172 protein-coding genes, 2 tRNA genes, 3 pseudogenes and 1 riboswitch (2 of these 178 running past the window's edge) are annotated in these 230,686 nt (G+C 45.9%); of the genes and pseudogenes, 95 read left to right on the top strand and 82 right to left on the bottom strand.

Annotation, left to right across the window (positions count from 1 at the left end):
• Both ING2E5A_RS09930 and ING2E5A_RS09925 read right to left on the bottom strand, forming a co-directional pair.
• Nucleotides 1-1,664, bottom strand: the 5' portion of a protein-coding gene (locus tag ING2E5A_RS09930; RefSeq protein ID WP_071137271.1) for a RagB/SusD family nutrient uptake outer membrane protein. It extends 127 nt beyond the left edge of the window; only the first 1,664 of its 1,791 coding nucleotides appear in the window; the start codon lies at nt 1,662-1,664; its stop codon lies beyond the left edge, outside the window.
• 12 nt (nt 1,665-1,676) lie between these two features.
• A complete protein-coding gene (locus ING2E5A_RS09925) occupies nt 1,677-4,745 on the bottom strand; it encodes a SusC/RagA family TonB-linked outer membrane protein (RefSeq protein ID WP_071137270.1) in 3,069 nt (1,022 codons plus the stop codon).
• 234 nt (nt 4,746-4,979) lie between these two features.
• Here ING2E5A_RS09925 and ING2E5A_RS09915 point away from each other — a divergent pair, with 234 nt between their 5' ends.
• On the top strand, nt 4,980-6,194 hold the full coding sequence (locus tag ING2E5A_RS09915) for an IS4 family transposase (protein WP_071135810.1): 1,215 nt from the start codon (nt 4,980-4,982) through the stop codon (nt 6,192-6,194).
• 325 nt (nt 6,195-6,519) lie between these two features.
• Here ING2E5A_RS09915 and ING2E5A_RS09910 read toward each other — a convergent pair whose 3' ends face one another.
• Entirely contained in the window at nt 6,520-8,028 is a 1,509-nt protein-coding gene (locus ING2E5A_RS09910) for an IS5 family transposase (protein ID WP_071135755.1), read from the bottom strand.
• 227 nt (nt 8,029-8,255) lie between these two features.
• On the opposite strand from ING2E5A_RS09910, the gene ING2E5A_RS09905 reads away from it, so the two are divergent.
• Nucleotides 8,256-8,915, top strand: coding sequence for a DUF2490 domain-containing protein (locus ING2E5A_RS09905; RefSeq protein ID WP_083373288.1), 660 nt, complete (start codon nt 8,256-8,258; stop codon nt 8,913-8,915).
• Here the strand turns inward: ING2E5A_RS09905 and ING2E5A_RS09900 are convergent.
• From ING2E5A_RS09900 to ING2E5A_RS09870, 7 genes are all read right to left on the bottom strand, one after another.
• Nucleotides 8,897-10,021, bottom strand: coding sequence for an ABC transporter permease (locus tag ING2E5A_RS09900; RefSeq protein WP_071137267.1), 1,125 nt, complete (start codon nt 10,019-10,021; stop codon nt 8,897-8,899). The two genes, ING2E5A_RS09905 and ING2E5A_RS09900, sit on opposite strands and share 19 nt — an antisense overlap.
• The gene (locus ING2E5A_RS09895; protein WP_071138311.1) at nt 10,018-11,124 is read right to left on the bottom strand and encodes an ABC transporter permease; all 1,107 of its coding nucleotides are present in this window, start codon (nt 11,122-11,124) and stop codon (nt 10,018-10,020) included. The genes ING2E5A_RS09900 and ING2E5A_RS09895 overlap by 4 nt, the downstream gene beginning before the upstream one ends.
• A 1-nt stretch (nt 11,125) precedes the next feature.
• Nucleotides 11,126-11,866, bottom strand: a complete 741-nt coding sequence (locus tag ING2E5A_RS09890; RefSeq protein WP_083373426.1) for an ABC transporter ATP-binding protein — start codon at nt 11,864-11,866, stop codon at nt 11,126-11,128.
• Nucleotides 11,859-12,794 carry an ABC transporter ATP-binding protein gene (locus tag ING2E5A_RS09885; protein ID WP_071137266.1) on the bottom strand — a complete coding sequence of 312 codons (936 nt, stop codon included), beginning with the start codon at nt 12,792-12,794 and terminating at the stop codon, nt 11,859-11,861. Before ING2E5A_RS09885 ends, ING2E5A_RS09890 begins: the two co-directional genes overlap by 8 nt.
• Entirely contained in the window at nt 12,791-13,729 is a 939-nt protein-coding gene (locus ING2E5A_RS09880) for an HlyD family secretion protein (protein WP_071137265.1), read from the bottom strand. The genes ING2E5A_RS09885 and ING2E5A_RS09880 overlap by 4 nt, the downstream gene beginning before the upstream one ends.
• A 149-nt stretch (nt 13,730-13,878) precedes the next feature.
• Nucleotides 13,879-15,018 (bottom strand): TolC family protein, encoded by a 1,140-nt coding sequence (locus ING2E5A_RS09875; RefSeq protein ID WP_083373287.1) that lies wholly within the window; start codon nt 15,016-15,018, stop codon nt 13,879-13,881.
• Nucleotides 15,008-15,679: a TetR/AcrR family transcriptional regulator gene (locus tag ING2E5A_RS09870; protein ID WP_231960369.1), complete on the bottom strand. Its 672-nt coding sequence runs from the start codon at nt 15,677-15,679 to the stop codon at nt 15,008-15,010. Before ING2E5A_RS09870 ends, ING2E5A_RS09875 begins: the two co-directional genes overlap by 11 nt.
• A 230-nt stretch (nt 15,680-15,909) precedes the next feature.
• Here ING2E5A_RS09870 and glmS point away from each other — a divergent pair, with 230 nt between their 5' ends.
• Nucleotides 15,910-17,751, top strand: coding sequence for a glutamine--fructose-6-phosphate transaminase (isomerizing) (gene glmS, locus ING2E5A_RS09865; RefSeq protein ID WP_071137263.1), 1,842 nt, complete (start codon nt 15,910-15,912; stop codon nt 17,749-17,751).
• Between the two features lies 1 nt (nt 17,752).
• Here the strand turns inward: glmS and ING2E5A_RS09860 are convergent, their stop codons facing one another.
• From ING2E5A_RS09860 to ING2E5A_RS09770, 19 genes are all read right to left on the bottom strand, one after another.
• Nucleotides 17,753-18,223, bottom strand: coding sequence for a GNAT family N-acetyltransferase (locus ING2E5A_RS09860; protein WP_071137262.1), 471 nt, complete (start codon nt 18,221-18,223; stop codon nt 17,753-17,755).
• 5 nt (nt 18,224-18,228) lie between these two features.
• A complete protein-coding gene (locus tag ING2E5A_RS09855; RefSeq protein WP_071137261.1) occupies nt 18,229-19,314 on the bottom strand; it encodes a GDP-L-fucose synthase family protein in 1,086 nt (361 codons plus the stop codon).
• On the bottom strand, nt 19,307-20,392 hold the full coding sequence (gene gmd, locus ING2E5A_RS09850; RefSeq protein WP_071137260.1) for a GDP-mannose 4,6-dehydratase: 1,086 nt from the start codon (nt 20,390-20,392) through the stop codon (nt 19,307-19,309). The genes ING2E5A_RS09855 and gmd overlap by 8 nt, the downstream gene beginning before the upstream one ends.
• 43 nt (nt 20,393-20,435) lie before the next feature.
• Complete coding sequence (locus ING2E5A_RS09845; RefSeq protein ID WP_083373286.1) at nt 20,436-21,818, bottom strand: exopolysaccharide biosynthesis polyprenyl glycosylphosphotransferase; 1,383 nt, start codon at nt 21,816-21,818, stop codon at nt 20,436-20,438.
• A gap of 77 nt (nt 21,819-21,895) precedes the next feature.
• The gene (locus ING2E5A_RS09840) at nt 21,896-22,642 is read right to left on the bottom strand and encodes a WecB/TagA/CpsF family glycosyltransferase (protein WP_071137259.1); all 747 of its coding nucleotides are present in this window, start codon (nt 22,640-22,642) and stop codon (nt 21,896-21,898) included.
• A gap of 5 nt (nt 22,643-22,647) precedes the next feature.
• On the bottom strand, nt 22,648-23,640 hold the full coding sequence (locus ING2E5A_RS09835; RefSeq protein WP_071137258.1) for a hypothetical protein: 993 nt from the start codon (nt 23,638-23,640) through the stop codon (nt 22,648-22,650).
• On the bottom strand, nt 23,627-24,739 hold the full coding sequence (locus ING2E5A_RS09830; protein WP_071137257.1) for a glycosyltransferase: 1,113 nt from the start codon (nt 24,737-24,739) through the stop codon (nt 23,627-23,629). Before ING2E5A_RS09830 ends, ING2E5A_RS09835 begins: the two co-directional genes overlap by 14 nt.
• A 29-nt stretch (nt 24,740-24,768) precedes the next feature.
• Nucleotides 24,769-25,908, bottom strand: coding sequence for a glycosyltransferase family 4 protein (locus ING2E5A_RS09825; protein ID WP_071137256.1), 1,140 nt, complete (start codon nt 25,906-25,908; stop codon nt 24,769-24,771).
• 15 nt (nt 25,909-25,923) lie between these two features.
• Nucleotides 25,924-26,787: a glycosyltransferase family 2 protein gene (locus tag ING2E5A_RS09820; protein ID WP_071137255.1), complete on the bottom strand. Its 864-nt coding sequence runs from the start codon at nt 26,785-26,787 to the stop codon at nt 25,924-25,926.
• Nucleotides 26,772-28,100, bottom strand: coding sequence for a hypothetical protein (locus ING2E5A_RS09815; RefSeq protein ID WP_071137254.1), 1,329 nt, complete (start codon nt 28,098-28,100; stop codon nt 26,772-26,774). The genes ING2E5A_RS09820 and ING2E5A_RS09815 overlap by 16 nt, the downstream gene beginning before the upstream one ends.
• Nucleotides 28,101-28,109: 9 nt before the next feature.
• A complete protein-coding gene (locus ING2E5A_RS09810) occupies nt 28,110-29,216 on the bottom strand; it encodes a glycosyltransferase (RefSeq protein ID WP_071137253.1) in 1,107 nt (368 codons plus the stop codon).
• Nucleotides 29,185-30,486, bottom strand: a complete 1,302-nt coding sequence (locus ING2E5A_RS09805) for a glycosyltransferase family 4 protein (RefSeq protein ID WP_071137252.1) — start codon at nt 30,484-30,486, stop codon at nt 29,185-29,187. Before ING2E5A_RS09805 ends, ING2E5A_RS09810 begins: the two co-directional genes overlap by 32 nt.
• Before the next feature lie 22 nt (nt 30,487-30,508).
• Nucleotides 30,509-31,426, bottom strand: a complete 918-nt coding sequence (locus ING2E5A_RS09800) for a glycosyltransferase (protein ID WP_071137251.1) — start codon at nt 31,424-31,426, stop codon at nt 30,509-30,511.
• Entirely contained in the window at nt 31,423-32,922 is a 1,500-nt protein-coding gene (locus tag ING2E5A_RS09795) for an O-antigen translocase (protein ID WP_071137250.1), read from the bottom strand. The genes ING2E5A_RS09800 and ING2E5A_RS09795 overlap by 4 nt, the downstream gene beginning before the upstream one ends.
• Before the next feature lie 8 nt (nt 32,923-32,930).
• Nucleotides 32,931-34,043: a DegT/DnrJ/EryC1/StrS family aminotransferase gene (locus tag ING2E5A_RS09790; protein ID WP_071137249.1), complete on the bottom strand. Its 1,113-nt coding sequence runs from the start codon at nt 34,041-34,043 to the stop codon at nt 32,931-32,933.
• Entirely contained in the window at nt 34,036-34,578 is a 543-nt protein-coding gene (locus tag ING2E5A_RS09785; protein ID WP_071137248.1) for an acyltransferase, read from the bottom strand. Before ING2E5A_RS09785 ends, ING2E5A_RS09790 begins: the two co-directional genes overlap by 8 nt.
• Nucleotides 34,575-34,997, bottom strand: coding sequence for a sugar 3,4-ketoisomerase (locus tag ING2E5A_RS09780; RefSeq protein WP_071137247.1), 423 nt, complete (start codon nt 34,995-34,997; stop codon nt 34,575-34,577). The genes ING2E5A_RS09785 and ING2E5A_RS09780 overlap by 4 nt, the downstream gene beginning before the upstream one ends.
• Nucleotides 34,975-35,397, bottom strand: a complete 423-nt coding sequence (locus ING2E5A_RS09775) for a sugar 3,4-ketoisomerase (protein ID WP_071138309.1) — start codon at nt 35,395-35,397, stop codon at nt 34,975-34,977. Before ING2E5A_RS09775 ends, ING2E5A_RS09780 begins: the two co-directional genes overlap by 23 nt.
• A gap of 45 nt (nt 35,398-35,442) precedes the next feature.
• Entirely contained in the window at nt 35,443-37,827 is a 2,385-nt protein-coding gene (locus ING2E5A_RS09770) for a polysaccharide biosynthesis tyrosine autokinase (protein WP_071137246.1), read from the bottom strand.
• Nucleotides 37,828-38,034: 207 nt separating this feature from the next.
• Between ING2E5A_RS09770 and ING2E5A_RS15730 the strand changes: the two genes are divergently transcribed.
• Nucleotides 38,035-39,918, top strand: coding sequence for an IS1634 family transposase (locus tag ING2E5A_RS15730; protein ID WP_071135763.1), 1,884 nt, complete (start codon nt 38,035-38,037; stop codon nt 39,916-39,918).
• Nucleotides 39,919-39,973: 55 nt separating this feature from the next.
• Here the strand turns inward: ING2E5A_RS15730 and ING2E5A_RS09760 are convergent, their stop codons facing one another.
• The gene (locus ING2E5A_RS09760; protein WP_071137245.1) at nt 39,974-40,774 is read right to left on the bottom strand and encodes a polysaccharide biosynthesis/export family protein; all 801 of its coding nucleotides are present in this window, start codon (nt 40,772-40,774) and stop codon (nt 39,974-39,976) included.
• 730 nt (nt 40,775-41,504) lie between these two features.
• On the opposite strand from ING2E5A_RS09760, the gene ING2E5A_RS09755 reads away from it, so the two are divergent.
• From ING2E5A_RS09755 to ING2E5A_RS09725, 7 genes are all read left to right on the top strand, one after another.
• Nucleotides 41,505-42,590, top strand: coding sequence for an IS110 family RNA-guided transposase (locus ING2E5A_RS09755; protein ID WP_071137244.1), 1,086 nt, complete (start codon nt 41,505-41,507; stop codon nt 42,588-42,590).
• Nucleotides 42,591-43,250: 660 nt separating this feature from the next.
• Nucleotides 43,251-44,624 (top strand): right-handed parallel beta-helix repeat-containing protein, encoded by a 1,374-nt coding sequence (locus ING2E5A_RS09750; RefSeq protein WP_071137243.1) that lies wholly within the window; start codon nt 43,251-43,253, stop codon nt 44,622-44,624.
• Nucleotides 44,625-44,657: 33 nt separating this feature from the next.
• Complete coding sequence (locus tag ING2E5A_RS09745) at nt 44,658-45,122, top strand: lipid-binding protein (RefSeq protein ID WP_143102454.1); 465 nt, start codon at nt 44,658-44,660, stop codon at nt 45,120-45,122.
• Between the two features lie 33 nt (nt 45,123-45,155).
• On the top strand, nt 45,156-46,406 hold the full coding sequence (locus ING2E5A_RS09740; RefSeq protein ID WP_071137241.1) for a glycosyltransferase family 4 protein: 1,251 nt from the start codon (nt 45,156-45,158) through the stop codon (nt 46,404-46,406).
• 69 nt (nt 46,407-46,475) lie between these two features.
• On the top strand, nt 46,476-47,702 hold the full coding sequence (locus ING2E5A_RS09735) for a PLP-dependent transferase (RefSeq protein WP_071137240.1): 1,227 nt from the start codon (nt 46,476-46,478) through the stop codon (nt 47,700-47,702).
• Nucleotides 47,703-47,804: 102 nt separating this feature from the next.
• Entirely contained in the window at nt 47,805-48,413 is a 609-nt protein-coding gene (locus ING2E5A_RS09730) for a DUF4230 domain-containing protein (RefSeq protein WP_071137239.1), read from the top strand.
• A 67-nt stretch (nt 48,414-48,480) separates the two neighbouring features.
• A complete protein-coding gene (locus tag ING2E5A_RS09725) occupies nt 48,481-48,984 on the top strand; it encodes a hypothetical protein (protein WP_154670073.1) in 504 nt (167 codons plus the stop codon).
• Between the two features lie 2 nt (nt 48,985-48,986).
• Here ING2E5A_RS09725 and ING2E5A_RS09720 read toward each other — a convergent pair whose 3' ends face one another.
• The 8 genes from ING2E5A_RS09720 to ING2E5A_RS09685 form a co-directional block, all read right to left on the bottom strand.
• On the bottom strand, nt 48,987-49,538 hold the full coding sequence (locus tag ING2E5A_RS09720) for a GNAT family N-acetyltransferase (RefSeq protein ID WP_071137237.1): 552 nt from the start codon (nt 49,536-49,538) through the stop codon (nt 48,987-48,989).
• Between the two features lie 14 nt (nt 49,539-49,552).
• Nucleotides 49,553-50,269 carry a DsbA family oxidoreductase gene (locus ING2E5A_RS09715; RefSeq protein ID WP_071138308.1) on the bottom strand — a complete coding sequence of 239 codons (717 nt, stop codon included), beginning with the start codon at nt 50,267-50,269 and terminating at the stop codon, nt 49,553-49,555.
• Between the two features lie 155 nt (nt 50,270-50,424).
• Complete coding sequence (locus ING2E5A_RS09710; RefSeq protein WP_071137236.1) at nt 50,425-52,959, bottom strand: ATP-dependent Clp protease ATP-binding subunit; 2,535 nt, start codon at nt 52,957-52,959, stop codon at nt 50,425-50,427.
• 207 nt (nt 52,960-53,166) lie between these two features.
• On the bottom strand, nt 53,167-54,621 hold the full coding sequence (locus ING2E5A_RS09705) for a catalase (protein WP_231960473.1): 1,455 nt from the start codon (nt 54,619-54,621) through the stop codon (nt 53,167-53,169).
• Between the two features lie 139 nt (nt 54,622-54,760).
• A complete protein-coding gene (locus tag ING2E5A_RS09700; RefSeq protein ID WP_071137234.1) occupies nt 54,761-55,228 on the bottom strand; it encodes a Dps family protein in 468 nt (155 codons plus the stop codon).
• Nucleotides 55,229-55,259: 31 nt separating this feature from the next.
• Nucleotides 55,260-55,685 (bottom strand): Fur family transcriptional regulator, encoded by a 426-nt coding sequence (locus ING2E5A_RS09695; RefSeq protein WP_071137233.1) that lies wholly within the window; start codon nt 55,683-55,685, stop codon nt 55,260-55,262.
• 99 nt (nt 55,686-55,784) lie between these two features.
• Entirely contained in the window at nt 55,785-56,909 is a 1,125-nt protein-coding gene (locus tag ING2E5A_RS09690; RefSeq protein ID WP_071137232.1) for an AI-2E family transporter, read from the bottom strand.
• Between the two features lie 27 nt (nt 56,910-56,936).
• Nucleotides 56,937-57,170 carry a putative signal transducing protein gene (locus tag ING2E5A_RS09685; protein ID WP_071137231.1) on the bottom strand — a complete coding sequence of 78 codons (234 nt, stop codon included), beginning with the start codon at nt 57,168-57,170 and terminating at the stop codon, nt 56,937-56,939.
• A 107-nt stretch (nt 57,171-57,277) separates the two neighbouring features.
• On the opposite strand from ING2E5A_RS09685, the gene ING2E5A_RS09680 reads away from it, so the two are divergent.
• Nucleotides 57,278-58,036, top strand: coding sequence for an SDR family NAD(P)-dependent oxidoreductase (locus ING2E5A_RS09680; RefSeq protein WP_071137230.1), 759 nt, complete (start codon nt 57,278-57,280; stop codon nt 58,034-58,036).
• 4 nt (nt 58,037-58,040) lie between these two features.
• On the opposite strand, the gene ING2E5A_RS09675 is transcribed toward ING2E5A_RS09680, so the two are convergent.
• Genes ING2E5A_RS09675 through ING2E5A_RS09660 form a run of 4 tightly spaced genes read right to left on the bottom strand, consistent with a single transcriptional unit; the run spans nt 58,041 to nt 61,259 of the window.
• Nucleotides 58,041-58,559: a DUF192 domain-containing protein gene (locus tag ING2E5A_RS09675; protein ID WP_071137229.1), complete on the bottom strand. Its 519-nt coding sequence runs from the start codon at nt 58,557-58,559 to the stop codon at nt 58,041-58,043.
• Nucleotides 58,556-59,404: an ABC transporter ATP-binding protein gene (locus tag ING2E5A_RS09670; RefSeq protein WP_071137228.1), complete on the bottom strand. Its 849-nt coding sequence runs from the start codon at nt 59,402-59,404 to the stop codon at nt 58,556-58,558. Before ING2E5A_RS09670 ends, ING2E5A_RS09675 begins: the two co-directional genes overlap by 4 nt.
• Entirely contained in the window at nt 59,401-60,417 is a 1,017-nt protein-coding gene (locus tag ING2E5A_RS09665; protein ID WP_071137227.1) for a FecCD family ABC transporter permease, read from the bottom strand. The genes ING2E5A_RS09670 and ING2E5A_RS09665 overlap by 4 nt, the downstream gene beginning before the upstream one ends.
• Before the next feature lie 11 nt (nt 60,418-60,428).
• Complete coding sequence (locus tag ING2E5A_RS09660) at nt 60,429-61,259, bottom strand: ABC transporter substrate-binding protein (RefSeq protein WP_161941987.1); 831 nt, start codon at nt 61,257-61,259, stop codon at nt 60,429-60,431.
• A gap of 218 nt (nt 61,260-61,477) precedes the next feature.
• Between ING2E5A_RS09660 and ING2E5A_RS09655 the strand changes: the two genes are divergently transcribed.
• The 11 genes from ING2E5A_RS09655 to ING2E5A_RS09610 all read left to right on the top strand — a co-directional run bounded on the left by ING2E5A_RS09655 (nt 61,478) and on the right by ING2E5A_RS09610 (nt 79,058).
• Nucleotides 61,478-61,750, top strand: coding sequence for a co-chaperone GroES (locus ING2E5A_RS09655; RefSeq protein WP_071137225.1), 273 nt, complete (start codon nt 61,478-61,480; stop codon nt 61,748-61,750).
• A gap of 81 nt (nt 61,751-61,831) precedes the next feature.
• The gene (gene groL / locus ING2E5A_RS09650; RefSeq protein WP_071137224.1) at nt 61,832-63,457 is read left to right on the top strand and encodes a chaperonin GroEL; all 1,626 of its coding nucleotides are present in this window, start codon (nt 61,832-61,834) and stop codon (nt 63,455-63,457) included.
• A gap of 1,131 nt (nt 63,458-64,588) precedes the next feature.
• Nucleotides 64,589-65,026, top strand: coding sequence for a hypothetical protein (locus tag ING2E5A_RS09645; RefSeq protein ID WP_071137223.1), 438 nt, complete (start codon nt 64,589-64,591; stop codon nt 65,024-65,026).
• A gap of 301 nt (nt 65,027-65,327) precedes the next feature.
• Nucleotides 65,328-66,302, top strand: a complete 975-nt coding sequence (locus ING2E5A_RS09640; protein ID WP_317039803.1) for a transposase — start codon at nt 65,328-65,330, stop codon at nt 66,300-66,302.
• 158 nt (nt 66,303-66,460) lie between these two features.
• A complete protein-coding gene (locus tag ING2E5A_RS15350; protein WP_154670072.1) occupies nt 66,461-66,610 on the top strand; it encodes a hypothetical protein in 150 nt (49 codons plus the stop codon).
• 14 nt (nt 66,611-66,624) lie between these two features.
• Entirely contained in the window at nt 66,625-69,606 is a 2,982-nt protein-coding gene (locus ING2E5A_RS09635; RefSeq protein ID WP_231960368.1) for a SusC/RagA family TonB-linked outer membrane protein, read from the top strand.
• Nucleotides 69,607-69,618: 12 nt separating this feature from the next.
• Entirely contained in the window at nt 69,619-71,412 is a 1,794-nt protein-coding gene (locus ING2E5A_RS09630) for a RagB/SusD family nutrient uptake outer membrane protein (protein WP_071137222.1), read from the top strand.
• Between the two features lie 138 nt (nt 71,413-71,550).
• Nucleotides 71,551-74,031, top strand: a complete 2,481-nt coding sequence (locus ING2E5A_RS09625) for a hypothetical protein (protein WP_071137221.1) — start codon at nt 71,551-71,553, stop codon at nt 74,029-74,031.
• A gap of 41 nt (nt 74,032-74,072) precedes the next feature.
• Entirely contained in the window at nt 74,073-75,977 is a 1,905-nt protein-coding gene (locus tag ING2E5A_RS09620; protein WP_071137220.1) for an FAD-dependent oxidoreductase, read from the top strand.
• 38 nt (nt 75,978-76,015) lie between these two features.
• Nucleotides 76,016-77,914, top strand: a complete 1,899-nt coding sequence (locus ING2E5A_RS09615) for an FAD-dependent oxidoreductase (RefSeq protein WP_071137219.1) — start codon at nt 76,016-76,018, stop codon at nt 77,912-77,914.
• Nucleotides 77,901-79,058: a hypothetical protein gene (locus ING2E5A_RS09610; RefSeq protein WP_154670071.1), complete on the top strand. Its 1,158-nt coding sequence runs from the start codon at nt 77,901-77,903 to the stop codon at nt 79,056-79,058. Before ING2E5A_RS09615 ends, ING2E5A_RS09610 begins: the two co-directional genes overlap by 14 nt.
• A 135-nt stretch (nt 79,059-79,193) precedes the next feature.
• On the opposite strand, the gene ING2E5A_RS09605 is transcribed toward ING2E5A_RS09610, so the two are convergent.
• Nucleotides 79,194-80,186, bottom strand: a complete 993-nt coding sequence (locus ING2E5A_RS09605) for a class II fructose-bisphosphate aldolase (protein ID WP_071137217.1) — start codon at nt 80,184-80,186, stop codon at nt 79,194-79,196.
• Between the two features lie 268 nt (nt 80,187-80,454).
• Between ING2E5A_RS09605 and ING2E5A_RS09595 the strand changes: the two genes are divergently transcribed.
• The 11 genes and pseudogenes from ING2E5A_RS09595 (at nt 80,455) to ING2E5A_RS09545 (ending at nt 90,194) form a co-directional block, all read left to right on the top strand.
• The gene (locus tag ING2E5A_RS09595) at nt 80,455-81,612 is read left to right on the top strand and encodes an NAD(P) transhydrogenase subunit alpha (RefSeq protein WP_071137215.1); all 1,158 of its coding nucleotides are present in this window, start codon (nt 80,455-80,457) and stop codon (nt 81,610-81,612) included.
• Nucleotides 81,613-81,621: 9 nt separating this feature from the next.
• Nucleotides 81,622-81,939: an NAD(P) transhydrogenase subunit alpha gene (locus ING2E5A_RS09590; protein WP_071137214.1), complete on the top strand. Its 318-nt coding sequence runs from the start codon at nt 81,622-81,624 to the stop codon at nt 81,937-81,939.
• Nucleotides 81,936-83,906, top strand: coding sequence for an NAD(P)(+) transhydrogenase (Re/Si-specific) subunit beta (locus ING2E5A_RS09585; protein WP_071137213.1), 1,971 nt, complete (start codon nt 81,936-81,938; stop codon nt 83,904-83,906). The genes ING2E5A_RS09590 and ING2E5A_RS09585 overlap by 4 nt, the downstream gene beginning before the upstream one ends.
• A gap of 163 nt (nt 83,907-84,069) precedes the next feature.
• A complete protein-coding gene (locus ING2E5A_RS09580; protein ID WP_071137212.1) occupies nt 84,070-84,381 on the top strand; it encodes a DUF3467 domain-containing protein in 312 nt (103 codons plus the stop codon).
• Nucleotides 84,382-84,430: 49 nt separating this feature from the next.
• On the top strand, nt 84,431-84,679 hold the full coding sequence (locus ING2E5A_RS09575) for a DUF4492 domain-containing protein (protein ID WP_071137211.1): 249 nt from the start codon (nt 84,431-84,433) through the stop codon (nt 84,677-84,679).
• Nucleotides 84,680-84,719: 40 nt separating this feature from the next.
• Entirely contained in the window at nt 84,720-86,267 is a 1,548-nt protein-coding gene (locus tag ING2E5A_RS09570; RefSeq protein ID WP_071137210.1) for a cytochrome ubiquinol oxidase subunit I, read from the top strand.
• 39 nt (nt 86,268-86,306) lie between these two features.
• On the top strand, nt 86,307-87,461 hold the full coding sequence (gene cydB / locus ING2E5A_RS09565; protein WP_071137209.1) for a cytochrome d ubiquinol oxidase subunit II: 1,155 nt from the start codon (nt 86,307-86,309) through the stop codon (nt 87,459-87,461).
• Between the two features lie 124 nt (nt 87,462-87,585).
• The gene (locus tag ING2E5A_RS09560; protein WP_071137208.1) at nt 87,586-88,500 is read left to right on the top strand and encodes an RsiV family protein; all 915 of its coding nucleotides are present in this window, start codon (nt 87,586-87,588) and stop codon (nt 88,498-88,500) included.
• Nucleotides 88,497-89,117 carry a 16S rRNA (guanine(527)-N(7))-methyltransferase RsmG gene (gene rsmG, locus ING2E5A_RS09555; protein ID WP_071137207.1) on the top strand — a complete coding sequence of 207 codons (621 nt, stop codon included), beginning with the start codon at nt 88,497-88,499 and terminating at the stop codon, nt 89,115-89,117. The genes ING2E5A_RS09560 and rsmG overlap by 4 nt, the downstream gene beginning before the upstream one ends.
• A gap of 193 nt (nt 89,118-89,310) precedes the next feature.
• Nucleotides 89,311-90,041: pseudogene (locus ING2E5A_RS09550) on the top strand (IS30 family transposase).
• A gap of 78 nt (nt 90,042-90,119) precedes the next feature.
• Nucleotides 90,120-90,194 (top strand) — tRNA-Val (locus tag ING2E5A_RS09545).
• A 73-nt stretch (nt 90,195-90,267) separates the two neighbouring features.
• Here the strand turns inward: ING2E5A_RS09545 and ING2E5A_RS09540 are convergent.
• The 3 genes from ING2E5A_RS09540 to ING2E5A_RS09530 form a co-directional block, all read right to left on the bottom strand.
• Nucleotides 90,268-91,947 carry a ribulokinase gene (locus tag ING2E5A_RS09540; RefSeq protein WP_071137206.1) on the bottom strand — a complete coding sequence of 560 codons (1,680 nt, stop codon included), beginning with the start codon at nt 91,945-91,947 and terminating at the stop codon, nt 90,268-90,270.
• 8 nt (nt 91,948-91,955) lie between these two features.
• Nucleotides 91,956-93,440 carry an alpha-N-arabinofuranosidase gene (locus tag ING2E5A_RS09535; protein ID WP_071138306.1) on the bottom strand — a complete coding sequence of 495 codons (1,485 nt, stop codon included), beginning with the start codon at nt 93,438-93,440 and terminating at the stop codon, nt 91,956-91,958.
• A 198-nt stretch (nt 93,441-93,638) separates the two neighbouring features.
• Nucleotides 93,639-94,382: a GntR family transcriptional regulator gene (locus ING2E5A_RS09530; protein WP_071137205.1), complete on the bottom strand. Its 744-nt coding sequence runs from the start codon at nt 94,380-94,382 to the stop codon at nt 93,639-93,641.
• Between the two features lie 437 nt (nt 94,383-94,819).
• Between ING2E5A_RS09530 and ING2E5A_RS09525 the strand changes: the two genes are divergently transcribed.
• From ING2E5A_RS09525 to ING2E5A_RS09485, 9 genes are all read left to right on the top strand, one after another.
• The gene (locus ING2E5A_RS09525) at nt 94,820-96,541 is read left to right on the top strand and encodes a class I mannose-6-phosphate isomerase (protein WP_071137204.1); all 1,722 of its coding nucleotides are present in this window, start codon (nt 94,820-94,822) and stop codon (nt 96,539-96,541) included.
• Nucleotides 96,542-96,551: 10 nt separating this feature from the next.
• The gene (locus ING2E5A_RS09520) at nt 96,552-97,727 is read left to right on the top strand and encodes an MFS transporter (RefSeq protein ID WP_071137203.1); all 1,176 of its coding nucleotides are present in this window, start codon (nt 96,552-96,554) and stop codon (nt 97,725-97,727) included.
• Nucleotides 97,711-98,802, top strand: a complete 1,092-nt coding sequence (locus ING2E5A_RS09515; RefSeq protein WP_092033979.1) for an ROK family protein — start codon at nt 97,711-97,713, stop codon at nt 98,800-98,802. The genes ING2E5A_RS09520 and ING2E5A_RS09515 overlap by 17 nt, the downstream gene beginning before the upstream one ends.
• A gap of 146 nt (nt 98,803-98,948) precedes the next feature.
• Nucleotides 98,949-101,891, top strand: a complete 2,943-nt coding sequence (locus ING2E5A_RS09510) for a SusC/RagA family TonB-linked outer membrane protein (RefSeq protein ID WP_317039822.1) — start codon at nt 98,949-98,951, stop codon at nt 101,889-101,891.
• A 12-nt stretch (nt 101,892-101,903) separates the two neighbouring features.
• Entirely contained in the window at nt 101,904-103,505 is a 1,602-nt protein-coding gene (locus tag ING2E5A_RS09505) for a RagB/SusD family nutrient uptake outer membrane protein (protein WP_071137201.1), read from the top strand.
• A gap of 26 nt (nt 103,506-103,531) precedes the next feature.
• The gene (locus ING2E5A_RS09500; protein WP_071137200.1) at nt 103,532-104,671 is read left to right on the top strand and encodes a SusE domain-containing protein; all 1,140 of its coding nucleotides are present in this window, start codon (nt 103,532-103,534) and stop codon (nt 104,669-104,671) included.
• A 6-nt stretch (nt 104,672-104,677) separates the two neighbouring features.
• Nucleotides 104,678-105,907 (top strand): glycoside hydrolase family 76 protein, encoded by a 1,230-nt coding sequence (locus tag ING2E5A_RS09495; RefSeq protein ID WP_071137199.1) that lies wholly within the window; start codon nt 104,678-104,680, stop codon nt 105,905-105,907.
• 5 nt (nt 105,908-105,912) lie between these two features.
• The gene (locus ING2E5A_RS09490; RefSeq protein ID WP_071138304.1) at nt 105,913-107,091 is read left to right on the top strand and encodes a glycoside hydrolase family 76 protein; all 1,179 of its coding nucleotides are present in this window, start codon (nt 105,913-105,915) and stop codon (nt 107,089-107,091) included.
• Between the two features lie 21 nt (nt 107,092-107,112).
• The gene (locus ING2E5A_RS09485) at nt 107,113-109,446 is read left to right on the top strand and encodes a GH92 family glycosyl hydrolase (RefSeq protein ID WP_083373282.1); all 2,334 of its coding nucleotides are present in this window, start codon (nt 107,113-107,115) and stop codon (nt 109,444-109,446) included.
• Between the two features lie 87 nt (nt 109,447-109,533).
• On the opposite strand, the gene ING2E5A_RS09480 is transcribed toward ING2E5A_RS09485, so the two are convergent.
• The 3 genes from ING2E5A_RS09480 to ING2E5A_RS09470 form a co-directional block, all read right to left on the bottom strand.
• A complete protein-coding gene (locus ING2E5A_RS09480; RefSeq protein ID WP_071137198.1) occupies nt 109,534-109,986 on the bottom strand; it encodes a GNAT family N-acetyltransferase in 453 nt (150 codons plus the stop codon).
• 200 nt (nt 109,987-110,186) lie between these two features.
• Nucleotides 110,187-111,401, bottom strand: coding sequence for an IS4 family transposase (locus ING2E5A_RS09475; protein ID WP_071136342.1), 1,215 nt, complete (start codon nt 111,399-111,401; stop codon nt 110,187-110,189).
• Between the two features lie 190 nt (nt 111,402-111,591).
• Nucleotides 111,592-112,542 (bottom strand): IS30 family transposase, encoded by a 951-nt coding sequence (locus ING2E5A_RS09470; protein WP_071137197.1) that lies wholly within the window; start codon nt 112,540-112,542, stop codon nt 111,592-111,594.
• Between the two features lie 321 nt (nt 112,543-112,863).
• Between ING2E5A_RS09470 and ING2E5A_RS09465 the strand changes: the two genes are divergently transcribed.
• The 10 genes from ING2E5A_RS09465 (at nt 112,864) to ING2E5A_RS09420 (ending at nt 134,556) form a co-directional block, all read left to right on the top strand.
• Nucleotides 112,864-114,441, top strand: coding sequence for a phosphodiester glycosidase family protein (locus tag ING2E5A_RS09465; RefSeq protein ID WP_071137196.1), 1,578 nt, complete (start codon nt 112,864-112,866; stop codon nt 114,439-114,441).
• The gene (locus ING2E5A_RS09460) at nt 114,438-117,641 is read left to right on the top strand and encodes a SusC/RagA family TonB-linked outer membrane protein (protein ID WP_231960367.1); all 3,204 of its coding nucleotides are present in this window, start codon (nt 114,438-114,440) and stop codon (nt 117,639-117,641) included. The genes ING2E5A_RS09465 and ING2E5A_RS09460 overlap by 4 nt, the downstream gene beginning before the upstream one ends.
• A gap of 10 nt (nt 117,642-117,651) precedes the next feature.
• Entirely contained in the window at nt 117,652-119,628 is a 1,977-nt protein-coding gene (locus ING2E5A_RS09455; RefSeq protein WP_071137195.1) for a RagB/SusD family nutrient uptake outer membrane protein, read from the top strand.
• Between the two features lie 27 nt (nt 119,629-119,655).
• A complete protein-coding gene (locus tag ING2E5A_RS09450; protein WP_071137194.1) occupies nt 119,656-122,640 on the top strand; it encodes a SusC/RagA family TonB-linked outer membrane protein in 2,985 nt (994 codons plus the stop codon).
• A gap of 11 nt (nt 122,641-122,651) precedes the next feature.
• On the top strand, nt 122,652-124,310 hold the full coding sequence (locus tag ING2E5A_RS09445; RefSeq protein WP_071137193.1) for a RagB/SusD family nutrient uptake outer membrane protein: 1,659 nt from the start codon (nt 122,652-122,654) through the stop codon (nt 124,308-124,310).
• A 28-nt stretch (nt 124,311-124,338) separates the two neighbouring features.
• On the top strand, nt 124,339-126,105 hold the full coding sequence (locus ING2E5A_RS09440; RefSeq protein WP_071137192.1) for a DUF4091 domain-containing protein: 1,767 nt from the start codon (nt 124,339-124,341) through the stop codon (nt 126,103-126,105).
• 157 nt (nt 126,106-126,262) lie between these two features.
• Nucleotides 126,263-126,964, top strand: coding sequence for a CocE/NonD family hydrolase (locus ING2E5A_RS09435; RefSeq protein ID WP_071137191.1), 702 nt, complete (start codon nt 126,263-126,265; stop codon nt 126,962-126,964).
• A 70-nt stretch (nt 126,965-127,034) separates the two neighbouring features.
• Entirely contained in the window at nt 127,035-128,552 is a 1,518-nt protein-coding gene (locus tag ING2E5A_RS09430) for a glycosyl hydrolase family 28 protein (RefSeq protein WP_161941985.1), read from the top strand.
• Between the two features lie 31 nt (nt 128,553-128,583).
• Nucleotides 128,584-130,353, top strand: coding sequence for a DUF4091 domain-containing protein (locus ING2E5A_RS09425; protein WP_161941983.1), 1,770 nt, complete (start codon nt 128,584-128,586; stop codon nt 130,351-130,353).
• A gap of 111 nt (nt 130,354-130,464) precedes the next feature.
• On the top strand, nt 130,465-134,556 hold the full coding sequence (locus ING2E5A_RS09420; RefSeq protein WP_071137189.1) for a hybrid sensor histidine kinase/response regulator transcription factor: 4,092 nt from the start codon (nt 130,465-130,467) through the stop codon (nt 134,554-134,556).
• 75 nt (nt 134,557-134,631) lie between these two features.
• Here the strand turns inward: ING2E5A_RS09420 and ING2E5A_RS09415 are convergent, their stop codons facing one another.
• Nucleotides 134,632-135,843, bottom strand: coding sequence for a transposase (locus tag ING2E5A_RS09415; RefSeq protein ID WP_071138300.1), 1,212 nt, complete (start codon nt 135,841-135,843; stop codon nt 134,632-134,634).
• A gap of 182 nt (nt 135,844-136,025) precedes the next feature.
• Here ING2E5A_RS09415 and ING2E5A_RS09410 point away from each other — a divergent pair, with 182 nt between their 5' ends.
• Entirely contained in the window at nt 136,026-137,108 is a 1,083-nt protein-coding gene (locus ING2E5A_RS09410) for an MBL fold metallo-hydrolase (protein WP_071137188.1), read from the top strand.
• A gap of 71 nt (nt 137,109-137,179) precedes the next feature.
• Nucleotides 137,180-138,079: a DUF6528 family protein gene (locus ING2E5A_RS09405; RefSeq protein WP_071137187.1), complete on the top strand. Its 900-nt coding sequence runs from the start codon at nt 137,180-137,182 to the stop codon at nt 138,077-138,079.
• Between the two features lie 106 nt (nt 138,080-138,185).
• Here ING2E5A_RS09405 and ING2E5A_RS09400 read toward each other — a convergent pair whose 3' ends face one another.
• The 8 genes from ING2E5A_RS09400 to ING2E5A_RS09365 form a co-directional block, all read right to left on the bottom strand.
• On the bottom strand, nt 138,186-139,415 hold the full coding sequence (locus ING2E5A_RS09400) for a Gfo/Idh/MocA family protein (RefSeq protein WP_071137186.1): 1,230 nt from the start codon (nt 139,413-139,415) through the stop codon (nt 138,186-138,188).
• Entirely contained in the window at nt 139,412-139,696 is a 285-nt protein-coding gene (locus tag ING2E5A_RS09395) for an ester cyclase (protein WP_276744682.1), read from the bottom strand. The genes ING2E5A_RS09400 and ING2E5A_RS09395 overlap by 4 nt, the downstream gene beginning before the upstream one ends.
• A 159-nt stretch (nt 139,697-139,855) precedes the next feature.
• Complete coding sequence (locus tag ING2E5A_RS09390) at nt 139,856-141,187, bottom strand: hypothetical protein (protein WP_143102584.1); 1,332 nt, start codon at nt 141,185-141,187, stop codon at nt 139,856-139,858.
• Between the two features lie 32 nt (nt 141,188-141,219).
• Nucleotides 141,220-141,654 carry a hypothetical protein gene (locus ING2E5A_RS09385; RefSeq protein ID WP_071137184.1) on the bottom strand — a complete coding sequence of 145 codons (435 nt, stop codon included), beginning with the start codon at nt 141,652-141,654 and terminating at the stop codon, nt 141,220-141,222.
• A gap of 102 nt (nt 141,655-141,756) precedes the next feature.
• On the bottom strand, nt 141,757-142,626 hold the full coding sequence (locus ING2E5A_RS09380; protein ID WP_161941981.1) for an integrase core domain-containing protein: 870 nt from the start codon (nt 142,624-142,626) through the stop codon (nt 141,757-141,759).
• A gap of 185 nt (nt 142,627-142,811) precedes the next feature.
• The gene (locus ING2E5A_RS09375; protein WP_071137182.1) at nt 142,812-143,093 is read right to left on the bottom strand and encodes a hypothetical protein; all 282 of its coding nucleotides are present in this window, start codon (nt 143,091-143,093) and stop codon (nt 142,812-142,814) included.
• Between the two features lie 265 nt (nt 143,094-143,358).
• A complete protein-coding gene (locus ING2E5A_RS09370; protein WP_071137181.1) occupies nt 143,359-144,111 on the bottom strand; it encodes a DUF3825 domain-containing protein in 753 nt (250 codons plus the stop codon).
• A gap of 22 nt (nt 144,112-144,133) precedes the next feature.
• Nucleotides 144,134-145,087: an IS1595 family transposase gene (locus ING2E5A_RS09365; protein WP_071137180.1), complete on the bottom strand. Its 954-nt coding sequence runs from the start codon at nt 145,085-145,087 to the stop codon at nt 144,134-144,136.
• Between the two features lie 260 nt (nt 145,088-145,347).
• Here ING2E5A_RS09365 and ING2E5A_RS09360 point away from each other — a divergent pair, with 260 nt between their 5' ends.
• Genes ING2E5A_RS09360 through tnpC form a run of 4 tightly spaced genes read left to right on the top strand, consistent with a single transcriptional unit; the run spans nt 145,348 to nt 149,090 of the window.
• The gene (locus ING2E5A_RS09360) at nt 145,348-146,736 is read left to right on the top strand and encodes an IS4 family transposase (RefSeq protein WP_083373279.1); all 1,389 of its coding nucleotides are present in this window, start codon (nt 145,348-145,350) and stop codon (nt 146,734-146,736) included.
• A 60-nt stretch (nt 146,737-146,796) separates the two neighbouring features.
• Nucleotides 146,797-147,147: an IS66 family insertion sequence element accessory protein TnpA gene (gene tnpA / locus ING2E5A_RS09355; protein WP_083373258.1), complete on the top strand. Its 351-nt coding sequence runs from the start codon at nt 146,797-146,799 to the stop codon at nt 147,145-147,147.
• A gap of 11 nt (nt 147,148-147,158) precedes the next feature.
• Nucleotides 147,159-147,521 (top strand): IS66 family insertion sequence element accessory protein TnpB, encoded by a 363-nt coding sequence (gene tnpB, locus ING2E5A_RS09350; RefSeq protein WP_071136645.1) that lies wholly within the window; start codon nt 147,159-147,161, stop codon nt 147,519-147,521.
• Between the two features lie 51 nt (nt 147,522-147,572).
• Nucleotides 147,573-149,090, top strand: coding sequence for an IS66 family transposase (gene tnpC / locus ING2E5A_RS09345; RefSeq protein WP_071137178.1), 1,518 nt, complete (start codon nt 147,573-147,575; stop codon nt 149,088-149,090).
• Nucleotides 149,091-149,526: 436 nt separating this feature from the next.
• Here tnpC and ING2E5A_RS09340 read toward each other — a convergent pair whose 3' ends face one another.
• Nucleotides 149,527-149,934: a helix-turn-helix domain-containing protein gene (locus ING2E5A_RS09340; protein WP_071137177.1), complete on the bottom strand. Its 408-nt coding sequence runs from the start codon at nt 149,932-149,934 to the stop codon at nt 149,527-149,529.
• Nucleotides 149,935-150,703: 769 nt separating this feature from the next.
• On the opposite strand from ING2E5A_RS09340, the gene ING2E5A_RS09335 reads away from it, so the two are divergent.
• The 5 genes from ING2E5A_RS09335 to ltrA (ING2E5A_RS09315) all read left to right on the top strand — a co-directional run bounded on the left by ING2E5A_RS09335 (nt 150,704) and on the right by ltrA (ING2E5A_RS09315) (nt 161,232).
• Nucleotides 150,704-153,847 carry a SusC/RagA family TonB-linked outer membrane protein gene (locus ING2E5A_RS09335; protein WP_083373278.1) on the top strand — a complete coding sequence of 1,048 codons (3,144 nt, stop codon included), beginning with the start codon at nt 150,704-150,706 and terminating at the stop codon, nt 153,845-153,847.
• A 20-nt stretch (nt 153,848-153,867) separates the two neighbouring features.
• Nucleotides 153,868-155,643, top strand: coding sequence for a RagB/SusD family nutrient uptake outer membrane protein (locus ING2E5A_RS09330; protein WP_071137176.1), 1,776 nt, complete (start codon nt 153,868-153,870; stop codon nt 155,641-155,643).
• 94 nt (nt 155,644-155,737) lie between these two features.
• The gene (locus tag ING2E5A_RS09325; RefSeq protein ID WP_161941979.1) at nt 155,738-157,417 is read left to right on the top strand and encodes a DUF4091 domain-containing protein; all 1,680 of its coding nucleotides are present in this window, start codon (nt 155,738-155,740) and stop codon (nt 157,415-157,417) included.
• A 505-nt stretch (nt 157,418-157,922) separates the two neighbouring features.
• Nucleotides 157,923-159,335: a group II intron reverse transcriptase/maturase gene (gene ltrA / locus ING2E5A_RS09320; RefSeq protein WP_197678497.1), complete on the top strand. Its 1,413-nt coding sequence runs from the start codon at nt 157,923-157,925 to the stop codon at nt 159,333-159,335.
• A 487-nt stretch (nt 159,336-159,822) separates the two neighbouring features.
• Nucleotides 159,823-161,232 carry a group II intron reverse transcriptase/maturase gene (gene ltrA, locus ING2E5A_RS09315; RefSeq protein WP_071137175.1) on the top strand — a complete coding sequence of 470 codons (1,410 nt, stop codon included), beginning with the start codon at nt 159,823-159,825 and terminating at the stop codon, nt 161,230-161,232.
• Between the two features lie 12 nt (nt 161,233-161,244).
• Here ltrA (ING2E5A_RS09315) and ING2E5A_RS15725 read toward each other — a convergent pair whose 3' ends face one another.
• From ING2E5A_RS15725 to ING2E5A_RS09285, 6 genes and pseudogenes are all read right to left on the bottom strand, one after another.
• The gene (locus tag ING2E5A_RS15725; RefSeq protein WP_071136417.1) at nt 161,245-163,128 is read right to left on the bottom strand and encodes an IS1634 family transposase; all 1,884 of its coding nucleotides are present in this window, start codon (nt 163,126-163,128) and stop codon (nt 161,245-161,247) included.
• A gap of 560 nt (nt 163,129-163,688) precedes the next feature.
• A pseudogene (locus ING2E5A_RS09305) lies at nt 163,689-164,717 on the bottom strand (IS481 family transposase); the annotation flags it as partial.
• A gap of 103 nt (nt 164,718-164,820) precedes the next feature.
• Nucleotides 164,821-165,390 carry a hypothetical protein gene (locus ING2E5A_RS09300; RefSeq protein ID WP_071137174.1) on the bottom strand — a complete coding sequence of 190 codons (570 nt, stop codon included), beginning with the start codon at nt 165,388-165,390 and terminating at the stop codon, nt 164,821-164,823.
• Between the two features lie 2 nt (nt 165,391-165,392).
• Nucleotides 165,393-165,929 carry a 2'-5' RNA ligase family protein gene (locus ING2E5A_RS09295; RefSeq protein ID WP_071137173.1) on the bottom strand — a complete coding sequence of 179 codons (537 nt, stop codon included), beginning with the start codon at nt 165,927-165,929 and terminating at the stop codon, nt 165,393-165,395.
• Complete coding sequence (locus tag ING2E5A_RS09290; RefSeq protein ID WP_317039798.1) at nt 165,926-166,396, bottom strand: A1S_2505 family phage non-structural protein; 471 nt, start codon at nt 166,394-166,396, stop codon at nt 165,926-165,928. The genes ING2E5A_RS09295 and ING2E5A_RS09290 overlap by 4 nt, the downstream gene beginning before the upstream one ends.
• Entirely contained in the window at nt 166,389-167,102 is a 714-nt protein-coding gene (locus ING2E5A_RS09285) for an exodeoxyribonuclease X C-terminal domain-containing protein (protein ID WP_071137172.1), read from the bottom strand. The genes ING2E5A_RS09290 and ING2E5A_RS09285 overlap by 8 nt, the downstream gene beginning before the upstream one ends.
• Before the next feature lie 310 nt (nt 167,103-167,412).
• On the opposite strand from ING2E5A_RS09285, the gene ING2E5A_RS09280 reads away from it, so the two are divergent.
• Nucleotides 167,413-168,741, top strand: coding sequence for an IS1380 family transposase (locus ING2E5A_RS09280; protein ID WP_071135811.1), 1,329 nt, complete (start codon nt 167,413-167,415; stop codon nt 168,739-168,741).
• Between the two features lie 248 nt (nt 168,742-168,989).
• On the opposite strand, the gene ING2E5A_RS09275 is transcribed toward ING2E5A_RS09280, so the two are convergent.
• From ING2E5A_RS09275 to ING2E5A_RS09265, 3 genes are read right to left on the bottom strand one after another with little or no spacing between them, the layout of a single operon-like run.
• The gene (locus ING2E5A_RS09275; protein ID WP_071137171.1) at nt 168,990-169,802 is read right to left on the bottom strand and encodes a radical SAM protein; all 813 of its coding nucleotides are present in this window, start codon (nt 169,800-169,802) and stop codon (nt 168,990-168,992) included.
• On the bottom strand, nt 169,802-170,314 hold the full coding sequence (locus tag ING2E5A_RS09270; protein WP_071137170.1) for a hypothetical protein: 513 nt from the start codon (nt 170,312-170,314) through the stop codon (nt 169,802-169,804). The genes ING2E5A_RS09275 and ING2E5A_RS09270 overlap by 1 nt, the downstream gene beginning before the upstream one ends.
• A gap of 17 nt (nt 170,315-170,331) precedes the next feature.
• Complete coding sequence (locus tag ING2E5A_RS09265) at nt 170,332-171,741, bottom strand: DUF2130 domain-containing protein (RefSeq protein WP_071137169.1); 1,410 nt, start codon at nt 171,739-171,741, stop codon at nt 170,332-170,334.
• Nucleotides 171,742-172,034: 293 nt separating this feature from the next.
• Here ING2E5A_RS09265 and ING2E5A_RS09260 point away from each other — a divergent pair, with 293 nt between their 5' ends.
• From ING2E5A_RS09260 to ING2E5A_RS09225, 8 genes are all read left to right on the top strand, one after another.
• Nucleotides 172,035-172,268, top strand: a complete 234-nt coding sequence (locus ING2E5A_RS09260; protein ID WP_071137168.1) for a helix-turn-helix transcriptional regulator — start codon at nt 172,035-172,037, stop codon at nt 172,266-172,268.
• Nucleotides 172,269-172,292: 24 nt separating this feature from the next.
• The gene (locus ING2E5A_RS09255) at nt 172,293-173,327 is read left to right on the top strand and encodes a helix-turn-helix transcriptional regulator (RefSeq protein WP_071137167.1); all 1,035 of its coding nucleotides are present in this window, start codon (nt 172,293-172,295) and stop codon (nt 173,325-173,327) included.
• Between the two features lie 126 nt (nt 173,328-173,453).
• Complete coding sequence (locus tag ING2E5A_RS09250; protein WP_005842164.1) at nt 173,454-174,365, top strand: IS982 family transposase; 912 nt, start codon at nt 173,454-173,456, stop codon at nt 174,363-174,365.
• Between the two features lie 34 nt (nt 174,366-174,399).
• On the top strand, nt 174,400-177,825 hold the full coding sequence (locus ING2E5A_RS09245) for a helicase-related protein (protein WP_071137166.1): 3,426 nt from the start codon (nt 174,400-174,402) through the stop codon (nt 177,823-177,825).
• A 17-nt stretch (nt 177,826-177,842) separates the two neighbouring features.
• Nucleotides 177,843-180,896 carry a DUF1156 domain-containing protein gene (locus ING2E5A_RS09240; protein ID WP_071137165.1) on the top strand — a complete coding sequence of 1,018 codons (3,054 nt, stop codon included), beginning with the start codon at nt 177,843-177,845 and terminating at the stop codon, nt 180,894-180,896.
• A 21-nt stretch (nt 180,897-180,917) separates the two neighbouring features.
• A complete protein-coding gene (locus ING2E5A_RS09235) occupies nt 180,918-184,244 on the top strand; it encodes a DUF499 domain-containing protein (protein WP_071137164.1) in 3,327 nt (1,108 codons plus the stop codon).
• A gap of 14 nt (nt 184,245-184,258) precedes the next feature.
• A complete protein-coding gene (locus ING2E5A_RS09230) occupies nt 184,259-187,534 on the top strand; it encodes a hypothetical protein (protein ID WP_071137163.1) in 3,276 nt (1,091 codons plus the stop codon).
• Between the two features lie 4 nt (nt 187,535-187,538).
• Nucleotides 187,539-193,664 (top strand): DEAD/DEAH box helicase, encoded by a 6,126-nt coding sequence (locus ING2E5A_RS09225; RefSeq protein ID WP_071137162.1) that lies wholly within the window; start codon nt 187,539-187,541, stop codon nt 193,662-193,664.
• A 105-nt stretch (nt 193,665-193,769) separates the two neighbouring features.
• On the opposite strand, the gene ING2E5A_RS09220 is transcribed toward ING2E5A_RS09225, so the two are convergent.
• Both ING2E5A_RS09220 and ING2E5A_RS09215 read right to left on the bottom strand, forming a co-directional pair.
• The gene (locus ING2E5A_RS09220) at nt 193,770-194,501 is read right to left on the bottom strand and encodes an IS30 family transposase (RefSeq protein ID WP_071137161.1); all 732 of its coding nucleotides are present in this window, start codon (nt 194,499-194,501) and stop codon (nt 193,770-193,772) included.
• A 172-nt stretch (nt 194,502-194,673) separates the two neighbouring features.
• The gene (locus tag ING2E5A_RS09215) at nt 194,674-195,000 is read right to left on the bottom strand and encodes a hypothetical protein (RefSeq protein WP_154670069.1); all 327 of its coding nucleotides are present in this window, start codon (nt 194,998-195,000) and stop codon (nt 194,674-194,676) included.
• Nucleotides 195,001-195,165: 165 nt separating this feature from the next.
• On the opposite strand from ING2E5A_RS09215, the gene ING2E5A_RS09210 reads away from it, so the two are divergent.
• The 6 genes from ING2E5A_RS09210 (at nt 195,166) to ING2E5A_RS09190 (ending at nt 201,335) form a co-directional block, all read left to right on the top strand.
• Nucleotides 195,166-196,515 (top strand): IS5 family transposase, encoded by a 1,350-nt coding sequence (locus tag ING2E5A_RS09210; protein ID WP_071137159.1) that lies wholly within the window; start codon nt 195,166-195,168, stop codon nt 196,513-196,515.
• 18 nt (nt 196,516-196,533) lie between these two features.
• Nucleotides 196,534-196,872, top strand: a complete 339-nt coding sequence (locus ING2E5A_RS15930; protein WP_083373274.1) for a 5-methylcytosine restriction system specificity protein McrC — start codon at nt 196,534-196,536, stop codon at nt 196,870-196,872.
• 149 nt (nt 196,873-197,021) lie between these two features.
• Entirely contained in the window at nt 197,022-198,329 is a 1,308-nt protein-coding gene (locus ING2E5A_RS09200; protein WP_071137157.1) for a Gfo/Idh/MocA family oxidoreductase, read from the top strand.
• Nucleotides 198,330-198,581: 252 nt separating this feature from the next.
• On the top strand, nt 198,582-198,728 hold the full coding sequence (locus ING2E5A_RS15050; protein ID WP_083373273.1) for a DUF4372 domain-containing protein: 147 nt from the start codon (nt 198,582-198,584) through the stop codon (nt 198,726-198,728).
• Nucleotides 198,729-198,733: 5 nt separating this feature from the next.
• A complete protein-coding gene (locus tag ING2E5A_RS09195; protein ID WP_083373272.1) occupies nt 198,734-199,810 on the top strand; it encodes an IS4 family transposase in 1,077 nt (358 codons plus the stop codon).
• 196 nt (nt 199,811-200,006) lie between these two features.
• Nucleotides 200,007-201,335, top strand: a complete 1,329-nt coding sequence (locus ING2E5A_RS09190; protein WP_071136792.1) for an IS1380 family transposase — start codon at nt 200,007-200,009, stop codon at nt 201,333-201,335.
• A 282-nt stretch (nt 201,336-201,617) separates the two neighbouring features.
• Here the strand turns inward: ING2E5A_RS09190 and ING2E5A_RS09185 are convergent, their stop codons facing one another.
• The 9 genes and pseudogenes from ING2E5A_RS09185 to ING2E5A_RS09140 form a co-directional block, all read right to left on the bottom strand.
• On the bottom strand, nt 201,618-202,490 hold the full coding sequence (locus ING2E5A_RS09185; protein WP_071137155.1) for a hypothetical protein: 873 nt from the start codon (nt 202,488-202,490) through the stop codon (nt 201,618-201,620).
• Nucleotides 202,491-202,520: 30 nt separating this feature from the next.
• Complete coding sequence (locus tag ING2E5A_RS09180; RefSeq protein ID WP_071137154.1) at nt 202,521-203,279, bottom strand: LytR/AlgR family response regulator transcription factor; 759 nt, start codon at nt 203,277-203,279, stop codon at nt 202,521-202,523.
• A gap of 70 nt (nt 203,280-203,349) precedes the next feature.
• Nucleotides 203,350-204,414, bottom strand: coding sequence for a sensor histidine kinase (locus tag ING2E5A_RS09175; protein WP_071137153.1), 1,065 nt, complete (start codon nt 204,412-204,414; stop codon nt 203,350-203,352).
• Nucleotides 204,415-204,445: 31 nt separating this feature from the next.
• Nucleotides 204,446-205,033, bottom strand: coding sequence for an outer membrane beta-barrel protein (locus tag ING2E5A_RS09170; RefSeq protein ID WP_083373271.1), 588 nt, complete (start codon nt 205,031-205,033; stop codon nt 204,446-204,448).
• 177 nt (nt 205,034-205,210) lie between these two features.
• Nucleotides 205,211-205,852 (bottom strand): SagB/ThcOx family dehydrogenase, encoded by a 642-nt coding sequence (locus ING2E5A_RS09165; protein WP_071137152.1) that lies wholly within the window; start codon nt 205,850-205,852, stop codon nt 205,211-205,213.
• Nucleotides 205,853-206,006: 154 nt separating this feature from the next.
• Nucleotides 206,007-206,609 carry a YdeI/OmpD-associated family protein gene (locus ING2E5A_RS09160; protein WP_071137151.1) on the bottom strand — a complete coding sequence of 201 codons (603 nt, stop codon included), beginning with the start codon at nt 206,607-206,609 and terminating at the stop codon, nt 206,007-206,009.
• Nucleotides 206,606-206,968: a DUF4180 domain-containing protein gene (locus tag ING2E5A_RS09155; RefSeq protein ID WP_071137150.1), complete on the bottom strand. Its 363-nt coding sequence runs from the start codon at nt 206,966-206,968 to the stop codon at nt 206,606-206,608. The genes ING2E5A_RS09160 and ING2E5A_RS09155 overlap by 4 nt, the downstream gene beginning before the upstream one ends.
• Nucleotides 206,969-207,865: 897 nt before the next feature.
• Nucleotides 207,866-208,539 (bottom strand): annotated as a pseudogene (locus ING2E5A_RS09145) (class I SAM-dependent methyltransferase).
• A 360-nt stretch (nt 208,540-208,899) separates the two neighbouring features.
• Nucleotides 208,900-208,977, bottom strand: a tRNA-Val gene (locus tag ING2E5A_RS09140).
• A gap of 273 nt (nt 208,978-209,250) precedes the next feature.
• Between ING2E5A_RS09140 and purB the strand changes: the two genes are divergently transcribed.
• The 4 genes from purB (at nt 209,251) to lepA (ending at nt 215,095) form a co-directional block, all read left to right on the top strand.
• Nucleotides 209,251-210,594: an adenylosuccinate lyase gene (gene purB, locus ING2E5A_RS09135; protein WP_071137149.1), complete on the top strand. Its 1,344-nt coding sequence runs from the start codon at nt 209,251-209,253 to the stop codon at nt 210,592-210,594.
• A gap of 102 nt (nt 210,595-210,696) precedes the next feature.
• Nucleotides 210,697-211,803: a pseudouridine synthase gene (locus ING2E5A_RS09130; protein ID WP_071137148.1), complete on the top strand. Its 1,107-nt coding sequence runs from the start codon at nt 210,697-210,699 to the stop codon at nt 211,801-211,803.
• A 92-nt stretch (nt 211,804-211,895) separates the two neighbouring features.
• A complete protein-coding gene (gene asnS / locus ING2E5A_RS09125) occupies nt 211,896-213,293 on the top strand; it encodes an asparagine--tRNA ligase (RefSeq protein WP_071137147.1) in 1,398 nt (465 codons plus the stop codon).
• Between the two features lie 14 nt (nt 213,294-213,307).
• Nucleotides 213,308-215,095: a translation elongation factor 4 gene (lepA, locus tag ING2E5A_RS09120; RefSeq protein WP_071137146.1), complete on the top strand. Its 1,788-nt coding sequence runs from the start codon at nt 213,308-213,310 to the stop codon at nt 215,093-215,095.
• A gap of 55 nt (nt 215,096-215,150) precedes the next feature.
• Here the strand turns inward: lepA and ING2E5A_RS09115 are convergent, their stop codons facing one another.
• Nucleotides 215,151-216,227, bottom strand: a complete 1,077-nt coding sequence (locus ING2E5A_RS09115; protein WP_071137145.1) for a YncE family protein — start codon at nt 216,225-216,227, stop codon at nt 215,151-215,153.
• A 13-nt stretch (nt 216,228-216,240) separates the two neighbouring features.
• Nucleotides 216,241-218,262 carry a TonB-dependent receptor plug domain-containing protein gene (locus tag ING2E5A_RS09110; protein ID WP_071137144.1) on the bottom strand — a complete coding sequence of 674 codons (2,022 nt, stop codon included), beginning with the start codon at nt 218,260-218,262 and terminating at the stop codon, nt 216,241-216,243.
• Nucleotides 218,263-218,370: 108 nt separating this feature from the next.
• A riboswitch (cobalamin riboswitch) is annotated at nt 218,371-218,633 on the bottom strand.
• A gap of 53 nt (nt 218,634-218,686) precedes the next feature.
• On the opposite strand from ING2E5A_RS09110, the gene ING2E5A_RS09105 reads away from it, so the two are divergent.
• From ING2E5A_RS09105 to ING2E5A_RS09080, 6 genes are read left to right on the top strand one after another with little or no spacing between them, the layout of a single operon-like run.
• Complete coding sequence (locus ING2E5A_RS09105) at nt 218,687-219,559, top strand: hypothetical protein (RefSeq protein WP_071137143.1); 873 nt, start codon at nt 218,687-218,689, stop codon at nt 219,557-219,559.
• Nucleotide 219,560: 1 nt separating this feature from the next.
• Nucleotides 219,561-220,007: a S24/S26 family peptidase gene (locus ING2E5A_RS09100; protein ID WP_071137142.1), complete on the top strand. Its 447-nt coding sequence runs from the start codon at nt 219,561-219,563 to the stop codon at nt 220,005-220,007.
• Between the two features lie 13 nt (nt 220,008-220,020).
• On the top strand, nt 220,021-220,422 hold the full coding sequence (locus tag ING2E5A_RS09095; protein WP_071137141.1) for a DUF6146 family protein: 402 nt from the start codon (nt 220,021-220,023) through the stop codon (nt 220,420-220,422).
• Nucleotides 220,423-220,467: 45 nt separating this feature from the next.
• Nucleotides 220,468-220,737: a PqqD family protein gene (locus tag ING2E5A_RS09090; protein WP_071137140.1), complete on the top strand. Its 270-nt coding sequence runs from the start codon at nt 220,468-220,470 to the stop codon at nt 220,735-220,737.
• Nucleotides 220,730-221,842: a nucleotidyltransferase domain-containing protein gene (locus ING2E5A_RS09085; protein WP_071137139.1), complete on the top strand. Its 1,113-nt coding sequence runs from the start codon at nt 220,730-220,732 to the stop codon at nt 221,840-221,842. Before ING2E5A_RS09090 ends, ING2E5A_RS09085 begins: the two co-directional genes overlap by 8 nt.
• A complete protein-coding gene (locus tag ING2E5A_RS09080) occupies nt 221,843-223,462 on the top strand; it encodes an ABC transporter ATP-binding protein (RefSeq protein ID WP_071137138.1) in 1,620 nt (539 codons plus the stop codon).
• Here ING2E5A_RS09080 and ING2E5A_RS09075 read toward each other — a convergent pair.
• A complete protein-coding gene (locus ING2E5A_RS09075) occupies nt 223,459-224,322 on the bottom strand; it encodes a hypothetical protein (RefSeq protein WP_071137137.1) in 864 nt (287 codons plus the stop codon). The genes ING2E5A_RS09080 and ING2E5A_RS09075 overlap by 4 nt on opposite strands.
• Nucleotides 224,323-224,419: 97 nt before the next feature.
• On the opposite strand from ING2E5A_RS09075, the gene ING2E5A_RS09070 reads away from it, so the two are divergent.
• The 6 genes from ING2E5A_RS09070 to ING2E5A_RS09045 form a co-directional block, all read left to right on the top strand.
• Nucleotides 224,420-225,853, top strand: coding sequence for a CCA tRNA nucleotidyltransferase (locus ING2E5A_RS09070; RefSeq protein ID WP_071137136.1), 1,434 nt, complete (start codon nt 224,420-224,422; stop codon nt 225,851-225,853).
• Between the two features lie 5 nt (nt 225,854-225,858).
• Entirely contained in the window at nt 225,859-227,583 is a 1,725-nt protein-coding gene (locus ING2E5A_RS09065) for an SGNH/GDSL hydrolase family protein (protein WP_071137135.1), read from the top strand.
• A gap of 87 nt (nt 227,584-227,670) precedes the next feature.
• Entirely contained in the window at nt 227,671-228,678 is a 1,008-nt protein-coding gene (locus ING2E5A_RS09060; protein ID WP_071137134.1) for a TerC family protein, read from the top strand.
• A gap of 134 nt (nt 228,679-228,812) precedes the next feature.
• Nucleotides 228,813-229,691 carry a cell division protein FtsX gene (locus ING2E5A_RS09055; RefSeq protein ID WP_071137133.1) on the top strand — a complete coding sequence of 293 codons (879 nt, stop codon included), beginning with the start codon at nt 228,813-228,815 and terminating at the stop codon, nt 229,689-229,691.
• A 40-nt stretch (nt 229,692-229,731) separates the two neighbouring features.
• Nucleotides 229,732-229,977, top strand: a complete 246-nt coding sequence (locus tag ING2E5A_RS09050) for a DUF3098 domain-containing protein (protein ID WP_071137132.1) — start codon at nt 229,732-229,734, stop codon at nt 229,975-229,977.
• Between the two features lie 15 nt (nt 229,978-229,992).
• Nucleotides 229,993-230,686, top strand: partial view of an undecaprenyl-diphosphate phosphatase gene (locus tag ING2E5A_RS09045; RefSeq protein ID WP_071137131.1) — the 5' portion only. 191 nt of this gene lie beyond the right edge of the window; only the first 694 of its 885 coding nucleotides appear in the window; its start codon is at nt 229,993-229,995; the stop codon falls past the right edge of the window.

Raw genomic sequence — 230,686 nt, 5'->3', positions numbered from 1 at the left:
TTGATGCGCTCTACGGCGACTGTTCCTCCCATCCTGAGCAATGTATTCCAGCGTTTTTCTTCATAGACAAGTTCTCTTGCCCTCTCATCCAGAACCAGATCGAGATTCACATCGGAAGCCTGTACCATATAGCCGCATTTTGCACGACTCCTCAACATGTTGATATCGGATGCGGCTCCGGCGTTATCTCCATTTCTCATTTTAGCTTCAGCGCGCAAGAGAATGGTTTCGGACAGGCGGATCAGATACTCGTCCCTGAAGAGATTGCTCCTGTTTTCACCGTCAGCAATTCCCGTATATTTATCGGTATAGATTTTGCAAGAGACAGGGAAGCATTGGGTAACTGCGGCATCGACAGCATCTTGGCTTTGCCCCTCTTTGTAGATCACATTCCAAGGTACCGGTTTGCCGAAGTATGGCGAGCTTTCCACATTCCCCAGGAACAGTCTGCGAAATACTGCCTCCGAATTCCGCATGTCATCTCCCCATTTTCCTTCATAGATAATGTCGCGTGTATACATCGTCGGCATCATCTGAACGATACCGCGACCACCTACATCCTCAAGTGTTCCGGTAAGATGGGTAGAAAGCGGATCCCGAAATACAGGTCCATAGATACGGGAGTAGGGGAGTTTCGACATGTTATCCTCCTTTTTGTATGCCTGGTAATCAATCTGTGCTACCCAGATGGCCTCTTTATTGCCCGACTGGTAGTCCTGATTTCCTTCCTGGAAGAGATCCCAGTAGACGTTGCCCTCAATGGGATATCCGGCTGCAGAGTATAAGCGTTCAGGTTTCTGGTTGCCTTCAGTATTTGCATAATAGAAGTCTGGATTTTCGTCCATGCGGGTGCCAAAGCGTTCCGTCATCAGGGAGTAGACTGAACCGTTTATGACATCATTACCGTAACTGATCGCCTTCTCGTATGCAGCCTTTGCCTCAGCAGCCTTCCCCTCCTCTTCAAGGGCAATACCTTTGTCCAGATAAAGCTGACACAAGTTGTGCTGGGCAGCACCTCTTACCAGGCGACCGGCGATGGGTGTGGTGACCGGCAGATCATTCAGGATGGCTTCCATCTCGTCTATGGCAAATTGATAGGTCTCCACACGACTGGTTCTTTCAAAATCGTAGCGAGGCGTGGTTGTGATTTCCGTAACAATGGGTACACCACCATATAGTTCTCCCAGATTCCGGTAACAGAATGCACGGAAAAAGCGGGCCTGAGCCACTGTGTAGGCTTTGTTTTCCTGCGATCCCCAAACTATGTTGGGTAACTCCGCGGCATAGAGTGCCAAGTTTGCCTTGCCTATCAACTGGTACCAGTGCGAATAGTTATTATTGAATTCAGTACTACTTGGAGTTATGATTCCATAATCATTAAAGCGGTTTCCCCGCCGGATTGTTGCCACGTCATACATATCGGTGCCATTGCCCGAGAATACGAAAAAGGTATTGTTTTCTTCTCCCATTGCAAACATGCTTCTTACGTGTGCATAACAGCTGATGACCACCTGATCAACCTGTTCCGACGTAGAGAAGGCATTGTCTACTGTATAGAATGTCTCCGGTTTTTCCGTCAAGAAATCGGCATCATTACATCCGGTAAACACAAGTAACGGGATCAACAAGGCGAATAGTATATTATTTATTTCTCTGGATTTCATACTGATAAATTTTTAAAAACTGATATTTGCACCTAATGAGAATGAAGTCAATACAGGGTAAGTGTTCTCTCTGACGGCAGAACCGACCTCCGGATCATCACCTTCCCAATTTGTGATAGTAAAAAGATTCTTTGCAGTCAAGAATAGCTTGAGGTTGCTGATGTTCAGGTCTTTTAGCCACTTATCTTTGAATGTGTGCGAAAGTGTCACATCCTGTAACCGTACAAATCCCCTGCTTTGCAGACCCATGAAACGCCCTCCGTCTCCTGAAAATACAGCCGAGGGGTATTTGTTGCTCTTGTTTTCAGGCGTCCACCAGGGAATATAGATACTGTTCGAGTTGAATAATCCTGAACCGTTTGTCATATAAGCCTCCCTGTTGGCCTTGAGAAAGTAGCCACCCCCGCCAAAGGTTCCGGTGAACATGAAATAGAGGTCAAAATTCTTATAGGTGAGCGTGTTGCTCATGTTCAACTTGAAATTTGGTGTGGTATATCCCAGAATGTCACGATCTGCTGCGGTAATGACCTTGTCGCCATCCAGATCTTTGTATTTGGGAACACCGGCACTCACCCCATTCTTCTCCATATATTCAGTGTCAGTTTCCTGAACGATTCCATCTTGTACATATCCGTAAATTGCACCAAGCGGTTTCCCAATGAATCGGCTGTTGGATATGTCATCATCCTCCTTGCCGTCGCCGTCAAGGTCTTCGCCGTACAAGTGAGCCAGTTTATTGCGGTTCAGCCAGAAGGTAACCCCAGTCATCCATGTAAAATCCTGTTTGGTGATGTTCATGGTTCGCAGGGTAATCTCAACACCTCTGTTGTTAATTTGGCCCAATGAAGATTTGATGGTTTTGAATCCGGTCATTACTGGAATATTTCTTTCGAATATCTGGTCGGTTGTTTTCGAGAAATAGAGATCCACATCTAGGAAAATGCGGTTGTTCAACCATGCCGATTCAAATCCTGTATTCCACGACTCTGTAGTTTCCCAACCCAAATCGGCATTACCCAATGTTCCGGGAATCATGCCGTAAAGGATATTGCTGCTATTACCAAATTGATATCTTGCAGCGGCTTCAGCTCCATTCCTGATGGTAGACAATGTGCCGTACGGGCTAAGTCCTTGATTACCGTTTTTACCCCATGAGAGTTTCAGCTTCAGATCATCGAGTATGTTTTCATCATTCATGAACGGCTCGTTGGTAATTCTCCATGCAGAACCAAATGCCATGAAGTCACCCCATTTTTGATTTACTCCGAATACCGAAGCCCCATCACGCCGATATGAAGCAGTGAGAAAATATTTGTTGTCGAATGAGTAGGATGCACGGCCGAGGTATCCGATATTGGATCGCCTGTCCCCTTCAAGTGTGATCTTTTGGACTGTCGCCTTGTGGAGGCCGTTAATTCCAAGGGTTGTGTTTCCGTTTGCGGCAAAATCATTTCCGGTCATAACTTCCCGCTTGTAATCCCTTCGGTCGCGTGTTGCGACAAGCGTCAGGTCGATGGAGTGCTTATCGAAGTTGGCAACATAGTTTAAAATATTATCAATTACCCAGCTTGTTATATTCCGGTTATCGATGCTGCCGTTGGCATTTGAAAGCAAGTTTTGGTAAGCTTCTGGAGAATAGCGGCTTTCATCATCGTAAGCTCCTTCTTTTACGTAATGAGATTCGTAGTAAAAGTCCGATCTACGCTCCTTTCCGATATTGCCGGCATAATTGAAACGATAGCTCAAGCCGGGCAACCAGGGGAGTTTTATGACGGTGTAGGCATTCATGCGGAAATTGTCACGTAGGTCGGTATTGTCACGAGAACCGTTGGTTACTCCCCATAAAGGATTCTGACCCGATTGCGTATAGGGGTATTTCTCAAGTAACTTCTTCTCTTCATCCCGATACATGACACCGTAGGGTGACATGACATATGCCTGGTTTATTGCGGCTCCTACGCCCGAATAGTCGGATTTGGTGAACGCTGCGTCAACCCCTATCTCCAACCAGCTTGTAATATCAGTCTTGATCTTTCCCAAGAACGAGGCGCGATTGAAATCGTCTCCAATAATTACACCCTGGTTATCTGCATACGAAGCAGAGAGATAATAATTCATTTTCTCGCCTGAACCTGATACCGAGAGTTGATAATCCTGTATCCAGCCGGTGCGCGTCGAAGCATCCAGCCAGTTTGTCTCCTTGCCTGCCTCCCTGTTTGCAGCTTCCTGAGGTTTCAGCCATGTCAAGTCGGTGCTGTTGTTTCTGGCCATAACCGACTCGATCCATTGTTCGCCGTTCATCAACTTTGGGCGATTTATCCAGCTTTGAAGGCTTCCGGATGCGTTGAAATTTATTATCGGCTTATCGGACTTTCCTTTTTTTGTTGTGATGATGATTACCCCGTTGGCAGAACGGGAACCGTAAGCCGCCGCAGATGTGGCATCTTTCAAGATGTCGAAAGAAGCAATGTCGTTTGGATTGATATCATTGATGCTTCCCATGAAAATGACGCCATCAAGTACGATCAAGGGATCGTTCGATCCGGAAATGGATTTTTGTCCGCGCATTTGCATGGATGGTTGACCGCCTGCGGAATTGGTAGCCCCGATGTCAAGACCGGAAACATTTCCTTTTATAGCTTCCAGCGCATTAAGGTTTGATGCAAGAGCAACGGGAGAGTCTTCCAGTTTTACGGACGAGACAGAGCCCGTAAAATCTTTTCTCTTGGCGGTACCATAGCCGATAACGATAATTTCGTCCAGCAACTCCAGATCTTCTTGCAAAACAATATTGATCGTGCTTCTTCCTTCCAGTGCAACGGTCTGAGTAAGCATTCCAAGATAAGACACCTCGAGGGCACTGTTGGAAGGTACGTTTTGCAACACAAACCTTCCATCCATGTCGGTGATGGTTCCTATTGTACTTCCCTTGATTTGAATGGTTGCACCAATTAGCGGGTCCCCATTTGCATCGGAAACATTTCCTCTTACGGTAATTTCCTGGGCCGATCCGTACAAGCAAACTAACCATGCCAAGACAAAGATGGTTGCTTTCATTAGATTTAATACTTTTCTTTTCATCTCATTGGTATTTATTTTCACTGTTGTCCGATAAAAACTTTTTAGAAAAAGTACGCGGGCAAATTTGAGTTTTGCCCGTCGTACTAATAATTGTAGCTTTGTATTCATCACAAAACAAGTCTACAATCACTGTTGTCCGATAAAAACTTTTTAGAAAAAGTACGCGGGCAAATTTGAGTTTTGCCCGTCGTACTAATAATTGTAGCTTTGTATTCATCACAAAACAAGTCTACAATGAACAAAAGTACTTATTTTTTTGGACAATCGGTATTCGGACAGCTCATATCTATGGTAGATACAAGGATTATCGCCCGAAACAGCAAACGGTACAAGGCCGATCATTACGTGAAACGTTTCACGGCTAAGGATCACCTTATAAGCATGTTGTTTTGCGTCTTCGCCAAATGCTCCTCCCTGCGCGAGGTGGCGGGTGCAATGCTCGGTCTTTCAGGCAAGACCAGGCATTTCCAGCTCGGCCACATACCCTACCGGAGCACCTTGTCGGACGCCAACAAGCGCAGGAGCGTTGATTTCTTCTCGGGCGTGTACCACGACCTGCTTCGCGAGTACCAACACGTGATCTCGGACACCCGCTTTAAAGATGTGTTGAACAAGCAGGTCGAGATCTTCGACAGCACGGTTATCAGTTTGTTCCAGGACATCTTGAAGTGCGTCGGCAGAACACCCTCGAACGGTAAACGCAAAGGGGGGATCAAGGTGCACACCGTTATCAATGTCGACGAGCCCGTTCCCAAGATGATATGGTTCTCATCCGCTGCCACGAACGATCACCTGCTGTTGAGGAAACTGGAACCGGATGACAACACTATTTACGTCTTCGACAAGGGATACAACGATTATAAAGCCTTCAAGCTGTTTTGTGAAAAGGGAGCCGGATTCGTTACCCGCATCAAGGAGAACGCCGTTTACAAGGTGGAGCAAGAACTTTACATCGATGAATGCATCCACAGCGGCGTGCTGGAAGACACTATCATCGAGGTGACCGTGAAGGAAGATGATGGCGGGAGCAAGCTGAAGTTGCGCAAGGTGGTGTTCTACGACAGGGTGTTGAAAAGGAAGTTCGAGTTCCTCACCAACCTGTTCGAGATGCGGCCCGACATGATAGCGGCCTTGTATAAAATAAGATGGCAAATAGAGCTGTTATTCAAGCAGTTAAAATCAAACTTCCCCCTGAAGTACTTCCTCGGGGATAACGAGAACGCGATAAAAATACAGGTATATTGCGCTTTGATCGTGAACCTCTTGCTCACGGTTATACAGAAGCGGTTGAAACGGCCTTGGGCATTCTCCAACCTGGTGTCATTTTGCAGGATACACCTGTTTAATTACCTGCACTTGATAAAATTTTTAGAAAACCCGGAACGAGATTGGCAACGAGATGACCAGGATTTAGAGATGCTTACCCTTTTCAGGGGGGCTTACTTTTGAAAATAGAAAAATTATAAAAAGAAACGACTGATAATAAGCCGGTTAAAAGTAACGAAGAATCAAAATCGGTTTTTATCGGACGGCAATGATTTATTTTAGTAAATAAAGGTTTTTACATTTGGGTAACTCTCAGTACCCTAATTAAGTGAAGAGTGTTTAAAGTTGATTCTCCTATAACGGTTACTCTGAATCGAGAGCTCACTAATTACTGTTATGTGTACGTACACATATTCATTTACAGACCACATTTTACAAATATAGGGGTGGTTCTATTTTATTCGATTAATAAATATGATATAAATAGGGTCTGCTTATTAATTCCCAATCAGGCACACAATTTCATTTGTGGCCCGAGTGGATAAATGTTTATATTTCTCACTATCATTAACTTCTGTAGTAACGAGACAAAATAAGGTAAGGGAATATCCCTCATATGCCGGATCAGATTCATCACAAAAATGATAGCCCCTATCCAACTCCTTGACGTCGAGGAGAGTCTGGCCCGGATATCATTTAAACCATATCCACGCTTGCCCTGTCCAAACTTCCCTTCAACCTGGTTGCGTTCCGCCGTCTCTCGTCGCTCTTTACGTTTTTGGTATCTGCTCTTGATCTCTTTTGCCGGCTTTCGTCCCAGTGGTTCCCCGGTGTAGCGGATTCTTTTCTCTTTCAAGAACCGTCTGTTCTCCCGGGTAAGATATATCTTGTCCACCTGAACCAGCTCCGGATACTTCCCTGTCAGCTTCCTGAAGCGTTCAACCTGTGACTGAAGATCCTGCCCCTCATTGAACGCATCCCAGTGGAAATGATCTACCCTGGCATAGCCATCCAGCAGGCTGATGTTGATCTTGGCGCCAAACTCCGTCTTGGCCTTGGCTTTACCACGGACGATGGGGCGAACATGTGGCTGATGAATGTTCACTATGCGATCTTCTACTTGATGGCTCTTCTTCTTATACATCGTCTCCTGTTGTTCCAGCAGATGCTGGATGACAAAAAAATACTTTAGTTGCCGCCGGTCGAAGGGAATCGGTTTATCCTTTATGGTGTCCAGTATCCCGTTGATAGTCCGCACATCCCGTTTCAGGTAGTTGATCTGCTTGCGTATCGCTTTTCGTAACACGTTGGCTGGTTTTCTCTTCATTTTCGACACATTCAAAAAATCCTTGCGTGCAACCCTTCTGTATGTACGGGGTTTATCTTTAATACCCAGTTTCAAACACAACTCATCGATCAGCTCTTCTGCCTTCTGGCGGCTCTCGTTCAGCAGATCCAGATCGGTGGGATACTTGATATCCGCATCACAGACCGTTGCATCCATTTGGAGCTTCCCCTTGTTCCCGGGATGCGGATCGGGATCGTCATCATTATCATCTTCTTCATCCTTCGCATCCTTGTCAACCACTTCTTGATTTGCCCCGGCTTTTAGCTTCAACCCTTTTCTTATCAAGTCGTCCGTCAATGATTCAAAGACATCAAGGTCGATTCGCTTTCTGATGGAGACCAGCAGTGACGGTGTCATCACCTGTTCATAGGTGAAAGCTTCGAGACCAAGAAAATACTGCATGTAGGGGTTCTCCTGTATCATCTCTATTACTCCACGGTCGTCACTCTTCATGATGTGCTTGATGATGATTACTCCCAGCACAAGCCTGGCATCTTTGGTGGGGGCACCCCGGTTGCTTTTGAAGTTCTTGTAATAAAGCCGGGCGAACTCTTCCCAGGGAACTATTTTTGAAAGAATAACCCACCGGTTATTCTCATCCAGTTTTGCCTCAAAGGGCATCTTGAACTCTGAAATTGAAAGCTGCCTGGAGCTCTTGTATCGTATCATAAAATGCAAGGTTTATGAAGTAAAAATACTCAATTTCTTGCAGTTATGCAAATTTTTTACCAACTAATTTACTGATATACAACACAAATGCCAATTATTCAGCAAACCCTAAATACTGTATAAAATGATATATAGAGGAGCGTCGTTGGTAATGGCTTCCATGTGTGGGATGTGATTGGACTTTCTTCCGGAGTTTTTATTAATTTTGTTGCTCATAAAATGGTATAATGAATAGAGCGTTATTGACGATACTCCTGACCTTCGCCGGCATATACTTTGCCAAAGCCCAGTCTGCAGTGGAGGAGAGATACCTCGGGAGCTGGATGTTTATGGAGGTCCATCACGATATCGCTAACCGGGCCTATCTTACCGTCTACATGGAAAACGACGTCTACCAATTCAGGAGTCTGAATTGCAGGTACGCCCGTTTCTCCGCCGGTTACAACTTCTTGCCCTGGCTCAAGACGGGAGTGAACTATGTTCCGGTGAGCGAGCCGGATCGTTGGAGACACTATCTCGAAGGTGACCTGATGGGTATACTCAAGTCGGGCGATTTCAAGGTGTCACTCCGTGAACGATACCGCTATCGGCTCACCGGAGAGGGGACCCATGAGCTACGAAGCCGTCTGAAGCTTGCATACGACATTCCCGAAAGCAAGTTGAGTCCCTATATCGCAATCGAGCTCTTTACCTGGGCGACAGGTGGAAAAAGACCCGTCACTATCTGGCATGTACCCGCGATATCACCAACTATATGCAGTTGGAGTGGTACTATCTCTATTATACCTTCAACGGTTTGCCGCCTGAACATATCCTTGGCCTGGGACTCAATTTCGAGTTGTGACCGGCAAGAACTATTGTCGGCAATTCAGGTTGTCTTGCGGTAGTTCCAGATGGCAAGGCTGTTGAGTACAACCGCGAACAGGGCAAGGTAGCCCAGTTCCGTGCTAACCTCCGCCAGACCGCTGCCTTTCAACACGATCAGCCGTACCACCCTAATGAAATGGGTTACCGGAGTAGATTCGGAGAGTCTCTGCGCCCAATGGGGCATGCTGTCGGTACTGGTAAAGAAGCCACTCATCAGGATGAAAAGCATCATGAAAAAAAAGGCGATAAACATGGCCTGCAATTGTGTGTCGGCCAAGGTGGAGATCAGTAATCCCAATCCCAGCAGGGCTACAAGGTAAACCGCTGCAAAGAGGTACAACACCAGCAGATTCCCTTCAGGCAAAATGCCGTAGAACAGATACATCACCAGAAGTCCTATCGTAAAAACGATTATCCCCACAATCCAGAATGGAATCAGCTTGCCGAGGATGAACTGCCACTTTTTTACCGGTGAGACGTTGATCTGCTCGATACTCCCCATCTCTTTCTCCCGCACGATGTTCAATGCACTGATGAACCCGCCGATCATGGTTAGCAGAATTACCAGTATGGCAGGCACCATGTAGTACTTGTATCTGGTATGTGGATTGTACCAGAAGGAGCTGATAATCTCCACCTTTACTTGGGGTGAGAATTGGATCCCCTCGGGGGATTTCACCTTCAGATCGAGTTCCTTGACAAAATCGGAAATGACGCTGGAGAGATAGGCTGCGCCAATTGAAGCCTTTGTCCCGTTGATGGCATCCACGGAGAGGTTAAGCTGCTGACGTCTATCCCGTACCAGATTCCTTTCGAATCCTGCCGGAATCTCCAGAAGCAGGTCGGCACTTCCCCGTTCCACCAGCTCCAATCCTTCCCGGAAAGAACCGGGGTTGCCGCTCATCTTGAAATAACCTGAAGCGGCGATTCTATTCCTCAACTGGTGGGAATAGCTGCTGTGGTCATGGTCGATATAAGCCACCCTCACATTTTTCACCTCGAAGTTGGCAGCCAGGGGAAAGATCATCAACTGAACTGTAGGCATGACGAACATGATAGCCAGAATGGTCCTGTCCCTGAAGATCTGCCTGAACTCCTTTTGTAATATGTAACGCAGGGTTTTCATGATAACCGGATGTTGAATCTTTTCAGTGCCAGGGAGAGGAGGATGGCAGACATCCCTACCAATACCAGGGTCTCCTTCCAGACGTAGGCGATGCCGAGTCCTTTCAGCATGACCGTCTTGATGATGCTGTAATAGTATTTGGAGGGCACTGCATAGGAGAGCACCTGAAAAAAACCGGGCATGTTTTCCAGCGGGAACATGAAACCGGTGAGCAGAATGGTGGGCAACATCATTCCCGCCATGGAGAGCATCATGGCAGCCTGTTGCGAATTGGTGACGTTGGAGATCAGCAGTCCAAGCGATAGACAGGTAATAATGAAAAGGAGACTTTCTACAAAGATGAGCAGCAGGCTCCCCTTGATTGCCACATCCAACAAAAAGAGAGCCAGCAGCAGTATGACGATAAAGTCGATCAGCGATAGCACCAGATAGGGGATCGCCTTTGCGATCAATACCATAAACGGTTTGAACGGGGAGACCAGCAACACCTCCATCGTACCGCTCTCCTTCTCCCTCACTACAGCTACGGAGGTCAACGCTGTGCTCACGATCATGAAGATAAGCGCTATCACACCCGGAATGAAGTTGAGTGAGCCGTTCTGCTCCTCATTATAGAGGTGGCGTGTTTCGATAATGATGTTGAAAGCTGCCGGCAGCACTGCATTCATCTCCTGCACATGCTGCTGGAGGATGGTGTTCAGGTAGTGGTTTACAGTGGTGGCCGTGTTGGGGTCTGAGGCATCTGCGATGATCTGTATGGGGGCCCCTTCATCCTGATACAACAGGTTGCCGAACCGGCTCGGAAGGATGATTACACAGCTGATCTTCCCCGATCGGAAGCGGTTTTCAACCTCATCATAGCTCAGCAACGGTTCCATGAGGTGAAAATAGCGGCTGCTGCTAATCCGGGAGATCAACTGTTGACTTGCGGCATCCCGGGCATTGTCCAGCACAGCGACTCCGATGTTCTTCACTTCGCTGTTGAGTGCAAATCCAAACAGCAGGATCTGCACGACAGGCATGCCGAAGAGGATGAGCAGCGTACGCTTATCCCTGAATACGTGATAAAACTCTTTTTGAATGAAGGCGAACAGCTGTTTCATCTTAATCACTTTTTCGTTTGGCTCCTCTGGCCAGTTGATAAAAGACCTCTTCCATCGAACTGGCATTGAAGATCGATTTCAGTTTGGAGGGCGTGTCGAGCGCCTCCACCCTCCCGTCCACCAACACGCAGATCCGGTTGCAGTACTCCGCCTCGTCCATGTAGTGGGTGGTGACGAAAACTGTAATACCGCCGGCGGCGGCTTCATAAATCAGTTCCCAGAACTGGCGTCGGGTGAGCGGATCTACCCCTCCTGTCGGTTCATCCAGAAAGACGATCCTGGGCTGGTGAAAGATGGCGACCGAGAAAGCCAGTTTTTGCTTCCAGCCCAGTGGCAACTCTCCTACCAGTTTCTTCATCTCTTTTTCCAGACCGAGTGAGACGATCAGTTCCCTGCCGCGTTTCCTTATCTCAGCATGAGGCACACCGTAGATTCCGCCGTAAAACTGGATGTTTTCCCACACGGTGAGATTTTCGTAGAGCGAGAACTTCTGACTCATGTACCCGATATGCTTCTTGATCTGCTCCTGTTGATGGTAGACGTTGAACCCTGCTACCCAGGCTTCTCCGGAAGTGGGATAGGAGAGACCGCACAAGACCCGCATCGCCGTAGTCTTTCCTGCGCCGTTGGCTCCCAGGAATCCGAAAATTTCTCCGGCGTTCACCTCAAAATTGATGGAGTCTACCGCTTTGAAATTGCCGTACTGTTTCGTCAGATTCCTGCATACGATAACTTTATCCATTTCGGTTCCCATTTAGTTCAGGTTCGCTCATCAACCGGATAAAACAGTCTTCAATGGTCGGGTTGATCCTCCTTATCTCCAATCCCGGAAATCTACACTCTTCAAGGAGAACGTGCAACTGTTCCAATCCGGCTCTCTTGTCCTTTAGCGTGATGTGGAGATATTCTCCAAATGCATGGCTCAGCTCAACCGGTTCCAACTCGCGAGCAAATTTCAATAGACCATAGATGTCGTCCGCCTTCACGGCAAAGAGAGGGCCTGGATAGTGCTGCAGAATCTCCGCTGGTGAGTCGATGGAGAGGATGATGCCGTTCTGGATCAGAACAATCCGGTCGCAACGCATCGCCTCATCCATATAAGGCGTCGAAACCAGAATGGTGATCCCCTGCCGTTTCAACCTATGAAGTATCCCCCAGAACTCTTTTCTGGAGACAGCATCTACACCGCTGGTCGGTTCGTCAAGAAACAGGATCTCTGGCTTGTGGATCAAGGCACAACAGAGGGCCAGTTTCTGCTTCATCCCGCCCGACAGCTTCCCGGCCCTTCGTCTCTTGAAGGGGGACAGCTGATCATAGATATCCTTAATCTGTCCGTAATTCTCCTCGACGGTAGTGCCAAACAGTGTTGCAAAGAAGCGGAGGTTCTCTTCCACCGTCAGGTCCTGATAGAGTGAAAATCTCCCAGGCATATAGCCCACCAAGTTGCGGATAGTCCTGTACTCCCTCACCGTATCATATCCGTGAATGGTTGCCCTGCCCTTGTCGGCCAGCAACAAGGTAGCCAATATCCGGAGGAGGGTAGTTTTTCCAGCTCCGTCTGGTCCGATCAGACCGAACAGCTCTCCCCGGTTTACCTCGAACGAAATCTTCTTCAGGGCAACCGAATCTCCATAACGCTTTTCCAGCTCATCTACCTCAACTGCAATCATTTCTGTTTACTTTTCCAGCGTACCTCCCCGTACATGCCGATTTTCAGATAGCCATCATTCTTTACATTCACCTTGATGGCATATACCAGATTGGCCCGCTCTTTCCTGGTATATATATTCTTGGGTGAGAATTCCGATTTCTCCGAAATCCAGGTGATGGTGCCCGGGTACTCCTTGTAGCCTCTCTTCCCGTCATCCACCCGGATCGTCACTTCCTGGCCAAGTTTCACCTGCACCATCTGGTTGGCGGTGATGTAGGCCCGCAGATCGAGCCACTCGAGGTTGGCAATCTTGTAGAGAGGTTTGCCTACGGTTTGCATCTCACCCTGCAGGGCATAATTGGCAATCACCGTGCCCTGAACCGGATTGATTACCTTCCCGCGGTTGATCTGCTCCTGGTATTGTGCAACCACCTTTTCAAGCGGATTTTGCTCGCTGAGGATGCTCCTGTTTCGGGTCTCGGTGTTGTAGCGTGCAAGTTTCAGCTCCTGCTCGGTGACGGCTCTCTGTTTCTGTAGCTGATCGATCGAGGCGACGATGTCGTCAAGCTGTTTCTGCGTTGCGGCATCTGCCTTGACAAGGTTTTCGAACCGGATCTTCTCACGTTGTAATTGAGAAAGTTGTGCCTGTTGTACCTCGAGCTGACGTCGGATCAGCTCAACTTGATCATTGGCCGATACGGTTTGATCCTGCAATGCCCGGATACTGGCCTCCACCTGCTCCTTCTGCAGCTCAAACAGGGAAACATCGATCTGCCCAACAGTGTCGCCAGCCACCAGGCTTTGACCCTCTTTTACGTAATAGGAGAGCAGGGTACCGCTCTGTCGTGCGGAGACGATCACTTCGTCCGATTCGAAATTTCCCGATGCATCAGAAGGTTCGCCCGAGGTGCAGGCTGTGAGCAGGATAATCAGAGGAATAATGTTTCTTTTCATCTTCTAACGATTTAGTTGCCGGAGAGGAATTGCTGATTGTAGATGGCTTGGCGCAACTGGATTTCGTGCAGCAGTTTGTTAAGTCGGGCGCCATGTTCTGCATTCATTTTCTGGATATACTCGTGCACTGTGATAACACCGTTCTCAAGCTAGGCTTCGGCCGACCGGGTCACGGCGGCCCGCAAGGCGATGATATCCTCATCCTGTTTGATTAGCTGCTCATATTTATTCACTTGCTCATCCTGCTGGACAAGTTCCATTTTCGTGTTTAACAGGAAGGTCTCCCTCTCCGTATCGACTGCCTGCTGAAAAAGAGTGATGGAACGTTTCCGGTTGTCGAGTGAGTATAATTGGCTCAGCGACCAGTTGAAACGCAGGCCGGTTACAAGCCAGGGACCTGACTCGTTCTTGAGCATGTTGAGTGTGGGCCTGCCGTATGCCCCCTGCAAAAAAGCGGTAATTTTAGGCAGGTAGGCCGGACGCAGCTGATGCCGCTGTGCGTCGTAAAGGGCGACACGGGAGTCGAACCATTTAAGTTCAGGCCGGTTGATGCTGGCTGACCTGGCTTCGATCCGAGGCATTATCAGTTCGATATCCTCCGCCAGCATTCTGCCTGTGAAGAGCGACAATATTTTCAGTAAGGCGGTGCGGTGGGACTTGCACTCGGTGAGCTGCATTTCATACTGCAGTAGTTCTGCTTTGAGCTCCGACACGTTGCTTCTGAATGCCATGCCATTGGCCAGTGCTGCCTCGCTCTTCTCCAGTTGGTGTCTGAGATTCGACCGGCTCAGTTCAATTTGCTGTTGCTGGGCATCCATCAGCAGGATGGAGAAGTAGATGGTGTTGATCCTGCTGTTGATGGCATAGAGTGTGATTTCCAGATTACTCTCTTCTACCTGGCGATTGGCCCTGAGCCGATCTTTCAGCTGCCGGATCTGCCCGCCGTCGTAAATCAATTGGGAGATCTCGCCAAGAACTCTATACTGATCCCTGCTCAGTACCGGGAGCGTGATGCCCGACGGGAGTGGACTGCCGCCGAAAATTTCAGTGTAATCCACTACCTCTGACTGGTAGGTGGCCTGACCCGATAGGGTGACCTGGGGCAGATAATGCAAATTGGCTTCCTGGATATCCAGACGGCTCGTTTTGGCAATCAGGTCAAACTGCCGGATAGCCGGATAGTTCTCCCTGGCCAATGCATAACATTCGTCAATAGTGATCGGTTGCGCCTGAACTGCATGCCAAAGCCATGGAGATATCAGGCAGAGGAGAAGGATTTTACTTTTCATTGTCACTTTGGTTTGAATTGAGATGGATGGTATATAACCATCGGGGAATAAGTTGTTTGCGATTTTCCATCAACTCTTTATACGCATCCCCGTTCATATGGAACGCGCTTTGCAAAATTGGCTTTGCCAATGCCGGCATGATAATCAGACCGATCATGTTCATCAGGTAGTGTATCGGGTGTATGGCATCTATGCGACGTTCGGCTACTGCCTGTTGGAATTGCTTGTAAAATATTGTCCGGAAGATGAGGTCGCGGATCGGTAGTTTCTCCAGCAGTAGCTCGGGATTGGTCCGCACTTCACTGATAATGAACAGTGGTATTTCCGGCTCATCGATCAACAAGTCGATATACTGGCTCGTAATCATGCCAATCTTCTCTTCCAGTGTGGAGCCGGGATCATTGAAGATAAGCCTGATTTTCTCCATGAATCTGCCAAGTGTTTCAGACATGATGATATTGAACAGCTTCTCCTTGCTTCTGAAATAGTAGTTCAACAGGGCCAGGTTGACCCCGGCTGCCTCGGCAATGTCGCGGGTGCGGGTGGCTGCATACCCTTTCTGGTGAAAGATGGTCCTGGCTGCCTCCTTGATCTTCTCTTCCGTATCCAGACCCCCTGTTTTGTTGAGTGATTCTTCCGACATATATTTGATTTTCTGCAAAGATGAGAATTTTTTTCGATATTCAAACAGATGTTTTAATCAAATGATTAATCTCTCCATTTTCTTAATGGTTTCTTCCCTGTTTTGAGGAGATGGTCAAAAACAATTTGATTGTTAAATACCGAAAACAGTTAATATATGTTGTGATATATCGGGTAATTATATTACTTTTGCTATTTTAATAGCTATATTTATTGACAGATTACAATTATTTCGATAAAAATTGAAAGATGTGTGGAATTGTAGGTTATATAGGTAACAGAGAGGCTTATCCAATCCTCATCAAGGGACTCCACCGGCTGGAGTACCGTGGATATGACAGTGCAGGAATCGCCCTGATTCACGAAGGCAACCTGAAAGTGTACAAGGCCAAGGGAAAAGTATCGGAGCTGGAGCACTATGCCGAACAGAAAGATGTGGCCGGTACCGTGGGTATTGCCCATACCCGTTGGGCCACCCATGGAGAGCCAACACAGCACAATGCCCATCCCCACTACTCGCAGTCGGAGGAGCTGGCCATCATCCACAACGGGATTATCGAGAATTACGGCTTGCTTAAGGAGGGGCTGGTCAGAGAGGGGTATACCTTTCAAAGCGAGACCGATACCGAGGTGCTGATACAGTTGATCGAGTTTATGAAGAGAAGTAATGGCACAGATCTCTCTACAGCTGTACAACTGGCCCTCACGCAAGTGGTAGGCGCCTACGCCATTGCAGTGCTGGACCGGAACAATCCCGACCAGATCGTAGCTGCAAGAAAAGGAAGTCCTCTCGTGGTCGGTATCGGAGAGGATGAATACTTCCTCGGGTCTGATGCTACACCTATTATCGAATTTACAAACCGGGTGACCTATATAGGCGATGAGGAGATAGTTACTATCCGGAGAGGGGAAGCTCTGAAGATCCGAACCATCACCAATATCGAAAAGACCCCCAGAATACAGAAACTTGAGATGACACTCAGCCAACTTGAAAAAGGAGGCTATCCCCATTTCATGCTCAAGGAGATATTCGAACAGCCCCATACATTGAGCGACTGCATGCGGGGAAGGGTGAACGTTGAGGGCAATAACATTACCTTGGCCGGTTTTATTGACAATCGCGAGAAATTTCTCAACGCCCGCCGTATCATCATCACTGCATGCGGCACCTCCTGGCATGCGGCTCAGATCGGCATGTATGCCATCGAAGAGTACGCCCGTATCCCGGTGGAGGTGGAGTATTCCTCCGAGTTCCGTTACCGTAAGCCGGTGATTCACAAGGATGACATTGTAATTGCCATCTCCCAGTCGGGTGAGACTGCCGACACGCTAGCTGCCGTCGAATTGGCCAAAAATGCCGGAGCATTTATCTTTGGCATCTGCAACGTAGTGGGTTCCTCTATTCCGAGGAACACCCATTCGGGTTGCTATACGCACGTTGGACCCGAAATCGGGGTTGCATCCACCAAGGCGTTTACCGCACAGGTGGCCGTGCTCACCATGCTGGCTATCCTGATCGGCAAAGAGAAGAGAACTGTCAGCAGGGAAGAGTATCTCAACCTGATCCGTGAACTGAACCTGATTCCGGAGAAGGTGGCAGAGATACTGAAGAAAAGCGGCCAGATCGAGCAGTATGCCAAGACTTTCACCTACGCAGGCAACTGCATCTATCTGGGAAGAGGGTATAACTTTCCCGTGGCGTTGGAGGGTGCGCTGAAGTTGAAGGAGATCTCCTACATTCACGCCGAAGGCTACCCTGCAGCCGAGATGAAGCACGGTCCTATTGCACTGGTCAGTCACGAGATGCCGGTGATCGTCATCGCCACCCAGTCTGACACCTACGAAAAAGTAACCAGCAACATTCAAGAGATCAAGGCCCGAAAAGGGAGAATCATCTCGGTAGTGACCGAAGGTGATCAGGTAGTCAGGGGATTGTCCGACTTTTCGGTTGAGGTGCCGGAGACCCTCCCCTGCCTTACGCCGTTACTCTCGGTAATCCCGTTACAGTTGTTGGCTTACCATATTGCTGTGGTAAAGGGATGTGACGTGGATCAGCCACGTAACCTGGCCAAGTCTGTTACAGTGGAGTAATTCAAAAGCGAAGCCTCATCATGATGGCATCCTCGCCTACCTCTTTCTCCGTTACGAAGCCGAATCGGCTACACAACCTGTAGGTCCGTTTGTTCTCTTTCAGGGTAATGCAGTAGATCGATTCCAGGTTACGCGACCGGGCATAGTCGATTACATCCAGCATCATCTGTATGGCGACTGTCTTGCCCCAAAGCTCCTTTTCGCCGATATATCCGAAAACCTCCCCATCCTTGTCGGTAATATGCTTCAGGCCGTAAACAGAGACGGGTACACCCTGGTACCATCCGGCACGCAGGTAATAGTCGGTCCGTGTTTTCAGGCTTTCAAACCATCTCTCCTGCGACTCCTGATCAAAGTCGGGAGTCATTGTCAAACTCTTCAGCTGCGGATCGTTCAGCCATTCCCATGATTTTTGCAGTGCTTCACGATCGAACTCCCTGAATTCGACCTCTACTAGTTTTCTATATTCCATAACGGTTATTTTTTATTTTTTTGATCGGCTATATACCAGTTGTACATCCGGTTGATGCCTTCTTCGATCTCGACGCGGTATTTCCAGCCAAGCGATGCCAGTTTCGACACATCGGTCAGTTTTCGCATTGTGCCGTCGGGTTTTGACGAATCGAACCGGATTTCTCCCTTATAGCCAATAATGGTTTGTATTGTTTTGGCAAGTTCCTTTATGCTGATCTCCTTGCCGGTGCCGATATTGATGTGGCAGTTGCGGATCTCGCTCTTTCCTTGCTTAAGGTCATCAAAATTTACCTTCTCCATGATATAGACGGAGGCGTCGGCCATATCCTCGCTCCAGAGGAACTCCCTTAGGGGTTGCCCTGTTCCCCAAAGCTCAACACGCCCGGCGAAGATACCCTGCCGGTTCAATGCCTCCATGATCTCTCCGGTGGGGCTGGTATCGCTGACACTGTTCAGCGGTCTCCGTTTCAGGTCGTTTCTAACAGCTTCCCAGTCTCCCTCCAGCAGACATTTGCCCAGATGCATCTTTCGCATCATGGCCGGGAGCACGTGGCTGTTCTCCAGGTGGAAGTTGTCGTTCAACCCGTAGAGGTTGGTAGGCATTACCGCAATATAGTTTGTTCCGTACTGGATATTGAAACTCTCGCACATCTTCAGGCCGGCTATCTTGGCAATGGCGTATGGCTCATTGGTGTATTCGAGGGGGGATGAAAGAAGGTACTCCTCCTTCATCGGTTGCGGAGACTCCTTGGGATAGATACAGGTACTGCCTAGAAACAACAGCTTCTTCACGTTGTGGCGGTAGCTCTCGTAGATGACGTTGTTCTGGATCTGAAGGTTCTTGTAGATGAAATCTGCCCGGTAGGTGTTGTTGGCAACGATACCGCCGACGTGGGCCGCGGCAAGGAACACATACTCGGGCTTTTCCTTGTCGAAAAATGCCCTTACGGCTGTCCCCTCCAACAGGTCCAGCTCTCCATGGGAGCGACCGACGAGGTTTGTGTAGCCCTTCTCCTGCAGGTTCTTCCAGATGGCGGAGCCAACCAGCCCCTTATGTCCCGCAACATATATTTTACTCCCTTTATTCATTGTCGATTTGCTCTTTCGCTTTCAACTTTCTCACAAATTTCATGTCGTGCTTCACCATCAGTTTGACCAGCTCTTCGAACGAGGTCTTTCTGGGGTTCCAGCCAAGGAGGGTTTTCGCTTTGGTGGGGTCACCCATAAGCTGTTCCACTTCGGCGGGCCGGAAGTATTTGGGATCTACCTCCACCAGAATCCTGTCGGTTGCGGTGTCGATCCCCTTTTCGTTAACTCCTTCGCCTTCCCAGCGTAGATGAATGCCCGCTTCAGCGAAGGCAAGCGTGCAGAACTCACGCACACTGTGCATCTCACCGGTGGCAATCACAAAATCTTCTGGCGTTTCATGCTGGAGCATCATCCACATGCACTCCACATAATCTTTTGCATATCCCCAATCGCGCAATGCGTCAAGATTTCCGAGGTATAGCTTGTCCTGCATCTGTTGTGAGATCCGGGCAACCGCGATAGTGATCTTTCGGGTGACGAAGGTTTCACCGCGCCGTTCACTCTCGTGATTGAAGAGGATACCGTTTACAGCAAACATGCCGTACGATTCGCGGTAGTTCTTGGTAATCCAGTAGCCGTACAGTTTGGCCACACCATATGGGCTACGTGGATAAAAGGGAGTGGTCTCCTTCTGCGGCACCTCCTGTACCAGGCCGTACAGTTCTGAAGTTGAGGCCTGATAGATCCGGGTCTTCTTCTCCAGACCGAGAATGCGGACTGCCTCCAGCAGCCGGAGCGTACCCACTGCATCGGTTTCGGCCGTGTATTCCGGTACATCGAAGCTCACCTTGACGTGGCTTTGGGCAGCCAGGTTGTAGATCTCGTCGGGTTGTATGGCCTGGATAACCCGGATCAGCGAACTGGAGTCGGTCATGTCGGCATAGTGAAGATTCACCAGCCTCTTCTGATGCATGTCCCTTACCCACTCATCGAGATAGAGATGCTCGATGCGCCCGGTGTTGAACGACGATGAACGGCGCAACAACCCGTGAACTTCATACCCCTTGTCTATCAATAACTCTGCCAGATAGGATCCGTCCTGTCCTGTAATACCTGTAATTAATGCTACTTTTGTCATGATTTAGTCTGTTGTATTTAAAATGCAAATATATGTAAAATATTTACATGGCGTTTTTATATGCATCTTTACCGATCAGGGTCATCACGATGATTTTGATGTCCCACAGGAAGTTCCACTTTTCCAAGTACTCCATATCGTATTCCACCCTCTTTTGCATTTTCCAGAGTTCGTCGGTCAGTCCCCTGTAACCGTTCACCTGAGCCCAGCCGGTGATGCCCGGTTTCACGAAGTGGCGAACCTTGTAAGACTCAATCAGTGCGGAGTATTGCTCGGTGTGTTTGAGCATATGCGGACGCGGCCCGACTACCGACATGTTTCCCATAAGGACATTGAAAAACTGGGGCAGTTCGTCGATATTGTATTTGCGAAGGAAATTGCCGATGGAGGTTATCCGGTTATCGTTCTTTACCGCCTGTTTCGTGTTGGCCTCGTTGTTCACCTTCATGGTTCTGAATTTGATGCAGTTGAAGGTCTTGTTGTTGATACCTGTCCGTTGTTGGACAAAAAATACCGGACCTTTCGAGTTAAGTTTGATGATGATACTCAGTATAGGTACCAGCCAGGTGAAGATAAAGAGGATGACTGCCGAGGAGAAGATCACGTCGAATGCCCGTTTTTGTAGGCGCAACGTCAGGTTGTCCAGCGGAATCTGTTGCGGGTTGAACATCTCAAAAAAGCGGGCAGACTCTATCTTCCGGTACATGCATTTGCTCCAATATCCATTCATGAGGATGTATCTTACCCTGAGTCCCGTTTTGTTGCATAACGCCAGGAGCTCTTTGGTATTTTTCCGGGTGAAGTACTTGGGATTGGTCACAAAAATCATGTTAATGGCATGCTCCCTGGCCAATTCCGGCAGCTCCTTCAACTCTCCCAGATGATTCTCGTTCGACCCGTTCTTCTTGTCGGAGATATATCCTACCAGTTTGAATCCCAACGTAGGATTGTTGTTAAGTATCTTCCCCAGCACCCTGCTTGGCGTACCTGTGCCCAGAATCACTACGCGGCTGACAGAATATCCTTTTGCGTAACGATAACGGTGGAATTGATAGATAAAATAGAATATCGTTACCTTGAACATGAAGAAGAAGGCCACATATTCCAGTATGAATATCCGGTAATAATCCTCCGGAAGAAATATCTCTCCCAGCAAGAAGAGGGTGATGATCAATATCAGAAATCGAATGATGATTATCCTCAACCTATACCTGTATTTATCGGTAAAGAAGAAATTTCGCTTCCCGTACAAGGTATATGCAATGATTTCCGAGATGTTAGCATGTAAAAAATACAGGTTTCTTCGGGGTACGTCCATATAATCGTTAACCGGACTAAACTGGAAAACAATTAAGACCGCAATGTTCAGAAGTAACAAGTCTAAAAGAAGATAAAAAAAACGTATTCCCGGGTGATCTGTTTCCATAACTACGAAATAAAAAAGTGTACAATGAACAATTAGTGGTTTTGTTGTTTTGAAAAACAAAACGTTTGTTTTTCAGTTTAATAGAGTACGTCGCGTAAAACTACACGGAATTGATGATTGAATGCTGCCAGTTTTTCCAACAGAATGCTTTTGACAAACAGCGTGTTTCCGATAAGGTACCTGCGCCACATGCGGCGTGGCTCCTTGATTAACCGGTAAAACCATTCCATACCCAGCGATATCATCCATTCCGGAGCCCGTTTTACCGTTCCTGCATAGAAATCAAATACGGCACCGATACAGCAGATATGCCCCGCATTCAGCATCTGGTAATATTTGAACGCCCATTTTTCCTGTTTGGGAGCGGTCATTCCGATAAAGAGAACATCGGGTTCAACCCTGTTAACCGCATCGATCATCTGCTGGCTCTCCTCTTCGCTGAATTCCGGCTTGTATGGGGGTGAATAACTGTGAACCTCCACATCGGGATACTCCTGCTTTGCCTTTTCACGAATCAGGTTCAATGTCTTTTCGGAACTACCCAGAAAGAAACATTTGCCCCGTTTCGACTGAAGCCGTTCCATCTCGTACCGGAACAGATCGTCACCGGCAATTTTTTTTAGTTTTTTGCCGACCAGCAGGCGGTGGGCCCAGACGATACTTATCCCATCCGGTAGTAACGTATCGCTTGATTTCAATGCTTCACGAAAAAATTTGTCTCTATGCAATGTATTGAATGAATGTGCATTAAGCGTAGTGATCAGTTTTTTCGACGGATTTAGCTCCTGTAGGGATCCGTTGAACAATTTGAATTCGTGTAACATAACTCTTAAATTTTATGGTTTAAGTAAAACGGTTGACTATTATCAGGGCTCCACCAGAAGGTGAACCGGAGTGAAGTTTCACAGTTGTGAATCTCTTTAAACCGGATTAATCCGACATTGGGATCGCCGCACATGCTCGATATTCCCAGGTCGATGTAATCGTAGTCCAGACTTTTGTAGTGCTCAAAGATGTTCATCACCAGAAAGTCGATGATTCCCAGCGATCTCTTTTCCATATCATCCCCAAGGAAAATTCCCTGTACGATCTTGTCGTGCCCCCTATAAAATATACCGGCTCCGATGTTGCTCCCATCCTTGTCTTTTACCAGGAAGAAGTCGACTGGAATAATCTCGTTTACCTCAAGCAGATCTTCCAGTGTCATGTGGATTTTCCGTTCCTGTTCAACACGGTTCCGGAAAATCACATCGTACGCATCACGTCTGGAAGCCTCGTCAGTGACAATACTGCAAGTGAGCTGACGTTTGATTGCTCTTCTGCAGTTTTGCCCCACTGTGTTTTTTGTCCAATTGCCGTCGAACTTTTTCAGGTTAATGCAGTTCTGGATATCCGGAGTTGACATGTTATATCCAAGCCGGATGAAGGCATTCACAAATTTTGCATTCATGTTTTTCTGGTAAGGATTGGGAGGCAGGGTGATAACTACCCGGTCGAAACCTTGCCCTTTTATAAATGTTTTCAGATCGGCGAGGTAATCATACACGACGCTGTACAATACATGCTCGTGTGAATAGTGGAATCCTCCAAAGGGGGCCGAGAAGGGTGAATAGAGGGTACCATCCTTCAATCCGAGAATGAGTCCGATAGATCTTTCTTCTTCGTCCATAAGCCTGTATAGCCGCTCAACCTTATTCTCCACCAGTCCAAGAAATGGTTCTGAAATGTATGGACTTGGATCGGAGTAGAAGAATCTTCTGTACTGTGTTTTTGTGGTGTCTGTAAGCATGTTTATTACAATATGTGGGTTATTTGATTGCATCTTGTAAAATGGCAAGTAGCCGGTGTTCAAAAATACCGAGGGTGAAGTTGTTCTCGTAACTCCTTCGTCCGTCAAGTCCCATCTGCTTTCTCAGTTGAGGGTAGCGAATAAGCAGTTCCAGCCGTTCTGCCAGTGCTGCGGCATTGCGTTGCGGAATCAGGAATCCGTTGATTCCATCCTTGACCATGTCGGGGATTCCCCCCTCGAAGGTGGAGATGACAGGCAAGCTGTGTTGCATGGCTTCCAGAATGACCAACGGAAAACATTCGTTCGGATAGTAGGTAGGCAACACAAACACATCTGCCTGTTCATATGCCATCTCTTTCAGTTTTCCAAACCTCTTTCCCAGGTATTTCACCTGTTCCGTCAACATCTTCTGCCTGACGCAGTCGTTGAACTGCTCCTCGTCGATATCCCCTTCGCCTCCGATGAAGTTGCAGACAAAGCTGTATCCTTTCTCTTTCAGAATGGCGCAAGCCTCAATCAGGTCGTAAACTCCCTTCGACTCGAAAAGATTCGAGAGAAACAGGATTCTGAACGGTTTATCGCCCGGCAGTGACAGCAGCTCCGTTTCTACCTGGTAGTCTTTTATCCCGTTAGGACAATAATAGACTTTCCAGGGAAGGACATATTTTTCAACATCGAGGTAGAGCCGCTCTGAAAGGAGGATCACGCTGGAGTTTTTAAAGACGAACCGGTAGAGCAGGTCGTTGATCTTTCTCTTCTGACTTTGCCGTATTCCCTTGTTGTGAAGGTGATAGATAATTTTCACATTAAAGATCCTTAACAACCCCACCAGAATGCAATCCTTGTAAAAGGCGGCGCTGGTAGTAGAGAGGGCAAAGTAGCAGAGATCGGGTTTGCGGTGAAGCAGCTTCCCTAAAAGATCAAACCAGATTATCACGAGCCGGAACATCTTGGCGAGACTGGTTTTACCAGTTTCGTTCACATAGCGTGACATGAGTAGATTGATGTATCTGCAGTGGAACGCGTTGTTTATCAACAGGCTCTCTTTAATAAATTCACCAACAATGGAGGATCCGTGCACCGGTGGTGGCAGATGTAAAAGGTAGATTATGTCTTTCCGTTTGCTGTGCATAGTTTTTATGTGTCTCAAATTCGAATTCATCAGGCCAATTTTCCCCACTCTTTGTTGAACTTCAATTGATAATCACCCATCAATGAGGGCTTGGCAGCCAAGCTCACTTCCTCAATGGGGCGAATTGATTTCAGGAACAGTTTTGTTTTCGCAAGTGTATCTTTCGCATCCTTAGGGTCGAACACTATGCCCTGATCAGGCGATATCATCAGGCTGGAGGCGCCTGCATATTCCGAACATATTACGGGCATCCCGAAAATCAACGCTTCGTTCACGACAGCGCCAAACGGTTCGAACAGACTTGGCAAAACCAGTCCCGATCCGCAGGTATACCAGGCGTGAAGCTCTTCTCCTTCGAGCCTTCCTGCAAATATCACTTTTCGGTGCAACTGCTGCTCCTCCACTATGGTTTGAAGTAGGGAAAACTCTTTCCCTTCCCCGATAATTACAAACTTCAGGTCGGCTGTTTCGCGTAGCAGGGGAGAGAGGGTGTTCAAGAAACCCGAAAGCCCCTTCTCGGGAATAAGTCGACCTACAAACAGCAACACCTTCTTGCCGTAGAGGCTGTGTTCTTCAACATAATATTGGCGGGCAGCCGTTTCAAGTATCTGTGCGTTTTCCCGCAACCTTTCCGGTTTCTGCAGGATTGGGGAGACGATAAGCTGCTGCTCCTTCACCTTGAACTGGTCCTGATAAAACTGAGAAACCTCGTCCGACATGACGACCCAGAAATCGAGGTACCTTGCCGAATATTTTCTAGCCAGGCATCTTATCTCCGATTTCATGTGGTAGCACATGTCGATACTGTCATCCAGGGTAGTGCCAACCTTTTGTGTAATGAGCCCCAGCCGTCTCCATAAGAGCAGCAACTGGGTGGTGGGTGAATATTCAAATCCCATCACAATATCTGGCTGAAGCTTCTTGATCATCCTGTACATCCCGAACCTGAAGAGTATTTTCCCTTTCCGGCTCGGCCCCTTCAACAGGTAGGAAATCTTGAAACTGCATTGACTAAGAAGTCTCTCCTGGTCCATATTGTTGTTCCAGATATTGTCGAAAAGAAATACCACTGTCAGGTCGAACAGTTCATTCAGCGAATTGAACTGATCAATCCGGTAGGGTGCCAGCGACGGGTGAAACATCAGTATCTTCTTTTTCTGTCTCTCCATTTCTTCACTTCGTGTTTAGTTTTTTAATCTGTCCCAAAAGAACGGGAAAAATGTTTTCATCCAGAGCATTACGAAAGAGTAGGGGAAAAACATCGGAAAATGTCTTCGGATATAATAGAGATACTCGTTGTAAGCCAACCCTTTTGGACTTTTCAGATAGGCAATCCGCTCCCTTAACGGAAGATCTCCCTTTTTCCAGCTCTTTCCATGATCGTCAGTACAGATGCCGCATACGTTTGGTGCCACATACACCGGTATATTCTCTTTATGGGCCCGGAGTGAGTAGTCGTAATCTGCAATCCCGTGGGTAAACCGGTCATCGAGAATGCCAATCTGATCCACAACCTCCTTGCTTACCCATAATATGTTGGCGTTTGCAATCTGGCACTCCTGAGGCTTGTTTTTGGGGATGAGCAGCTTGCTTCGCATGACAATATGGTTGGTAGTTATCCTGGAGCCGCCGTAGCTCACATCGCCACTTTTCCCGTCTACCGTTGTACCGCAATAGATCCCTGTTTTTCCCCTTTTTCGGAGTGAATACTCCTCGGTTTTCATCAGGTTGATCATGAAGTCACGTTGTAGCCTGACATCGTCGTTTATCAACAGGAACGCATCGTACGGTTTTGTCTGCAAGGCGGTTGTCCATGCCAACCGCATACCGCCTGCCCAAAACAGGTTTCCGGACCCTTTCAGGAGAGTTATCCGGGGATAGAGTTCCTTTACGGCATCTCCCGTTCCATCCGTAGAACCATCGTCCGTCAGGTAGATATCCAGATGGAGATCCTCAGGAATCGTTGCCTCGAACAGTGACCCCAAACAGGCTATTGTCTGGGCCTTCCTGTTGTAACAGGTGAGTAAAACAGCTACCTCTTTTCCCATTCCTTTTCCCTCTCTTTTTTTATCAAATAGTTGTGCAGACGGATATAGCGGACATCAAAGATGCCACGTACCCATACAGCGATCTCCTTGTCGGTCATATTCCTGAAAGTGGAGGAGTAGCACAATCCCATCATCACCCAGAGCATAAAGTAGTTGAGTGTGAAGTTGTTTACATCTTCAACCCAGGAGTAGAGCCACCGGAAGGCAACATAAATTCCCACCAGCTTGATATAGATATTGGCCGACCGGTTTACTGCCAGATAGGAGGCCCTGTAAAAGATCAGCGAATAGAGGATGACTCCTACAATTCCAGTCCAGGTGAAGACATTGGCCAACCCGATCTCATTGGCCAACCGTTCACTTCTGCGTGTCAGCTCATAAGCCCGTTCTCCAAATATCTCGGAATCATTTCCCCGAGCCGGTGTGCGACCAAACAACCAGTAATTGTTTTTTATCGCCGATTGCAATACCTCGGTATAGATGAATGTTCGTGTGTCTGTAGTGACATTTATTTCCACCCGGTTGCCGAACTCGTCAGTACCTACCGTGGTGTAGTCGCCTTTCACATATTCGTCCATCTTGAAAACGTTGAAAATATCGCTTACCCCCAGCAGAAACAGCATTATCGGTATGATGAAGAGCAGGAGGCGTGCCGTTTCGAGGATCTTCATCGTGAGCATGCTCCGCAGGTAATAGAATCCCAGTATAAGTACTGGAATACCAAATTTGATGACGTTGCTGCGGGCACCCAGATCTGCGGTTATTACCACAAACGTAACCGCCAACATCAGGATTTTCTGTCGCATGGTCATTACCGGGAAAAACAGCAGCAGAAAACTCATCGGTATCAGGTAGAACCCATATGCGTCTGCCCTTAGGATAAGTGCAAAGATTACAAAAAGCGGAAGCACATACCTTATATAGTACGAGAGCATGTACTGGATAACTTTCCGGTTGGTTGCCGAGTAGGCCACAATGGGAAGCAGCAGTGCCATAGCATTTGTTATCAATCCTTTCCAGTCCCAGTAAATCTCGGCAATAAGCATTCCCCTGATGATGCAGATGATGTTCCAAATCAGGTAAATCCACACAATACGCAGGTTCTGCTGGTTCTTCTTGTCAAAAAATGAGTACTTTGCCAGGAAGAAAACAACCAGTATAAGTATTGACAATGCCCATATCAGGGTTGTATTGTTCAGTACAGAGGTGATTGAACGCCACCGTTTAGCAAAGGACCACACGGAGTTGACGGTCAATACCAGAATGGTAACCGGTATAGCGTGACTGATTATCTGTTTGTTAACCGTATTCATCTCTTTCTGTTACGAGTATAGTTGATAGATCTCTTCCGCATTCTTTTTCAAATGGTAGGTGCTGTTCACCATCGATTTTGCACGGGCAGCAAGCTGGGCCGAAACTTCGGAATGCTGGTGCAGGTAGATGATCTTTTCTGCCAGAACACCGTATTCTTCTGGAATGAGCAGGCTGTTCTCGCCTGTCATGTTGAAATCCCGAAGTCCCGCGACGTTATATAATATGGATGGAATGCCACACGCCATCGCTTCGATGGTGGTAATGGAGATTCCTTCGTGCCTGCTTGTCATCACGTAGATATCGGAAGCCACCAGGTACTTGCGGATATCTGTCTGATTGCCGCAGAAACGGATATTTTTATCTACGCCCAACTCAGCAGCCAGCCTCTTCTCCGCCTCCTCGGTTTCTCCTTTACCCAGATGGAGATATTGTACGCTGGGGTACTGTTTCGCGATGAGTGGCAATGCCTTTATAATATCTTCGTGCCGTTTGATGAAGCTGCATCCACCGATGGAGATGATGACCAGTGCATCTGTCGGGATTCCGAGCTCCTCCCTGTTTCTCTTTTTCTCGCCGTTCATGGCCGGGAAGAACCGGGTATATCCGTACCAGTTGTATATTTTCCAGGTTTTGTTGTGGTAATGTTCCAGTTCGTGTTCGTAAACCGTATGGCTGATGCTTTGAAACCTGCATCCGAATATCTTTTTGGCCGACCACCGCTGCCACAGGTGATAGGGGTAACTGTAGAAATGGGAGGTGAAAACGCTGTGGAAGGTGTAGACCGACCGCTTGCCGGCAATCCATGCACAGAGTGCCATTCCCCACATGATGGCATGACTGTGGATATGAACCACATCATATTTTTCACGGGTCAACAACCTGATGAACCAGATCCAGTAACTGATGCGTGATGCAAAGTTCCATCCGCGAGGATAGGGTTTATGGAGCACCTGGTAACCTGCCTCTTCAAAATAGCGGGAATACTCACCCAGGTTGGGCGCAGTGGCCAGTACCGACAATTTACACCCTTTCTCCCTGAAATATGGGGAGGCGTCGACATACATTATCTCAGCGCCTGAGAATTTAAGCTCGTGAAGTACCTGCACTACTTTCATGGTGTTGTCTAATAATTTCAGAATAGATCCGGCAATATTGCCGGGCAGTTTCAGTGACATTGTGCCGTTTTAGGGCAATTTCCCTGGCATGGGCACTGAGTCTCAGTGCCAGTGTATCGTTTGTGAATATCCGGGCTATCTGGTAGGCCAGAAGCGCATGGTCTCCCGGAGGGAAGAGCAGCGAACTTTCGTTGTCCCTTACTATTGAGGTAACGCCGCCCACAGCCGAAGTCACGGCCGGTGTTCCTATCATCATGCTCTCGCCAAGAGAGTTGGGACTGTTCTCCAGAAATGAGGGCAACACAAACAGGTGAGCCTTCCGGTATTCTGCAACCATCTCTTCGGCCGATAACCTTCCAAGCAGCACGATATTGCTTTCCAGTTTCAATCTCCTGATCTCGCTTTTCAGGTAGTTGGAGTAATCTTCGGCAAAGAGGAGGTCTCTTGCTTTGGATGACTCCAGCGAGAAGGAGGAGAGGGGGGCAACAATTTTCACATCGGGAAATTCTCTTTTCAGGATAGCAACAGCCTGCAACAGGGTGTGAAATCCCTTCAGCGGGTATTCGGCGGATGAGACGAATATTCTGTAACGTTCACATCTCTCCAAGTTCCAGGACTCTTCGTAGAATACCGGGCGCAACAACTCCTCTCCGTGAAAGTAGTAGGCCCCTGCATTTATCGAGGCGAGTTGAGCCTTGTCCCATGCCGTTCTCCCGATAAAATAGCGGTTGATCCGGTAAATCTCTCTTTCAATTCCGCTATATTTTTTCCAGATCTTCAACATGGAGCTTACACCGCCTCGTCCGATCCTGTTCTTTACCGATCTCTGCTTTTTTATCCCGGTGTTGACCACACTGCAGTTCAACCCGTTGATGCAACAGGAGACAATACCCTGTATGGAACAGACGATTGGGATTCTCCCGTCCACAAATTTACGCAGGAGCGCAAAGTTCTTCTCTGTGCCGTGAATATGGATGATATCCGGCTGAAAATCGTTGATGATAGATATGTATCTGTAAGCCAGATCGCTGCTCATGGGCGACATGTTTTCGTTTTTGCGGATACCTATCGAATAGTAGGTAACACCATCTATCTCCTTTTTCTGCTCTTCTCCGCCGATCACGGGAGTGACTGCAGCAAGCGTCACATCGGGTTGACGGAGAATGGAGTAGAATAGGGGAGCAATCCAGGAGCCTCCTTTAGTTGGTTGACCCTTGACATAGGGTAGAAAAACCTCAAACAGATCGTGTGTAATCCAGAGAATACGCATTTTTTTATTCTTTAACCATTGTTCAATATGATCTTACCCCGTTTAGTTTCAAGTGCCAGTAGAAGAGGCTGAATTTCATCAGCAAGGGTACCCCCTTATGTCCGTAGAACCCTTTATATTTGTATCTCAGCCAGTTTTCGTAATAGATAGATAAATCGATGGGGTTGAATATGTTCAAATTCTGTTTCCTGTACTTGTTGAAGATTTTTACCGCTTCCCGTCTTCTCTGATTCTCCACGGCAATGTTCCGGGAGAGGGAATCGCCGTGGATCCTGTACCTGACGGTTGGTCTGTTCATGAAATGTATCTTCACACCCTTGCCGATAATCTTGAATACCATCGACATATCTTCATAGATCTTGAACTCCTCGTCGCATAATCCGATACTGTTTATCAATTCCCGCTTGTAGAAGAAGGTTGGCGTATTGAGAAACACCGGCCACCGTGAATAGGCCTTCAATTGTTCCCTGACCGACCGCCTGCTGGCAAAGTAGCGCAATCCCTCGTTGATTTTACTCGACTTTACAGGATTGCCATGATCATCGATTTCCAACAGCTCTGAGACAACAAAGGAGGCTTCGGGGTGACGGGTTACATATGCAAGGTTGTCGGCAATACAGTTCTCCAGCAAGATATCGTCGCCGGCGATCAGCTTGACCCACTCACCGATCGTGGCCTGAATCCCGCGGTTACAGTTGGCTGCTATTCCCGTATTCTTTTCAACTGTAATTAACTTGGTTTCAGCAAAGCGCTGCCGATTTGCGTTGATCCACTCCGTACAGAGCTGAACGGTATTATCCCTGGAACCGTCATCACTTACAATCAACTGGATATTGTCCCATGTCTGTGACTTGATACTCTCCAACGTTTCCAGAACATACCTGGAACTGTTGTAGGTGATGATGATAATCGAAACCAATGGTGTAGCTCTATTTGTCATAACTCCTTGTTTTTTTTACCTTTTTGAATAAAACCTTGAACAATCTCTCTTAAACCGATCCTGCTTTCCAGTTCCACGTACGAATACCAGCACGAAAAACCGATGAGCGCTGTTCCTATGAGGTATGCCAAAGGCTTTTCGATCAGGTTTACCACTGCAAAACTTATCAATGCCAGCGTTAACTGGATCGCAAAGATCTTTATAAAGGAGGTGGTGAATGAAAACTGGTACTTCATCTTCGCAATAATATATACCTGTACCATATAGATCATGTAAACCACCAGAAATGCAATGCCCAGTCCCGTTAATCCTCCCAGGTGATATCCAAGCAGACTGAATCCCAGTGTATAGGTGTTTCCGGCCAATTCGTTCCAGAAAAAGAGCCTGCTTGCCCCTTTTGCCAGAAATACAAAGGCGATGGCCCAACTTACCGCCTTGAAGAATATGCCCAGTGATGCCCAGTAGATCATTCCGGTTATATCCAGAAATTGCGTGGAGTAGAGGAGGATGATGGCCCAATGGATGAAGACCAGGAACCCGATCAATACGGGTGCCAGTATCAACAATGCAATTTCGGATTGCTGATTGACGTTGCGGCTGCACAGTTCGTTGCTGTTTGCCACTGCAGACAACCTGGGATAGTAGTCGGTTCCCATTGCTGTGAAGATCATTCCCACGTAAGTGTTGATGATGGCAAATCCGGCATTGTATAGTCCCACATCTGCCGTGTTTCCCGTACGGTTAATGAATATCCGCAGCAGGTAGGCTACAGCAATCGATATCAGGCCACTCAGGCTAATCATAAACCCCATGACCATCATGCTCTTCCCTTCAGTGATGGTGATCTCCCTGTTGAGGTCAACTTTCCCGATCCTGGTCTTTGCTGCGAAATACCAGGAGAAAAAGAGTGTAGAGACTGCCGTAAGGATGATCACGGGTACGATCCCTTTTACACCGAACCGGTAGTAGAGTGGAATGGTGATTGCAAGGCCGGCCAGACTTCCGTAGACGTTGGCCTTGGCTAAATCCTGCAGCTTGCGCAGTCCCTGGAGCAACACCAGCTCACCTGTGCTCAACTGGCTGAAAAGGAGGGTGGCCGAGATCCATACAAAGGCTGCCGTATAGGATCTGTCGCCAAAAGTGAAGTGACTCAGCCAGGGTGCAAAGATGAGAGTGATTACTGTGCCGAGAATACCGGTAATCCAGACCAGCCTGCGCATGACGGCAATTACCGTGGCTACCCGTTGTTCATCTCCTGTGGCATTGGCCTCGGAAATGTTTTTGATGGCACTGGTGCCTAAACCGAAATTGGTAAGACCTGCCACCAGTCCGGTGGTTGAGGTAAGCAATCCAACAATACCCATGCCGGCCGGCCCGAGAAGGAGTGCTACAAACTTCGAGCGGACGATGGAGATAATGATCTGGAAGACCTGGACTCCTCCGAAAAGGGAGGTTGCCTTCATTATCTGCCGGTAGGATGACTGGTGCTTATTCATGTCGTTTATTACAGGGTATTGGATTGAAACGAATTGACTGTCCTGACCACGATCTCGGCCTCACTGTCGGAGAGTACCTGGCTGATAGGCAGGCTCACAACTTCGTTATGAATTTTCTCCGTTACAGGTAGATGCAGGTTGTTCCACTCCTTGTAGGCTCTCTGCTTGTGAGGCGGAACAGGATAGTGGATTAGGGCCTGAATCCCGTTGTTGTTGAGGTGTTGGAGCAAAGCGTTGCGATGCTTTGACCGGATGACAAAGAGGTGAAATACGTAGGCATCCCAGTCATCCACCACCGGCAACATCACCTCCGGGTGGTTGATCTGGGTAATGTAATAGCGGGCAATCTCCTTTCTGCGTTGGTTATCTTCGTCCAGATAGTTGAGCTTGACGTCGAGGATGGCTGCCTGGATCTCATCGAGCCTGCTGTTCAATCCCTGATAGTCGAAAATATATTTGATCCCGGATCCGTAGTTGGCTAATGCCCGAACACTCTTTTCAAGTTCACTGTCGTTGGTGGTAATGGCACCTCCGTCACCAAAGGCACCCAGGTTTTTACCGGGATAAAAACTGTGCCCTGCCGCATCCCCCAAAGAGCCGGTTCTTCTTCCGTTATATTTGCATCCGGTTGCCTGGGCATTGTCTTCGATCAGTTTCAGCCCGTGTCTTTTGCAAATCTCGCCGATCTTCTCGGTGTAGGCGCACTTTCCATATAGGTGAACAAGCATGATCCCTTTTGTCCTGGGGGAGATAGCTGCTTCGATCTTGTTCTCGTCCAACTGATAGGTGTGGATGTCGGGTTCAACCAGCACCGGAACAAGCCGATTGTCGGTGATGGCAAGTATCGAGGCGATGAAGGTATTGGCGGGGACGATGATCTCGTCACCTTCTTTCATCACACCCAGTTCCATGTAGCCCTTCAGGATTATGCGTAATGCATCCAGGCCGTTTGCAACACCCACACAATAGCTGGTGCCTATAAAATTGGCATAGTGCTCTTCGAACCGTTTGCACTCTTCGCCGAGAAGATACCAGCCTGAATCGATAACCCGGGTTGCGGCTTGATGGATTTCAGTCGAGTATTTCTCTGTAATCTTTTGTATGTCAAGAAACTTAATCATCGATTTCCCCTTTTAATAGATGCTTTACACCGTTTTTGTCCCTTTTGTCCATATCGAGTAAGATCCCTTCCTCGGTTATATATCCTTTCTGGGTTGCAGGATTCCCATACCAGAACGAATAGTCGGGAATATTCCTTGTGACGACGCTTCCTGCACCGATAAAGGCATATGCTCCGATAACAAGTCCGGGAAGTATTGTCGAGTTTGCTCCAATCGATGCCCCCTTCTTTACCAGGGTAGGTTTGAATTTTGTTGTGTCGTGGGTTTTCGATCTGGGTATAAGCTCGTTGGTGAATGTTACATTAGGTCCGATAAAGACATTGTCTTCGATGGTTACACCATCCCATAGTTGTACTCCGCTTTTTATGGTTACGTTATTGCCAATAACAACGTCGTTCTCAATAAATACATGTGCACAAATGTTACAGTTACTCCCGATCCGTGCTTCTGGTAATACCACACAAAATTGCCATATGGTTGTGTTCTCGCCAATATTTTGAGAAAGGACGTCGGTTCTGGGATGTATATATTTCATTGGTTATTCTTTTTGTATGCTTTAAACTCTTCATAGTCTCTGATGTAATCGTCTGCTGAATATTCCGAAGAAGCCAGCACAAGGCAGACCGATCCGGAAGAGAAGTTGTCGAGTTCTCTCCAGATTCCGGGAACCACAAGCAGTCCACGGTAGGGACGGTTAATGGTGAAGGTCCTTTTTAATTCGCCATCGTCCAGAGTCACATCAAAACTGCCGCTGGCTGCAACGATGAACTGTTGCAGTTCCTTATGAGCATGACCACCACGTGATTCCCCTCCAGGGACATCATAGAGGTAATAGACCCGCTTTACATTAAAGGGTACGGTCTTGCCGTTTTCCACGACACTGATATTCCCTTTTTCGTGATGATGCTTATCAATTTCCAGTATGGAGCAATCATAAATTGTTGACTTTTTCATGTAATGTTTTTTTAAATAGTTCGTAATCATATACATAGTCTGTAACATCAAACGGTATAGATGCCAAAATCAGTGCTAGGGAGTTTGTGGAGAAATTCTGCATCTGCCTCCATATCCCGTTGGGGACATAAAGACCGTAATAGGATCTGTTCAACGAAAATGTCTCCCGCTCCATTCCATTGTCCAGGATCACATCGAAGCTGCCGGAAAGGGCGACAATAAACTCCTGATTCCGTTTGTAAGCGTGACCTCCCCTGACCTCTCCGCCCGGCACATCGTAGATCCAGTAGGTTCTTTCAATCTTGAAGGGGATATTCTTGAACTCCTCGATTACCGACAAATTGCCGCGCCGGTCCAGGTTCTTGGGAAGGTCGATAATTTTTACTCCGTCGATTTTCATTGCTGTGATTATTGAATCCATGGTTTCACCTCTCTAACGATTCAGTTATGCATAGCCGTAGCCATATTTCTTGCCATATCCATATCGGTAGGCAATAGCGTTCATGTTTACCGAGTTAAGAATGAAGTAGAGTCTGGTGAGCTTCTCCTCTTTGCGATACCTTGCAGCATCCTCGATAAATTTCTTCGGGGTATAGTCTGCCCTGACCACGTAAAGGTTTACATCTACAAGTCGGTTCAGCAAAAAGCTGTCTGATACCACGCCTACCGGTGCCGTGTCGATGATCACATAGTCGAAATCGTTGCGTAACTCCCGAATTAGCTCGTCCAGCAATGGTTTTGCCAGTAATTCGTTGGGGTTGGGAGGAACGAAGCCAGCTGTGATGACCGATAAGTTGGGATGTACTCCCGAGGGTTTTACCAGCTCCTCCTTGCTCAGGTTGCCGGATAGATAGAGGGTAATCCCTTTCTTGTTGTCTATTCCCAGGTAGTCAGACAGCCTGGGTTTACGGATGTCCAGTTCGACGATCAGTACCTTCTTCTCCAGCAGTGCCAGGCTCATGGCAAGGTTGATGGTGATGAATGTTTTTCCTTCACCACTGATGCTCGAAAGCATGTTGATCACCTTCTTCTCCTTGCTGTCGATGACGAACAACAGGTTAGCCCTCAACAGCCTCATCATCTCACTGAAATTGTCGTTGTTGTTTTCCTTGATGACAACGTGCTCGCTATGGGTGACCCTCGGGATCTCGCCCAGAATAGGAACTGAGGTCAGCCCTTCGAGCTCTTCCTTGTTGCTTACCTGATAGCGGAGTAACTCCTTCAGTTTGATACAGACGACCGGGATGATCAGCCCAAGGGCGAAAAAGATCAGTGCAACCATCCTACGGTTGGGTGACACGGCTCCCAGTATACGGATATTGTCCACCAATTTTGTATTGGGTTCGACCGAGGCCATGTTCATGTATTTTTCCTCTTTTTTCTGAAGGAGATAGAGAAACAGCTCCTCCTTGATATTCTGTTGCCGCTTTATATCGAAATAGACCCTCTCCTGACGTGGAATAGCTCGAATCTTGGCACTGTTCCGGTAATACATGGCTGAGATGTCACGCAACTGGATCTCCAGGTTGTTCTTCTCGTTTTGAAGTCCCGATTTCACGGAGTTGAAGGTGGCTTCGATCCGGTTATTGAGGTCGATCATGGACTGATTGCTGCTTGAAGCGATTCGCGATAGCCGGTTCCGTTCCAGCACCAGTTCGTTGTATGTGTTGATCTGTGAAGTGAGTGCTTCGCTGTTTAACCCGGTATTTGCCGGAATAAGCTGCTCGTGTTCCCTTTTGCCCTGTACATAGTCGTTGAGGTTCGATACAATCGCATATTGTGTCTCCGCTTCCACTTTCATCTGTCCCACACTGGCGGACTGTGAAGTGTAGACATCTGCCTGGGAGGAGATATCGGTCAGTCCCTGCGATTGCTTGAAGTCTTCTACCTGGGTCTCCACTGAACTGAGTTCCTCGCTCAGTTTTGAGAGATGGTCGTCGATAAGTTGAGAAGTCTTGTCGGCCAGTTCCAGCTGATCCCTGATTCCTTCTTCGTTATAGGTGTTGATATACTCTTCAAGAAAATCCCTTCCCAACATTCCGTTCGGACAGGTCAACGCCAGGTTTGCTACGGATGAGTTCTTGGACGTCAGTTCGATTTCCAGTGAGTTGAGATATCGGGCAGCCACATTTACCGGATGTTCGATCATTACCCTTACGTACTTGTTCTCTTTCGGCAGGGTGCTCTGTTTGATGAGCCTTAGACTGCCGAACGGGAATGCGACAATGGTGTCGGACGGTGATGCTTTTATCAGGAACTTCTGATCATTGTATTTGCCGGAAAATTCGTATGCTCCCGAGGGAGTAACCAATACATCAAAAATAATCGTCTTGTTCAGGTTGTTGACGGCATTCTCATCAATACTGAAGAGGATTGGACTCTCATTTTTATACATGATGCTGATTTTCCGTTTTGGAAACTTCATCACTCTGTCCAGTCGAGTAATCCGTCCAACTTTTGAAGGTTTCAACTCTACATAGGAGACATAGATCCCCAGTTTCCTTACTACGCGTTCAACAATCAAAGACTTTTTCAGAATTTCAATCTCATTGTCCACATTGTTTTTTTGCCTGATGACCCCCATCTCCTTGAACACAGTTATCTCGGATGCACCTCCTCCACGTTGGTCATCCTTGAACAGGATGGATGTTTCCACCCTGAATTGGGGAAGCGTGTAGAAGAGATATACGGCGGCAATGGTCAAACAGATGAACAGGGAGATCAGAAACCATTTCCAATATGAGAGGTACTTCATCAGTATACTGACGACATCAATCGGTTTTTCAGCAAGCACACTGTATTCTTCTTCAACTGCAGAGTAGTTTATCATTTTCTTCTTTAACCCACATTGCAGCACGATTATAAATAGAAGTTAAACTTACCCTCTATTTACGTTAAATCCGCTTGTTTTACGTCTGTTTGCTGACCATAAATTTTTGTATCAGGCTGATATTCAATGTCGGTTTATTTTAAAACACGAATGTAGTCCCCCATTTGATGTTGAAAAAAACGTATCCCTTGATTACTTTTGCGTTGTATGTTTTTCAAGACAAGCATAAAGCAAAAGGATGGGGGCCATGAGTATACCCATTACCGGTTGTGTGAGAGCTACCGGGAAGGCCGCTTCATCCGTAATCGCACGCTGCTCTCTTTGGGTGACCTGGAATCAGTTCTTCCACCTGAAAAGATTCCCTTTCTCTGTCAACGCATCAACCAGGTTTACTTCGAGGGCAAAACATTCATCATCTCATCGCTTCGTGATGACAAGGTGGAAGCCCTGTGCACGAAATACGTGGGACTACTCCATGAAGCGCAAAAGATAGAAAAGGCAAAGAAGAAGGCGGCTGGTATCGAGCAAGTGTACATTGACAGGACAACGAACAGTGATATCCGGGAGGTTGGTGGCGAATGGCTTTGTCTTCAAGCTTGCCGCCAATTGCTCCTGCCGGAGTATTTAGAGACTTTCGGCTGGGAGAAACAAGATATCGCCCTTGCTTTAACCCAGATCATCGCCCGGGCTGTTTACCCCGCATCGGAGTATAAAACCAGCCGTTGGTTGAAGGAGAACTCGGCGCTTTGTGAACTGACCGGGGTTGATCCTTCGGCCATCACCAAAGATAAGCTTTACCAGATGGCTCACCGGCTTTATGGTGAGAAGGATGGCTTGGAACGTCATTTTTCTAACCGCACGAACGATCTTTTTTCCTTGGATGACAAGATTATCATCTATGATTTAACAAATACCTATTTTGAGGGAACCATGCGAGAGAGTCGGATAGCTAAGTTCGGGCGCAGCAAGGAAAAGCGTAACGATACCAGACTGGTGGTGCTGGCTGTGGTGGTCAACCCGGAAGGTTTCCTGAAGGAGTCACAAATCTTTGAAGGCAACATGACTGATCCTGAAAGCCTGCAATATATTCTTGACAAGATGAAATCCCATAGGGGGAGATCCGATAAAAAGCAGGTGGTGGTCATGGATGCCGGCATCGCCACGAATGATAACCTGAAGATATTGAAAGAGGAATCCTTCGACTACATCTGTGTCTCACGGGGTAAACTCAAAGAATACCGTGCAACAAGCCTTTCCCCTGTGGAAATACGGGATAAATCCAACCAGCTCATCGAGATCAGTCAGGTAGAAGTGGATGGCGAAAGTGACAGCTTCTACAAGGTGAAGAGCTATAGCAAGGGTCTCAAGGAAGCGTCCATGGAAAACCGTTTCACGCGGGCCTTTGAATGTGGACTGAGCCAGGCAGCCGAAGCCCTGAAAAAGAAAGGAGGCACCAAAAAGCTTGAAAAGGTGTGGGAACGCATCGGCCGGCTAAAGGAAAAATACCCTTCGGTACACCGCCTGTATCAGATCCATGTGGAGCCCGACGAAAGGGGGATTCATGCCACATCCATATCCTGGGAGAGAATCGAGGCAAAGAGCGAATCAAGACATGGGGAATACTTCTTGCGTACTTCCCTGTCGGTACATGGAGAGGAGATCACCTGGCTGATTTACAACACTATAAGAGAAGTAGAGTCGACGTTTCGTTGCCTGAAGACTGATCTGAACCTGCGTCCCGTGTTTCATAAAACGGATGAGGCGACAATGGCTCATCTTCACCTCGGGCTGTTGGCCTACCAGCTGGTAAGCACGATCCGTTTCAAACTGAAACAATTTGGGATTACCCATGAGTGGAGAGAGATTGTCCGGATCATGAACACGCAGAAAATGGTGACAACGCACATGGTAAATACCGATGAAGAGTGTGTGTCGATTAGAAAATGTTCACTCCCTGAATCCAAAGTAAGAATCATATATAAGGTGTTGGGATACGATGAAAAACCATTTATCAGGAAAAAATCTGTAGTCCCCCAATTGAACCTTGAAAAAAATATATACGCAGGGATACAGGGAATTAGCTCCGGTTAGCTGCAATGTGGGTTAATAATTTTAGTGTAGTTGGTTTTACTGGAAACACTTTACATTATCGGGTCCTGGTGATGCTATAGATCGTCGTTGCCATTGTTGCCAGCGAGATCAGTACGGATAATGTTGATATACGGTGATTTTCCGCGGCTCCGTACCTGGCAGAGTTGGCCCTGGACTGGTTGGGTTCCACATATACTACATCGTTCTGTTCGAGGAAATAGGCAGGTGAGTTGAAGATCTTCCTGTCGTTGAGGTTTACGGTATAAATTACTCTCTCACCGTTAGCCGCTTCACGCAATACCTTTACATTATCACGCCTGCCGTAAATGGTCATGTCGCCGGCCAGCGCCAATCCTTCAAAAATGGTGATCCGCTCGTTGTTCGATACAAATCTTCCCGGACGGAGAACTTCTCCCAAAACATTTACCGAGTAATTGAGTATCCGAATGGTAATGATGGGCATCTCTCCCGTAAAATAAGGTTTCAGCCGCTCTTCAATAAGCGCTTCAACCTCTTTTGTATTCAAACCTTTTACATTCAGGACCCCCAATATGGGAAGCTCGATGTTACCTTCGTTATCAACGAGGTAGCTTTGAATGGTGGGTTGAGAGTTAAGCGAGTTGGTAATCTCCTGCGCCTGAGGGGTGAACAGGTTATACCTGCGTGATGCCTCAGGTTCGGTACTGACTATGGTTATTGACAGTAAATCCTTGGGCTTGATCCTGGCATCGAACAACGATTCGTTTACGGAGTTTATCTCTTTTGTAAATTGAGCAAAATAGGCAACATCCTTTACAGGAGAACAAGAGACTATCAACCCCGCAATAAGAGTAAGCAGGAAACTGTATTTTTTCATACTGTGACTTTTTATTCAGATCTGCTATAACAGAATCTCTTCTGTTACGTAACGGCATCAAAAAATCTGCTATAGCAGATGCTGAATGTTAAACATTAAGAAAGCGCTGCAATTGTGTGATGACTGTTTTGTCGATGGCAAAAATAAGAATGAAAGAAAGGGTAACGTTAGGACTAAATGAACATTTTTTTGTATTTTCGACCTGATTTTATTGTTAAATTTTGACTACGCAGGCATCGCATATTTACAATATGCTTAAAATGAGATTTGTATATTTCAAAATGCGTTTAAGTCCAAAATCAGAAAATTGGAGAAAATAAATCGGTATAACAATAGGTTTGAAAAAATGATCATATTTTGATAATTAACTGTATTACAGTGAGATACGTTTTGTATTCAGTAAAATGACCATTTGCCGATGTTTTTTCGTATGATCCCCTTTTTTTAGCTTATTTAGTTAATTGCAGGGAAAAAAGGATGCCTGTTTTGTACAAATAAGGTCAAATCCTGATTAAAAAAATAGTATATTGCGGGTAAATTTCTCAGTATAGGCCAAAGGATAGGTGACTCTTCCAAAAAATCGCTTAAACCGGTTCTAAATAGGTAGAAAAAAATTAGTTCCTATGTTTGAAATTGTAAAAGACGGATAGGTAGTCCAGTAAAAAAGCTATATCATTTTAGTTAACTTTGTTTTTGAGAGATAACAATCTTAACTTAAACAATATAGCTTATGAACAGAGGACAAAGTAACAAATTAGATTTCAAAGGGCAAAATATTTACGTAGGAATCGACGCCCATTTGAAAAGTTGGTCGGTGGCAGTGTTATCCCAACATTCTGTTCTGAAGAAGTTCAGGCAGGATCCGAGTCCGGAATCGCTGCACAAGTTTTTGACAACCCATTATCCGGGAGCGGATTATCATTCGGTTTACGAAGCGGGATTCTGCGGGTTCTGGATACACGAGAATCTGACAGGATTAGGGATCAACAACATCGTTGTCAATCCGGCTGATGTGCCGACCATGAGCAAGGAGAAATTACGCAAGACCGACGCGGTTGATTGCGGGAAACTGGCCAGGGAATTACGGTCGGGAACATTAAAAGGCATTTACGTGCCGGATGTCGCCACCCTGGAAATGCGTTCTTTGATAAGGTTGAGAAACAGGATCGTAAAAGACACCACGAGGGAAAAGAACCGGATAAAGTCGTTCCTGCGATTTCACGGGATAGACATCCCGGAAGAATTTACACGTCATTCGGTGGGGAACTGGTCAAAGCGGTTTTTGGCATGGCTGCGCGAAGTGTCGCTTTCCACCGAATATGGGCGGCAGGCACTGAACATACACATAGAGCAGTTTGTACGCCTGCGCGGCATGCTTCTCGAACAAACGCGGATATTGCGCGCATTATCCCGCAGTGAAGTACTCAAGGAGCCGATACGCCTGCTTGCATCGGTTCCGGGAATAGGGATAACCACCGCCATGTCGTTGGCGGTCGAGATAGACGATATCCACCGGTTTTCCAGCGCCGACGCACTGGCTTCCTACATCGGACTGATTCCCATGTGCCACTCCAGCGGGGAAAGTCAGGGCGACGGCAACATCACGGTTCGCAAGCACGCGATGTTGCGCTGTTACATAATCGAGGCTGCATGGATAGCCATAAGGAAAGATCCGGCAATGACATTGGCCTATGAGGGATACCGTAAACGGATGAATGCCCAGAAGGCCATAGTCAAGGTAGCCCGTAAACTGGTGAACAGGATATTTTTCGTGCTCAAACATGGACAGGAATATGTGCCGTGCGTTGTCAATTAACATACAATCCTACAGTGTAAGCAATTTTTCCACGGGGGAAACACTGTCATATTATTGCAGCTTTGAAGTCTGCTTAAATTAGTATGTGACCCCCGCCTATCGTAAACTGATACAGGAATTTGCAGCTCCCGCCGCAAGGCCGGGTAGTCTGCTGTGGAAAGATTGTTTACCGTAGGATGTAGGATCGGGTTTTCTTAGCCATATGGACAGTGTCAGTAATACTGAAAAAGGAGGCAGAATATCCACCTCCTAAAGTAGCATTACTGCATACCGTCAGGGTGCTTATTGCTGACAGGTTGCCCCCCGGCAGAGCCTGTTTCCTCTTAACACCCTGATGCAAAGATAAAATTTAAAAGTTAATTAAAATGAATTGTCCAATTTTATTGGGATTTTAAATGGAAAGTCAAATATGAGCATTGTTAATTATGAATAATGGTTTTTAATTTTGATTAAATAGTGTTATTTGCTTGTATTTTAACACTATAATCGGGAAAATGTGCGTAATTTTGTGGCGTTAATAATCGTTTGATACAATTCTTCGTTTCGAGTTGCTTGCGTTTTCCCATTCCAAAGATGTGAAAGGTTATTTCTCTGTGATGATAACAGAGCAGGCCGCTTCAGTGAATTGTACGGACAAATTCAAAAAAGAAAGCAAAGCAAATGGAAAAAAAACAATTCATCGTACTAAGTGTGCTCTTTGCGTGCCTCACCGTACACCTATCTTATGGACAAGGTGCCAGGTACACAGGTTCTTACGCAAAGTCTCCCACCATACAACATGTGGGGAAGAAGAACTTTGTAATTGAGGGGCTTGAGTTTTCAAGTAATGACAAGGACATGGTTGTCCTCTACAGTTGTGAAAATGTGGTGATCAAGAACAACAGTTTCAAGTCGTCACTAACTAAGAGGGCTATCTATTTGGATAATTGTAAGAACATTACAATTATTGATAATACTTTTGACGAAGTGCATACCGCACTGGTTGCTCACAATTCCCGGGGTGTTAAATTCGACTACAACGATGTGAGGAATGTCGGTGGTCCGATGAAGACAGAGGACAAGGACAATGGCTTTGTTGTGCTGTTCGACAAGGTGAACGGTGAGGGTAACAGCGTCAGTTACAATGTTGCGGAGAATATCTTCGGATCGAGTTCGCCAGGCGACATCATCAACCTGAACCAGTCGAACGGAACTGCCCAAAGTCCCATTATCGTGAAGGGCAACTGGCTCAGAGGTGGCGGTCCTGCTGCATCGGGTGGAGGAATCATTCTGGGCGATATCGGCGGATCATATCAGATTGCTGAGGACAACATTGTTATTAATGGTGGACAGTACGGAGTATGCATCGCGGGCGGCCACGACATGGTATTGAGAAACAATAAGATATATGGCGAAAAAAACTACTTCACAAATATCGGACTTTATGCTTGCAACTGGTATGAAGAGTATTTTGGCAAGTCGTACAACATCACTGTCGAGGGTAATGTCGTCAATTACAGAAACAAGGAGGGTAACCTGAGCAACTGGTGGTTTGCAGAGAATATGGAACCGATCAAAGGTAAGGAGACCAACCGGTATGATGCATCACTTACCCCGTCGATCCTTCCTGACCAGATATTCGGACGGGCACGGATGACAGTAGAACCTCAGCCGGAACCTCAGCCGCAGCCGCAGCCGCAACCGCAACCGCAACCCGATCCGCAACCTCAGCCCGATCCACAGCCTCAGCCCGATCCACAGCCTGCTCCCGAACCGGAACCACAGCCCGAACCGGATCCAATCCCGGATGAGACAGTGACAGATCCCTCCATAAACATCTATAAGGATATTTTCAACCGCATTTGCGCAAACTGTAAAGGGTTTATCGGTTCCTCCGCAAAACTTTCGGTCTTTTCATATAATGGAAAAAAGTTATTCACTACCCCCATAATTGGTTACCATACCGCGATTCCCAATTCAATTCCATCCGGTACCTATTATGTAAGGGTTGAGAATGGCAACCGGAAACATGTAAAAAAGATTGTGATTAAATAATCCTGATAAACTCGACAAAAAAAAGATCTAAAAATGAAACATATAATATATTGCACCATCTCTATGTTGGTGGCAGCCTTTCTTTTGCTGTCCTGTGAAAAAGAAGCGGAAATGATTGAATTGACCAGTGATTTAAACGGAGAGTGGGAGGTTATGGCCTACCTGGAAGATGCCCCAATTCATGACGGTACTTTCCCGTTGATCATCACTAGCAGTTTTCCGGTGAAGACCGACTCCATAACGATCCGGGATACATCGAAGAGTTTTTGGAATTTTCAGATCAAGGTTGCGGCCAATCACGAGAACGGAACCTTTGAAACTGAAAAATCGATTTGCGAAATCTGTGATTTCGGAATCGGAATCAAGGTTCTAAACGGAAAAGTGATCGATTCCGACAGCATCTGTATGGAAATTCAGTTTGAGGATGATGAAACACCTTATGGCAATACCTACCTGTTGAAGGGTCACAGGAAAGTCGAGGTGGCCGATAATAACTGATCCATAAACTATTCATCCTAATTCAACCGCATCATGGAAAAGCTGAAAATACTCGTCAATGCATACGCCTGTGCTCCAGACAGGGGAAGTGAACCCGGAATGGGGTGGAACTGGTGCGTGCATCTGGCCAAACACTGTGAACTCTTTATCATCTGTGAGGAGGAACATCGCGAGAGTATTGAAGCTGCCCTGGCATCATTACCCCAGGCGGAGAACATGCATTTCTATTATAACCCGATACCTGAAAGGGTGAGGGAGATGTGCAGGAATCAGGGTGACTGGAGATTTTATGCCTATTATAAGCGCTGGCAGAAAGAGGCGCTCAATATGGCCCTTCGGATTGTTTCCGAACATGAGATAGATGTTTTGCATCAACTGAACATGATTGGTTTCAGGGAACCGGGCTATTTATGGAAAATTGAAGGCATTCCTTTTGTATGGGGGCCAGTGGGGGGATTGAAACAATTCCCCCCAGCCTACCTGCAGGGATCGGGACTTAAGATGCGCTCTTTTGTCCGGCTGAAGAACTTTATCAATACCTTGCAGATCAGATTTGATCGACGGGTCGACCAGGCAATGAGGCGGGCCAACCTGTTGATCAGTTCCATACCCGACTCATACCGTGCCATAAAGAGGTATAAGCAGCTGGAGTCAGTTCTCATACCGGAGACCGGCTGTTTTCTAACGGAGAATGTTCCAACCGGGAGATTCTACAACCAGGATTTTAACGTGATGTGGGTGGGAAAATTCGACTTCCGCAAACAATTACCGTTGGCATTGAAGGCAGTTGCAGCTACGGGCAACAGAGAGATTATCCTGAATGTTTACGGAGAGGGAGACGAGATCCAGAAGATCGAGGCCAAGCGGCTGACTGAAGAGCTGGGTATCCGGGACCAGGTAGTGTGGCATGGCAACCAACCCCACAATGTTGTACAACAGGCCATGCGTGAGGCACAACTTTTCTTCTTTACAAGCGTGAGCGAGGATACTTCAACCGTCATACTGGAGGCCATCAGCAACCGCTTGCCGGTTCTCTGTTTCGATGCCTGTGGTTTCGGGGCAGTAATTGATGAGACTGTTGGCAGGAAGATTCCGTTGACCACACCTTCTGAATCGGTTAAAGATTTTGCTGTGCAGTTGAATCAGCTTTACGACAACCGGAAGTTGCTGGAGGAGATGTCGTTGAATTGCGAATCGTTGCAACATAAGCTTTCATGGGATGAGAAAGCAAGGAGGGTGGTCGCTCTTTATCGTCAGGTAGTGGCGGATTTTTTTACAGAATAGTTCATTTTCTGGCAGAAAAATCGTCGGGATAATCATTTTTGTATATTTGTAACCTTAAATTACAGGATAATGAACAATTTCGAAGATTTTCTGCTAAATGTCCCCTATCCCCGTCCGGACATATACGGTTCGCTTTCCATGCCGGTGTACAGTACAGCCTCTTATGAATTTGCTAGCGCTTCGGAGATGGAGGCTGCCTTCTGCGGAAAGACAACAGACCATACCTATTCACGCATATCAAATCCCACTGTTCACTACTTCGAGGAGAGGGTGAGGCAGATAACCGGAGCCTTTAACGTCACGGCCCTGAACTCGGGAATGGCAGCTGTGAGCAATCTCTTTATGACTATTGCGTACAGCGGGGCCAATATTGTTACTTCACCCCACCTCTTTGGCAATACCTACTCTTTTTTTGCAACTACATTAAAGGCGTTCGGGGTGGAGGTGCGCTTTTGCGACCTGACAAACGAGAACGAGATCCGCGAACGGATTGATGAAAATAGCTGCGCCATTTTTTTTGAAGTTGTTACCAATCCCCAGCTGGAGGTGGCTGACATCTCCATGTTAAGCGCAGTGGCAAAAGAGAAAAATGTTCCGTTGATTGCCGATACAACCGTGATCCCTTTTTCGGTCTTCAATGCGGGGAAATTTGGAGTCGACATCGAGGTGGTCTCCAGCACCAAATATATTTCTGGAGGGGCGACCAGTATCGGGGGGCTTATTATTGACTATGCAACATTCGACTGGAGAAACAACAAGGTTTTGAATCCACTTGCCAATGAACAGGGAGTCCATGCATTTAACACCAGGCTGCGCAGGGAGATTCACCGGAATTTTGGTGCATATATGGATCCGAGAACTGCCCAAATGCAGACGATCGGCCTTGAAACCCTCCAGCTACGGTATGAGAGACAGAGCCGTACCGCCCTTGAACTGGCAACCTGCCTTGAGCAGACCGAAGGCATCGAGTCGGTCAACTATACCGGATTGCCTGGCAATCCGTTTTACGAGGTGAGTCGCCGCCAGTTCGGCGATGCTCCCGGAGCGATGTTGACTTTCGATCTCTCCTCGAAGGATGCCTGCTTTCACTTGCTTGACAAGCTGAAGGTGATACGTCGGGCAACCAATCTGTTTGATAACAAGAGTCTTGCGATTCATCCGGCTACGACAATCTACGGTAGTTTCTCGCCAGATCAGCGTGAAGTAATGGGCATCAGCGATAAGACCATCCGGTTGTCGGTGGGGCTGGAAAGCGTGGAACTGCTTCTGGAGGATATCCGTCAGGCATTGATGTAATGGACATATTCCTTTGCTTGACAGCGCAAAACCTCGTCCGGATCTATGGGAGATTTGCAGTTAATTGGTATATTTGTGGAAATATCCAAAAAATGCAGATCTATGGGACGCTTGAGGACAAACTTTGCAACCTATCTCTTTCTGGCTACAACCATCGTTTTGGCACTCATGCTTGGGATAAACAGCATGAAGATAACCCGGATGAAGAGGTACGATACAACCACCGTCCTGAGCAAGATTATACATATCCAGGAACTTGCAACAGTGAAGTACAGCTATTCGGGTGTTATCGGGTTCAAGGATAACTTCAAGATCCTTAATATTGGTGTTCCGCTAACCGACAAGTACTTCCTGTTGAAATACAACGGTTACCTGAAAGCTGGAGTTGATTTCAGCCGGGTGAAAGTCAATATCAACGGCGATAAGGTCCACGTTTCAATGCCTCCTGCGCAAATTTTCGATGTGGTTATCGATGAAAACAGTGTAACTGTGTACGGCGAAAGTGAAAATGCGTTCAATCCCATAAAAATTTCAGATTACAACAAGGCATTGATTGACGAGAAGGCGACAATGAGGCAGGATGCTATCCGACAGGGTATACTGAAAGATGCCGACAACCAGGCAGGGATTGCGATAAAATCTCTTCTACAGGAGATGGGATTCAAACATATCGACATCACGTCGGAGCTTACCATCCCGGAACTTCATTAATAATGATATGGATCTAAGACAAACCTGAAATATGATGAAATTCACAACAAAGCTTTTTCTCGCATGGATGTCAGTATTTCTACTGTTTTACATCGCTGTAATAATCATCATCGGTCTCTTCTGGGGTATTCGTATCCATTTGTGGCAATTGTTTCTCGTCTTTCTTATAGCCGGTATGCTACCTCCTGCCGTTATCACCGCCATCTTCTACAAGAGACTCGATTATATGGAGTCGGAGAATCCGGAACCGCCCGCTTTCTCGGGCTTTAAGAGAGCTTTCCTGGTTTTCAGGAGCCGGTCGTCCAACCGATATGCAGAGATGTTGCAAAAGATCGACAGAAATTTTATCGTTTCCTATTCAGACAGAGAGGCTGGTGTTGTCAAATTTCGTACCGATTGCAGGATTTTGGCATGGGGTGTTTGTGGTTATGTAAGGCTGTTGGAGGATGAGAGGGTGGAAGCTATCGTCTACCCGATGAATCCCGATTCGAAACGGGAAGAGAAGATCTTGCTCCAAACGCTCCGGCTGTTGCAGTCGGTATTGAGCCCTCAAGGATATAAGGGGGGATAGGCTTACTCCTGTCTGTTGAATGGATAACCTTCACAATAGATGATCACGCGGGTCTCCAGAAATTCCAGAAAATCGTTGTGCTGCTCTTTGGTAATCATCTTCGGGTAACTGAGGATGAGCAGTTCAATGGGCTGACCTTCCAGCCGATAAGGCAGGTGTACAAACCGGTAAGGTGTAAGGGTAAAGCCGGCCCGCTCGTAAAACTGAAGCCGCCTGACGGATAATTCGTTGACCAGCGGATCTATCTCCAGGATAATGGTATGTTCAGAATCGCGCAGATAACGTAGCAGCTGTGATCCAAAGCCGTGCCCGCGCAATTCGGGGTTGATGGCCAGGTACTCGAGGTACCTGTATTGGTCCCACTCCCAGTAGAATAACAATCCGATCAGTTCACCGCCCTCCCATGCCGAGACCGGATGGAAATGGGCGTCGGAACAGGCGCGGAGATGATCTTTCATTTTCCGTCTCTCGGCGATGGGGAAACTCGACTCATACAATTCCCATACCCTGTTCCACCTCTTTTTGTCCGATTGATCAATACGTAAGAATTCCATTGCGCCCCTTTGCGTTAAATCTCACACACCCCGTCAGCATTACATGACTTTCCTCTCCTTACCCTGGGGGAATCGGGCGAAGGATCTGCTTTTTTCCAATCTGCATATGCCTGGTTGAGTGTATCCAAGAACACCTCCACCGGCTCCGATCCGATAATGGCCTGTTTACGGTCGAACAGGAATGTGGGGACCGTGTCGATACCTAACAGCTGTGCCTCTCTGATATCCTCTTTCACTTCGGCAACAAGATCGTCGCCGGCGAAGAGCTGATCAATTCCGTCGGGATCAAGTCCAGCTTCCATCCCGATCTGTTTCAACAGCGACCTGTCGCTGTAGTCCAGAGCATCCTCGAAATATGCTTTCGATATAAGCATAAGCAGATCAGAGGCCAGCTCTTTTTTTGCTGCGAACTTGACCAGCCGATGGGCATCGAGCGTATTTGCAGCGACGGCGTTTGTCAAGTTGAATTTTACTCCGGCATTTAACGCCAGTTGTTCGATGCCGGCAAACATCTGTTTGATGCTGCTTTCCGGAAAACCGGCTCTTTTCACCAGATAGTCTACTACGGGATAACCCCCTCCGTTGCCGGGTAAATCGGGATTTAGCTGAAATGATTTGATGACCAGTTCAACTTCATCGGCGTGTGCAAATTGCTGCATGGCTTTTTCGTAGTGAATCTTCCCGATGTAGCAATAGGGGCACATGATATCTGTCCAGACCTCTACTTTCATCTGTAATATTGAATAGTTGCATTTATAACCATCATCCTGGTCTTTTGTTCGCTTTTGCATGGTGAGTCAAGCAAACCATTGAGATGGATGAAAAAAACGGGGAGCCGGAAGTGGTTTCTTTCGGCACCCCGATGAATGATCTGACCTGCCGAAAATCAATTCGCAACAGGGTCTGCAATTCTTATCTCGATTTTCTGTTGTTCCTTGTTGAAATCGACCACTACGGTTGCACCCTCCTTGATCCCAGTCCGAAGCATCATTTCTGCCATTTCGTCTTCCACGTACTTCTGGATGGCACGTTTGAGCGGCCGGGCTCCGAATTGCACGTCGTATCCCTTCTCTGCAAGGAACTCCTTGGCTTCGGAAGTAAGTTCTACTTTGTAACCCAGTTCGCCGATTCGCTTGAACAATCCATTGAGTTCGAGGTCGATAATCTTGAAAATCGAATCCTTGCCCAATTGGTCAAACATCACGATATCATCCACACGGTTTAGAAATTCAGGAGCAAATGCCTTGTTGAGAGCTTTTTGTATAACACTTCTCGAATATTCTGCATCGGTAACATCGTTATTGGTACTGAAGCCGATTCCGCGGCCGAAATCTTTTAGCTGCCGTGTCCCGATGTTGGATGTCATGATCAGGATGGTATTCTTGAAATCGATTTTGCGTCCCAGACTGTCGGTAACATGTCCTTCGTCCAGAATCTGAAGCAGGATATTGAAGACGTCGGGATGTGCCTTCTCGATCTCGTCGAGCAGTACAACGGAGTAGGGGCGGCGACGTACCTTTTCGGTCAACTGTCCCCCCTCTTCGTAACCCACATATCCGGGAGGCGCTCCTACCAGACGGGAAACGTTGAACTTCTCCATGTATTCGCTCATGTCGATACGGATGAGATTCTCGTGCGAGTCGAACAGTAGCTCCGCCAATTTCTTGGCCAGGTGCGTCTTTCCTACGCCGGTGGGCCCGAGAAACATAAATGTGCCGATTGGCTTGTTGGGATCCTTCAATCCCACACGGTTACGCTGAATAGCCTTTACGATCTTGTCCACCGCTTCATCCTGGCCGATGACTTGAGCCTTCAACTCGTTTCTCATCTCCAGGAGACGTTGCCCCTCAGCCTGGGCAATCCGTTGCACAGGAACACCGGAAATCATGGCAACCACTTCGGCTATCTTCTCCTCATCTACGATCTCCGGTTTTTCCTTGATCTCTTTCTGCCAGCGTTGTTCTTCGGCCTCCAATGCCAGCAAAAGCTGACGCTGCTTGTCACGATAGCTGGCTGCCAATTCATATTTCTGGGCTTTTACCGCGTCATTCTTCATCTGTTCCACCACCTTCAGCTCCTCCTCAAGCTCTTCAATAACCTTGGGGATGGAGATGTTGGAAATGTGGACACGTGCACCAGATTCATCCAGGGCATCGATGGCCTTGTCAGGGAAGGTGCGATCCGATACGTACCTTTCGGTCAGCTTTACGCATGCCTCCAATGCCTCGTCGGTATAACGCACGTTGTGGTGCTCTTCGTACCGTTCCTTGATATTCTTCAAGATCTGCAGGGTCTCCTCGGGGGTGGTCGGATCAACGATCACTTTCTGGAAACGACGTTCCAGTGCACCATCCTTTTCAATGTTCTTGCGGTATTCATCGAGCGTGGTTGCCCCGATACACTGGATTTCTCCTCTTGCCAACGCCGGCTTCAGCATGTTTGCCGCGTCGAGCGATCCAGCTGCACCTCCTGCACCGACGATGGTATGGATCTCATCGATAAAGAGGATGATGTTCGGGTTTTTCGAAAGTTCATTCAGGATTGCCTTGATCCTCTCCTCGAACTGGCCACGATACTTGGTTCCGGCCACTATGGAGGCCATGTCAAGAGCGATCACACGCTTATCGAACATGGCCCGGGATACTTTTTTCTGCACGATGCGAAGTGCCAATCCATCCACAATAGCAGATTTCCCCACACCGGGATCACCGATAAGGACCGGATTGTTTTTCTTTCTACGACTCAGTATCTGGGCAAGCCGTTCAATCTCCTTCTCCCTCCCTACTACCGGGTCGAGGCGGTTCTCCATTGCGGCACGGGTAATATCCGTCCCGAAATTGTCGAGCACCGGCGTGTCAGATGCCGGATTTTTCGCCTGCGACTGGCCTCCGGGGTTGAAAGCCGATTTTCCGGGCTGTTCATCCTCATCATCGTCGGTGAAGTTGGGACCCATATGGGGCAGGTCGGTGCTGTTTTCGGCACGTGCGTCGAGAATGCTTTTTACATAAAGGAAAGCACTGGAGTAATCCAGATGAAACTGTTGCAGGATTTCATAGATCGGGGTGTTTTTCTCCTTCAGCAATGCCAGCAGGATATGCTCCGAGTCGGTCTCGCTGCTTTTGGTGAGCCTTGCTTCCAGGATGCTCATTTTTAGTGCTTTCTCAGTGCTTTTGTTGATGACAAGCTCCCGGGTTCCGTCGAAGGGTTCCTGAATCTGGCGGAAACGTTCATCAATATAATTTTTCAAGCTCGTTATATCTACGTCAAAATCCTGAAGCACCTGGATGGCCATCCCCTCTCCATCGCGGAGAATGGCAAGCATCAGATGTTCCGGACCGATATAGTTGTTCTGAAGCCGTTCGGCCTCTTCACGGCTGTATGCCATGATGTCCCTGACTCGTTGGGAAAAATTGTTGTCCATCTATTAACTTCCTTACCTTCTAAAAGTAGTTTACAAATATAGGTCTTTATTTGGAATAATAACAAAAACAGTGCCAACAAAGTTAGTGAATAATTTGGGTCGTACTGCTCTTGTTGCCCTGGAATGGATTTAACCCCAAACCGGAAGGAACAAAAAAAGGTTTTCAAAAAGAAAACCTTTTTTTTAATTGGCAGATAGCCTGTTATACTATGAAATGCCAGCCTTTTCGTACGAAATGCCACAGGCGTCGGCAATACCGCGACCGTAGTTTGGATCGGCTTTGTAACAATTTCCGATATGTCGGATTTTGATATGCTCTTCCACACCCTCCATGTTACGGGCTGTATTCTCAAACAGTCGCTGCTGTTCTTCCGGAGTCATCAGCCTGAACAGTTTTCCTGGCTGCTCATAGTAGTTGTCGTCATCCTCACGGAAGTTCCACCGTTTGATGTCGCCGCTCACCTTCTGTAGAGGTTCATCATGCTGCATCTGTTCACGCCACACGTTGTAGCTGTTCGGTTCGTAGTGCAAGGTGGCACCGTGGTTTCCGTCCACACGCATCTGTCCGTCGCGATGAAAAGCATTGTAAGTGTGCATGGCACCCTTTGGCATGTTCACCGGAATCTGATGGTGGTTTACACCCAGCCGGTAACGTTGTGCATCGCCGTAGGAGAAGAGTCGTCCCTGCAGCATCTTGTCGGGCGAGAAGCCAATGCCGGGAACAACATTTGCCGGGTTAAAGGCGGCCTGTTCCACATCTTGAAAATAGTTGTCGGGATTACGGTTCAGTTCGAACTCGCCGACCGGAATCAATGGAAAATCTTTCTTGTACCAAACTTTTGTGAGATCGAACGGGTTGTACGGCATCTTTTCGGCCTGTTCCTCGGTCATGATCTGTACATACATCTTCCATTTCGGGAAGTTGCCGTTTCCAATGGCTTCGAAAAGATCCCGCTGATGACTCTCCCTGTCTTTCCCAATAAGTTCGGCTGCCTCCTGATCGGTAAGGTTCTCGATACCCTGCTGTGTAACAAAGTGGAACTTGACCCAGAATCGCTGGTTCTCTGCATTGATGAAACTGAACGTATGACTGCCGAAACCGTGCATATGCCTGTAGGATTTGGGTATCCCCCTGTCGCTCATGGTAATTGTTACCTGATGCAACGCCTCCGGAAGACTGCTCCAGAAATCCCAGTTGTTATTGGGGCTACGAAGGTTGGTATATGGGTCACGTTTTACCGCATGGTTCAGATCGGGAAATTTCAACGGATCGCGGAAAAAGAAGACAGGCGTGTTGTTTCCAACCAGGTCCCAATTGCCCTCTTCGGTGTAGAACTTCATGGCGAATCCACGGATATCCCTTTCCGCATCTGCTGCTCCTCGTTCACCGGCAACAGTTGAAAAACGCACAAACATCTCGGTTTTTTTACCGATCTCGGAGAAAATTTTTGCCTTGGTATAGGCCGTAATATCGTGCGTAACGGTAAAGGTGCCGAAAGCACCCGATCCCTTGGCGTGCATGCGTCTTTCAGGGATAACTTCGCGATCGAAATGGGCCAGTTTCTCCAAAAACCAGACGTCTTGAAGCATCATCGGTCCGCGGGGACCGGCAGTCATGGAGTCCTGATTGTTTCCTACGGGGGCTCCAGCTACCGTTGTCATCGGTTTCTGGTTCTCCCTGTCTTTCTTTTTCTTTAATTCTTCTGCATTCATAGTGTTTAAAGTGTTTGCTGGTTATAAACTAAATGGGTCTGATATTGAAAAAATCCCCGGGGATCAATATCCCCCGGGGGAGTAAAGGTTATGCCAGGAAGGAGGTGAGCATCCATACCTCTTTTTCTTGCCCGCTGATATAGTCGCTTATAAGTGCTACTGTGGCTTCATCCTCTACTTCCGATGCTGCTGCCAGCAATTCCCTTTCGGAGGCGATCAGGTATTTGTAGGTGTCGAGGATGTTCTTGATGGCCGTTTCGCCGTCAGATACCACTCCGGTCTCTTTTATCTTGGACTTTTTCAAATATTCCGTGAAGGTGTGGGCCGGTGTTTCACCAAGCATCAGCAACCTTTCGGCAACTTCGTCCACTTTCTCTGCAACGTCATCGTACATCTCTTCGAATTTGGCGTGAAGGGTATAAAAATCCTTCCCTTTGATGTTCCAGTGGAATCCGCGCAAGTTGGTGTAATACACTTGAAGGTCAGCCAATAATTGCTGTAACCCTTTAGTAACGTTCTGAACGTTTTTCAAACCTGTAATCTCTGTTGTTTTCATCGTTCTAATGTTTTATTGGTTGGTAAATTAATCATTTATTGATGGATTTTCCGTTTATATGGAGCGTGATGGAGTTGATCTTATAGCCTTCGATCCCATTCTTTTCGAAATAGGTTTTCAGCATCTCGTCCAGCTCTTCATTGATGTAATCCCGGATCTCGCCATTGCTCTCGTTATAAAGGTGGTGGTGATGTTCCAGAATTCCGTCATAGCGCATAATATCTTCATCAGTCAGTACCTTCCTGATTACCCCGTGTCCGACAAAGGTGTCGAGTGTCTTGTATACCGTCCCGACCGCGATACTGGGATGTTTTTGATGAATGAAATCGATAATCTGTTCTGCCGTGGGATGGTTCTGGAGCGAATAAATTGCCTCCAGTACCACAATACGTTGCGGCGTCACCTTCAGATTTTTTGCCTTGATGAGTTCCTGTATATCTTTACAATCTACATTCATTCCAATCCTAATTGAGAACTATTCCTATTTAGAACAAATTCTCAGGCGAAAAAGTTCATGCAAAAAATACTTTTTTTGCTGATGACGCGCAAAAAAAACTTAATTTTGGGGTATGTCGGGATTCTCCATTTTTTTCGGTTTCCGGAGGGGGGACAGATTGATCTTCCTGGACTTCATCCTGGTTGTAACACGCGGCTGTGCTGTTGAGCCAGGAATGTACTCGTGGCGGTACATATTGAAAAAAAGGACAAACAGTGAGAGTAATAACGGTCCAAAGATAACGCCCCAGAAACCGAACATCGGGATCCCGATCAAAACGCCGAAAATGGTGATCAGCGGATGGATATCGGCCAGCACCTTTTGCAGTAGGAAACGGGCGATATTGTCCACGCCACCAATGACCACAAACCCATATGCAGCCATTCCGACTCCTCCTCCGACATCACCCATCAGGAGCAGGCTCAGGGCAATCGGAACCCAGACAATGGCTGTTCCCAGTATCGGGATAATGGACGCGAATCCGGTAAGAATGGCATACAACATGGCATTTTCCACTCCGAAGAAGATATAGCCGATGTAGGCAAACACCCCCTGGGTAATTGCCAGTAAAGGAATGCCTATTGCATTTGCCTGAATGATCATCTTGGTCTCTTCACCCAATATTTGCTTGTTCTCCTCCTTGAAGGGCAGGATCTCCTTGACCATAATCTCGAAACTTTCATAATTGTAGAGCATGTAAAAGAGGATGAAAAGGGCAAAAAGGGAGTTGATCATCAATGAGTAGATGCTTGCTCCAAGTGATTGCAGGATGTTTCCTCCCAATTTAGGCAGGGAAGAGAGGTTCTCAGGGGTAAAGAGTTCGAAATCGAGCCGCTCCTCCACCATCTTCACGAAGTTGTTTACACTGTCGATAATTGCCTTCGGATCAATGGATATCCCCGAAACGGTATCGACCACCAGGAAGGCTATTCCGGTGAGGGGAACCAGAAAGAGCAGCAGTGCTACCGTCGTCAGCAGTGCGGCGGCGATCCCCTTCTTTATCTTTCTTTTCTCCACCAGATAAGTCATCTGCCCTTTCAACAATACGTAGAGCGTGGCTGCTCCCAGGAAACCGCTCAGATAGAGACGCAACTCTTTGAAAAGAATAAGTCCGAGCAGAATCAGTAACCCGATCAGGATATACTTGTACTCTTTGTTCTTGTAGGGAAGATGATTTTGATTCATACCAATCAGAGCGATAAAAAATTCAACTTAAAAGACAAAATCTTCCGGTTCAGCGTAACCTCCTTCGATCAGGGCATCACGTGCAATCTCATAATCCGATGCCCTTACCTGCATTTCAATATCTCCGATACTGTATGCCAGCCGGCTGGCAGTCAAGTTTTTCATAAACACCTCAATCCCTCTCATCTCCATGAACGTTTGAACGATGGATACATCGGCGGGAAACGTAAAAGTTTTAACGGTAATAAACTCTTCTTCCATAAGGCAGGTCTTTGTTTAGTAGATTTCAAAAATAGTCTATTTTTTGATGATATGAACCAAAAACTCCATTTTTTGATGTAATTTTGGTTTAAATTAATTTATACGCTATGAAGAGAAGGATTGCATTGATAACCGGAGCCACTTCGGGTATAGGCGAAGCCACTGCCCGAAGATTGGCGGAAAATAATTTTGATGTTATTATCACCGGACGCAGGAACGGGCGCCTGCTGGAAGCAAAGGCGAATCTTGAAAAATCGGGAGGACGGGTCCTGCCTCTCTGTTTCGATATCCGTATCGAGCCGGAAGTGAAAGCGGCAGTTGAAAGCTTGCCGGATGACTGGAGGGCGATAGATGTGCTGATAAACAATGCCGGGCTGGCAGCAGGGCTCAACCCGTTGCAGGAGGGTGATATCGATGACTGGAACCGGATGATCGACACCAATGTCAAAGGACTGCTCTATATTACCCGGTATATCTCTCCCCTGATGGTGATGCGTGGCGAAGGACATATTGTCAATGTAGGGTCAATTTCCGGAAAAGAGGTCTACCCGAACGGAACAGTCTATTGTGCCACTAAACATGCGGTGGATGCGTTGACAAAAGGGATGCGGATGGATATGCTCAAACACAATATCAAGGTAACCCAGATCTGTCCCGGTGCGGTTGAAACGGAATTCTCGATCGTCCGTTTCCGTGGTGATAAGGAGCGTGCCGCAGCGGTATATGAGGGGTATGAGAATCTCGTGGCCGACGATATTGCCGACTGTATCCACTTTGTAGTTTCACGCCCTGCACATGTAGCCATAAGCGATCTGGTGGTGATGCCGACGGCACAGGCTTCGGCTACCCTGTTCAATAAAAAGTGAACAGCTATCTGCCCTCTAGTTCGAAACTGATTTTATCCCCGACACCAATCCGATGCTTCAGACAATATCCCCCATTCACCTCTACCACGTAGAGTGCAGGGTGGGTGGATGCATAGTTCCACTCTGTCAGCGGAGTCGTGTTCGGGTGGATGGTGACAATCTCATGCTGAGCATTGATGAAGAGCATATCCAGCGGAATATAGGTGTTTTTCATCCAGAATCCCTGGATCTCCTCTTCATCAAATATAAACAACATCCCTGCATCTGCCGGAAGAGATTTCCGGTACATTAATCCGCGGGCGCGCCGCTGGTTATTGTCGGCAACCTCAATATCGATCACCGAGAGGGTGTCACCGTTTTCTGACGACAGGAATGAGAGGGTCCCCTCTTTCTTGAATGCAATTTCAAAAGCACCACCTCCATCCGTTGTCTCCTTGTTACCCGTTTTTGTCGCTAGAAATAGGGCGATACCTAGTATGGCAGCCACTGCACACCAGACAATAAGCGATTTTCCTGATCTCATAAGCTTGTTTTTTTATCTTGATTTCCGATCTGATCGGTCAATTTCTTCAACCCGTTTAATATTCGTTCCGAAACCGGAAAGATAGCCGGTTTCCCCGAAACCGGATTTTTACCTACAACCACTACCGTGTCGTAGACCCTCTCGATCTGCTCGTAGGTAAGAACAGATTCGGGGTCTCCCTGCCATTCTATTCTGCCGTTTTTCATCATGACGAGATAGTCGCAATACTCGGCTGCCAGTGTTAAATCGTGCACAATCATGATCACCGACAGCTTCAGTTCGTCGTTGAGTTTCTGAATCAGGTTCATGAATTTTACCTGATGAGTGATATCCAGGTGTGATGTGGGCTCATCCAGCAGCAGGAGCGATGGAACCTGGCAAAGTGCTGAGGCAATGCTTGCCATCTGCTGTTCCCCGCCGCTCAGTTCCGCCATCGATTTATCGCGGAGGCGGTATATGCCGGTCAACTGCATGTAGTGATGCGCAATCTCGATATCTTCAGCCTTGTCGAAAAATTGAAACGGTTTACGGTATGGCATCCTGCCCATCAGTACATACTCCTCTACCGAGATATGGGTTCGTTCCGTAAATTGGGAGACAACGGCTATCTCCCGTGCTTTTTCCCTAAGTGTCAGCGACGACAGCTCCTTCCCCTTGAACAGAAAGGAACCGGCACTTACGGGAAGATCGCCGGAAATACCCCTGAACAGTGTGGTTTTCCCCGATCCGTTGGGCCCGATGATTCCGGTAAAGGAGCCTTTGGACAATGAGAAACTGATGCCGGATATCTGAAAACCGTCCCGGTATCCACAGGCGAAGTTGTTCAACGTGAGCAGCTCTTTCATCCTTGAAGTAATTTGGACCGTTTCTGTGAACGGCTGAGCAACACAATAAATACCACTCCTCCCGCAATCCCGGTAATCACGCCGATCGGCAATTCGTTTGGCGCAATAATGATCCTTGCAATAATATCACACAATATCAGAAAAAGACTTCCACTCAGGAAGGAGGAGATCAGCACGGTCCGGTAATCCGAACCTACAAAGAGCCGGACCATATGGGGAATAACCAGCCCTACAAATCCAATGACCCCCGCAACGGCAATACATGCACCGGTGAGCAGGGAGGTTATGATAAACAGGATACGGATGGTAGCGTTGGCATTGATTCCCAGATGGCGGGCTTTCTCCTCTCCCAGACGCAGGGCATTGAGTGGTGTTACAAAAAGGTAGGTGACCAACAGGCAGATGATGGACAATGTGACCATCGCTCCTATCATCACTCCATTCGATCCGTTAAGCGAACCCATGGTCCAGAACACGATGCCGTGAAGGTTTTCCGCCCCGGTAACCGACATCAGAAGCATGATGAACGAGGAGGAGATAAAACTGATCATCACGCCGATGAGCAGCATCCTGTTCACGTTAAGTGAGCCACCCTTCAGACTTAATGTATATACCAGAAAAAGAGTAGAAAACGCGCCAATAAATCCGGCAAGCGGTAAAAAGAGGAGATTGTGCAGATTCAACCCTGCCACAATGGCAAAGGTGACTCCCAACGATGCTCCCCCCGATATGCCCAAGGTGTATGGCTCTACCAGCGGATTGCGGTAAATTCCCTGCAGGATGGCGCCCGCGAGACTCAGACTTCCACCTATGGCAAACCCGAGCAGTGTACGTGGTATGCGAATGTAAAACAATACGTCATGCTCTGTGCTCCCCCTGTCGGCAATGATTTGTGGCAACTTCCCAAGCGGGATGGAGATCTCGCCGATGCTCAACGATAAAAATATGGTGGCGACCAGTGTTGCTGCAAGTAGCAGCAAATAGAGCACCTGAATTTTCTTTTTCTGATACATGTGACACCCCTTTAACTCTTATTGTGTTGTCCGTTGACAATTTTTCCCAGGATCTCCAAGGTTTTGACAAATGTGACAGGTGTGGGTTGACACGCCAGCTCGGAATCGATGATGAATATTTGTCCCTTTCTCGATGCTGTCAACCTGGAATACCTGCTCCAGTTCTTTTTTTCCTCGACGGCGGCAACACCCATGGTAGCGATGAATATGTAGTCGGGATTGCGGGCAATCACAAATTCACGGCTTACCGTACCCCGTTTCAGTGTTTTTGCAATGTTGTCCGCTCCCAGCAATCTGATATAATCATCCATGAATGTGTCGGTAAGTACCGAGAAGATTGGATCTGTTCCAATTTGGAAAAAGATGAGCGGCCTCTTTTCCCACTGGATGCCGGAAGCAATGGTCTCTACTCTTCGTTCACTCTCCCGGACAATCTGTCTCGCCTTTTCGCCTTCTCCTATCAGGTTGCCGAGATGGATGAACTGGCTACAGATCTCCTTGAATGATTTTGGCGACTGAAATAGTTCCACACGAATCCCGGCTTTCCTCAACGTTTCAATCTCCCGGGGATCGGTAAGTCCCAAAACCAGTACCAGATCGGCTTTCATGGCGATGATCTTTTCGAGATTGGCTTTCACGGCCGAAGCCACCACCTCCTTATTGTCATTCTTGGCAGCCAGGCAAAAGCTGGTGCATCCTATCAGCCGCTCCTGTGCGTCCAGGTAATAGAGCGACTGCGTAAGCGACGGGGCAAGCGATACGATTCGCTGATATCGTGCTTGGGCTATGGATGTGGCAGCATAGAAAATCAGGAGAAGCACAAAATATACTCTTTTACTCATGTCTGTCATTGTTACTCATAAAAGGTCGGTTCAGTTACCGCTACAAAGGTACAAAATATCGGTGATTTTACACGCTGAAAATTTGTCAGTCCGATGCGTCATTTTCCGGGAAAAGGGGCACTCTGATTTTTTTGGCACAGAATTCGCATAGGGAGTTGTGTCTGATGACAACCATATATTAGAACTAACATCATAATTTTTAAAAATTTTTAATCGATATGAACGTTAAACCATTAGCAGACAGAGTGCTGGTAAAACCGGCAGCTGCAGAAGAGAAAACAGTAGGTGGAATTATTATTCCCGACACAGCCAAGGAAAAACCGTTGAAAGGTGAAGTCATTGCGACAGGAAGTGGCACTAAAGACGAAGAGATGGTCGTAAAAGCCGGCGACAATGTTCTGTATGGCAAATATGCCGGTACGGAGATTGAACTTGACGGTGAAAAGTACTTGATCATGCGTCAATCAGACATCCTGGCAATCCTTTCTTAAGAACAATACAGACTAACCGACCCGGCAATCCCGCATGGGTCTGGCGTCTGAAATCTAAAACATCTAAAAAACGATATACATATGGCTAAAGAAATCAAATTCGAACTGGACGCACGCGACTTGCTCAAGAAAGGCGTGGATTCATTGGCAGATGCAGTTAAAGTAACTTTAGGGCCCAAAGGCCGTAACGTGATACTTGAAAAGAAGTATGGTGCACCGCACATTACCAAGGATGGTGTTACGGTTGCAAAAGAGATAGAACTTGAAGATGCTTACCAGAACATGGGTGCCCAGCTGGTAAAAGAGGTGGCTTCCAAAACTAACGATGACGCCGGTGACGGTACGACGACCGCTACGGTCCTGGCACAATCCATCATTGGTGTTGGCTTGAAGAATGTTACCGCAGGTGCCAACCCTATGGACCTCAAGCGCGGAATCGATAAGGCCGTTGCCAAAGTGGTGGAAAGCCTGAAAAAACAGGCTGTTGAAGTAGGTGATGACCTCAAAAAGATCGAGAATGTAGCCAAAATTTCTGCCAACGGTGATGAAACGATCGGCAAGCTGATTGCGGAAGCCATGCAGAAGGTAAGCAAAGAGGGTGTAATCACGGTTGAAGAGTCCAAAGGTACCGATACATACGTAGATGTAGTTGAAGGTATGCAGTTCGACCGCGGATATATTTCTCCCTACTTTGTGACTGACACTGAAAATATGGAGGTTCAGTTTGAAAATCCGCTGATCCTCATCCACGACAAGAAGATCTCTACTATCAAGGATCTCCTTCCCATTCTCGAAAAGGGTATCCAGACTGGAAAACCGATGTTGATCATTGCAGAGGATATCGACTCGGAAGCATTGACCACTCTGGTGGTAAACCGTCTGCGTGGTTCGTTGAAGATCGCTGCTGTAAAAGCTCCCGGCTTCGGAGACCGTCGCAAAGAGATGCTCGAGGATATTGCCATTTTGACAGGTGGCACTGTGATTTCGGAAGAGAAGGGTCTCACACTCGAACACGCTACGCTCGATATGCTAGGTGGTGCCGAAAAGGTCTCCATCGACAAGGATACGACCACTATCGTTAACGGTAATGGCGACAAGGATGCTATCGCCAACAGAATCGGTCAGATCCGCATGCAGATTGAGAAAACCACTTCGGATTACGACCGCGAAAAATTGCAGGAACGTCTGGCCAAGCTGGCCGGTGGTGTTGCTGTTCTCTACGTGGGTGCTCCTTCGGAAGTGGAAATGAAAGAGAAGAAAGACCGTGTAAACGACGCTCTTTCTGCAACACGTGCAGCTGTTGAAGAGGGAACCGTTCCTGGTGGTGGTGTAGCCTATATCCGTGCCATCGAGGTATTGGAAGGCTTCAAAGGAGATAATGAAGATGAGACCACAGGTATTGAGATCGTTAAACGCGCCATCGAGGAGCCGTTGCGTCAGATTGTCGCCAACGCCGGAAAAGAGGGTGCCGTTGTGGTTCAGAAAGTACGCGAAGGCAAAGGTGATTTCGGTTACAATGCCCGTGCAGACAGGTATGAAAATCTCTATGAGACCGGCGTAATCGATCCCACCAAGGTGGCTCGTGTTGCTCTGGAAAATGCTGCCTCTATCGCTGGCATGTTCCTGACTACCGAGTGCGTGATTGCCGACAAGAAAGAGGAGAATCCTGCACCGCAGATGCCCATGGGCGGCGGAGGAATGATGTAACATATGATGCATCATTGAGAATGCAGCGAGAAATTTGATAAAAGAGGCTGTCTCATAATACAAAATGGGATGGCCTCTTTCCTTTTTCCTCTCTCCCCTCCTAAAAAACCGCTATATAAAGGGTCCATGACACTCTACGACAAAAGAAGAAAAACATTTTATGTAAAACGGTCATAAAAGGGGTGCATCATCTCCATCAAGCTGCGAGCCGCAATCTCATTGTTCTTATCGCATGCTTGCGCCGGAGCAAATGGATGGTCCGAACCGGAAACTCCAAACTTGTGGATAAAACATCTGGTTGTGCTAAAAAGTGTAACAACCAGTAGACAATGAAAATTCCAATATATAATGTGGAGACCATAATTCAGAAGATTACAGGTATAGTTTAGATTTATTCTATTTTATATGACTGGAGATGAAAGTTAATTGATTTATTTAGAGTATTGAACACACTTATTAGGGCTCTTTTTTACAAAAGCGATATTTCTGCCTTTGTCTATTTCAAAAATTATTGCTTTATTTGCAGTTGATAACACAATAAAAGTTAAACATAAGGGATGATGCTGGCCTCAAGTAGGTCAATTACTGAAGGTTGGTTTATGTCTTGAGGATTCACGCACTGGCGAGAAAGGTTATAATGAGTTAACTTGTAAATCAAGCAACATCTCTTATGTCGGTGTATGGTGGATTAAAAACCAGTGTCGGAATCAGGGATAATACTTTCCGACAGATTGCCTTGAAAAATATGTTTTGTTAATGAAGTATAATCTCATGGTCTATAGACTCACAACACTTTACCTCAACTCAGCCAAGCATGTTGTCCTGATACTTCCCTCAGGAAGAACCTGGATACCGGTACCGGCTGGTTAATCGGGGCTGAATCCATTTCATCTTACGATTTCGGCAATGTAGTGTTCTCCCGACATCGCCTTCGGCTCGTCGGGAGAACGGACGGAGGGTTACATCCTGCATTCTACTCCTCGCCTAACGGCGACATCGTAGAACACAGGATTTGCGAGATTACAAGGGATAGTGGATATCCCCCCCCCCGCAACCTCGCAAATCCTCCGTCCGTTATGTGAAATAGTGGCATGTTATTAGGATTTGTTTTGAGAGGATGAAGGGAAAAACATGAATGATGATCTTCCTGAGTTTTGGAGTTTTAACAGATCTAGAGATGAATCTTTAATAAGAACAGAGGATCTTCAATGGCGTGGTCCATTTTCTTGGATAGGATTTGGGCAAAACAATAAACTTCAGCCAACACCAAATGTATCTGGAGTTTATTTATTTACTTTTGAATATAGAGATGGATACATCTTGCGTTCTGTGGGAATTACAAACTCGATGAAAAGGCGGTTTTCTCAACATACTCGCGAATATTTGGAAGGAAATTATACTATTCTTGATGTTGAATATGCAAAAGTTGGCATACGGAAGGAAATATGGCATGGTTGGGGATATGCAAAGAGACATCGGGATGAATTTTTAAAGCATAAGAACTATCAATACTTCGGTAAATATTCAATTAACCAATTAAAATTCAATGATTTACATAACATAGTTTAACATAAAAAAGATGGTTAAGTATCTGATTATCAGTATCTTTATAGCTAATCAAAACCTAATAAAGATGGATAGAACCAGCATACTTAACCAATATAAAGGTATCTGTAGTGATGTTCTTGGTGAACTAACTACGAAGTTAAACAAAAGTTTCAAATCATTCCTTATGGAGACGCTTATTTTGTATCTGGTCATTCCCGGCAGGATTAATTTCCTACAATTGGGGAGATATGGCAAGTCGTGTGAACAGTGATTTCGCCAGAACTTCTCGAAGGATTTTGATTGGCTGGAGTTTAACTTGTCTTTGTCTGATAGGGTATTAACCGGAGATCGCAAGGCAATTGCCATTGATCCCAGTTATATAACCAAATCAGGAAAGAATACCCCTTGGATTGGTTACTTCTGGTCGGGTGCAGCCGGTCAGGCGAAAAGAGGATTGGAAATCCTGGGAGTGGGCCTTATAGACGTCGACAACAAGGATTGCATCAATCTACAGGCCGTTCAGACTCCGGACCGTCAAACCCTGGAGAGTCGTGATGCCAACCTGATTGACTGGTACCTTTTGGTCCTTAAATCGATGCGGGAGAAACTCCATCGGGCAAGCCGTCACGTGGTTGCCGATGCCTACTTCGCAAAGAACAACTTCGTTACGGGTCTGCAAGAGATGAAGTTTGATCTGGTCAGCCGCTTCAGGGATGACGCCGCACTTTATTATCCAACACTGCAGAAACCGACAGGCAAGAAAGGCAGGCCTAAACTCTACGACGGAAAGATTGACATGGCCAACCTGGATACAACCAGAGTGCAAAAGATCAATATTGATAACGGTGATCTCTACACCTTGATAGCCTATTCCAAATCACTTAAACAGATGGTCAGGCTTGTCATCTGGTATTCCAAGGATGGGAAAAATCTCAAACTGTTCTTCTCTACCAATCCTGAGATGAGTGGAAAAGATGTTATAGAATTTTACCGCACCCGTTTTCAGATCGAGTTTTGCTTCAGGGATGCCAAAGGCTTCACAGGACTGATGCAATCGCAGGCAAGGGACGTAGCAAAGCTATCGTTCAACTTTAATGCATCTCTTACCTCGGTCAACCTGGCAAAGGTGCTGGCAAGGGAAAGAGGTATTCCTTTTTCGATGGCATCATGTAAAACGATGATACACAACGCCTACCTGCTTGAACGATTTATTTGCGTGTCCGGTATTAAACCGAACAGAAGATTAAATGATAAACTTGTCAAGGAACTCATTGAGTTTGCAGCAAGTGCTGCTTGACTCCAAACTATATTTTTAACGAACTATTGGTAAAAAGGAGGACCGCCTATGAAAACATAAACTTTGTCACGGATTGCAGCGCCGTAGCGGAAAACTCTTTTGACCGCACGACAACCAGGTACTCATTATATAAATAAATCTAATAACAATGTAAAAGTATGAAGAATAAATCTATCGACCAGAAAGTAGGTCTATTACCTACTGTTATGAGATTGACACTCTTGCTGCTGTTTGTGGTCACTTTTCAACTGCACGCCATTGGGGAGGGATCCGGTTACTATTTACCTGAAGAGAATCACACCAGATAGCTGCAGCAGAGACCTTGCAGCAGCAGAAAAAGAGCATCACCGGAACGGTGGTGGATGCTACAGGGATGCCCATTATCGGGGCAAACATCGTCGAAGTTGGAACTACCAACGGAACTGTTACCGACGTAGATGGCAAATTCTCGCTGAGCGTAAGTCCCAATGCAACCATCCATATCTCCTATATCGGATATCTGGATCAAAACATTGATGTTGCAGGACAATCTGCATTCAATATTACCCTGGCTGAAGATAGCAGGACTTTGGATGAACTTGTTGTAGTGGGTTATGGTTTCGCCCGTAAGGGAGATCTCACGGGGTCCGTCTCCAGCATAAAAGGCGCCGACCTGATCAACCGTTCAACCCAATTGTTGTCCAACGCCTTGCAGGGCCAGGTGGCCGGTGTACAGGTCACCCGCAACAACGGCGGTCCCGGATCATCTGCAACTGTCCGTGTACGAGGAGTAACCACACTCTCCAATAATGATCCTCTGGTCATTGTGGATGGTGTTCCATCATCATTGAATGATGTAGTGGCATCAGACGTGGAGACCATGACCGTATTGAAAGATGCGGCATCGGCAGCCATTTACGGTTCACGCGCCGCAGCAGGTGTTATCCTTATAACGACCAAGCGGGCAAAGGAGGGGCAGTTCTCCTTCGACTATAACTACGAGTATGCCATCGACCGGCCCACAGCAAGACCCACCAACGGTGATGTCATCGACTGGATGAATGTACAGAATGAGGTGAAGTGGAATGACGGAGCTTCCAATCCCTATTCCCAATATTCGGAGGAGACCATCGCAACCTGGCTGGAGAACCATGCCAAGGATCCCTACCGCTATCCAAACACCAACTGGGTGGACCTGTTGCTGAAGAAGAGCTCATCTCACGAGCAGCATATGTTGAGCATTACAGGGGGAACAGACAAGCTCCGCACAAAGTCCACCTTTAACTACCAGAAAGGTGACGGTTATTATGAGAACAGGTCATATGAACGGATTGCAGGCCGTATCAACAACGACTATCTGATATCGGAATGGATCCGCGCGAACATAGATCTCGACTTCTCGAAGTCCAATTCGATCAATCCGGCAGAGGTGAATCCCATGTACTGGGCCTATCTGGCTGCACCATACTACGCCCCTTTCCTGGAGGATGGAAGATATGCCGACTCAAAAGATGGAGCCAACGGGTTGGCAGGTCTGCAAAAAGGAGGAATAAACAAGACCAACTATTACAAATTCGGAGGTAAGGCACAGATCGACATCATTCCATTTAAGGGGTTGACACTCAGTGCTATCTATTCTCCACGGTTTGCCTTTACCAGAGGCAAGAAATTTTCAAAAGCGGTTCCCGTCTACTATCCAAACGGAAGTATGACCTACATGCAGTCACACCGAACAACCTACCTGCAGGAGACTCGAAACGACAATAACAGCCAGACCTATCAGTTCTATGGTAACTACCAGAATATCTGGGGTGATCACTCTATCAATGCGATGGTCGGTTACGAAGGTTATCTCTACCGATGGGAAAACCTGGGAGCATCACGCACCAACTACCTGCTCGACTCCTATCCCTATCTCAACATCGGACCTGAAGATTACCAATACAACAGCGGCGGTGCCGGACATAATGCGTACGAATCGGTATTCAGCCGCCTGATGTACTCATACAAGAGTAAATACATGATCCAGGGCAATGTGCGGTCTGACGGCTCCTCCCGTTTTTCGAAGGAGAATCGCTGGGGTACATTCTACTCCATGTCTGTCGGTTGGGTGATGTCGGAAGAGTCATGGTTCAGAAAAAGCCTGATCGACTACATGAAGCTGCGCGGATCCATCGGTCAACTCGGCAACGAGCGGATCGGTTCTGAATTTCCCTATCAGGCAGCCATCACCTTTGGCAACAGCAATATGTACGACAAGTCCTCCCAGACGGTAACCGCCTTGCAGAATGCAGCCCAGGTATACTATGCGTTCAAGGATATCACCTGGGAAACCACAACCACCTATGGCGTAGGACTAGATCTGGCTATGCTGAGAAACCGGTTGCGTTTCACCGGGGACTGGTACTACAAAATGACCGAAGACATGCTCCTGACCCTTGGCTTCCCCTCCTACGCCGGATTCTCCGCTCCGCAACAGAATGCCGGGGACATGTACACCAAAGGTTGGGATGTTGAACTTGGTTGGTCTGACACTGTCGGAGATTTATGGTACAACGTTTCCGCCAACCTTTCCGATTATCGCTCCATCATGGGTTATCTGGGAGATCGCAGAACCATCAGTGGTAACTATATCACCGAGAAGGGATCCTATTATAACGAGTGGTACATGTACAAGACCGACGGTCTCTTCATTACCGACGCCGATCTTTTTGATGAAAGCGGCAAGAAATATCCCACTCTTACTCCGAACGACAAGGCCGGCAACATCAAATATGTCGATGTCAGTGGAGATGGAGTAATCAATGCCGATGACAAGGTGCGTCTAGGCAATTCAATGCCTGAACTGCTCTATGGCGGTAATGTTTCGCTTGGGTGGAAGAGTTTCGACTTCGGGCTTTCTTTCCAAGGCATCGGCCATCAAAGAGTGCTGTTCAACTCGGCATGGATACAGCCCCTCAAGGAGCAGTGGGGTGCCGTTCCCTCCCTGCTGTTGGGCAATTACTGGAGTCAACACAACACGGAGGAGCAGAACCGGGCAGCCAAGTATCCCCGACTGACCTATACCAACACTACCAATACCTATACGGGATCAGATTACTGGCTCTTTAACGGTGCATACTTCAGGGTGAAGAATATTACATTCGGCTATACACTTCCCAAGGAGCTGCTGAGCAATGTAAAAATCAAGGAGACGCGGATATACTTAAACATCAATGATTTGCCTGCTATTAGCAACTTCCCCGAAGGGTGGGATCCTGAAGTTGGCACTTCATCGGAGTTTATTTCAACATCGTACGTGTTGGGAATTAATGTCAAATTCTAAAGATTCAATCAGATGAAAAAAAATTATTTCATAATCAGCATACTGTCGGCATTCCTCTTCAACTCCTGTATCGATCTCAATCTGAATCCGCTGTCGGAAGGTTCGAGTGAAAACTGGTACAGTACGAAACAAGAAATTGAGATGTCGGTGAACGATTTTTACCGGACAGCCTTTTTCCCTATCGATGACATGACCTGGGGAGATGACGTGGTAGCCCGAAACACCACTTCGATGGTGCAAAACGGAACAATGACAGCTGAAAACGGCACAATTGCTACCCGGTGGGAGAACTACTACAAAGGTATTGCCCGTGCATTGCGGCTCTTGAACAATATGGAGAATGCACGTTCATTGGGCGTGACCGAAGCCGACGTCAGACAATATGAGGGAGAGGCATATTTTTACCTGGGTTATGCCTACGGCATGCTGGCCTTCCATTGGGGGGATGTCATCCTCGACAAGGTGGGCATGACACTTGAGGAGGCCTATTCGATCAAACGGTCGCCCAAGGCAGAGGTGCTGGCCTACAGCTACGAGTGTTTTGACAATGCTGCCGAGCGGTTGCCTGTCAGTTATCCGGGGGTACAACGGGCAACAAAGGGAGCTGCACTGGCATTCAAGGCCCGGGTAGCCCTTTGGAACGAGGATTATGAAACCGTGGCAGCGGCTGCAAAAGCGTGTATCGATCTAGATGTTTACAAATTGCACAATAACTACCGCGACCTCTTCATTGCCTCCTGGTCGGATGAATGGATATTTTTCTTCCGGGGCGATGTGACCCTGAAAACCTACTACTGGGCTGCTGCCGATGTACTCAATTGCATCAGCCGCCTTGCCGGGGGATGGGGAGGCCAAAAGGCTCCCTCCTACGAGCTGCTCTGTGCATACCCCTGTATCGACGGCAAACCGATTGACGAGTCACCACTCTATAATCCGAAGGATTTCTTCGAAAATCGCGACCCCCGACTGGCGATGACCATCGTTCCCTTTGCTACGGCCTACAACAAGAGTGTGCTCGACAACACCTATGATCCCAGGGACTATGTATGGTTGGGATATGAATATTCGCCATCACCCATACGGACAACGGTTTACCGTGCTTCTGACGGTGCCCAGGTCGGCAATACGGATTCCAAGGCACGTGCTGAACATGCATCGTACAATGGTCTTCTGTTCAAAAAGTATATCGATGACTCTTTCCTGGAGAATGGTAGAAACGGGGCTCCCACCACATACCCCTACCTACGTTACGGAGATGTGCTGCTGATGTATGCCGAGGCGATGATCGAACTCAACAGATGTACCCAGGATGTGTTGGACATGACACTCAACAAGATCCGTGAAAGAGCCTATGCCGGTACCGGAATCGAGTATCCCCGTGTCATGATGGCCCCGCAAAGCGAGCTCCGTACGGTTCTCCGTACAGAACGTTTTATTGAACTTGCCTGGGAGGGACATCGTTATGCAGATCTGATCCGTTGGAGACTGGCTGAACAGGTATACAATCGGCCCAGTTATTTCCTGCACCGCGCATGGTCAGGCTCTGCATCGTGGGATGGCAACGAATCGAGTGTCTCTCAGGAATACCGTCAACTCATCCGGAATTGGGAAGAGGGAAATTTCCCCATTGGAGGAATTCCGGAAATTGATGAGAATGGGATTGCCGATCTCAGCCCCATGGTCAGCAAAGGGTACATTGTTGTAGCCAGCGAGCGGAAATTTGATGCTAAACGTGATTATCTCTGGCCCGTACCCAGCGGTGACCTGATGGTCAATGACAACCTTGATCAGAATCCCAATTGGTAAACATTCCGAACGGATGGCATAACGGTAAAGTTGAGCAGCCTGTAGTTAATGGCTACAGGTTGCTGCAACTATTTCCACTCATCCCTGGTCGGAATTCTACCCATTGCCAGCACTGATATCTGTTTAATATTGAAATATATGAAAATGAGAAATATCTACTGTTTACTGGTTATTGGCATTCTGTTGTCAACCCATTCATGCACTACTCCTCAAAAATCGGGCAGTGGCGATCTTCGCCACGTCAGCGGCATCTATCCCCATCTGGCTTACTACAACAACGAGGGGGAGTGCGGAACCGGAGCCGTTGTCCCGTGGGCCGACAGGTTGTGGGTCATCACATATGGGCCCCACCTCCCTTTGGGCTCATCCGACAAACTTTATGAAATAACTCCGGACCTGCAACAGATCATCCGTCCTGAAAGCGTTGGCGGGACACCTGCAAACCGCATGATTCACAAGGAGAGCAATCAACTTTTCATCGGCCCATATGCCATCGATGCCGACCGGAATGTCAGGGTCATTCCTTACCAGGACATGCCCGGACGCCATACGGGCAATGCCCGTCATCTCTTCGACCCTGCTGGAAAAATCTACTATGGAACCATGGAGGAGGGATTCTACGAGGTTGATGTCAATACTCTCGAGCCCACCATGCTTTATGAGGATGGAAATGTGAATAGGAAGCCGGGAGAGATGGCACAGGAGGCTGCCCTTCTGCCAGGTGCTCATGGCAAGGGATTGTACTCCGGGCAGGGAGTGATGGTATACTCCAACAACGGAGAGACCGGGCAGGCGGCGCTTACCCAATTTGATATCGAATCTGGAGGCCTTTTTGAATGGAACGGTAGCGAGTGGAAGCTGATCCGGCGCAACCAGTTTGTAGAGGTTACCGGTCCTGGAGGAATATATGGTAATCCAAACCCTGCAACCGACCCGATTTGGGCAACCGGATGGGATCATAAATCGATACTGGTAGCAGTAAGGGATCCTGAAACCGGATGGAGTTACTTCAGGTTGCCGAAAGCCAGCCACAGTTACGACGGGGCCCACGGATGGAATACCGAGTGGCCCAGAATCAGGAATATAGGTACTGAAGAGAATCCCGATTACCTGATGACCATGCACGGGATGTTCTGGCGTTTCCCAAAAACTTTCACAGCCCGCCACTCTTCCGGTATCCGTCCCCGCTCGGCCTACCTGAAAGTGATTGGAGATTTTGCCAGATGGAACGACCGGCTGGTCTTCGGGTGTGACGATTCGGCCAATAAGGAGTTCCTGAATAAACGCAGGCAGAAAGGAGATATTGAAGGTCCCGGCCAGTCCAACTCCAACTTGTGGTTTACCTCCCTCGATAAACCGGACCAGCTGGGACCACCGACAGCTTCAGGCGCTGTCTGGTTGAATGAGGAGGTCGAGGCCGGAGACTATTCCGAACCCTTCCTTTTTGCCGGCTGGCCAAACCGAAGCGCGTGGATCCAGAATGGCGGGAAGGGCGATGTGGAGTTTCTCTTCGAGATTGACAAGGAGGGAACCCGGAACTGGAGCCGGTTGAAAGCTCTCTCCCTGGCTCCCGGAGAGAGTGCATTTATAGAATTTGATCGTGAAGAGCAGGGCGAATGGATCAGGGTCAAGGCCAGCGCTCCATCTGTTGCCACCATCAGTTTCAACTATTCCGGAGATGAGAAGCGTCCGGTCTCTCCCTCCTCCATCTTTAAGGGGATTGCGAGGGTCGGTCAGAATCAGGCGATGGGAGGCCTCCTCTATGGTCTGGGACAGGATCGGCGTGCCCTAGGGGTGTCGGCAGTCACTTTCAGCGATGGGAAGATGTCCGATGCAGGATATTACGAACTGGACAGCCAGTTGAATTTGACAAGAAAGGAGGACGAGGAGACCCACCTCTTCATCAGGGAGAGATTTGCCATCCCCGAGAATGTGATTGAGGTGGAAGAGTCATCGGTTCTGATTGTTGACGACCGGGGACGCAGGTGGAGATTGCCGCTGGGGGCAGCTCACTACAAAGAGCTTGTCGATAACGCACAGATGCGCATCTGTCGCGAGGTGGCCACTGAGAGGGATCTCTTCCATGCCTGCGGCACATTCTATGAACTGCCGGCCGAAAATGCAGATGGTTTTGCCAAGATCAGACCCGTCGCATCACACAACTTCAGGATTCATGATTACGCCTCGTACCGCGGCTTGCTGGTGATGACAGGGATCGATCCCAAGGCAAGGGCCGGCGATCATATCATCCGGTCGGACGATGGAAAGGCTGCCGTATGGGTAGGAGTGATTGACGACCTGTGGCAACTGGGTAAACCGGTAGGCGAGGGTGGCCCATGGAAAAACAGCCAGGTGAGGGAGGGTGAATTCTCAGACCCATACCTGATTGGATTTTACGATGAGAGAAAGTTGGAGATCTCTCACGATGCCGATGAAACGGTAATATTCTCCATTGAAGTGGAACCCGTTGGACACGGTCCATGGATGCTTTTCCAGAAGGTTGCCGTCAAACCGGGTGAGACCTTCAGGTATCATTTCCCCGATAATTTTCAAGCCCGTTGGATCCGTTTTTCTGCGGACAGGGAGTGTAGAGCCACAACTTGGCTGACGTATAGATAATCTGAAAATAGAGGATAGCCGTCTCCAAACATAGATTGCAAATGAAGTATAATATTTTGAATATCAGGATTTTGTTTTTGTTGCTCCTCTGTTCCAGATTCATATCTTATGGCCAGCAGATTTTTATTGAGGCTGAAAATTTTGACGACAGAGGAGGCTGGGTGGTGGATCAACAAAGTATCGATATAATTGGGTCCTCCTATTTGATGGCTCATGGATTGGGTGTGCCTGTCCAGGATGCAACAACCACCGTCCAGATTCCACAAAACGGAAACTACAGGGTCTGGGTGAGGACCAGAAATTGGGCTGCGCCATGGGCACCTGCAGCAGATCCTCCGGGGAAATTCATGCTATTGTTTGACGGCAAGCCCTTGCCAACCCTGTTTGGAACTGAAGGTGCCGACTGGCATTGGCAGGATGGAGGGGCCGTCTCCCTCGGAAAGGGAGAGCTGAGGCTCTCGTTACACGACATGACCGGATTCAACGGAAGGTGTGATGCCATTCTACTCACCACCGATCATCGACTTTCCCCTCCAAACGACAACCGAAATCTGGCCAGTTTCAGAAGGAGGGCTCTCGACCAGAAAAAAACCCATTTTGCCGGCAAATATGAGCTGGTAGTTGTCGGCGGTGGAATTGCCGGAATCACTACAGCCATCACTGCTGCAAGAATGGGCGTAAAGGTGGCCCTGATCCAGAACCGTCCGGTATTGGGTGGAAACAACAGTTCGGAGATCAGGGTCGGCCTTTCCGGACTTATCTTTAAACCCCCTTATGCCAATCTGGGAAAAGTGGTTGACGAGATAGGCCCGATTGGCCACTGGACGCTTTATGAGGCGAACCAGGATCCCGAAGCTGAACGGAGCAGACGCATTTTTGAGATCATTGAGAAGCATCCGGAGAAGAGACAGCATAACGCAGGTCCCAAGAGTAACTACGAAGATGAGAAGAAGATTGAGGCTGTAAAGAGGGAGAAAAATATCGAGCTCTTTCTCAACATGCACGTTTTCGATCTCCAAAAAAGGGGCGACAGGATTACTGCTGTCATCGGCAAGGATATCATCAGCGGAAAAGAGTCCATCTTCGAAGGGGAACTTTTTGCAGACTGTACCGGAGATGCCAATCTGGGTTTCCTCGCAGGTGCCGACTTTAGAATGGGACGTGAAAGCAAGGCAGAAACCGGGGAAAGGAGCGCACCTGAAAAGGGCGACAAGCTGGTGATGGGGACATCTGTTCAATGGTATTCGGGTGAACTGTCTGAACCATCCTCCTTTCCATTGACACCTTGGGCGATACAGTTTACTGAAAAGACCTGTCAAAAGATAACCCGTGGCGATTGGGACTGGGAAACAGGGCTCCGTTCCGATCAGATCATGGAGATCGAGCGAATCCGCGATCATGCGCTGAGGGCAGTCTTTGGAAATTGGTCCTATCTGAAGAACTTCAGTCAGGAGAAGGAGCGGTTCTCACATCGTAAACTGTTGTGGGTAGCCTATATTGGCGGAAAAAGAGAGTCGAGGAGATTGCTGGGCGACCTCATCCTGACGGAACAGGACATCTTGAACAGCATACCCTATGAAGATGCCACTTTTACCACGACCTGGCCCATAGATCTCCATTACCCCAAAGCAATTGAGGGACTGGAGAATGAGGAACCTTTCATCTCCGTAGCGGTCTCACAAAATATCACACCTTATGCCGTCCCGTTCAGGACCCTTTATTCGAGAAATATTGAAAATCTCTTCATGGCTGGCAGAAACATCAGCGTCACACATGCGGCTTTGGGTTCCGTAAGGGTGATGCGGACAGGCGGCATGATGGGCGAGGTGGTAGGAATGGCTGCCGCATTGGCTGTAAAACATAAGACAACTCCCCGAAATATCTATAGATATCATCTGAAAGAGTTAAAAGTGTTAATGGAGAGAGGTGTTCCTGGCAGGGAATAGGATTTTTGTATATATTTAAACCGAAAAATAGCAGAAATATGAGAAAATTTGTCGCAATTGCTCTTGTCTTATTGATTGTCCAGTGGGTAGCCGCCAAGAATTCTCCCTCTCTTTTTATCGAGGCGGAGAGTTTCCAGAACAAGGGCGGATGGGTGGTAGACCAGCAATTCATGGACCTGATGGGGTCTCCCTACCTGATGGCACACGGTCTGGGAACTCCGGTGGCGGATGCAACCACAACGGTGGATCTCCCGAAAACCGGCAGATATACCCTGTTTGTCAGGACCTACAACTGGACCTCGCCTTGGACCGAAAAGGAGGGTCCAGGCAAATTCCAGGTGTCGATAGATGGGAAGATTCTGAATAACAAGGTTCTGGGCGCAACGGGAAACAGATGGGAGTGGCAGGAGGTTGGAAAAATCGATATAGGCACACGTAGGGTAACCGTCGGACTGCATGATCTGACCGGCTTTAACGGCCGTTGCGATGCCATCTACTTTACAATGGATGACGAGGATTTCCCTCCCGATGAGCTGGATGCCCTGACCGCTTTCAGGAGAGAGAAGCTGGGATTGCCCGAAACAGTCCCCAGTGCGGGAAATTTTGATCTCGTAGTGGTGGGTGGAGGTGTTGCTGGAACCACTGCGGCACTTACCGCTGCCCGGCTAGGACTCAAGGTTGCCCTCATCCAGGACCGGCCGGTACTGGGAGGCAATAACAGTTCGGAGGTGAGGGTACACCTCGGCGGCAGGATCAACCTCGACCCATATCCCAAGCTGGGAGACGTGGTCAATGAGATTGCACCTCTTAGGGGAGGCAATGCCCAACCTGGAGATTACTATGAAGACGAGAAGAAACTGGAGATGGTCAACGCCGAGGAAAATATCAGCCTCTTCCTCAATTACAGGGCATTCAGTGTCGAGAAAGAGGGGAATGCCATCAAGACAGTGGTAGCCAGGCATATCGAGACGGCCGAAGAGTTGAGCTTTTCTGCCCCACTTTTTGCGGATTGCACCGGAGATGGGACTGTTGGTTATCTGGCCGGAGCAGACTTTGCCATGGGACGTGAAAGTAAGGCCGATTTTAATGAACCGACTGCACCGGAGCAGCCCGACAAGATGACCATGGGTGCATCGGTTCAATGGTACTCCAAGGAGGGGGAAAAGCATTGCGATTTCCCGGAGTTCGAATATGGCATAGAGTTCAACGACTCCAATGTCCAGAATGTGACCATGGGCGAATGGACCTGGGAAACCGGCATGAACTATGACCAGATCTTCGAATTTGAACGGATCCGTGACTATGGTATGCTGGTGGTATACTCCAATTGGTCCTATCTGAAAAACAGGAGTTCATTCAGGGAAGCCTACAGGAACAGATATCTGGAGTGGGTGGCATACATCGCCGGTAAAAGGGAGTCACGCCGATTGATTGGCGATGTCATATTGAAAGAACAGGATATTACCGATTTTGTAATTTACCCCGACGCCTCGGCGCCGACCAGCTGGACCATCGATCTGCACTATCCCGATCCGGAAAATTCGGAACATTTTCCCGAAGCGGAGTTCAAATCGATTGCGGTACACAAGGCGATCCATCCATATCCTATTCCTTATCGCTGTCTCTATTCGCGGAACGTGGACAACCTTTTCATGGCCGGCAGAAACATCAGCGTCACACACGTCGCATTGGGGACGGTGAGGGTGATGCGTACAACTGGTATGATGGGCGAGGTGGTTGGAATGGCGGCTTCGGTAGCCCGGAAAAATGATACCACCCCTCGTGGTGTCTACCTGAACCATCTGGAGAGTTTAAAACGGCTTATGACGAAAGGTGCGGGGAAATATAACATAGAAAACCTCCAGAATTATAATCTGGGCGGGACGTTGGGTCCGAAAAAAACAAACATACAGATTCCGCCTTATGACAAAGAGTAGCCGGACAATACTCATCGTTGTTGCTTTTCTGTTTATCTGCGGATTTCTCCTCCCTCCGGGTAATCCGTCAGGGACAGCTTTTCCTTCAAAGGATTTTCTCCATATGAAGGGAACAGTTGTTACCCATATAGTGGAGAATTCAACCGATACGTTTTCTGAAAACCGGATCCTGGAGCTGCAGGATGATGATGGCATGACTCTCTGGTTTGGGCGCTATTTCTATAAGGATATCTGTGTTACAGGTATATGCCGGATGGTCAAATTGTGGATATTCTGGGACTGTGCAGGAAACTATCTGGGGATACAGCTGGATGAGAAGGATCCGTTGACAAAATCGGATCATACCCCGTTTGAACCGGAGGATTATATCCGGCTGGACCAGATCTTGGCCGATACGCTCTCCATCTTGAAGAGTCTCCGCTATGAGGATCTTGTTACCGATGAAATTACCCAGCCGGAGCTGGACGACAACCGGAATTTGATGGCACTTTTTGAGGTGGACGGCTATTCAAGTGCCACCTCGCCAACATTGAAGGAGTATGTAGTCAAAGATGCTGTCTACACCTGTTACACCTTGTGGCACACGGTGTATGGTGAAACAAGGGCACACATTGACGATATCCTGGAATCGAGGATTGATGCTGCATATGTGAAACAGCTGCTGATGAAGGAGAGTGAAAATCACAAGATCTTTGCACTGGATATTATCCGGAGAGAGAACTCGTTTCTATCTGAATGTGATTTCATGGTGCTCCCCCTGGTAGGGTCGCTCGACAGGAACATCTCGGAGAAGGCACTGTTGGCCATAACTCCTCAATATCTGAGTAGCCCGGAGAAGCAGCTTCAATTTGTCAATCTGATGGATCATGCCTTGCCGGAGATAAAATATGAGATCATCTACAAAATGCAGCTGGTTGACAAGGTGTCGACAGCTGCGGTTGCTCTCCTGTTAGACAAGTTTATGAGCGGGAAGATCAGTTCAGGCGGATTGAATCAGATTTTCAAGATTATCTCCAAACAGGAGCTATTGAATAAGGGGATTGTGAACAACAGAGAGATTGAGTCGAGGCTGACTCAATTGTCAAACCACCCCGATGCCTATACGGCCAACCTCACCCGGAACTTCATGAAAAGTATCAGATGACTTGCTCCATTTTGTAACACTGTTTCATGCCGACTCGATAATCAAGATATTCAAATTGAGTGATTCCGGGTTAAAATAAGAATCCACGACCAATGCGGCCGTGGATTTTTGTAAAATATTGAACCGTAAAGTCCATTACGCTTTTCCTGCGCTACCGAGTACCTTTTCGGTCTTGTGCATGTAGAGTTTCTTCAACTCTTCGCGGGCCGGACCCAGATATTTGCGCGGGTCGAATTCGGCCGGACTGTTGGTGAACACTTGACGTACGGCAGCAGTCATTGCCAGACGGCCATCGGAGTCGATATTGATCTTGCAGACAGCCGATTTGGCAGCTTCACGCAACCACTCTTCAGGAATACCGATCGAATCTTTCAGCTTGCCACCGTTCTGGTTGATGATCTCCACATACTCCTGCGGAACCGATGAAGATCCGTGCAATACGATGGGGAATCCGGGGATCCGTTTTTCGATCTCTTTCAGGATGTCGAAACGCAACATCGGAGGAATCAGCTTGCCGTTCTCGTCACGGGTGCACTGGTCGGGCGTGAACTTGAAAGCACCGTGCGATGTTCCGATAGAGATGGCCAACGAATCAACACCGGTACGGGTGACAAAGTCAACCACTTCATCCGGTTCGGTGTAGGTGTGGTGTTCAGCCTGTACATCATCCTCGATGCCAGCCAGAACGCCCAGCTCGCCTTCTACAGTCACGTCGTATTGATGTGCAAAATCAACCACTTTTTTGGTCAATGCGATATTTTCTTCGTAGGGGAGGTGCGAACCATCGATCATCACTGAAGAGAAACCGCTTTCGATACAGTCCTTGCACAACTCAAAGCTGTCGCCATGATCTAGGTGGAGTACAATGGGTATCTCATATCCCAGTTCTTTAGCATATTGAACGGCACCTTGAGCCATGTACCGCAGCAGGGTCTGATTGGCATACTTGCGTGCACCGCTGGAGACCTGCAAGATTACGGGCGATTTAGTTGCCACGCAAGCAGAAATAATTGCCTGTAACTGTTCCATGTTATTGAAATTGAAAGCAGGAATAGCATAACCGCCTTCAATAGCCTTTTTGAACAATTCTTTTGAGTTTACCAAACCCAACTCTTTGTAACTTACCATATTCTTGTAATTTAAAAATTAATGTATTTCATTCCCAAAACAGGATGCAAAAATAGCATTTATTCCGTATAATCGGAAATTTTTTCTCATAAGAGAATGTAAAAGGATTGGTATATCTGGAATTATCCCCGATATTTTATTGAAACCTGTCGTTGTGTTATTTTTTTTCTCTATTTTTGCAATCAACTTTTGAATGACCTTTACAAAGTGAAACTTACAAAAAATCAGCACACTAATATTATTTGAACAATATAACAACAAATCAATTATGATCGTAGGGATTCCCAAGGAAATTATGCCGGGAGAGGCGCGAGTGGCTGCAACTCCCGAAACCGTGAAAAAATTTATTCTGGACGGCATGACTGTGCTGGTAGAGGCAGGTGCCGGAGTTAAGTCGCACTATTACGACGAACAGTATAGTGAGGCCGGTGCAGAAATGGTTGACGACGTGAGCCGCCTTTTTGAAAGAGCCGACTTGATTCTCAAAGTGAAAGAACCTCTTTTCAACGAAAATGTGGGAAAACACGAAGTGGAGATGATGCATCCGGGCCAGTACCTGATTACATTCATCCATCCCGCATCTCCTGTAAATCACAACATGGTAAAACAGCTTGCGGCACGGGGAGTGACCGGTCTGACACTCGACAGTATTCCCCGTATTTCGCGCGCACAAAATATGGATGCCCTTACCTCCATGAGTACCTGTGCAGGTTACAAGGGTATCATCATGGCGGCTGATGACCTGTTGGTATTCATGCCGCAGATGTTTACTGCAGTGGGAATGCTCAAGCCGGCCAACGTGCTGGTTATCGGTGCCGGTGTGGCCGGATTGCAGGCATTGGCAACCGCAAAACGGTTGGGAGCGGTTACCTATGCCATGGATATACGTCCCGCTGCCAACGAACAGGCCAAAAGCCTTGGAGCCAGGATTATCGAAACCGGTGTGCCGGAAGAGCTTGCGGTGGGTCAGGGCGGATATGCCCAGAAACTTCCCGAAGAGTGGCTGGCAAAAGAGCGCGAGGTATTGGCCGGAGTGCTGAAAGATATGGATATCGTCTTCTGCAGTGCATTGATCCCGGGAAAAGTGGCACCGATATTGATTACCGATAAGATGGTGGAATCGATGAAGAACGGTGCGGTGATTGTGGATATCTCCATCGACCAGGGTGGAAACTGCGAAGTTACTCCTGCCGGAAAGAAAGAGATTATCCATAACGTGATGGTTCAGGGAATCAAGAATATTCCCGGATTGATACCCACCAGCTCCACCTGGATGTTCTCTCAAAACGTCTACAACCTGGTGAAATATCTGTCGAAAGATGGAAAGATTGAACTCAACATGAACGATGAGATCGTACGCTCGATCCTGGTGACACATCAGGGCGAGATCGTGCATGAGGGAACGAAAGAAGCAATGGGAATATAGTTTGAAGAGATGAATCCGGTATTGTTGATATTGATTTTTGCAGTTGCTACAGGCGTTGGTTACATGATCATCAGAAACGTGCCAAGCCTGTTGCACACTCCGCTGATGTCGGGGATGAATGCCCTGTCGGGCATAACTCTCCTGGGAGCGGTCGCGGCAGTAGGGTTGTCAGTGGCTGCCATCAGGCAGCAGGATCTGTTGTTGGGACAGATATTGGGTGGGTTGGCCATCATTGCCGCAACTTTGAATGTTGTTGGCGGTTTCGGTGTCACACACCGGATGCTGAAGATGTTCGACAAGAAAAAGAGGGAGGGTAAAGAGTCATGACACCAACCCTGTATTATCTTCTCTGCGCGGTGCTTTCCGTTGCCGTCTTGTTGGGAATCTCCATGATGAGCCGGGTAAAGACCGCCGTACGGGGAAATCTCCTCAGTGCGGTCAGCCTATTTGCGGGGATAGCCGTTACGCTGATCTACAACGGAATTGCCTCGGTATGGAACATCTATCTCTACATGGTGGTAGGGGTTGTTATCGGAAGTGCACTGGCCATCCGGGTAAAAATGATCGAGATGCCGCAAATGGTGGCACTGCTGAATGGAGTAGGAGGGTTGGCCTCGGCCCTGGTGGGAATCCTTACACTGTTGGGCGTGGGACACTCCACCGTCGATTACCCGCTCTTTACCAATGTCACTGCTATCCTGGCGGTGGAGGTGGGGGTGATCACCCTTGTCGGAAGCCTGGTAGCTGCCGGAAAGCTGCATAAGTTGCTTCCTCAGCGTCCGGTCATCTGGAGGAGTCACGCCGCCGTTTTGAACTTCTGCCTGATTCTGCTTACGCTTGCCGTTCTCCATGCTGCTTTTGCAGGTGAATTCCTCGGGCTTTCCGCCGATATTTCGCTGATCCTGTTGATCGGTGTCGCGGTCAGTGCACTTTTCGGCTACGCCTTCTCCATTCGCGTTGGAGGAGCCGACATGCCCATTACCATCTCGTTGCTCAATTCGTTGAGCGGAGTGGCCGGAGCCATTGCCGGCATGGCGATCAGCGATATCCTGCTGGTCTCGGTGGGAGGAATTGTTGGGGCATCGGGGCTCTTTCTGACGCAGATTATGTGTCGTTCGATGAACCGGAGCCTGATCGATATATTGACCGGAAAGACATCCGTTTCAGGGAAACCGGCAACCGTGTCACAGCCTGTGGTTGAGAAGTCACAGCCTGTGGCGAAGGGAGTGGAAGCCGGGCGAACTTCGTCGGGAGAAATTCTGCGGTCTGCCCGCTCGGTGATCATTGTTCCCGGTTACGGCATGGCGCTGGCACAAGCACAACATCTGGTCCGCCAGCTGGCCGACAAGCTCGAGTCGAACGGTGCCCGGGTGCGTTATGCCATCCACCCCGTTGCCGGACGCATGCCCGGTCATATGAACGTGCTGCTTGCCGAGGCCGACGTGCCCTATGAGCAACTCTACGAGATGGATGCCATCAACGGCGACTTCAAGGATAGCGACGCCGTCATCGTGATTGGTGCCAACGACGTGCTCAATCCTGCAGCCCGCGACGCAGTTGGTACGCCCATCTACGGGATGCCGGTGCTGAATGTCGACGAGGCGAAGGAGATCTTCATCTGCAATTTCGACCTGAGTCCCGGCTATGCTGGCGTGGAGAATCCGCTCTACACCAGAAAAAGCGGTGTTCACCTGATGCTGGGCGACGCCAAGGAGTCGCTCACCCGACTTCTCGATGAACTGGAGAAGACAGACTCTCCCGTATCGTCGCCGGTTGATCAGCCTGATGCTGCCTCTTCCGAAATTCTGCGGTCTGCCCGCTCGGTGATCATTGTTCCCGGTTACGGCATGGCGCTGGCACAAGCACAACATCTGGTCCGCCAGCTGGCCGACAAGCTCGAGTCGAACGGTGCCCGGGTGCGTTATGCCATCCACCCCGTTGCCGGACGCATGCCCGGTCATATGAACGTGCTGCTTGCCGAGGCCGACGTGCCCTATGAGCAACTCTACGAGATGGATGCCATCAACGGCGACTTCAAGGATAGCGACGCCGTCATCGTGATCGGTGCCAACGACGTGCTCAATCCTGCAGCCCGCGACGCAGTTGGTACGCCCATCTACGGGATGCCGGTGCTGAATGTCGACGAGGCGAAGGAGATCTTCATCTGCAATTTCGACCTGAGTCCCGGCTATGCTGGCGTAGAGAATCCGCTCTACACCAGAAAAAGCGGAGTTCACCTGATGCTGGGCGACGCCAAGGAGTCGCTCTCGGAGATGTTAGGCTGGCTCAAATAGTGGAAAGATAAAAAATGTCCCCGAAAAAGGGACATTTTTTTATTTAATGGTGATCTTTTCTACTTTCCACCGGATTGAGCTTTGTAGTTTAATAAATTTTCTATTTCTTTGTTTAGCTTTATCTGTTCCACCTAATCTATGTTAATGTTTAAATTTTCGGCAAATGGATAATTTCAACAACGAAAATCAGATTCAAATAGAACTCTCGGAGGAAATTGCCCAGGGAACCTATTCCAATCTAGCCATAATCTCACACTCTTCATCGGAATTCGTGATAGACTTTATCCGGGTGGTTCCGGGTATTCCCAAAGCAAAAGTAAAATCACGCATAATCCTTACACCTGAGCATGCCAAACGGCTTCTCTGGGCGTTGAGGGACAATATAGAGAAATTTGAAAAGATGAACGGGAGCATATCGGTGAACAACGAGAATCCCGGTTTTCTTCCTCCGATAGGAGGAATGGGACAGGCATGATGTCTCTTGTCTCCAATTGTTTACATTTAAAAATCACACCTTCTTTTTTATGGAATCAAATGCAAAAAAAATAAGATTCAATTGGTTTACCATGTTTTGGGATGGCTTTACCGGCATGTCCAGGCTCGGCAGAACCTTGTGGTTGATCGTGATTGTAAAGCTTATCGTCATGTTTGCCATACTTAGGCCCATCTTTTTTCCCGATTTTCTCAAAAAACAGGTAGAGGACGAGTCGCAAAAGGCCGAGTATGTACGTGAACAACTGATTGAGCGTTCCTCTATCGATTCGGTGGAATAGGAGAAATATAATTATTAACCAAATTAATCTTTAACAATCTATGGATTTATTATTGAACGCAACAGCAATTGGCTGGGCAAGAGGGCAGTTTGCCCTGACAGCCGGCTATCATTGGATTTTTGTCCCGCTCACGCTGGGATTGGGCGTGATCATGTCTATCATGGAAACCATGTATGTGCGTACCGGTGACGAAAAGTGGAAAAAGACCGCCAAGTTCTGGCAGACGATTTTCGGAATCAATTTTGCCATCGGTGTCGCAACGGGAATCATTCTTGAATTTCAGTTCGGAACAAACTGGTCGAACTACAGTCTGTTTGTCGGTGATATCTTTGGCGCTCCTCTGGCCATTGAAGGTATCGTGGCCTTTTTCCTCGAAGCGACATTTATCTCTATCATGTTCTTCGGTTGGGAACGTGTAAGCAAGAAGATGCACTTGGCATCGACTTGGCTGGTTACGCTCGGAGCTACCCTTTCTGCATTCTGGATCCTGGTAGCCAATGCCTGGATGCAGTATCCTGTCGGTATGGAATTCAATCCGGAGACAATGAGAAACGAGATGATCGATTTCTGGGCGGTGGCCCTATCTCCGGTAGCCCTCAACAAGTTCTTCCACACAATCACTTCGTCGTGGGGACTTGGAGCCTCGTTTGTGGTGGGGGTCAGTTGCTGGTACCTGATCAAGAAGCGCCACCAAGATTTTGCTCTCAGAAGCATCAAGATCGCAACCATATTCGGATTGTTGTCGTTTATCCTGATCGCTGTCAGCGGCGACGGTTCCGCTTTTCAGGTTTCACAGAAGCAGCCGATGAAACTGGCAGCCATGGAAGGACTCTATGAAGGAAAAGAGGGGGCGGGGCTGGTAGCAGTAGGTCTGCTCAATCCAAAAAAAGAGGCCTATAACGACGATGTAGATCCATACATCTTCAAGATGGAAATACCCAAAATGTTGTCATTGATGGGATACCGGAACATCAATGCCTTCGTGCCCGGCATAAAGGATGTTGTTGATGGTGGATATAGACTGCCCGATGGCACAACCGCACTTTCGTTCCAGGAAAAGAGGGAACGTGGTCTGCTGGCACACAAGGCGCTGGCCGATTTCCAGAAGGCCAAGAGTGAAGGAAGGGATGCTGATGCTGCAGATTTCGAAACCATCATCAAGGAGAATTACAGCTATTTCGGCTACGGCTTCCTCGAAAATGAAGAGCAGCTGATACCCAATGTGCCGCTCACCTTTTACATGTTTCACCTCATGGTGATGATTGGAGGATTCTTTATCCTCTTCTTTGCCGTGGTCTGGTACTTCCATGCCCGGAAAAAACTGGAGAGTTCCAAGGTGCTGCAGTATATAGGTTTATGGAGCATACCGCTGGCTTACCTGGCCGGCCAGTTCGGATGGGTTGTTGCTGAAGTGGGACGGCAGCCGTGGACCATTCAGGATGTTTTGCCTGTTCAGGCAGCCGTATCGGGAGTAGCTGCCGGTAACGTGATAACCACCTTTATCCTTTTTGCGGTGCTATTCACCGTTCTACTTATTGCGGAAGTTACCATTATGCTGAAACAGATCCGCAAGGGTCCTGATTTTTAGTCTTTTACAAAATTTTATCACATTAAAACACGAGCAATTATGATAACTTACGAATTTCTACAAAATTACTGGTGGTTTATAATATCGCTGCTGGGCGGGTTGTTGGTATTTCTTCTTTTTGTGCAGGGTGGTCAGTCGATGATCCACTCAATATCCAAAACCGAAGATGAGAAGAAATTGGTTGTCAATGCACTGGGACGCAAATGGGAATATACCTTTACCACACTTGTTACGTTTGGTGGAGCCTTCTTTGCCTCCTTCCCGCTCTTTTATGCCACCAGCTTCGGTGGGGCATACTGGGTATGGATGTTGTTACTCTTCTCGTTTGTGGTACAGGCCGTATCTTATGAGTTCCAATCCAAGCCGGGCAACGTGTTCGGACCGAAAACATACCGTGCATTTCTCTTTTTCAATGGAATAATCGGCACATTTGTGCTTGGTGTCGCCGTTGCGACATTCTTTACCGGATCTGAGTTTACCATCAACAAAGTAAACCTGGTGAGCTTTGGTACTCCCGGCAATGTGATGAGCGGATGGGACAACCCGCTTCACGGCCTCGAAGCACTGGGCAACCCGAGAAACTGGTGTCTGGGTCTTGCCGTGCTTTTCCTGGCAAGAACAATGGCTAGCCTCTTTTTTGTGAACCGGCTCGACCATGATGTGCTTCATGCAAGATCGAGAAAGTATACACTCTATAACGGGGTGCCGTTTGTGGTGTTCTTCCTAGCTTTCCTCATCTGGACACTGGTTTCTGAAGGATACGCCGTCAATCCGGATACGGGTGAGGTATTTATGGAACCCTACAAATACCTGAACAACTTCATTCAGATGCCGGTTGTGCTTGTACTCTTCCTGTTGGGTGTCGTTGCCGTACTGTGGGGAATTATCGCCACGGTCGTAAAGCGGTCGTTCAACAAGGGGATCTGGTTTGCCGGAGCGGGAACAGTGGTTGCGGTGACCATGCTGTTGCTTGTAGCAGGATATAACAATACGGCATACTATCCGTCGTACACCAGCCCTCAAAGTTCGCTTACCGTACAAAACTCCTCTTCCAGCGAGTTTACACTGACGGCCATGTCGATCGTTTCATTGCTCGTTCCGTTTGTGCTTGCCTATATCGTTTACGCCTGGAGGGCGCTGGAACGCAAGAAGCTGAAACTCGAAGACCTCGGCAAGGATGGTCACGCTTATTGAAGTCCTGGTCTAACAAGTATCTATAAGGGGGAACAAGCAAAAGCAGGGTTGTTCCCTCTTATTATTACCATCGGGATGCAGGAGTAAAATAAAATATGTATATTTGCATACGTTTTTTTAACAGATGAAACAGAAAGTATCCGGTTTTTCACTCCTTGCTGCAGTTGTGCTGCTTGCTTCACTGCAGTTCTCGTGCAACCGCAACGAGAGGAGTCGGTTTAAAGCCGATAACATAGTCACGTTTGATACGATAACCGTCGACAAGAAATATTTTCTGGATGATAAGTCCGAAAATCCGTCGTGCAACCTGAAGCTCAACTTTATCTATCCGGAGAGTATTGCCGACTTCGATGTCAACGCTGCGAGGAGTGTCTTTCTGAGAACCGTGATCGGTCCCAGTTACGAAACTCTCCCCGTCCAGGAGGCAGTCGACAGGTACGTGAAGAACTATATCGCCAACTACCGGAACGATGCTGAAATCTACAGGGTGAACAGGCCCCTCTATGGCAATCATGCCGATAGCAGTGAGGCGGGTCACTATATCCTGGAGGATGAGCATGATCATCTCCCCGAACTCTTCTACTCCTATTATGAGACGCTGAGCGACTCTATCATCTATAACCAATACGGCATCATATCGTTTCAGGTAAGACAGGTGAACAACAAGGGAGGCAAAATGTCGTACGAGACGGTCAGGAATTATGTGCTTGATCTTACGAGCGGCGAACTGCTGAACGAGGGCGATATCTTCATTCCCGGTTACGACCTCTCATTGCGTCCGGTTCTTCAAAGCGCATTGTTGACCGAGAACCGGGTGAAGACTGTTCAGGAACTTGAAGACCTGGGCTTCTTCGGAATTGATGAGATCATGCCCAACAACAATTTCCTCCTTACCGACAAAGGTATCACCTATACATTCAACAAAGGCGAATACTCGGCTTACCAGCTTCAGGTCCCCCAGGTTTTTATCCCGTATGGGGCCATTCGTTCCCTGTTGCGTGAAAATACGATTGTTTCAATGTTATCTCAACTGAAGTGAACGTCATCGATACATATTTCCCAAAACTTTCCGAAAAACAGAAGGAGCAGTTCGACGCTCTTTTCGATCTCTATTCCGACTGGAATTCGCGGATCAACGTCATCTCGCGTAAAGATATCGATAATCTCTATCTGCACCATGTGCTACACTCGCTTGCCATTGCCCGGTTCATCCATTTCAAACCGGGTACATCGGTTGTGGATGTGGGCACCGGAGGAGGCTTTCCCGGCGTGCCACTGGCCATCTTTTTCCCTGAGGTCAACTTCCTCTTGCTCGACAGTATTGGGAAAAAGGTGAAGGTGGCCCGTGAGGTATCGCAGGCGATCGGTCTGACCAACGTGGCTTTCAGCCATTCGCGCATGGAGGATGAAAAGGGGAAATTCGACTTCGTGGTGAGCCGTGCCGTGATGCCGTTGCCCGATCTTGTGAAGATCGTGCGGAAGAATATCGCTTCCGAACAGAAAAACGCACTTCCCAATGGAATCATCTGCCTCAAGGGAGGAGACCTCGCATCCGAACTCTCACCGTTTGGCAAGAAGGTAGAGACGTTTCCGCTCGGCAGTTACTTTTCCGAGCCCTACTTCGCCACCAAGAAATTGATCTATCTTCCATTATAGAGAAACCTAAGTTCAACTTAGAAGTGCAACATCCACGTGTTGTTTTTTGAAATGATTCTTCACAACAATCATGAAAAACACCGGGGGGGTTTGCCTAACGGCCGGGGGCGCGCAAGCCCCCGAAGAGAGTCGGACAGCAACATAAAAGAAAAAGGAGACCGAAGTCTCCCTAAAATTAACTATTATGTTGCTTATGAAAAAATACAAACAGTTAACTTCAGAACAAAGGTACGCGATTTATTTAGGTTTAGAAAACGGTGACACCCAGCGGATGATCGCGAGCTTGATAGGTGTCAGTCCTTCAGCGGTGTCCAGGGAGTTGCAGCGCAACAAGGACAAGCGCGGGGGCGACCTTTACAAGCATTGCCGTCACAGGCTCAAGCACCGCAAGAGACCGGTGGGCTCCGTTAGAGGCATCCCCAACCGCAGGAGCATCCGGGAAAGGCCCGTGGAGGCCGACGGGAAGCGCTTCGGCGACTTCGAGATGGACACGATGATAGGGGCCGACCAGTCGGAGGCGATACTGACGGTGACGGAAAGGAAGACGAACCTCGTGATGATCGGGGAACTGCCCCGCGGAAGGGACTCGAAAGGGTTGGCCAAGGTGCTGTGCCGCATGTTGCTACCCTACAAGGACGTGATAAGGACGATCACCACGGACAACGGCTTGGAGTTCGCGGCGCACGAACGGATCACGGAGATGCTGGAAGCCCGGTGTACTTCACCGACCCCTATTTGGCATGGCAAAAAGGATCGATCGAAAACGCGAACAAGCTCATCCGGCAATACATCCCCAAGGGGGCGTCCTTCAAGGACTATCCACCCGACAGATTGAAGCGGATACAGCACAGGCTGAATGAAAGACCGAGGAAAAAATTGGACTTTAACACACCCAAAGTTGAGTTTTACAAACAATTAATGTAAATTGCACTTGCTGCTTGACTCTGCCAAACCGAAATTTCGTTTGGTTATTTGAAGGATTTGTTATACTTTTGTATATCCGAATTGTTAGCTCAGCTGGTTTAGAGCGCTGCCTTGACAGGGCAGAGGTCGTTGGTTCGAATCCAACACAGTTCACTGGCTAATGCAGCAGCCAGGCCGCACATCTCGTGACGCCTGGCTGCATCTCTTTTAACCCTGTTCTATCCTGTCAGGATTGACGTAACTCCTCTTCGGTAAACTTGCCCAGTCGCTGGTATTTTCTGTAAAGCTCGCTATAGAGCTGATGATTCCGCTCATTGGGGTGGTAGGTAGTAACAAATCCCTGTCCCATAGCCTGTTGTGCCTCTTCCACTTTCCGGTAGAGACCTGCAGCCACTGCCCCGAACATGGCACTGCCAAAGGCGCACGACTGCTCTGTGCGGGCAACCTTGATCGACATGCCCAGCACATCGGCCATCGTCTGCATCACAAAGGGTGATTTCAATGAGATGCCGCCGATACCGATAACCTGCTTGATCTCGATGCCGTTCTCCAGGAGTCGGTCAACAATCGCCTTTGAGCCGAAAGCGGTGGCCTCCACCAGTGCCCGGAAAATCAGGGGAGCCGAGCTGCCCAGCGTTAATCCCGTGAGTGAACCTTTAAGGAGCTGGTTGGCATCGGGAGTGCGACGTCCGTTCATCCAGTCGGTGGCCAGGATGGTACTTTCACCTGCTGGCACCTTCTCTGCCTCTCTGGTCAGCTCCGGAATGATGGCTGTGGATACCTCTTCGATCAGTCTCTCCCTCGTTTCGGGATTAATCAGTTCGCTTTTGGCGATGATGTTGCGAATTGGCCACTCCAGCAACCGTTTGAACCAGGCGTAGATATCGCCGAAACCCGACTGCCCCGCTTCCAGTCCGATCATCCCGGGGATGACCGATCCGTCTACCTGACCGCAGATGCCCGGTATAAGCCGGTTGCCCATCTCCTCGTAAGGAACGGCCATGATGTCGCAGGTAGAGGTACCGATCACCCTTACAAAATCGCCCGGTTTGATCTCCACCCCCACCGCGCCCATGTGGCTATCCAGGGCCCCGACAGCCACGGCAACGTTGGTGGTAAGTCCCAGCTTGCGGGCCCACTCTTCGGTGAGATATCCAACACGGGTGTCACTCGGGTATGTCTTGCGGTAGAGATGCTGACGGAAACCGGTCAGCAGCGGATCGAGGGTGGTAAGGAACTTTTCCGATGGGAGTCCCTCCCAGCTCTCGTGCCACATCGCCTTGTGACCTGCGGCACAACGGCTACGAAGCATGGTTTCCGGCATGGTGTTGCCGGTAAGCAGTCCCGGAATCCAGTCGCAGTGTTCTACCCAGGAGTAGGCTACGTGACGCAGTTGTTCATCTTCGCGAAGCATATGGAGCATCTTGGCCCAGACCCATTCGGAGGAGTAGATTCCGCCTTCATAGGCGGTGTAATCGGTTTCCCACTCTTTTGCCAGCCTGTTGATCTCTCCGGCCTCCTTCACTGCGGTGTGATCTTTCCAGAGAACGAACATGGCATTGGGATTCTCTGCAAACTGCGGAAGAAGTGCCAGGGGGGTGCCTTGGCGGTCGGTCAGTACCGGCGTGGAGCCGGTGGTGTCGACCCCTATGCCCACAATCCGCTCTGCAGTTCCTTCAGGCGATCTGGAGAGTGCCTCCCGGATGCTCTCCTCCAGTACTTCGATGTAGTCGAGGGGATGTTGCCGGTAGCGGTTGGTGTGCGGATCGCAATAGTAACCCTTCATCCAGCGGGGATAGTATTTCACTGCGGAGGCTATCTCCTTTCCGTTGGCAGCATCTACGATGATGGCACGGCATGAGTCGGTGCCGTAATCCAGTCCGATAACATATTTACTCATACGCATTGATTGACTTATTCTAATTCGAGCATGACGACCGATTTGGTGGGGAGTACAACCGAGAGGTTGCCGTTTTTCAGGGATGCCCCCTTGAAGTTGGTCACCTTTACTTTATCCGGATGATCGAAAGTGTTGTAATCGTTGATCTTGGCCGAAGTGAGCAGTTGACCGGTTACCCGTTTCACCGCTGCTCCGATCAGCTGGGCGCTGATCTGCTGTTCGTTGTTGGGATCGGCATTGACCAGCGTGACATGGATCTTGCCGTTCCTATCCTTCGAGGCAGAGACGCTTACCGCGTCGATCTCCCTGTTCCCCAGGCGATATTTGTTGCAGGTTAACGAGACGGGCAGGCGGGTGGCATCCTGGTGTGCCTTGTAGAGGTAATAGACCCAGTAGGTGGGGGTACGTAACATCTTCTCCCCATCGGTGAGGATGACCGACTGCAACACGTTTACTGTCTGGGCCAGGTTGGCCATCTGTACACGGTCGCTATGGTTGTTGAAGATGTTGAGGTTGATCCCTGCCACTATGGCATCGCGCAGCGAGTTCTGCTGATAGAGGAATCCGGGATTGGTTCCCGGCTCCACATTGTACCAAGTTCCCCATTCATCGATAATCAATCCCACCCGCTTTTGCGGGTCAAAACGGTCCATGATGGCACCGTGCCTGGTAATCAGCTCATCCATATAGAGGGTCTTCTGGATGGTGGTGAAATATTCAGCTTCATCAAAACTGGTGGCCGATCCCTTGTCGTTCCAATCCTTCGGAACTGTGTAGTAGTGGAGCGAGAGACCATGCATGTGCCGTCCGGCCTGCCTCATCACCGTTTCGGTCCAGTTGTAATCACCACCGTTGGCACCACAGGCAATCTTGTACACCCGGTTGTCGCCGTAGTTCCTGGCAAAGGTAGCATAGTGGCGGAATAGATTGGCGTAGTAGTCGGGCTCCATGTTCCCACCGCAGCCCCAGCTCTCGTTGCCAATACCCCAGAACCTTACTTTCCAGGGCTTGTTGCGCCCGTTCTGACGGCGCAGGTTGGCCATCGGGCTCTCGCCGTCGAAGGTGACATACTCCACCCATTTCGACATCTCCTCCACGGTGCCGCTGCCCACATTGGCGCTGATATAGGGCTCAGCGCCCAACTGTTCGCACAGGTCGAGAAACTCATGCGTGCCGAAGCTGTTATCCTCCACCACCCCTCCCCAGTGGGTGTTGATCATCTTGGGCCGTTTATCGCGGGGACCGATGCCATCCATCCAGTGGTACTCATCGGCGAAGCATCCCCCGGGCCAACGCAGGTTGGGGATCTCTATCTCTTTCAGTGCCTCCACCACGTCGTTGCGAATGCCGCGGGTGTTTGGGGTGGGGGAGTCTTCACCTACCCAGTAGCCGCCATAGATGCAGCGTCCGAGATGTTCGGAAAAATGACCGTAGATATGCCGGCTGATGGTGTTGCTCTCTTTGTCGACTTCGATAATCAGTCGGTTTTGTGCACTCATGGCCCCGCCGGTCAGAAACAGCAGTGCCAGCATCGGTAAGCTTTTCTTCAGTTTCATGGATCTCAGTTTATTGTTTCTGTTTCTTCGGTTGCACAGCCTCTGGTGACCGGAGATGCGGTCCGGTCATCACGATTCTGCAGCAAATGGCGATAAAGTTAATATTTTATTTTATATTTCCCGAACGGCAAGGGCGGTTTATTAGGGCGATTGATAATCCTCTTTCCGGTTACATTCAATCTTGTAGGTAAATGAGTCACCCCGGTACCAACCGATATTGTACTCCACCGGTCTCCCCTCGATGTCACTCACCAGCCTTTTCCTTACGAGGACCGGCTCACCCAATTCCATATCCAGCTTCTCTGCCAGGAAATGGCCGGCCGGGACGGCACTGATCTCCTCGCGCGAACTCTTTACGATGATGTTGAATTCATCCCGCAAGATATCGTAGAGAGGAAGGTTGAAGTTCTCATTGCCGGTAAGGGGAATCTCGGGATTAAACTCCGATGCGAAATAGACAAAGGGAAAATCGACCTTGCCCCTCAGCCGCTCGATCCGAAGCACTTTTGTCTCATCGTCGTTGATGTTGAAAAAGAGTTTGGCTTCGTTTGTGGGACGTTGGCGGTAGATATGCAGTTCGAAGTTCTCAACCTCTATTCCCAACAGCCTCATCTCTTGAGAGAAGCTTAACCAGTTGGTCGCCTCGCTCGAAAACTTGCCCATGGCGACATATGTGCCTATCCCCCGCTTGCGGATCAACAGCCCTTCGTGTACAAGCTTGTTGATTGCCTGTCGAAGTGTATTTCGCGATATGTTCATTTGTCTGGACAATTCAATCTCGTTGGGAATCATCTTTCCGTTCTTGTACTTGTCCATCTCGATCAGCCGGCGCAAGTAGAATTCAGCTTGTTTGTGAAGCGGGATGCTGCTCTCCTTGTCAATCATATGGTTTCATTTTTCAGTTAAATGATAATGGGGCGGGCGATCAATGCTCAATGAGGGTATTGCTGCCCGACCCGAAAATTTAACGTAAAATTAGGAATAAAAATTAATATGTTCTAATAATTTTAGACAATTTGATAAATTTTTCTGCAATTATGTTGGTACATATTGTAAAAAGTTGCACCATTTGTGATAAAATGTAGCTTTCTAAAATAGTATTGCTCCATTCGCCGCCAGAAAACAGATATGATTATATAATCGATGAATCAGTATGTTACGGTTGAGAAACCAGATAGGATAGCTACTGTGACCAATTTACGTTAATTAACCAACAATTATATAAAAAAATCAAGACAATATTTGTAATTAAAATTTCATCTCGTATCTTTGCGCAATATGTATGAACAAACTGTTAAAAGATTATACAAATTGATTTTATAATGAGTACATATCAGAAATTCCCCTCAACGGTCATTGAAGGGGGAGTATTGAAAAAAGGTTGGCCTGCTATTCTTCAGGAAATCAAAAGAGAAGGCCGGGAAAACATAATTGCCATTGAGTGCTACACCGGCATACACTACCAGGAGGTGATGTCGACAATGAGAGAGTTGCCGCATCAGCTTTTTGTAGATACGCGCGACCTGTTCAAGTCGAAGGAGGCCGTTGAGGAGATGACATCCACTTTTATGACCGATGATGCTCTTTTCGGTTATATGAGTAATCTTTCCATTGCCGACTATTTCGACCGGGAAAAGCTGTCGGAGATAAAGAAACGTATTGCCGAAGCCAGAGAGAACGGGAACGTGATTCTGTTCGGTGCCGGGGCTACCTTGGTGGCAGATCCCGACCTGTTGATCTATGCCGACATGCCACGCTGGGAGATTCAGCAGCGGATGCGCAGGCAGCAGGTGAACGGCCTGGGTGTTGATGACAGCAGAGTCCCCTTTTCCATTCAGTATAAGAGGGGGCTTTTCATTGACTGGAGGGTCCTGGACAAACATAAGAAAGGGTTGTATTCGCGGGTGGATTACTGGCTGGATACGGTGTCTGAACCGAAACTGATCGACAAGAAGACTTTCCATGCTGCCATGGAGAAGATCTGCCGGATACCTTTCCGCGTGGTACCTTTCTTTGATCCGGCACCGTGGGGTGGACAGTGGATGAAGGAGGTTTGTGGTCTCGACCGTTCGGTGGCGAATTATGGCTGGTGTTTCGACTGCGTGCCTGAGGAGAACAGCCTGCTGCTGCAGATCGACGGTGAGATCTTCGAGATGCCGTCGGTCAACCTGGTCTACACCAAAAGTAGAGAGCTGCTCGGTGAACCGGTGGAGGCAAGATTCGGAAAGGATTTTCCCATCCGTTTCGATTTTCTCGATACCATCGACGGAGGCAACCTGAGTCTCCAGGTGCACCCTCACATTGAGTTTGCCAGGGAGAACTTCGGTCTGCACTATACACAAGAGGAGAGCTATTACATTGTCGATGCCCGTGAGGATTCAACGGTTTATCTGGGTGTGAAGAGCGGCATCGATCCCGAAGCAATGATTGGCGACCTCCGCAAGGCTCAGCAGGAGGGGACGACGTTCGACGCGGAGAAGTATGTGAACATCGTTCCAGCGAAGAAGCATGACCATTTCCTGATCCCCTCGGGCACAATCCACTGCTCGGGTAAGGATACAGTGGTACTTGAGATCAGCGCTACCCCCAATCTCTACACCTTCAAGTTGTGGGATTGGGGACGTCTGGGACTTGACGGCAAACCGAGACCGATCAATATCGATCGCGGCGAGAAGGTGATCAACTGGCAACGGGATACCGAATTTATAAAACGAGAGCTGGTCAACTGCTTCCAGGAGGTTGCCACCGGCGATGGCTGGAAGGAGGAGAAGACCGGGCTGCACGAGAACCAGTTTATCGAGACCCGCAGGCACACCTTCGAGAAACCAGTGACACACCATACCGGCAATTCGGTCAACGTGCTCTGCCTGGTAGAAGGCGACGAAGTGGTGGTTGAATCCCCCACTGGAGATTTTGAGCCCTACCTGGTACACTATGCGGAAACCTTTATTATTCCGGCTGCGGTGAAGGAGTACCGGATCCGTCCGTACGGAAAGTCGGAAGGGAAAACATGCATGACCGTCAAGGCAACTGTACGATATTAATAGCAACCGTATGGAAAACGATAAACAGATCGGATGGTTCTCCAAAGTAGCCGTTTTTTCAGGCTTTTTCATCATGGGTTTTGTCGATATAGTGGGCATCGCCACCAACTACGTCAAGAGCGATTTCGGGCTGTCGGCCACACTCTCCAATACCATTCCCATGATGGTCTTTATCTGGTTTGCCCTCTTCTCGATCCCCGCAGGTATTCTGATGGGACGGATCGGCAAGCAGAAGAGCGTACTGCTGGCCCTGATCATCACTGCCGTGGCACTTCTCATTCCCTTCGTGGCCTACCGTTTTGTCTGGGTTCTGGTCGGCTTCTCGCTGTTGGGTATCAGCAACACCCTGCTGCAGGTCTCGTTGAATCCCCTCGTGGCATCGCTTTTCAACCGCGAGAAGACCGCGAGTATCCTGACCGCGGGGCAGTTTGTTAAGTCGATCTCCTCTCTATTGGGACCGATTATCGCTGGGGGGATGGTTACTGCCTGGGGCGACTGGAAGCTGGCTTTTCCGCTGCTTGCCATCGTCACCCTGCTGCCCATCCTCTTTCTAGCCCTCTCTGGCTCTACCGATACTGTTGGTGATACCAACCTGGGAACTTCCCGCACCTCTTTCAGTTCGGTGCTGGGGTTATTGAAGGAGAGACCCCTCTTTCTCGCTTTTCTCTCCATTATCCTGATTGTCGGTCTCGATGTGGGAATCAACACCACCGCACCTGAATTGATGATGAAGAGGGCAGGTCTGGAGCTGAACCGTGCCGGACTGGCCAGCAGCCTCTATTTCTTAGCGAAGATCGCGGGAACACTCGTGGGCTCATTCCTGCTGCTCAAGGTCTCGCCAATACGGTTTCTGAAGGTATCCCTGCTGTTGGCCATTGCAGCGTTTGTGCCCCTGACGGTTGCAACCGAAGGGTGGATTCTCCTGTCGGCCATCTTCATCATCGGGCTGGCCTGCGCCAATCTCTTTTCCATCATTTTCTCCTTTGCATTGAACGAAAAGCCTGATCGATCCAATGAGGTATCGGCACTGATGATCATGGGAGTCTCCGGCGGGGCGGTGATATTGCCGCTGCTGGGGATGGTCAACGATCTTTGGGGTATTGCCGCCTCCCTTGCCATTCTGGCTATCTCCCTTGTAATAATACTGATTTTCATACCAAAAAAAGATAATCATGCCACACGATAAGTTGCAAACCGTACTGACACTCGATGCCGGTGGCACCAACTTCGTCTTTTCTGCTATCCGTGACAACATCGAAATTATCCAGCCTATTGAACTTCCCGCTTATCCCGACGATCTGCAGCAATGCCTGAAGGTCATTGTGTTCGGGTTCAATGAGGCGATCAGCCGGATCGACGGGGAGCCGGCAGCAATCAGTTTCGCATTCCCTGGCCCGGCCGATTATATCAACGGCATCATCGGGGATCTGCCAAATTTCCCCGCATTCAGGGGAGGAGTCGCATTGGGTCCTTACCTGATGAACAAATTCAAGATTCCCGTATTCATCAATAACGACGGAAATCTCTTTGCATACGGCGAGGCCCTTGCGGGGGTATTGCCCGAGGTGAACCGGCAGCTGGAAAGCGCTGGCAATCCAAAACGGTACAGCAACCTGCTGGCTGTCACTTTGGGCACCGGTTTCGGAGGCGGAGTCGTCATCAACAACCAGCTGCTGCTGGGCGACAACGGCTGCGGCGGCGACGTCTGGCTGTCGGCAAACAAACTGGACAACCGCCTTCTTGCAGAGGAGGGGGTGAGCATTCGGGCAGTGACAAGAGTCTACAATGAACTTACCGGAAAGCGGACTACCCTCACGCCGAAGGAGATCTACGAGATCGCTAAAGGCATCGGCGACGGGGATCGCGAAGCTGCCGTGAAGAGTTTTGAGACCCTCGGCGAGGTTGCCGGCTACACCATTGCCGAGTCGCTCAATATTGTGGATGGAATAGTGGTTATCGGAGGAGGAATCGCCAACGCTCATGAGTTCATCTTACCCTCGCTGATCAGGGAGATGAAAGGGTACCGTGAAACCATGAGCGGAGTGAAGTTCCCTCGTCTGCAGATGGAGGTGTACAACCTGGAAGATGAAAAGGAGCATGCCGCCTTCTTGAAAGATGACTCTTTCTCTGTAATCGTTCCTGAAAGCGGCCGGGAGGTAATCTACCAATCGGTGAAAAAGATCGGGGTTGCGGTAAGCAGGATAGGAACGAACAACGCGATAGCCCTTGGAGCGTATAATTATGCATTAAATAATCTATAATCCTGAAAATAAGTAATTAATTCATTCAAACACTTGATGTTATGACGCAACAAAAAGCAAGAACAGTGCAATCTGACAAGATTTACAGCACGTTGCTCGAACTGAAAAGTCGGGCAAAAGGTATTTTACTCATACTATACCTAAGTATGTTATCGATACCATACATTCACGCTCAGACCGGAACGATCACGGTGAAGGGGAATGTAATGGCAGACGGGGAACCGGTTATCGGTGCCACGATTCTGATCAAGGGTCAATCCAGCGGTACTGCTACCGATATCGACGGTAATTTTACACTGAACGTGGCTTCAAACGGTACACTGGTAGTATCCTATATCGGATACGGAACAAAGGAGGTTCCAGTTGAAGGACGCCAATTTATCAACGTGGAGCTTACGGCAGATGTCGTTGCGCTGCAGGATGTGGTTGTCGTCGGATACGGAACACAGCGGAAGATCAATCTCACCGGTGCCGTTTCGTCGGTATCGACCAAGGAGTTCGAAGGCAAGCTGATCTCCAATGCGCTTGAGGCATTGCAGGGAACAACGCCGGGACTTATCATCCAGCAGGGATCTTCCAATCCGGGTAGCGCACCCGCCATCAATATCCGTGGATTGAACACGATGAACAACAATGACCCGCTGGTCATCATCGACGGAATTGAGGGATCGCTCGCCAACCTCAATCCGGCAGATATCGAGAACGTCTCAATCCTGAAGGATGCATCTTCAACCGCCATTTACGGATCGCGCGCATCAAACGGTGTTGTTCTTGTAACAACGAAGAAAGGTGCTGCAGGCAAGGTGGAGATCAATTACGACTTCCAGTACGGTGTTCAGAATCCAACGATGTTACCCCGGATAGCGGACTCCTGGATTTACGCCGAGCTTTATAATGAAGCCGCCGTAAATTCAGGCAGACCGACCAAATTCACCCGCGAGGATATCGATGGATTCCGTAACGGTGGTTACAATGTGAACTGGGTACGGGAACTCTACAAGACCAATACCCCGCAAAGTTCGCACAACCTCTCGATGACCGGAGGAAACGACCAGCTCTCCTACCTGGCCTCTGTCGGCTATCTCGACCAGAACAGCATGTTCAAGGGCCCCGATTACGGATATCAACGCTACAACGGTCGCTTGAACCTTACCCACAAGGTGAAACCCAACCTGACCCTTTACGTCACCTCGCAGTTTGCAAGAAACGATATCAAGGAGCATGCCTACTGGACAGAGTGGATCATCGAGCAGGCAAACCGTATGCCGCCCATCTATCCCGTTTACAAGGAGGATGGAAGCTACAACTACCCCAGTGGCAGTAATTCCAACGGATTGCAACGTTTGCAGGATGGAGGTTATCGCCGTAACGTGAACGATGAACTTCTCGGCACGCTGAAAGCTGAGTGGGAGGTCATCGAGGGCTTGAAACTGATCGGAAGCACCGGCGGCAGGGTCTGGAACAACAACATGCATGAGAAACGTGTCGCATTTGAAGGAACCGGCGATGCCGAGAACAAGCTGACTGAGCAGTTCTATCGCTCGAAGAACATTACGACCAACTTGCTGGCTTCATACAACAAATCATTCGGCAACCACACCGTAGGGGGATTGATCGGATATGCCTATGAAGGATTTTCCGACAGGCAGTTCTCCACCTCAAGGCTGACCGAGGACGGCAAGTTTGACATCTTTGTGGGGGACCTTTCCGGTGCCAATGTCAGCAACAGTGGTGGCGCGGGCGACTGGTCCATCTACTCCGGCTTTGCCAGGGCAACATACAACTACAGCGAAAAGTATCTGCTCGAACTGAACATCCGGAACGACTACTCCTCCTATTTTGCCAAAGGGAACCGTTCGGGTCTCTTCCCCTCCTTCTCTGCAGGATGGCGCGTATCGGAAGAGAACTTCTGGAGTGATATGTCAGACTACATCCCGTCGTTGAAAGTGAGGGGTTCATGGGGTCTGGTAGGTAACAACCGGATCGGAGCATATCAGTACATGCGTACCGTAACCACTACCAACGACATCAGCTTCGGCGACAAGCTGGCCGAAACTGCACTCTTCTCTTCGGCCAACCCCGACATCAAGTGGGAGACCACCCGGATGGCTAACATCGGTTTCGATTTTGGTCTGCTGAACAACGATCTCAATGTGACCATCGACCTCTTCAACAACCTGACGAAAGATATTTTGGTCAATCTTCCCGTACCGGGACTCTACGGATTTAGCTCACCCATCCAGAATGCCAGCTCGGTAGAGACAAGAGGATGGGAGCTCTCACTCAACTACCGCCTGAAGACAGGCATGTTTACCCACGACTTCAGGGGAAATATTGCCGACAGCTTCAATGAGGTGGTTGATAACCACGGTACCGAGATCATCGGTGGTTACGATGTCAACACCATCATCAAGGAGGGATATCCGCTCTTCTCCTACTACGCTTACCGTTCCGACGGTTTCTTCAAGAACGAGGAAGAGGTTGCCAAAGGACCCCATCTGGAAGGAATTACCCCGAAGCCGGGTGATATCAGGTATGTCGACAAGAATGGCGACGGTGTGATCAATCCCGACAATGACCGCTTTATCGTAGGAAACGATTTCCCCAGGTACACTTACGGATTTACCTATGGCGTGAACTACAAGGATTTCTATTTCTCCCTCTTCATGCAGGGTGTAGGAAAAAGAAACAAATGGATGCGTGGTGAATCGGTTGAAGCGTTCCACAACAACAATGAAGGTCCGGTACACGATTTCCATATGGACCGTTGGACTCCGAACAACCTGGATGCTACCTATCCGCGTCTCACCATGGGAAGTGAATCGGCAAACAATGCTGCAAAATCTGATTTCTGGATCCAGGATGCCAAATACCTCAGACTGAAAAATATACAGTTCGGTTATATCGTGCCGCGCAAAGTGATTCAGCCGCTGGGACTTACTTATCTGAATCTCTTCGTCAGCGCTCAAAACCCGTTGACCTTCACCAAGATGAAGGGTGGGTATGACCCCGAATACACGGCAGATGGCAGTGGACGTGCCTACCCGGTTACCAGCGTTTATTCTGTTGGATTAAATATTAAATTCTAATTAGATATTATAATGAAAACATATATAAAACTACTGGCCTTGTCGGCCCTGCTTTTGATCCAAATGTCCGCCTGTGTCGATCTTGATACGGCACCGTATGATAGGGAATCGGATCTGACCTTTTGGGAAGAAGATAAAGAAGCTGCCTTGAAGGCGCTGAACAGCTGCTACCTCTACCTGGGCAGCATCGATGAGCTGCTCTATAGCGAAGCGATGACAGACAATGCATACACCAAGCAGCCGAACGACTACACGCAGAATATCGGCAACGGTTCATATTCCACTGCGGATAACTATGTGAGGAATGTCTGGAACAACCGTTACACCGGCATCAGGACCTGCAACCAGCTGCTCGAGAATATCGACCGTGTAAAGGATCTCGATCCGGCACTGAAGAGTCGGTATATCGGCGAGGCCAAGGTGATCCGTGCCTACCACTACTATGAACTCTACACCAAATTCGGTGATGTGCCCTATTCAACCAAGGTGCTCTCGATCGAGGAGAGCCGTACGATCAAGCGGACTCCCAAGGCTGAAGTGGTTGCAAATATCTTGGCCGACCTGAATGAGGTGGTGTCTGACAATTCGCTTCCGACCACTTATGATGCCAACAACAAGGGACGGATTACCCGTTGGGCCGCCTTGTCGCTCATGGCAAAGATCTATCTCTTCGAAGGAAACTGGGCGCAGGTGAAGAATATCACCAACATGATCATGAACGATGGAGACTTCACCCTCTTCCCCTCATATTCGGGTCTCTTTGAAATTGCCAACGAATACAATTCTGAGGTGATTCTCGACCTGCAGTACAGGCCGGTGAGCCGTGAACACCGCATCATGTACTCCTTCCTGCCCCCCTCGCTGGGTGGATACTCCCAGCTCTCGCCCCTGCAGTCGCTGGTGGACAACTACATCATGCTTGATGGAAAAACCATCCAGGAGTCGGATCTATACGACGAGAACAAACCCTATGACAACCGCGACCCGCGTCTGAAGGCTACAGTGATCTACACCGGCAATAGCTACCGGATGAGTGATGGCAGCGAAGTGACGATCAACTGCGAACCGGGTGCCAACCGGGATGGCTTCGGCTATTCGTCCGACTGTACGGCAACCGGATACTATATCAAGAAATATTGGGACAACAGCTACCGTGCCAGCCTGCAGTCGGGTCTCAACCCGATCCTGATCAGGTATGCCGATATTCTGTTGATGAATGCGGAAGCGCTTGCTGAACTTGGAGAACTGAACAGTGCGGCATGGAACAGGACCATCAGGCCGATCCGTGAACGTGCCGGATTCACTCTCTCCTCTGCTTTAGATTTCCCTGCAGGTGCAAGCCGTGAAGAGCTTGTCCAGATCGTACGGAACGAACGTCGCTCGGAACTTGCACTGGAAGGCCACAGGCATATCGATATCTTCCGCTGGAGAATTGCTCAGGATGTGCTGAACGGATGGAGCCACGGCTTCAAGACCGGTGACGTTACCAACGCCGATAACGGCTATATCCGGATCGAAAACCGCTCGTTCGACCCGAACAAGCACTACCTCTGGCCTATACCCCAGGCTGAGCGGGACCTCAATCCCAACCTTGAACAAAATGCAAATTGGTAATAACAACCTGTTAATTATAGTGTGCGATGAAAAAAATAGCAAATATCATATTATCCCTCCTGATCCTGGTCGGCTGTCAGGAGAAATACGAATTGAACGTGGATTTCCAGTTGCCCACTCACCTGGATTCTCCTACAGCCATACAGCTTGATATAACTTCCGCCGAACCGGTCGTCCTCTCATGGACAGGAGGTGGAGCTGCCGACGGTGGAATTGTATTGTATGAAGTATTATTTGACAAGGAAGGTGGTGATTTCTCAAATCCTTTAGTATCTTTGAAAAGTGATCAGGGTGCATTGCCTCGGTTAACGCTGACTCATGCAGCATTGAACACGATTGCACGGAATGCCGGCATTCTTCCCCAGGAAACCGGGAAGCTGATCTGGACGGTCCGGGCTTCGAAAGGAGGCGTATTGAAAGAATCCGATATCCAGTCCGCAATTACGGTGACCCGCGGTGAAGGTATCGACAATATACCCAGCCAGTTGTTCCTGTATGGATCATCAACCGAAAACAACGGTCAGGGTGGTATTCCCTTCCGCAAGGTGGAGGATGGCCTGTTCCAGATCTACACCACCATCTCGGCAGGAGAGATTCAGTTCAGATCGGCCACCAGTGGCGAGGCATTCACCTATTATATAGACGAGACCGCCAAACTTCGGGAAGGCAACGGTTCAACCACCATGGGGTCATACAGCGAAGTGGTGAGGCTGACCGTAGACTTCAACACGATGAAGATGACTACCGACAGGATCGGCAGAAGCGTACGCTGCATCTGGGGAGCCACATTCGAAAATATCGCCGTTCTCGAGTACAAGGGCAACGGAATCTTTGAGGGTGCAGGCCAGATCGTATTCATCGATCCCTCCAGACCCGAGACCAATCCCCCAAGCTGGCTGGGCTGGACCGAAGAGCGGTACTACTTCATTGCCAACGTGAACGGTGCCGAGATGTGCTGGGGACGTCACGACAGTGTAAGTCCTGAACGTCCGGTCGGTGGTGAGCCGTTGAGCTTCTATGCCCTCTATGAGTTCAACTGGAGTCAGTGGGATCACCTCTGGAAAATGAAGGGATCGTTAGACAGAACCCGTGCTGCCATCACCATCAACACCAACGCAGATGGTCTCATGATCCACACCTTTACCAATGTAACGCCGTTAAATTAACGACTGATGAAATTAAGATACTTGTTCTTACTATATATAACACCCCTCATCCTGGCATGCGGGGGAAAAGATCTGGAGGAGTTCACTCCTCCAGATCCCGTTAAACCGGAGGAGCCCGACAAGGAACTCCTCTATCATGAACGGGCCAGGGAACTTTTTGATCTGATCAACCTCTACTACCGGGTAAACAACGGTGCTACAGCCGGTTTATACAACGAGAACTATCCCAAGAAAGCAGGTGACAATCCCGCATCCTATCTCTGGCCTTACGACGGCCTTGTCTCGGGTGTAACCCTGTTGCACAAACTGGGTTACAATGTCGACTACAGCAGTTTTGTCAACCGGTTCGATCTCTACTACCGTACTTCGGCCAACGGCAATAATATTGGAGGATTTGGCTCCTCTACCGACGGCACCAAGGGTGGAGGAACCCGCTTTTATGACGACAACTCCATTGTTGGAATCAACCTGGTTGAGGCCTACAGGCTCACTGGCAACGAGTCGTATCGCTCCAGGGCGAAGGATATCGTCGCCTTCCTGCAATCGGGCGAGGACCAGCTGCTCGGCGGAGGGTTGTGGTGGAATGAGGATGAGAAGAATATCCCGGGAAACGAAAATTCCAATAAACCCACCTGTTCCAACGGATATGCCACCCACTTCCTGCTGCAGTATTACACCATCTGCACCGATGGTGAGAAAGCAGCAGTGCTCGCTTTTGCCAAGCGTCTCTACAGCTGGATCAACACCAACCTGCGCGATCCGGATGATGGTTGCTACTGGAACGATATCAAGCCGAGCGGATCGATCAACAAGACCAAGTGGACCTACAATACGGGTGTGATGATCTCCAACGGGGTTCAGCTCTTTAAACTGACCGGCGAACAGGTCTATCTCGACAAGGCCACGGAATCGGCCCGGGGATCCTACAGCTATTTTGCCCGTCCCCGCGGGAAACTGGCCCTGGCGTATCCCGACCATGATCCCTGGTTTACCACCAAGCTGATCCGCTCATATATCGATATCCTCCCTTATCATGCCAATGCAGGCAGCTACATCAATACATTTGTGAACTACCTCGACTATGCGTGGAAGAATGCACGATTCTCCAACGGTCTCTTCTACGAGGACTGGACCGGGACTACTCCCAAGCGGGCAGAGCAGCTGCTCATGCAGGCCGCCGCACTGGAGTCGCTCTCGCTTATCGCTATATACAAAGGTGAATCGGTGAAAAAATGAGCAATATGGGTATCAGACTTTTTGCAATGGTGAAACCGATATGTTTCCTGCTGCTGTTCTCCTCCTGTGTGGTCAGCCAGAAAGAGAGACCCTATCTCGACAGGGCAGGGGAGATGTTCGAACTGGTCTGGGAGCTTTACCGTGTTCCCGACTATGGCCTCTTCTCGGAGTACTATCCGAACAGTTACCGGCCCGATCTCACCTACTTCAACGACTCCACACGGCAGGCACAGGAGGTATCCTACCTCTGGCCCATGAGCGGGCTCTTCTCGTCCGCCATATGCCTCGCTGCGCTGGATGGAGAGAAGTATGCTCCTTACCTCGATTCGATGGCAATGGCCGTTGAGCAATACTATGACAACATCAGGATGCCGTTTGGCTATCAGGCCTATCCAGTACGGTTCGGGAAAGTAGACCGTTACTACGATGACAACGGACTGGTGGGGATCGATTATGTCGACTCCTACATGGTGACGCGCAACGAAGGCTGCCTGGAGAAGGCAAAACAGGTGATGAGTTTCATCCTGAGCGGTTGGGACGACGAGTATGAGGGTGGTGTATCGTGGCTTGAGGGTGTAAGGGACCAGAAACCCGCCTGCTCCAACGGCAAGGCGATGGTATTGGCGTTGAAGCTATACGAGGCCACGGGCGACAGTTACTACCTGGAGACGGGAAAGAAGTTCTATTTCTGGATGGATAAATACCTCAAGGATCCCGAGAGGGGTATAGTATGGAACTCTTGGCTGACCAAGGAGGGCAAGATACATCCCGACCTCTATACCTATAACACCGGCACCCTGCTTCAGGCTGCCGTGTCGCTCTACAGGGCAACCGGCGAGCAGAGCTATCTGGATAACGCCAACTTCCTGGCGGAGGGGAGTTACAGCTTCTTCGTAAAGCGTACCGATGAGGGGACACCCTATATTAACGACTTGCCCTGGTTCAATCTGGTGCTGTTCAGGGGCTACCATGAACTCTTTAACGTGACTGGCGACCGGAAATATGTGGATGCCATCATCGAGGGACTGGACTATGCCTGGGAGCATGCCCGGGACAATTCGGGCCTCTTCTATCACGACTGGACAGGCCGTTCGGATGAGAAGCTCAAACCCAAATGGCTGCTGGACGCCTCCTGCATACCGGAGTTTTACGCCCGTGCAGCAATGATAAAAGGTGAGATTTAACTATATATAAATTACTGGAACGTGAAATCAAGATTACTGTTATTATCGCTTGCGGCGGCATTGCTTACCGCCTGCAACCCACCGGCGGCACGGAATTTCGTGGCGCATGTAAACCCCAATATAGGGTCTGATCATAGCCGATGGTTTTTCTATACACCTGCCGCACAACCTTTTGGTATGGCCAAACTGGGGCCCTCTACCGACGGTACTTACGGTAACGAGCAAGGGTGGGAGGCTGTCGGATATGAAGATGCCCATACCTCCATCGATGGATTTCCCTTTTTCCACGAATTCCAGATCGGCGGGGTTTCACTGATGCCGGTTACCGGTGAGGTCAAGAACCAGCCCGGCCTGTTGGAGAATCCCGACGGCGGCTTCCGCTCACGGTTCGAGAAGAGCGACGAGGTGGCCATGCCCGGGTTCTACTCCGTTATTCTGAAGGATTATCAGGTCAAGGTAGAACTTACCGCAACCCCTCGAGTCGGTTTTCAACGCTACACCTTTCCTGAAACCTCCGATGCGCATATTCTATTCAATATAGGAAACCGCCAGGGTGAGAGTGGTGCCGTTCGCGATGCCTACGTCAAGCAGGTGGATGAGTTCACTGTTGAAGGGTATGTGGTCACCGAACCGGAGTACGTGAAGAAGTATCAGGCCGGTGCTACCGTTTCGATGTATTTCTACGCCAAACTGGATCGTGCTGCCGAGACGGTAAACGTCTTCTACCAGGGAGGAGAGATTCTCCCCGGCAACGAGATCAGTGGACCCGGTGCCATGCTCTGCCTCAATTTCAACACCAAGGAGGGCGAACAGATCAATGTCAGGACAGGACTCTCCTATACCTCTATCGACAATGCCCGTTTGAACTTCGAGCGGGAGGCGAACGACCTGGGTTTCGACGAAGCCAGGCAGTCGGCAGTAGAGAAGTGGAACCACTACCTGGGAAGGATTCGTGTTACCGGCGGCAGTGATGCCGACAAGGTCAAGTTCTACACCGGCCTCTATCATGCACTCCTGGGAAGGGGACTGGCCAGCGACGTGAACGGTGCCTATCCGAAGAACGACGGGACTGTGGGACAGATTCCACTCAATAGCGAAGGTCTGCCCGAGCACAACCACTACAATACCGATGCGGTATGGGGTGCCTACTGGAACCTGACACCGCTTTGGGCCATTGCCTACCCTGAATATTACAACGACTTCGTAAACAGCCAGCTGCTGGTCTTCAAGGATGCCGGATGGTTGGGCGACGGCATTGCTGCCAGCCGTTATGTTTCGGGCGTGGGAACCAACATGGTGAGCATTGCCCTGGCAGGTGCCTACAATTGCGGCATTCGCAACTACGATGTGGAGGAGGTTTACCGCGCGGTGCTGAAAAACGAGCTGGGATGGGAGAACCGTCCCGAGGGTGCCGGCAAGATGGATGTCAAGAAGTTTATCGACAAAGGGTATGTGCCCTACGAAAACAGTCACTTTTTCGGAACACACGAGGGCGGATCGATGTTCTCGGCCTCGCACACCCTAGAGTATTCGTTCAGTGCATATGCTGCAGCTCAATTGGCCAGCTCGCTCGGACATACCGAAGATTATGAACGCCTGATGAAGCTTTCCGGCGGTTGGGAACTTCTCTTTGACGATACGCTTAAACTGATTCGTCCACGGTTGGAGGATGGCAGCTTTATCCATAATTTCAACCCGCTGGAATCGTGGAGAGGTTTTCAAGAGGGTAATGCGGTGCAGTACACCTTCTTTGTGCCCCATGATCCGACAAGTCTGATCGACCGGGTGGGTCGCGACCTCTTCAACCACCGCCTCGATTCGATTTTCACCGAAGCAAGAAAATCGATCTTTGGTGGAGGAAAGACCCTGAATGCATTCTCGGGACTTTCAAGCCCATACAATCACGGAAACCAGCCCAGCCTGCACATTTCGTGGCTCTTCAACTTCTCCGGCAAGCCCCACCTGACCCAGAAATGGACCCGTCTCATCTGCGACGAGTTCTACGGGGTCACCGGCGAGCATGGATACGGTTATGGCCAGGATGAGGACCAGGGCCAGCTGGGTGCATGGTATGTGATGTCGGCAATTGGGCTGTTCGATGTGAAGGGGTTGACCGAGAAGGAACCTCAACTGCAGATCGGTAGCCCGATCTTCGACAAGATCGAGATTGCGTTGAGCGACAGTTATTACGGTGGCGGATCATTTGTGATCGAGACGATAAACAATTCAAAGGAGAATGTCTACGTTCAATCGATATCACTGAACGGCAATTTGCAGGATTCTGTTTTCATTCCCTTCAAGGAGATCGTTTCGGGAGGCAAATTGAAATTAAAAATGGGACCTCGACCTTTGTAAACGGTTCCATAATAAAGATATCGAGCGGGAGACCCGGATCATAAACCGGGAATCCCGCTCTTCCTTTTGTGTCGAGACTATAACTCTCTACACCCTGTCCAGGCTCATTCTTAGTAGGGGATACTCAAACCCCAGATCATCCGTCTCTCTCCGCTCGTAAGCCATGAAGCCGAGCTTTTCATAGAATTCCACTGCATCTCTGTTTTGCTCGTTCACATCCACGCTGTCGGTCTGATGGGCAGATACTGCAAACTCTACCAGCTTCCTGCCAAATCCCTTCCCGAAATGGTCGGGCGAGAGAAAGAGCATCTCGATCTTCCTGTCTGCAAGACCGATAAAACCCACCACCTCCTTGTCCTCTTTCAGGCAATATACCTCAAACTGATCGAAATCTATTCCATGTACGAGCTTTCTGATCTCCTCAAAGTCACCAGGATCCAGAAAATGGTGAGTGGCCGCAACCGACCTCTCCCACACCTTCAGGATCTGCTCCCTGTCTGAATGTCTATACTTTTGAATGCAAATGTTTTCGGTTGTCATGGAGTAGTGTCGGTGCCTTCTTATCCCTGTGCAACTGTTTTACGAAAGTCTATTGGATTCATGTAAATAACTGTGTAAACTTGTGCGTTGCATCAGTATCACTATTTCAAATCATTGCCGTCCGATAAAAACTGATTTTAATTTTGCTTGACTTCCAACCGTCATATTATCAGACATGTTTTTTTAGTTTTCTATTATTCTCAAAAGTAAGCCCCCCTGAAAAGGGTGAGCATCCCTAAATTCTTGTCATCCCGTTGCCAGTCTCGTTCCGGATTTTCTAAAAATCTCATCAAATGCAAGTAATTGAACAGGTGTATCCTGCAAAATGATACCAGGTTCGAGAATGCCCAGCGCCGTTTCAACCGCTTTTGAACAACCGTGAGCAAGAGGTTCACGATCAAGGCGCAATATATCTGTGTTTTTATCGCGTTCTCGTTGTCCCCGAGGAAGTACTTCAAGGGGAAGTTACCTTTTAACTGCCTGAACAGCAATTCAATTTGCCATCTAATCTTGTAAAGGGCGGCTATCATGTCGGGACGAAGGTCGAACAGGTTGGTGAGGAACTCGAACTTGCGTTTCAACACCCTGTCGTAGAACACCACCTTGCGCAACATCAGCTTGCCCTGCCCATCGTCCTCCTTGACGGTCACCTCTATGATGGTGTCCTCCAGCACGCCGCTATGAATACATTCTTCAACGTGAAGCTCTTGTTCCACCTTGTAAACGGCGTCGTCCTTGATGCGGGTGACGAAGCCGGCCCCCTTCTTACCGAACAGCTTGAAGGCCTTGTAGTCGTTGTATCCCTTGTCGAAGACGTAAATGGTGTTGTCGTCGGGGCTGAGTTTCTTCAACAGCGCGTGGTCGTGCGTGGCGGCGGACGTGAACCATACCATCTTGGGAACGGGCTCGTCCACATTGATGACGGTGTGCACCTTGATCCCCCCTTTGCGTTTACCGTTAGAGGGTGTTCTGCCGACGCACTTCAGGATGTCCTGAAACAAGCTGATGACCGTGCTGTCGAAGATCTCGACCTGCTTGTTCAACACGGCCTTGAACCGGGTGTCCGAGATCACGTGTTGATACTCGCGGAGCAAATCGTGATACACGCCCGAGAAGAAATCAACACTCCGGCGCTTGTTGGCGTCCGACAATGTGCTCCTGTAGGGTATGTGGCCGAGTTGGAAATGCCTGGTCTTGCCTGAAAGACCGAGCATTGCGCCCGCCACCTCTCGCAGGGAGGAGCATTTGGCGAAAACACAAAATAACATGCTTATGAGGTGATCCTTGGCCATGAAACGTTTCACGTAATGATCAGCCTTGTGGCGTTTGCTGTTTCGAGCGATGATTCCTGAATCTATCATAGATATGAGCTGTCCGAAAACCGATTGTCCGAAAAAATAAGTACTTTTGTTCATTGTAGTCTTGTTTTGTGCTAAATACAAAGCTACAATTATTAGTACGATGGGCAAACTCAGATTTGCCCTCGTACTTCTTCAGAAAAAAGTTTTATCGGACAACAGTGATTTCAATTAGCAAATATATCAAAAATTTGGAATTAAAAAACCATTTTATAAGTCAAGGGCAGAGTCAAGCAGCAAGTGCAATTTACATTAATTGTTTGTAAAACTCAACTTTGGGTGTGTTAAAGTCCAATTTTTTCCTCGGTCTTTCATTCAGCCTGTGCTGTATCCGCTTCAATCTGTCGGGTGGATAGTCCTTGAAGGACGCCTCCTTGGGGATGTATTGCCGGATGAGCTTGTTCGCGTTTTCGATCGATCCTTTTTGCCATGCCGAATAGGGGTCGGTGAAGTACACCGGGGCTTCCAGCATCTCCGTGATCCGTTCGTGCGCCGCGAACTCCAAGCCGTTGTCCGTGGTGATCGTCCTTATCACGTCCTTGTAGGGTAGCAACATGCGGCACAGCACCTTGGCCAACCCTTTCGAGTCCCTTCCGCGGGGCAGTTCCCCGATCATCACGAGGTTCGTCTTCCTTTCCGTCACCGTCAGTATCGCCTCCGACTGGTCGGCCCCTATCATCGTGTCCATCTCGAAGTCGCCGAAGCGCTTCCCGTCGGCCTCCACGGGCCTTTCCCGGATGCTCCTGCGGTTGGGGATGCCTCTAACGGAGCCCACCGGTCTCTTGCGGTGCTTGAGCCTGTGACGGCAATGCTTGTAAAGGTCGCCCCCGGCCTTCTTGTCCTCCCGGATCCACTTGTAGATGGTCTCGTGGGAGACCCGGATATTCTCCTTCTTTCTCAGGTGTCCGCTGATTTGCCCGGGCGACCAGTCCTTGCGCACGAGCCGGATCACCTTTTGTTTGATCCATTCCGGGGTGGCCCGGTTGCCGGGCAGGCGTTCCCTTCTCTCCATCGCCATCTCGTGGGCCAGTCGCCACGAGTAGCCCCCGCGCTTGTCCTTGTTGCGCTGCAACTCCCTGGACACCGCTGAAGGACTGACACCTATCAAGCTCGCGATCGTCCGCTGGGTGTCACCGTTTTCTAAACCTAAATAAATCGCGTACCTTTGTTCTGAAGTTAACTGTTTGTATTTTTTCATAAGCAACATAATAGTTAATTTTAGGGAGACTTCGGTCTCCTTTTTCTTTTATGTTGCTGTCCGACTCTCTTCGGGGGCTTGCGCGCCCCCGGCCGTTAGGCAAACCCCCGCGGTGTTTTTCATGATTGTTGTGAAGAATCATTTCAAAAAACAACACGTGGATGTTGCACTTCTAAGTTGAACTTAGGGGGGAACATGAACTATGAGTTAGTTAAAATTGGATGCTTGAAGAAGTTTTTTGGGATAATTTAAACCTTTTATCTGAAAAAGATGGATTTCTTTGAAGTATCGTAATCAGATGTCTTTTTATTTTTTTATATTATGAAAAACGGATTTAAATTTATTATTTTTTTAACTACTTGTTTGGCGGGTGTTTTCTACGCTTGTACCGAAAATGATGAGGATGTTGTTGAGAGCATTCCCTTTTCATCTATAAAGGTCGAAGTGGATGGAGAGCTCGTGGAAGCTCAATTCTTAGATGATAAGAATCTATTGTTGTCGTATGAAAATGCGGAGAATTTTTCTTCAGCCAAATTGAAAGTCGACTTGAATGAGGGTTATAGCGTTATTTTCCCTACCGATGTGGATAGTTTTGATATAAGCAACTATCCGGTCGTTAACTTCAGAGCTCCCGACAACAGAATAATCAAGTATTGGTTTGAGATTACTTCACGCGCATTTCCGATTATTGATGGATCGAAAATCGGCGTGGAGGGAATTGGTTTAGGAGATGTAACGGTGCAAAATTCCACAAAAGAAGTAATCATCACATTCGATAAGAACAAGATGGATCTGGGTGGAATTAAACTTTTCTTTGAAGAAGGTTCGCTGATGGAAGGTGCCGTGGTTGAAGGGGATCTGTTCTTTGATTTTTCACAGGGTGTTCCTCAGGAACTCAACATCAAAATGGGAGAGAAGGATCGGGTATATAAGGTGGTACTGAATTTATCGAAGGTAATGGATGACCCGAAGAAATATGGATTTGCGGATATAACCGGAAACATATTGAAGGGTGAACTGGCTGAGTATATAAATCTGTATCAGGCGACGAGCGTCGTGAACTTCCCCGTTGAAAATAATGCTCCCGAAACTCCATGGAGCTGGGATGTGCCTGAGTATATGTTGGATGAGTATATGGCATACGTGGGCGACTGGAAGCCAGACAGACTTTTGAAGAGTGTAAGTGGAATTAATTTCACCTACGCAACCATTGATATCAATAAAGCTACTGCTTCGCTTGTTACCAACCCGAGTAAGAGGATTGTTGTGAACGGTAGTGAGGGTGTTGTCGCTATGAGTGGATTATCGGCTTCGGATGCGACTGTAATTTATCATGAAGGAAATGTGATTAACAATTGGACTTCGGATGGGGCACCATGGAGATCTACACTTGGTTTCACTCCCGAAGGCAAGATATCTTTCTCGAATGCGGCTCTTTATAACGGAAGGATGGTTAAGTTGCCATTTAACACAGATTATGTGGGCGACGGATATATTGAATCGGGTGAGGCCTGGGATGTGACATCGGCAGTGTATGGAAAGCCCTGGATTGTACGTGATGGCTATCTGATGACACGTTGGGATATGTATATAAATGATGGAACCGGATGGGAGATTGCTATGGGAGAAGCATGGAATGGCGTGGATAGATCAAGATCTTTCATTGGGCTCACCTACGATAATAAGATTGGTATGGCGGTAATCTCGCATGGGATGAGTATTCCGCAGGCTGCGTGGCTTCTCAACAAGTTGGGATGGAAAGACGTGTTCTTTGTGGGAGGTAGTTATTGGCAAGACAATGATTTCCAGCCTGTTTTGTATATAGACGGTAAATTGGTCGCAGGTAATCAGGGACAAGTATCGCAGTACTGCATTGCAATTGACATTAAAAATAAATGATGAAAAGTATCATGATAAAATCGAGACTGTTATTAATAATCTTCGCATTGGTCTGGATATTCCCGATGACCCATGCTAATAATGAAACTACTCCAGTATTTAAAGGTCGTGTATTGGACGCTAACACGAGCGAGCCTTTGATAGGTGCTACAGTGAAGGTGAAAAACATGACCACAGGTACGGTTACCGATGTTGACGGCAACTTCTTGCTGACATTGCAACAGGCAACCCGCGAGGTGACAGTGGAGGTATCGTATATTGGCTACAATACCCAAGAAATAACACTGAAAGAAGGCGTTGATAATCTTATTTACATGAGTGAGGATACGCAAATGCTCGACGAGGTACAAGTAGTTGCCTATGGTGTGCAAAGTAAGGTGACGTTGACAGGTGCTGTGTCATCCATTGGAACAAAAGATTTATTGAAATCGCCCAGTGGGAGTGTCGCTAATGCTTTGGCAGGTTCCGTGACAGGTATATCAACTATTCAGTATTCGGGACAGCCAGGAGCCGATGATCCGGAGATATTCGTGAGAGGTACTGGATCTCTTACTTCCGAGGCCTCAAAGCCTTTGATACTGGTGGATGGAGTGGAGCGATCTTTTTTTCAGATGGATCCCAATGAAATTGAGACTATTACCGTATTGAAAGATGCTTCGTCTACTGCCGTATTTGGTGTGCGGGGTGCGAATGGTGTGATTTTAGTAACCACCAGAAGAGGCAGTTCAGAAAAAAATCAGATATCTGTCAACTTATCTTTTGGGCTGACTCAGGCATTGAGGAATGTGAAGGGTGTGGATAGTTATACCTATGCATTACTATATAATGAAGCGCAGAGAGGTGATAATCCAAATTTAAATGACAATCAATTAAAGTTTTCACCTTTTGTAATTGACATGTTCAGAATGAATGCCGATCCAATCATGTTTCCCAGCGTGGACTGGACGGAGTACCTGTTCAACGACTTGGCGTGGCAGACACAGCATAATGCCACATTATCGGGTGGTGGAGAGCGTTTTAGGTATTTTGTTTCTGCAGGATACTTTGAACAGGATGGCATGCTGAAAAGGTTTCAGGAGACTTACGATCCAAACTTTAACTACAAGAGGTTTAATTATCGAACGAACTTCGATATTGATCTTACCAAAAATACACAATTGAAGATCAATGTCGGCGGAATAGTGGGTAACAAACGACAACCAATCACTTACGAGAACTTTTGGAAAACAATCATGTGGTCGCTTCCTTTTTCGAGTCCCGGTTTCGTGGATGGTAAACTGGTCATGGGACCAACAAGCAGAACTATTCCAATGGAGGAGGTTACAAGTGGTTTGGATATTTACTATAACTGGGGATATACGACAAATACATCCAATGTATTGAATCTTGATTTTGCATTGAATCATGATTTCTCGTCGGTGGTGAAAGGTTTGGTTGCTGAGGCAAAAGGTGCCTATAATACCGACTATTTCCTGAATGTAAGAAGAACGCCCATAGCTACCGATAGTGGTGTAAAACCTGTATATCTGGGGCACCTCACTCAACCTGGAATGGATATTGCTGATCCCCGCTTCGACAATAACATCGTTTATCAGACAGATGGTGTTTTTGGGTTGAAAGAGCCCATGAATTATGACGATTATTCGGGTAAAAGCAGGAACTGGTATGCTGAGTTTAACCTGAATTACAATCGGAGCTTTGGATTGCATAATGTAACAGGATTGCTTTTGTATAACCAGTCGAAAACATACTATCCTGCCCAGTTCACGGAGATACCCACAGGTTATATAGGGTATGTAGGACGTGTTACCTATAACTGGAACAAAAAATACATGTTTGAACTCAACGCAGGGTACAACGGGTCGGAGAATTTTGCCCCGGGGAAGAGGTTTGGATTCTTTCCTGCAGCGTCGGTGGGATGGATCATCTCAGAAGAGAATTTTATGAAGAAACAAGATGTGATTGACTTCTTAAAAGTGAGGGCATCTTATGGTATCGTAGGTAACGACAAATATTCGGGCCACCGGTTTATGTATCTGAAAGGTTCCTGGAACGGTAATCATTCTGTATGGTCTGATGGTGGCAGTTATCAGTTTGGAAAAGATTACAGCTGGGATATGGTACGTGATGCGAAAGAAAACACCTTTGGAAATGAGTTGGTTACCTGGGAGAAAGTAGGCAAACAGAATTACGGTTTGGAGATAAGAATGTTAGATGGAAGGCTGAACGTTGCGGGCGATCTTTTTTACGAAAAAAGAAAAGATATCCTCTCTACAAGAAATACTTTGCCTGCCATCACGGCTATTAGCCTGCCGATGATTAACCTGGGCAGGGTCAATAACCACGGATATGAGCTTACCTTAGGATGGAATGATAAGCTGAATAATGTGGAATATTGGGTCAACGGAAACCTTTCATATTCAAAGAATAAAATTATCTATATGGATGAGGTGCCTCCAAATGAACCATATATGGCGCAAACAGGGAGAAGCACCGGCTTGAACTATGGCTACCTTTTTGACAGGTTCCTGCAGATTGACGATTTCGATGGTGATGGAAACCTGAAGAAGGATGGTAATGGTGATTTGTTGTTGCCAACAATGCCTTTGGGTGTTCCAAGACCGGGTGATGCGCTCTTTAAGGATTTGAACGGCGATGGCGTAATCAATGGTAATGACAAGACATATTTTGGATATGGCGATCGTCCCGATTATGTGATAGGCCTGTTACACGGATTGAGATGGAATAATATTGAGATTTCGCTACAGTGGAGTGCTGCATTGAACGCATCGAGATTGATTGATCATGAGTATAGAAATCCGTTTGGGAGTACCAATAGCCGCATGCTCCCGAGTTTCCTTGCAGAAGGCCGGTGGACAGAAGAGAATGCAGCAGATGCCCGTTTCCCGAGACTTACTTTCATGAATAAAAACCATTATTTGGAGACATCTGACCTTTGGCTCATGGATGCTTCGTATTTGAGATTGAAAGTGGCCGAGATATCTTATACTTTTAGGGATAAGAAATCGTTAAGTGCGCTAGGAATGGAGTCGGTCAGATTGTATGCCAATGGTTATAACCTCTTTACATTCTTTTCAGACTTGATGGATATCGATATAGATCCGGAAGGAAGGCCCAATGCCGCTGCTGAATATCCAAATTCTAGAATATTTAATTTTGGAGTGAACCTGTCATTTTAAAAATTGTAACATGAAATCAAAATTTATAAATCATATCGTTTTATCTCTGCTGACTCTACTCTTAACGGTGAGCTGCAGCGACTTTGTTCTGGGTGAGCAATTTTTAGAGAAGGCTCCCGGTGGCGACATTACCATCGATACCATTTTCTCGTCGAAAGTTTACGCAGAAAGAGCTTTAAATTCAGCATATGCCACACTGAGAAATTCATTTCCCTTGCATAATTCTGGAGCCAATTCGGGTAGTTATGAACACGCCAATGCGGGTAATCGTCTGGGATGGGATAACCTGGATGCACTGACTGATATTATTAATTCACACTGTAACTGGGGCGGTGTTTATGGCATATATTACTCCGGTCAGTATAACGCAGAGACGGAGAACGAGAGCCATAGTACCAAGCTCGGTTTCTTACCAGGGCAGGATGTGACATGGACAGGTATAAGAAAGGCATATCTTTTTATTGAGAATGTGGATAAGGTCCCCGACATGTCTGCCGATGAGAAGAAAGTTCGAAAAGCAGAAGCAAAAATGATTATTGCCTGTCAGTATCATGAGTTGATGAGGCATTTTGGTGGGGTTCCGCTTATTGATCTGACCATTGATTCTGATAATCAGGAGAGCTACGATTTCTCCAGAAGAACTTTGCAAGAGACGATAGATTTTATCGTTGGACTTTGTGATGAAGCCGCTGCAGATTTGCCATGGGCTGTGACAGCAGCCGACGATGGCCGTTTTACGAAAGCCGGTGCAATGGGACTGAAAGTGAGAGTGCTTGCGATGGCGGCAAGTCCCCTCTTTAACGCGAATACTCCGTATGAGGCGATGTCTGCTCCTACCGCTGCGAATGCCGACAAACTTGCTGGTGTGGATGTACAACAGATGGTATGGCTAGGCTCATACTCGCAAGAAAGATGGGAAATGGTGGCACAGGCGTGCAGAGAGTTTATCACAGAGAATGAAAGCAATGGCAATTTCTATGACCTGGTAAAGTCCGAGACTCAAGATCTCGAAGGCTATAGAAAAGCATTCTCCGATGGTTATTCGGCCCGTTATAATGGTGAAATATTGATTGCTACAGGAAGAAATAAACGGACGTATGGCGAGTTTTATCTGGGCTATTATTTTGGCCCCGCCGATGATGTGAATGGTAATACAGGTAGAGGATATGGTGGAGGTGCGGTCACGCTTAATTATGTGGATAAATTCCCCTATATCAATGGAGAAAAGGCATCTTACAGTACCTGGTTAGAATATAATGGCAATATAGGTTCTATTTATGAAAATCCATTTACAGGACGGGATCCAAGATTATACGAGACTGTCATGATCGTAGGAGACAAGTTTAGAGGACGTCCTGCAGAGATGTGGATTGGCGGTCGCGAAAGAAAGGAAGCCGACCATCCACGTGCCAGTACCGGCTTTTGTGTTCGCAAATATCTATGGGATTACAACGAGGCTACATTTCACTACAAGCCAGCAAACTATTCTTATTTGAGGTTACCGGAAATATACCTTACGTACGCCGAGGCGCTGAATGAACTAGGCAAACCGGAAGAAGCAATGGTCTGGTTGAATAAAGTAAGAAATAGAGTGGGACTCCCTAATATGACAACTTCCCTGTTGCAACGTTTGCATGAGGAAGGGAGTTTGCCACAGTATCCTGAAGCTAACCTCATGGGGAATGCTTTGCTTCGCGAGGAAATTCTCGACGAAAGAGCAAGGGAGTTTTGTTTTGAGGAGATCAGATGGTTTGATATTGTTCGTTGGAAACGTAGAGATATATTTGAAGAAGACCTTTATGGGATAGCAATAAATGTGGAGAGTGGTTCAATTGACAGCGACAATCTTAAATTACGCTTTTCATCTCCCCAAGTAGAGACTCCTCGTTACTGGAAAAATAACTTCTCGCCCAAATGGTATTTGAGTGCGTTTCCCACTACTGAAATAAACAAAGGGTATGGACTGATACAAAATCCCGGATGGTAAACTATTGTCGTTAAATATTATATTGACATGAAGAAAAATATATTATTCATTTTATTCATCTTTATTACACAGGTTCTACCAGCTCAGGATAATAAGAGCCGGATCAGAGTTACGGACAAAAATGATCGGCCGTTGTCACACGTAGTGGTGAAAATTGAAGGCAATCAGTTGGAGTCATTTGTAACAGATGCAGATGGTTATGTGGATTTACCCGCTGTAAAAGGAGACAAATTGTTATTAAGCAGATTTAATCAATCGCAAACGACCGTTGAATTAACAGATCATGAAGCGACTATTCGACTGCAGGATAATTATTTGTTATTGGATTTGGGTTACGACATAAAAACGACAAACGAAGAATCAGCTGCAGCCATAGGAGGAATATCTTCAGAAGAGCTTGAGAGTAGTCATTCTCGCAATGTATTGAAACAACTCTATGGCAGAATTCCAGGTCTCTTGCTTTATCAGGGAGACACAAGTCCATGGAACCTTACACCCGATTTTTATGTTCGGGGTAGAGGATCTTTCTCCGGGAATCACACACTCATCCTGGTGGATGGAGTAGAGAGAGACGTCACCCTTCTCAACTCGAATGAGATCGAGTCGGTGGTGGTCATGAAAGATGCTGCATCGCTCTCACTCCATGGTAATCGTGGGGCCGATGGTATAATCAATTTTATTACCAAAAGAGGGGGTGATCATGGAATGCAGATTAAAACAGGATATAGAGCCTCGATCGATCAGGCATTTCGCATACCTGATATGGCCAATGCATATGTCTATTCTTCGGCATTGAATGAAGCTTTAAGGAACGACAACCTACCTCAGAGATACAGCGAGAATGATTTGATCTCAATGTATAACGGGGAGAAAAAAAATCTGCTTCCTGATGTTGATTGGCAGGCAGAAATGTTGCGGAAGAATGCCTACTCCAATGTAGCAGATTTAGAACTGAATGGTTCTACTCAACGGTCAAGATACTATGTTTATACCAACTACACCAGTCATTATGGGCTATTAAATAATACCGATCTCAACAAGGATTACTCTACCCAGGTTACCCAGCATTCCTTGAAAGTTAGAAGTAACCTCGAGACCTATATTACACCTACCACCGTAGCCAGAATGAACGTGATGGGTCGTTTAATGCAGTATCAACAGCCCGCAACGGGGCTCTGGCTTGACGGTATTTATAATGTTCCATCTGCCGCCTTTCCTGTACGCAATGGCAATGAGTGGGTCCAAAATCAGATGTTTGCGAATCCTTTGGCAAATAAAACGGCTCGTGGCTATAACGTGGTTCTGCAACGAAGTTTATTGGGTGATATTACAATTGATCAGAATCTCGACATGTTGTTACCCGGTTTATCGGCACAAATAAGGCTCGCCTATGATAACTCTGCAGATATTACAGATTCTAAGTCAAAAGAATACGCATACCTGCAATTTCTCCCGGTACGGGGAGCTGCGGGAAATGTGGAAGAGAATACTTTCACCAGATACGGAAACGATACCGAGCTTTTCTTCAGTAGTTGGCTGAGTAATCAGGTAATGAGAACTACTTTTTGGTCAAAGATTGCTTATAACAAAAACATCGGTAAGCACCAGTTTGAAGTATCGGGTATCTATGGGCAGATTTATGCAAGATATGCGGGAGCGAATAATTCTTATATGTATCGCGATTATCTTGCACATTTGAACTATAATTATGATAATCGCTATTTGCTTCAAGGGGTGTTAAACATTTCTGGTAGTGGAAAACTGCCAAAGAATGATAAGTATCGGATTTATCCTGCCTTATCTGCAGCCTGGGTTTTATCGAATGAAGATTTCTTCGGTTCATGGAGTAATCTGGACTATCTGAAGCTGAGAGTTTCAAGTGGCGTGACCGGTATGGATAGGAACCTTTCATACGATATGGATAAGCAATTCAATGGCGTCGGCCTCTCTTATATTTTTGTTGGTAATAAAATGCAAAATGGATTGGGAGAAGGTGCCTTGGGTTCTTATTTGATTGAGCCTGAAAAAGAACTGAAAAATAACATCGGGCTTGACATGCGACTTTTTAAGAATCTGACAATTGGATTGGACGCATTTTATAACCATCGGAAAAATATCAGGGAGGCTAGTTCCAGCAGCATTTCCAATGTAATCGGTATCGGAATGACCGATATTTCGACAGGAGAGGTTAAAAACATGGGAGCTGAGGTTTCTGTTGGCTGGTCGGGTAAAGTAAATCATTTCAGCTATGCTGTAAATTCCCAGGTTGCTTTTCAGAAAAACGAGATTGTAAGCATCTCGGAAGAGTATGTCCCCTATGGTTACATGAGCAGGAAAGGTAAATCAGTCAATGCCTTATATGGACTCATTTATGATGGTTTGTATCAGGAGAGCGATTTCCAAGAGGGTGGCATGCTGAAAGAAGGTCTGGTTAGCTCGGCATTTATGCAAAATTTACAACCGGGTGATGTGAAATACAAGGATTTAAATGATGACGGGATCATAAACGAGTATGATTACTCTTACCTGACAAATAGCCTGCCGGAAATATACTTTGGTACCAATATTCAGATGGCATATAAAGAATGGTCGTTATTCATGAATTTCCAAGGTGTTGGCAAGTCAACAATCACAACAGAGTTGGAAAGTATTTATTGGCCACTCTACGGTAACAATAAAAATGTATCCGTGCATTATTTAAGAAATCGATGGACCTCTGATACGCCGGATGCTAAATATCCTCGTCTAACAACTCTGCCAAATGAAAATAATTTTCGCAGTAGTACATTGTGGACAGAAAAAGGAGATTTTCTAAAACTTCGTGACATGGAATTGTCTTACAATATACCCGCCCGCTTATTTAGCAATGTAGCGATCAGTGAATGCCGAGTTTACATCAGTGGAACAGATCTATTTTCGTTGGATTATTTGGGTATCATGGATCCCGAACACATTAGCATGTATTATCCCACAACAAGATCATTTTCCTTGGGCGTTAATCTAGTATTTTAAAAACGAAGAGTATGAAAAAAATATCAATAATATTACTTTCAGTTATAATTTTGGGTGCCTGCAGTGACTTTTTGGAACTCAATGAATCTGTATATCAAACAAAAGACTATCAATTCTCTGAGTTTAACAGAGTAAAAAATGTGGTCACAGGTGTATATGGATATGTGACAGATGGTTTGTCAGATGTAGAAGGAACCATGTTGGATGTAGCGAGTGATGATGCCGTTTATGCGTGGAATACCCATTCCATACGTAAATTTTACGATGGGAGTTGGTCACCCATCAATCTGATTGACAATCAATGGCCCTATTACTATTCTGCCATAAGAGCGGCAAACTACTTTTTGGAAAATTGTCCCGATGATTTTCCTGCAAGTATATACCTGGATGATTACAAGGAGAGAATGGTTGAGCTGAGAAATTTTCCTTACGAAGTGAGGGCATTAAGGGCCTACTTCCATTTCAATCTTTTGAAAAGGTATAACCAGATAGTGATTGCAGACCGCACTTATACGCCGGAGGAAGCAAATGAATTACAGCCTGTTAGTTACCAGGAGGCAGCAGAGTGGATTGTTGCCGAGTGTGATTCGGTGTCTCTTCATCTGCCCCTCAATTATAAAAATACACCAAGTGCAGAATTAGGGAGAGTGACGAGAGGAATGGTGATGGCGTTAAAAGCACGTGTTTTATTATATGCCGCAAGTCCTTTAAACAACAGTGAAAATATGCGTTCGCCTTGGCTCGAGGCTGCCATTGCAGCGAAAGAAGTCATTGAACTTGGAGAATATGAGTTGGTTCCCGAAGATGTAACGAACAACGAGAGTGCATTGGGGCTTATCTTTGGCAAACGAAACTTTTCAAGCAATTCATTTGAAAGAGCAAATTTTCCTATTGGTCTCTATTTAGAAGAAGGCAACTCAGGAGTTTGCCCATCACAAAATCTGGTTGAATCGTTTGAAATGATAGATGGTACACCTTTTGATTGGTCGAATAGAGATCACCGTCGCAAGATGATGAATCCTTTGGAGAGAGATCCGAGATTTGCGAAGACTGTATTATATAATGGTAGTAGATTTAAAAACCATATCATTGAGTCTTACAAAAATGGAAAAAACGGATTTCCAAAAGAAGGAGCGTCCCCTACATCCTATTATCTAAGGAAGCATATCAGAGAAGAAACCAGTTTGGTTGCCGGGAATGAAAGTAGTTATTCGCATGTTTTCCCGCTCTTTCGTTATGCTGAAGTATTGCTGAACTATGCGGAATCGCTGGTTGAAGCAACAGGTGATCCCGATTTCAAAGGTGTTCAGAATGGGGTAGATTTTACTTTGTCACCCCGTGAAGCAGTCAATCTTGTTAGAAACAGAGCAAATATGCCTTCTCTTCCCAGTATGGATAAGACTCAATTTGTTGAACGATTGAGAAATGAAAGAAGAGTAGAGCTTGCTTTTGAAGGACATAGGTTCTGGGATATTCGCAGATGGAAAATGGGCGAAGAGTCTACAACAATCTATGGATTAAATATTACAAACAATTTTGATGGAACCTTTACTTACGATCGAATAGTTGTTCAGGATAGGGTATGGGATGATAAAATGTATTTTTATCCTATCCCCGCTTCAGAAATATTTAAAAATAATGCTCTCATTCAAAACGAGGGGTGGAATTAAAAAGTAATAACTATTAAATGTACGTATAATGAAACAAATAATCATTGTTTTATCCGTTCTCTTTTTCTTAGCTTGTGAGAATAACACCCCACTATATCCTATAGATGATATTGATACGGGAACTGTTATTCCTTCAGATGAAAGCGGCATGAGAATATATCAGGTAGATCCTCTTATCAAGATTGTAGCTGAAAACAACCAGTTTACAGAGGAGGTGGATGTGTTGGATGTCGCAAGAGGTGAAACCGCTTCTCTTCAGTTAATTATCAAAGCAGAGAAATCATTGACCGCTGCTTCGGCTGAATTGGTTAGTTTGACCAATGAGTCAGGTGCTCAATTGTCTGGCGTGAAATTTGGATGGGTGCGTGACGTTTTATCTACCCTTGAGTATTATCCAAAACCTTCGCTGGGTTTTACCGAGATTCAATCTATGTCGAAGAAGTATCCTGATGTCATTATTGATGATGAAACAGAAGATATCAATGCAGGTAATCATGCCTCACTTCTGGTTAGCATACCCATTCCGGAATCGGCCAAACCTGGTCTCTATACGGGTAAAGTTAAAATAAACGCACTTGATGGAACGACTCCTGTCTCTGCTGAAAAAACATTCTCACTGCGTGTTTACCCTGTTAACGTAGGTGAACCGGAACTTTTTGTGACTAACTGGGTTTTCTTTGACCGTTTCCATCAACTCAATAATGGGGAACAAGTTCAAAGAGGAACACAGCTTTTCAATGAACTAAGAAAAAAACTGGCTGAAACATGTAAAAGTCTTGGACAAAATACCTATTTGATAGACGCCAGACCATATCCAATAGGTGTAAACCCTGATGGCAGTTGGATTTTTAATTTTGATACTTTCGACGAAGATGTACAAGCTTTTATTGATCACGGAGGTTTGAAACGTATCGAAGCCGGTCATATATTGTCTGTAACAGGTGGTGCAGTGGGTACACGCTTTGGACTCAATTCCGCATGGGAACTGAATGAAAACGGAGGTTTTAGCAGGATAAGCCTGTATGATGACTGGAGAGAAGAAGGATATAAGGAGCGTGTAGAACCTTACTTTAAGAATTATTTTCAAGCCCTTAAAAAGCATCTGACTGAAAAAGGATGGCTGGACATGTTTGTACAACATTTGGGTGACGAGCCCACGGCGACGAATTACGATGGGTATATTTTTTATGCACAACTTGTAAAAAAGTATTTTCCGGAAATAAAGTTGATTGATGCAATGGATGTTGGCTCGTCGAGTTATTTGAAAGATGTGTCTGATATCATGGTACCGAAATTGGACGTTCTTCACCAAGATGATGAAGTTTATCGGCAACGCACGGAGCAAGGGAAAGAGAACTGGTTTTATACTTCCATGTCTCCCAGGGGAAATTACGCGAACCGGTTTGTCAACCTTCCGCTAGTTTTAACCCGTATCCTACATTGGATTAACTATTACAGTGGAACAAAGGGATACTTGCACTGGGGACTTATGTGGTGGCACAGTGATTTATGGAAAGATTTATATCAAGATAGCTCCAATCCACGCAATTTCTTACCCGGTGGTGATTCCTATTTAATATATCCTGGTTATCATAAGTTTTACATGTCGATTCGGGCAAATGCTATGCGAGATGGTATCCATGACTATAATTTGCTAAAAATGGTTGAAAGACGCAGTCCGGAAAAGGCGCAGGAGTTTTTAGGGGCAGTCGTATACGGGTACGACGATTACAATATTGAAATTAAGAATTTCAGGAATGTCCGAAGAGAAATGCTTGAATTCCTATCTAACTGATCGGTAAACATGTCAACTTGATTCTTGGCTTTTACTAGTCAGGCAATAGTAAAGGTCAAGAATCTGTTGTATTTCTGTCAATTGTTTTAAAGTTTCATTTTCACCCTAACAGGTAGAATCATTTTTCATTTATTGGAGCAAAACATCCGGCATCTTTATGAAACGAATGAGTTTTTTAGTTTTTACGCTTTTAATATTGCTTGAGTCAATTCATGCCCAGGAACGTGATCATTTTTTATTATTTACCGACTCGGTTGTTACATCCGATGGATTAAAACTCGCAACAGATATTTATATTTCAAATGAAAGTGAAATATTTCCCTCACTGTTAATCCTTTCTCTTTATGATCCACTTGATCCTTATCCATCTTTAGGTGGAACATTTTTAGGTAACAAGATAGGTCCGGCTGTTCAGAATCAAAATATCGCCAGAAACGACCAATGGGTGTTTGAATCGGAGGTGCTTTCTTCCCCTCTAACCCTACTTGGAAGTATATCAGCCAAGCTGTACGTTAGTAGCTCCGTGAAAAGCACAGACTTTATCATGATGGTGCAGGATGTTTTCCCCAACGACACCATCATCAATATTCAAGAAGGAGGGAAACGTGTAGATTTGAAACCAAATAAGGTGACCGAAGTAAATATTGACTCCTGGCCAACAGGATATCAGCTTAATCCGGGACACAAGCTTCGTGTTGTCATTACCTCAAGTTGTTTTCCACGGTTCAACAGAAAATTAAATTGTGATGAACCCATATACATGGCCCGAAAAATAAAAAAAGCGGTACAAACAATTTACACAGGTCCAAAAAAACCTTCAAGTATAACCTTGCCGGTGTTAAACATCGTTCATGATTAAGTTTTATAAAGTATTTACAATAATTTAATCAATATATTTTCAATCAGATATGAACATAAATTTCACAAAAATGAAAATAGGAATGTCAGTTATCAGAAATTTTTTTGTGTTGCCTCTTGTTTTGTTGATTTTACTCACAGTTTCATGCAAGGCAAGTAATGGAAACGACTTAGACAATGGAAATACCGAGCTGTTGCCTGGTGATGACCTTTACTATAATCGCAACGCATATTTTAATGTATATATATTCCAGGATAACAGATGGAAGAGTGTTGAGGTAAGAAATGCCCTTGTATCAGATGCCCCGAACCATCACCCTGATATTTGGAATGACTGGGGCAACGCTAAAAAGTTGCGTGATACGATGTCTTATGCAATCTTTACAGACAATTTTGATGCTCCTTTAAAAGTGAGAGTTGAGAACAGAAGAGCGAACTTTGAGCAAGTTAAAGTGCGCCCTACCAGTTATGGGTTTGAAACTACACGGGTAAATGAGACTACAATTGAGTTTACGATAGACGACTGGAATCGTCGGAAGGTATCGGTAGAGTTTGATGATAATCGTTACAACAACCTTTTTCTTTTTCCAAACAGAGAAGATGATAACAAGCCTGATCCCAATGATCCCAATGTGACTTATTTTGCTGCTGGTGAGCATAATGTCGGGCATATTGAACTTGGAGATAACGAGACATTATATATAGATGAAGGTGCTGTTGTGTATGCACATGTGAGTGCAAAAGGAAACAACATAAAAATAACCGGTAGAGGTATATTGAGCGGTGAGAAATTACCACATATAGGCAACATCTATGCCGAAGGCCCTGTACTTGTAAATGTATCAAACACTCGGAATTTCACGCTTTCGGGAGTAACTCTTATTGATTCACCCAGTTGGAGCGTTGCGTTATTTGATGTTAGCCATGTAACAATAGATAACATGAACATGATCTGCTGGATACTTAATGGTGATGGGATAGATCTTTGCAGTGTGGATGATGCCGTCATTAATGATTGTTTTATTCGTACCTATGATGATTGTATAAGTCTGAAAGTGTTGGCGAATTTTTATACAGACGTCAATAATATTCGGGTTACAAATTCCCTTTTATGGACAGATTATGCAAGGGGAGTAATGGTTGGGCCTGAATCGGGAGATTATACCTGGGGAACAGGCAAAATAAAGAACTGTATTTTTGAAAATTGTATTTTTCTTGAACAACCGAGTGGTGATGGAGATTACAGGTCAGCTATTGCGGTTGTTCAGCATGCCATGCATGGTGGTGGTGCTGCATTGATTGATCATATCACGTTCAGAAATATCGAAATTGACCATATGCAGCAGGGAGGGCGTCCAATCTGTCTTGAGCAAGCACCGCAACGATTGAATAGTACCATGCAGAATATAATTTTTGAAAATATACGGATATCAGATTCAAAAGGGCATCAGCATAAATCATCCATTCGGACGAACAACAATCAGATGAAAAATATTGTATTTAATAATGTTACCTATAACGGGCAAAAAATTACAGGTGCCGGAGATAGATTGGAAATAGAAGGAAATGTTGAGATATCGTTTAAGTAAGTATATGATTACTGCCAGGTTTTATTTGAGCATGTTAGCGCTTTTGCTACTTGTTGGATGTACGATTAAAAAAGACCATAATGAAAATTGTAAAAATTATGAAGAGGCATCGATAAAGGTGGATGTGTTATCCAATTGGCGGGTATTACCCGATGGCATTCATAGTTCGTTTTCCTCTTCGGATATTCGATATGAGAAGTTCGAAATTCCCGTTGTTAATTCATCAAAACAGTGGAATACTTCCGGTTGGAGAGGCGAAAGATTAAGTGGGCAACTTGTATTGTGGAGCAAAGCGAATGCGGATGAAGTGTCAATAAGGTTCACTGACTTACAGGGTGAGAATGGCGCCATGATTTCTAACGAAAATATTGGTTTTAATTTTATCCGCTACGTGATTACAGATGAGTTTGCCGAAGGATGTAGTCCGCAAGAACGTAAGCCAGAGAATTACAAGGAGATACTGAGTGCTGATGTGTTGGATAATACCAACTGTTTATCCATAAGAGGGGAGACAACTCAACCCGTATGGCTTTCCATCGATGTTCCGGGCGATGCAACCCCGGGTTCATATACTGCTTCTCTGGAGTTGCTAAAGGGCAACGAGGTGATTGAAACTTTGGCAATACACCTTGAAGTACAGGCTCAAACATTACCCTCACCGAGCGAATGGGTGTTTCACCTTGATTTGTGGCAAAACCCATTTGCCGTATCCCGTGTGGCAGGAGTTGAAAATTGGTCACAGGAACATTGGGAGGAATTACGACCGGTGATGAAAATGCTGGCTGATGCCGGACAGAAAGTGATTACAACCACGATAAACAAGAAGCCGTGGGACGGACAGACAGAGGATGCCTATGAGTCGATGATTGAATGGGTTCTGCATGAAGATGGGAGCTGGAGCTATGATTACTCAGTTTTTGATAACTGGGTCCAATTTATGTTTGACATGGGCATCGATAAACAAATTAATTGCTACTCGATGGTTCCATGGGGTGATCTGTACTACTACGATGAGTCGAAAGGAAAAGAGGTGTCGGTTACGCTTGTGCCAGGTACCTCGACATATAATGATTTTTGGAGACCTTTCCTGATTAGTTTTGTAGAACATCTGGAGGAGAAGGGATGGAGAGAGATCACCTGTATTGCGATGGACGAGATTGAAGCGGATGTGATGAAGATAATTCTCGACCTGTTGGATGAAACAGCTCCTGGACTGGGTGTCTCACTTGCAGATAAGAGTCAGAGTTACAGGATATTCCCAGATCGAATTGCAGACTTGTGTGTGGCTCAAGGTTTTGTACTTAATGAGAATGATCGTGATTTTCGGTCTGAAAATGGTTTTACAACCACATGGTATGTATGTTGTGCACAAGAGTTTCCAAATGTCTTTACCTTCTCTGACCCGGCTGAAGGAGTCTTTATTGCATGGCATACCATTTCTGCCGGACTGGACGGTTTCTTGCGATGGGCATATAACAACTGGGTAAAAGAGCCTCTGTTGGATTCCCGTTTTCGTGCATTACCTGCTGGTGATACATACATTGTTTATCCAGGAGGGCGCAGTTCTGTACGTTTTGAAAAACTACGCGAGGGTATACAGGATGTTGAGAAACTCAGAATTTTAAAAACAAAGTTAATGACCTCTTCCACCAACGAAGCTTCCAAAAAGTTATCTGAGTTGGAAAATATAATGAAACATTTTCAAATTGTTGAACGGCCGGACAACCTCAATTCAATTTTAAAAGATGGAAAGAAATGGTTAGATGAAGTCTCGTTGATGTTTCCCGATGAAGCACTTTAAGAGTCGTACTTGCATGACAAACAGTCGTTACGTGGCAACTATTTGGCAATCCGGATTGTTTTTTTGTATTTTTGTAATCATATAACACATTCCTGATTAAAAACTTCGTGGATGTTTAAGATAACAAACATAAGTCGACAATATTTTGCAGTTTTTTTGTTCCTTATTTTATCTTGCAAGGCACATTGTACCGGCAGTGAGCCTAGTGGGTTTTATGATTTGAAGTTTTTACCGATACAATCTGAGATTTTACCTTCGAATGATGTGCGGAAATTATTTCAGGATTCAGATGGTTTTGTCTGGTTACCTACCTATAACGGATTGGCTAGGTTCGATGGATATAATGTGCTGACTTTTGAAATAATTGACGAAAACGAACGCATCGTTAATACATGCATTAACGTTGTGGAGGAGGATGAAGAGAGGCAGATGTGGATAGGGACCGAAAGAGGCCTTTACGTATTGGACAAGTTCACAGGTAATATTGCAGCTGTGAACAGTAGTGAGTTACTCGATTGTAATATTGCAGACTTGTTGATCGATTCAGAGAATAATTTGTGGGTAGGTACCAATAAAGGTTTGTACAGAAAGCGAAAGGGCGAAGAGGATTTTCAAAAAATAACGTATGAGGATCTCTCACTTAGTATAACTTCTATCACAGAAGACGGCAATAAGAATCTTTGGATTACGGGTTGGGATCAGGGAGTTTATAAATATAGCATCAGATCGGGAAAATTTCGTTCTTTCAATGATGGAATTTTAAAGAAATCTCATGTGATCTTTACCGATACAGACCATAATCTGTGGATTGGTACCTGGGGCGAGGGTCTGCTGGTTGTTACGAACGACAAGGGTAATTACGAGAGTGATGGAGAACTCCAATATAAACAGTACAAGAATATAAAAGGGAGTGACAATTGTATCTTAGATAATATTATTTATGAGATCGAGCAGGATGACATATCCGGTTCCTTATGGATTGGCAGTAGAAGTGGTTTAACCATTCTCCATAGAGATGCCGCGAACCCCAGCTTCGAAAATTACGTTCCCGACAATAGCTTTGGCGGGTTACCATTTAATGAAGTGAACTCTATCCTGAAGACGAGAGACGGTGTAATGTGGATTGGCATGCTTGGCGGTGGGGTATGTAAGGCCATTACCGGGGATGTAAATATTCATACTGAGGAACTCAATAGTGTGCGTGAAAGATACCAGACTAGTTCCGTGAAAAGTATTTTATATGATGATGAGGAGTTTTACTGGATGGGAATTGCCGGATATGGCATGATCAGATACAATTCTGCAGATAACAGTTTTTTGAACTATAATGAATTACCCTCACTGAAATCGTTGCCCTATACCTCGTTGGTAAATACGATTATCAAGCGAGAGCTAACAGGTGAGATCTGTTTTGGTACCTGGAATAATGGGGTTTGGATATATAACAAGCACACGGGAGACGTGAAAACAATTACACAAATGAACGAAAGACAGTTTGTGGATGACTGTGTATTTGTTTTATTTGAAGACTCAAAATTTAATTTGTGGATTGGCTCACGTAATGGCATCTATATTTATACAGCAAACGGTGTTTTTTATACGCTGAATGAATGGCTTGGTGTTGATGCCGGGCTTAACCAAGTGCAGATTTCAGGTATAAAAGAAGATAAGAGGGGGAATATTTGGATAGGAACAAATTACAATGGCATCATAAAAATTAGTGTCGTCGATAAAAAAGTAAGACATTATACAGTCGGAAAGGGGATGAATGTAAAAAACATCAATACGCTTTTTGTGGATTCAAATAATCGCATTTGGGCAGGTACAATAGGGAACGGTCTTTATTACTATAATCCGAAGGAAGATTATTTTCTCCCTACCACTTCTATCCCTAACATCGAGAAGAAGTCTATTACCAATATCATTGAGGACGGAAATAAGAGAATTTGGATTACGACCAATAATGCGGCTATAGCTTTTTTCGTGAACGAAGACTATGAATTTGAAAATATCATATATTTCTCTGACGATTACAGTTTCCATGAGTTTACTTATAATAAAAATGCGGCAGTGAAGAGAGAGGACGGATCGTTAATTTTTGGAGGAACTCAGGGTTTTAAAATAATTGATTCGGACAATATAAGCCATTCGGAAGCTGTTTGGCCGTTGGTGCTGACCGACCTTAAGGTGAATGGTGTATCGGTGAGGGAGGGCTCTTTGCCTTCTTTGAAGAGGGATATTAATTATACCGACAGGATTATCCTTTCCCATACTGATAATAATATTCAGATTGATTTTGCGCTGTTAAATTACTCTGATATTAAAGAGAATATCTATACTTACATTTTGGAGGGGCATGATGTTGCCCCCTTGTTTACAGGTGCACGGAATTATAGTGCAGTTTATACCAATTTACCTGCTGGCGAGTACACTTTCCGGTTGCTTGGTGCTCCTGAGTATGGTGATTGGGTGAGGGAGGAGAAATTGCTTAAGATCAAGGTGCTACCTCCACCATGGTTGTCGAAGTGGGCAATTACTTCTTATGTGATTCTTTTTTGTGCTATCATGTATTTCATTTTTAGGTTTATACGTTATCGGATTAAAATGAATTACAAGGTGCAGATGAGTGAATTGCAGCGGCAGAAGGCAGAAGAGGTGAATCATGCCAAGCTTCAGTTTTTTACCAATATTACACATGAACTAATGACGCCGCTGACGATTATCACCGCCTCGCTGGAGAACATGAGTAAGAAGGAGATGAATCCACTTTATAGTATGATATCTGTACAGAGTGTCAGGCTGATGCGACTTATTCAGCAGGTATTGGAATTCAAGAAAGTCGAGTCTGATAATGTGAAGCTGGTGGTGACACATGCCAATATTTCCAATTTTATAAAGAGTTGTGTGGAGGCATTTAGACCGTTGGTAAAAAGGAAGAATTTAAAAGTGACTTATGAGAGTTTCCCGGAGGAGATCTTTGGATATTTCGACTCAGATAAAGTCGATAAGATAATTTACAACTTACTTTCTAATGCAACGAAATATACTCCTGATGGGGGGAAAATAACAGTCAAGCTTTCCGATACCGTTGAGAGAGGTTTTCAGCTTTCCGTGATTAACGAAGGAGAGCTTATGGATAGTGAGAAGATTGGGCATTTATTTAGTAGATTCTATGAGTCTGATCACAGGAAGTTTAATACCATTGGTCATGGTATTGGCCTTTCACTTGTGAAAGATTTAGTTACTATTCATAAGGGTAAAATAGCGGTTTTCAGTAATAAGGAAGTGGGGAACTGTTTTAATGTTACACTGCCTTTGAAAAGGGAGGCATATAGTAGTGAGGAGATAGATGATACGATTGATCCTGATGTGCCTTCCTTTTTTATACCGATTACTACGGAAGATGAGGCACTTGTAGAACTGCATGAGGATTCGTTGTCTAACTTGACTCTTTTGATCGTGGAGGACAGTGAGGATCTTAGACAATTGGTATCAAGCTTTTTCTCCAATTACTTTCACGTCAAGACCGCATCGAATGGAGTGGAGGCGATCAATATTTTGGAGGAAGGGGCTATTGATCTTATCGTATCTGATATTATGATGCCGGAGATGGATGGAATTGAGTTATGCAGATTCGTGAAGAATAAGTTCGAGTTTTGTCATATCCCCGTTGTATTGTTGACAGCAAAAGATACCGAAATAGATGAGATTGAGGGATATAATTCGGGAGCCGATGGTTATGTGAAAAAGCCTTTTAACTTCACGTTGTTGTATGCTCAGGTGAACAATCTTTTGAAAAAGCAGGAGAAGAGGAGGGCAGACCTGAAAAAGCAGGTGGTCTTTGAGATTGGTGATTTAGAATATACCTCCTTGGATAAGCAGTTTTTGAATGATGCCATTGAATGTATCAATGAGAATATCAAAGATACGGAGTTTGATTTGGAAAAATTTTCGGTTCTCATGGGGCATTCAAAGAGTACGCTTACCGAGAAATTGAAAATGCTCACTGGATTTACCCCAACTGCTTTTATTAGAGAAATCAGGCTGACATCGTCCTATAAATTGTTGAATGAGGAAAAGAAAATCCGAATTGATGAGTTGGCATCTGCGGTAGGATTTAGTGATCCTAAATATTTCAGTACTTGTTTTAAGAAAAAATATGGTATTTCTCCCAGCAAAATATTGAAGAATCAGGAGATTTAGTAGCGTCCTTTTGTATATTAATTGTTTTTACCCGCATGATATAATTCAATAGTTCGTTAAAAATATAGTCTCGAGTCAAGCATCAATGGCTGCAAACTCAATGAGTTCTTTGACAAGTTTATCATTTAATCTTCTGTTCGGTTTAATGCCAGACACGCAAATAAATCGCTCAAGCAGGTAGGCATTGTGTATCATTGTTTTACATGATGCCATCGAAAAGGGGATGCCTTTCTCCTTTGCCAGCACCTTTGCCAGGTTTATTGAGGTAAGAGACGCATTAAAGTTGAACGATAGCTTTGCTACGTCCCTTGCCTGCGATTGCATCAGTCCTGTGAAGCCTTTTGCATCCCTGAAGCAAAACTCGATCTGAAAACGGGTGCGGTAAAATTCTATGACATCTTTTCCACTCGTCTTAGGATTTGTTGAGAAAAACAGTTTTGGTTTTTTCCCATCTTTGAAATACCAGATGACAAGCCTGACCATCTGTCTAAGTGATTTGGAATAGGCTATCAAGGTGTAGAGATCACCGTTATCAATATTGATCTTTTGCACTCTAGTTGTATCCAGGTTGGCCATGTCAATCTTACCGTCGTAGAGTTTAGGTCTTCCTTTCTTGCCCGTTGGTTTCTGCAGTGTTGGATAATAAAGTGCGGCGTCATCCCTGAAACGGCTGACCAGATCAAACTTCATCTCTTGCAGACCCGTAACGAAGTTGTTCTTTGCGAAGTAGGCATCAGCAACCACGTAACGGCTTGTCCGATGGAGTTTATCCCGCATCGATTTAATGACCAGCAGGTACCAGTCGATCAGGTTCGCATCACGACTCTCCAGGGTTTGACGGTCCGGAGTCTGAACGGCCTGTAGACTGATGCAATCCTTGTTGTCGACGTCTATAAGGCCCACTCCCAGGATTTCCAATCCTCTTTTCGCCTGACCGGCTGCACCCGACCAGAAGTAACCAATCCAAGGGGTATTCTTTCCTGATTTGGATATATAACTGGGATCAATGGCAATTGCCTTGCGATCTCCGGTTAATACCCTATCAGACAAAGACAAGTTAAACTCCAGCCAATCAAAATCCTTCGAGAAGTTCTGGCGAAATCGCTGTTCACACGACTTGCCATATCTCCCCAATTGTAGGAAATTAATCCTGCCGGGAATGACCAGATACAAAATAAGCGTCTCCATAAGGAATGATTTGAAACTTTTGTTTAACTTCGTAGTTAGTTCACCTAGAACATCACTACAGATACCTTTATATTGGTTAAGTATGCTGGTTCTATCCATCTTTATTAGACTTTGATCAGCTATAAAGATACTGATAATCAGATACTTAACCATCTTTTTTATGTTAAACTATGTTATGTAAATCATTGAATTTTAATTGGTTAATTGAATATTTACCGAAGTATTGTTTTATATTACACCGAATAAATTGTAACTTCGGCTCGAGAAAACTATAGATTGCTATGGGACACAAAAAAAATTCATTTCCGCTCCTTGCGGTCATATGTATGCTTGTTGCCACATCTTGCAACAACAAAACAGATACTTCGGAAGATGTTGCCGCTTTTATCATACCGGAAGCGCCTGCCAATTTTTTTGGAAAGCCGGACGAATATCTCGACTGGCAGTCGGCTTCGTTGTTGAACATTGTCAGGCCGATCCTTTTAAAATATCCACCTCAGGTGGATGAGCCGAAAGATCGTCAAATGGCTATGGTGTTGCTGGATGCCGTTTTCCATGACGAAGGAGCACCGCACCGTAGCTCCGTCCAGAATTTTCACCATCAGCAGATAGTGACTGCTCTGGATGAAATTGAAAGGACGGAGGTGTCATCTGGCATGAAGATCTGGAAACTGTACGATATGGGTATCATCGTGCGTACCAAAAGCATTACCGTTGCCTTCGACGTCACGAGGGGATACTCGTCGGGTTCGGAAGACTTCGCCTTGGCCGACGATGTTTTGCAGAAGCTTTCAGATCACTGTGATCTACTCTTTATCAGCCATTACCACAGGGATCATGCCGATGAGGTCGTGGCCAGGATGTTTCTGGACAGGGGTAAACCTGTTGTGACGCCTCCCGATATCTGGGCTGGTAAAGAGACTCATGATAGCATCACCCACCTGGAAAGGAAAGCGCATGAAATACAGAAATTGAGGCTGGATAACAAGCAGCTGGATCTGGAAGTGGTTGTCTATCCGGGTCATCAGGGTGCCGACATCCTGAATAACGTTGTGCTTGTTATTACTCCTGAGGGATATTCTGTCTGCCATACCGGCGATCAATCGTTGGGTGATGACTTCTCCTGGATAGACAAGGTTGCAGAGCACCATAAAGTGGATGTTTTAATTCCCAATTGCTGGACTACCGATCCTCTTCGGTCCGCCAAAGGGTATGCGCCAAATTTGATTATTCCTGCCCATGAGAATGAGCTGGGGCACACTATCGATCATCGTGAAGCCTACGCATTGGATTATTCACGTTGGGACGTTCCTTTCAACAAGATTATCATGACTTGGGGAGAGTCTTTTCACTATAATCGGTAACCAATTTGATTACAACATACATTTAACAACAGAAACTTGACCCCCAAGCGGGATTACCTAAACTAAAAACAATGACTGGATTGAAATTTACTGCCCAGCTTATTCTTGGCTGGTTGCTCTTTTCTGCCGTATCGTGCAATAAATCCACAGTGCCTCAGGAAATTATTGTGGGAGGTGACAATGTGGTGATGATCCTCGATTTTCCCAACTCTACCGACACCGATTTAAAAGTCAACTGGTATCTGAAGACTTCCGAAGTCCAGAACATGCCAGATACCATGATCAGGCGGATGAAGACCGTGGATGATCACAAGTCGGTGGACAACAATACCAAGATCCTGATCTCTTCTTCCAGTGGCGGGACTATCATGGTGGATCGCGAAACCAAAGAGTGCCTTTTTTATGCCATCACACCAAATGCACACTCTGTGGAGTATCTTCCCGGTGACCGGATTGCAGTTGCATTGTCGATAACTGAAAAAGGTAACCAGCTGCAGATATATGATGCCGACCGATCAAATAGCGTGCTGTTCAGCGACTCGCTCTACTCGGGTCATGGTGTTATCTGGATTGCACAACGAGATCTGCTCTATGCACTGGGATATGATGAGCTGAGGGCTTATTCCCTGGTCGACTGGGATACCCCTAATCCCTCTTTGAAACTGGAAGAGAAGTGGACTCTGCCTGAAACGGGTGGACATGAACTGTATGCATCTTCTGTAAATCAGTTGCTGATATCCACTTCCAAAAATGTGTGGAAGTTTGATCTGAAAAAGGAGACCTTTGAGGTTTTCGCTCCCCTTGCCGACGTTCCTGATGTCAAATCGATCTATTTTGACGAAAAAACAGGTCACCTCATCTATACCAAGGGTGAGATCAGTTGGTGGACCCACAACATACACTCTGTAAATCCATCCAAAACCATAACAATCCCCGAAGTTGACCTGTATAAAGTGAGGGCCATCAAATAGATTCCATTCCGGGGGCTCCATTCTGACAAAATAGAGGCTGTCTCTTTGCGGGAGGCAGCCTCAACATACTACCAGGTTCATTCACCGGTTAAAAGTAGAGTCAATATCATTTATCAAATGAGGGTATTTTAAGAAGTTCACCTCCCTTCATGGCTGATGCATGGGCTACAATACCGGGTGCAGTCATTGCCAGAGCCTGATAAATATCTACTTCAGGAGTACGGTCCGTCACAATTGAATCGATAAATTCATGAGTGATAAACGTATGGGAACCTTCATGACCACTGTCGTGACGCAACGGTTCAGGCAGCATGTCGGTACTCCACCAGTTGGGCGTATTATACTCTTCGACTGAATTTTCCGCTACATCAAATCCTCCATCGTCCTTGATCCTTTTGGCTCCAGCTTTGACCAAGACAGTACTTGACATGGGGCCATGAGACATGATGAAACTCATTTTGTCGCCATGCCACTCTCCACGTTCTGACGGTCTTAATGCTCCTTTCCAATTCACCTCAACTGAAAAGGGCAAGCCATTGCTGGTCTTGAAATGTGCCGATTCATTCCAGAAAGGATTGTTGTATATGTTGTCCTGGAGAATAGGGTCGTTGTCGCCCCAACCAATACAGCTGACTTCGGTCAGACGTTCTCTGGTCAATCCAACCACAAAACTTGTGCAATGGGTTGGATATAGCATTGGAGGCAATCCATGCCGCCATGTTTTTTCCCCGTTTTCAAAATACAATGTTTCTAAGCCCGGATGGTTATATTGTGCTGCAAAACCTATAAAGTTACCAAAAGCATCCTCTTTGTAAAACTGTTTCACAGATATCATCCGTTGTCTCCATACACTGGTTTCAGCCATCATATATTTGAGACCTGTCTTCTTTACCGTCTCTAATATTTCATGGCATTCATCTATTGTCATTGCTGCCGGAACAGCACATAACACATGTTTCCCCGCTTTTAATGAGGCGATTACATGTCTGGCATGATCAGGTGCTCCTGTAGCGATAAAGACAGCATCAACCTTGGGGTCTTTGACAAGTTTCTCGAGCGACTCGTAACTCTTTGAACACCTGTATGTTCTTATTAAGTCGTTCCTGCGTTCCGGAATCAGATCACTTACGGCTTCCACTATACAATCGGGATGATTCTGGAACTGGAATCCCAGCCCGAACCGGCCTCCAATGATTCCAATTCTCACCTTCCGGTTTCTCTTCATATTTCGTGAAAAAAGCATATCAGGTTTTATGGCCAATGCCGTAGCTCCTATTCCTGCTGTCTTGAAAAAATCACGTCTATTGATCTTATTTGCGTTTGATTTCAGATTCATACGTTTTTAATTATTGCTTTTTTTGTTTTTTGTAGAACATTTGTATTCGCAGCTCCCCCATGTTCCACAATCTTGTCGTTAACGAGACGGTCGATGTTAACCCTGGTAATCACCAACTTTTTCCCGGAGGTTTTGATTCCCAGCCACTCTCCAAGATGAGTGCCCTCGGTTATTATTTTGGAGATGACATCATCGTTATCGGCATATTGACGAACAATCCGGATCCTTAAATCGGGATATGTTTTTCTGACATCGACAACATCTTGTTTCATCACCTCTATCCCGATTAGAACAGAATTTTAGCCAATCCTTGCAGTACACTCCGCCGCAACATATTTCCCGATCTCATCTATCAGATTGTTTGAAACTATATTTCTGTAAAACTATTTGATTAATAGTTTATTATCCATGAGATGTCCTCCTGGTAGATTTTAAACCATTTACTCAACGGTCAGTAGAACGCCACATCCCGGTGCCAGCCATTTTTGTTCGCCAGAAAATGAGACGCGACCCCGATAGAATTGGCTGACAATCATGATTCGTCCTTTTTCCTTGAATTCTATGTCGAATGAAATTGAGGAGTGCATGTTTTTGTTGACTACCATGGCATACGGTTTTCCGTTGGGATCCACAAATTCACCGATCAATAGTGGAGTGTCGCTGATTGATTTGACAAGCTTTGCCGATTCGAGGCCCTGGCTATATTGCGGGATGTTGCCGGTATGAAATACATTGATGCTTTTCAACTCCTTGTACACTGGAACAAGAGAATGTATTTGGAGGTTGATGTTTCGCATCATCTTCCAGGTCTTTGTGCGGTAGCCGAAACGGTCAATGGGAGCGAGTCGATAATTACCAACCTGTGGTGTGTAATAGGTGAAATATCCAATTCCTTTTCCGCCGTAGGCTAATGTAGAGTAGACTTGAATGGCCAGTGTCGCATCCGAGGGTTCGGCATAATTGAAGTGAGCGTTAGATAAAATCACGTTCCAGAAAGGAATGTCTGCCTGTAATGATCTGAGTCGGATCAATTCTAAGTTTCTGTAAAACCGGTCTTCATCCAATCGCCCGCCTTCGAAAAGTGAGTAGTTATCATAAGAGATGTAGGGGGGATTGCAAATATCGACATACTTGTTGAGATATTCCATGTAATCATTCGTCCCGAATTGTTCCAAACTGGCGCACTCGGGAAAAAGATTGATGTAAGGTAAAACACCTATCTTTTTAATTGCTTCAGACCAGACTTTCAATTTTGGAAAGAGTGAGGCGTTGGGTTCATCACGGACATAAATTGCATGGATAGTCTTCCGGTCTTCGGGGTCGGAAACTGATGCCATAAGTGTACTGATCTTTTCGTCCGCTTCTTTCTGCGTGATCTCCTTCTCTGTATCGATACCGGCTGTAATAATACCTGCCAGTCGATTGTTTCTGATGTACTTGAGGTTTTGTACTCCGGTAAATCCACTCGTGTTGAATCCGCAATCGTAAAGATCTTTCATCATCGCGTTGATATCTGCAATGTCTCCCCATTCTCCTCTTGAAGGTGAATCCGGCATTCCGCCCCAGGGAAAGATTATAAATTCAGAAGGGTCAACCCGTGCGTAATTTGTCGTCTTTTGAACAGCGGTGCTCTCGTTGGAAGAGTTAGGCTTTTCAACAGTTAACGGAAGTTCCGGCCTTTTGGTCGCGAATGCAACTGACGTAGCTGTCGATGCGGTAACGGCCGACACTGCGGTGGCCAAGAATTTTCTACGTGTTTGATTTGTTTTCATAAGTAAATTGTTTGATAACATTAACGTACCGGTTAATAGCCTGCTTTTTGAAGCAGTTCCATAAACTCTGCCATGTGGGCTTGCGAGTAATTTTGGATTATCGCAAACAGAGGCACAAATAGCAGTACTCCAATGAGCAATCCTTTGCCCAAAGATTCATATTTCGACCCTTTCAACAATAGAAATATGATCCAGATGACATTAAGCGTAATGATTATGTGGGTAATCTGTGGAACCAGATTGGCTGCATCCCATGATACTACAAATAGTCCCATTGTACCATAATAATATTGTGGTAGCAATGCAATTGCAAGAACTAGATCCTTCCTTGTAATTTGGAAGCAAATAAAGCAGGCCAGATATGCAATGATGGATAGGGAACAGGCATTAAAGGCCAACCATTGCATCAAACCAAACTTGGCTGTTGCCAGGAAGAAATATGCACTGTTCAACAATGAGAGTAACATCAATATTGCCAATTGTATTAGCCCGTAATAACCGAGCACATTAATTGTATTTAATCTTTTTTATTACTTTTGTATCGGACAAGCTGATCCGATGGTGATATATTATACCGAAGGATTTATAGAAGGGGTGTTACTGTAAGTAATTGCCCCTTTTACCATTGCCTGAAGAGCTATTTCATTTCTTCGTGGCATTGAGCCACTTGAAATGAGGACAAGCTGAACCTCAGGATCCTTATTGCCCGATGGTATATCATCTTTTACTTTTCGCTGGCTTTCAGCGTACTTTTCCCTGTATTCTACAGGTGAACAGTATTCCAGTCTATGAAGTATCCAATCCGTGTTGTAGTCATTAATAAATTGATCAATACTGTTATAAGCTTCCTCAAAGGAAGAAAATGTTTCTGTTTGCAGCACCTGTTCTTCCAGGGTGCGGTGAAACCGCTCTATTATCCCGTTGCACTCTGGTGACCGTACAAACGCTTTGGACATCTCCAATCCCAGGAATTTCATTTCATTCATAAAATCAGCAGAGTCATACTGCGAGCCATGGTCGCTTCTTAATTGCAACTTCATTCCTTTACATACATCCTTACCTACCGAACCGAAAGTCTTTCGTACAGCGGCCCTAACAGGCTCAATGGCAGCAAAACGGTTGCCTTTCTTTGCAATATGCCACGATATAATCTCATCGTTAAAGTGATCGATCACACCAAAGAACCAATGCCAGCCTGACCCTTCAATCCAGAACTTCTTCCCGTCAGTGGCCCACATTACATTGGGTGCATCCGTGATTATAGTGCCATCATGTTCGCGCTTATTCCTCTTCCCTGGCCTTCTGTAGGGGCTCAGCAGGTTGTGTTCCCGCATGATGCGGTTCACACGTGCCTTGCCGGCTACCAGAGCGTTTATCTTCCTTTTACCCATGCGCTTCTTCACTTTCAGATAACCTTCAGCGTTGAATGTACTTTTCATAATTTCAGTTTTAATCTCTTGTAAAACTTCTTCATCGCTATGCTTGGGTTTTCTGTCCCGTTTCCCTGTTTTGGGGGTAGGGTTTTCATACCAGGTGCTGCTGCTGTAGCCAACAACCTTGAATATCAAACGCTTCGGGTATGGCTTCCCGGTTAATGGATAATGCTCCTCTATCAGCATGGAGATTATTTCCTTCTTAGTTTTGCTGCCAATTCGTTCTTTTTTTTTGTGAGTTCAAGCTCCATCTGTAGTTGCCCGATCTTACGCTCGGCTGCACTCAGCTTCGAATCGTCGGGGTTACGCTTGAACCCGTCGGTACCACTCTCGATAAATTGATCCCGCCAAAGGTTGATATCAGCCAGAGTAACTCCGTATTCACGGCTAAGCAACTCCGGATCCTCTCCACGCAACAAGGATAAAACTATTTCAGCCTTGATTTTCGATGTAAAATTTTTCCTCTTTTCCATAGCAGTTGTAAAAATAACTTTTATTTTTTACTGCTCGGTTTATTTGAGGGCTAATATAACGTAAATAACAAACAAAAACTGTCAACAAAAAAAGCCCTCTTCAAAAGAGGGCCTATCTTGTTTCTTTAAGTTATTCTTTTAAATCTATCTTGCTTTGTTTGAATAGCTTATGTAAATCTATCTTGAAGAACTTTATATCTTGCGATAAAAATATGGTACAAATATAATAACTATTTTAAAAACAAACAAACAAACACAAAAAAAACTAAACTTTTAACCATTCATCGTCAGGTTTTGCTATGAGTCTGGCATTATTAATGGCCATATCCAGCGTTAAACATGTTGATGCACGATAAATGTCATTTTCTTTTTCGATAACCAAAGCGAGGTCTGCGTTGGCTTTGGTTTGCAGGCATAATGGCAAAAGAAGTTGTAATTTTCCCTTGTAGTATTGAGGAATTGCGGTTTTATAGTTCCTTCTTACTCTCCGTTTCGCGTCTTCTATAGTTCCATGGAGTATATTTGACAGCATATAATTATCCATTGTGTCAAAAGGGACAGGAAATCGTTCTTTGTTGTCTTGGATGATATGGTCAATATTTGTTCTCAACTCCAATTTAGTATCATAAATCAAATCAGAGGGATCACTGATATAAGAGGCAATTTCTGCTAATTTACTAAATTTAGAGAGATCTCTATTGCTTGATTTCCTCCAGCCAATAAAATAATACGGTATAGTAGTTCCAGGTTTTTTATTATTCTGGAGATAACCATAAATTTCTTCCTGATTCTCGGTTACTAACCCTGTATTGAAACAGCAAAATTCACCTTCATACTCTATTTTGTTCTCGACTTTAATTTTACAAAAAGTATGGTGAATGTAATTTACCAGAATCGGATGCTTGCCCGTGGGGTGTTTTGAATAATCCCAATTTTCATCCATTGCTAAGTTTTTCAGTTCTTCAATACTTTTGTTAAAGTCTGGGAACCAAGCAAAATCAAATAATCTCGTATTCATCGATGGTAATTTTATTAAATGATTATCCGCAATAGTTCCTATTGTAAATTCTTGATTTGAAATCAGGCGCACACGATACGGCGGCTATCAACAGCCTGTCAAACTGGTTCTCGCCGAAGTAACGCCTGTTGAACTTGTAACAGAACTGATTGAGGTAGTACTGTAAATACTCGGGTTTTACCTTGTAATACACGCCCAGGAGCTGTCGTTTGGCATTGCTGATCGCGGTGTGTACCCAAGGCAGCACGTTAGGCAATTCCTCGTGTGGAACAACGGATGCCGTGTGTGAATGGACATGTTCTTTCAATTTAGTGTAAGAAGTTGAATCATCGGTGGTCAGATCCGCCGTGCTTTCGACATGCTCTTTGACATTCTTTGTAATTGTATCGGCTTTCAAGTCGTTGATGACTTTCATCTTCAGGTATCTGGCCTTCTTGGGTTTTTTACCCGGTTTGGGGTTTTCAACCGTTTTGCTTTCAGCCATCACCAGGACCTTGGTCTTTTTTTGGCTTCCACGGCCGCGTTTCAACGGTTTCTCCTTCTCTTCAACGGATATCTCGGTGGAAAAGAAGGCGTCGTCCAGCTCGATGGCGCCCTCGAGCGTGTACTTGTCGTCACGCTTGCCCATCACGTCACGCAGTTTATTGACCATTTCCCATATGGGCTGGTAACGCTTGTGCCCCAGCTGTCGCTGTATCTCGGCGGCGGAAAAGGAGCCCTTGGTAGCCGTGAGCAGGTGCATGGCCACGAACCAGTAACGGTATGGCAGGTTGGAATGCTGCATGACCGTGCCCGAACGCAGCGTCTGGCGCGCTTGGCAACGCTTGCATTCGTAAGCCTGCTTGTTTTCCAGCCAATAATGCTCCTTACAATTACAACGACGGCAGGTAACTCCCATTTGGTCTCTTTGTTGTTTGAATTTTTCCCGACAGGTTTCCTCATCGGGGTAATTTATAGCAAAATCCAGGATATTCATAGCTTGAAATATTACATGTGTTCAGAATGTAAATATAATGAATATCTGTGATTTGTGTAAGCATTTGCGAACTTATTTATAACTATTTTTCCGCTAAATTCTTTAGGAATAACTGCGGATATACATTTTTTATTATTAATTCAAGTTTCGCAAGTAAAAATTCAGTAAAAATAATCGCATAAAAAAACGGCACAGAGGCTTCTGTAATTCACAGATTATTAGTATATTTAAGCGTCAAAACCAAAAATACTAACAGCCCTATGCCGATATACAAAAGTAACTCCATTTTATCAGAAATCAGCGTTTTTTTCAAGAAAGATGATTCAAACAGTGCCCTTTTTACCCTGACGGATATGCTAAAAGGTTTCAACATGTCGGAGAAGGTCCTCTTCGGGAGCAGGAGCAAATGCAACAGCAAGTATTCCCTGCTGCAGGTGCTCGAGTTGCTGATTATGTTCCCCTGTTTCATGATCAAGAATCCTTACAATTATTGTCGATCATCCCTAAGCGGCTTCTTTGGCTGCGAAAAGGATGTTTTCTACCGTTTCGTAAACAACGAAATTTATGATTGGCGCAAGATACTCTACCACTTCACCATTCAAATATGGAACAAGGTTCGCGTGAGAAGTGACCACAAGCATCAAACTGTTTGCCTGATGGTGGACGATACCGACTTTCCCAAAACGGGAAGGCGTATTGAAAACATCGGTAGGGTCTATTCCCACCTGAGACACAAGACGATCCTTGGTTTCAAATCTCTCTTTCTGGGCATCACGGATGGCAAGAGCCAGTTCATCCTCGACTTCGCCATCCTCGGGGAGAAGGGCAGGAAGAACAACTTCAGCATGAGCGACAAGGAGCTCGAATCGCGGTTTACCAAGGATAGAGATGAAGCGTCCCCCGTTGTAACGCGGGCAAAAGAGTACGGGGAGAGCAAGATCCAGTTGATGATAACCATGATAAAGCGAGCCATTAGAAAGGGCATCCGCTTTGACTACCTGCTTGCCGACAGCTGGTTCACCTGCTCGGAGGTGATTCGCTTCATACGTGCCCGGCACATAAAGTGCCATTACCTGGGTATGATCAAGATCGGGAAGAAGGGAGTTACCAGGTACGGTTTTGAAGGGAAGGAACTCACCGCCCGGGCACTGATCAATCTGCTTGAAGCCAGGGGTGAAGCCAGAAGGAGCCGCAAGCTTGGTTGTCAGTATATTACCGCTGACGTTCGCTTTGCGGGCACAGATGTACGTCTCTATTTTGTGAAGAGAAAAAAGGAGTCCTGGAATGGAATAATGACGACCAACCTCTCCCTGGAGTTCCTGGAAGCCTATCGGATTTATGCCATGCGCTGGTCCCTCGAGGTCTTCTTCAAGGAAACCAAGGGATTGCTGGGTATGGGCAAGTGCCAGTCCCGGAACTTTGCTGCGCAGCTTGCCGCAACCACGATCACGGCCTTGCAATACAATTTGCTTTCCCTGGCCAAAAGGTTCACCAGTTATGAGACCATTGGCGGAATCTTCAGGGATGTGCAACACTCTGGCATGGAGCTCTCCGTAACGGAGAGGATATGGGGTATTATCCTCGAAATGGTGAAAATCATGACCGGGATCTTCTCCATTGAAGAGGAAGAGATCTTCGATGCAATGTAAGCCGTCGGTCATAGGCGTATTGGATTGCTTCGATTAAACCGTGATCTTTGTCAAAAAAAGATGAACACTAACAAAATGAATCGTCGTTTTACTCAACACGAAGCGTTTTCCCTGATTGAAGAGTACTTTCAAAGTGGTCAGCGGGCCACGGATTTTTACCGGTCCAAAAACATGAGTGAATGGCAGTTTTACAAATGGAGAAAATTGTATCTTGAAGTCCATCCGGAACATGAAGCCTCAAAAACACCCCCTGCAAAGGAGCCATCCCTCTTGCAGCCGGTAACTGTTATCGGCAAGCCGTCCTCCCGGCGGATGCCCCGGTTCGAGATCGCCTATCCCGGCGGGGTAACTCTTCGCGTGGACGAGGGGGTAACCGACATCACGCTACTCGGGGAACTGCTCACTTTTTAATTTCCCGGACGATGTTCTCACTTAACGAATCCCAGCGTTTTTACCTCTGCCTCTCACCCACCGACCTGCGTAAAGGATTTGACAGTTTATGCGGGCTTGTCTCATCGGAATTGGGACGCGACCCGTTAGGCGGGGAAGTGTTCATCTTTGTCAACAGGTCCAGGACGACCATCAAGCTGCTCCATTGGGAACGGGGCGGGCTCGTGCTGTACCACAAGCGCCTGGAAAGCGGCCGCTTTTCCCTTCCCCGCGTCCATTCTTCCGGCAAGGGATGCAGTATTCTTTGGCGCGATTTGGTCATGATGGTCGAGGGTATTTCCATGGAAAAAACCACCCGCCGGAAAAGATTCAATATTGCTCCAAAAACCGCGTGAATAAAGACTTTCGTGCTTGTTCATCTCATTGATAATTTGTATCTTTACACCATGAAAACAAGCAATACGGAATTGAATGACCAGGTTGTTATTTCCCGCGGGGAATATAACGAATTGCTGTCCATCAAGTCCGATTGCGAATACCTGAGGTTTCAACTCTCCGAGCTAAAACGGATGCTTTACGGTGTGAGAAGTGAACGCTTCAGGTCGGAAAAAACCGATGACGGGCAATTGGACCTCTTTGCCGGCACGCGGGATTCACTTCGCGATATTCAGCCAAAAGCGGAAGCGAACAAGGAAACGATCACTTACGAACGCGAAAAGACACGCGAAAAGCCTGTCCGGAGCCGTCTTCCCGAGCACCTGCGACGGGAAGAGGAGGTGATTGAACCTGACCTTATCCCCGATGGAGCCGTCAAGATAGGGGAGTCTGTCACCGAGCTGCTGGAGTACAAGCCCGCCGACGTTTACGTGCGGGTTATTATCCGTCCCAAGTACGTGGTGCCGGGCACGGAAGGTGAAGGCTGCGTTACTGTAGCCCCCATGCCCTCGTTGCCCATCGTGAAAGGAAATGCCGGGGCGGGCATTCTCTCCCATATCTGCGCGAGCAAATTCATCGACCACCTCCCGTTCTATCGCCAGGCCGAGATATTCAAGCGGCAAAAGATACCGGTTGCCGAGTCGACGCTCAAGGGCTGGTACGCCGCCGTCTGCCGCTTGCTTGAGCCGTTACACGATACACTGATCCATGAAATAATGAAACGCGACTACCTTCAGGTGGACGAGTCCCCGATACCTGTTCTTACCTCGGATAAGCCCGGTGCCACGCACAAGGGGTACATGTGGGTGTTTCATGCCCCCGTGGAAGGCATGGCGTGCTTCAGGTACGGAAAATCCCGCTCGGGGGATGTCGCCGCCGGATTTCTTGACGGGTACCGCGGCGCGCTCCAAACTGACGCGTACGCGGGGTATGACCAGTATAAGGACGCGGAGCACATCACACTTTTGGCATGCATGGCCCATAGCCGGCGAAAATTTGAACACGCCAAGGAGAACTCGCCATCGAGATCGCGTCAAGCCCTTGACTTGTTCGCGAAACTCTACCGGGTAGAGAAACGGGCACGCGAAGAAAAGATGCCATTCGAGGAACGGCACCGGCTGCGCGAACAACAATCAATACCGGTGATGGAAGAGCTGAAACGATGGCTGGAAGACCAGCGGGGGCAAGTCCTGCCTAAATCTCCCATAGGAATCGCGGTTGCCTACACTCTGAAAATTTGGGACAGGTTGGAAAGGACGATGACGGACGGCAAATTCGAGATAGACAATAACGAGATTGAAAATAAAATCCGGAAACTTGCCCTGGGACGCCGTAACTATTTATTCTGCGGGAGCCACGAGGGAGCCGAGCGTAACGCGATGATGTATTCTTTCTTCGCCTGTTGTCGCGAAGCCGGCGTGAATCCAACGCGATGGATGACTGATGTCCTCAACAGAATACCCGATCATCACGCGAATAAACTGGAAGAGCTGCTCCCACACAATTGGAAAGAGAATATCCTTGGATAAGACGGATCCTTACATGCACGATACCCCCGATCAACGATCGAATACAATATTGTCATACCGCCATTGATTCAATGTGCCGGTTGAAGCAGAGAATAAACCATAGGAGGTGGACCGGAGAGGGATATGCTAATTTCTACCCATTCCTGCAACACGCTCATAGCCGACGGGATACGATGCAATCATTAATAAATCGGATAATCTGGCTCACTTTATCAACTTTTATGAACTAAAACCGGCAAGTTAGCAACTTGCGAAACTTGAATTATTAATATCTGCAATAAAGTATAAAAGCACACTATGACAATTTTCATAAAGTACTTATACGAGATAAAAGTTGGAAAAAGGAAACAGGAATTTTTATTTCCTGTCCTCTAATAACTTCTTCCGAAGGTTTTTTTCTCAACCAACAGTCAAATCAATAATTATTCGAATAGGGCTATTTAGATAATTTATCTAAGGCTTTTTCAAGGTAATTATTTACTTTTTCCTTCTCTAAAAGCATTCGTTCATATAACTCATCCTTTTCCGAATAAAGTTCCACTAACTTATCCAAAGGATTAAAATTTAATATTTGAGAACTTTGGTCGAAGAAGTTAGAAGTGACTTCTGGTAGAGAATTATCAGGCATATTCCGGATAAAATATTCGTCTATCCCCACAATTCTGGCATACGCTTCTATTGTCTCATCATCAAGTTCCCGACGTTTTTCCAATTGGGATACAGCCTGTTGGGTAATATTCAATTCAATAGCAATTACTTCTTGTTTAATACCCTTGGTTTCCCTGAATAACTTTGCATTTTTACCTTGATGAACACTTTTTTTATTGGTTTCCGTATTATTCATAACTGACTCAAATTGAATTTTATAACAAAGATAATAGAAAATCGAAGATGAAGATAATTTTATAAGAAGTTATACAACTTGTATACCTCCTTGTACAATACATTTTACTCTTGTAAGTTTTTTGAATACGCTTGTGCGAAACATTTCAATATAACGCAGGGTTTCATTGTTTTTTCATTCATTTGCATTATTGAACGATAACTATCTGCCAAGAAAACCGATTTCAAAGGGAATATCCATCTTTGAAATGAGAGATGAGTAAAGTTACAAAAAATATCTAAAACGTAAACAAAATGCCTATGAAAACATAGAAATTAAAAAGAATGAGTAATTTTGTTCTGTTAAATACGGTACAAATTACATAGCGCTTTTTTGATCTTCACGACTAATCCGCAAAATTCAAACCAAGAGATCAAAGAATGGAAGCGCCCTTAGAAATAAGGGCGTGGACATTGTTATATTCTCTTGGAAAGGCCCTTGCGGAGCCTGTTGTGAGGGATATTGACAATCGTCCGCGCCTCTTTTTTTATACCCCCGCGCATACTACGATTGCCCGTTACCGCACCGGGTTTCAGTTATCTGCAAACTCTCTTCTCTTTCAACCGGCTCTGCCCGGAAATACCCGTTTAGTTCAGGTTTCGCATGCTGTTGATCTGCCTGTAGAAATGAAGTTATCGGCCTGCAGTATGTAATTTACCATGACGTATAAAGACTTGACGGGATACATAATATCTAATAATCAATAATTAATTTAAAACAAAATTCAAGAATGAAACAAGTGTTTTTAAGTGTAAAAAAAGAGATATTTTTTCTCTTTATGTGGTTATTTTCCTTATGTCTGCTTGCCCAAAACATAACGGTAAGAGGCACGGTAACCGATACCTCGGGAGAACCGTTGATAGGTGTAACGGTGCAGGTGAAAGGAACATCCGTAGGCACAGTTACGGATATCGATGGCACTTTTATTCTTTCAAACGTCCCTTCCAACGCTACTTTGGAAATATCTTACGTGGGTATGGCTTCACAAAGTGTTGCTGTTAACGGAAGAACAACCCTCAATATCGTGTTACAAGAGGATGCGGAGACGCTCGATGAAGTGGTGGTTGTGGGCTATGGGGTACAGAAAAAGGAAACCCTCACAGGGGCCATTGCCCAGGTTAGGGGAGAGGAACTGGAAAACCGAATAACCTCTAACATGACATCTGCATTACAAGGGGTTTTGGCTAACGTAAATGTCTCCATTAACAATCAAGGAGGCGAGCCCGGCTCGGTTCCCTCTATTAATATCCGTGGCTATGGTTCTTTGTCGGGAAGCAATCCATTGGTAATTATTGATGGTGTTGAGTCTAAGTTGGAAAATATAAACCCGAATGACGTTGAATCTATTGCTGTCATGAAAGATGCTACCGCAACAGCTATTTTTGGTTCCAGGGCAGCTTTTGGAGTACTCAACATAAAAACGAAAAGGGGAAGGGATACCGCAGGAAAAATATCGGTCCGGCTTAATTCTACTTTCGGAATGAATGGCCCTGTTAATCTTCCTCAACCTGCTTCAGGTTATGAATGGTTGTACACATTGGATACAGCTTTTCACAATGCAGGGTTAACCTCTCCCATAACAAGCGAAACGTTACAAAAAGCCAGGGAGAACCACGAACATCCCGGGACGCATCCTGCCATGACGGTTAATCCGACTAACCCTGAACAGTTCACCAGCTATTACGAGGCTGTTGGCAACACTAACTGGTATAAGGTTTATTATAAACCGTGGGCACTTACGCAAAAACATGATATCAACGTAAGCGGAGGAAGTCAAAAAGCTAACTATTTCATCTCAGGTGGTTTCTATAATGAAGATGGAATTTACAGAATTGGAGATGAGAAATTCCAACGGTATAATTTCGTTGCGAATATTGATTCAAAAATCAGCAATTGGCTATCGTTACAATTCAACAACAGATACACACGGCGCGATATAGATACACCTCATAATTACTCCGACATTGGGGACTTTCATCATTCAGTTGCCAGAACCTGGTCGAATATGCCGGAAAAAGATCCAAACGGCAACTATTACGAAAGTTATCACTTGTTGTTATCACAAGCGGGCAGGAACAAAAGAAATCAAAATGAATTGTTGAATAGCGTCAATGTTATTCTTGAACCTCTTAAAGGCTGGAAAATTAACTTTGAAACCAATATACGCCAGAATTTCAATAACCAGACCAACCATAAAAAAACGGTCTACAGTACATTGGCGGATGGTATAACTAAAAGCAGGAGCGGGGTTTCTTTTCCGAATTTTTATCTGGAAAACTGTTCCCGTGACTTTTACAACACCAACAATTTATACTCTAATTTTGATTTAAATATCGCAAAGCATAAAATTACTTTTATGGGCGGTATGCAGAATGAATATTATTACCATACATCCGTTGAAGGTAGAAATGATTACCTGGTTACAGAATCAGTCCCGTCCTTAAGGACAGCCACGGGCCAAATTCACCTCTCGGGTTATAAAGGCCATTGGAGCACTTTAAGTTACTTTGGCCGGATAAACTACAATTTCAACGATAAGTTCTTATTCGAAGTACTTGGCAGATACAATGGTTCTTCCAGGTTTGCACCCGGATATAACTGGGGGTTTTTCCCCGCGTTCTCGGCAGGTTATGTAATCTCAAACAATGATTTTTGGGAGGATAACCTGGCATCTAAAGTCAGCTTTTTAAAGATTCGAGGTTCTATGGGTGAGGTGGGTAACCAGGACGTTGCAAATTATTTATACCTGCCGACAATGGGTATAAATAAAAACCTCAACTGGATAATTAATGGCGCTCGTCCCATATACGTTAGTGCAGCCGGATTAATATCACCTGATGTGACGTGGGAAACGGTACGGACAGCAAATATTGGATTTGACTCTTACTTTTTGAATAACAGGTTGAGCTTGATTTATGATTATTTCGTAAGGGAGACAAAAAATATGTTTGGCCCGGCAGAAAGCTTGCCGGCAACTTTAGGAGCATCTGCGCCAAAAAGAAATAATGCAGACCTCCAGACCAAAGGGTTTGAAATGCAAATAGCATGGCGTGATAAAATTGGTGATTTGGGATACAACATGGCTTTTAATCTTTCAGACAACCAGACAACAATTACCAGGTATAAAAATGACAATGGGGTACTGTCTGATTATTATGTAGGACGTAAGATAGGGGAGATCTGGGGATATAATACCGTGGGTATCTATCAAAGCCAGGAAGAAGCTGATGCTGGCCCCGATCAAACATATTTTTTCTCACGGTGGGGTGAGGGGGACATCGAATACGCAGATTTAAATAAGGATGGAAAAATTAATCCCGGAAACAATACGTTAGACGATCATGGCGACTTGTCTATTATTGGAAACTCAACTCCGCGCTTTAGCTACGGTATTAATCTTGGACTTGACTGGAAGAATTTTGATTTAAGTGTTTTTTGTCAGGGTGTTGGCAAGCGTGATGCAGCACCGTCGGGTAATATGTTTTACGGAATAACAGGAGACGTATGGCAAAGCAGTGTTTTCGTTCAACATCTGGATTACTGGAGTTCGGAAAATCCGAACGCTTATTATCCAAAACCCTATTTAGGTACGAATGAACATTCAAAAAACATTCAGACTCAGACTCGTTTTCTGCAAAATGCAGCTTACTTCAGGTTGAAGAGTTTTCAATTTGGATATACACTCCCGGTAGAAAAAAAGATAAAATTCCCAATTGAGAAAATCAGATTTTTTATCACGGGTGAAAACTTATTTACACTAACCAAGATGCATAAAACATTTGATCCTGAAACTGCATTTGTTGGGGCTTACGGATCGGGAAAAGCTTATCCCCTGAGAAGAACTTTTTCGTTTGGATTAAATGTTGATTTATAAAATACAAAAGAATTACAAGTATGAAAAAAATTATATATTTAATAGTATTCTCCTTTACGGTTCTCACAAGTTGTGATTTGGATGATTACCTGAATAAAACACCGCTTGACTCCATTACAGATGTCGATTATTGGAAGTCTGCATCGGACCTGCAGCTATACGTTAATCAATTTTACACGATGCTGCCTCAATTTCCCAGCTGGGGAGGAGGATATCTGTGGGAAGATAACAACAGTGACAATATGGCAAGCCGCTTTTATGATAATCGTTTAGCCGGAACCAACACGATTACGACAAATAACGGAAGTTGGGATTATTCACGAATCAGGAGCATCAATATCATGTTAAACAAATACAAAGAGATGAGTGTTTCCGAGTCTGAAATAGCTCCATATGTGGGTGAGGCATATTTCTTCAGAGCATTTGCATACTTTAATCTAGTAAGACAGTATGGGGATGTTCCGTATGTTTCGCAAGTGCTGACCCCTGATTCAGAAGAACTTTTTGCAGCACGTACCCCCCGTAAAGAGGTTATCGACTACATTCTGGATGACCTTTCCCAGGCAATAGAAAAACTACCTCCTAAAGCAGCATCAACACGTAATCGCATCAATAAGGAGTCCGCTCTTTTATATAAATCGCGAGTGGCTCTTTATGAAGGAACATGGGAGAAGTATCATCAGGAAACTGTCTTTGGAGTGAAGGGTAGTAATGGACAGGAATACCTGGAAATCGCTGCCTCTGCGGCGAAGCAGCTGATGGACATGAATACCATAGAACTATACTCCACCGGCAATCCCGAAGTTGATTATGCTTCATTGTTTAACCGTGATGACCTAAGCGGTATAGGTGAGGTTTTACTCTCGAGGGATTATAATATTTCGCTGAACACAGTGCATAATCTTCAACGATATACAACGAGCGGCGCCGGAACGGGATTGACTAAATCGCTAATAGAGAGCTACCTGTGCGAGGACGGAAAGCCTATATCTTTAAGCCCGTTATATAGGGGTGATAAATCATTGGAAATGGTAGTGGAGAATAGGGATCCACGATTAAGACAAATGATTTATTGGAAAGAAGGGGAGCCCAGAAGAACCCAAAACGGAGTTCCAGTACCCGGATATGAATTTACCCGGCCTTATATAGACCAGGGCGGAGAGGGAGGAAATACTACCGGTTACATGTTGAAAAAGGGGCTTGACACCGAATCAAGAGGACAACTGGATCCAAATGCATCGGAAACATCCATGCCTATCTTTCGCTATGCAGAGGTACTTTTAAATTATGCGGAAGCAAAAGCGGAGCTCGGGACTATAACACAAAACGATATAGATTTGACAATAAACAAAATTCGTTCAAGGGCAGGTATGCCGTCTCTAAACTTACACTCCATAGCGAACGATCCTGATTGGCAATTTCCGGAACTTTCACCCATTATTAACGAGGTGCGTAGGGAAAGAAGAGTAGAACTGGCGTGTGAAGGATATAGGGCTGATGACCTGCTGAGATGGAGGGCGCATCATTTGATTGTTGGCAAACGTCCTCTTGGTTACTGGTTCGACAAGGACTTCTGGACGGGAGTTCAGGATAGTGAGGATAACTATGTAGATGGAGGCCCTTTGTTAATTCCTGGAAAAGATATTTTTGTGAATGAAGACGGCTACCTTGATCCGTATCAGAAAAATCTACCAAACGGGTTCGGATTCAAACCCGACAGGGATTATTTATATCCGGTTCCTCCTGCCCAAATATCACTGAACGGTGAGTTGACGCAAAACCCGGGTTGGGAGTGAGTGATAAAGTTTTGTCTAATTTATTAAAAAATCGATGAACATGACGTTGAAAAATAACACATCTTATCTGTCTAATTCAGTAAAAAGAACTTTTTTGAATGCAATCATTTTACTATTTGTGATTTGTTTCTCTGGTTTTAGTTGCGACAGTAAAGAGATTCAATTTGAATATGTTGACCCTATGGAGAAAATTCTTGCCGAAAGCAGTTTTTTCCCGGGTTCACAAGAAGCAATTAGTGAAGTGGTCCGAGGCGAACATGCCAGTCTACAGTTTGTTGTTCGCTCACCCTATACAATAAACAACTTAAGGGTAACGGTTACCCAAGCATCAAATAAAGACAAACTGCTCCCCGCATCGAAAGCAAGATTTGTTGGTTTTGTTAAAGTTGGGCGAAGTATCTGGGATTATTCCAGGGACAGAATCAATTCACCTTCGGGTTATTTTCCCGATCCGTTATTGGAAGAGGATGAGATTGATGTGAAATTTGGTAATTCACAGCCAATTTGGATCACTATACCCATCCCTTCGGATGCCATCCCCGGATTGTATCGTGGTAAGGTGATAATAAACGGGAATATTGAAAACAAAGAATTTCATATCGAAAAGGACTATTCTGTCAGGGTTTATCCTGTAACAATTGATAAAACCAGTTTATGGGTAACAAATTGGTTCACAATAGATGCGGCTCAACTTAAATGGATGAACCGGGGTGAAGATTTTGAATCTTTTTCTCCACAACATTGGGAGTACATCCGGAAACTGGCAAAAATGATGGCGGAATACAGACAGAACTCGGCCAGAATTTCCCCACTGGATTTATCTGATTTTGCATTCATAAATGGAAAGTGGCAAGTAGATTTCAGCCGATTCGACAAGGTGGTAGAAATTTTCATACAGGAAGGGGTTATTGGCAGGTTAGAAGGGGGGCACATTGGAACAAGAGAAAGTAATTGGGATTCACAGTTTGTGGTGAGAGTGCCTTCAGTGGATAGAAACGCCGAAAATAGGTTTGAAAAACTGCCATTATCCAATGAGCGAGCTCAGCAGTTTTACGTTGATTTCTTCACTTCTCTTAAACAACACCTGAAGGAAAAAGGGTGGGAGGGTAATTATTTACAATATATTGCCGACGAACCTACGTCCTCTAACGTACAAAGTTATGTGGAAATTGCACGGTTTGTCAAGCAAGTTTACCCGGAGATTAAAATTATTGAAGCTACACATAGCAAAGATCTGGAGGATATTGTGGACATATACGTGCCTCAACTGGATTTCATGAACAAGGATTATTATTTTTACAATAACATCAATAAAAATAGTGAAGGGAAGGAAGCATGGTTTTATACATGCCTGTCTCCCAAGGGAGAATACGCCAATCGGTTTATTGAGTTGCCTTTACTTAAAACCCGGTATATACATTGGTTAAACTTCAAGTATAACATACCCGGTTATTTGCATTGGGGGCTCAATCATTGGCGAACGGATCCCTGGGATGAACAAACTTCAATTAATTATGAAGGAGGAAATATTTTACCGGGAGGCGACTCCTGGATAATTTATCCAAAAGGTGATAAACTTCTTAGTTCAATCCGGTTTGAAGCTATGCGTGATGGCATTGTGGATTATGAACTTTTCAAGATGCTCGAAAAGAAAGATCCAGAAGCGGCCCGCGATATCATTGATAAAGTGATTTATAGTTTTGATAGATATGATAACAACATAGCTGCGTTCAGAGAGCACAGAAGAAAGTTGATGGAACTGTTATCTGAATAAATTTTCCGATATCGCCGGCAATGAAAACCGGTAAATATTTGCTGAGGCTGCCTCTAAAAAGGAGGCAGTCTCTTTTTGGTATGTCGGGCATGGTATTAAGCTAACAGGATGAAAGTTCCTGTATGTGCCGAGTTGATAGGAAACATTAGTGATTGGCAAAGGTGTTGCGGGCGACCGCAAATCTGAAAGAAGCCATTAGCAAATCTGCAGTTCTGACGAACAGAAACCAGATATAAGGCTCATTTGAGCGGGCAACCGAGCCATAGATTGGGAACGCCCAAAATTCAACCGTAACTCAACGTGAGTAAATCAGGCAGAACTCAGAGAAAGTTTAGTATCTTATCCCGAGAGGTCTTGCAGAGGCGCACCAACAGTGCACGAACAACAGCGATGTTGTTTTCACCTTTCAAGAAGTCAGCAGAAGACATAGTATTCGGTGTGTGTACACCATCGAAGAAGGTCTGAATCTTTTAATTTAAGGAGCAGTTAGTTCAAAATTTCTTTTATGGCGCAACCGCAAGCGATAACGTACCAATATGACCTGTTTAGTGAGCAGCGTCAGGATGTTATCCGCCCTTTTCCCACGAGTGAAACCGTATGTGGAGCTTCGGGAACAAAGGCGTTTCAAGTAAAAGAAGCAGGCGAACAGGAACGAGCCTTAACCCCCGATTTAATGAGCTTGGTGTTGTCTCACGACAATATCAAGGCAGCCTACAAACAGGTAAAACGCAACAAAGGCGTTGCGGGTATTGACCAAATGCCGACAGGAGATTTTGCTGAATGGTATTCTCAAAATGCAGAAACGTTGCAAAGCGAACTTTACAACGGCGCTTACCAACCGCAAGGGGTAAAACAGGTCGAAATCCCGAAACCCAACGGCGGCAAACGCAAATTGGGTATCCCGACGGTAACGGACAGGATAATCCAACAAGCGATTTCCCAGGTGCTCAATCCTATTTACGAACGAAAATTTTCCGACCACAGTTATGGTTTTCGCCCCAACCGCAATGCACACCAAGCATTAAAGAAAGGCAGCGAATACGTATCAGAGGGTAGAGTAATCGTTGTAGATATGGATTTGAAAACGTTTTTCGATGTGGTCAACCACGACCGTTTAATGTATCTGCTATCAACCACCATCAGCGATAAAACGCTTTTGTGGCTGATACGCAAATACCTTCAAAGCGGTATACTGATAGACGGGGTTGTAAGCCAACGTACCGAAGGGATGCCGCAGGGCAGTCCTCTTTCACCCTTGCTGTCCAACATCGTTTTAGACGAACTGGACAAAGAGTTGGAAAGGCGGGGACACAAATTTGTTCGCTACGCGGACGATTGCAACATCTACGTACGCAGCCAACGGGCAGGCGAGAGATTGCTGGCATCGATAAGCGTATTTATCGAAACCAAGTTGAAATTACTAGTAAACAAAGAGAAAAGCCGGGTATGTCCGGTCAATCACACCAAATTCTTGGGCTATACCATTCAAAGGGATGGCAGTCTGAGCATAGCCAACGAAAGTGTAAAACGCTTTAAGGAAAAGGTACGGAAGTTAACCAAACGCAATAGGGGCGTGAATTTCGAACAAATTATTGTGGAACTCGAACCTGTGATGCGCGGTTGGCTTAACTACTTTCGGCATGCACGCTGTAAACGCCTGTTGGAGAATATAGATTCTTGGATACGGCGAAAACTTCGGTGCTATCGCTTAAAGCAATGCAAGCGTGTAATTACGCTTCAGCAATTTTTGAAAAGCCACGGTGTGGAGACTTGGCAAAGTTGGATATTGGCTCTTTCGGGGAAAGGGCTTTGGTGTAAATCGGGATGCCCGCAAGCGCATCAAGCCTTGTCCAACCGGTGGTTCAACGATGTAGGTCTTTACAATCTCTCATTAAATTATGCAAGGTTAAACCATTAAAAGAAACCGCCGTGTGCGAGAGCATGCACGGTGGTGTGAGAGGGCGGGGGAGTAATCCCCCTACCTACTCGATTGTGCCGTGCATGGCAGTTAACTTGGTGGTGAAAGTCCACTATGGGGGTTTGTGATCGCCAACCATTAGCCGAGGGCAAGGGTGTCCGCCATGAAGCGGAATCTGAAGGAAGCTTAAGGCAAAGTTCCGCCCCGAGGAACACGAATCATATCAGGCATACCCGTCGGGACGAGACTGCAAAACAAGTCAAAGTCCAAAGATTACACGGACGTCGGGGTGTAAATATGGCGGAGACATGGAATGAAAGTTAACTGCCTTACCGCGGGAGGTCTCACGAACATGCGGAAACGGAGTATGAAGCATGGTCAAAACAAGTTCATCGTGAGAAGTCAGCAGAAGCCATAGTACCACATCACGACCAGATATGGGAAGGGCTGAACCTTAATGGTCGAGTAGTCAATGAAAGTTACCGTTATGAAAGGACGAAAGCAGAAAATCTCTATATATCAGAGACCTGTAGCGCAGAATAATAGGACGGCATCCGAAAGCCATGCGACAGGGCAGACTTTCTTATGGATAACTGAAAACAACCTCACCGTACATGAACACCGTAAAGAGAATGGATTACTGGAAGACATCCTTTCACCTTCCAACCTTAACGCTGCCTGCAAACGGGTAAAGAGCAACCATGGCGCAGCAGGTATAGACAAGATGGAGGTTGAATCATTGAAAGATTATCTTGTCGGGAACAAGGATGTATTGATCGAGTCCATTCTGGGGGGCAAGTATCGCCTCAATCCGACACGAAGGGTATACATACCCAAAGAAGACGGGAAGCAGCGCCAGTTGGGTATCCCCACAGTAGTAGATCGGGTTATCCAGCAGAGCATTGCACAGAAGCTGTCTCAGGTCTGTGAACCTCAATTCAGTGACCATAGCTATGGGTTCCGTCCCAGACGCTCAACACACGGAGCCCTCAGAAAATGTCAACAGTATATCAACGAGGGTTACATCTACGCCGTAGATATGGATCTGGAGCGTTTCTTCGATACCGTACACCATAACCTGATAGAGGTCTTATCCCGTACTATCAAGGACGGGAGAGTGGTTTCACTTATACATAAGTATCTCAATGCAGGAGTGAAAGATGGAGTCTGTTTCGAAGAGAGCCATGAAGGAGTTCCACAAGGAGGACCATTAAGTCCTCTTTTGGGAAATATCCTTCTGGGTGAGCTGGACAGGGAACTCGAAAAACGGGGACACAAGTTCGTTCGCTATGCGGATGATCTGGTAATACTGTGCAAGAGTAGGCGAAGTGCCGAAAGAGTGATGGAGAGCATTATCTCGTTCATTGAGAAGAAACTCTTCCTGAAAGTCAATCGTAACAAAACGAAAGTTGCCTACATCAGGGATATCCAATTCCTTGGCTATAGTTTCTACCGATACAAGGGAGAATGCAGGCTGAGGGTTCACTCCAAAAGTGTGGAAAAGATGAAAGCTCGAATTAGAGAACTTACATCCCGAAGCAATGGATGGGGGAATGAGTGCAGGAAGACAGCACTAAACCAGTATATAATAGGTTGGGTGCAGTACTTCAAACTGGCAGACATTAAAACGTTACTCACAACAACGGATGCCTGGTTGCGTCGAAGGCTACGTATGGTGATATGGAAACAATGGAAACGGATCAGAACCAAGGTAGCTAATCTTGTTAAGCTGGGTATCAACAGATACAAGGCATATGAGTGGGCAAATACCAGAAAGGGCTATTGGCATGTAGCCAATAGTTTTATCCTTAGCCGAACAGTTACTGACGAGCGTTTAAGAAAAGCCGGTTACGTTTTCTTCTCGGATTATTATAAAACGGTTAGAGTGAAATGTTAACCCACATTGCAGCTAACCGGAGCTAATTCCCTGTATCCCTGCGTATATATTTTTTTCAAGGTTCAATTGGGGGACTACAGATTTTTTCCTGATAAATGGTTTTTCATCGTATCCCAACACCTTATATATGATTCTTACTTTGGATTCAGGGAGTGAACATTTTCTAATCGACACACACTCTTCATCGGTATTTACCATGTGCGTTGTCACCATTTTCTGCGTGTTCATGATCCGGACAATCTCTCTCCACTCATGGGTAATCCCAAATTGTTTCAGTTTGAAACGGATCGTGCTTACCAGCTGGTAGGCCAACAGCCCGAGGTGAAGATGAGCCATTGTCGCCTCATCCGTTTTATGAAACACGGGACGCAGGTTCAGATCAGTCTTCAGGCAACGAAACGTCGACTCTACTTCTCTTATAGTGTTGTAAATCAGCCAGGTGATCTCCTCTCCATGTACCGACAGGGAAGTACGCAAGAAGTATTCCCCATGTCTTGATTCGCTCTTTGCCTCGATTCTCTCCCAGGATATGGATGTGGCATGAATCCCCCTTTCGTCGGGCTCCACATGGATCTGATACAGGCGGTGTACCGAAGGGTATTTTTCCTTTAGCCGGCCGATGCGTTCCCACACCTTTTCAAGCTTTTTGGTGCCTCCTTTCTTTTTCAGGGCTTCGGCTGCCTGGCTCAGTCCACATTCAAAGGCCCGCGTGAAACGGTTTTCCATGGACGCTTCCTTGAGACCCTTGCTATAGCTCTTCACCTTGTAGAAGCTGTCACTTTCGCCATCCACTTCTACCTGACTGATCTCGATGAGCTGGTTGGATTTATCCCGTATTTCCACAGGGGAAAGGCTTGTTGCACGGTATTCTTTGAGTTTACCCCGTGAGACACAGATGTAGTCGAAGGATTCCTCTTTCAATATCTTCAGGTTATCATTCGTGGCGATGCCGGCATCCATGACCACCACCTGCTTTTTATCGGATCTCCCCCTATGGGATTTCATCTTGTCAAGAATATATTGCAGGCTTTCAGGATCAGTCATGTTGCCTTCAAAGATTTGTGACTCCTTCAGGAAACCTTCCGGGTTGACCACCACAGCCAGCACCACCTGTCTGGCATCGTTACGCTTTTCCTTGCTGCGCCCGAACTTCGCTATCCGGCTCTCTCGCATAGCTCCCTCGAAGTAGGTATTTGTCAAATCATAGATAATGATCTTGTCATCCAAGGAAAAAAGATCGTTCGTACGGTTGGAAAAATGACGTTCCAGGCCATCCTTCTCATCATAAAGCCGGTGAGCCATCTGGTAAAGCTTATCCTTGGTGATGGCCGAAGGATCAACACCGGTTAGTTCACAAAGCGCCGAGTTCTCCTTCAACCAACGGCTGGTTTTAAACTCCGATGCGGGGTAAACAGCCCGGGCGATGATCTGTGTTAAAGCAAGGGCGATATCTTGTTTCTCCCAGCCGAAAGTCTCAAAATACTCTGGCAGGAGCAATTGGCGGCAAGCTTGAAGGCAGAGCCATTCGCCACCAACCTCCCGAATATCGCTGTTCGTTGTCCTGTCAATGTACACCTGCTCGATACCGGCTGCCTTCTTTTTTGCCTTTTCTATCTTTTGCGCTTCATGGAGTAGTCCCACGTATTTCGTGCACAGGGCTTCCACCTTGTCATCACGAAGCGATGAGATGATGAATGTTTTGCCCTCGAAGTAAACCTGGTTGATGCGTTGACAGAGAAAGGGAATCTTTTCAGGTGGAAGAACTGATTCCAGGTCACCCAAAGAGAGCAGCGTGCGATTACGGATGAAGCGGCCTTCCCGGTAGCTCTCACACAACCGGTAATGGGTATACTCATGGCCCCCATCCTTTTGCTTTATGCTTGTCTTGAAAAACATACAACGCAAAAGTAATCAAGGGATACGTTTTTTTCAACATCAAATGGGGGACTACATTCGTGTTTTAAAATAAACCGACATTGAATATCAGCCTGATACAAAAATTCATGGTCATCAAACAGACGTAAAACAAGCGGATTTAACGTAAATAGAGGGTAAGTTTAACTTCTATTTATAATCGTGCTGCAATGTGGGTTAAGGAACCGCCGTATACGAGAACCGTACGTAAGGTGGTGTGAGAGGTCGGAAAACGAAAGTAGGAAGAAAACTACTTCGTTTTCCTCCTACTCGATTATCGGGATGGAAGAAAAAATAAGTTAATTGTTTAGTTCTAATTTGTAAAAGTTTGGACTTGATCTGACAGTAGGGCTATTTTGTTATATTCTATACGATGGGTTTTCTAAGCCATAATTTCTTGGAATAGGAAGATAATGAGAGGGGGATTTTAGTCCCCCTTGACCATTCCAGTCAGTCAGGTTATCGCTGGCAGGTTGCTCTCCAGCAGAGCCTGTTTCCTTTTCACCTGACGGAGGCAAAGATACAACATTTTGGTAATGATCGGATAACATTTTCTCCTTTGTAAGATGAATGCTGTCCAGCCACGTTTGCATTGGAGTTTTGCCATAGCAATGTTTACCGGTATGAGGTCTTTCATTGTTATAGTACTCTAGCCAGACATCCACATCATTTTGAAGTTCTTCCAGATTGTTATAAATCTTTTTGCGGAATGCCGTGGCATAAAACTCATCCTGCATAGTCCTGTGAAACCGTTCGCAAATACCATTGGTCTGGGGACTCTTGGCCTTTGTTTTGCTGTGCTCTATGTCTTCAATGGCCAAATACAACTGATATTCGTGATGTTCCCTAGCACCGCAGTATTCAGTACCCCTGTCAGTTAAAACACGCAGTAAAGGAATACCATACTGGTCATATAAGGGGACAACCCTGTCATTGAGCATATCAGCGGCAACCAGTGCTATTTTGCGGTCATACAGCTTGACTGTCGCCACTTTGGAATAGGTGTCGATGAAGGTTTGTTGGTAAATCTTGCCCACACCTTTGATATGACCGACATAGTAGGTGTCCTGCGCGCCAAGATAACCGGGATGACAGGTCTCTATCTCCCCGTGCGCGACTTTTTCCTCCTTGGCCTTCTCCAGGGCTGCCACCTGCGATTCGGTAAGAATTAATCCCTCCTGTGCAACCTTACTTTCAAGGGCTTTCAATCGCTTTTGAAAAGTCTCCAGGTCATGCCGGAGCCAAACACAACGGACTCCACAGGGAGAGATAAACAAGCCCTCTTTCTTCAATTCATTAGAGGCCCGGGTTTGCCCGAAAGCTGGGTTCTCTATCGCAAAAGCGACGACTCGCTCTTCGATATGCGCTTCAATACGATTCTTGATATTGGGCTTCTTCCTGCTCATTTCCCGGAGGGCTTCTTCTCCTCCTTCTGAAAATAAGTCCTTGTAACGATAAAATGTATCCCTGCTATATCCTAAATACTTACAGGCCAATGATACGTTTCCTAATTCTTCGGCCAAGTTCAATAAACCTAACCTGCTTTTGATTACTTTTGTTTCTACATTCATTTCTGACAGTTTTAAAGGGTGAAACTTGATTTTGTCTTTAGCATTACAAATTTAATTTGTTTGCCCTTTAACTGTCAGATTAAATCGAAACTAATTCACATAATCAAAGGTCATCCATAACCTTTTTGCGTGTTTCATCAGCATTAGCTTTGTCAATATAGCGAAGGATAACAGCGGCTGAATTGTAATCCTGCTTTTTCATTGTGAGCTGTATCTTACCATTTTCACATGAGAATTCTGATACATAGTGACATTCTTCACGAAGTAAAGCATGGAATTTCAAGAAATCGTCGGACGGCGTTCTATCTGAAAATTCTTCTATACATTCTGGTGTTCCGTATTTCTCTGTCAGCATATCCTTCAGAGTATAATACGATTTTGTGATACCACTCCAAGATTCTTCTTCAGGGAAAATGACAGCCACAAGATTAACTTGATCACGGTCAGAGAAACGTGCCACACCTACCGTACAGCCTTTAGTAGCAGCAAACTCTCCCTTCAGTAGAGCCATGCCGTCTTGCTGTCCTAAGTAAGTAAAGCCTTTGCTTTTAAGCTTTTGGACAAAACTATCAAGTGTACCTTCAATAGGAATACCCTTGAACTTCATGTGATTAGTCTGAGCATTGCAGACTGTGCAAACTGCGAGTAGCAGCGATAAAATCAATTGCTTCATAGTTAATACGTTTTATTATTACTAAGTTTTGTTTCATATATAGTTTTTCCCCGAAACTCACGATAGTCAACATCTGACAGCATCAAAGTAAACGGCTTCAACGAGACTGTAGAAACCAAATCTTGAAGATTTTGAAGTGATAAATCTTTATCTATTATACGTCCCAATGTAACGTGAAGTCTGAACTCCGAATCAATTTGGCATCCAACAGCTTTCATGTTTGAGCGAATAGCCTCTGTCAATAAAAGAAAATCATCAGGTATAGTCGTTGATGTTAGATGTACGATAAACATCCCTGAATATGTAGAAAGCACATCCAGTTTATCGAATGTCAAAACAGGAGCTGGGAATACTGTAAGATGTTTCTTCAGTATTGGGAGTAAATCAAGATTCGCTGGCGTTTCATTTAAGAATGCCATTGTAATATGATAATACCCAGTCTGCCATCTTACAGGAACTCCAGTAAGAGCATTTCTTAATTCAACGAACCAAGGTTCATCGAATTGTATTGGAACATATATTTCAAGATACGATTTCATACTTTTTCAGTTATCCCCAATAAGACTTTCCAAAAACTAATTGGCAGAAATACATTTGAAAGTTTTGCAGCGTCCCTAAACAAAGGCCCTATTTCCTTTGATGTATAGCCAGCAATACCACATCCAACTGGAGTTACATAAAACTTTAGTTCCTGATGTTCCTTTGCGCATTGTGTAAAATGCCCAACTGCTTCTTTGGTACTATCAATTCCTTCCATTGTCGGAAGTGCGTAAGACTTTCCTTGAAGTCCTTCTCCATTGCCCCATTCAGCACCGAATCTATTATATGCAGCTCTTGCCGCTCCGCCCATGTGAAGCCCCTTGATGTTGCTACCAAATACGAATATCTCGTTTTCTCCTAGAATATTTATCTTGGATGGAGTTATTCTGACAGGTAGTTCTCCTGTATTGCCACCTGTCATCCAGTACTGTTCTTCTGGTGTATAATAGTTTACCATACTATTCATCTTTATTGTTTAGTTTTTGTGCTTGAAAAGAATCCCAATCAACCCGAAAAGAGTCATTGTTACTTTCCAGCCATTGCAAATATTGGGCATCTGTAGCATATACTGAGGCTAATGACTGACCTTTATATTTGCCAAACTGTATTACATCAGTAGGCTTTAAGCTAACAATACAAGATTCATGATATTTTACAACAGCTTCCACATCTACATATAATCTTTGTGACTGCAATACTGCCCATTCAATGTATTGCCAATCCTTCTCTATGACTTCTCTTAGGGTTACACCTTTGTATTTACCGAAGTCAATGGAGTCATCGAGACCTAAAACTTTCGAATTATCAGAGGATGGTTCTCCCTGTATATCCAGAAGTTTCCAAGAACCACATCCTGAATTTGGAATTTCCTGTGGCTCCTGATCTTCCTTTTTACACCAACAAAGGTCCTCAATATCTGAACTATCAGCACGTTCTCCGTTGCGATAATAATATCCATAAGCCTTTCCATACTTTCCATATTTTCCATGGGGCATCACCTTCACCACCTGGACATATTGAGACCTGTACCAACCTGACACCCTTCCATCAGGAAATCTTTGTGCAGTAAAAGGCAAGGCTCTACCGATATTGTAGTAGAGTTCCATGATGTTATTGTGAGGAAACTTACAATTAACAGCATCTATGAGCTTACTTTTTTCTTCTTCTGTCATTTTGTAAATCAGATAATGATGCTTGAATCTATTCTCTTTGGGCTTCCATGAAGAATATTCGCTACTTCTCGACAGCCACAATCACATTTCTTAATCATCGCACATCCAGAGCACATGCCGGACTATATTCGCTATTAGCAAACGTATTCCAATAGTCAATATCTTCAATCATAGGTTTTCTAAAAATATGCCCCACAATATGTGGCGAATGATTACAAGTACGACCTAAAAGTCTCAAATAAAAGTTGCATATGTCAGGTAAAGTATTTATCTTTAAAGTGTTATACAAAAACAAACATTCACCCGACACATGCAAGACAAAAATAGTAAAAAAATCTCATTTACTGCCTGTTCAGTAAAGAAAAAGTTCAGTTCAGAACAATTAACATCATATTCAGGGTTAAGCGTAACCTCTGATTTTATCAACCATTGCGGTATTTATGGCAAGCTGGAACATCTTTTTCCAACCATCCGCCACAATGCAAGCCGTTTCAGCACAGCCCAAATACTCTCAAGTATCCTGTTGGCATCGTTGTGCGGTGTTCACCGTTTGAAGCGGATTGAAAACTTCACCTTTGACGCCTTGGTTGCCCGCTTGTTGAAGTTACCCAAGAACATTGACGAGGACACCATACGCCGCCATTTGACAGGTTTGGGTGAAAGGGGCGCCCGTTCGCTTCACGAGCTGTTGTTGGGTTTTACAGGCATGCAAGTTTCCCGTTGCGGTTTAAGCCGCTTGACACTTGATTGCGACTCAAGCACATTTACCGTTTACGGCAACCAACAAGGGGCTGAGGTGGGTTATAACTCGCATAAGAAGGGTTCGAAAAGCTATCACCCCATCTTATGTTTTGTCACGGAGATGAAACTGCTTGTCAATTCATGGCTCCGCCCGGGTTCAGCTTACACCTCAAACGGAGTTTGTGAGTTTGTCAAAGAAACCTTGGCCGCTCTTCCCCAAAAGGTGGAGAAGGTGTTTTTCAGGGCCGACAGCGGTTTTTTCAATGGTGGATTATTTAATTTGTTAGAAGACGGTAAACATGAATATTTGGTGAAAGTAAAGCTGAAAAACCTGAAAGATTTACTTGCCGGGCAGACTTGGCAGCCGATTGGCCCACGGACGGCGACCTGTCAGTTTACACATCAATGTAGCGGTTGGAGGAATCCCCGCATGTTTTATGCCGTGCGCATCATAAAGCAAATGGTTGAAGTCGATTATTTTGGCGAAAAACAATTTGTACCCGAGTATGAGTACTTTTGCTATTGCTCGAACCTGAAAGGATTGGATGCCTTGCAGCTCCATACCCTTTATGGATCCCGATCAGAGAGTGAGAATTGGATCGAGCAAACCAAAAACTCGCTTTGTGCGGGAAAAACCATCACGCATGATTTTTGGGTAAACGATATTCTTTGGCAACTTTCGTCATTTGCCTACAGTTTATCGGTGCTCATGCGATACCGGGGCGACTTTTGGGTTTGGCGTCAAGAGCACTCTACCTTCCGAGAATGGTTTATCCGAGTGCCGGGAAAAGTGGTGAAATCCGGCAGGCAGGTCACGGTAAAAATGCCTAAGGAGTATTACCGAAAAGCGGGGTGGCGTGATTTTGAGCAGCGAATAACGACAACGATGACCGGATGACGGATTTTCACTTAATCGTCCATCGCCATCTTTCGTGTCGTAAAAGGGTTTATGACAAGGAATTGCCATGCCTTGGAAGAGTGGTAATGTTAATATATATAAAAACGCCACCATAAAAAGTAAATCAACACGTTAAACGTGCAAGAAACAGTGAAGATGAAAAGAAAATAAAACGGTATCTCTCGAAAAAAAAGAGAAATTCCGCTTTGAAAACTATTAACTTGAGTTGGGAATTTTAAATGAGATTTTTAAGTACGAATATTACCAGCTGGGTCTATAACAAAGAATCCTTTTGCTGCTGCGCATTGATAACCTATATGGATATGCTTATACTTTTCAACATCTTTAATGGCACAAAGTGGTACTTCCGTTCCCACATTACCTTGCTTATTTGCGTAAGACAACACTTCTTCTGCGACATCGAGCATTCCATTGACTTGCGATGGCGTCAACATAAGTTCATCCATATGTGCAAGTCCTCTTCCTCCAGGAAGGAATCGGTTTAGCAAGACATCATCGGCTCCATTTATCAATCCTAAGGACATTGTTTGAAATAGTTCCCCATAATTCTTTTTGGTTACAGTCACATTCAACGTTGTTTTCAACCCTAGTCTCTTTGCGACTTGAAACCAATGTAGGACACCATCAGCATTATCAACGCCAGTATGCTCTTGGAAAGTGTCATATCCAGGTAAACTCATGCTAAGGTGAACATTCAATTCTTTGAAAAGACGAATGTAGTCCTCATTCATCTTACGAGCATTGGAAATAAGGACTATAGGCAAATCAAGACCTCTCTTTCCGCCTTCCTGCCGGATAAAGCGAAGGATGGATTCAAAACCATCCTTCAATAGTACTTCTCCACCAGATATTGAAAATGACTCAACTCCTTTGTCGTAAAGGACTTCCACTACCTTTTTCCAATCACATACGGTCAATTCTTCACCTTTGGGATATGCCGAATTAGGCGCATCCCACGGGCAAGAACAAAACTTACACTTATGATTACATCGATAAGTCAGTTCCAATGCTACGGATTTGGGTAGATGTGCTATCTTCATTATTCTATGGATATTCCTGTCATTTTTTTAATTACATCTAACTCATCCTTAATCAGATGCGTTGCGTCATAATAATCAGTATAGGATAGCTCATTCTTCAAGAAAGCCAGGACTGCCTTATATGCATCTTCATCACTACATTGCACAATATTATATTCTTGTTGTTCCTTTGTTTTGAAATAGAAAACATAGTACAACCCCTCTGTGAATGCATCACCATCATCATCAGTTATGCCTAACTTGTTTATACAGTCAGCACAAATATGTTCCACTTTGGCATCATATCCAAGTGCTTTTATCTTTTCAACCTGTTTCTTAATGCCGTTACGACTACTCATCCAATCGAATTCTTCAATCAGTTGACCGCATGATTCGCATTTAACCTTACGCAATGGAGGGGGTGCAGGAGAATAACACATTGCTCCCATGTGAATACTTTCTGGAGCTTCAGCTTCAGAAAGGGCTTTCAGCTGTGCAATCAGCTCTTCTTTGGATAATGATTTATTTTCCATAATCTCTTGAATTTGAATTATTCATTACTATCTTCAACATCTGTTGAATTGTGCTCTTTTCGGGCCTCTTCAAATTTAGCCTTCATAGTTGGATTCTTGTATGTCAGTTTGCGAATGGTCAAATCCTCTGTGTCCTGCTGTGCCAAACGAAGATTATTTTCCGAGCCAAGCAAATTCTCTTTAACTTTCAGAAGTTTAGCGATAGTGTCATCTATTTGCTTCACGGCATCTTCGAACTTTTTTGAAGCTAACTCATAGTGGCGACCGAATTTTGACTTAAACTCCTCCATTTTGTTTTCGAAGTTTGTTACATCCACTTCCTTACTCTGTGCAAGAATAAGTTGTTTCTTATATTCAAGGCTTTTCTTTGAAGCCTGAACAAGTAGGTTGATAAATGGAACAAAGAACTGTGGACGGATGACATACATTTTCGGATATATATGTGACTTGTTAACTATACCATTGTTGTACAAATCATTTTCTGCCTCCAACAGACTTACAAGAACCGCAAACTCACAACCTTTCTTGCGTCTATCTTCATCAAGTTTTTTCAAGAAATCATCGTTTTTATGTTTTGTTGCCGTTGTGTCCATTTCATTTTTCATCTCAAACATGATGGAAATGTACTCTGTACCGTCTTCAGAGTCACGGAAGATGAAGTCTCCTTTTGTGCCGTCGGTGGCATCATTATCCTTATCAAAATAGGCGTTGGGCATCATCGGACGAATATACTGTTCAAACTCAATGCTACAGTGCTGTTCCAATGTTTCTCCCACCATTTTGGTAGACATACGAGTTTTTAAATCCTTATAGTAGTCAACCTGTTCCTGCTTTAATCTCAATTCTTCTTCATGACGTTTTACCAAAGCAGCCTCATGTATTTGCGCTTCTCTTTTATCTAATTCTGCAGCTGAGCGCAGTTGAGTTATCTCTGTTTCTTTCGCCTGGACTGTCTGCTGTGCTTTTGTTCGTTCCTCCATCACAGCAAGTTGAAGTCTTGTTTCATTCTGCTCGATAGCAGCATTTAATTGGGCAATAGTCTTGTCCTTCTCAGACAGTGCAAGATCAAGTTCTCCTTTTTTCTGACTTTCAATATTTTCCAACTGGGTTTTCAACCGTGCTATCTCTGCATCTTTTTCTCCCTTAACTTTCTCTAATTGAGACTCAGTTTCAGCTTTGAGTCTTTCTATCTCGGCTTCTTTCACACCCAATTCAAGCTGTTTCTTGTTAAGCTGTGTCTGATAAGATTGTTCTGTTTTGGCTGTTGCCAGTTCTTGCTCTGCCTTATGGCGTTCATTCAAATCGCTTAGACGACGAGCGATTTCCGCTTCAAACTCCGCATTCTTAACCTGACTGACAATGCTTGCATAGTCAGCTTCATCTACTTGGAACATTTGTCCGCAATGTGGGCATTTCAATTCTTTCATGTTTAAATGAATTTAAGTGTTACGAACTCACGATAACGGATGCAAAGGTAAAGTTCAAGAGTGCAGTCTATCTGCATAGATGAATCAAATCTCACTAACAAGAAAAAAAATCCATCGGTAGAACAAATACCATAAATGGCACCTATTTCAGTTGGCAAATATAATAATTTTCGTCCAAAAATTAGCAAGTTCGTCATTTTTTTAGCTGAAAAACAAGAAAAACTACCAAAAATCGGCAGAAATTGAAATAAAAATATTATCTTTGCCACATTAAAATATATAATGTTTACGTTATGGACAACAAACCTCTGAACCGAATCAAAGTGATGATGGCTGAGCGTATGATTACCAATAAAGAACTTGGGAAATTGCTCGGCAAAGATCCGGCCACAGTGTCGAAGTGGGTCACTAATACTTCTCAGCCCACCCTGGAAAATCTCATTGAGATTGCCAAAGTATTAAAATGCGACATAGGAGATCTTGTTCGAAAGGACGACTCCATTGTCATTGACAAGAAAAAAGAGTAATTAACTGAGCAATTAAAGTAGAATATGCCTACAAACAAAAACGCCCTGTTACGGTATCAGATACTTGACCGTTGTTTTAGCAATCGTCATCGTAAGTACACGATTGAAGACCTCGTTGACGCTGTTAACGAAGCCCTCTATGATATGTACGGTTCTGAAGTAAGTGTGCGTCAGATACGTGATGACATCAAATACATGCGTGATCGTGTGTCCTACGATGCGCCAATTGAAGCCGTACCTTTCGATGGCAAAAGATGCTATTATCGTTACTCTGACCCAGATTTTACAATTTTCAACAACGAATTGACAGTTGAGGAGGTTACCAAACTTACTTCTACCATTAAAATGCTTGGGCGTTACCGTGGTGGAGCAAACAGATGGTTAGAAGAAGTTATTTCGAACCTCGAATTTCGTTTTGGCATCAAAACCAATCGTGAACATATTGTATCTTTCGAGCAAAATGACCAATTACGTGGCCTGGAGTTTTTATCAGAACTCATAGATAGTGCCATCAACCATCAACCTTTGAATCTTTTGTATAGAACGTACAATGGGATTGAGACCAACGTAGTCATTCATCCCTATCACGTAAAACAGTACAACAACCGTTGGTTCCTGTTCGGATTAGAACAGACACCTAATGGAGATAGAATCGCCAACAGACCACTTGATAGAATAGTCAAGTTTTCAATTTCAAACGTGGCGTTTATTCCTAACACCACTATCGATTTTACAAATCATTTCGATGATGTCGTTGGCGTAAGCATCCCAGAAGATTGCGTTGGAATGGAAACTGTGGTGCTCAAATTTGATCCAGAACGATTCCCTTATGCTGTATCAAAGCCTATACACCATAGTCAGAAAATTCTCAGTGAGAAGGACTGCATTCTTCAAATAGAAGTTCGTCCGAATAAAGAACTTGAATCTGTTATATTCTCATACTTCCCTCATGTGGAAGTTCTTGCTCCGGCATCATTAAGGGAGGAATTCAAAGAAAAAATAGCGAATAATTTGAAAAAATACTCGACTGTGCAGAATGACTGCACAGATACATTATAAATTTGCAGCAAAAACTGCAATATTAACGTGAGTTCGGGATAAGAAAATCATAAAAAAAGTTGTGATATGGGGAGATTATTTGTATATTTATAGCTGATAATCAAACAAATAACAAACATCAACCCTATGATCACAACAGACAAAGTTATTGAAATATTTTGTATTGCCGACGATTTTTGTGCAGAATATGAGAATGAAATCCGGAATCACCAACTTCAAGCAGGTGACATAACGAAAAGGAGAAACAGGAAAACGCAAATGTCCCAGAGCGAGATTATTGCCGTGATGGTCTGCTTCCACTGTGGAACCTTTCATAATTTCAAGAATTATTACCTGTTTTATATTTGCAAGCACATGAAGAGCTATTTTCCAAATGCCGTTTCCTACAACCGTTTTGTCGAGTTGCAACCCAGGGTGATTGTACCTTTCATGCTGTTGCTCAAACTCTTTGGATTTGGTGAATGCACAGGCATTACATATGTGGATAGCACTCCAATCAAAGTATGTCATAACAAGCGTATCCACTCGAATAAAGTATTCAGGGATCTGGCACAAAGAGGGAAAAGTACGATGGGCTGGTTTTTTGGATTCAAGCTTCATCTGGTCTGTAATGAAAAGGGTGAATTGCTGAATTTCTCTCTCACAAAAGGCAATGTCGACGATAGAAACCCTGACGTAATCAATGTTCTTACCAAAGATCTTTTCGGTAAACTATATGCAGACAAGGGTTACATCAGCACAAAGCTCTTCGAGATGCTGTTTGACCAGGGAGTTCATTTAGTGACCGGTATACGCTCAAATATGAAAAATTCCCTGATGTCATTCCGCGACAAGATTCTCTTACGCAAAAGATCTGTAATTGAGTCCATCAATGATGAACTGAAGAATATCTGCCAGATAGAACATTCAAGGCATCGTTCCACACATAATTTCATCATGAACATAATTGCTGCATTGGTGGCATATTGTTTCTTTCCCAAAAAGCCTTCAATCAAATTTGAAGTGGAAAAGTCAAGTCAATTAACCATTTGGGGATAATATGTTATCCCGAACTCACGTTATTAGGTAAAATATGATAGAAACTGGTAACATTATCAAGAATCTCAGCCCAACAGAGGCTGTAGTAATTGACAAGATCCGCAAGCTTGGCTCAAAATACTCTTTGAGCTATACGGGCGTGAATACTAACAAACGAGGTTCAAAGATTCTTGATGAGCAGCAAATGTCAACATTGGAAGTTCTCACTTCCGATGGAGAATTCAATTTCAAAGGTGACCCTGAGAAATTTGTTTTATTCGCTGAAGCAGAGCGAATCAACTCTGCGTACCAGTTTGACCCATTGTTTGCAATCAACTGTAGTGTTGTCGATCCTCTACCTCACCAGGTGGAAGCTGTTTATAAATATCTTCTACCACAGCCCAAAATTCGCTTTCTTCTCGCGGATGACACAGGTGCTGGTAAAACAATCATGACAGGACTTCTGCTTAAAGAGCTGCTTATGCGTAAAATCGTGGAGCGTGTTCTAATTGTTACACCTGGTGGCTTGACGAAGCAATGGCAGGAGGATGAAATGGGCATCAAGTTCAATATACCCTTTAAGCTCGTTAATAGAGATGTCTTCTCTTCTGAACCAACGGTGTTCCAGACTAACGATCGACTTGTAGCATCTATTGACTTTATATGTCGTGAGGATATTATGCAAGTCGTTGCCAAAAGTACATGGGATTTGGTTATATTTGACGAAGCTCATAAACTGTCTGCTTACGAGTACGGCGAAAAGATTTATAAATCTAAACGATACGAAGCTGCCCACATTCTTGCACAACAATGTGAGCATCTTCTTCTGCTGACTGCTACACCCCACCGTGGACGCAAGGACACGTTCAAGCGACTTCTTCAATTACTTGATGACGATATTTTTGCAACAGCAGACTTGGCTACAGAGCGAGTCCGCGAACTTAGCATGAATGGCGCTAACAAGTTCTTTATCCGCCGTTTGAAGGAAGATATGAAGGATTGGGATGGCAATGCGTTATACAAGAATCGTCACACCAAGACTACCAGCTACAATCTAACCTCGGACGAAAAGCGTCTATATGATGCAGTAACTACATATCTTACCAAGCGCAAGAAAGAGGCTAACGAAACTAAGAACATCCATGTCTCTTTGGCTTTGCAGGTGATGCAACGAAGGTTGGTTAGTTCCATCTATGCAATACGTAATACACTTCAAAAACGTTGGCTTGCCCTCCAAGGTCTTGCTGACGAACTCGACAAGAATCCTTCTTTATGGAAGCAGCGTATCAAGTTTGAGGAATTAGAAGTAGCTAACATTGACGACCTCGACGAACTTGATGATGAAGAAAGGGATGCTCTTGATAATATTATGGCTGATCCAAAGAAGTTGAAGCTATTTACCACTGCCAAGAGTCTTTCGGAAATTAAGGTTGAAGCCGGTGAAGTGAAATCACTTTACGAAATGGCCAATACCCTCTATAATCAGCAACAGGAAGAACAGAAATATAAAGAGCTGAAGAAACTTCTGACATCAGAAGGGGTCATTGATGGAGAGAAACTTGTTATCTTCACCGAGCATAAAGACACGCTCTTGTATCTTCAGGAACGTCTTACCAACAATGGTTATCATGTAGCGACCATCCACGGTGGCATGTCTGTTGATGAACGTCGTATGTCCCAATGTCGTTTCATGAGCAAAGAAGTTCAGATTCTAATCTGTACTGATGCCGCTGGCGAAGGTATCAACCTTCAGTTCTGCCGTCTGCTAATCAATTGGGATATTCCTTGGAATCCGAACCGTCTGGAACAGCGCATGGGACGAATACACCGATATGGTCAGAAGTCTGATGTACTGGTATTCAACATGGTTGCAAGTAATACTCGTGAAGGTCAAGTCCTAAAGAAACTTCTGACCAAACTAGATATCATCAGAGAGCAATTGGGTGATGATCGTGTATATGATGTAATTCAAGATGTACTGAAAGGTGTATCTTTGGACAGTATTATATCTTCCGTACTTAATGGACAGGAAAGTGACCTTGACCTGTTCATTGACAAAGACGCAAAAGATCTTGGGGACTTGTTTTCTCAGTCTATTAGGAATCAAGACAAATCCATTGCCCACTCGTCTGTTGATTATAAAGATGCTCGCAGGCTTAAAGAAGACAGTGACGAAAAGCGTTTGCAGCCAATCTACATCCGTCTATTCTTTGAAAGAGCATTCAAGTATTTGGGCGGCAAGTATGACGAAATAGCTGATGGCATCTTCCAAATCACCTACATTCCCGACATAATCGTATCACGCTTGAAAGAGCAATATAGGATTTATGCTGAGAATTTGACATCACTCTATTTTTTCTTTGATAAGGCTAAGTTCTTAGAATATCAGAATAGTACGGCTCAATATGGTAAAGCGCATTATATCAACCCAGGAAACGCTCTCTTCGATTGCCTGATTGATACTGTCCGCGATTCTTTCAGAGACGAAATGTTGAAAGGTACTGTCCTTGTATCTCCAGAAGACAAGCATCCTTATTTTGCTTTCTTTGTCAAGAATCAGATACAGGACAATCGCCCAACACAAAGTGGCGAGCCCAACATTTCTAATGAGCTGCTTACTCTCATCTGTCAGAATGAAGATGGTGTATTCCAACAAACATCACCTGCAAAGCTGCTCGACCTCTGTCCTCCTGTGGAATTTGCGAAGGAGATTGTTCCTCCAGAACCTGCCAACGAAAACGAAGTTGTGGAATGGGCATACTCCCACCAAACGGAACCTTTGTTAGAGGCCACAGAGAAAATGGTTAAAGAAGATACAGAAAGCCGTAGGGAATACTTGCAGACGGCATTTCAGCAAATCATTCTCGACATTCAAGGTGAGATTAACGAACTCCAAAACAAGATACTCTTCAGTGACGATGAAAAAGTTCAGCAGAAGCTGATGATGAAAGAGGCTCGCTATAACGCTTTGAAAGTGCGCAAGAAAGAGCGACTGGCTCAGTTGGACAATATGATAGAACTATTCCCTGTCGAACCAGAGGTTCTTGGCTGTGCTTATGTTCTGCCACTGAATCAAGTAGAATATCGAAACACCTTTGGTATGAGCCGAGACGATGAAGTAGAAGCCATTGCTATGAAGGTGGCTATGGACTATGAAACCGAACATGGCCGCAAAACTTCTGATGTGTCGAAAGATAATGTTGGCTACGATGTAAAAAGTATCGATGTCCAAGGCAACAAACGCTATATCGAAGTAAAAGGTCGTGCTGGTACCGATGGTGTTATGCTTAGTGAGAATGAAATGAACCGTCTTGCTCAGTTAGGCACAAAAGCCTGGCTCTATATCGTAACAGAATGCCGTAGTGAGTCGCCCATTCTCAACATTGTAAACGATCCTGCCAGAAAGCTTGTTTTTGAGCAAAAGACCAAGGGAGTGCAGTTCTACCTGCCTCTAAGTGAATGGCAATCTAAAAAAGAATAAACAAAAGAACAATATATATGAAAGCAAAGAAGCTAATTGAAGTAGCACTCCCGATTAAGGAGATTTCAGCGGAAAGTGTACGTGACAAGAGTATACGAAACGGTCATATATCTACACTTCATCTTTGGTGGGCACGCCGTCCTTTGCCAGTATGCCGAGCAGTCGTGTTTGCTAGTCTTGTGCCTGATCCACTAGACAAGAACTGTACGCAAGCTTTCAAAGATGCCGTTCAGAATATTTTAAATCCGGCTGATGATGTATTGACTCAATATCAATATAAGCCATACAATGATATTCCTTATACCGCCATTGTCGATCCAATGGAGGATAATTTACGCAATAGGTTACTGATGTTCATAGGTAAGTTTTCTGAAAAATGTCAAAAGGAAATGTTGGCAGGAAAATCTACCACTCCAAAGGAACAATTAGACGAGGGTTCACTCATCAAATGGGAAAACAAAAACAATCCTCGCATACTTCGCATGGCCAGAGAGCTGATATGGGTAGCTTATAATGCAGAAAAGTATCCAGATCTTGGTTATGAGACTCACCACAAAAACTTTTCTGAGGCATTTGATGCTATTAAAGCAGCTGAAGATGCTCTCTATGAAGTAATTGATAGACACCTTCCATCAGCAGAAACAGATGATTTAGAAGGCAACTTACAATCTGCCATTGAGAATTTTCAAAATCAGATGCCCTCTGTTTTTGACCCATTTGCAGGCGGTGGCGCAATTCCTTTAGAAGCTGCACGTCTTGGATGCCGCAGCTATGGTAATGACATTAATCCAGTTGCTCATATTATCGAAAAAGGCAGTGCAGAGTTTCCTCAGAAATTCGGCAAACCTATATGTTTTAGTGAAGAAGAGTTCAATCGTATTTATGGAGAAGAAGGATTAAACCTGATTACCGAAAAAGGAATTTCAAAAGATGCAAGAGGTTTCTACTTGATTCCTAATAGATTGTCTTTTGATGTTGAGTATTATGCTTTGAAAGTAATCAACAACACGAAGAGTAAATGTTCTGACTTATACGAGTCAACAACTGGTAAAACTCCTTTAGTTTATTATTGGGCACGAACTGCAACTTGTAGTAATCCTACTTGCAAAGCAGAAATACCTATGCTTAAACAATTCTACATATCAAAGAGAAGAACAGCAAAAGCAAAAGATTGGGTGTATCTTAATCCTATCATTTCTGGTAATCATATCGATTTTGAAATTAAAAATGGCAGTTTTGAAGAAGAAGGTTGGAATAGACACGGAAATATCACTTGTCCATGTTGTGGCAGTTTGACAAATATTTCAGAAATAAAGAGACAGTTCAACACTTCCCCTATCAAAGAGCGTTTATTGGCCATAATTGAGGATGGTTCAAAGAGAACGTATCGAGTACCGTCTGCTGAAGATATTCAGCAAATATCCAACATAAAAAAAAGTAAGGCTATACCAAAAGAACAATTAGAGGTCGGAAATGTAAGGAATTTTAATACTCCTGGTTGGGGTATAGACTCTTTCGATGGCTTATTCTCCAACAGACAAAGTGTATTTCTAACTAACTTTAAGAACGAGATAGATAATGTTTGTTCGTCAATTAGCGATGATAAACATTACGTTAGAGCTATCAAAACCTATCTTGCCATTTTGTTTGATAAAGTTTTGTGTAGAAACACTTCTTTCGGTGTATGGCATAAGCTTCAAGAAACAGTTGAACATCCTTTTGGACGGCAAGCAATACCGATGGTATTTGATTATCCAGAAATGAATCCGTTTTCTTCATTGTCTGGCGCTTGTAAAGGACAGTTAGATGCCATAATTTCATATTTGGAGTCTGAAAATTCTTTCCCTGCGGTGTTTAATAATGTAATAAGTGGAGACAAATCTCAATTTGACCCCAAATCTCTTACTGCTGTCATAACTGATCCACCATATTACGATGCTATCGCATACGCAGATTTATCTGATTTCTTTTATGTATGGCTCAAATCAATTCTTTTGAATGAATTTGAGCTGGTATTTGCTACGCCCAAAACGCCAAAACAAGAAGAATGTACTGCACTTAAACATCATCATGGCAATAGTGACGAAGAAGCGAAACACCATTTTGAGAAGAAACTCACATCAATTTTTGATGCAATAGAAACGCAAACTACGGATGTAGTTAGTATAATGTTCGCACATCAAAGTACAGAGGCATGGACAACTCTTTGCAATTCAATTCTTGATGCGAGAATGAACATTACAGGTTCTTGGCCAATGGACACTGAAGTTAGCATTGCCTTAAAGGCAGACATGGCAACTTTAGAATCATCTGTTACCGTTGCATGTAGACCATCGGAGCGTAAAGGCTATGGCGATTTTAAGAGTGTCAAAAAGGATATAGAACAAAAAGTGGCAGAAGAAGTTGAATCCCTCTACGAACTTGGTTTCCGTGGTGCAGACTTATTGACTGCATGTTTTGGACAGGCTGTTAGTGAATTTGGCAAATATAAATCAGTGGAGAAATCTGATGGTAGTGAAGTCTCTGTAGCCGAACTTCTTGAAATGGCTCGCAATGCAGCTTTCGATTCTTTATTGAAGGGTGTGCAAGGTGATGATTACACAAAGTTCTATATTGGATGGCTTCAGTTGAATGGCACTAGTGATACAGACTTTGACGATGCCACTAAGTTCACTCGTGTTGGTGTAAATGTCAACATTAAGGACATCCAGCAGGAACGATTACTAATATTAGAAGGAAAGAAAATGCACATTGCTATGGCAAAAGAGCATATTGGTGGATCGTCTGTCGAAGGAACGCGCCCTGAGGATTCACCAATTAAGCAAGCACATCGTTTCATCCTTTTGTATAGAGAGGGCGACCGTGGAAAAATTCTCCGATTTGTCCGCGACATCTGTCCAGACTCATCCTCTCCCCTATGGCGATTACTTGCCACATTAAAAGAGCTTCTTCCTGCTAATGATGACCAGAAGCAAATCGTTGGCATCCTTCAGAATGCCGATGACCTCCGTCAACATTGCCACGAGGAGTATAAACCAATACAAGGAAACTTGTTTGAAGGTATCGAGTAAAATAACAAAAAACATATCAATATGAACAACGAGAACATCTTCCAGGCATTAGGAATCTTCCTCGACGCAATGCGTCCATTCCTAGTCAGTGTTTTGCAAAACCACTTCCCCGGTGAGCCGTGGGAAGGTGTCTTCTTTCAGCGTTTAACTGCACAAAAACAAGATCAATGGAATCAAGCCCAACGCCAAGGCGTAGAGCCAATGTTGCGTATTGACTATCATAATTTGACTTTTCTTGCAAGCAAATTCCGTGATGAACTAGCGGAAGAACTCGGCAATGACAAAAGCAAAACATTCATTTTTGAAAGTACTATGAGTGAATTGAGGGATGCTCGCAACAAGTGCCAGCATTTCACTCCACTCACAGAAGACGAGAAAGACCGTGCTTTCAGCAACATGAAGCATGTTGCAAATATGCTTGGCATGGCTGATTTGCGCCAAGAAATCGAAAGATTACAAAACAAGCGCACGTTTGCTCCTGCAGCTGTTGCACCCATTGCCGTAACAACTGTAACATCGACACCTGTTGACACTTCAATCGTGGATGATGGCTCACCACTGCCATCCTGGTTTAGGAACTGTTTGCCACACTATGACATTCGCAGTGGCGTTCTTGACGAATCTGTTTTTGCTGCCAACTTGAATGAGGTAGCTCTTGGCACTGGCCCAGAAGTGTACAACAATCCGACATCCTTCTTTGCCAAGACTTACGTAACAGCAGGATTACGAGACATTGCCAACCGGGTTGTTCGCGCTTTAAACGGCGAAGAAACTGAGAATCGCGTCATTTCTCTTCAGACAGGATTCGGTGGTGGTAAAACCCATACTTTGATTTCAATATATCATATAGTAAAAAGTGGAGCTCGTCTGTTGGAATCTGAAAGCTGCAAGCATATTCTCCAGGAAGGAGTTACTCCGAACTTTGAGAATGCCAAAGTTGCAGTCTTTACCAACAACACAACTGACGTATCACAAGGTCGCCAGACTATAGAAGGATTTACCATCTATACGCTATGGGGTGAACTTGCCTATCAACTTGGCGGCAAGGAAGCTTACGAGAAAATTAAGCAAAATGATATAGACCGTACTGCTCCCACGTCTGCAATATTGAAACCCATCATCCAGAATGCAGGGACTTCCCTCATCCTTATTGATGAGTTGGCTGACTATTGTGTAAAAGCTACTTCAAAAAAGGTTGGAGATGGCAATCTCTTCAGCCAAACAAACAGCTTCATGCAGACTCTGACTGAGGTGGTTTCTTCTGTGCCAAAATGCGTATTGATTGCCACTCTCCCTGCAAGTGCAACAGAAGTCGCTGATTCTCAGATTGGTCAAACAGTATTAGACTCTTTGCAGACCAGAATCGTTCGTATAGGTTCAAGTGTCAAGCCTGTTGATGATGAAGAAATCTTTGAAGTTGTACGTCGTCGTCTGTTTGAACAAATCAATGAAACTTCTGTTGTTGACCTCGTGGCCAAACGCTATAAGGATATGTTCCATAATCGATACAGAGACTTACCAGAGTACTGTGACAAGATGGAATATGCCAACAAAATAAAGAAATCCTATCCTTTCCACCCGGAACTTATTGAAATGTTCCGTCAACGTTGGGGAAGTGATCCTCGTTTCCAGCGCACTCGTGGTGTTCTTCGTCTTTTGGCATCAATTGTACAGGATTTGTGGCGACGCAGAGAATCACTTACTGGTTCACAAGCCTTGATACATACATCAGACGTTAATCTTGAAAATCTTGGTTCACTCACTGGCACCATAACAAACCTGATGGGTAGCAACTGGGAAACAGTCATGTTAGCTGATGTATATGGAACTTCAAGTAATGCACGTAAGATAGATGAAGCAGATCCAACAAGTAATATTGGCCAGTACCATCTGACACAAGGTATTGCTACAACTCTTCTTATGGCATCTGTAGGCGCAAAGCAGAACAAAGGACTTGATATCAAGCAGCTTAAACTCTGTGTTTTACGTCCCAAAGCATTCAATCACAATGATATTGATGGAGCATTAAACAAACTTGAACAGGTAGCACATTATCTTTACTCTACCAAAGTTGGAGGAGCAACGTATTGGTTTGAGTCCAAAGCCAACATCAATATCCTCATCGCACAGGCTAAGTCTGAGGTCAAAAAAGAAGATGTAGAGGCAGAGATTATCAAACGACTGAAGAATTCGGCAAGTTTTATACATGAAATCAATGTTCTGGTATGTCCAACTGGCGATGTTCCAGAACAAAAGCAACTCACATTGGTAATTTTGCCTCCAAGCATAGCTATGCCGACTGGTGGAACACCATCAAATTGTCTTACCACGGCAGTCAAAGAAATAGCATTGAAACGAGGTAATAGTGATCGTGTGATGCGCAACACTATCTTCTATCTTGCCTGTTCAGAAGCCGGACGTGGTGCATTGAGTGACAAACTTAAAGACTACTTAGCTTGCACCAAAATCATAGCAGAATATTCAGGAAGACTGGAGCGCGATCAAAATACAGAAGTGCAAAATCGCAAGCGCGAGTACGAACACGGTGTCGATGAAGCTCTGATTCGCGCCTATAATATTGCAATTAAGTATTCAGCAAAAGATGGCATAGAGAGCTATGAAATGAAGAACTATGCTGGCGACTTCTCTTCACAGATACGTATGAACTTGATGACAGAAATCATGGAAGAAGAATGGGTCATCAAGGCTATTGGGAGGAACTTGCTGGATAGAATCAATATGCTTCCAGAAGTGAATCGTCCAATCGCAGTAAAAGAGCTTTATGAGACATTCCTTCGCTTTGATGACAAACCTATGATTACTGGCCCATCAGCAATAGCTGAAACCGTCAATCGTTATTGCGTAAATGGCGTATTTAACGTGGCTTTCGGAGCACCAGGGAGATGGACACGAATAACCCAAGGTGAGAATGTACCATTCCTCGATGTAACAAGTGAGGACTATTGGCTCGTTGACCCATCTGTCGTTATTGAGCCTTCTGGAGCAACTGGTACTGGCACAGGAACGGGTTCTGGTGCAGGAACAGGCTCCGGTGCTACAGGCGGTTCTGGCTCAGGTGAGACAGGAGGTGGCGAGCCTACAGGAGGAACACCTCCTGAGACAAAGACCTATCAAAAGGTTGTTATAAGCGGACAAGTACCATTGGAGAACTATGCTCAGTTATTTACCAGTTTTGTTCAGACATTGCGAAATAACAATCTGAAGATAGAGGTCAAATTTACAGCCAAAACGACTGGAGCTAATCCTCTTACAGAAAACTCAGCCACTGTTAAGAGTGTTAAAGAGTCTGCTTCTCAGCTTGGGCTGGAATTTGACGTAGAAGAATAAAAAAACTGGCATCAGTGCAGATAGGTTGCACTGATGCCCCATATCTTTGCGCCGATTTAAAATATATCTATAACCATCAATATGAAAATATGAGTTACTTCGAGACAATACTCCAAAAAAGAGGACTTGAAGAATGTCCACTTCCTCTGTGGAAGTTAAAAATCACTGAAGAAGAGTTCAAGGAATTGAGAGATCTCCTTGAAAAAAGAACTCATGTTATAAACTTGAATAATCCATTCATAACAGTATGCAAAGAGGCCACATTGTTCTTTGCTGAGTATTGGCGTAGAATGTATGTTGACGGAAAGCATAGCAAACAGATGGTTTATGACGCACTGGAGTCAACAAGACCAAGCGTTAATTATTCGAACGAATTCTATGAAGCTGCTCGTCGTGGTGCAAAGATGCTGAAAATTGAGAAGTATGATGGAGGACGGGCAGATCCTTTGAATGACATGCTTTATCAAGGTGGACTCCCTATGAAGTTGGTGACGGCTAACATAACCAACTCTGTTTGGGATAGGTTCACTCGTGGTCTAGTAAATAGAAAAATCAATTTTGAGGAATTGAACCTTGGCCTGGTTGCTTCGCAAAGTAAGTGCATGAAAGACTACTGCGAACAGCTAATTCTTGGCGTTGAAGCAGAAAGATATCTTTTAATGCCGTTCTACTGTGCTAATGAAAATGATGTCTGGTTCCTATATCTAAAAGAACTTGCAAAACAGGAAAAGGTTCGTCGTCATCAGCTTCATCCATTCTCATTGACATGGGAATTTAGAATAGATACTGTAGAGAAGAAAATATATACCAAGTATATTGTCAAAGGACTTCAACGTCTTCCGCAAGTATTTTTGGAAGAACAAGGAATTGACGATATTGGATTCTTTTCAGTTCAAGTAAGAAAGAATGGTCAGGCTGTTGACACCTTCGATTATGCTAATAATTTCTGTCGCTACCCAGTATTTAGCAAACATCCATGTGAGAACGGAGATTTTATCTCTCTCTTCCTCCACAATCAAGAATATGCTCATATAGGAGATAATCTTGATATAAGTGTACCTCATCTACTGTATAGGAATAAGGATGGTAAGTATGAATTAGGGAACCAGTTAGGAAGACAGGAGTCTATTATTCTTATTCCTGATGGTTGGAATCTTCAGACAGAAACCAATCTTGACATATATGAGTATAGTTGGGGAATGACAAAGTTGCAAGGACTTCACATTCCTGCCGACTACACGGATAATATCGTACTGAAAGGCGAAGATGGATGTATCACATTGGGTATGAATGCTCCTCTATATTGGACAGAATTGCAATCTTCACCACTTTATGTACCAGATGTGATAGAATCACTATATGACGCGAACAAATGCGCTTTTACACTTTGCTATGATACAGAAGATGGAACAGAGTCAAAACGTCACAACGTTCAGTATCGTAACAAATGGCAGAATGTTTGGACAGATACTCCATCTTTCGGTGAAATATTTGCTCGTGCAATAGATACTAATGGCAACTATGTTGCCCCTTTGAGATTCATAAACATTGGTGAAGGATTAGTTATCAGTTTACAAAAGGCTGATAAAAGCTCTTGCCAAATAAAGGTTTCATGGGCGCATGGTCATGTATCTACAACAGAAGGGGAAAAGAAAATCGGTGATGTTTGGGAAATCAAAAAAGAAAACTGCAACGATCCTCGCAAGATACGTTTCACCTTTACTCCTTCTGGAAACAGCAAAAACCAATTTGACATTTCTATAAAAGCTCCATTCAAAGACTTTTCGATTAAAAACATATATGGTGATGACATAGAAAATGATTGCTGGATTCCATATTCAGACATCGATAAGTATCAGTACCACCTGGTTGGACAAGATATAAGAGAATACACATATGGCAATGTCAGAAGGGAGTTAAGATGGAAGGGAGAAAAATTATATATTTTCGAAGATGGTCGAGCACGAAAGACCATCCCCTATGAGGGTAGTCTTTTGACATTATTCGATTCGCGTGAGGCCATACGTTCATTACTTGAACGCACAGCGCAAAACATGTTAAATGCAGAAGTAAATGTTCAGTTTGTTCTTTCAAATGGACAAAGAATCGCTTTCGGTATTAAAGAATCCCCATTCCGTCCTCGACAAATATCAGATGGCCGTGTTGTAATCACTGGTAAAAACAGAAAGCCATTCAAGTTTACTGGTGTGCTTAAACTCATAAAACTGGATGAACCGAACTTGGAACCTTTGGAAATGAAGTATGATGAAGAATCGCAATACTACATTCTTCCTGAGGAAATTCGTTCATGGGGCAAAACCATACTGGTTGGACGCACAAGAGGACGTATATGTCCGGCTTTGGTTGATTTAACCAAGGACATGAATGGTTCATATCGTGCTGAGAATAGAGAGAATGCCATTCTCAATATTAGGGAAAAGTTAAATGATTCCTTGTTAGGCGATGAATTGTGGACAAGAATTATCGGCTGGTTCAATCGTGCCCAGCAAGAAGATATTCCGGCAAGTTCGATTCTTGAACTATATTGTACAGCTCAGGACTACAAGGCATTGCTATGTTTGGCTTTTCAACTGTATGTAAAATGTTCAGACAATGATGAACGCGAGATTCTTAAAGAAAAACTGAAAAGTTTTAGTAATGACCTAGCCTTCCAGTGGTATTGGTTACAACCTTATCTGTCTGGCATCTTCATCCAACTTCAAAATTTCATGTCTGATCCAATGACTCCTGCGATGCAAGATATCTTCATAAAGTGGGCAATGAGTCACGAAGGCGAAGACATGATGAAATATTTGAGTGCATTGAATGTTGAAGAAGAGTATATGAAGAATCTTGTCCAATGTTTATATGATGTCTTGACATCGTTTACCGAATGGATTAAAGACCTGTGCGTATCATCATTGATTGAAGCGTATGGTTATGTATCACACGGTCTTGTCGAAGAATTGGCTGAGACTATCATTAAAAAGCCTAAAGAAATAAGACTTCTCGAACTATCTACAGATGAATATATAGAGTCAAATCAAGATTACCTTGGAGATGAAGTTGGTACCTTCTTTAACAATTTCAATGAACAAGGAAAGGTAGGGAATGAAATGTGGTTATACAAGCGTGTTAATGCTGTTGTCGCTCATATAAGAAAAGAAATAGACCTATTTTCAATAAAAGATGAGATACAAAGAGATAAGATAAGAAGGAGTATTATCTTCTGCAGCAAGTCATGTAATCGTCATTTCATCGTAGCATTAAATAACAAGTTAAGTCATTAAGAATATGAAGTTTGAAAACATATACAAAGAAACAGAAGAGAATATGCGCTTAGCATTACTTTCTCTTTGGGCACCAGGAAGTCATCCAATGCGTTCTGCAATTGATGAACTTTTTGATAGAGAACCATTGTTGGCTGAACCTGTCTTCCAAAGTACATTTGGTTGGGAGCCTTCTTCAGATGAAACTTGGAGGTCTGCAATCAACAGAGATGTCTGGAATAAGCTTGAAAAGATCCGTGAAAACAAGGCCATCGAAGCAGGGAAAACGTTTCGACCATTTGTCCCATTCAAGCATCAGGCAGAGAGTTGGAAAACACTGGCAGAAAACAAAAGTATTGTTGTAACTTCAGGTACAGGCTCTGGTAAAACTGAGTGTTTTATGTATCCTGTTTTGAGTGACTTGTATGAACAAGGCCACACAAATGCTATCGAAGCCATCTTCCTTTACCCACTGAATGCATTGATGGAAGACCAAAAGAAACGTCTTTCAGAGTATTGTGAAGCAACCAATTTGCATTTTGCTGTCTATAATGGTGATACTCCTGAATATCGTGCTGATGGGCGTGACGAAATACTTCCGAATGAGATTGTTACTCGTGATGATATCAGAGATCCAAAACATCAAGGCACACGACCCGAAATTCTTCTGACTAACCCTAGCATGTTAGAATATATACTTGTGCGCCAAAAGGACCAAGATATGATAAAAGAGTCAGCAGGTAAACTTCGCTGGATTGTTATCGATGAAGCTCATAGTTACTCTGGTTCTGCAGCAGTTGAACTAGCATATCAGATAAAACGAATATTAGAAGCATTTGATAGAACACCAGAACAAGTTAGGTTTGCATGTACATCAGCAACTATTGGAGGTGAAGAAGGAGCACAGTCACTTGCAGATTTTATATCAACTGTCACTGGACAACCAGTTGAACAGATAAAGGTGATTGGAGGTAATCGTTTGGTTCGCCCACTTGATAAGGACGAACTCTCTTCTGAACTGAAAAAGAACAATCTTCCTTCAGTTGACAAAGTTCTATCGCTACGCGACAAAATTAACAAGGTTCCAGGCATGACACTTCAGCAAATGTGGGAGTGGTTATGTCCAGATACTCCATATAACAAGGAGAAATTGTTGCCAGCTTTACAACTCCTGGATAAACTTTGTGAAATGTCGCAAGGCAACAATCCTGTTCTATCCCTAAGGGCACATTATTTTATGCGCGCAATAAGCGGACTTTATGCTTGTGCTAATGCTGATTGCCAAGGGGTCAACCCTGCTGTACCGATGTATGGGCATCTTACTACATATAAAGCATCAGTATGTCCTGAATGTGGCGTTCCTCTGCTCGAAATAGTACAATGTAAGCGATGTGGTGGATTTGTTCTTATGGGATGTAGTGATTCACAGAACCATAAGATTTTTCCTTGTGAAGATGGTGCTAATAGAGATGATTATTTCTCTATAGACCTTTCACCAGAACAAGAAGAAGAGGATGAATTGGTTAGTGCAGGTCGTCCTGACACATTCTTCTTAATGCCTTATGAAAAAGAGAAGTTCTTTAATCCTGTAAGCAAAGCACATGTTGGCACAATGGATATAATTCATAGTGCTAATGGAACGGTACTTGAAGTACGTTCCGACAACGAAGGTCAGTGGGTTGAAGTTAGAAAAGATGATGGACATTCATATTGTCCAAGTTGTGGCCGTTTAGCTCAGGGCAAACGCCTAAATTTAAAACACTTTAGAATTCCTATCAACTTTATCAACCAAACTGTCTCTCCCGTTTTCCTTCGTGAATGCGCTCCTGAAGGAAGAAGCTGGGGAAAGTATATTGCATTTACTGATAGCCGTCAAGGAACTGCAATTTCTGCCAAAACGTTTAATATCAATGTTGAACGAAATCAAAGTTATGAAAACATTTTGGAAAGACTTGCACAAATACAAGCGGTGAATCCATTAGATGCAATTCCAGAACCAGTAAGGAAACTCTTAACAGCTGAACAAATAGCATCGATTATGGCGACAGCCCCATCTTCGCCAGATGGTGTATCTCTTTATGATTTTTCGGAAGAGATTTATAATCAAGCGATGTTTGATCATCTGTCCAACACTGATGGTGCAAAAAACAAGAAAGCTTACAAGGCTGCTTTAGTTAGAGGAATTATAGGTAGACGACCTGCTTATGAAACCAATGCAGAAACAATGGGATTCATTTATCTTGATTATCCTTCATTGAAAACTGCCAAAGTACCATCAATCTTAGCGGATTATGCCGATAAAAATAACATTCGTATTGAAGATAAAGACTGGCAAGACTATCTTAAACTTGCTATCGACTATGTTATGAGACTGAATAACCATATTCAGCCATTAGTAGATGATGAGAAGAAATATGTTCGTGACAGCAATTTGAGTAGTCCTATTGCGGCAGCCGACGATACAAGAGAAAAGCTCAAACATTGGCCATCAGTGAAGATTAATGAAGGTGGAAATGTTTCAGAACAACAGTCTCGTCTAGTAGTTCTTCTTTGTGCAGGTATAGGTATACATACACTAGACCAACTTCAAGCTAATGTCAGGGTTGTTGATGCCGTTATTCAAGAAGCATGGAACACTCTGATTGAGAAGAAGATATTTACGAAGGTAAAAGCTGACGACACCGAAGGCTATAATAACACTCGCTTCTATCCTGATGATAAATACGTTGATTGCTATTTTCTCGACCTCTCAGGTAAAGAAGGGAATAATGTATGTAAAATCAAGAGATTGCAAGAAGGATGGATATGTCCTGTAACATATCAGATTCTTGACACTACTTTCTGCGGATATAGCCCACTGATCGTAGGTACTATCTGTGAAAAGTTATTTGCTAAATACAAGTGCGATGGTACAAAGATATCTTTACCTTCAAGACCCAAAGATAATGATGAAGTCATAGAATGGGAAAAGAATGATAATAATATCAAGAACCTGAAGGCTAACGGTTTATGGACTGACCGACATAAGTATTCATATCACAAGACTCCTATATATATAGCTGCAGAGCATTCTGCCCAACAATCTAAGAAGTTGTTGCGTGATTACACAAAAGCATTTAGCCAAAAGAACCCATTAGTCAATGTTCTGCACTGTTCTACCACAATGGAAATGGGTGTTGATATTGGTGACATTGATGTGGTTCTGATGGACACTGTTCCTCCTACAGCTGCTAATTATCTTCAGCGTGTGGGTCGTGCTGGTCGTATGGGACAAAGCAAAGCTATAGCTTTCTCCCTCTGCAATAACACCCCTGTAGGTCAACATGCTTTTGCTAATCCTATGTGGGCTCTTCAAACGACACAGCACATGATTAAGGTTCGTCCAAGCCAGACTATCATACAGCGACATATAAACTCTTTCTTCTTCAGACAATTTATTTGCGATAATGGATCTGGTATTCAAGCTACTATGTCCGTTGACGAGTTTATGACTTCTACATGTGATACGTTTGTTCAATTTTTGGATGATATGAGAGCTAATCAAGCAGAGGAGCGTAAATTCAAGAAGGTATTTGGGGAGAGCACCCCTTATACGATTAATATCACTAAAGATTCAATACAAACTATACAGAAAGAATACAATGATATAATTGGCGAACTTAATGATGCGTTTGTTCAATTCAAGAACGACACAAGACGCCAAATGGCTATTAGCAATCAGATTCGCAAATCAAAATCCGAAGGATTGCTGAATTATCTATCCGAACATCAGTTTATCCCTAATGCTAATATGCCAACGGGAGTCGTGACATTTGACTTTACTGATAGAGACCAGGCTGTTAAGCTTCATCGTTTATATGATAAGGCAGAAAACCTCCAGAACAAGATTGCAGCAGAAAGTGATAGTGTAGAGAAGTTTAATTTGCAGAACGAGCTAAATAAGGTTCAAAAGGAAATTGCAGAACTTCGCCGTGCTACCACTGCTTCCCGTGATATCCATACGGCTCTTAATGAGTACGCCCCAGAACAAACCGTAGTCGTAAACGAAAAGAACTATGTTTCCGCAGGAATAAAACTTCTTGGCGCATACAATGAAGAAACTCAAACTAGAGCAATATATCATTGTACTCATTGTGGTCATACTGAATACAGAAGAAATTTGGACGAGAACAGAATCTGTCCTATCTGTCAGAATCCCTATCATAGTATAATCGATAGAGACCATGACACATATACATTAGCTTATGAACCTATAGGCTTTTGTACAGACCAAAATGTTGACAGTTCACGCGAAGAGAAAACAGAGAAACACTTCTACGACATTAGACCTGTTTTACTAAAAACAGATTGGAGTCAACATAAGGCAATCAACATGGTCGAAATCATTAGCAGTGGTGAGACTGGTAATATATTATTCTATAATGTTGGAAATGGTCATGGTTTTGCTTTCTGTAAGCGTTGTGGTCGAGCTTCCATAGAGTATTCTGCAACTTCAACAAAAGAAAGTATTCCGTATTCAGTAAAACCTGGCCACAAGAGATTATGGGGAGATGATTGTGAGGCAAACGATGGAGATATTGCACGACATGTCGTATTCACAGGTAATCATCCCACATGCTATACTGTACTTCGTTTCAAAAAAGATGCCGCTTCATCTGAATATGAAATGGATGAGCAACTTGTATTTTCTCTAGGTGTAGTTCTAAAACGGGCCTTAGCAAAAAGTGAAGGTATCGATGAAGGGGAAATTGATTTTGGCATTAAACAAGAGATCAATGCTTGGGTTCTATTTATATATGACACAGCAAAAGGTGGATGCGGATATTCGCTGAAACTGATGAATCCCGTCCTTTGTCAGGAAATATTTGACATCGCCAGAAAAGACCTTGAAGAGACAAATTGTAACTGTCACGTTGATGGTGGTGCTTGTGCGAGATGTCTTGTAGATAGAAACAACTACAGATATTCACATCTTTTGTCTAAAGCTAAAGTAATGGATTGGCTTAACAGACAAAAGGACAAAGCCCTTGACGTACCCAGCTCAATCAAGGCTGTTAGTCCGTCTGCCAAGGTTGTTTATCAATCTCTAAAGGATATTTTCAAACAGGCCAATAACGATTCTGAAGTAAAGAAGCTCACTTTGTGTGTATCAGATGAATCTGATGACTATGCCATCAGTGACTGGTCAAGTGTTCGCTCGGAAATGGGCAAACTCATTAATAATGCCCTAGTGAATGGCAAGAAAATATCACTTGTCGTTGAGTATCATCCAGAACTACATACATCGCTCTCAGGCAAATTACCTTTCATAAATCTAAAGGATAAATTTCCGGATTGTAATGTGCAACTGGTTAAAGACATGGGTGTTTTGAAAACTTCAATAATAGTTGAAACATCAAACAAGACAAGAAGATATTTCACTAATAAGGAGGCAGTTCTATCATTCTCCAATAACTGGGGAAAGAATTGCAGTCATGTATTTGTTGATTCTTCTTTGCCTACATTTGTAAGTCAAGATGAACCGACCTACACAGTTTCACCTTCACAGATTGTCCGTGAAGGTATAACTCATGCGACAACATTTCAGATAAAGAATTATTTTTCTACTGCCATTGCACCATATGTACTGAAAAAGGATGATATTGACATTCTTTCTGATATCCTCAGAGGGAAACGTGTGGATATATCATTTAGTGACATGTATGTAAACAGCGCATTAGCAAGTCTTATGCTGGTTTATCTTATTGATGAGATGCGCAATTTATTCGGCTTTTCTATAGATAATATCACTTTGCAATTAGATTCGCCAAAGCGTAAATGTGTCAATGAACGATTTAATGACTGGACTCCTATTAGCATGAATTTCTCATCTAAGGAGGAAGCTGACAAATATACAGACCAACTTTTCCTTGATATTTTTGGAATCGACCCAGAACATTCTTTCAATGATGCAGATCATCACAGATGGTTAAGAATAAACACCGAGGATGGCGCACTTGTTGAAATACGTCCTGATCATGGTATAAGTGGTGGCTATAGGTCTGATAGTAAATATATGAATCTCGATACTCTCAGTGGGTCAGTCAGTGTTGTACGTAATAATGAAGATGTACTGTACTATGTTATAATTAAGAAAAGTAGCTCATGTTGACAGAAGAACAAAAAGCAGTTCATTCGGAATATAGAAAGTATCTGCGCATTGTTGAAGGCATAAAAGGAAATATGCTGAATGGCAGAGTCAAGCAGCAAGTGCAATTTACATTAATTGTTTGTAAAACTCAACTTTGGGTGTGTTAAAGTCCAATTTTTTCCTCGGTCTTTCATTCAGCCTGTGCTGTATCCGCTTCAATCTGTCGGGTGGATAGTCCTTGAAGGACGCCCCCTTGGGGATGTATTGCCGGATGAGCTTGTTCGCGTTTTCGATCGATCCTTTTTGCCATGCCAAATAGGGGTCGGTGAAGTACACCGGGGCTTCCAGCATCTCCGTGATCCGTTCGTGCGCCGCGAACTCCAAGCCGTTGTCCGTGGTGATCGTCCTTATCACGTCCTTGTAGGGTAGCAACATGCGGCACAGCACCTTGGCCAACCCTTTCGAGTCCCTTCCGCGGGGCAGTTCCCCGATCATCACGAGGTTCGTCTTCCTTTCCGTCACCGTCAGTATCGCCTCCGACTGGTCGGCCCCTATCATCGTGTCCATCTCGAAGTCGCCGAAGCGCTTCCCGTCGGCCTCCACGGGCCTTTCCCGGATGCTCCTGCGGTTGGGGATGCCTCTAACGGAGCCCACCGGTCTCTTGCGGTGCTTGAGCCTGTGACGGCAATGCTTGTAAAGGTCGCCCCCGCGCTTGTCCTTGTTGCGCTGCAACTCCCTGGACACCGCTGAAGGACTGACACCTATCAAGCTCGCGATCGTCCGCTGGGTGTCACCGTTTTCTAAACCTAAATAAATCGCGTACCTTTGTTCTGAAGTTAACTGTTTGTATTTTTTCATAAGCAACATAATAGTTAATTTTAGGGAGACTTCGGTCTCCTTTTTCTTTTATGTTGCTGTCCGACTCTCTTCGGGGGCTTGCGCGCCCCCGGCCGTTAGGCAAACCCCCCCGGTGTTTTTCATGATTGTTGTGAAGAATCATTTCAAAAAACAACACGTGGATGTTGCACTTCTAAGTTGAACTTAGGTCATATTTCGACCCTTTCAACAATAGAAATATGATCCAGATGACATTAAGTGTAATGATTATGTGGGTAATCTGTGGAACCAGATTGGCTGCATCCCATGATACTACAAATAGTCCCATTGTACCATAATAATATTGTGGTAGCAATGCAATTGCAAGAACTAGATCCTTCCTTGTAATTTGGAAGCAAATAAAGCAGGCCAGATATGCAATGATGGATAGGGAACAGGCATTAAAGGCCAACCATTGCATCAAACCAAACTTGGCTGTTGCCAGGAAGAAATATGCACTGTTCAACAATGAGAGTAACATCAATATTGCCAATTGTATTAGCCCGTAATAACCGAGCACATTAATTGTATTTAGTCAGCCCTTAAAAAGTATTCAATCGTCTATGATACAGTAAAATAATAGATATTTTCCTTGGTTATATCTGCAAGTTTTCGTAAATTTGAGATATAAATCTTGCAGAAAATCATGCTGGCAAAACAACAAGACCGTTCACAACACTCATTGTTCTTTTCACTGGAAAGCACATTGAATCATAAGCACCCGCTATTCATTCTGGCCAATAAAATTGATTGGGAGATGTTTGAAAGAGAGTTCTCACCCCTATATTGTCCCGATCACGGACGTCCGGCGAAGCCCATTCGCCTGATGGTGGGATTATTGATCCTGAAACACATCCGAGATCTCTCGGATGAAAGCGTGGTGGAACAATGGAGTGAAAACAATTACTACCAGTATTTTTGTGGTGAACAGGAATTCCAACCTCGTGTTCCTTGTGAAGCGTCAGAGTTGGTTCATTTCCGTCACCGCATCGGCAAAGAGGGTATTGAGCTGATCTTAAGGGAGAGCATCCGTATCAATGGTAAAGACTCGAACGACAAGGACGTTTACATCGACACCACTGTCCAGGAGAAAAATATCACCTTCCCCACGGATGACAAACTGGCAAAGAAGATTATCAAGAGGTGCTGGAAGATAGCAGACAGGAACAGTTTGGATTTGCGCCAGAGTTACAGGCGAATCCTGAAAGATCTTTCCTACGATCAGCGCTTCCGAAATCACCCACGAAACAAGGGTAAAGCCAGGAAAGCGGATAAGAAAGTGAGAACCATAGCCGGACGGCTGGTACGCGATGTGGAAAGGAAGCTGGGTACCATGGTTGATGGTTACCGGAATGAACTGGACCTGTACAAGCGGGTACTGGCCCAGAAGAAGAAAGACAAGAACAAGGTTTATTCACTGCACGAGGTGGATGTGCAATGCATCAGCAAGGGGAAAGAGCATAAACTGTACGAGTTTGGAAACAAGGTATCCATCACACGAACCGGTAGCGGTGTAATTGTTGGAGCACTGAGTTTTAGAAATGAATTTGACGGGCACACGCTAGACAAGGCTATCGAGCAAGTAGAGAAGTTGACGGAAAGAAAACCCCGAAACGGTATCTGCGACAGGGGGTACCGGGGAAGAAGTAAAGTCAGGGATACACTCATCCACATCCCCAAATCCTTTTCAAAGGCTCTAAGCACCTATAGGAAGAATAAAGAGAGAAAGTACTTCCGCAAGCGGGCAGGTATTGAGCCTGTAATCGGACACCTGAAAGAAGATCACCGTCTCTCCTGCAATTACTACAAGGGAATCACCGGGGATGAGATCAATGTTATGCTCGCAGCTGCCGGATTCAACTTCAAAAGGATGATGAACAAGCGGAAGTCATCTTTTTGGCTCTTCCTTGAAAAGATAATTGTGTTCCTGAACAGGCAACTTCACCCCATCAGGGGAGGTGAAATTTTACAAACCAGAGAAAAATGGGCTTTTTAAGGCTCGACTAAGTATAAGATTGTTTACTCGAGTGAGGAGGATCCTAAAAAGGGGATATCTCAGAGCGACCTTTATCAGATGCTGGCTTATGCAGTGAGATTTAAAGTAGATGAGATTATACTGTTCTATCCAAATACAATCAGTCAGAATCAAGAGAATGAGACATCTCTATCCATAAAGGATGCCTTGGCTGATAATAAAGAGATATTAATTAGAGCTTTTCAGCTGCCAATAATAAAACGGGAATTATTATCTTCTCCACTTAATGAGAAACCCTCTTTAGGTGAGCTGTTCGAGTCTACTAAGCAGGACTTGAAAAAAAGGATCGAGGAAATATTTATACCGATGTTTGATTAAACAACTTTGAATTGCCGTGAATATCAGATATTCTTGCAAAGGAAATACTGGATGCTGTTAAAAACTCGATTTAGAAAAACAATCAATATTTGTTTATTTAAAAACAAATTAAGTTAACTTGCACTTCCTAACTATTATTTATTTTGGCTATGAAAATATCAAGACGTTCTTTTTTGAAGAAAACTTCTGCTACTGTTGCCGCAGGGATGGCTATGCCGTCGTATCTGAGCTCTGCAACTTCTGCTGTATCTGCAAGCGACAGGATTAATGTTGCGCTGATTGGTTGCCGCAATATGGGGTGGAGCAACTTGTCTGATTTTATGAAGTCGGACGAAGTGCGATGCCTGGCTTTATGTGATATTGATAATTCGGTTCTGAACTCTCGCGCAAAGGATCTGGCTTCCTTGCAGAATGAGAAATTTGATCTGTATGGTGATTATAGGCGTATTCTTGATAGAAAGGATATTGATGCGGTGATAATTGGAACCCCGGATCACTGGCATTGCCTGCAGTTTGTTGATGCCTGCAAAGCTGGTAAGGATGTTTACGTTGAGAAGCCTATCGGTAACTCAATAGCTGAATGTGATGTGATGGTTGAGGCTGCAAACAGGTATGAGAGGGTGGTGCAGGTTGGTCAGCAGCAGAGGAGTGCTAATCTTTGGAAGGAGATGATTGAATATCTTGACTCTGGTATATTGGGTGATATTGCACGTATTCATGTGTATGCTAACTTTAATTATGCTGCTATAACCAATAGGGTTCCTGATTCGGAAGTACCGGAAGGTGTTGATTTTGATACATGGCTGGGGCCTGCACCTGACCGTAATTTCAACAGTCAGCGTTTTCACGGTTCATGGAGGATGTTTTGGGATTATGGTGGTGGACTGATGACCGACTGGGGTGTGCATCTGCTGGATATGGCTTTGTGGGCGAAGAGGGTGAAGTCAATGCCTCTTTCTGTTCAGGCTAACGGTGGTAATTTCCTTTTCCCTGATGGTGTGCATGAAACTTTTGATACTCAGTCGGTACTTTACCAGTTTGATGATTATATAATGACCTGGGAGAATAATGCGGGCATGGAATTTGGTCCGTATGGCAAAAATTATGGATTGATTTTCACTGGTAGTAACGGTACTTTGGTTGCAAACAGGGACGATTGGCAGGTGTTTCCTAAAGGTGAATCGGTTGCAGAGAAGATTGTGAAGGCGGACTATAAGGATCACAGGGATCATGTTATGAATTTCCTGGATTGCGTGAAGAAAAGGGACAGGAATACTGCATGCTCAATTGAAACGGGCAGCTTGAGTGCTAAATATGCCCAGCTGGGTAATATTGCTGCCAGATTGAGTGGTACATCATTGCGGTATGATGATAAGAAAAGGACTTTTGGCTCTGCTGAGGCTGACAAGTATCTGAAGCCTGTTTACAGAGATCCCTGGGTGTTCCCAAAGGTATAAGCATAGTTACTTCACGATATTTCATTTTATCGTTTATTTAAATGATATTTTGATATATTTGTAACTAGCAAATTTACAATGTACAAAAAATGGCAATGTTGAGTGTACAACTTTTGGCAACATGCAATGTACAGGTTTAACATTATATTAACTATCACTACTGACCGACAAAAATATTTAGAAAAAAGTAGGGGTTCCACCTAAGTTTCACCCCTAAGTTGTAAATTTGTATTGCAACGCAAATTTTCAACTATGAGCAAAGGTAAGACAAAAAATTTAGTCGGTCAGCCGATTTTTAAACAAATTGTAAAAATGCTGCCACGCGAGCAGTTTGACTTATTGGTACAACAATGCGGTAGCGACCGTTATTATAAAACCTTTTTTCATGGGATCAGCTAATTGTCATGCTATTCGGGATATTTTCACGCTGCGATTCGATGGGCGAAGTGTGCGACAGCATGCGAGCTTTGGAAGGCAAATTGAATTACCTGAATATGGACTGTTCGCCGGCTAAAAGCACTGCAGGCGATGCTTTGCGCGACAGAAGCGAAGAGCTTTTCAAGCTTTATTATTTTGCATTGATAGCTTATTTTCGTCCGCTTTTGTCGGTCAGCCGAAAAAAAGATGTGAGTTTTGAAGAATTCTACGCCTTTGATTCAAGCACATTCACTCTGTTTTCGGAAGTCATGAAGGGTGTTGGGCGCAACCGTAAAGATGACGGCAAGAAAAAAGGCGGGCTAAAAGTGCATATGCTGACCGACATACACGCCGACACGGCGGTTTTTGCCACTATCAGCGAAGCCAAAATGCATGACAAAAAGTTTCTGGCACATCTAAATCCGGCAAAAGGCAGTATGTTGGTTTTCGATAAAGCCTACAACTTTTATCAGCAGTTTGCCGATTGGACAAGGGAGGGCGTAAATTTCGTCTGCCGCCTGAAAGATAATGCCAAAGCCCAATTACAGGAGGTTCTTTTTGAAAAAAATCTCACAAAAGAAGAATTTGGCGTTTATAAGATAGGACACATTCATTTGGAGTATAAGCGAGAGAAGAAACCCGAAACGCTATGTCTTCGCTTGGTTTACTACAAAGACGAAAAAGGCAGAAAGTACAAGTTTATCACCAACAATTGGGAAATAACGCCCGAAGAGGTGGCTTTGATTTATAAATACCACTGGACGATAGAGTTGACGTTCAAGAAACTGAAACAAAACTTTCAGTTGCATTTCTTTTACTCAGAAACAGAGAACGGAATAAAAACGCAAATCTGGTGTACGCTGATTGCACACTTGCTGTTGAACGTTGTAAGGGTTTTGTCCGAAAGCAAAAAAGCGTTTTCAACCATTGCTGCTTTGATCAGGATACACCTAATAAGCCATTTGAACTTAACATGGGTAGTAACCGAAGGACGCAGAGCCTACACTAAACGCACAAAAAGTAGAAATAAAAGTCCAGCAAACGTGCAGATGTCGTTGTTCTAAGTGGGGGGGGAGCTTTTTGAAAAAAGGCAAGCAAGAAATACAACTAATTAATAAACAGTAAACTAAAAATAAATATCGACTGATTTTAAGTTTAGTCGGTTAATAGTATACCTAAAAGTCTCAAATAAAAGTTGCATATGTCAGGTAAAGTATTTATCTTTAAAGTGTTATACAAAAACAAACATTCACCCGACACATGCAAGACAAAAATAGTAAAAAAATCTCATTTACTGCCTGTTCAGTAAAGAAAAAGTTCAGTTCAGAACAATTAACATCATATTCAGGGTTAAGCGTAACCTCTGATTTTATCAACCATTGCGGTATTTATGGCAAGCTGGAACATCTTTTTCCAACCATCCGCCACAATGCAAGCCGTTTCAGCACAGCCCAAATACTCTCAAGTATCCTGTTGGCATCGTTGTGCGGTGTTCACCGTTTGAAGCGGATTGAAAACTTCACCTTTGACGCCTTGGTTGCCCGCTTGTTGAAGTTACCCAAGAACATTGACGAGGACACCATACGCCGCCATTTGACAGGTTTGGGTGAAAGGGGCGCCCGTTCGCTTCACGAGTTGTTATTGGATTTTACCGGCTTGCAAGTTTCCCGTTGCGGGTTAAAACGCGTGACGCTTGATTGCGACTCAAGCACATTTACCGTTTACGGCAACCAACAAGGGGCTGAGGTGGGTTATAACTCGCATAAGAAGGGTTCGAAAAGCTATCACCCCATCTTATGTTTTGTCACGGAGATGAAACTGCTTGTCAATTCATGGCTCCGCCCGGGTTCAGCTTACACCTCAAACGGGGTTTGTGAGTTTGTCAAAGAAACCTTGGCCGCTCTTCCCCAAAAGGTGGAGAAGGTGTTTTTCAGGGCCGACAGCGGTTTTTTCAATGGTGGATTATTTAATTTGTTAGAAGACGGTAAACATGAATATTTGGTGAAAGTAAAGCTGAAAAACCTGAAAGATTTACTTGCCGGGCAGACTTGGCAGCCGATTGGCCCACGGACGGCGACCTGTCAGTTTACACATCAATGTAGCGGTTGGAGGAATCCCCGCATGTTTTATGCCGTGCGCATCATAAAGCAAATGGTTGAAGTCGATTATTTTGGCGAAAAACAATTTGTACCCGAGTATGAGTACTTTTGCTATTGCTCGAACCTGAAAGGATTGGATGCCTTGCAGCTCCATACCCTTTATGGATCCCGATCAGAGAGTGAGAATTGGATCGAGCAAACCAAAAACTCGCTTTGTGCGGGAAAAACCATCACGCATGATTTTTGGGTAAACGATATTCTTTGGCAACTTTCGTCATTTGCCTACAGTTTATCGGTGCTCATGCGATACCGGGGCGACTTTTGGGTTTGGCGTCAAGAGCACTCTACCTTCCGAGAATGGTTTATCCGAGTGCCGGGAAAAGTGGTGAAATCCGGCAGGCAGGTCACGGTAAAAATGCCAAAGGAGTATTACCGAAAAGCGGGGTGGCGTGATTTTGAGCAGCGAATAACGACAACGATGACCGGATGACGGATTTTCACTTAATCGTCCATCGCCATCTTTCGTGTCGTAAAAGGGTTTATGACAAGGAATTGCCATGCCTTGGAAGAGTGATAATGTTAATATATATAAAAATGCCACCATAAAAAGTAAATCAACACGTTAAACGTGCAAGAAACAGTGAAGATGAAAAGAAAATAAAACGGTATCTCTCGAAAAAAAAGAGAAATTCCGCTTTGAAAACTATTAACTTGAGTTGGGAATTTTAAATGAGATTTTTAAGGTATATTTATATCTATATGATTGTTATGTCTATACATGATGGTGAGTATTGATATTTCTCAATAAAATGGTTGTGCATACAATCGCAACAAGTGCGATAGCGGGAATAAGAAAGATGGCCGGAATGACATTTTGACCGTCCATCGACATGGCAATCAATTTTGCAATCAATGCCAGCATCAGCAACGAAAGGAAAACAAGATAGACCGGGGCAAAAAGATAGCCATATTTACTTTTTCTGATCAGTAATAATCCTGCCACGATTGAAAAAGGCAGGAATAACGATAGATCGAACGCCTGGACGGTAAGCGTCGTGTAATGCTCTACCTCAAGCGGAATGATGGTTCTGTCGAGTAGTGGGGGAACTACGACACGCAGCCACAATAGGGTGATAATAATTGCGTTGAGAATTAAAAATCCACCCGCAAACTTAACTGGTGCCTTTTCACTGAAGATAGCCGGAAGCTGGTCGGTCTCAATTGACAACAGCGTGAGGAGAAAGGCAAAAAATGAAAATCCCGTTAAGGCTACATAAACCAGGAACATGACATTATACATGGCCATGTTCATATAAAAGAGATAAGTTACAAAAAAGTAACTTAGTACGCCAGCCAGGAGGAACTTACCGGTAAGCGATTGAACTCTGAAGCGGTACAGTGCAACCAGCAGAAAGGGAATGGCGATGAAAAGGGTCACACAATCCTGGGCTATCCCTTGAATGGCAACATCGGCCGACATGTCTTGGTACAAGCCATCGCCATGGATTGTAACGGTTTGGCCCCGAATCGATCTGTATTCATACTCGCCACTGCCCCCCGTAGAGAAAATTCCTGCAACCGTTGCTGCTGATGCGAACAGGACAATCAAAAATACAAGGTTGGTGATAATCTTTTTGTTTTGCATGATTATTTTAATTTTCAAAGGTTGTTTCTCCTATCTGTCAAGCCACCTCCAGAAGTTGGAAGCCCGTTCAATGCTCACAATTGTATCTGAATTATCCTCAGGTTGTGGGATAAGCTCTAACTTGACCCTGCTGCGGGATAATGTCGTCATCTTGGTTATGGATCTCATGTTGACAAGATACTTGCGATTGATGCGGAAAAATTCGTTTGGATTGACCATTTCCTCTAGTTTGTCAAGTGAAAAATCAACAGGATAACTATTGCCCTTGAACAGTTTGAGGTAAACAGACTTCTCAAATATATAGAAGTATGCCACATTCTCAATATCCACCTTGGAGAGTCTCTCGCCGATTTGGATGATAAATCTCTTCTTGTATTCCGCCTCCTTGCCTTCAATTTGCTTCAACAGGTGATCAAAGTCGATGGTAAAGCTTGTTTTTAGTGTTTTATATTTCCGGAGGCTTGCTTCCAGATCATTAATTCGAATGGGTTTTAAAAGATATGCAATGCTGTTCAGCTCAAACGCTTTGATGGCATACTGGTCATAGGCAGTTGTGAAGATAATGGGTGTATTTATTATCTGTATCTGATCGAAGATGCTGAAACTGATCCCGTCGGAAAGCTGTATGTCAAGAAAAATCAGATCTGCCTGATTCTTCATGAGCCAGTTGACAGATTTCTTAATCGACTCGATCTTAGCCCTTACTTTTATGGTAGGGTCAACTTCGAGCAACAAACGCTCCAGCTTTTCGGCAGCAATTTTTTCGTCTTCAATAATCAATACATCCATATTTAATCAATTGGCTATCGGTTGTGTTGCATGGTTCCAACCTGATGTGGATATTTTGTTGATCCAACACTCAATATTGTTCAATTATAGGTAATCTGGCAATAAACCGGTTGTTATCCACATGGAAGTCTGGCTGTATACCACCAATCATAGCATACCTCTTTTGTAGATTCTTTAGACCAATTCCGGTTGATTTGCCGCGAGATATTTTTGGCTCTATCTTATTACTGATGATGATGAAATTATTTTCAAAAGCGATGTCGATATGAAGCGGCTTCGATTCGTTAACCACGTTGTGCTTTATCGCATTCTCAACTATGATCTGGAAGGAGAGGGGTGGCAAATAACAATTCATGATTGAGGCAGGAAGGTTGATGGAGTGGGTGAGAGAGGCTCCGTAACGAATTTCCTGCAGAAAGAAGTATGAGCGTATAAAGTCGAGCTCTTTCTCCAGGGGGGTGACAGTCTGTTCGATGGTGTCGAGCACATAACGATAGATGTGTGAAAATTCATCTACGAACTGTTCCGCCTTCTTTGCATCCTTGCTTATCAATCCCGATAAAACATTCAAGCTATTGAAGAGAAAATGGGGATTGATCTGACTCTTCAACAGCTCGAACTTGATTTGGGTCAATTCCTCTTTCAGGGAGTTGGCCAGTAGCTCTGCTTCATTTTTCTTCCTAGAGAAGACCAGACCTTCGAGGATGGAGATCAATAAAATATTGGCTACCGAAAATATAAGTGCATTGTTCAGCAGGACGTTGCTTAAAGCATGTGAATAGGGACTTAATGCATTGGCAAATAGTGTAAAACAGACTGAAAAGAACACTGCAATGATGATGGTAAAACCAAATTCAATCACAACCCTCTTGATGGCTTTCGTTTCCCATGGAGCTTCTCTTTTCAAGACCTGAATGATCATCAAGTCTGAATATGCTACAAAGAGTGAAGCCAATAGGCTTAATGAACAGCCACGTGCCAGACGCAAAAGAAAATGCTGGAAGTTCTTCAGTGCAAAATAGCCACTGAAATGGTTGTACGTGATGACATTGACCTGTATGACTACAACTAAAACCATAAGCAGCCAAGCCAGCTGCTTATAGGAGATCAGTTCCTTGTCTATCTTGAACACCATTTGCCAAATAGGAATAGTCTGTTATCCTTTTTCAGAATTGCTTTATCAGTCCAATTCGAAGAGAGAGATAGTGATAATCGAAGTTCATCATCGTTCCATTAAAATCTGTATCCCGGTTCAGCGCGTTGAATTTCAGACCTGCAGTTAAACTCCAACTCTTTCCCAGGTCATAACTCGCTCCACCAGCCAGCTGGAAGCCCAATCCATGTCCTGTATCGTTGATGATATCGCCTTCGCTATTTTCAGTCTCAATATGGTTGTACAAAGCTCCACCCCGTAAATAGTATGAAAATGGGGAATCACCAATCGGATGCGTGAACTGAAGACCGAGAAGATATCCCGTCTCTTCGAAACAGACATCGTTACCGGCAAATGAGTTGTCGGCAGACAGCTTATTCCAACCCCAGCCTGCATAAGCCCCGAGATGAGTCATCAAGCGGTAGTGTAATAGAAGTTCATACCCTCCACCGACATTCAGGCTGGTATTGTTTAACTCTTTTGTTGCCAATGAGGCCCCGCCATTGATCTCAAATCCAAATCTCTTGTTGCTGTTTTGGGCGAAGATGCCTGTGGTGAACAGCAGAACCATTCCTACGACAGTAAATACTTTTGTTTTCATTTTTTCAATATAAAATTTTAAAATTACTCGGCAAAAGTATTTAGCTTCAGTGCATTATTCAAATAAAATCGGTTGAGTCCGCCTATCTGCCTGCCGAACGCGTCAACTTCTGTTCTAAGCACGTCTTTTTGCGACAACAGCCTCTGATTTTTCTTGCGGCAATACCTTCACTGTCGCTCAATCTTTCTTATACGATACGGGAATGTTTAGCATGGGGTATTGTTGATCATTTAAGTGAAGCAACTCATTAATTGATTGTTTATTCATCCCTGCCCGGGGACGGCCAACCATATCAATTGAGCTACAGAAGAGCAGTATGTTTTGTGCAACGATGCCGGCATCCATTGCGGCCCATTCCAGCTTTTGGGTATTCTCCCCAATTCTGAAACGGGAGATGTCGGAAACCAGCAACAAAATCAGTGATGGGTGGGAGTCTGTTGCAACTGGACCGGAAAATAGCTTCCGGTTATCACCTTTGGCAACCAATTCAAGCGTGTGTTGTTTGGCGTTGTAGACATAGACCCCCGTTTCATTGAAAAGATAGATATCAATATCTTGTGCATTCAGTGCCGAGGGGGCAGTCCTCTTCCCCTCTTCTGGACGGTTGATGCCGTTTGCGGCCCACAACAAATCGGACAGATCCTGATGTGTGATCTTTGCAGTATCAAAATCTCTTACCGATTTTCTCTGCCAGAGAGCACTCATGACACTTTTGCCCCGATCCTTGCTGGGCGGGTTCAATGCAATCGACTCACTGTTTTGCGCAGGCAAATTGGTGGTGAATGCGAATATCAGGCAAATCAATACTCCCTTTTTCATATTCTTACACTTTAATATATCTACTTTCTTTTATGCGTTGTGTTTTGTGAAAATATCGTGGTATAGAGTATTATTACAATGCAAATATAATATGTTTTTGACCTTTTGGAAAAGCCTCAATGTTTAAATATTCCCTGGTGGAGTACGTAAAACTTCATGTTAGCCGTTTCTGCTGTTCACTCACATTTATTGTCTTCATTAATCTGGCTAGTCGGGTCTGCTCTTGCTTGGCACTCATGATCCAGCGTGCTACTGCTTTCCGGTAGGAGGGCGCCTGCTTTATGAAGAAGTCCCACGCCATTTTGTTCGCTCTGAGTTGTGCCTCATAGCTTTTGTCGAGGAAGGCTTCGTCATTTTCGTAAGAGTAGATCCCCGATTTATGCTCTTTTCTCAAACTAAACAATTTCAGTCCGGCAGGTTTCATCAGACCTGCTTTAGTGAGCTTTTCAACCTTTTTGATATTGATTTCACTCCAGATGCTATTGCTTCTGCGTGGTGTGAAACGGATACAATAGCTCTCTTCATCAATCGATTTCCTGACCCCATCTATCCAGCCAAAACAGAGCGCCTGGTCTACCGATTCAGACCAGACCATGGAGGGTTTGCCACTATTCACCTTGTAGAATCCGACAATGAGTTCCGTTGCCGTTTCATGGTTTTTTTCAAGCCATTCTCTAAAATCATTCTGTGTCTTGAAGAAAGTCACCGATTCTTTGGTTGGGCGATATGCTCCCTTTTTTAATCCAATTTCATTCATGTGGCAGAAAGAATTTTAATTGCTTCTGCAGAGGTCGATACAAAGTTAATATCTCTTCTCTTGTTACTCTCAACTATAAAATCTTTTAGGCTCCTGCTGCCATATTTGGTGAAGTCTCCAACAATAGCCAGACGAACCCGATAATTGGAAAACTTTTGGAGGATTTCTCCTGCAATTCCGCTTTTAAGGTCGAAGAAATCGGGGGTGATGTTCTTCTCGTGAAGGATAATCTTGTCAAAACCTTGATAGTAAAGGGTTCCTAATAGATTTAATCCATCTTCAATCCTGTTGATTACATTCACTTCCGAGATTACTTCGGCAATTTGGGTTTCGTTTATTTGGTGAGTTTCATTTTTCATCTGCAAAGAAAAAGAATAATTATGTAAGTCGTTCAAATCGACCCTTTCTTTTAATCGAAGCCACCGAATCAGCTCTTTACTGTTTACCTCTGTTACACGGTTGTAGAAGACAGAAGCATCCTTAAATTTCGGTCCCTAAACATTCAAGGCTTCTTCGTTAAAGTCTGCTCTACTCCAGAACATCAGTCTGATACCCTTCTTTTGCTTGCTGTATCCAACTATCGGGTTATCGTTTATAAACCAAACAGGGTGTGAGTGCAATTTTTGAGCACTTTTTAAGTTTCTGCTCTGAATCTGAGACCTTCGGCTTCAAGTGTCTTCTTCAATATTGGCAACGTGCTTTTCCCCATACCGTGCAAAGCCACAATTTCCTTTTCACTAAGATTAGAAAGTTTTTCCAGCGTAGTAATTCCCTCCCGTTCTAATGCCCGTCTTGCCGGAGCTGCCATTAACGAAAGAAAACCCTCTTTATCTTTTGTTCTTTTTCAGTCATATCGTCAGAAAATGTGCCGCTTTGTGTTGAGGTGGTATCTATTTTGTTGACCGCCTCTTTCGTTTACCTTGTCTATAAAGTCGTGATATTTTCCATCAACGTTACCTTTTCATTTGATCTATCAACCAAAATTTTCTTATTTCGTTTGAGTTGTACTCGATGTAAAGTCCACCCCGGTCACCAGCGTCTGGTCTGTCCGATAACTGCATCGGTTTCCTTCAGCAAGTCTGTTGAGATATACCTGTATTCACATGTAACTGTTGGCAAAAGTAACGAAAAATATCTAAAAATGTGAAAGAGGCCAGATATTGCTTTTCTCGAGAAGGTAATCGTGCTTGTCCATCTGTTTGTCCAGGTCAAGGATCACTTTGTTTACATTAGTTTTATCAATGGTTAATTGCACCTCACACCTTCTTCCCTATGTAAAACATGTAGCCGTAATATGCCTTATACTTTGTCATAGAGCTCGGCTTCATGTTGCATGGTGGCAACAAACTCCTTGACGGCGTTGTTCCCTTGATGTTGTTTCAGGAAAGATGCGCGTCGCGACGCTTGCCATCCATAGTAGTCGTCCCAGGTGGTTTTGGGCAACATGTAAGTGGCAACCGGAAGGTAGCCTGCTTTTTGCATCTGGGCAACCTCGTTGGGTATTGTATCGATCTCGGGATAGATACTATGCCGGAAATCATGAATTTCTGCAGGTTGCTTCTGTTGTAGATGGCACCTTCACTCCAGATGAGGTCCAGCTCTTCCTCCTCGAAGGGAAGATCGTGCATGTCGCCTACGATCCCTTTTACCCTGTGCTGGAGATTCCGCGCTTTGGCATTCCGGTTGAACTGGTCGATAAGCTGTCCACACCGGTGATTTCACAAGATGTGCACTCTCCAAGAACCATGGTCTGCCCCCCGGTTCCACAACCGATGTCGGCAATTTTCGTCATTTCGGATAACCCTTCTATGAAGCCCAATGCCTTTCGTCTCTCTTCGTTGCTTCCAGGTCCCTGTCTGACTGAGCCAGAGAAGAAATCATAAATAATTTGGAGGTCGAATTGGTATATTGTTTCTATCTCGTTGTTTATTTTTTTTCTTGTTGTGCATACAGATTCAGCAACTCAATGCGTAAACATTGTATGCATATGAATCATAATAGAAAGCGAATCATTCCCGGATAGAACTGCCCGGGAGAAAAGGAGGGGGCAACCGGCACAATAGATAGAGGTTGTTTACAGAACAATATCCATAATAAAGATAGACATCCAGTTGTTTTACAACAACAAAGGTGTTGAAAAAATTGTTATATCTTATATCTTTTTGATTAAGGGCAAATATTTTCCAGGCAACGGAACTATTTTCTTCCGTAACAGAGAGGTGTTTGGTAGATGATAACCAGGAATAAAAAAAAGCACTCACCGAAGAATCGACAAGTGCTTGATTTTTAGTGGTGGGCGTTGACGGATTCGAACCGCCGACCCTCTGCTTGTAAGGCAGATGCTCTGAACCAGCTGAGCTAAACGCCCGATTACTTTTTTGCTTTTCTCCGCTCTTGGAGGTTGCTTTCTGAAAAAGTGATGCAAAGATAAAGCGTTTTTCGTTTGCAGCAAAATAATTCGTAAATAATTTTACAAAAATTTTTACGGCACTGTAATTATCACTACTTTTGTATTCGCGATACGAAGATATAATGTATAATAATTGTTTCGGCACGTACTGAAAATCAAAGCATGATGAATGAAGCCTGGTAGAAAGTGATTTTCGCCAGCTCCGAAATCAGTAAAACCATTGTGTTAATAATGAAACTCGACGAACTTTTCGCCATCTCTCCCATTGACGGACGATACTGGGACAAAACATGCGAACTGACTCAATATTTCTCGGAATATGCCCTGATTAAATACCGCACGAAAGTGGAGGTGGAGTACTTTATTGCTCTCTGTGAACTGGGTATCTCTCCGCTCGACAAGGTGGATTCTTCCGTTTTTGATCTGCTCAGGAAGGTGGCGGATGATTTTTCGGAACAGGATGCCTTGCGGATTAAAGTGATAGAGAAGATTACCAATCACGACGTCAAGGCGGTGGAGTATTTTCTGAAGGAGAAGTTCGACGAGCTCGATCTCGAAGCTTTCAAGGAGTTTATCCACTTCGGGCTCACATCGCAGGATATCAACAATACGGCCACGCCGATGATGTGGAAAGCAGCATTGGAGAAGAGCTACGTACCGCAACTTGAAGAGCTGGCAAGCCTGCTGGCCGGTTTTGCCGAAGAGTGGAAGGAGATTCCCATGCTGGCGAGGACGCATGGTCAACCGGCATCTCCCACCCGGTTAGGAAAGGAGATACGGGTTTTCGAGTACCGTCTCAGGAACCAGATTGAAGTGCTGAAGCATATTCCGGCAAAAGCCAAGTTTGGCGGGGCAACTGGAAATTTCAACGCCCACCGCGTGGCCTATCCCGGTATTGACTGGAAAGGCTTTGCGGAGAGTTTCTTATCGGACAAGCTAGGGTTGGTCCGTGAGGAGTATACCACCCAGATATCGAACTATGACGCACTGGCAGCCTCCTTCGATGCCCTGAAACGGATCAACACCATTCTTGTTGATTTGACGCGTGACATGTGGCAATACATATCGATGGAGTATTTCAAGCAGCGCATCAAGGAGGGAGAGGTAGGCTCGTCGGCCATGCCGCACAAGGTGAATCCCATCGATTTTGAAAATGCCGAGGGAAACCTTGGGATTGCCAATGCTCTACTCGAACACCTGGCAGCCAAACTGCCAATCTCGAGGCTGCAGCGCGACCTGACCGACTCTACCGTGATCCGCAATATCGGGATGCCGTTGGCACACGGTTTGATTGCAATTAAAAGCACTACAAAAGGGTTGACTAAACTGCTGTTGAATGAGGAGGCGATTGAACGTGATCTGGAGAATAATTGGGCTGTAGTGGCTGAAGGGATTCAGACCATTCTACGCAGGGAGGGTTATCCAAAACCGTATGAAGCCCTGAAAGCGCTGACGCGTACAAACCGGCACATAACCCAGGAGAGCATCTCCAGTTTTATCGACTCGTTGGATGTAAACGAATCGATAAAAGAGGAACTAAAGGCGATTTCGCCCAAGAATTATACAGGAATTTGATCGGCAGAATTACTTTTTCTGCAGAAACATGAAACGAACAGTTTTAGGTATTATTAAAAAGGAAACCGTGAGGTTATTGAAATTTAAAAATTAAAAAAAGAAATGGCAACGAACAACAACGATTCGCGACCCAGCCGGAATTATGGCGACGCGAACAATGAGAGACACTCTTCTGCACACAGAAATTATAATGTTGAAAGAAGACCACAGCGCGAAGATGGGAACTATCGTCCATCGTACGAAGAGAACTACAACAGAAATTACGAGAATGCTTCCACACCTCAGGAAGGTGGCAGAAAACGTCGTCCGAGGGTAGGGGAGAGAATCTCTTCAGGCGCTTATGGTGCAGGAGGAGAGCGGAGTTATAATAACCAGGGCAATGCTGCTCGCAGGCACCGGAATGCACAGCCGGTAAATCAGGCCCCGAAGAAGGTGGTTAAAAAGAAGAAAATCTTCAAGCAGATCAAGTATAAGGAGAATGCCGATCCGTCAGCTCCGATCCGTCTCAACAAGTATCTTGCCAATGCAGGTGTCTGCTCTCGCCGTGAGGCCGATGAGTTTATCCAGGCAGGTGTGGTGAAGGTGAACGGTCAGGTGGTTACCGAGCTGGGTACCAAGATTACCCGTGCCGATGAGGTGGTATTCCACGACCGTCCGGTAACGCTGGAGAGCAAGGTGTATGTTTTGCTCAATAAACCGAAGGGATTTGTTACCACAACCGATGATCCTGAAAACCGGAAGACGGTTATGGATCTGGTGAAGGCAGCCTGCAAGGAGCGGATCTATCCGGTGGGACGTCTCGACAGGGCAACTACCGGTGTGTTGTTGCTGACAAATGATGGTGACCTGGCATCGAAGCTGACTCATCCCAAATATGAGAAGCGCAAGATCTATCAGGTTTGGTTGGATAAACCTGTGGCGATGGAGCACATGCAGGCCATTGCCGATGGTATTGAACTGGAAGATGGTGAGATCCACGCCGATGCCATCAGCTACGTTACCGAGGAGGACCTGAGCCAGGTGGGTATAGAGATCCATTCCGGCAAGAACCGCGTTGTGCGGCGAATCTTCGAGAAGTTGGGTTATCGGGTGATGAAGCTCGACAGAGTCTATTTTGCAGGATTGACGAAAAAGAACCTCTCGCGCGGAAAATGGCGCTATCTGACAGAAAAAGAGGTCAATATGCTGAGAATGGGGGCGTTTGATTAATTACTCCCCTGAGAGTCAAGACAAATACGGGAATAACCATTTAAATTAAAATTCCCCTGATCATCCGTTGTGTGAAGGGGGGTAGGAGTAATATGAAACAACTGAAGAGAACAACAATTGCCGACGCATTGAAATCGGTAGAGACCGGAAAGGAGATCAATGTAAAAGGATGGGTGCGTACCAGACGCGGAAACAAGAACGTCAGCTTTGTGGCGTTAAATGATGGGACCACCATTAATAACATACAGATAGTTATTGATATAGCTCTGTTTGGCGAAGAGTTCCTTAAGCCGATTACCACCGGGTCCTGCATCAATGTGAACGGTATACTGGTGGAGTCGCAAGGACAGGGTCAGTCGGTGGAGATTCAAGCGAAGGAGATTCAGATTTACGGTACTGCCGATCCGGCAACCTATCCGCTGCAGAAAAAGGGACACTCGCTGGAGTTCCTCCGTGAGATCGCCTACCTGCGTCCGAGAACAAATACGTTCGGAGCCATTTTCCGCATACGCCACCATATGGCATACGCCATTCACAAGTATTTCAACGACAGGGGATTCTACTATTTCCATACCCCTATCATCACCGCTTCCGACGCTGAAGGTGCCGGATCGATGTTTGAGGTGACTACGCTCGACATGAACAGTGTGCCCAAGACAGAGGAGGGAAAGATCGATTTTTCGCAAGACTTTTTCGGCCGGCAGACCAACCTTACGGTATCGGGTCAGCTCGAGGGTGAGCTCGGTGCCATGGCATTGGGTGCCATCTACACGTTCGGTCCCACTTTCCGTGCAGAGAATTCCAATACACCCCGCCACCTAGCAGAGTTCTGGATGATTGAACCGGAAGTGGCCTTCAACGACAATACCGACAACATGAACCTGGCGGAGGATTTCCTGAAATACCTCATCCGGTACGCTCTCGACAACTGCATGGAAGATATTGAGTTCCTGTCGAAAATGTATGACAACGAACTGATCGATCGCCTCAACTTCGTGGTGAACAACAATTTTGTGCGGCTTACCTATACCGAAGGGGTGAAGATCCTCGAGGAGTCGGGACAGAAGTTCGAGTTCCCCGTCTACTGGGGTGCAGATCTGCAGTCGGAACACGAACGCTACCTGGTAGAGAAGCATTTCAAGTGTCCGGTGATTCTTACCGATTATCCCAAGGAGATCAAGTCGTTCTATATGAAACAGAACGATGACGGGAAGACTGTGCGGGCGATGGATGTCCTCTTCCCGAAGATCGGCGAGATCATCGGCGGATCCGAAAGGGAGGAGAATTACGATAAGCTGCTGAAACGCGTAAATGAGATTGGCATGCATATCGATCCGATCTGGTGGTACCTGGAAATCCGCAAGTTCGGTACGGCACCACACGCCGGATTCGGTCTCGGCTTTGAACGGTTGATGCTTTTCGTTACCGGCATGACAAATATCCGCGACGTGATCCCGTTCCCGAGAACACCCAATAATGCAGATTTTTAAGAACTGGTTTGTTAATGAAGAATATACGTAACTTTTGCATCATTGCTCATATCGATCACGGGAAGAGTACCCTGGCCGACCGTCTGCTCGAGTTTACCAAGACCATCGACAGCAAGGAGCTGCAGGCGCAGGTTCTCGACAGCATGGACCTGGAACGCGAACGCGGTATTACAATCAAGAGTACCGCCGTTCAGATGAACTACGAGTATGGTGGTGAAAAATATATATTAAACCTGATCGACACTCCGGGACACGTAGATTTTTCATACGAGGTATCCCGATCCATCGCAGCCTGTGAAGGTGCACTGCTGATTGTGGACGCTGCACAGGGAATCCAGGCCCAGACCATATCCAACGTCTATATGGCCATTGAACATGATCTGGAGATCATACCGATCATCAACAAGATCGACCTGGACAGTGCGAGACCCGATGAGGTGGAGGATCAGATCGTGGAACTGCTCGGTTGTCCGCGCTCCGATATTCTCCGTGCAAGCGGGAAGACGGGGATCGGGATCGAGGAGATCCTGGCCGCAGTAATCGAACGCGTTCCTGCGCCGACAGGTGATCCCGAGGCGCCGCTTCAGGCATTGATCTTCGATTCGGTATTCAATCCCTTCAGGGGAATCATCGCCTACTTCAAGATTGTGAACGGCAGCATCGCCAAGGGCGATCTGGTGAAGTTCGTAAATACCGGCAAGGAGTACGATGCCGACGAGGTGGGAATTCTCCGCCTTGGAATGGAGGCCCGCCAACGGGTAGAGTGTGGCGATGTGGGATATATCATCTCGGGAATCAAGACGTCGAAGGAGGTAAAGGTGGGTGACACCATCACACACGTGAAGAACCCTTGCGATAAGGCCATCGAGGGTTTTGAGGAGGTGAAGCCGATGGTTTTTGCCGGTGTCTATCCCATCGAAAGCGAGGAGTTTGAAAATCTGCGGGCGTCGCTCGAGAAACTCCAGCTGAATGATGCTTCGCTCACCTTCCAGCCCGAGTCGTCAGTCGCGCTGGGATTCGGATTCCGTTGCGGCTTCCTTGGACTGCTGCACATGGAGATCATTCAGGAGCGGCTGGAGAGGGAGTTCAATATGGATGTGATCACTACGGTTCCCAACGTCTCCTATAAGGTGTACGACAAGAAGGGGGCGGTGAAGGAGGTGCACAATCCTGCCGGATTGCCCGACCCGACACTTATCGACCATATTGAGGAGCCCTATATCCGCTCTTCGATCATTACAAGCACTACCTACATCGGTCCGATCATGACCCTCTGTCTTGGCAAGCGGGGTATCCTTATCAAGCAGGAGTATATCTCGGGAGACCGGGTCGAGATTATCTTCGACCTGCCATTGGGAGAGATCGTGATCGATTTCTACGACAAGCTGAAGAGCATCTCCAAGGGGTATGCCTCGTTCGACTACCACATTCATGACTTCCGGCCATCGAAGCTGGTGAAGCTCGATATCCTGCTCAACGGCGAGCCGGTAGATGCGCTCTCCACGCTGACGCATGCCGACAACGCACAGTCGTTTGGACGGCGCATGTGCGAGAAGTTGAAGGAGCTGATTCCCCGTCAACAGTTCGATATTGCCATCCAGGCAGCCATCGGAGCCAAGATCATTGCCCGTGAGACGGTAAAGGCGGTGCGCAAGGATGTGACAGCCAAGTGCTATGGTGGAGATATCTCGCGTAAGCGAAAGCTGTTGGAGAAGCAGAAGGAGGGAAAGAAACGGATGAAACAGGTGGGTAACGTGGAGGTGCCTCAAAAGGCGTTCCTCGCAGTGCTGAAACTGGATTAGGTTACACGCTTGATATGGATGAAAAGGGGCTGTTCCAAAAGGACAGCCCCTTTTTTCATTGCTGTATCACCACAACCGAAGGGTTGATGCCGGTCGTAGTGAGCCGCTTTTTCAGTTTCCCATCCTTGTCGAACCAATAGAGATCGCCCGGATGTACGTAGTCGGTAGAACCGATAAAGAGGTCGCCTGTAACGGGATCGACCGAGACATTGTAGATGTTGGGGATTTCGGTGCCGTCGCTGATGAAGTGGTCCGTTACCAGTCGCTCCTCCAGGCAGTCGTAAACGGCCAGCTTGTATGGTTCGCCATATGCGCCGGTAATGATGTAGGCCCTGTTGTTGCTGATCACGAATCTTTGTGGCCATGCAATATCGGCGATGGTCTCGGCAATGGTGCTGCCGTTGCGTATCACCTTGAAGGCTGCCGGTTCGTCTACATAGTTGCCCGTGACGGTGAGGTAGATATCCCCCTGGCTGTCGGCGGCGACCGATCCCGGGTTGGTGCCTACCGCGATCTTCTGCTCCTCGGTAAAACTGGCAAGGCTGATTACCGAGAGGGTGTTGTCGTAACCGTTCTCCCAGTTCAGACCTCCCGAATTGGCCACGTAGATCCGGTTGTTGGTCACGGCGATCCCCTCCGGGTCGAGTCCCACCGTCACCGATCCGTCGACCGCCAAGCTGGTCGTGTCGATCCGGGTGACCGTATCGTCGAATGAGGTGACATAGACTTTTCCTCCATGGGCGGCCAGACGTCTCGGTTCCTTGCTGGCCCCGCCGGTGGTTACCATGGCAACCTGACGGAGCGACTTGCCGGTGGCAGCTTCAATCACCTCGACGGTTCCCGACTTGTTGACAGCAAGATAGATCTTCGACCCGTACAACAACATGTCGTTGGCCACATCGCCCAGTCCCCGTTTATTTACACTGGCGAAATAGGTGGAGTTGAGACTCTCCTTCTCGATGTCGTATCGTGCCAGGGTGGCATTGTTCATTCCGATGCTCCCCTCGTTCAGGATCAGGAGTGCCTTGCCTTTGCCGGTAATTTCCTCACCGGGAGTGTCGTTGACGGTACAGCTCCATTGTACCACTGCTGCCAGGAGCAGCAGGTAGAGATAAATTTTTGTTCGATTCATTTTATTTGATGTTTTAAAAGTGAATAGTCAGTGTTATTCTGTAGGATCGGCCAGGCATCGGGTAGTTGCGTACGATCTCGTAATTCCTGTCGCCCAGGTTGAGAGCTTCTCCCCGCAGCGTGAAGATGCCGTACCGGGTGTGAAAGGGATAGGTGGCCGAGATGGTATGGTCGGTATACCCCCCCATCAGGTAGGCCGCATCGTTATAGCCGTTGCTGTAGCGAATGCCAGACCATACAAGGGCGTAGGCAACCTGCAGGCTCTTCACCTCTAAGGTCAGTCGACTCGATCCCGAATGGCGTGGGGTGTAAGGCAGCTGATGCCCATAGTTCACCTGCTGCCGGTCGGTACGGTCGGTCGCCAGTTGCCAGGTATAACTGATTCCGGAATGCAGTGTCATCTTCTCCCTCAATGGTGTTGTTCCCTCAAAATAGAGGTCGGCCCCGTTGACGGTCACCTTTCCCACGTTGATCATGGCCCACTGGTGCAGGTTGCCGGTAGGGTAGGCCACAATCTTGTTTCTTTCCCGGTTGTTGAAAAGGTCGGCAGTAAAGAGGTAATGTTTCAGCCACTTTCCTGCATCACCCCCTATCGTGATTCCAATATTGTATTGCTCTGCATCTTCGGGCAACAGGTTGCGGACTCCCACCTGCGGGTAGTAGAGATCGTTGAAGGTGGGTAGCCTGAAACTTTTCTTGTAGAAGGCTCTCAGGCGCAGATCCGTTTCATGAAAGGGCCTGACCGACGCACTGAGGTAGGGCGAAAGACGTCTGCGGTTAACGCCCGCTTCACCGTTCCGTGCCGATTCGAAGGTCTTGGTATGCAGCAGGCTGGCAGATGCCTGAAATTTTTCGCTTACCCACCGCGTGGCCACTACGGTTTGGGAGGTGAGCCGGGTGGGGGTGACAAACCCCTGGCGGTTGGCATGCATGGTGGACGATGTCAGATCGCTCGATGCGGCGAAGGAGAGATTGCTGAAGGCTCGGTAGAGTGCAGAGATGGATCCGTAGCGCTCATATTGCCTGAAGATATCGTCAACCTTTCCCGACGATCCGAGGTAGGAGGGGTCGAAGTAGTGCAGATAACCTTGCTGATATTTGCCGTCGCCTCTCAGCTCCCACTGGCGGGAGAAGAGGTGTTCGAAACGCCCCTGCAGGAAAAACTGTCGCTCCCACAACCGTTGCCCCGCATTGTGGAGGGTGTTGTAGTAGATGGTGGCACCGGGGAGTCCCCGTTCGGAGTCGTAGCAGTAGAGGTGGAGATTGCCCCTGCTCCTTTCGGAGATTTGCGCATGGAGCGACGACTCCAGCCGGAGGTTCTCCACATCCCCGTTGATGCGCCGTTCACGGGAGGTGCTGTCGCCGGCCGTTGTGCCGTAACGCAGGAGGTAGGGATAGTTGCCCGCCGATCTCATCCACTCTCCGCTCAGGGTGGCCGTAACCCGTTGGGTGATGCGGCTGTTGACCAGCAGGGAGGGATTGATAAGGCCGAAGGAGCCACCCCGCAATGTGGCTTTTCCGTTAACCTTTTCATCCCCGTCGAAACGGGGTCTGGCTGAGGTGATCTCCAGCGCCGAGGCGGCTGCAAAGGAGCGTGCCGGACGGAAGATCCGGTCGTCCTCCCCATTGTGAAGTGTCAACTGTTCTACATTGTCGAGCGAGAAACGGCCGATATCGATCTGCCCCGTCTGTTGGTCGGTCAACGTGACTCCGTTGTAGCTCACCGCAGTGTGATGTGCTCCCAGGCTACGCACCGAGATGGTCTTCAACCCTCCGATACCGCCGTAGTCGCGGATCAGTACGCCAGGCAGATGTTTTACAGCATCGGAGAGCTGAATGGAGTTGAGCCGTCTGATCTGTTCCCCGTCAAGGATGTGATGGGGAGCCGTAGAGCGGAGTTGCCTGTCGCCTGACTGCCCGGTGATCACCACCTCGGGCAGCTGCTGCAAGCTGTCGAGCCTGGTCTGTGACGCCAGCGGAACAGCTACACTGCAGCATGCAACAGCAATTACTGCATTTCTCTTTAAATGATTCATCTTATACCAAATTTTTATTCCGGTAAAGCATGTTGAAAATGAAGCGCGCAAACAAAAAGAGATTCTCTTCGTGAGTCGTTTTCAAGCTTTATTCCCCGAAAGCCATTAACAAAATGTGGAACATTGGCAGGTCTTCTGACTTACTTCCGTGGTCTGAACGCCTTCCCAAAACCGTTTTTGATGCTTCTGGGGGAAGCGGGTGCCATCCCTTGCGGGATTGCCGGCTTTAGTGGCAAAAGGTGGATTCTGTTCAGCACGTCAAACGAAGCTTACAGCAGCGGGTCTGTTCAGGATTTTCACCTGATTCCCTTTTCATTACGGGTTCCGAAGCCATGGTTGGAACACGTAACACCAATATTTCGTTGACAAAGATAGGTAAAAAAAGAGGAAAAGAGATAAAAAAATATATCTTTGTGTAGAAGTTATGAATGAGAAACTGACATATTGTGTTGCCGGTCACATTTTTTGCATTGAGACTCCCGACAGGCGACTCACTTCAGCTATCCTCTCCAATTATGCTCCGTTTCTGGTGGAGGAGGTGGATGACAAAAGAGTCCTGTTCCGGCTGAAAGGCAGAGAAGAGGTAGATATTCCCGAAATAACGCCCAGCGATACGATAGCGTGGAATGGGGTGGATTACAAGATGTATCATACACCCGAAGGGATGCTGATCTCCATGAAGAAGGGCGATAGGGAACACCGTTTATTTGCTCGGAACGACAGGAAGGAGATGGTGTGCGACCTGTCGTTGACCGATGAAGGCGAGGCGGTTTTTCTTAACAATCTCCTGAGGATGGCTTATGGAGTGACCTCGATCCGGGTGGACCAGACCATCAAGATCCATGGCTCTGTTACGGAGTTGAACGGGAAGGCGATGATCTTCCTGGGCAAGAGCGGAACGGGAAAAAGCACACATAGCCGGCTGTGGCGCGAATTTGTGCCGGGATGTACCCTGTTGAATGATGATGAACCCCTGGTAAAGGTTTTTGAGCATGAACCGGTAAGGGTGTATGGTGCCCCCTGGAGTGGAAGCACGGCCTGTTACAGGAATATTTCGGCCGAGGTGGTTGCTTTTGTCCACCTCTATCAGAGTTCCGAGAACCGGTTGACCAAAGTGAGGAGTATCGAGGCATTCTCCTCGTTGCTGGCTTCGTCGTCGGTGCTCCGCTCCGATCCGGAAAATAGGAAGCGGGTACAGGATGTAGTTGCGGCTATTCTGCAACGTGTTCCGGTTTACAGGCTCGATTGCCGGCCTGATTATGAGGCGGTATCGTTAACCCGGTCGTTGCTGTCATGAGATGGAATCACTGATTGTTCCAAACGAGCTTTTTTTTGAACATCTCCTGCAGGAGATCGAAGCTCACCGCAAGGTGATGATTCCGACAAAGGGCAACAGCATGTTGCCGCTGATCCGTCCACAGTCTGACCGGATCGAGTTGTCGGCTTTGAACGAAGGGTCGGTAAAAAAGGGAAATATTGTTCTGGCCAGGACAAGGACCGGCCTCTATGTCGTTCACCGGATTGAGAAGGTAGAAGAGGGGGTAATCACGCTCCGTGGTGACGGGAATCTGAAAGTTCGGGAAGAGTGCGACAGGGAGCATGTTGTTGCTGAGGTGACGGCTGTTTACAGGAAGGGAAGAAGAGTAGGAAAGGGAAGTCTTGAATGGAGGCTGGCAGAAAAATGGTGGTTTTCGAGTCCGTTGATGCGGAGGATTTTTCTGGGAATATATCGGAGGATCATTTAAAGGTGATAAGGTTATGAAAAGAGCATTGTTGTTACCTGCGATCGTTTTACTCATTGTCGCTTGCTCGGGACCGAAAGGGGTGGTGAAGATTGAGCCGCAGCAGAAGGATACCGTGGAGTATGAACTGATAGTGTTCGATCCTGGATTCGACTCATGGTATGCACTTCAGAATTCCCCGGCCAGGTTCCGCTCACAGCAATATTATGAAGGCTGGAACCAGCAATATGTAGCGCAATGGAACTACCTGGCTGTCCAGTCGCAGAAAAGAAGATTCTTTCAATCCATTATCGGGTATGAACCGGGTGTGGATTATGGTTTTGAACTGAACCATAAGTTGTTCTACTATTTCCAATATGTGGAGAAGGTGTTAAGGATACCCATATTGCCCAACCCTCCATCAGGGGTGGTTTTTTGATGAGATTGGGCCGATTGGTGACTTCTATGAAACAATAACTGGTGCATGAAAATAAAGGAGAATATTACAATCAAGCAGATCGGGGATGAATCCATCCTGGTCGCCAACGACGGGCAGCAGATCAGCTATACCCGTGTCATTTCGCTCAACAGCTCTGCTGAATTCCTGATAGCTGGGAGTTTTGGCAACGATTTTACAGTCGAGGATTGGGCGGAGAGATTGGCTGAACGGTACGGCATCGACCGGAGTCGGGCTATGGCCGATGCCAGGGCATTGGTCGATAAACTGATACAAGCCGGCGTACTCTATGAATGAACAGGCACTCTCCCTTTTCCTTGAATTGCTCCGTTCCGCTATCTGGAACAAACCGGCCGTTGAGGAGCTTTTCCAGGGGGCAGGCTCTTCAGTGTGGGAAGAGCTCTTCAACCTGGCAAACTCACAGGGGGTGATCGCTCTGCTCTATGATGGTATCATGACGCTACCTGCTGCCTGCCGTCCCGAGAAAAAGTTGTTGTACAAGCTTTTCCTGAAGACCGAAGCTATCGAGAGGTTGAACAGGAAGTTAAATGAGGAGCTGAAACACCTTGCGGCAGCGTACGACCGGATGGGTTGCTCCTTCGTACTGCTGAAAGGACAGGGTAACGCCACCCTCTACCCGAGACCGGAACACCGCTCTCCGGGTGATATCGACCTCTTCCTTTACCGTAAGGAGGACTACTGGAGGGCAAACGAGTGGGCGAGGAGAAAAGGGTACAAGATGGATGCTGAAAATATCCATCACCGCTCCTTTGATATCAACGGTGTTCATGTTGAGAATCACAAGAAGATCAGCTATTTCGGTATCAGGCGGTACGATAGGCTGCTGGAGTCGGAAATCGGGGAGATTATCCGAAATAATCGCTTTGTGGAACTGGAGATCGACGATCTGAAGGTTGCCGTTTTACCTCCCGAGTTCAACGCTTTCTACATCTTCTATCATCTCTTTCACCATTTTATCCACCTGGGTGTAGGTCTCCGCCAGTTTTGCGACTGGGTGCTCTTCATGCATGCCTATTCAGAGAGGATGGAGAAGGCGGTGATTGCAGAGCTGGCAAGAGAGTTCGATCTGTCGGAAGCGATAGCGCTCTTTGCATCGGTGGCGGTGAAATACTTGGGGGCGCGACCCGAAGTTTTCCCTTTTACGGTTGATCCGGAGGGCAGCTGGGTAGATATGGTGATGGATGATATTCTGAAGGGGGGCAATTTCGGATATACGACCTTCGAAAAGAGCAGTTACCGGGGCAAGTGGGATGCAAAGTGGCACAGGTTTACCTATTCGGCTGCAAGGACAAGAAGGATCTCCGCCATCGCTCCCCACCATATCAATAGATTGCCGGTGATAAAGATCGTAACCAACCTCAAACTGTTGTTCAATAAGTAGATGATGCATTTTTTGAACTTTCTCAAGGAGATTTCACAGGGTCATCGCAGGTCGTTGGTGATGATAACCGTGATCGGAACATTGAGTGTGGTCGTTTCACTTAGCTTTGTCTGGGCATTGAAGGCCATTATCGATGTCGCGTCGGGTGACGCCACCGGCTCACTGCTCCACTACTCCCTGCTTCTGGTGCTGCTCACGCTGCTCCGGGTCTTTCTGAACGTGACCGATGTACGCTATGTGAATATGACCGAGGTGAAGGTGGGTAACTCCATCCGCCAGAAAGTTTTTGCCAACCTGCTTTATACGAGATGGACGGAGATGAGCTCCCTGCACAGCGGGGATGTGCTGACACGGATCATCAAGGATACGGACGATATCATAAAAACGATGATCACCGTGCTGCCGATGCTGGTGACCTCCACGCTTCAGCTGCTGGGCGCATTCGTGATGCTGCTCGTGATGGATCCGCTCCTGGCCCTCATTTTGGGTATCGCCATGCCGTTGCTGCTCCTTTTCAGCAAGCCCTACTATGTGAAGATGAGGGATTACAGCCGGCAGATCAAGGAGAGCGAGAGTTTCATCTCCTCCATGATGGAGGAGAACCTGCTCAACCATCTGGTGGTCCGGACATATGAGCGGCAGGAGAGCGAACTGGAGCGCTTGGGAGGGCTTCAGCGGGAGCTCCAGCAAAAGGTGGAGAAGAAGACTACCGTCACGGCCTGGGCCCGTTTTGTGTCAGGTATGGCCTTTAGCGGCGGATATATTACCGCATTTATCTGGGGAGCCTGGGGAATCGCTGCCAAGACAGTCACCTTTGGTACGGTTACTGCATACCTGCAGTTGGTGAACCAGATACAGCGGCCTTTGTTCGACCTGATGCGGCTGATTCCGACCCTGATATCGGCACAGGCAGCGAGTGAACGGCTGACTTTTCTGAACAGCCTTGAGAACGAGAAGGTTGGAAAAAAGGAGTATCTGGATGGGGCCGTGTCGTTGCATCTGTCGGACATTACCTATGCCTACGATGGGGAAACAGGTCCGGTTATCTCCGGTTTTTCGCTCGATGCCGGACCGGGAGAGATGGTTGCGGTAATGGGTGAAACCGGAACGGGAAAGACGACGCTGATCAGGCTGATACTTGCCCTGGTTGAACCGCAGAAAGGGAGCATCACGATAAGAAACCGGGAGAAGAGTCTGCCGGTATCTCCCGCTACCCGTTCAAACTTTGTCTATGTGCCGCAGGGCAACACGCTCTTCAGCGGTACCATCCGCAGCAATCTGCTGATAGGAGATCCCGATGCCGGAGAGGAGAAGCTGCTGGAGGCGCTTCGGGTGGCGTCGGCCGAGTTTGTCCTGGAACTGCCGGAGGGACTCGATACTGTTTTGGGTGTGGGTGGAACAGGTGTTTCAGAAGGGCAGGCACAGCGGATTGCGATCGCCCGCTCACTGCTGCGCCCAGGGGCAATCTTGCTGCTGGACGAAGCCACTTCGGCACTGGATGCGGAGACCGAGAAACGATTCTTGTTTAACCTGAAAGAGCAGATGGGACACCGGACGGTACTCTTCATTACCCACCATGCGGAGGTGGCCAGGTATTGCGATCGGATTTACAAGATCTAATTGTCTCTCCTGCTTTCGAGGTAGTTGATCAGTGCCTCGCTCCGCCCTTTCTCGAACTTGAGCTTTTCAATATCCTGAAGGAGGGTAGCCAGCTCGAACGAACGGGCAATGCCCCGCTTTGCCTTGTCGGGCAGGGAGATGGTGACGCTACGTCTGCCGATAAAGGTGAGGGTGATGGGAGACTCCCTGAATGTATAGATAAAACTGGCCACGCCGTTGTCATCGTTGCCGGTGAAACGGACAATCTCATATGTGGCGCCAAGAGTGCTGAAGCGGTAGTTTAAACCGTCGGAGGTTACGGGCAGCGATTCGGCGAAGGAGCCATCTTTCGTGGCCACCTTTATCCGGTTGTGGCTCAATGAACCCGAGTATACGCTCTCGATGTACATCTGCCCCTTTTCGCTCACGGCAGAACGGAGACCGTTCTGTTGAAAAGCACTGTTCAGCGGGTAGATCTTGGGAACATAATCGCCGAACTCCTGATATTGTGGATCTCTCACGTAGGTGAAGTCATTGAGCATCTCGGTCAACAGCTTGTAGTTGACAGCAAGCATCGAGTCGCAGTAGGCGATGTTCCGCCGGTTCTCCGCCATCCTCACCTCCTGCATCAGTTCAAATCCCCTCTTGATCTCGTCGAACGATCGGGGGAACAGTATCTTGATGCTGTCTATCTTGAGCTTTGCCAACGAATAGTTGCCCTCGTTCAATGCCGATTCAGCTTCCACAAGGTAACTCTTCGCACTTTTTCCCTTCCCCGAGCAGGAGATAAAAAGTGGCAGTATAATCAACACTGCCGGCAAGATAAATTGAAATCTGGGTAACTTCCTGAAAAATATCTTATTTGACACAACTCTCTCCATAACAACTATACAAAATTAAGAAATAAATCTCAACGCTAAATGGTTTTCACGCCCAATTATTGTAATTTTGCAATTCATAACAGAATTTGAATTGGCAATGGATATTTCTCGCGAAGAGATTGCAGAGTTCCTCGACAGAAAAATCTTCAGACTTATTTCAGAAGTGGCCGACCGCATGCAGCTGGATTGCTACCTTATTGGCGGATCTGTCCGGGATTTCTTCTTATACCGTCCCTCAAAAGATATCGATATTGTAGCCGTTGGCAAGGGGATTGAACTTGCCAAGGCGGTCGCTTCAGCATTGGGGCCGCGCACAAAGCTTACGGTCTTCAAGAATTTCGGTACCGCCCAACTCAAATACAAGGATTTTGAGATTGAGTTTGTGGGCGCGCGGAAAGAGTCATATACGCACGATTCCCGGAATCCCATCGTGGAGGACGGAACGTTGGAAGACGACCAGAAACGGCGCGACTTCACCATCAATGCGATGGCTTTCTGTCTCAACGGTGATCGCTTTGGCGAATTGCTGGATCCGTTCAACGGACTGCAGGATCTGCAGGATCTGATCATTCGCACGCCGCTTGATCCCGATATCACCTTCAGCGACGATCCGTTGCGGATGATGCGAGCCGTCAGGTTTGCCTCGCAGCTGGGATTCGACATCTACCCGGAAACATTCGACGCGATTGCCAGGAACAGTGAACGGATAAAGATCATCTCGAAGGAGCGAATCACCGATGAGCTGAACAAGATCATCCTCTCGCCGAAGCCCTCAGTGGGATTTATCCTGCTCGAGAAGACCGGCCTGCTGGAGATCATCTTCCCCGAACTGTTGGCGCTGAAAGGGGCCGAGACCAAAGAGGGGGTGGGGCACAAGGACAACTTTTACCATACGCTTGCCGTACTCGACAATATCTCGTTGAAGACCGACAACCTCTGGCTACGATGGTCGGCCCTGTTGCACGATATCGCCAAACCGGTCACCAAACGGTGGGACAATAAGCTGGGTTGGACATTTCACAACCACAACTATGTGGGCGAGAAGATGGTGCCCAAGATCTTCGGGCGCATGAAACTGCCGTTGAACGAGAAGATGAAGTATACCCAGAAAATGGTCTCCATGCATATGCGTCCGATGCAGCTGGTGGAGGAGGAGGTGACCGATTCCGCTATCCGTCGTCTGCTGTTTGATGCGGGCGACGATATCGATGACCTGATGACCCTCTGTGAAGCCGACATCACCTCGAAAAATGCGGAGAAGGTGAGACGGCACCTGCAGAACTTCAAGATTGTCCGCAGGAAGCTGATGGAGATCGAAGAGAAAGATCGCGTGCGGAATTTCCAGCCCCCTGTCGACGGCAACGAGATCATGGAGATTTTCGGATTGGGCCCTGGACGGGAGGTGGGGCTGTTGAAGTCAGCCATCAAGGAGGCCATTCTGGATGGTGAGATTCCCAACGAACGGCAGGCTGCCTATGATTATCTGATCCGGAAGGCAAATGAATTGGGCTTGACGCCGATGGAAAAATAACGATCATGAGAACTGCTTTTTTTATTTTTAGCTTGCTCTGTGTGGCAAATTTGACCGCACAGACCCGCTGGTACGACCCGATGCAGGAGAGTAGGCATGTTATCCAGAACCAGGGATGGACAGAAGAGATAGGGAAGAGTTATCAACGTCTGCCTGACAGGGCGAAAAAGGTAGTGAGGGAGCCGGTTTGGGGACTGTCTGAAAACTCTGCCGGACTGGCCATCCATTTTTACACGAATGCTACGACAATTGAGATACGGTATGGGGTGAAGGGTAGCCATGCCATGCCCCACATGCCGGCAACCGGCAAGACGGGTGTCGATCTCTATGCAGTCGATTCCGACGGCAAATGGCGGGTGGCGACCGATCGCTATAACTTCGGCGATACCATCTCCTATACTTTCAGTAACCTCTCGCAAAGCAAATACCACAAACATGGCTTTGAATACCGTCTCTACCTTCCACTATACAACACGGTGACATGGATGAAGATTGGCGTCCCCGATTCGGCGGAGCTCCGTTTTATTCCGGTGCTGGCAGAGAAACCGATCGTGGTTTACGGTACCTCCATCGCGCAAGGCGGATGTGCCTCTCGGCCGGGAATGGGATGGACCAATATCTTGTCCCGAAAACTTGATTATCCGGTTGTCAACCTAGCTTTCTCCGGTAATGGACCGCTCGAAAAGGAGCTGGTTGACCTGATGGATGAGATGGATGCATCGCTCTACATTTTCGATTGCCTGCCCAATATGGGAAACCTCTCGTCCGAAGAGGTCATCCGAAGGACACTCTACGGGGTGAAAAAGTTGAGGGAGAAGCATGATGCCCCCATCCTTATCGTGGACCATATTGGCTACAGGAATGCCGAACTCAATGAAGGGTCGAGAGAGACGGCAGAACGGATGAACGAGGCGTCACGACAGGCATTCGACTCGTTGCGGCGACTGGGGGTAAAGAATATCCATCACCTGCACAAGGATTCCATCAACATGCCTATGGATGGCTGCGTGGACAATATTCACCCCACCGATCTCGGGATGCAGGTTTATGCCGACGCATACGAGAAGATTGTCCGGAAAATATTGAACATGCCGGTGGGAAAGATCACTACTACTCGGCCTGTGAGTCAACGGAGAGAACCCGATATCTACGAGTGGAAGGAGCGCCATGCGGCAATCCTGAAAAAACTCCAGACCGGAAATGCTGAAAGGGTGATCATTGGCAACTCGATCACCCATTACTGGGGTGGAGAACCGGGACGGGAGCATGGATCCCGGAGCTGGAGAGAAGAGATGGAGCCTGCCGGATTTGTAAATCTCGGTTTCGGATGGGATCGGGTAGAGAATGTGCTTTGGCGTGTCTATCATGGCGAACTGGACGGATACCGGGCAAAGGAGGTAGTGCTGATGATCGGGACCAATAACTTGGGGCTGAATAGTGAGAATGAGATTGTTGACGGTTTGAAGTTTCTGCTCGACCAGATCAGGGTCCGTCAACCTAATGCGGTGATCAAGGTTGTAGGCCTGCTGCCGCGTCGTGGCAAGGAAGAGGTGGTACGGACCATTAACCGGCAGATATCGGAGATGGCGGCGTTGCACAATTACCGGTATGTTGATGTTGGTTCCAGGTTGCTCACGGCAGATGGAAAGGTGGATGAAAGGTTGTTCCTGGATGGTTTGCATCCGAACGAGAAGGGTTATTCACTGATCGTAGAAGATTTGCTAGATTAAGATAAAAAGCTTAAATTTTTACAAGCGACAGTTGGATCGCAAAAAGTTTGAAACTTGAATTGAATTTTTTAAAGGTTATTTTTTAGTATGGAAGTAAGTTCATCGTTTTGGATAGGTTTTATCATTCTTGTAATAGCTCTCCTGTCGCTCGACATGTTTCTCTTCAATAGGAAGGGTACGGTTATCGATGTCAAGCGGGCATTATGGCTCAGTCTCTTCTGGATATCGTTGGCATTCATTTTCAATGTGGGTGTTTACATGGTTTTCGGTAAGGAGAGTGCGCTCGAATTTTTTACCGCCTATCTGGTCGAAGAGTCACTCAGCATAGATAACCTTTTTGTATTTATCATTATATTTTCCGCCTTCAAGATCAAACCGGAACATCAGCATACCGTTCTCTTCTGGGGAATTCTGGGGGCAATCGTTTTCAGGGCAATCTTTATTTTTGCCGGTGTGGCACTGATCGAACGGTTTGCCTGGATCATGTACCTCTTTGGCGTATTCCTGTTGTTTACTGGCGGCAAGATGATGTTTGACGAGCTAAACCTGCTGGATCGAGAAAAGGTGGATGAGCCGAAAGATCCGAACAGTAACGGCGTGGTAAAGATTTTCAGGAGACTGTTTCCGGTGCACGAGGATATGTCGGAGCCCGTTTTTTTTAGGAGAATCGACAGAAAACTGTATGCTACCCCCTTCTTTCTGGCCTTGCTGGTAATCGAGTTTACCGACCTGATTTTTGCCATAGATTCCATTCCCGCGGTACTTTCGGTTTCTACCAACACATTCATCGTCTACACTTCCAATATCTTTGCCATTTTGGGGTTACGTTCGCTCTATTTTGCGCTGAGGGGTATCATGGATCTTTTCCATTTCCTGAAGTATGCACTGAGCGGAATCCTGATCTTTATCGGTTTCAAGATGATCTTCAACCATTATGCGCACACCGCCGACTGGGATTTCCATATTTCGAACCTCTCCTCATTGCTGGTAATCGCCTCCTTCTTGCTGGTCTCAATTGCGGCATCCCTGATATGGAGCGGCAAGCAGCGCTCCATGAAACGAGAGGAGGCGAGGTTGAGAAAAAGGGTGTTTTGAGAAAATTAATCTTTCTTGTTGATAATTACCAGGGTAAATTTCCGCTTTTCCCAATAATTTTGTTACTTTGCAACCAATTTGGAATAGACCGTCTAATTGTGTGCTGCCGGGGGAACCCGGCGTAATCCTTTTGTATGTCGAAAAAGAAAAAGATATCCACTGCACGTTTTGTAAATGCAAAGGTTACCTCTACCATCAGTATTTCACTGGTGCTGGTCCTGCTGGGTCTGACCATACTGATTCTGTTCATGGGTAACGGATTGTCGAAATTCGTGAGAGAAAATATGAGTTTCAGCGTGATGCTTGACAGCAACGTTACCGATGCCGGGATTCAGCGGTTGAAAAAAAATCTCGACGGACAGCCATTTGTGAGATCTTCCCGCTTTATCAGCAAGGAGGAGGCAAAGGAGGAGTTGATCAAGGAGCTGGGCGAGGATCCCGAAGAGCTGCTGGGATATAATCCGGTTCAGGATGCCATTGAGATCCATCTCCATTCGGAATATGCCAACAGCGACAGTATTGCGGTTATCAGCAAGCTGATCAAACAGCAGAACAACGTGCATGATCTGCTCTACCAACAGGAAGCGATCGATCTTATCAACGACAATCTCTCGAAGGTGACCCTGATCTTGCTGATCCTGGCCGCAGTGCTGATGTTTATCTCATTTACGCTGATCCGGAACACCATTCGGTTGAGCGTCTATTCCAAACGGTTTATTATCAATACAATGAAGCTTGTTGGTGCCAATTGGAACTTTATCCGGAGGCCTTTTATCCGGAGCAATATATATACCGGAATCGTCGCGGGCATTGTAGCCGACGGCATCATCCTGCTGATTCTGGCCTATTTCAACAACGAGTATGCAGAACTGCGGTCGATAGTTGGCGTAACCGACCTGCTTGCCATATTCATCGTGGTGATTCTCCTGGGAGTGCTCATCTCCACAGTGGCCACCTATTTTGCAGTGAACCGCTACCTGAAGATGAATACCGGGGAGCTCTACTACGTGTAGATCAAAACAGGTAAGATATTAAACTCATAACCTCAATAATATGTCTCATAATAACTTAGCTTTTCATAAAAAGAACCTCATCATTTGCGGTGTTGCAGTCCTCGTCATCATTACAGGTTTTCTGCTGATGAGCGGTAATGCAACCAGCTTCGAAGGTTTCGAGCCCGATATTTTTAGTGCGCGGCGCATTAAAGTGGCCCCTCTTGTCTGCCTGGCCGGCTTCGTATTGATGATTGTAGGAATCCTCTATCCGGTAAAGGGGAGCAGAAAGGGGGAAGCAAAATAATTACGACGAGAATCAATGAGTAGTCTAGAGGCGATTGTAATTGCTGTTGTAGAAGGTTTGACCGAGTTTCTGCCCGTTTCGTCTACCGGGCACATGATTATTACCCAGGCTCTGCTTGGCGTGGAGAGTACGCCGTTTGTAAAGGCATTTACTGTAATTATTCAGTTTGGAGCCATCCTGTCGGTGGTCTTTCTCTACTGGAAACGGTTTTTCCGACTCAATCAGGTGACTGTTTTTGAGAAGGATGCTGTTGAAGGGATCGGTTTCGTACAAAGAGGGGTGACGTTCCTGAAGCGGTTCCTGCATAAGTTCGATTTTTACTGGAAACTTTTAATTGCCGTTGTTCCGGCAGGTGTGCTGGGATTGGCTTTTGGAGACCAGATCGATGCATTGCTCGAAAATGTATTTGTAGTGAGCGTGATGCTGGTGGCAGGTGGTGTAGTGATGCTCTTTGTGGACAGGTGGTTCAATAAGCCTGTCGGAGATCAGTCGATCTCCTGGCGTCGGGCATTGAAGATCGGTCTCTTTCAGAGTATCGCAATGATCCCCGGTGTCTCCAGGTCGATGGCTACCATAGTGGGAGGTATGGGCACCGGGCTCGACCGTAAAAATGCAGCCGAATTTTCGTTTTTCCTGGCCGTACCTACCATGGCCGCAGCTGCCGGATACAAGCTTTTCCAGCTGATCAAGGATCCTGCCAGCGCAGTGA

Source organism: Petrimonas mucosa (genome assembly GCF_900095795.1).
GTDB classification, from domain to species: domain Bacteria; phylum Bacteroidota; class Bacteroidia; order Bacteroidales; family Dysgonomonadaceae; genus Petrimonas; species Petrimonas mucosa.
Note: the sequence above shows the minus strand (reverse complement) of the source record. Positions and strands in the feature narration are given on the sequence as shown.

What these genes read in the sequence shown, in the direction of transcription:
- ING2E5A_RS09925 (WP_071137270.1), bottom strand. Translation starts at nt 4,745, where the DNA reads ATGAAAAGAAAAGTATTAAATCTAATGAAAGCAACCATCTTTGTCTTG.
- ING2E5A_RS09915 (WP_071135810.1), top strand. Translation starts at nt 4,980, where the DNA reads ATGAACAAAAGTACTTATTTTTTTGGACAATCGGTATTCGGACAGCTC.
- ING2E5A_RS09910 (WP_071135755.1), bottom strand. Translation starts at nt 8,028, where the DNA reads ATGATACGATACAAGAGCTCCAGGCAGCTTTCAATTTCAGAGTTCAAG.
- ING2E5A_RS09905 (WP_083373288.1), top strand. Translation starts at nt 8,256, where the DNA reads ATGAATAGAGCGTTATTGACGATACTCCTGACCTTCGCCGGCATATAC.
- ING2E5A_RS09900 (WP_071137267.1), bottom strand. Translation starts at nt 10,021, where the DNA reads ATGAAAACCCTGCGTTACATATTACAAAAGGAGTTCAGGCAGATCTTC.
- ING2E5A_RS09895 (WP_071138311.1), bottom strand. Translation starts at nt 11,124, where the DNA reads ATGAAACAGCTGTTCGCCTTCATTCAAAAAGAGTTTTATCACGTATTC.
- ING2E5A_RS09890 (WP_083373426.1), bottom strand. Translation starts at nt 11,866, where the DNA reads ATGGATAAAGTTATCGTATGCAGGAATCTGACGAAACAGTACGGCAAT.
- ING2E5A_RS09885 (WP_071137266.1), bottom strand. Translation starts at nt 12,794, where the DNA reads ATGATTGCAGTTGAGGTAGATGAGCTGGAAAAGCGTTATGGAGATTCG.
- ING2E5A_RS09880 (WP_071137265.1), bottom strand. Translation starts at nt 13,729, where the DNA reads ATGAAAAGAAACATTATTCCTCTGATTATCCTGCTCACAGCCTGCACC.
- ING2E5A_RS09875 (WP_083373287.1), bottom strand. Translation starts at nt 15,018, where the DNA reads ATGAAAAGTAAAATCCTTCTCCTCTGCCTGATATCTCCATGGCTTTGG.
- glmS (WP_071137263.1), top strand. Translation starts at nt 15,910, where the DNA reads ATGTGTGGAATTGTAGGTTATATAGGTAACAGAGAGGCTTATCCAATC.
- ING2E5A_RS09860 (WP_071137262.1), bottom strand. Translation starts at nt 18,223, where the DNA reads ATGGAATATAGAAAACTAGTAGAGGTCGAATTCAGGGAGTTCGATCGT.
- ING2E5A_RS09855 (WP_071137261.1), bottom strand. Translation starts at nt 19,314, where the DNA reads ATGAATAAAGGGAGTAAAATATATGTTGCGGGACATAAGGGGCTGGTT.
- gmd (WP_071137260.1), bottom strand. Translation starts at nt 20,392, where the DNA reads ATGACAAAAGTAGCATTAATTACAGGTATTACAGGACAGGACGGATCC.
- ING2E5A_RS09845 (WP_083373286.1), bottom strand. Translation starts at nt 21,818, where the DNA reads ATGGAAACAGATCACCCGGGAATACGTTTTTTTTATCTTCTTTTAGAC.
- ING2E5A_RS09840 (WP_071137259.1), bottom strand. Translation starts at nt 22,642, where the DNA reads ATGTTACACGAATTCAAATTGTTCAACGGATCCCTACAGGAGCTAAAT.
- ING2E5A_RS09835 (WP_071137258.1), bottom strand. Translation starts at nt 23,640, where the DNA reads ATGCAATCAAATAACCCACATATTGTAATAAACATGCTTACAGACACC.
- ING2E5A_RS09830 (WP_071137257.1), bottom strand. Translation starts at nt 24,739, where the DNA reads ATGCACAGCAAACGGAAAGACATAATCTACCTTTTACATCTGCCACCA.
- ING2E5A_RS09825 (WP_071137256.1), bottom strand. Translation starts at nt 25,908, where the DNA reads ATGGAGAGACAGAAAAAGAAGATACTGATGTTTCACCCGTCGCTGGCA.
- ING2E5A_RS09820 (WP_071137255.1), bottom strand. Translation starts at nt 26,787, where the DNA reads ATGGGAAAAGAGGTAGCTGTTTTACTCACCTGTTACAACAGGAAGGCC.
- ING2E5A_RS09815 (WP_071137254.1), bottom strand. Translation starts at nt 28,100, where the DNA reads ATGAATACGGTTAACAAACAGATAATCAGTCACGCTATACCGGTTACC.
- ING2E5A_RS09810 (WP_071137253.1), bottom strand. Translation starts at nt 29,216, where the DNA reads ATGAAAGTAGTGCAGGTACTTCACGAGCTTAAATTCTCAGGCGCTGAG.
- ING2E5A_RS09805 (WP_071137252.1), bottom strand. Translation starts at nt 30,486, where the DNA reads ATGCGTATTCTCTGGATTACACACGATCTGTTTGAGGTTTTTCTACCC.
- ING2E5A_RS09800 (WP_071137251.1), bottom strand. Translation starts at nt 31,426, where the DNA reads ATGACAAATAGAGCTACACCATTGGTTTCGATTATCATCATCACCTAC.
- ING2E5A_RS09795 (WP_071137250.1), bottom strand. Translation starts at nt 32,922, where the DNA reads ATGAATAAGCACCAGTCATCCTACCGGCAGATAATGAAGGCAACCTCC.
- ING2E5A_RS09790 (WP_071137249.1), bottom strand. Translation starts at nt 34,043, where the DNA reads ATGATTAAGTTTCTTGACATACAAAAGATTACAGAGAAATACTCGACT.
- ING2E5A_RS09785 (WP_071137248.1), bottom strand. Translation starts at nt 34,578, where the DNA reads ATGAAATATATACATCCCAGAACCGACGTCCTTTCTCAAAATATTGGC.
- ING2E5A_RS09780 (WP_071137247.1), bottom strand. Translation starts at nt 34,997, where the DNA reads ATGAAAAAGTCAACAATTTATGATTGCTCCATACTGGAAATTGATAAG.
- ING2E5A_RS09775 (WP_071138309.1), bottom strand. Translation starts at nt 35,397, where the DNA reads ATGAAAATCGACGGAGTAAAAATTATCGACCTTCCCAAGAACCTGGAC.
- ING2E5A_RS09770 (WP_071137246.1), bottom strand. Translation starts at nt 37,827, where the DNA reads ATGATAAACTACTCTGCAGTTGAAGAAGAATACAGTGTGCTTGCTGAA.
- ING2E5A_RS15730 (WP_071135763.1), top strand. Translation starts at nt 38,035, where the DNA reads ATGTTTTTCAAGACAAGCATAAAGCAAAAGGATGGGGGCCATGAGTAT.
- ING2E5A_RS09760 (WP_071137245.1), bottom strand. Translation starts at nt 40,774, where the DNA reads ATGAAAAAATACAGTTTCCTGCTTACTCTTATTGCGGGGTTGATAGTC.
- ING2E5A_RS09755 (WP_071137244.1), top strand. Translation starts at nt 41,505, where the DNA reads ATGAACAGAGGACAAAGTAACAAATTAGATTTCAAAGGGCAAAATATT.
- ING2E5A_RS09750 (WP_071137243.1), top strand. Translation starts at nt 43,251, where the DNA reads ATGGAAAAAAAACAATTCATCGTACTAAGTGTGCTCTTTGCGTGCCTC.
- ING2E5A_RS09745 (WP_143102454.1), top strand. Translation starts at nt 44,658, where the DNA reads ATGAAACATATAATATATTGCACCATCTCTATGTTGGTGGCAGCCTTT.
- ING2E5A_RS09740 (WP_071137241.1), top strand. Translation starts at nt 45,156, where the DNA reads ATGGAAAAGCTGAAAATACTCGTCAATGCATACGCCTGTGCTCCAGAC.
- ING2E5A_RS09735 (WP_071137240.1), top strand. Translation starts at nt 46,476, where the DNA reads ATGAACAATTTCGAAGATTTTCTGCTAAATGTCCCCTATCCCCGTCCG.
- ING2E5A_RS09730 (WP_071137239.1), top strand. Translation starts at nt 47,805, where the DNA reads ATGGGACGCTTGAGGACAAACTTTGCAACCTATCTCTTTCTGGCTACA.
- ING2E5A_RS09725 (WP_154670073.1), top strand. Translation starts at nt 48,481, where the DNA reads ATGTCAGTATTTCTACTGTTTTACATCGCTGTAATAATCATCATCGGT.
- ING2E5A_RS09720 (WP_071137237.1), bottom strand. Translation starts at nt 49,538, where the DNA reads ATGGAATTCTTACGTATTGATCAATCGGACAAAAAGAGGTGGAACAGG.
- ING2E5A_RS09715 (WP_071138308.1), bottom strand. Translation starts at nt 50,269, where the DNA reads ATGAAAGTAGAGGTCTGGACAGATATCATGTGCCCCTATTGCTACATC.
- ING2E5A_RS09710 (WP_071137236.1), bottom strand. Translation starts at nt 52,959, where the DNA reads ATGGACAACAATTTTTCCCAACGAGTCAGGGACATCATGGCATACAGC.
- ING2E5A_RS09705 (WP_231960473.1), bottom strand. Translation starts at nt 54,621, where the DNA reads ATGACAACGGTAGCTGGAGCCCCCGTAGGAAACAATCAGGACTCCATG.
- ING2E5A_RS09700 (WP_071137234.1), bottom strand. Translation starts at nt 55,228, where the DNA reads ATGAAAACAACAGAGATTACAGGTTTGAAAAACGTTCAGAACGTTACT.
- ING2E5A_RS09695 (WP_071137233.1), bottom strand. Translation starts at nt 55,685, where the DNA reads ATGAATGTAGATTGTAAAGATATACAGGAACTCATCAAGGCAAAAAAT.
- ING2E5A_RS09690 (WP_071137232.1), bottom strand. Translation starts at nt 56,909, where the DNA reads ATGAATCAAAATCATCTTCCCTACAAGAACAAAGAGTACAAGTATATC.
- ING2E5A_RS09685 (WP_071137231.1), bottom strand. Translation starts at nt 57,170, where the DNA reads ATGGAAGAAGAGTTTATTACCGTTAAAACTTTTACGTTTCCCGCCGAT.
- ING2E5A_RS09680 (WP_071137230.1), top strand. Translation starts at nt 57,278, where the DNA reads ATGAAGAGAAGGATTGCATTGATAACCGGAGCCACTTCGGGTATAGGC.
- ING2E5A_RS09675 (WP_071137229.1), bottom strand. Translation starts at nt 58,559, where the DNA reads ATGAGATCAGGAAAATCGCTTATTGTCTGGTGTGCAGTGGCTGCCATA.
- ING2E5A_RS09670 (WP_071137228.1), bottom strand. Translation starts at nt 59,404, where the DNA reads ATGAAAGAGCTGCTCACGTTGAACAACTTCGCCTGTGGATACCGGGAC.
- ING2E5A_RS09665 (WP_071137227.1), bottom strand. Translation starts at nt 60,417, where the DNA reads ATGTATCAGAAAAAGAAAATTCAGGTGCTCTATTTGCTGCTACTTGCA.
- ING2E5A_RS09660 (WP_161941987.1), bottom strand. Translation starts at nt 61,259, where the DNA reads ATGAGTAAAAGAGTATATTTTGTGCTTCTCCTGATTTTCTATGCTGCC.
- ING2E5A_RS09655 (WP_071137225.1), top strand. Translation starts at nt 61,478, where the DNA reads ATGAACGTTAAACCATTAGCAGACAGAGTGCTGGTAAAACCGGCAGCT.
- groL (WP_071137224.1), top strand. Translation starts at nt 61,832, where the DNA reads ATGGCTAAAGAAATCAAATTCGAACTGGACGCACGCGACTTGCTCAAG.
- ING2E5A_RS09645 (WP_071137223.1), top strand. Translation starts at nt 64,589, where the DNA reads ATGAATGATGATCTTCCTGAGTTTTGGAGTTTTAACAGATCTAGAGAT.
- ING2E5A_RS15350 (WP_154670072.1), top strand. Translation starts at nt 66,461, where the DNA reads ATGAAGAATAAATCTATCGACCAGAAAGTAGGTCTATTACCTACTGTT.
- ING2E5A_RS09630 (WP_071137222.1), top strand. Translation starts at nt 69,619, where the DNA reads ATGAAAAAAAATTATTTCATAATCAGCATACTGTCGGCATTCCTCTTC.
- ING2E5A_RS09625 (WP_071137221.1), top strand. Translation starts at nt 71,551, where the DNA reads ATGAAAATGAGAAATATCTACTGTTTACTGGTTATTGGCATTCTGTTG.
- ING2E5A_RS09620 (WP_071137220.1), top strand. Translation starts at nt 74,073, where the DNA reads ATGAAGTATAATATTTTGAATATCAGGATTTTGTTTTTGTTGCTCCTC.
- ING2E5A_RS09615 (WP_071137219.1), top strand. Translation starts at nt 76,016, where the DNA reads ATGAGAAAATTTGTCGCAATTGCTCTTGTCTTATTGATTGTCCAGTGG.
- ING2E5A_RS09610 (WP_154670071.1), top strand. Translation starts at nt 77,901, where the DNA reads ATGACAAAGAGTAGCCGGACAATACTCATCGTTGTTGCTTTTCTGTTT.
- ING2E5A_RS09605 (WP_071137217.1), bottom strand. Translation starts at nt 80,186, where the DNA reads ATGGTAAGTTACAAAGAGTTGGGTTTGGTAAACTCAAAAGAATTGTTC.
- ING2E5A_RS09595 (WP_071137215.1), top strand. Translation starts at nt 80,455, where the DNA reads ATGATCGTAGGGATTCCCAAGGAAATTATGCCGGGAGAGGCGCGAGTG.
- ING2E5A_RS09590 (WP_071137214.1), top strand. Translation starts at nt 81,622, where the DNA reads ATGAATCCGGTATTGTTGATATTGATTTTTGCAGTTGCTACAGGCGTT.
- ING2E5A_RS09585 (WP_071137213.1), top strand. Translation starts at nt 81,936, where the DNA reads ATGACACCAACCCTGTATTATCTTCTCTGCGCGGTGCTTTCCGTTGCC.
- ING2E5A_RS09580 (WP_071137212.1), top strand. Translation starts at nt 84,070, where the DNA reads ATGGATAATTTCAACAACGAAAATCAGATTCAAATAGAACTCTCGGAG.
- ING2E5A_RS09575 (WP_071137211.1), top strand. Translation starts at nt 84,431, where the DNA reads ATGGAATCAAATGCAAAAAAAATAAGATTCAATTGGTTTACCATGTTT.
- ING2E5A_RS09570 (WP_071137210.1), top strand. Translation starts at nt 84,720, where the DNA reads ATGGATTTATTATTGAACGCAACAGCAATTGGCTGGGCAAGAGGGCAG.
- cydB (WP_071137209.1), top strand. Translation starts at nt 86,307, where the DNA reads ATGATAACTTACGAATTTCTACAAAATTACTGGTGGTTTATAATATCG.
- ING2E5A_RS09560 (WP_071137208.1), top strand. Translation starts at nt 87,586, where the DNA reads ATGAAACAGAAAGTATCCGGTTTTTCACTCCTTGCTGCAGTTGTGCTG.
- ING2E5A_RS09540 (WP_071137206.1), bottom strand. Translation starts at nt 91,947, where the DNA reads ATGCGTATGAGTAAATATGTTATCGGACTGGATTACGGCACCGACTCA.
- ING2E5A_RS09535 (WP_071138306.1), bottom strand. Translation starts at nt 93,440, where the DNA reads ATGAGTGCACAAAACCGACTGATTATCGAAGTCGACAAAGAGAGCAAC.
- ING2E5A_RS09530 (WP_071137205.1), bottom strand. Translation starts at nt 94,382, where the DNA reads ATGATTGACAAGGAGAGCAGCATCCCGCTTCACAAACAAGCTGAATTC.
- ING2E5A_RS09525 (WP_071137204.1), top strand. Translation starts at nt 94,820, where the DNA reads ATGAGTACATATCAGAAATTCCCCTCAACGGTCATTGAAGGGGGAGTA.
- ING2E5A_RS09520 (WP_071137203.1), top strand. Translation starts at nt 96,552, where the DNA reads ATGGAAAACGATAAACAGATCGGATGGTTCTCCAAAGTAGCCGTTTTT.
- ING2E5A_RS09510 (WP_317039822.1), top strand. Translation starts at nt 98,949, where the DNA reads ATGTTATCGATACCATACATTCACGCTCAGACCGGAACGATCACGGTG.
- ING2E5A_RS09505 (WP_071137201.1), top strand. Translation starts at nt 101,904, where the DNA reads ATGAAAACATATATAAAACTACTGGCCTTGTCGGCCCTGCTTTTGATC.
- ING2E5A_RS09500 (WP_071137200.1), top strand. Translation starts at nt 103,532, where the DNA reads ATGAAAAAAATAGCAAATATCATATTATCCCTCCTGATCCTGGTCGGC.
- ING2E5A_RS09495 (WP_071137199.1), top strand. Translation starts at nt 104,678, where the DNA reads ATGAAATTAAGATACTTGTTCTTACTATATATAACACCCCTCATCCTG.
- ING2E5A_RS09490 (WP_071138304.1), top strand. Translation starts at nt 105,913, where the DNA reads ATGGGTATCAGACTTTTTGCAATGGTGAAACCGATATGTTTCCTGCTG.
- ING2E5A_RS09480 (WP_071137198.1), bottom strand. Translation starts at nt 109,986, where the DNA reads ATGACAACCGAAAACATTTGCATTCAAAAGTATAGACATTCAGACAGG.
- ING2E5A_RS09475 (WP_071136342.1), bottom strand. Translation starts at nt 111,401, where the DNA reads ATGAACAAAAGTACTTATTTTTTCGGACAATCGGTTTTCGGACAGCTC.
- ING2E5A_RS09470 (WP_071137197.1), bottom strand. Translation starts at nt 112,542, where the DNA reads ATGAAAAAATACAAACAGTTAACTTCAGAACAAAGGTACGCGATTTAT.
- ING2E5A_RS09465 (WP_071137196.1), top strand. Translation starts at nt 112,864, where the DNA reads ATGAAAAACGGATTTAAATTTATTATTTTTTTAACTACTTGTTTGGCG.
- ING2E5A_RS09460 (WP_231960367.1), top strand. Translation starts at nt 114,438, where the DNA reads ATGATGAAAAGTATCATGATAAAATCGAGACTGTTATTAATAATCTTC.
- ING2E5A_RS09455 (WP_071137195.1), top strand. Translation starts at nt 117,652, where the DNA reads ATGAAATCAAAATTTATAAATCATATCGTTTTATCTCTGCTGACTCTA.
- ING2E5A_RS09450 (WP_071137194.1), top strand. Translation starts at nt 119,656, where the DNA reads ATGAAGAAAAATATATTATTCATTTTATTCATCTTTATTACACAGGTT.
- ING2E5A_RS09445 (WP_071137193.1), top strand. Translation starts at nt 122,652, where the DNA reads ATGAAAAAAATATCAATAATATTACTTTCAGTTATAATTTTGGGTGCC.
- ING2E5A_RS09440 (WP_071137192.1), top strand. Translation starts at nt 124,339, where the DNA reads ATGAAACAAATAATCATTGTTTTATCCGTTCTCTTTTTCTTAGCTTGT.
- ING2E5A_RS09435 (WP_071137191.1), top strand. Translation starts at nt 126,263, where the DNA reads ATGAAACGAATGAGTTTTTTAGTTTTTACGCTTTTAATATTGCTTGAG.
- ING2E5A_RS09430 (WP_161941985.1), top strand. Translation starts at nt 127,035, where the DNA reads ATGAAAATAGGAATGTCAGTTATCAGAAATTTTTTTGTGTTGCCTCTT.
- ING2E5A_RS09425 (WP_161941983.1), top strand. Translation starts at nt 128,584, where the DNA reads ATGTTAGCGCTTTTGCTACTTGTTGGATGTACGATTAAAAAAGACCAT.
- ING2E5A_RS09420 (WP_071137189.1), top strand. Translation starts at nt 130,465, where the DNA reads ATGTTTAAGATAACAAACATAAGTCGACAATATTTTGCAGTTTTTTTG.
- ING2E5A_RS09415 (WP_071138300.1), bottom strand. Translation starts at nt 135,843, where the DNA reads ATGGATAGAACCAGCATACTTAACCAATATAAAGGTATCTGTAGTGAT.
- ING2E5A_RS09410 (WP_071137188.1), top strand. Translation starts at nt 136,026, where the DNA reads ATGGGACACAAAAAAAATTCATTTCCGCTCCTTGCGGTCATATGTATG.
- ING2E5A_RS09405 (WP_071137187.1), top strand. Translation starts at nt 137,180, where the DNA reads ATGACTGGATTGAAATTTACTGCCCAGCTTATTCTTGGCTGGTTGCTC.
- ING2E5A_RS09400 (WP_071137186.1), bottom strand. Translation starts at nt 139,415, where the DNA reads ATGAATCTGAAATCAAACGCAAATAAGATCAATAGACGTGATTTTTTC.
- ING2E5A_RS09390 (WP_143102584.1), bottom strand. Translation starts at nt 141,187, where the DNA reads ATGAAAACAAATCAAACACGTAGAAAATTCTTGGCCACCGCAGTGTCG.
- ING2E5A_RS09385 (WP_071137184.1), bottom strand. Translation starts at nt 141,654, where the DNA reads ATGTTACTCTCATTGTTGAACAGTGCATATTTCTTCCTGGCAACAGCC.
- ING2E5A_RS09380 (WP_161941981.1), bottom strand. Translation starts at nt 142,626, where the DNA reads ATGAAAAGTACATTCAACGCTGAAGGTTATCTGAAAGTGAAGAAGCGC.
- ING2E5A_RS09375 (WP_071137182.1), bottom strand. Translation starts at nt 143,093, where the DNA reads ATGGAAAAGAGGAAAAATTTTACATCGAAAATCAAGGCTGAAATAGTT.
- ING2E5A_RS09370 (WP_071137181.1), bottom strand. Translation starts at nt 144,111, where the DNA reads ATGAATACGAGATTATTTGATTTTGCTTGGTTCCCAGACTTTAACAAA.
- ING2E5A_RS09365 (WP_071137180.1), bottom strand. Translation starts at nt 145,087, where the DNA reads ATGAATATCCTGGATTTTGCTATAAATTACCCCGATGAGGAAACCTGT.
- ING2E5A_RS09360 (WP_083373279.1), top strand. Translation starts at nt 145,348, where the DNA reads ATGCCGATATACAAAAGTAACTCCATTTTATCAGAAATCAGCGTTTTT.
- tnpA (WP_083373258.1), top strand. Translation starts at nt 146,797, where the DNA reads ATGAACACTAACAAAATGAATCGTCGTTTTACTCAACACGAAGCGTTT.
- tnpB (WP_071136645.1), top strand. Translation starts at nt 147,159, where the DNA reads ATGTTCTCACTTAACGAATCCCAGCGTTTTTACCTCTGCCTCTCACCC.
- tnpC (WP_071137178.1), top strand. Translation starts at nt 147,573, where the DNA reads ATGAAAACAAGCAATACGGAATTGAATGACCAGGTTGTTATTTCCCGC.
- ING2E5A_RS09340 (WP_071137177.1), bottom strand. Translation starts at nt 149,934, where the DNA reads ATGAATAATACGGAAACCAATAAAAAAAGTGTTCATCAAGGTAAAAAT.
- ING2E5A_RS09335 (WP_083373278.1), top strand. Translation starts at nt 150,704, where the DNA reads ATGAAACAAGTGTTTTTAAGTGTAAAAAAAGAGATATTTTTTCTCTTT.
- ING2E5A_RS09330 (WP_071137176.1), top strand. Translation starts at nt 153,868, where the DNA reads ATGAAAAAAATTATATATTTAATAGTATTCTCCTTTACGGTTCTCACA.
- ltrA (WP_197678497.1), top strand. Translation starts at nt 157,923, where the DNA reads ATGGCGCAACCGCAAGCGATAACGTACCAATATGACCTGTTTAGTGAG.
- ltrA (WP_071137175.1), top strand. Translation starts at nt 159,823, where the DNA reads ATGAAAGGACGAAAGCAGAAAATCTCTATATATCAGAGACCTGTAGCG.
- ING2E5A_RS15725 (WP_071136417.1), bottom strand. Translation starts at nt 163,128, where the DNA reads ATGTTTTTCAAGACAAGCATAAAGCAAAAGGATGGGGGCCATGAGTAT.
- ING2E5A_RS09300 (WP_071137174.1), bottom strand. Translation starts at nt 165,390, where the DNA reads ATGAAGCAATTGATTTTATCGCTGCTACTCGCAGTTTGCACAGTCTGC.
- ING2E5A_RS09295 (WP_071137173.1), bottom strand. Translation starts at nt 165,929, where the DNA reads ATGAAATCGTATCTTGAAATATATGTTCCAATACAATTCGATGAACCT.
- ING2E5A_RS09290 (WP_317039798.1), bottom strand. Translation starts at nt 166,396, where the DNA reads ATGAATAGTATGGTAAACTATTATACACCAGAAGAACAGTACTGGATG.
- ING2E5A_RS09285 (WP_071137172.1), bottom strand. Translation starts at nt 167,102, where the DNA reads ATGACAGAAGAAGAAAAAAGTAAGCTCATAGATGCTGTTAATTGTAAG.
- ING2E5A_RS09280 (WP_071135811.1), top strand. Translation starts at nt 167,413, where the DNA reads ATGCAAGACAAAAATAGTAAAAAAATCTCATTTACTGCCTGTTCAGTA.
- ING2E5A_RS09275 (WP_071137171.1), bottom strand. Translation starts at nt 169,802, where the DNA reads ATGAAGATAGCACATCTACCCAAATCCGTAGCATTGGAACTGACTTAT.
- ING2E5A_RS09270 (WP_071137170.1), bottom strand. Translation starts at nt 170,314, where the DNA reads ATGGAAAATAAATCATTATCCAAAGAAGAGCTGATTGCACAGCTGAAA.
- ING2E5A_RS09265 (WP_071137169.1), bottom strand. Translation starts at nt 171,741, where the DNA reads ATGAAAGAATTGAAATGCCCACATTGCGGACAAATGTTCCAAGTAGAT.
- ING2E5A_RS09260 (WP_071137168.1), top strand. Translation starts at nt 172,035, where the DNA reads ATGGACAACAAACCTCTGAACCGAATCAAAGTGATGATGGCTGAGCGT.
- ING2E5A_RS09255 (WP_071137167.1), top strand. Translation starts at nt 172,293, where the DNA reads ATGCCTACAAACAAAAACGCCCTGTTACGGTATCAGATACTTGACCGT.
- ING2E5A_RS09250 (WP_005842164.1), top strand. Translation starts at nt 173,454, where the DNA reads ATGATCACAACAGACAAAGTTATTGAAATATTTTGTATTGCCGACGAT.
- ING2E5A_RS09245 (WP_071137166.1), top strand. Translation starts at nt 174,400, where the DNA reads ATGATAGAAACTGGTAACATTATCAAGAATCTCAGCCCAACAGAGGCT.
- ING2E5A_RS09240 (WP_071137165.1), top strand. Translation starts at nt 177,843, where the DNA reads ATGAAAGCAAAGAAGCTAATTGAAGTAGCACTCCCGATTAAGGAGATT.
- ING2E5A_RS09235 (WP_071137164.1), top strand. Translation starts at nt 180,918, where the DNA reads ATGAACAACGAGAACATCTTCCAGGCATTAGGAATCTTCCTCGACGCA.
- ING2E5A_RS09225 (WP_071137162.1), top strand. Translation starts at nt 187,539, where the DNA reads ATGAAGTTTGAAAACATATACAAAGAAACAGAAGAGAATATGCGCTTA.
- ING2E5A_RS09220 (WP_071137161.1), bottom strand. Translation starts at nt 194,501, where the DNA reads ATGAAAAAATACAAACAGTTAACTTCAGAACAAAGGTACGCGATTTAT.
- ING2E5A_RS09215 (WP_154670069.1), bottom strand. Translation starts at nt 195,000, where the DNA reads ATGTTACTCTCATTGTTGAACAGTGCATATTTCTTCCTGGCAACAGCC.
- ING2E5A_RS09210 (WP_071137159.1), top strand. Translation starts at nt 195,166, where the DNA reads ATGCTGGCAAAACAACAAGACCGTTCACAACACTCATTGTTCTTTTCA.
- ING2E5A_RS09200 (WP_071137157.1), top strand. Translation starts at nt 197,022, where the DNA reads ATGAAAATATCAAGACGTTCTTTTTTGAAGAAAACTTCTGCTACTGTT.
- ING2E5A_RS15050 (WP_083373273.1), top strand. Translation starts at nt 198,582, where the DNA reads ATGAGCAAAGGTAAGACAAAAAATTTAGTCGGTCAGCCGATTTTTAAA.
- ING2E5A_RS09195 (WP_083373272.1), top strand. Translation starts at nt 198,734, where the DNA reads ATGCTATTCGGGATATTTTCACGCTGCGATTCGATGGGCGAAGTGTGC.
- ING2E5A_RS09190 (WP_071136792.1), top strand. Translation starts at nt 200,007, where the DNA reads ATGCAAGACAAAAATAGTAAAAAAATCTCATTTACTGCCTGTTCAGTA.
- ING2E5A_RS09185 (WP_071137155.1), bottom strand. Translation starts at nt 202,490, where the DNA reads ATGCAAAACAAAAAGATTATCACCAACCTTGTATTTTTGATTGTCCTG.
- ING2E5A_RS09180 (WP_071137154.1), bottom strand. Translation starts at nt 203,279, where the DNA reads ATGGATGTATTGATTATTGAAGACGAAAAAATTGCTGCCGAAAAGCTG.
- ING2E5A_RS09175 (WP_071137153.1), bottom strand. Translation starts at nt 204,414, where the DNA reads ATGGTGTTCAAGATAGACAAGGAACTGATCTCCTATAAGCAGCTGGCT.
- ING2E5A_RS09170 (WP_083373271.1), bottom strand. Translation starts at nt 205,033, where the DNA reads ATGAAAACAAAAGTATTTACTGTCGTAGGAATGGTTCTGCTGTTCACC.
- ING2E5A_RS09165 (WP_071137152.1), bottom strand. Translation starts at nt 205,852, where the DNA reads ATGAAAAAGGGAGTATTGATTTGCCTGATATTCGCATTCACCACCAAT.
- ING2E5A_RS09160 (WP_071137151.1), bottom strand. Translation starts at nt 206,609, where the DNA reads ATGAATGAAATTGGATTAAAAAAGGGAGCATATCGCCCAACCAAAGAA.
- ING2E5A_RS09155 (WP_071137150.1), bottom strand. Translation starts at nt 206,968, where the DNA reads ATGAAAAATGAAACTCACCAAATAAACGAAACCCAAATTGCCGAAGTA.
- purB (WP_071137149.1), top strand. Translation starts at nt 209,251, where the DNA reads ATGAAACTCGACGAACTTTTCGCCATCTCTCCCATTGACGGACGATAC.
- ING2E5A_RS09130 (WP_071137148.1), top strand. Translation starts at nt 210,697, where the DNA reads ATGGCAACGAACAACAACGATTCGCGACCCAGCCGGAATTATGGCGAC.
- asnS (WP_071137147.1), top strand. Translation starts at nt 211,896, where the DNA reads ATGAAACAACTGAAGAGAACAACAATTGCCGACGCATTGAAATCGGTA.
- lepA (WP_071137146.1), top strand. Translation starts at nt 213,308, where the DNA reads ATGAAGAATATACGTAACTTTTGCATCATTGCTCATATCGATCACGGG.
- ING2E5A_RS09115 (WP_071137145.1), bottom strand. Translation starts at nt 216,227, where the DNA reads ATGAATCGAACAAAAATTTATCTCTACCTGCTGCTCCTGGCAGCAGTG.
- ING2E5A_RS09110 (WP_071137144.1), bottom strand. Translation starts at nt 218,262, where the DNA reads ATGAATCATTTAAAGAGAAATGCAGTAATTGCTGTTGCATGCTGCAGT.
- ING2E5A_RS09105 (WP_071137143.1), top strand. Translation starts at nt 218,687, where the DNA reads ATGAATGAGAAACTGACATATTGTGTTGCCGGTCACATTTTTTGCATT.
- ING2E5A_RS09100 (WP_071137142.1), top strand. Translation starts at nt 219,561, where the DNA reads ATGGAATCACTGATTGTTCCAAACGAGCTTTTTTTTGAACATCTCCTG.
- ING2E5A_RS09095 (WP_071137141.1), top strand. Translation starts at nt 220,021, where the DNA reads ATGAAAAGAGCATTGTTGTTACCTGCGATCGTTTTACTCATTGTCGCT.
- ING2E5A_RS09090 (WP_071137140.1), top strand. Translation starts at nt 220,468, where the DNA reads ATGAAAATAAAGGAGAATATTACAATCAAGCAGATCGGGGATGAATCC.
- ING2E5A_RS09085 (WP_071137139.1), top strand. Translation starts at nt 220,730, where the DNA reads ATGAATGAACAGGCACTCTCCCTTTTCCTTGAATTGCTCCGTTCCGCT.
- ING2E5A_RS09080 (WP_071137138.1), top strand. Translation starts at nt 221,843, where the DNA reads ATGATGCATTTTTTGAACTTTCTCAAGGAGATTTCACAGGGTCATCGC.
- ING2E5A_RS09075 (WP_071137137.1), bottom strand. Translation starts at nt 224,322, where the DNA reads ATGGAGAGAGTTGTGTCAAATAAGATATTTTTCAGGAAGTTACCCAGA.
- ING2E5A_RS09070 (WP_071137136.1), top strand. Translation starts at nt 224,420, where the DNA reads ATGGATATTTCTCGCGAAGAGATTGCAGAGTTCCTCGACAGAAAAATC.
- ING2E5A_RS09065 (WP_071137135.1), top strand. Translation starts at nt 225,859, where the DNA reads ATGAGAACTGCTTTTTTTATTTTTAGCTTGCTCTGTGTGGCAAATTTG.
- ING2E5A_RS09060 (WP_071137134.1), top strand. Translation starts at nt 227,671, where the DNA reads ATGGAAGTAAGTTCATCGTTTTGGATAGGTTTTATCATTCTTGTAATA.
- ING2E5A_RS09055 (WP_071137133.1), top strand. Translation starts at nt 228,813, where the DNA reads ATGTCGAAAAAGAAAAAGATATCCACTGCACGTTTTGTAAATGCAAAG.
- ING2E5A_RS09050 (WP_071137132.1), top strand. Translation starts at nt 229,732, where the DNA reads ATGTCTCATAATAACTTAGCTTTTCATAAAAAGAACCTCATCATTTGC.